Raw genomic sequence first — 227153 nt, 5'->3', positions numbered from 1 at the left:
CGACGTCCTGGCGAAGATCTCCACCCGGATCACCAACGAGGTCCGTGACGTCAACCGCGTCGTCGTCGACGTGACCTCGAAGCCGCCGGGCACCATCGAGTGGGAGTAGGCCCCCTGCCGGTCTAGGTCCGCTTGAGGGTCCGCACCGGCTCTCCGGGCTTCCAGACCTGGGCGACCAGATAGGTGTCGTCCTCGACGTAGGTCCTGACGACCTCCGTCAGCTCGGTGCGGAAGAGGTGGAACGGCTGCGGCGGTTCCACCTCTTTCACGTACGCGGCCCTCGCCTCGCCCTCCTCCACCTCCACCGCCCGACCGGCGATCCGTACGTCGCCCCCGCCCATCCCGGTGCCCTCGCCGGGGTTGGCCTGGAGACAGAAGCGGGGATCCCGGCGCAGGTCGAGGGCCTTGAGCGAGCCCGGCATCATGCCGAGCCACAGCTCACCGCCGACGAACCGGACCTCGATGCCGCTGGTGCGCGGGGAGCCGTCCTTGCGCAGGGTCGCGAGGACGTGATGGGTGAAGGCCGCGAACCGGTCCTCGGCGGTTCTGGCGAACTCGGGCTCCGCCCCGGCGAAGGCGGCCCAGTTCCGTGCGGTGCCACTCGTAGTCATACGGCGAGTGTGGCTCCGATACCCGACATCCGCTGTCGGTGTTCTCACCCGGGGCGTCAGCCCTGCGGCATTCCCTGCGGCATTCCCTGCGGCATTCCCTCCGGCGTTCCCTGCGCCATTCCGTGCGGCGCCGGACGGACGAACCGCTCGCGGCCCGCCTCGTCCCGCACCGGCGTGCAGCCGGCCGCCGTGAGCTGCCGGGCCAGTTTCGCGCGCCGGTTCGTGTTCACCCGCAGGGCGCCCAGCATGAACGCCGGCATCAGCACGGCGAGCGGCAACAGCACGGCGTACTTGCCGGTCAGCGGGGCCATCAGCAGGAACAGCACCGCCGAACCCCAGCCGAGGGCCAGCATCTGCTTGCGGTTGGCGGCCGCGCCCAGGGCCTCGTGGCGGATGAGCGCCGTGATCACGTCGACGTCCGCCTGCACCTCGGGGACCGGCGTGAGCGAGCCCAGGTACATGCCCGGCACCGGGCGGCCGGGGCCCGGATCGGGGAAGGCCGCCGTATTCGCCGCTGCCCGTTGCCGCGCCCAGGGGCTGGGGTCCCGCACCAGCTGGACGTGCAGGATGCGCTGCTTGCCGACGAGGCGCACGCTCTCGTACCGGAAGCCGTAGCACTCGGCTATGTAGACCAACGCGCCGAACGTCTGCAGCTCCGCGAACGGGTGGACGAGCTCGATGGCGTTGCGCGTCGCGATCTGACGCATGAGGGACGTGATGTGCCGGTCGGCGATGCTCAAGACGTGCTCCGAAGGTGACGGAAATCGTCATCTTTGCATAACGGCTCTGCCCTTTTGCACGGACCGACGGTAACTTCCGCGTCGTAAAGCAACCCAGTGCTGGAGGACCGATGGACGGGCCCACGCCGCCTGCCCCGCTGCCCACCGACCGACTGCGGTTCGCGATGCCGCCGATGCACGAATCGGTGGACGACGAGCGCAGGCACCGCAAGGAACGGCTGGCGGGGGCGGTGCGGATCTTCGGGCGGCTCGGCTTCGAGGACGGCGTCTCGGGGCACATCACCGCCCGTGACCCCGAGTTCAGCGACTGCTTCTGGGTCAATCCGTTCGGCATGCCCTTCAAGCACGTCACCGTCGGCGACCTCGTGCTGGTCAACGCCGACGGGCAGGTCGTCGAGGGCCGCTACCACGTCAACCAGGCGGCCTTCACCGTGCACGCCCAGGTCCACGCCGCTCGCCCCGACGTCGTCGCCGTCGCCCACTGCCACTCCGTCCACGGCCGCGCCCTCGCCGCGCTGGGCGAGCTGCTCGATCCCATCACCCAGGAGAGCTGCGCGTTCTACGAGGACCATGCCCTCTACGACGCCTACACCGGCGTGGCCGTCGACGCGGGGGAGGGGCGGCGCATCGCGGCCGCGCTCGGCTCCCGCAAGGCGCTCGTGCTGCGCAACCACGGGCTGCTGACGGTCGGCGACTCCGTCGACGCGGCCGCCTGGTGGTTCCTGTCGATGGAGCGCTCCAGCCAGGTCCAGCTGACCGCGCGAGCGGCGGGCAGGCCCGTCCTGATCGACCACCGGGCGGCTGTCGCCACCCGGGAACAGCTCGGCGGAGACCTGGTGGCGTGGATCAACTACCAGCCCCTGTGGCAGGACATCAGCCGCAGCGAACCGGACCTGCTGACCTGAACGCGGCACACGAGACCACGCGGCTCGTCATCGCCCGCCCGGTGATCGCCCGCCCCATTGATCGCACGGCTCGTGGTGATGCGGCTCGTGATCGCGCGGGCCGGTGGTGATGCGGCTCGTGATCGCGCGCGCCGTGGTCATGCGGCTCGTCGACGCTCAGAAGCCTCGCAGCACGACGGCCTTCGTCCGGGCGAACTCCTCGTCCGTCAGCACCCCGTCCCGGTGCAGCTCGCCCAGCTCGCGCAGCCGGCGCAGCAGTATGTCGTGGTGGTCGGCCGGGGGTGGGACGGACGCCGTGAGCTGCCGCCCCCGGTCCGCGTCCTGCCGTCCGTCGGCGTGCTCGGGCCGGCGCCCCGGCTCCGTGTGCGCGCGGGTGGAGGGGTGCGGCAGACGCGCGGTGACGGCCGTCGCCACCAGTGCCGTCAGCAGATCGCGGCTCACGTTGCCCCACAGGTCCAGGGCGTACGGGTCCTTCTCGGCGGGCAGCTTCGAGTACACCGTCTCGCGGGTCACGAAGCGCAGGAAGCCGTCCTCGAAACCGGAGTTGGGCAGCCACTCGACCCGCACCACGTCGCCGACGTTGATCACGCGGGGGCCGGTCGCCCGTTTCACCCGGTCGGAGGTGTCCGCCCAGTCGATCCGCACCTGGGTGCCGTCGTAGGAGACCGTGCCGTCGGAGGACCGCACCGAGACCGGCACCGGCGGACCCGGCAGCAGGTAGGCCTTGGTCGGCTCGCCCGGGATCTGGTCCAGCAACAGCGCGTGCCGGATCTCCTCGGCGAGGTACTCGGCGACCCCGGAGCGGTCCACGGCCACGGTGAGCCGGTAGGGATCGGCCGCCTCGGGCAACCGCCCGCCGGTCGCCTGCAACAGCGGATCGGCCCCCTCGCGCAGCCGCATCCGCAGCCGTCCGCGCCTGCGTTCGGGCTCGTAGACGATCCCGGCGACCGCCTCCAGAGGCACGGCGATCTCCCCGTACGTCTGCCGGAACAGCGGCACGGAGCGGTGCAGTCCCGGCGTGATCCTCACCGTCGTGCCGTCGAAGGCCCAGCTCCCGTCACGCTGGATGATCTCGGCCATGGGCAAATTCTCGCAGCCGGGTCAACACTGCCCTCCCCGCTTCACCCGCGCTGACCAGACCTGCCGGGCACACAGGGTGTGTGGTAGGGCACAATTCGCTGTCATCGCAGGGGAGTTGTTCACAGGGTGACGGCCGGGTCCCTCAGGGGGTTCTCCCGGGCCGCCATCCGATCGGGTCGTGGGGAAGGCGGGCGTCGGACGTGGCGGTGCAGGAGGCGAGACAGGGCACGGGCCCCGGCCCGGGAGCGGGCGCGCACGACGGCGGCTGCACCTGCGGGGACTGCCCCCACGGGGCACGCGAGGGACACCGGCGCGCGGTCGCCGCGTTCCTGCTGAAACGGGACGAGTACGCGGCCGGCCAGGGCCTGCCGGCCGCCGTCGCGCACTCCCTTTCCGCCTCCCGCCAGTGGGTCTCCGAAGAGCTCACGCAGTCCGCGGAACTCGTCGCCGAACGCGGCCGCGCCGAGGGCGAGGCCTGGCTGGGCCGTCTGTGGCTGCGCACTGCGGTCACCGTGTGGGCGGCGGTCGTCGTGCTGCTGCTGGTGCAGTCCCTGACCGCCGTCGGCGCGGGCTGGACCGCGGCCCGCACCGCCGCACTCCTCGCCGCACTCGTCGTCGCCGGGGCGCTGACCGCCGCCTCCTGGTTCCACCGGGCACGCGGCGGGGTGCTCGCCCCCGTGATCGGCGAGGACAACCGGCTGTCCACCTCCCGCGCGGTCGCCGCCGCCTGGGTGCTGTTCGTGGCCTACGCGGTGCTGGTCCTGGCGGGCAGGCTCGCGGCCGCCTCCGGCCACGCCGAACGTGACGCGCTGATCGCCGGGCTCGACCTCGCCCGCGGCGCGGGCATCGTGACCGTCCTCGCCGTGGTCTGCGGCATCGCCGTGCTGGTGCGCAGGGTGGTCGGCCTGCGCGTCCTCGGCCAGCGCCTCCAGAAGGTCCGCGCCCACCGCCCCCGCGCCGCCGACCTGCTGACCGACGACTCCGGTCGCGGCGCCTTCGCCGACATCCAGTACGTCGTGATCGGCGCGGTAGCCCTCGCCTTCGCCGCGGTCCGTCTGGCCCGCCGTCCCGACCAACTGCCCGACCTGCCGTGGGGCCTGGCGGTCGTGGTCCTGGTCTCGGCCGCCACCTACCTCGCCGGCAAGTACGCCGAGGGCGGCCGCCCCGTCATCCTCTCCGTCGTCCGTTCCCGCGAGGCCGGTGACCTCGACGCCCCGATCCGCACCGGAGACGACATCGAGATCCGCGGCGCCGGCTTCGTCCCGCCCGGAGCCCAGACGGCCGACCGACTGTGCCGCATGGTCGTCCGTATCGGCCCGGTCCACGTCCATGTGCCCCTCGTCCCGGTCACGGGCGGCTTCAGCAACCCCGGCGACGCCGTCCTCACCGTGCCCGTCCCGGCGGACGTGGAGCCGGGGCGGGTGGAGGTGCAGGTCGTCACGGCGGCCGGGGTGGAGACGAACCGGTACGCCATCGACGTCACCGACTGAACACCGGCCGCCGCCGGACGAACCGCCGAGACACGGAGCCCGTGCGGTCGGCCGGTGGGGCGGAGAGGCCGCGGTCGGCCGGTGGGGCGGAGAGTCCGCGGTCGGCCGGTGGGACGGAGACCCCGTGCGGACGACCGGCGGGGCGGAGAGCCCGTCCCCCCAGTTGAGCACCCGTACCCGTTCGCACAGTTGAGCACCAATAGTTGAGCGCATCCCCCATTTCGTACGTATGGTCTGTCGAGGGGTCCCACCACTCCGGGCGAGAGGCGGCTACGGGCGATGACTCACGGCAGGCGGACGGACACCTACTCCCCCTATCTCGACGGCAGCGGCCGCGACTGGCGGGACACAGCCACCCGCTACGCCCTCGTTCCTCTGCGCATCTTCCTCGGCGTCACCTTCATCTACGCCGGACTCGACAAGCTCACCGACCCCGCCTTCCTGAAGGACAGCGGCGCCGGCTCGATCGGCGAGACCATGCGCGCCGTCCGTGACTCCTCGGCCATCCCGGCCATGGTCGACATGGCCCTGAAGAACCCTGTCGGCTTCGGCTACGCCATGGCCTTCGGCGAACTCGCCGTCGGCGTCGGCGCCCTGCTGGGCATCCTCACCCGGCTCGCCGCACTCGGCGGCGCGCTGATCTCGCTCAGCCTGTGGCTGACGATGAGCTGGGCCTCGGAGCCGTACTACCTGGGCAACGACCTCCCTTACCTGATGGCCTGGCTGCCGCTGGTACTCGCCGGCGCCCCGGTCCTCTCCGTGGACGCCGCCTGGCGCTCCAGGCGGCGGCAGCGGACGGGGAGTCTGGGCTGATCCGCGGCGGTCCGGGCGACACCCGCGAGGGGCGACGCCGCCGGGTCACGGTGCCGCGTTCGTGCCGGCCCCGGTCCTGGCGGTCCGGGGGGACGGCCTGCGTCGCCTGCGTATGCTCCGGGCCACGACGCCCGTCACACCCGCCAGGCAGAGGCCGGCCGTGACGACCGGGATCACCACGAACCACGGCGTTTCCCACAGGCCGCCCGCGTCACCCGCGTAGACGACGCCCGCGAAGGCGAAGAAGGCGCCGGCGACCAGCCTGCCGGGCCGGAACTCATGACGCAGCACGGGCCACCTCCGCCTGTCCCACTCCGACCCGCAGGTCGAGATCGATGGTTCCCGCGTCCGCCGTGCCCGAAGCGGGCCGCAGGGTCACCTCCTTGTGCTTGCCCGGCTCCACGTCCACGTCCTTCTTGTCGTCGCCCGGCAGCTGGACGTCTCCCAGCCCCACGTCGATCCTCACCTTCACGGTCACGTCCGCCGGCACGATCACCAGCAGTCGGCCCGCGCCCACCTCGGCTTCGGTGCCGACCGTCTGTCCCTTGGCCAGACCCAGCCGGGACAGGTCAAGGGTGCCCTCGCCGGTGCCCAGGTCGTAGGCAGGCTGTACGGCGGCCACCGTCGTGGGCTGCCATGTCGTCTCGACCCAGTGCGTGCCGATGTCCTTCGGGAGGGCCGCCGCGCCGGCCAGCAGGCCCGCCGTGACGATCGCCAGGAACACCGACCCCGCCCCCGTCCGTCCCAGGAACGAGCTGACCGCGATGCCTGCGCCGAACACGATCAGCGCGGCAGCCAGACCTGCCTGCAGGGTGGTGCCGAGCGGATGTCCGTCCCAGGAGAGCCCGGTGACGAGGCCGCCGGCCAGGACGGCGAGCAGGAAGATCCAGCCGCCGATCCAGCGCGGGCCGCGCGGTCCGGCGTCCGGCTCGCGGCGGGCGCGTATGTCCTCGGCGGGGCGGATGTGGCCGGTGAGCTCGACGTTGACGGCCGCCGTGATGTCCCGGCCCCGGGAGTCCCAGGGGCCCCACAGATAGCCCGTGCCGCCGTCGTGCGTGCCGTCCTTGACGATGGGGTCGCGCCACCAGGAGGGGTAGGCGGCCGGTACGGGCGGCGCCTGGGCCTCCGGCGGCGCGTCGGCCACCGCCTGCGCGGCCAGCGGGTCGGCGTCGGAGGAGTCCCGGTGCCGTGACCAGTACCCGGCGCCCGCGAGAAGCAGGGAGACGACGACGGCGAAGGCGAGCACGCTGCCGTTGTTCAGCATCGACAGGAATACGCCGCAGCCGACCAGGGCGAACAGCACGGCGGCGAGGGCCTGGCCGTCGACCCGGCCGGTCAGGAGCTTGCGCACCTCGTTCTGCCCGTCGTCGGCGTACGGGACGAAGAGCCAGGCGAAGCCGTAGAAGATGAGGCCGATGCCGCCGGTCGCGGAGAGCACGGCGAGCGTGATCCGGAAGATCACCGGGTCCATGTCGCACTGCCGCCCCAGGCCCGCGCAGACACCCGCGAGCATCTTGTGCTCGCGGTCCCGCCGGAACCTGGACGGGAGACCGGGAGCCGTCGCGCTGTCGTCCCCCCGTCCGGCGCCGGCGGCCGCGCCCGCCGCGCCCCCCGCCGCGGCAGCCGCGCCCCCCGCCGCGGCAGCCGCTGTCGCGGCGGCGACGGCGGCCTCGGCGGCCGTCCTGGCCTCGCCTGCGTCTCTTGCGTCTCTTGCTTCGGCGTCCCTCCGCCCGGACGAACCGGGTTCGTCGCGGGCTCCCTGCTTTCCATGCGCGCGGGGCTTCTCACCTGCGGCACCCGAGGCGCCGGAGGACGGGGCGGCCGCGCCGGGCGCGGCGCCCCCGTCGGGCACGGCGTCCGCGGCGTGCTGGTGATCTGTCATGAGTCCATGGTGGCGGGCGGAGCGCCCTCGCGGCAGTCGGAACGACCCTGGTCGGACCCTGATATCGGCCCTGACCGAGGGCCGGGGAGGTGTTCGAGGCCAGGGGACTTCGAAGATCAGGGGCGTCTCGGGGGCGAACCCTGATGCCCGGCTCCGCCGCCCGTGTGACCATCGTTGGCATGCCGGAAGCCGCAGCAGCGCCACTCGTCGAACCGCGGCCGCCGCGCAAGCTCTACCGCAGCAGCGACGGACGCTGGCTGGGTGGTGTGGCGCGGGGGCTCGCCGGGCATCTCGGCCTGCCCGTCGTGTGGGTGCGGCTCGTCTTCGTCGGCCTGTTCATGGCGGACGGCCTCGGCGCCCTGCTCTACGCGGCGTTCTGGTTCTTCGTGCCGCTCGGCGTCGGCGGCGTCGGAGACCAGAAGCCCCCGGCGCTCGTCGTCACCGAGACCGCCCCCGACGGCCGTCGCCGGCTCGTCGCCCGCAAGCCCGACAAGGGGCAGATCGTCGCCCTGCTCCTCATGGTCGTCGTCGCCACGGTCTTCGTGGGCAACGTGAATCTGGGCAGCGGCGCCAAGGCGTACCTCGTGCCCGCCGTCCTCGTCGGAGCGGGCGTCGCCCTCGTCTGGCGCCAGGCGGACAACGCCCGCCGGGCCCGCTGGGTCGAGGTGGGCCGCAGACGCCGCACGCTCACGCTGCTGCGCGCGGGAGCCGGCGTCCTGCTGGTCACGGCCGGCGTCTCCGGCACCTTCGTCCTGCAGGGCTCCGCCGCCCACCTCGGGTCCGTTCTGCAGGCGGCGCTCGCCGTGATCGTCGGCATCACGCTCCTCGCCGGGCCCTACCTGGTCCGTATGACCCAGGACCTCTCCGAGGAGCGCCTGATGCGCATCCGCGCCCAGGAACGGGCGGAGGTCGCCGCCCATGTCCACGACTCCGTGCTGCACACCCTGACCCTGATCCAGCGCAACGCCGAGAACGCGGGCGAGGTGCGCCGCCTGGCCCGCGCCCAGGAACGCGACCTGCGCACCTGGCTGTACAAACCCGAGGGGACCGGCAAGGAAGAGGCCGACGAGCCCACCACCGTCGCCGACGCGGTCCGCCGCAACGCCGCCGAGGTGGAGGACAAGCACGGCGTCCCCATCGAGGTCGTGGTCGTCGGCGACTGCCCGATCGACGAACGGGTCGGCGCACAGATGCAGGCCGCGCGTGAGGCGATGGTGAACGCGGCCAAGTACGGTGGCGAGGGCGGCGCCGTGCAGGTCTACGCCGAAGTCGAGGGCAGGACGGTCTTCGTGTCCGTCCGCGACCGCGGCCCCGGCTTCGACCTCGACTCGATACCCGCCGACCGCATGGGCGTCAGAGAATCGATCATCGGCCGCATGGAGCGCCACGGCGGCACGGCGCGGCTGCGGGGGGCCCCGGGCGGCGGCACCGAGATCGAGCTGGAGATGGAGAGGGCGGAGAAGACGTCATGAGCGACCCGACCGACACGACCGACACGAACGGCACGACGGGAGCTGCGGAGGCGGCCGAGCCGGCGAAGACCCCGGGCGACGCCACGGGCGGGCGCCATGTGCGCGTGGTCCTCGTCGACGACCACCGCATGTTCCGCACGGGCGTGCAGGCCGAGATCGGCCAGACCGCCCAGACCGGCGTGGAGGTCGTCGGCGAGGCGGCGGACGTCGACCAGGCGGTGACCGTCATCACCGCGACCCGGCCCGAGGTGGTCCTCCTCGACGTTCATCTGCCGGGCGGCGGCGGGGTCGAAGTGCTGCGCCGCTGCGCCCCGCTGATGGCCGACGCCGAACAGCCTGTGCGCTTCCTCGCCCTGTCCGTGTCGGATGCGGCGGAGGACGTGATCGGGGTGATCCGCGGCGGCGCCCGTGGCTATGTCACCAAGACGATCACGGGGACCGACCTCGTGAACTCCGTCTTCCGGGTGCAGGAGGGCGACGCCGTCTTCTCGCCGCGCCTCGCGGGGTTCGTCCTCGACGCCTTCGCCTCCACGGACGCCCCGCCGGTCGACGAGGACCTCGACCGTCTCACCCAGCGCGAGCGCGAGGTCCTGCGGCTCATCGCCCGCGGTTACGCCTACAAGGAGATCGCCAAGCAGCTCTTCATCTCCGTCAAGACGGTCGAGTCGCACGTCTCGGCGGTGCTGCGCAAGCTCCAGCTGTCCAACCGGCACGAGCTGACCCGGTGGGCCACGGCGCGACGGCTGGTGTGACGTCCGGCGGGGCGACCCGCGTGACATGTTCGGTGTGACCCCTGGCGTCGCGTCTGGTGTGACGTTCGGTGGGATTCTGGCGTCGCGTCTGGTGCGACGCCTGGCGTCGTGTCTGGCGGGGCGGCTGGTGTGACGTCTGGCGGGGCGGTTGGTGTGACGTCCGGCGGGGCGTCAGGTGTGGCGGTCGGTGTGACGTTCGGTGGGCGGCTGGTGGCCGCACCGCCTCACACCACCCGTGTCGCGCCCGCGAAAGGCATCTCGTCGATCGGAGCCACCCGCACCGGAGCTGACGGGTTCGGTGCGTGGATCATCTGGCCGCCGCCGATGTACAGGCCCACGTGAGTGATGCCGGAGTAGAAGAACACCAGGTCGCCCGGGAGGAGTTCGGAGCGGGAGACGCGCTGCCCGGCACCGATCTGGGAGTAGGTGGTGCGGGGCAGGGAGACCCCGGCGGAGCGGTAGGAGGCGAGGACGAGGCCCGAGCAGTCGAAGGCGTTGGGTCCGGTGGCGCCCCACACATACGGGCTGCCGAGCTTCGAGTAGGCGTAGGAGACCGCGGCGGCCGCACGGGAGCTGGGGGCTTCGGCGGTGGCGGAGCCGGGCGTCGGGAGGCCGACGCGTCCGCTCGCCGAGGCGCGTGAGGCGCGGGCGCCCGTGCTCCCGCCGTCCGCGTCGCCGATCCGGGCCCGCTCGGCCGCGGTCAGCCGGGACAGCAGCCGGCGTGCCGCGTCCAGCTTGCCGGTGATCGTCGTCTTCTGCGCCCTCAGCTCCGCCTGGCGCGCCTTGAGCGAGGTCAGTTCGAGGCGTGCGGCGCCGCGCAACTGCTCGATCTCCCGCAGCTGTCCGCGCACCCGGGCGACGGCGGCCGCCTGCCGGTCGCCGGCCCGTTCGGCGAAGGCGGCGCCGTCGAGGTAGCGGTCGGGATCGTCGGAGAGCGCCAGTTGCACGGCGGGGTCGAGCCCGCTGCTGCGGTACTGCGCCGCCGCCATCGAACCCAGCGCCTCACGCGCCGAGTTGAGCTTCTCCTCCTTGCGCGCCGCCTCGTCCCGCATCGTCGCCAGCCGCTGTTCGGCCGCAGTGGCCTTCTCCTGCGCGCCGTTGTACTTCTCGGTGGCCTCCTCGGCCTCCTGGTACAGCTTGGCCACCTTCGCCTTGACCTCGGCCGGGGTCAGGCTCGGCTCGGCCTGTCCGGTCCCGTCGAAGGCCGTCGCCGTCGCGGCGCCCGCGAGAGCGAGCGTGAACGCGGTACGGGCCGTCTGGCCGCCGAGCGAGCGCTGTCGGGGCTTGCGGTGCGCTGCCACGTGGGACTGCACGTCCTTTCGTACGACCGCCTCGGCCGGTCCGTACGGCCTCCGGGTGACCGGCGGGCCGACGGCCGACCCCGTCATCCGCGACCCTGGGCCGTCGGGGGGAGCGGACGGACGGCCCCGGGAAGCGGCTGACGGGCCCGGCGACGGCCCGCACGGGGGAGCGGGACGCCGCCGGACTCCTCGGCGGTGGTGGCCGACTGCCGCCCCTGGGCCGGGCGGCGGTGGGGAGCCGGTCACCTGGGGGAGGACGCTAGGCCTGATGGTGACGGTCGGGTAACGCGATGTGCGGAAGTGACGCGAGCGGACTGCCGGGTGACCGTATGTGTTCGACATTTCGAAACCGGCGCGTCGGGTTCACGCGGCGCCTGACCGAAGCGGTGATTCCGGGGCATGCCGGACGCCGGGGTGCTATGGCGCATATATGCAAGCGCTCGCGGGCGGCGGCGCGGCAAGCGTTCGCGGGCCGCGTGGGCCGGCGAAGCGCTCGCGGGCGCGCCGGCCCGGTCGGTGCGAGGGGCGGTGTCGGGCGGGGCGGGCCGGCTGATTAGCATCCGGCTTCATGGACGTACTCATCCATCTCTTCGTCGGCCTGCACATCATCGGCATCGCCGCGCTCCTCGGCGGCTTCCTCACGCAGATGAAGGCGATGGGCCAGGGCACGGCCCGCTTCGTCCCCGCGATGCTGCACGGCGCGGCGACGATGCTGGTCACCGGCGTCATCCTGGTCGGCCTCAACCAGGCCGACGACCAGCATGTCAACAACATCAAGATCGGCGTGAAGCTGGCGCTGCTGATCGTGATCCTCGGCCTCGTCTACGTGAAGCGGGACGACGAGCGGGTGGAGAAGCCTCTCTTCGGCCTGGTCGGACTGCTGACCGTGGTGAACGTCTTCATCGCGGTGCTCTGGACCTGACGACCCCGACGACCTCGACGGCCGAGGCCACCGCCGCCGCGGCGAGGGCCAGCCACGCCGCCACGGCGACCCACAGCAGCACCTCCCCCGGCACTTCCAGCGACGGGAGGTCGACGTCGTCCGCGACGGACAGGGTGGCCGCCGCCGTCATGCCCATCGGGAAGACCGTCGACCAGCGGCGGATGTCGTAGCGCGGCCGTGGCCATCGCGCCTCGGCGGCCAGCAGCACGGCGTACCAGGCCAGGTCGAGCACCAGCAGCGCGACGGTCACCGTGCGCAGGACATCGGTGTCGTCGTCGTTCCACAGGTACAGACCCCCGGTGTCGGCCGCGAGGAGCTTCGCCCCCGCGAGCGCCGAGACGGCGAGCGCGCCGCCCGCCACCCACTGGTCCCCGGGGCCCTCCGCGACCTGTCGCACGTCGAACAGGGCCAGGGCGACGCAGTAGAGCACGAGACCGAGCCAGAACAGCACGAGCGCCGCGTGCGCGAGCCAGGCCGCCCCCTCCGCCCTCGCGAGGACCGCACCGAGCACGGCGAGCCCCTGCGTGGCCACGCAGCACAGGAATACCCCGCCGGGCATGCCCCGTCTCCAGCGTCGTACGACGGTCACGAGCAGCACCGGCCACAACACCGTGGCCAGGGCCAGCAGCGCCTCGGCGAGCGTCTGCCGGCCCAGCATCGAAAGACGCGTTCCGAGCACCGCCGTCGCGGCCACGGCGGTCATCGCCTCCGGCGTCCCGGCCTCCGCCAGCCAATGCTCGCGCTCCGACACCAGCCGTGCGACGAAGTCCACCGCGAGCGCCACCCAGGCGGCGCCCGCCATCGCCAGGGCGACGCGGGACAACACGTCGTACCCGGTCAGATCCAGACCGATCGACAGGATCCCGGTCGCCATCACAGCGGCCCCGGCCGCCGGCTGCCGCCGCGCCCACCAGACGCGGAGAGGGGAACGGCCGGAGGGGCCGGGGGAGGACGAGGGGACAGCGGAGGACCCGGACATGCGCCCGATGCTAAGGAGCCCGCCCCGCCGCACGAGCGGGGCACGCGCGCGTGCAGCCGGAATTACGCGCGGGTGCAGGGCGCGGAGTGCAGCGCGCGAGGTGCAGGCCCCGGGGCCCAGGGCGCGACGTGCAGGGCGGTGCAAGAGGCGCAAGGCGGTGTCAGGAGCGACGGCGCCCGACCGTGGTCCGGTGTATTGGCGTCGGGCGCGCCCCGCGCGCGTGTCGAGGCCGGGCAGGCCATGCGGCGCATGCCCGGTCCGTGCGTTGCGGTCGGGCAGGCCGTGCGGGCGGCTGCCCGACTCGTGCGCTCAGTCGCTATGGGCAGGCCACGCGTGGATGGCAGGTCGTGCGCTCAGGCCGGGCGCACAAAGCTGTGGATGCCCGACTCGCCGTCGTAGTAGATCGACTCCTCGCGGACGTACGCGCCCGGCTTCGGGGCGTGGATCATCATGCCGTTGCCGATGTAGACGCCGACGTGGCTGACGTCGTCGTAGAAGAACACCAGGTCACCGGGCTGGGCGTCGGCGAGGGAGACCGTGGTGCCGGCGTTCACCTGGTCGTAGGTGGTGCGCGGGAGGGTGACGCCGGCGGCCTTCCAGGCGGCCTGGGTGAGGCCGGAGCAGTCGTAGGAGTCGGGGCCCGTGGCGCCCCAGACGTAGGGCTTGCCGATCTGCGCGCGGGCGAAGGCCAGCGCCTTCTCGGCCTTGGCGGTGTACGTGGAGTCCGCCGGGGACGGCGAGGTGGACGAGGTCCCCGTCGAGGTCCCCGTGCCCGACGAGCCGCCGCTCTCCTGCTGCGCCGCCGCCTGCCGTGCCGCCTGCTGCCGGGCGAGCTCGGCCGCCTGGCGTGCGGCCTCCTCCTGCTTCTGCTTCTCGATCGCCGCGAGGCGCGCCTTCTCCTGGGCCGTCAGCCGGGACAGCAGCTCGCGCGCGTCGCTCAGCTTCTTCTGGACGGTGGCCTTGGCGGTCCGGAGCTCGCTCTGCGTGTCGGTGAGCGTCGCAAGGCTCTCTGCCGCCTCCTGGCGCTTCCTCATCGTCGCCGACTGCTCGGTCACGTAGTCGTCGACCGCGCCCTTCTGGCGATCGGTGAGCCGGCTCATCAGCTGGTTCTGGTCGAAGTAGTCCTGCGGGGTGTCCGCGAGCAGGAACGTCGCCGTGTCGGGCGCGGAGGCGCCGGTGCGGTACTGGGCCGCGGCGTAGGAACCCAGCTCCTCCCGCGCCTCGTTGAGCTTCTGGGTGCGCTGGGCGACGTCGTCGAGGAGGGTGTCGACGCGTTTGCGCTGCTTGGTCGTCTTCTCCTTGGCGGCGTTGTACTTCTCGGTCGCCGACTCTGCCTGGCGGTAGAGGTCGTCGACCTTCTTCTCGACCTCCTCCAGGCTCGGCTTGCCGTCGTCCGGCGCGGCGTTCGCCGTCTGGGAGAGCAGGGCGACGGACGTCAACGCGGCGGTGGCGAAGGCGGGCGTGCGTATGCCTGCCACGCGCGGGCCCGCGGAGCGCGGCTTGCGGTGCTGCGACGCCAAGGGAGGCGACTCCTTCCAACGTCCGCCTACCGGGTCGGCGGTGGGGGGCCCGCCCAGTCCGTTCGGGCACTGGGGGGAGGGTTCGGGCGGATGGTTCGGAAGGGCGCCCTACGGCCCGTCCCTGGGAGGAGGGTCGGGTCGATTCACCCCGGGGGTTCGGTGGGTTCCCGGCTCCGGCTGCCGCACAGGGGGCGCACCGGACTCGGCGGAGGCCGTGCGGCCCGGCGAGGTTCGCCGGTGGGGATCCGTGCGGCCTGCCCGGCACGGTAGCCAACTCGTGTGGCCCGTGTGAAGGTTGGCGGGCGATATGCCCGATACATTTTCGTGACTTTGGGCGAAGCCCGCGCGTGGGATCACGTGCTGTGATAACGCCGCCTCGGAAGGTGAGATCGGGGATGTTCCCGGGACGGCTCCGCGTTGTCAGTGGGGCACCCTAGACTCGGAGAGCGATGAGCAGCCTCTTTGACGACAGCTTCCTGGCGGATCTCCAGGGCCCCCGCGCCCACGGGGAGGAACCCCCGCCGCCGCCCGAGGACGATCACGGACCGGAGTCGGTTCCGGACGATCTGTTCGGCGGGAAGTTCGACCTGCCCCCGGACCGGGACGCCCACTACCGCGACGGCGCCCCGCGCCCGGTCCTGGACGCGGCGGCGCTGCTGGAGGGGCTGAACGACAACCAGCGTGCGGCCGTCGCGCACGCCGGCACTCCGCTGCTCATCGTGGCCGGCGCCGGCTCCGGCAAGACGCGCGTGCTCACCCACCGCATCGCCCATCTGCTCGCCGCGCGCAACGTGCACCCGGGGCAGATCCTCGCGATCACCTTCACCAACAAGGCCGCGGGCGAGATGAAGGAGCGCGTCGAGCAGCTCGTCGGCCCGCGCGCGAACGCGATGTGGGTGATGACCTTCCACAGCGCGTGCGTGCGCATCCTGCGCCGGGAGAGCAAGAAGCTCGGCTTCACGTCGTCCTTCTCGATCTACGACGCCGCCGACTCCAAGCGCCTCATGGCCCTGGTCTGCCGCGACCTGGACCTCGACCCCAAGCGTTACCCGCCCAAGTCCTTCAGCGCCAAGATCAGCAACCTGAAGAACGAGCTGATCGACGAGGAGGACTTCGCCGCGCAGGCCACCGACGGCTTCGAGAAGACCCTCGCCCAGGCCTACGCGATGTACCAGTCCCGGCTGCGCGAGGCGAACGCCCTCGACTTCGACGACCTGATCATGACGACGGTCAACCTGCTGCGCGCCTTCCCCGACGTCGCCGAGCACTACCGGCGCCGCTTCCGGCACGTCCTCGTCGACGAGTACCAGGACACCAACCACGCCCAGTACGCGCTGGTCCGGGAACTCGTCGGCACCTCCGAGCACCCCGTGGACGTACCGCCCGGCGAGTTCGACCTGCCGCCCGCCGAACTGTGCGTCGTGGGCGACGCCGACCAGTCGATCTACGCCTTCCGGGGCGCGACGATCCGCAACATCCTCCAGTTCGAGGAGGACTACCCGGACGCGACGACGATCCTGCTGGAGCAGAACTACCGCTCCACGCAGACGATCCTGTCGGCGGCGAACGCGGTCATCGAGCGCAACGAGTCCCGCCGCCCCAAGAACCTGTGGACCAACGCGGGCGCCGGCGCCCGCATCACCGGCTATGTGGCCGACACCGAGCACGACGAGGCCCAGTTCGTCGCCGACGAGATAGACCGTCTGACGGACGCCGGGGAGGCGAAGGCGGGCGACGTCGCCGTCTTCTACCGCACCAACGCCCAGTCCCGTGTCTTCGAAGAGATCTTCATCCGCGTCGGCCTGCCCTACAAGGTCGTCGGCGGAGTCCGCTTCTACGAGCGCAAGGAGGTCCGGGACGTCCTGGCCTACCTGCGCGTGCTGGCCAACCCGGAGGACTCGGTCCCGCTGCGCCGGATCCTCAACGTGCCCAAGCGCGGCATCGGCGACCGCGCCGAGGCGATGATCGACGCCCTCTCCCAGCGCGAGAAGATCAGCTTCCCGCAGGCGCTGAAGCGCGTCGACGAGGCCTACGGCATGGCCTCGCGGTCGACGAACGCCGTGAAGCGGTTCAACGCGCTCATGGAGGAACTCCGCACCGTCGTCGAGTCCGGTGCGGGTCCCGCCACCGTCCTCGAGGCGGTGCTCGAACGCACCGGCTACCTCGCCGAGTTGCAGGCCTCCACCGACCCGCAGGACGAGACGCGCATCGAGAACCTCCAGGAACTCGCCGCCGTGGCCCTGGAGTTCGAGCAGGAGACCGGTGAGGCGGAGGGCGAAGGCGGCACACCGGCCGGGCTCTCCGACTTCCTGGAGCGGGTCGCCCTGGTCGCCGACTCCGACCAGATCCCGGACGAGGAGGAGGACGGCTCCGGAGTCATCACCCTGATGACCCTGCACACCGCCAAGGGCCTGGAGTTCCCGGTCGTCTTCCTGACCGGCATGGAGGACGGCGTCTTCCCACACATGCGCGCCCTCGGCCAGACCAAGGAGCTGGAGGAGGAACGCCGGCTCGCCTACGTGGGCATCACGCGCGCGCGTGAACGGCTGTACCTCACCCGGTCCTCGCTGCGCAGCGCCTGGGGACAGCCGTCGTACAACCCGCCCTCCCGGTTCCTGGAGGAGATCCCGGCGACGCATGTGGACTGGAAGCGGACGGGGGCGACCGCGCCCGTGTCCTCCGGTCCGGTGTCCGGGGTGGCGGCCTCGCTGTCCTCGTCCCGCTCGCGCTCGTCGGCCGCGGGCGCGTCCGGCTTCGCGACACGGCGGACGGCGGAGAAGCCGGTGGTCGCGCTGACCGTGGGCGACCGTGTCACGCACGACCAGTTCGGGCTGGGCACGGTCGTGGGCGTGAAGGGCACGGGCGCGAACGCCGAGGCGACGATCGACTTCGGCGACACCAAGCCGAAGCGGCTGCTGCTGCGGTACGCGCCGGTGGAGAAGCTGTAGCGCGCCGACGGCGCACGAACGGCACCCGGACAGCGCACGAGTGAGCCCCCGCTTCGGCGGCGGGGGCTCAGGGTGTGAAGCCGGTCTCCACGTCTCGTTCTCGCGCCGGTTCGGCCCGGCCCCGGTCCGTATGGGCCCGGTCCCGGTCCGTATTACGTCGGGTTCAGTGCGTGGCTGCGCAGCCACGGCAGCGGGTCGATCGCGGAGCCGCCGGCCGGCCGAACCTCGAAGTGCAGGTGCGGGCCGGTGGAGTTGCCGGAGTTGCCGGAGTACGCGATCGGGTCGCCGGCCTTGACGGTCGTGCCGGACGAGACGCGGTAGGTGGAGAGATGGCAGTACCAGGTCTCCGTGCCGTCCTTCGCCGTCACGATCATCATGTTCCCGTAGGCGCTGTTCCACTGCGTCCGCACGGTGCCGTCCGTCGCGGCCATCACCGTCGTGCCGTAGGAGACCGGGAAGTCGATGCCGGTGTGCTGGGACATCCAGTTGATGCCGGCCTGGCCGAAGTAGGCGCTGAGGCCGTGCTGCGCGACCGGAAGGGCGTACTTGGGGCGCAGCCGCTCCTTGCGGGCCGCCTCAGCGGCCGCCTTCTTCTTCTCGGCTTCCTGCTGCGCCTTGAGGTCGATGCGTTCCTGCGTACGGCTCGCCCGGTCGGCGAAGTCGTCGGCCTCGGCGCTGAGGGTCTCGAGCTGGCTGTCCAACTTGTTGTTGGCGGTGGCGGGTTTCACCGGCTGCGCGTCCGACGCGGAGGCCGTCGTGCCCCGGTCGTCACCGCCGGTCAGGGTGCCGACGGAGGCGGCGGCGATCCCGGCGACCCCCATTACGCAGGCCGAGGGCACGGCCACCGTCAGCAGGGCCGACCGCTTGGCGGGCATACGACGCCGTGAGCGGTTCGCGTTGCGGGTGGCTGCCCGGCCGAGGGGTGCGGGGGCGGCCTCCTCCTGATCGTCGAGGAGGGAGGGGACGTCGTCGGACAGTTCACCGTCGGCCGGTGCGGGCTCGTCGTGCGCGAGCTGTTCGAAGGTGGCGGTGGCCTGCTGGTCGAAGGGAACCTCGGCGGGCTGTTCGTAGTCGCCGTCCGTGTGTTCGGCCTCGGCGCTCTCGCCGCCGTCGGAGTTCCACTGCGTGGCGTCGTACGCGCCGGTGTCGAAGGCCTGCGTGCCCCATTCCCACTGCTGGGTCCGGTCCGCGGGCCCTGCGGACTGGTCGGGGTGCAGCCACGCGCTCGTGTCCCACTGCCCGCTGGCGTCGTGCGACGTCGCCTGCTGCGGGACGGCGGACAGGTGCTGGTGCTCGCCGGACCAGGCGGTCGCGTCGTAGGCGCCGGTGTCGTAGGCGGCGTGGTGCTGGGCCGCGTAGCCGTCGTAGTTCAGGGTCTGGTGACTGCCCGTGTCCGGGGCCTGGTGACCGCCGGTGTTCCACCGCGTGGCGTCGTACGTACCGGTGGCGGAGTGCGTGCCGTCGCCCGGGAGTTCGCCGAAGAGGGGGTCGGCCGCCGTGAAGTGCCCACTGGGGTGCGCGCCGGCGTCGTAGGAGCCGGTCTCGTAACCCTGGTACGTGGTGAAGCCGTCGTACGAGGCTTCCTGGGTGCCGTACGACGCGTAGTGCGCCGAAGCGGCGTCAGAAGCCGGGGCCGGGGTGGTCGTGATCCCCGACGGGTGACGGTCGTTCACCAACTTCTCTTTCGCCGACGACAAGGGCTGCCAGAGCAGTGCGGCGACTGTACCCGGCAGTACGCGGGCACGACAATCTTCTGCAGGTTTCACCCTCGCAGGAAAGGGGCATTCGGCCGTGTTTCGGGGGACGGGGGGCGCGAGCTTGGCCGTACGTTCGAATAGCGTTCGATGTCGGAGGCGGATTCGAGGGGTGTGGTGAGGGGTGTGGTGAGGGGTGTGTGGGAGCGCTGAGGGAGGGGTTTCGGGCGCTGTTCGAGCGCCCTCGGACCGCTGGGGTTGCCGCGACGGGACACCGTTGCGAGTCGACACCGTGAGGCGCGCCGCCGACAGCGCGCGGTGAGCCTGCCCTCAGGCCGACTTGAAGCCGCTTCGAGCCACGTTCGGGCCGCCTCTTCAGGCCACCGTCAGGCCGCCGCTTCGCGGGGTGGCGTCGGCGATCGTTCCCGGGTGCTCGGTGTCCAGGGCCTGCCGGATGCCCGTCGCGACGGCGGGGTGGACCGGCAGTGCGAGGTGGCCGATGCCGCTCACGCGGACGTTCTGCGCCAGCAGGTCCGGATGCTCGACGCAGGCGCTCTCCAGCGGGTCCATCAGGTGGTCGAGATCGCTCCAGAAGCTGACGAAGTGCGTACGGCAGCCCGGTGCGGGCCGGGAAAGCTCCTCGATCAGCTCCGAGCCGGGGCGCATCTGGCGCACTATCGGGTGCGCGTTCGCCAGCGGCGCCACCCGGGTGCCGGAGTGCGGGGTGCCCAGCGTGACCAACGTCCGCACGCGGGCGTCACCGGACAGCCGCTGCACGTAGTAGCGGGCTATCAGGCCTCCCAGGCTGTGTCCGACCACGTCGACCTGCGGACTGCCCGTGCGCTCGCAGATCTCCTCTATGTGCCGGCCGAGCAGCTCGGCCGCGATCCGGATGTCACACGTCAGGGGTGAGTAGTTCAGCGACTCCACCCGGTGCCTGCCGTGCTGGGCCAGGCTGCGGCGCAACAGGACGAACACCGAACGGTTGTCGATGAACCCGTGCAGCAGCACCACCGGGGGCGGAGCCTGGGCGGGCAGATGCGCGGGCTCGTCGGCGGACGCCTGCCCGGGCAGCTCGGGGCGGATCGCGCAGCGGCGCTCCTGGGCGATGCCGGAGGGATAGAGGAGCAGATGGCCCGCGAGGATCGCGAGGTCGAGGGCGGTCGCCTTCAGGAGCGCCAGGGAGAGTCCCGCCAGCCTGCTCGGAAGGCTCGGGAGTCCCGGAAAACCCGGGAGGTGCGGAAGACCTGGAAGGTTCGTGAGATGCGTGAGGTTCGGGAAGCCTGGAAGGGTCGGCATGTCCGGCAGCAGGCGCTGACACAACGGAAGAATGGGCTGCAAAGCCCAGGTGACCTTCATGGCCGACCTCCTGTCGGCACGCTGAGGACTTCTCTGTCCCCCGTGTGCCCTCGTGGAAGTCGCATGTCGAGGAGGTCGATCGGGCACGACAGGGTGTGGAGCGGGTCCGGCCTGCGGTGTGCGGGGTGTGCGGCTCTCACGACACCCGTGCATACCGATCGACGTGACGGGAATCCCTGCCGGTACTGGCGACGAGGCTCCCGCTGTCGTGCCTTACCTGCCCTACATGACCATCGTGCCTGCCGATGCGCCGTACCGCCACGCGGCGCGGTCTGCGGCGCGTGGCGGTACGGCTACCTCGTTGCGGCTCCCGGTGCGCAGGACCCCCCTTGGCGCGGGGGAACCGTGCGCGGTGAACGTGTCCCTCCGTGTGATTTCCCCCTCGGCCCGCGCCGTGAAACGGCCGGTTGCGGGATGTTGGCGATAACGTTCGTTCACTTCCCCGGGCGGCCTGGCGAGGGGTGTGCGGGCCGTGGAGGATGGACGCAGTCGCTTCATGGAGGCAGTGATGGGTGTGGCAGCCGGTCCGATCCGCGTGGTGGTGGCCAAACCGGGACTCGACGGCCATGACCGCGGCGCCAAAGTGATCGCTCGGGCGTTGCGCGACGCCGGCATGGAGGTCATCTACACCGGGCTGCACCAGACGCCAGAGGCGATCGTCGACACCGCGATCCAGGAGGACGCGGACGCGATCGGTCTGTCCGTGCTGTCGGGGGCGCACAACACGCTCTTCGCCGCGGTGATCGAGCTGCTGAAGGAACGGGACGCGGAGGACATCCTGGTGTTCGGCGGCGGGATCATTCCCGAGGCGGACATCGCGCCGTTGAAGGAGAAGGGCGTCGCGGAGATCTTCACTCCCGGGGCGACCACCGCGTCGATCGTCGACTGGGTCCGGGCCAACGTGCGGCAGGTCGCGTGAGCCTGCGGCGCTTGGGCCGGTGTGCGGTGCGGGCTCGTGTGGGGTGCGGGCCGGTGTACGGTGCGGGCTCGTGTGCGGTGCGGGTGGGTTGGGGTGACCGGCCCTGGGGGCTCTGCCCCCAGACCCCCGTTCGGCCCTGAAGGGGCCTCGTCCTCAAACGCCGGACGGGCTTGGAGGTCTGGGTCCGGGGCTGGGTTGCCGGATGGTCCTGGTTCGACTCGGACGGGCTTGAGGATCCGGGCCCGGGCTTCCGGACCGTCCGACCGCGCGCACCCAGTTCGACATATGCCCCGGTCCCCATCAGGTTGGCCCGGCACCGGCACCGGCCCCAACTCCGGGCCCGGCACAGGCCTCAGCGCCGGCACCGGCCTCAACTCCGGCACCGGCACCGGCCTCAACCCCGGGCCCGGCACAGGCCTCAGCGCCGGCACAGGCCTCAGCGCCGGACCCGGCACAGGCTTCAGCGCCGGACCCGGCACAGGCTTCAGCGCCGGCACCGGCACCGGCCTCAACTCCGGCACCGGCACCGGCCTCAACCCCGGCACCGGCACCGGCCTCAGCCTCGGACCCGGGCCCCTCAGGCAGAGGCGAGTTCCTCTGTCATCACCGCTCTCAGCCGTAGGGTTCTTCCCAGTCGTTGGAAGGCCTCTGCCCAGTAGCCGCCTGCGCCCGGCGCGGCGTCCTGTGGTTCGTCCGGTGTTGCCAGGAGGGCGTCGAGCCGGGTTGCTTCCGAGGGGTCGAGGCAGCGTTCGGCCAGGCCCATGACGCCGCTGAAGCTCCAGGGGTAACTTCCCGCGTCGCGTGCGATGTTGAGCGCGTCGACCACGGACCGGCCGAGTGGCGCGGACCAGGGGACGGCGCAGACGCCGAGCAGCTGGAACGCCTCCGACAGACCGTGCGCCGCGATGAAACCGGCGACCCAGTCGGCCCGTTCGGCCGCCGCCAGGGTGCCCAGCAACTTCGCCCGCTCGGCGAGGGAGACCGCGCCGGGACCGCCCGCGCCCGGCGCCGACGGCGGGCCGAGCAGCGCCCGCGACCAGTCGGCGTCCCGCTGTCGCACGGCCGCCCGGCACCAGGCGGCATGCAGTTCGCCCAGCCAGTCGTCGGCGACCGGCAACGCCACGATCTGTTCCGGCGTCCGGCCGCCCAGACGGGCCGGCCAGCCGGAGAGCGGGGTCGCCTCCACCAACTGGCCGAGCCACCAGGACCGTTCGCCCCGGCCGGGCGGAGCCTTGGGCGAGACGCCGTCGCGTTCCATGGCCGCGTCGCACTCGTGCGGCGCCTCCACCACCAGCGTCGGCGTGTCCCCGGTGTGGTCGACGGCCACGCAGGCGCCCGCCCGGACCGCCATCCGCGCGGCCAGCGCCGACTCCGGCAGCGCCGACAGCAGCTCCGCGGCCGTGGCCCGCACATTGCGGCTTCGATCGGCCAGCGCCTGCTCCAGGAACGGCTCGTCCCGGGGGCCGAGGCCGGTGCGCAGGGAGTCGAGGAACATCAGCCGGTCCTCGGCGCGTTCGGTCGCCCAGGTGGACACGAGCAGTGCGCGGGCCGCGTCGGGGTCACGGGAGCGGATCGAGGCCAGGAGCGAGACCCGCTCGGCGAACAGGCCCTCCCGCCAGAGCTCCTCGATGCGCGCGGTCTCCTCCGGACCCGGCAGAGCCGTGCCGCCGCCCGGGGCCGCGCGCAGGGCGAACCGCCAGTCCGGGTTCAGCCGGGCCAGCCACAGTGCGCGGGAACCCGCGAACTGCAGTGCCGCCGGACGCAGGTCCGTACGCGCGCGTGCCGCGTCGAGCAGCGCGGGAAGGGACTCGGCGGGTGCGGCGAACCCCCTGGCGTTGACCGCCGTCAGCCACTGGGGCAGCAGTTCGATGAGATCGGGAGCCGTCCCCCTCCGGCCGCCTCCCGCCACGCCGGGGCGGTCGGCCAGGAGAAGGGCGAGTCTGCGGGCCGCCGCGAGGGGCAGCGCCGGGCGAGGGTCCACGGCGGCCGGTTCCGGGCGCGGCGCCGCGGGGCCCGGGCGCAGGCCGGCGCGCCGACGGACCGTCTCCGCGGCCGCCGCGTCCAGCAGGGCCGCCGGAGCGTTCCGGCCGGGGGCCGTGCCCTGGGGGGTGCGACGGTCGGTGCCCAGGAGGGCCGCGGTGACCAGGTCCTCCCAGGAGGGCGACGGGGAGAGGGGCGAGCCTGCGTTCATGAAACTCCCTTCTGTTGCCGATGCCGATGCCGATGCCGATGCCGATGGGGCTGGGGTTGGCGTGGCCGGGGTTCTTGTCGTCCTGGCCGGGGCGGGCGAGGGCGGTGGGCTGTTCAGCACAGGCGCACCGCCTCTCCTGGGCCCGTCGGCCAGGCCGTCAGCGGGGTGAAACCGCGGTGGCCGCACTCGCCGAAGACCGTGACGGGGGCGCCGCCCGAGAGGGCGACCAGACGCCACAGGCCGGGGCGCGAGACCGCGGCCGGGGTGAGGGGCAGCGCCGTGTCGCCCGCGGCGTCGGCCAGTTGCCAGGTGTCGCCGTCCGGGATCGGTATGACGTCGGCCAGCGTGACCGGCACGGACTCCTGCCAGGGGTCGTCGCGCAGGGCCGCGCCGTACCGGGCGGCCGCCTCGGTCGTCGTCGTGCCCGGGGGCCGGGTCCCGGCGGGGGCGGGCGGCATGAACTGCTCGCCGAGCGCCGCCCGTTGCCCCCCGGCTCCCGGGTGGGCGGACAGTTCGGCGTCGAGGGCCAGGCCCACGGGCAGGGTGAGCTCGGGGGCGCGGCCCGCGGCTCCGTAGGAGAGCAGGAGCGCGGTGCGCCCCGAGGCGGCGCCGTACAGCCAGATGCGGCGGGTCGTCAGTTTCGTGTCGCTCCTGTCGTACTGGGCGAGGACCAGCCAGTGGTCCCGGACCGGTGGCCCTTCCGGGGTCGAGGGCAGGCCCACGCGGGTGCGGACCGTCGCCGCCAGGGCGTCCGGCAGCCGCTCGCGGTGCAGCCAGCCCCGGTCCAGGAGATGGAGCAGCGCGCACTCCTCCAACAGCCGCACCGGCCAGCCGGGTCCGGAGGCGGGGATCGCCCCCAACTCCCTTACGCGGGCGGCGAGGCCGGGCGCCTGCGCGTCGACCATGCGGGCCGCGGTCTCCTCCCACATCCCGTACCCCGCCCGCTCGGCCGTGGCCAGGCCGGTTCGCAGGAGATCGGCGAGGCGCTCCTCCAGGTCCGTGGCCCCCGCGGTGATCCGCTCGGCGCGGCGTTCCGCTCGGCGGCGCGCCCCCTCCGGATCGGCGGGACCGGACGCGGAACCCGCCGGCCCCGCCTCGCGTTTCTCCTGTGCACGTCTGCGGCCCGCGAGCCACTGCTCGGCCCAGTCCGGCGCCTGCCCGGTCGGCACCGCCCCCTCCCCGCCCGACCAGAGCAGCAGGAGCCCGAGCGCGTGCTTGCACGGGAACTTACGGCTCGGGCAACTGCACTTGAACGCCGGGCCGGAGGCGTCGGGCGAGGGCACGACGTCGACGACCGTCCGGTACGGCGTGCTGCCGCTGCCCTTGCACAGACCCCACACCGCCCCCTCCTGCGAACTCCCCGTCCCGGACCACGGTCCGGCCGCGCCGAGTTTGCTTCCCGCTTTGCGTGACGCGGGATCAGGCGCCAGTGCCAGCACCTGGTCCACGGTCCAGCGCACCCCCTGCTGAGTCATGACATCGAAGGTAGATCCCCCCACTGACAATCCGTCCGACGCGCCCTCGGCGAACGCGGCCACGACGGCGTTTTAGCAGGTCAGATCGCATTGTCAGTGGCGTGGTGCACGGTGGACACCAGATCCGAACCGGCCGAGCTGGAGGGGGCCTCAGCCATGTCTGTGTCCGTAGATCCGACGTCCGTGAAACCGAGTGGCAACGAGCCGTCGGAGGCATTGCGCCCGCACGCCGAGGACGCCTTCGCCGCCGAACTCGCCGCGCTGGCGGCGCAGGACGACCGGCCGCGCCCGGCCCGGTGGAAACTGTCGCCGTGGGCCGTGGCCACCTACCTCCTCGGCGGCGTCCTGCCGGACGGCACGGCGATCTCGCCGAAGTACGTGGGCCCGCGCCGCATCGTCGAGGTGGCCGTCACCACCCTGGCCACCGACCGGGCCCTGCTGCTGCTCGGGGTCCCGGGCACCGCCAAGACCTGGGTCTCCGAACACCTGGCCGCGGCCGTCAGCGGGGATTCGACGCTGCTGGTGCAGGGCACCGCGGGCACCCCGGAGGAGGCGATCCGCTACGGCTGGAACTACGCGCAGCTGCTCGCGCACGGGCCCAGCCGGGACGCGCTGGTGCCCAGCCCCGTCATGCGGGCCATGGCGGAGGGGGCCACGGTCCGAGTGGAGGAGCTGACCCGGATTCCCGCCGACGTGCAGGACACGCTGATCACCATCCTCTCCGAGAAGACGCTGCCGATACCGGAGCTGGGGCAGGAGGTGCAGGCCGTACGCGGGTTCAACCTCATCGCCACGGCCAACGACCGCGACCGCGGGGTCAACGAGCTGTCCAGCGCCCTGCGCCGACGCTTCAACACGGTGGTGCTGCCGCTGCCGGAGAGCGTGGAGGCCGAGGTCGACATCGTCGCGCGGCGCGTCGACCAGCTCGGCCGCTCCCTCGAACTGCCGGCCGCTCCGGACGGCTTCGAGGAGATCCGCCGGGTGGTGACGGTCTTCCGTGAGCTGCGCGACGGCGTCACCGCCGACGGCCGCACGAAGGTGAAGTCGCCGAGCGGCACGCTGTCCACGGCCGAGGCCATCTCCGTCGTCACCGGCGGCCTCGCGCTGGCCGCCCACTTCGGTGACGGCGTGCTGCGGCCGGCGGACGTCGCTGCAGGCATCCTCGGCGCGGTCGTCCGCGATCCGGCGGCGGACCGGGTCGTCTGGCAGGAGTACCTGGAGGCGGTCGTGCGTGAACGGGCGGGCTGGACGGACTTCTACCGGGCCTGCCGGGAGGTGAGCGCGTGAACAGGCACAAGGCGACCTGGGCGGGGGCCCACGGAGACGGAGCGGCGGTTGTGGCCGACGACACGAAGTGGCCTCGCAGGTGAGGGCGGAAGGGGCGCCGGGCCTGGACGGCGGCGGCCGGGACCCGAGGGCGGGGCGGCCGTTGCTGCTCGGGGTGCGTCATCACGGGCCGGGATCGGCGCGGGCGGTACGGGCGGCTCTGGAGGCCGCCCGGCCGCGGACCGTGCTGATCGAGGGCCCGCCGGAGGCCGACGCGCTGATCCCGCTGGCCGCGGACGAGGACATGCGACCGCCGGTCGCCCTTCTCGCCCACGCCGTCGACGAACCCGGCCGGTCGGCCTTCTGGCCGCTGGCCGAGTTCTCCCCGGAGTGGGTCGCGCTCCGCTGGGCGCTGGAGCACGGGGTTCCCGCCCGGTTCATCGACCTCCCGGCCACGCACACGCTGGCGTGGGAGGGGGAGGGGGCGCAGACCCCGGAGACCCCGGAGACCCCGGAGAGCGCAGAGGGCGGGGAGGGGGGCGCGGACGGGAGGCCGGGGCTCGGGGAGGCGCCCGCCACCGGGACACCGGCGGGCGACGACGCGGGAGCGGGGGTCGGGGAGGGCCCCGGCGGCGAGGAGCCGGGCCGTGCGCAGGGGGCGGACGGTGGCGCCGGAGACGACGGCGCAAGCAGGGGTGCGGCCGGAAGCGGGGGTGCGGGCGGAGACGGGGGTGCGGGCGGCGCCCGGGGCCGTGCCGCGCTGCGGGTCGATCCGCTGGGGACACTCGCCGAGGTCGCCGGGTACGACGACCCCGAGCGCTGGTGGGAGGACGTCGTCGAGCATCGGGGCACCGGAACGAAGGACCCGTTCGCGCCGTTCGTCGCGCTCGAGGAGGCGATGGGGGCGCTGCGGGAGACGTACGACCACGACGCCGGAGGGGACGGGACCGACCGGGACCTCGTGCGGGAGGCGTACATGCGCATCCAGGTGCGCGCGGCGCAAAGGGAGTTCGGGGCGGACGCGGTGGCCGTGGTGTGCGGGGCGTGGCATGTGCCCGCGCTGCGCCGGAAGGTCGCCGTCACCGCCGACCGGGCACTGCTCAAGGGGCTGCCCAAGGGCAGGGCCGACCTGACCTGGGTGCCGTGGACCCACCGCAGGCTCGCCCGCGCCGGGGGGTACGGCGCGGGCATCGACTCGCCCGGCTGGTACGCCCACCTGTTCGGCGCGCCGGACCGGCCCGTCGAGCGCTGGCTGACGAAGGTCGCGGTCCTGCTGCGCGAGGAGGACCGGATCGTGTCCTCGGCGCACGTCATCGAGGCGGTCCGGCTCGCCGAGACGCTCGCCGCGCTGCGCGGGCGGCCCCTGCCCGGGCTGAGCGAGACGACGGACGCCGTGCGCGCGGTGCTGTGCGAGGGCTCGGACGTTCCGCTGGCGCTGGTGCGCGACCGGCTGGTCGTCGGCGACGTGCTGGGCGAGGTGCCGGCCGGGGCGCCCGCGGTGCCGTTGCAGCGTGACCTCGACCGGCTGCAGCGTCGGCTGCGGCTGCGACCGGAGGCGGCGGAGCGGGAACTGGCGCTCGACCTGCGCAAGGAGAACGACGCCGAGCGCAGCAGGCTGCTGCACCGGTTGCGGCTGCTGCACGTCGAATGGGGCGAGCCGGCCGCCTCGCGCGGCAGCACGGGGACGTTCCGGGAGACCTGGCGGCTGCGTTGGGAACCGGAGCTGTCCGTGCGGGTCGCCGAGGCCGGGGTGTGGGGGACGACCGTGCTCGTCGCGGCCACCGCCAAGGCGGAGGCGGAGGCCGTCGCCGCGCACGGCCTCGCCCAGGTGACCGCGCTCGCCGAACGCTGCCTCCTGGCCGGACTGCCGGACGCGCTGCCGACGGTGATGCGGGTCCTCGCCGACCGGGCGGCCCTCGACACCGACGTCGGTCACCTCGCCCAGGCCCTCCCCGCCCTGGCCCGCTCCCTGCGCTACGGCGACGTGCGCGGCACCGACACGGGCGCGCTGGCGGAGGTGGCGGCGGGCCTCGCCGAACGGATCTTCGTCGGTCTGCCCCCAGCCTGCGCCGCGCTCGACGCGGACGCGGCGGACGAGATGCGCCGCCATGTGGACGCGGTGCACGCGGCGGTGGGGATGCTGGACGGGCGCCCGGATCTCCCGGCCCGCTGGCGTGCCGTGCTGCGGGTGCTGGCCGGGCGGGACAGCGTGCCGGGGGTCGTGCGGGGGCGCGCCGTGCGACTTCTCCTGGACGAGGGAGAGCTCGACCCCGGCGAGGCGGCGCGGCTGATGGGGCTCGCCCTGTCGCCCGGGACGCCACCGGGTGACGCGGCCGCCTGGATCGAGGGCTTCGTCGGCGGCGGCTCCGGGGGCGGCCTGCTCCTCGTGCACGACGAACAGCTGCTCGCCCTGGTCGACGGGTGGCTGACGTCGGTGCCCGCGGAGGCCTTCACGGACGTGCTGCCGCTGCTGCGGCGGACGTTCTCGGCGTACGAGCCGGGGGTGCGCAGAACCCTGGGCGAACTGGTCCGGCGCGGCCCGGGGGACCGGGGGAGCGGGCCGGGGGCGCGCGCGGGGACACCCGGGTTCGCGACCGGGCTCGACGAGACGCGGGCGGACGCCGTCCTGCCGGTGGTGCGTCTGCTGCTGGGCCTGGACCCCGACGATTCCGACGCAGGCGACGCAGGCGACGCAGGCCACGCGGGCGACGGAGGCAACGGAGGCGCCCAGGGCGGGACGGGCGACCCGGACGAGACGGATGAGACGGGCAGCGGCCATGGCGGCGGCAGCGGCAACTGCGGCGAGAGCGGCGAGCTTGCGGGGGTGGGGGCATGACGGCGAACGGCGTGGCGGAGACGGAGTCCGGGCGGGAGCGGCTGCGGCGCTGGCGGCTGGTGCTCGGCGGCGACGCGGCGGACGGCACCGGGCACGGTCTCTCCGGGCGGGACGCGGCGATGGACGGGGCGCTCACCGCGCTCTACGGGAAGGGGGAGGGGGCACCCACCGGGCGGGACCGATCGGCGGGCCTGGGGGCGTCGGCGCCGTCCGTGGCGCGCTGGCTCGGGGACATCCGGACGTACTTCCCCTCCTCCGTCGTGCAGGTCATGCAGCGTGACGCCATCGACCGGCTCGGGCTGTCGTCACTGCTGCTGGAACCGGAGATGCTCGAGGCGGTCGAGGCCGACGTGCACCTCGTCGGCACGCTGCTCTCCCTCAACAAGGCGATGCCGGAGACCACGCGGGAGACCGCGAGGGCCGTCGTGCGCAAGGTCGTCGAGGACCTGGAGAAGCGGCTCGCCACCCGCACCCGGGCCGCCCTCACCGGCGCGCTCGACCGCAGCGCGCGCGTCAGCCGCCCGCGCCACCACGACATCGACTGGAACCGCACGATCGCCGCCAACCTCAAGCACTACCTGCCCGAATACGGGACGGTCGTGCCGGAGCGGCTCGTGGGATACGGACGGGCTTCGCAGTCCATGAAGAAGGAGGTGGTCCTCTGCATCGACCAGTCGGGGTCGATGGCGTCGTCGGTGGTGTACGCGTCGGTGTTCGGGGCGGTGCTGGCGTCGATGCGCTCCATCAGCACACGGCTCGTCGTGTTCGACACGGCGGTCGCCGACCTCACCGAGAGACTCGACGACCCGGTGGACGTTCTGTTCGGCACCCAGCTCGGCGGCGGCACCGACATCAACCGGGCGCTCGCGTACTGCCAGTCGCAGATCACCCGGCCGGCGGAGACGGTGGTGGTGCTGATCAGCGACCTGTACGAGGGAGGCATACGCGACGAGATGCTCAAGCGCGTCGCGGCGATGAAGGCGTCGGGCGTGCAGTTCGTCGCGCTGCTGGCCCTTTCGGACGAAGGCGCTCCGGCCTACGACCGGGAGCACGCGGCCGCTCTCGCGGCGCTGGGCACACCGGCGTTCGCCTGCACCCCCGATCTGTTTCCGGAGGTCATGGCGGCGGCGATCGAGAAACGTCCGCTGCCCGTGCCGGACACCGTGTGACCAAAGGGGACAGGGGCGACATGACTACCCATCGGTAACAGGGGGCTTGCACAACCGCGGGACCCGCATGACAGGATCGGGGGCACGCTTCCGCCGCACGGGAGGAACCTCCCCTCTTGACCTGGCTCACCGCCCTGCCTGTCGCCGCTCTGCGCGTCCTGCGCACGGCGGCCGGGCGGCGTGTGCTGCAACTGGCGCTGCTGGTGACCGGGTTGTTCGCGCTCGGGTTCCTCTGCGGCGAGCAGGCGCATGCGGCGGAGGGCGTGCCGACGCCGGCCGCGCTGACCGGGACCCGTGGAGCCGAGGTCAACAGCGCCGCGCCGTCCACCTCTTCGGCTCCTTCAGCGCCGACTGCGACTGCGACTGCGACTCCTACTCCGACTGCGGGTCAGGGCTCGGACGATGCCGTGGCGGCGGTGAGCGAGGAGCTGACCCGGGCTTCGACGCAGGTGCGCACGCAGGTGCGGGTGCGGCTCGAGGCGCCGATCGTGTCGGAGCCACCTGCCGTATCCGAACTCCCCGAACTCCACGAGCTCCCCGGCGTCTCCGAGCTCCCCGTCCTCCCCCGTGTCTCCGAGCTTCCCGGCCTCCCTGGTGTCTCCGAGCTCCCCGGCCTCCCCGGTGTTTCCGAGCTCCCCGAGTTCCCCGGCCCGGGCGCCTCCGAGTTCCCCGAGGTTCCCGCGCTCCCCGGCACCTCCGATCTGCCCCGCCTCCCCGGTGTTTCCGGCCTCCCCGGTCTGTCCGAAGTGGTCCCGGCGCCGTCGTCGGGCGGGCATGCACCGGTGGGCCGGGAGGCGGCGCACGCTTCGGCGGTCCCGGCATCGTCATCGTCATCGGCGACGGGTGCGGAGTCGTACGGGCCGGTGGGTTCCGCGGCCGGCGGTTCGACCGGCGACGCTCACCGCGCGCACGCCCGCGTCGGGCAAGTCCGTGCTGCGCACGCCCCCGTGCCCGCGCAGCACGGGCCCGCCGGTGGCCCGGGCACTCCGGCCGGCGGGCCGGCACTGGACAGCGGTGCGTCGCGCCACGGCGACGCGCACGCCGTGACGCCGTGGCACCGACTGCCGTTGCGGCCGGCCCTCGGCAACCCGGTGGATTCCGACGTGGCCGAGACGCAGGACAGGTACCGGGACGTTCCGGTCTTCCCCGGTTAGGGACGGCGGCTCGCCCCCGTCCCCGACCCGCCGTGCGGGGTGGAGCAGCTCTGCCTCCCCTCGCCCGGATTCCTCGTCTTGGAACCCCGAAGGATTTGACGCACGCAATGAACAAGAACATCCGCCGTTCCCTGGTCATAGCCGCCGGAGTCACCGGCGCGTGGGCGCTCGGCTCGGCCGCTGCCGAGGCCGACGAACTGCCCGTCTCGTCGGTGTCCACGTCGGACGCGACGACAGCGGACGTGACAGGCGTGACAGATGTGGCAGACGTGAGTGATGTGACGGACGTGACCGATGTGACCGACGTCCGCACGGACACCGTCACCCGGACCGCCCGCACGGCCCTCACCACCGGTGCAGTCGCCCGGATCAGCGACACCGTCGCCCCCACGGCCCCCACCGTCCAGGCCGCCGCCGACACCGCCGTCCCGCAGGCGGCGAAGGCGAAGGGCGGTGCCGCCAGGGCGATCCAGGGCGCCAAGGCCGCACGAGCGCAGAACGCGGTCACCGGCGCGGCGAACCTCGCGCAGACCGGCCTGGACCGTAGCGACAGCCTCGACGCAAGCGCCGCTCACGTGGGTCGTGCGGGCCACGGCGAGCAGGGCGCGGTCGACTTCCTCTTCGGCCCCCTCTCCGCCTTCGCCCCCGAGCTGGAGCAGGCCCGCGCAGTCGCCCAGGGCGAGGCCACGACTGTCGCGTCCGTCGCCCACGCCACCGTGGGCGACGTCCCGAGCCACGTCACGGGCACGGTCACCCCGGTCGTCGGGCGGGCCGGCACCGCGGTCGTCCCGCCCGTGGCGGCCACCGCCGTGCACGGGGCGGTCCCGATCGCCGAGAACGCCGTCGGGGGCGTGGCGCCCGTCGCCGCCGGGGCCGTGACCGGCCTCGTGCGGACCGTGGACGACACCCGTCACGCCGCGACCGGGCACGCCCACGGCGTCGCGGCCCAGGCGCCCGCCTATGCGGCGGGTGTGGCCGCGCAGGTCGAGGCCGGAGCCGTCGAGGCCGTGCTGCCGCCCGTGGCGCGGACCGTCGTGGAGGGCGTGACGCCGGTCGCCGGGCAGGCCGTCGTGGACGCGGGAGCCGTGGCGTACGGCGTCGTGGGCGACGTCCGGCCGTTCGCCGAGGCGGCGACCGGGGCCGTCCCGCCGCTCGCGCACGGGGTCACCGGGCACGCGTACGGCCTCGCTCACGGCGTCGCGGGCGAGGTGCCGCCGTTCGCGGACACGGTCGCCGGCGCCGTGCGGCCGGTCGTCGACACCGTCACCGGGACCGTCCGGCCGGTCGCCGACGGCGGTGCGGCGCTGGCGTACGGCGTGGGCGGCGATGTCACGCCGTTCGCGTACGGCGTCGGCGGCGAGGCCGTCTCCTTCGGGCACGGGGTCGCCGGCCCGGCGGCGCCGCTCGCCCAGGACCTGGCGGGGACCGTCCAGGACACCGGCGCCCCGCTGGCCGGGCACGCCGTGAGCGGTGTGCGGGGCGTCGCCGCATCGGTCACCGCCTACGGCGGCTGACCCACCGACTCCGTGCGGTGCGGCCCCGGACGGCCGAAAGCCGTCGGTCTGTCCGGCCGAACCCGCACGGTCGGGGCGGACCGGTCCTCATTGGGGTGAGGACCGTCCGCCCTGAGCCCCTCAGGGGCTGATCAGAGGGCCTCACCGGGCCAACCCCAACCCGGTGAGGCCCTCGCCCCCGTCCTCACATCCGGCACGGGGTGTCAGTGATCCCGGCATCATGTGACAGGTATCACCGCTCAGGTGTGACCCTCGATTTAGGGGCCTCCTGCAAGCAGCGATAACCTGCGAGACGGACATGCCGCGCGCTCGGACACCGTGTGCGCCTCCCTTGTGACAGACACCGGTCGGACGTCACGTTGCCCTCGCGGCACGCCCACGCAGACAACGAACCGCGAGATCACTGATAGGGACGGAAGCGCGTGGACCTGTTCGAGTACCAGGCGAGGGACCTCTTCGCCAAGCACGATGTACCGGTGCTGGCCGGTGAAGTCATCGACACGCCTGAGGCGGCCCGCGCAGCCACCGAGCGTCTTGGTGGCAAGTCCGTCGTCAAGGCCCAGGTGAAGGTCGGCGGCCGCGGCAAGGCCGGCGGTGTGAAGCTCGCCGCCTCGGCCGACGAGGCCGTGGAGCACGCCACCAACATCCTCGGCATGGACATCAAGGGCCACACGGTCCACAAGGTGATGATCGCCGAGACGGCCCCGGAGATCCTGGAGGAGTACTACGTCTCCTTCCTCCTGGACCGCGCCAACCGCACCTTCCTCTCCATCGCGTCCGTCGAGGGCGGCATGGAGATCGAGGAGGTGGCGGCCACCCGTCCGGAGGCCGTCGCCAAGACGCCGATCGACGCCAACGAGGGCGTGACCCCCGAGAAGGCCCGCGAGATCGTCGAGGCCGCGAACTTCCCGGCCGAGGTGGCCGACAAGGTCGCGAACGTCCTGGTCACCCTGTGGAAGACCTTCATCGCCGAGGACGCGCTCCTCGTCGAGGTCAACCCGCTGGCCAAGGTCGCCTCCGGTGACGTCATCGCCCTGGACGGCAAGGTCTCCCTCGACGAGAACGCCGAGTTCCGTCAGCCGGAGCACGAGGCCCTCCAGGACAAGGACGCGGCCAACCCGCTCGAGGCCGCCGCCAAGGCGAAGAACCTCAACTACGTCAAGCTCGACGGCGAGGTCGGCATCATCGGCAACGGCGCGGGTCTCGTCATGAGCACCCTGGACGTCGTCGCGTACGCCGGTGAGGCGCACGGCGGCGTCAAGCCCGCCAACTTCCTCGACATCGGCGGCGGCGCCTCCGCGGCCGTCATGGCGAACGGCCTGGAGATCATCCTGGGCGACCCGGACGTCAAGTCCGTGTTCGTCAACGTCTTCGGCGGCATCACCGCCTGTGACGAGGTCGCCAACGGCATCGTCCAGGCGCTGCAGCTGCTCGCGGACAAGGGCGAGGAAGTCACCAAGCCCCTCGTCGTCCGCCTCGACGGCAACAACGCCGAGCTGGGTCGCAAGATCCTCTCCGACGCCAACCACCCGCTGGTGCAGCGTGTGGACACCATGGACGGCGCGGCCGACAAGGCCGCCGAGCTCGCGGCTGCGAAGTAAGGAAGAGGGACAGACACAGCCATGGCTATCTTCCTCAACAAGGACAGCAAGGTCATCGTCCAGGGCATGACCGGTGCCACGGGCATGAAGCACACCAAGCTCATGCTGGCCGACGGCACGAACATCGTCGGTGGCGTGAACCCGCGCAAGGCGGGCACGTCCGTCGACATCGACGGCACCGAGATCCCGGTCTTCGGCACGGTCGCCGAGGCGATCGAGAAGACGGGCGCGAACGTGTCCGTCCTCTTCGTGCCGCCGGCGTTCGCCAAGGCCGCCGTGGTCGAGGCGATCGACGCCGAGATCCCGCTCGCGGTCGTCATCACCGAGGGCATCGCCGTCCACGACTCGGCCGCGTTCTACGCGTACGCCGTGTCCAAGGGCAACAAGACCCGGATCATCGGCCCGAACTGCCCCGGTCTCATCACCCCGGGCCAGTCGAACGCCGGCATCATCCCGGGCGACATCACCAAGCCAGGCCGCATCGGCCTGGTCTCGAAGTCCGGCACGCTCACGTACCAGATGATGTACGAGCTGCGTGACATCGGCTTCTCGTCCGCCGTCGGCATCGGTGGCGACCCGGTCATCGGCACCACGCACATCGACGCGCTCGCCGCGTTCGAGGCCGACCCCGACACCGACCTGATCGTCATGATCGGTGAGATCGGCGGCGACGCCGAGGAGCGGGCCGCGGCCTTCATCAAGGACAACGTGAAGAAGCCGGTCGTCGGTTACGTCGCGGGCTTCACCGCGCCCGAGGGCAAGACCATGGGCCACGCCGGCGCCATCGTCTCCGGCTCCTCCGGCACGGCCGCCGCGAAGAAGGAGGCCCTCGAGGCCGCCGGCGTCAAGGTCGGCAAGACGCCGACCGAGACGGCGAAGCTGGCTCGCGAGATCCTCGCCGCCGGCTGAGCGAACGCACAGCCGAACGCCGGTGGGCCCGCCCCCCTCTCGTGGGGGGCGGGCCCACCGGCGTTCTCACCGGACCGGCGCGGTCACCTCGGTTCCGGCAGCAGCCTCTGCGGGCCGTGGACGGTCGCCGAGCGCAGTTTCGCCCGCAGGTTCAGCTCCGCGTTGGAGAGCGTGCCCGGCGCCGCCCTGGGCGGGATCCCCCGCACGGTCTCGCCGGGGGGCACCGGGGGCTCGTACCGGGTCGGGGCCGTATGCAGGGTCAGCGCGGTCGCGCCGATGATCGCGACTGTGAACGCGATCGCCGCCCTCGTCCAGAACCGGGCCCGCCGTTCGCTGGCCAGCCGCACGGCGGGCGGCTTGGCCGCGCGCAGCCGTTCGGCGGACGCCACCTCCGCGAGCCGCTGGTGCAGTTCGGCGGGGTCGGCGAGCTCGGGCAGCCGGGCGGCGACCGACTCCCGCGCGTGCAGCAGCCGGTTCGCCGCGGCGCGCGTGCTCGCCTCCGTCTCGGCGGCGGTCTCGGGCAGGTCGAGACCGACGCCGTCGTAGAGCAAGAGCGTGCGGCGGTACGGCGGGGGGAGCGTCAGGAGGACGTCCAGCAGGGCGCGGTCGGAGGCGTCGGCGGGCGGCGGTTCCGGGTGGCGGTACCGGGGGCGGAAGCGGTGCCAGGGGGAGAGCGCGCACTCGTACGCCGTCGCCCGTACCCAGCCCGCCGGATCCCGGTCCTTGGCCACCTCGGGCCAGCGCTGCCAGGCCAGTTGGAAGGCCCGCTCGACCGATTCCCGCGCCAGCTCGCGGCGGCCGCAGAGCAGGTAGGTCTGCCGGACCAGGGCGGGGGCGCAGAACGCGTAGAGGGCGTCGAAGGCCTGAGCGGGCGTCAAGGGAACCATGCCGACGGCGGTTTCGTGAGCGGACCGCAGCGCGGCGGGGAGACGCTTCGACGCGCTGCGGGGCGGTTCCGGCCGTTTCTTGCCGAGGCGTACCGTCACCTGCGGTCGAGACGCTGCTCCCTGGGTGTCCGTCACCTTGCTCGCCCTGTCTGCCTGGTCCGCCGCGCAAAAAAGTACATAAACGTATATTGAGCGACACGGCGGAACTTCGCCCGTTACGACGGGAAAGCGCGTGTCGTTGGGAGCATGGCCGTCGTGATCCAGATGACCGCTCGTCGGCTGTCGTTGTCGTCCCTGCCCACCCGGATGCGCGACCGGTCGCCCGGACTGGCCGACGGCCTCCTGGGAGGCGTGCTCGCAGCCGGACTCGGCCTCGGCTCGTTCGCCGTGCTCGTGATGGTGCTGTGGATCAGCTCCCCGTACCCCGACAGCGGGCCCGGCGGCGCGCTGCACGTCGCCGCGGCGCTGTGGCTGCTGGCCCACGGCGCGGAACTGGTGCGCGTCGACACGCTCTCCGGGGTCCCGGCCCCGGTCGGCGTCACACCGCTGCTGCTGCTCGCGCTGCCGGTGTGGCTGGTGCGGCGCGCCGCGCGGGACGCGGTGGAGGGCGCGATCGGCGCGGACGGCGGCGGAGTCGGCGGCGGTCACGGCGGCGGGGTCCTCGTGAGCGGCCGTACGGCGTGGACCGGCGTCGTGGCCGGATACCTCGCCGTCGGCGTGGGCGCCGCGTTCTACGCCGCTGCGGGCGCATCGCTGCGGCCCGCGTGGGGCTGGACGGCCGTCTGCGTGCCGGCGGTCGCCGTGCTGGCCGCCGGGGCGGGGGTGTGGTCGGCCCACGGCAGTCCGCACGGGCAGGCGGACGGCGCGCTGCTCCTGCTGCCCCGAGGGCTGCGCGGCCTGTTCCTCGGGGCGGACGGACGCGAACGGCTCGGCGCCGCCGGGCGGGCGGCGGGGGCCGGGGCGGTGGTGCTCGCCGGGGGCGGGGCGCTGCTGGTCGCGGCGTCGTCGGTGTGGCACCTGGCGGTGGCCCGCACGGCGTTCGTACAGCTGACGGAGGGGTGGTCGGGGCGGTTCGCGGTGCTCCTGCTGTGCGTGGCGCTGGTGCCGAACGCGGCGGTGTGGGGTGCGGCGTACGCCCTGGGACCGGGCTACTTCCTCGGCGTGGGGCATGTGGTGGCGCCCCTGTCCTCCGACCCCGCACCGCTGCTGCCGTCGTTTCCGCTGCTGGCGGCGGTGCCGGAGCCGGGGGGCGGGACGCCGTGGAACTGGGCGGCGGGGGTGGTGCCGGTGGCGGCGGGGGTGACGGTGGGGGTGTTCGTGGCCAGGGCGGCGGGGGCCGCGAGGGCCGCGGGCGCGCCGGGGGGTGTGCGGGCGGCTCGGCTGAAGGGCGGGGGTGGTGGGGGCGCCGGCGGAGGGGGCGGGTGGTCGCGGGGGAGGACTGCGGGGGTCGTCGTGCTGGCGGGGGTGGGGTGCGGGGTGTTGATGGCGGCGCTGGCTGGGGCGGCCGGCGGGCCGCTGGGCGTTGCCGCGTTGGCCCGGTTCGGGCCGGTGTGGTGGCAGGTCGGGGGTGCGGTGGTGTTGTGGGTCGTGGGGGTGGGGGTGCCGGTGGCCCTGGCGGTTCGGGGGTGGCGGGAGCGGAGGGTTGTTGCGAGGGGTGTTCGTGCGGGCGCGAAGGAGCCGTACGACTACGCGAGGGGCGCGGGGGCGGCGGGGGCGGCGGTTGCTGGGGTTGCGGGGGTCGGCGTGGCCGCGGGGGTCTTGTCCGCCGACGCGGATGCGGATGCCGAGCCCGAGGGGGATGCCGACGTGGATGACGACGTCGATGACGATGACGATGACGTCGTCGTCGGGAGGTTGCCGATCGTGGGGGACCTGGAGATCGGTGGGCCTGACGAGGCCGGGCTGCCCGTCGGGCCGGTGGAGTGGGATGTGGCTCGGGAGGTTCGGTGGGCTGCGTTGCGGGAGGCGGGGGTGGAGGAGGTCGGCGGCGAGGGGGATGCGGGGCCGGGCCGGTGACCGTCGAGGGGGTTCGCCCCCGCCGCCCCTTCCCTTCCCTTTCCCGACCCTTGGGGGCTGCCGCCCCCAGCCCCCCGGCTTCGGCCCCGGAAGGGCTTCGTCCTCGAGCGCCGGACGGGCTGAAGGACGGTGGGTTGGCCCTCGGGCCCTGCTTCGGCCCCGGAAGGGCTTCGTCCTCGAGCGCCGGACGGGCTGAAGGACGGTGGGTTGGCCCCCGGGCCCCTGCTTCGGCCCCGAAGGGACCTCAGGCGTTTGCGCCCAGGATTTTTTCGAGTTGGCTGGGGAGCAGGTCGCTGCAGGACTGTTTCGCCTCGTTGGTGAGGGCGTCGTTCGTGCAGGTGTAGTAGTCCCTGTAGACCAGCTGCGCGGTGAAGCTCGCGGCGACCAGGGCCAGGGCCAGGGAGGCGGTGACCAGGCCGCTGATGGCGGCGGTCCGCTGGGGGCGGCCGCTCGTCTCGGGGGCGGGCGGGGTGTCGGGGTCCGGGGTGCGGGGCTTGGCGCGCAGGGCGCTGATGCCCCAGTTCAGGGCCAGGGCGCCGAGCAGCAGGGCCGCGTAGGGCCAGCCGAAGAGGGCGAAGAAGAAGGCCCACATACCGCAGAGCAGGGCGTAGCGCGCACGGCGTTGGGCGGGGTCCGTCGGGTCCCAGCGTTTGCCGGGGTCGGTGCCGCCGTTGCCGCCGGGGCCGCCGTTCTCGGGGGCGCCGCCGGGGCGCTCGCCGAAGCCGCCGGGGGAGCGGCCGGGCTGCTGGTCGCTCCACTGGCTGCCCCACGGGGAGCGCTCGCCCTCGGGAGCGCCGCCCGTCGGGCGCCGGGGCTGCCAGGGGCGGTCGGGGGCGCCCTCCGGCGGCGGGGCGAAGGGGTTGTCGTCCTCGGGCGGCTTGTTCTCGCCCGACGGGGCGTCCGGAGGAGAGGCTGGGCGCTCTCGCAGCAGCACGACGCCGCGCTCCCCTCCCTGCGGTGACTGCGGGGGGAGCATGAGGAGTCGCAGACTGCGGTCCGGCATCAAGTGAGCGTCTTCCCCTAGGTGATACGGCTGTCTGGCGTGAGCGGATGTGGCTGTCACTTGGGAAACGCCTCGCACGACGGCCGCGTTCCCGATCCCGCTCCTCATCCCGCTCCTCGCAGACGCTACCTTCCGGCCACGCCCCCGTCCCGTGGGGGCTGTCCCGTGTGCCGGTATCGTTGCTGACGGTCGGCCGCTTCGTAGGCTTCCCCGTATCCGGGGGCGCGATGCATTCGTACGAAAGTACAAGCCCGCGTTCCAAGCCCGCGCAAGCCCGCCATCCCGTACGTGCTTCCCCGAGAAAGGGCCCCACCGTGGCCGCCAAGCCCGTGGCCAAGCGCCTCGTCGTGCTGGTCTCCGGATCCGGTACGAATCTGCAGGCGCTCCTCGACGCCATCGCGACCTCCGGCGTCGAGGCCTACGGCGCCGAGATCGTGGCCGTCGGAGCCGACCGCGGGGCCGTCGAAGGACTCGCCCGCGCCGAGCGGGCCGGCATTCCCACCTTCGTCTGCCGCGTCAAGGACTTCGGGAGCCGGGAGGAGTGGGACGCCGCCCTCGCCGAGGCCGTGGCCGCCCACGAGCCCGACCTCGTGGTCTCCGCAGGCTTCATGAAGATCGTGGGGAAGGAGTTCCTGGCCCGGTTCGGGGGGCGGTTCGTCAACACCCACCCCGCCCTGCTGCCCAGTTTCCCCGGGGCGCACGGCGTACGGGACGCGCTCGCGTACGGCGCCCGGGTCACCGGCTGCACCGTCCACTTCGTCGACGACGGCGTCGACACCGGACCGATCATCGCCCAGGGCGTGGTCGAGGTACGGGACGAGGACGACGAAAGCGCTCTGCACGAGCGCATCAAGGAAGTCGAGCGAAGGCTGCTCGTCGAGGTCGTGGGGCGGCTCGCCCGCAACGGCTATCGCATTGAGGGACGAAAGGTAGTTATCCAGTGACCGCCGACAGCACTGTCACGGCCGAGAGCAGCAAGCGGGGCATCCGTCGCGCGCTCGTCAGCGTCTACGACAAGACCGGTCTGGAAGAGCTCGCGCGCGGGCTGCACGAGGCCGGGGTCGAGCTCGTCTCCACCGGGTCCACCGCTTCCCGCATCGCCGCCGCCGGCGTCCCCGTCACCAAGGTCGAGGAGCTGACCGGCTTCCCCGAGTGCCTGGACGGCCGGGTCAAGACCCTGCACCCCAAGGTGCACGCCGGCATCCTCGCCGACCTGCGGCTGGAGGACCACCGGCGGCAGCTGGCGGAGCTCGGCGTCGAGCCGTTCGACCTGGTCGTCGTCAACCTGTACCCGTTCCGCGAGACCGTCGCCTCGGGCGCCTCCGACGACGAGTGCGTCGAGCAGATCGACATCGGCGGCCCGTCCATGGTGCGCGCCGCCGCCAAGAACCACCCCTCGGTGGCCGTGGTCACCAGCCCGGCGCGCTACGCCGACGTCCTCGCGGCCGTCCGCGACGGCGGCTTCGACCTCGCCGCCCGCAAGCGGCTCGCCGCCGAGGCGTTCCAGCACACCGCCGCCTACGACGTGGCCGTGGCCTCCTGGTTCGCGTCCTCCTACGCGCCCGTCGACGAGTCGCGGTTCCCCGACTTCCTCGGCGCGACCTGGGAGCGCAAGAGCACCCTGCGCTACGGCGAGAACCCGCACCAGCCGGCCGCCCTGTACGTGGACGGCAGCGGCGCCGGCCTCGCCGAGGCCGAGCAGCTGCACGGCAAGGAGATGTCGTACAACAACTACACGGACACGGATGCCGCGCACCGTGCCGCGTACGACCACGCCGAGCCGGCCGTCGCCATCATCAAGCACGCCAACCCGTGCGGGATCGCCGTCGGCGCGGACGTCGCCGAGGCGCACCGCAAGGCGCACGCCTGCGACCCGCTGTCGGCGTTCGGCGGCGTCATCGCGGTGAACCGGCCGGTCAGCAAGGAGATGGCGGAGCAGGTCGCCGAGATCTTCACCGAGGTCATCGTCGCGCCCGGCTACGAGGAGGGCGCCCTCGAGGCGCTCACCAAGAAGAAGAACATCCGGGTGCTGAAGGCGCCCCAGGGGCCCGCGGCTCCCGTCGAGCTCAAGCCCGTCGGCGGCGGCGCGCTGCTCCAGGTCACCGACCGGCTGCAGGCCGAGGGTGACGACCCGGCCCACTGGACCCTCGCGACCGGCGAGGCGCTGTCGGCCGAGGAGCTCGCGGACCTCTCCTTCGCCTGGAAGGCGTGCCGGGCCGTGAAGTCCAACGCCATCCTGCTCGCCAAGGACGGCGCCTCGGTCGGCGTCGGCATGGGGCAGGTCAACCGGGTCGACTCGGCGAAGCTGGCCGTCGAGCGGGCCGGGGCGGAGCGGGCGCGCGGCGCGTACGCCGCCTCCGACGCCTTCTTCCCCTTCCCGGACGGGCTCGAGGTCCTTCTCGAGGCGGGCGTGAAGGCCGTGGTCCAGCCGGGCGGCTCGGTCCGTGACGAGCTGGTCGTCGAGGCCGCGAAGAAGGCCGGCGTGACGATGTACTTCACCGGGACGCGGCACTTCTTCCACTGACCCCGGGCAGTACCGCTGCCCCGGGCACACTGCCGACCCGGGCACACGACAGGAGAGGGGCGGTCCGGCAGTATGCCGGGCCGCCCCTCTCCCTCTTCCTGCGCCTCACGGGTCATCGCGCCTCCGGTGTCCGCGCGACCGGCGTTCGACTCGCGGTCAGTACCGCGGACGGTTGAACCAGGCCCCGCCGCTGATCATCGCGGAGAGGATGATGCCGCCGAAGGCCAGCGAGATGACGCCGCCGAAGGTGGCGGAACCGCCCGCGCCGTTCACGATGTTGGCGAGGCTGCCCAGGATCATGAGCGAGGAGTAGACGATCGTGGTGACACGGATGCCGCCGCGGCCGCTCTTGAACTTGACGCCCAGGAAGATCGACAGGCTGCCCAGCGCCAGCATCAGCAGCGCGAGCCCGATGAGGACGCCGGTCGCCGTGCTGCTGTCGTCGCCGGAGCCGAAGGAGTTGGACGTGTCCTGCACGACGCCGGCGCCGATGCCGATGAACACGCCGGCCAGGAACTGGAAGCCCGCGACGATGAACAGCAGCACCCGGGCGGTCTTGACCAGGCCGGGCATCTCCTGCGGGACGCCGTAGCCGTACCCCTGGGGGACCGGCGGGGCCTGCGGGTAGCCGTAGCCGGGCTGGCCCTGGGGAGCGGTGGGATAGCCGTAGCCGGGCTGCTGGGGCGGCGGAGCCTGCGGCGGGTAGCCGGGCGGCTGGCCCTGCGGCGGGCCGTAGGGGTTGTTCGGGTCGCCGAAACTCATGGCGGTCCTTCCTCCGTGTGCACTCGAGTGCGGGGACGCGCGGCCTGGCTCGGAGGAAGGTTCTACAGATGCGGTCGTCCCCCCGGTACTGCCCGCGGCACTGTGGCCTCAATCGTTCTGCAATGGCCGGTTTGTTGTCCAGCCGCATTCCCAGGCATTCCGCAGGTGTTGTGCAAGTGCAACATCATCGATCACGTTCGCGCACGTCAGGTGCGCGGTCCCGCCCCGTACGGGTTCACCCGGATTGGAACCGGGGGGCCGTCATCCGGGAGGATGGCCTCATGACCGCCCAGATTCTCGATGGCAAGGCCACCGCAGCCGAGATCAAGTCCGATCTGACCGCCCGAGTGGCGGCGCTGAAGGAGAAGGGCGTGACGCCCGGCCTCGGCACGATCCTCGTCGGCGCCGACCCCGGCAGCCAGAAGTACGTAGCCGGCAAGCACCGCGACTGCGCCGAGGTGGGCATCGCCTCCATCCAGCGCGAGCTGCCCGGCACGGCCACCCAGGAGGAGATCGAGGCGGTCGTCCGCGAGCTGAACGACGACCCCTCCTGCACCGGCTACATCGTCCAGCTCCCGCTGCCCCGGGGCATCGACGAGAACCGGATCCTGGAGCTGATGGATCCCGCCAAGGACGCCGACGGCCTGCACCCGATGAACCTCGGCCGGCTGGTCCTCAACGAGCCCGCGCCGCTGCCCTGCACGCCCAACGGCGTGCTGACGCTGCTGCGCCGCTACGGCGTCGAGATCAAGGGCGCCGAGGTCGTCGTCGTCGGCCGGGGCGTCACCATCGGCCGTCCGATGCCGCTGCTGCTGACCCGGCGCAGCGAGAACGCGACGGTGACTCAGTGCCACACCGGCACCCGGGACCTGTCGGCGCACCTGAAGCGGGCCGACGTCATCGTCGCCGCCGCCGGGTCCGCCCACCTGATCCGCGCGGAGGACGTCAAGCCCGGCGCGGCCGTCCTCGACGTCGGCGTCTCCCGCAACGCCGAGGGCAGGATCGTCGGCGACGTGCACCCGGACGTGCGCGAGGTGGCCGGCTGGATCTCCCCCAACCCCGGCGGCGTCGGCCCGATGACCCGTGCCCAGCTGCTCGTCAACGTGGTGGAGGCGGCGGAGCGCAGTGTCGGCTGACGGCGCCTCCGGCAAGGCCGGGGACATGGACGGCGGCGACGGCGCCGACGAGATCGAGGTCCGCGACCCGATCAGCGCGCCGGACGCCGACGGCGTGCCGCGTCGCACTACCCGGCGCTTCCCGAAGTTCACCCGGGACACCGCACGCCCCGAGGGCGCGGGCCGCGCCGCGCCCGGCGACGCGCTGGCCGCCCGGCAGTGGCCGATCATCGCCGTTCTGGGCGTCGTCGCGCTCGGTCTGCTGCTGACCGCGCTCGACGTGTTCCGGGTCGGCACCATCCTGATCGGCGTCGGGCTGCTGGCCGGCGCGGTCATGCGCTGGCTGCTGCCCGGCGTCGGCATGCTCGCCGTGCGCTCCCGCTTCACGGACATCGCGACCTACGCGGTGCTGGGCACGGCGATCGTCCTGCTGGCGCTGATGGCCCAGCCGAACCCGTGGCTGCAGATCCCGTTCCTGAAGGACACCCTGCACTTCACTGTCAGCAGCTGAACGCAGACGTACGGCGGCCCGTCCCCATCCCCCGAGAAGGACGGGCCGCCGACGTGTTCCACGCTCCCGCACCGCGAACGGCCTGTTCAACAGCCGACCGGACCCTGTGGCACGGAAGTGACCGTTCCGCCGCCGTGTGCCCGCCCCGCCACAGCCCGCCCCGGCGGGGAACCGCCCGGCCGCCCGATGTCGTCCCCCCAACGGACCGAAGGAAAGGCGGGTGGGATGGGCGCGTGGCAGCCGCTGCCGGACGGACTGCCGTCGGAGGTACGGCACTTCGTGGAACAGTTGCGGCAGCTCAAGGACGGCACGGGTCTCAGCCTGGCCGCGCTCGGCGCGCGCACCGCGTACAGCAAGTCCTCCTGGCAGCGCTATCTCAACGCCGTCCAGCCGCCGCCCCGGCAGGCCGTCGACGCCCTGTGCCGGGTCGCGGGACTGGCCGGCGCGGAGGCCGAACGGCACGTCGTGCGCTGGGAACTGGCCGTCGAGGCGTGGCCGCGGCCCGCGCAGGCGAACCCGGCGGGGGAGTACGAGGACGATCCCACGGTTCCCTGGTGGGACCGTCCGGAGGAGCCCGCACCGCCGCCCCCGCCCCGGCCCGCCGGACGCCTTCTCCTCTCCGCGGTCCTGCTCCTGCTCGCCCTGCTGCTCCTCGCCGTCGGGGGAGCGGTCGTTCTCGGCTGAGGCGGTCGCTCCCGGTTGAGGCGGTCCTTGTCGGTTGAGGCGGTCGTGATCGGCTCGGGCGGGCGGTCCCGGCGAGCCGGCTGCGACGACGGGTCTGAGGCGGGGTGAGGGAGGGTGCGGCGAGGCGGGTGCGGCGCGCTCGTTGGGTGGATACGTTGACAGTTCGGGTATGTGTCCCGAATCGTCGTCACATGGGGTCTGACGCGACCCTTGGGGGACTTGGTGGAGTAAGGGGGATCCGATGCCTCGTTGGAAAGCCCTGCCGGGCGAACTCGACCCGCAGGTGCGGGAGTTCGTCGAGGTTCTGCGACGGGTCGTGGACCGCACGGGGCTGAGCGTCGCGGCGGTGGCCGAGCGCACGGGCTACGGCAAGGCCTCCTGGGAGCGTTATCTGCACGGTCGGCTGCCGGCGCCCAGGGGCGCCATCGTCGCGCTGGCCGAGGTCACCGGCACGCCGGTCATCCATCTGATCACCCTGTGGGAGCTGGCCGAGCGGGCCTGGAGCCGGTCGGAGACGCGGCACGACCCGGCCGCGGAGGCCGTCGGCGCCTTGCGGCCGCGGCCCCTGCCGGGGGAGTTCGGGCCGCCTCCGCAGCCGCCGCGCAGCGCGAAGGGCCCGCGCGTGACGCCCCCGGGCGGCGCCGGGCGGCAGCGGGCGGCGTTCTTCCTCGCCGGTGTCGTGGGCGCGGTGACGGTCGCGGTGGGCGCGTTCTTCCTCACCGAGGGCGGGGACCCGCAGGCGGTGGGCGCCGTCAAGTCGCCCTCGCCGTCCGCCACCGCGCCGCACGTCCTGCCCTCCGGGGTGCTGTGCGGCGGCTCCGACTGCTCGGGCCGGGACGCGGAGGAGATGGGGTGCAGCGGCGGACTCGCGGCGACGGCGAAGACCGCGACGGTCGGCACGGCCGTGGTGGAGGTCCGCTACAGCAGGACCTGCGGGGCGGCCTGGGGCAGGATCACGCAGGCCGGGCCCGGCGACACGGTGGGCGTGACCGCCGGATCCGTGCGGCGGACCGGCCGCGTCGCGGCGGTCGGCGACACCGTCGCCTACACGCCCATGGTGGCCGTGAACAGCGCGGACGACGCGACGGCGTGCGCGGTGCTCGCCTCGGGCCGGAAGGGCTGCACGCCCTGAGGGGTCGACGGACGCGACCGCCGCCGAAAAAAAGCGGCGCGCGCAGGAATACCCGCATCCGCTCCGGGAACGCGAACCGTACCCCCACGGGAGTCCGGCGCGACCCGGCACCCCCACCACGGCGGCCGCTCGGTCCCACCTCTCCCGGACCGGCGGCCGCCGCTTCGTGTGGGTTTCCCGTACGCCGGGGACCACTCTGTGGGACGGGCCACACAACCCCGTACGCCCGGGATCCCGGATGCGCGATAGCCTGACCGCTGATTGGATCTCTTGATACCAAGAGATCGATCATTTGTACGTCCCACCCGGGGCAGGGACGCCCCACCGACAGCTGTCATACGGAGAACGCCATGACCCGCACTCCCGTGAACGTCACCGTCACCGGCGCGGCCGGCCAGATCGGTTACGCCCTGCTCTTCCGCATCGCCTCCGGCCAGCTGCTCGGCGCGGACGTGCCGGTCAAGCTGCGCCTGCTGGAGATCACCCCGGCGCTCAAGGCCGCCGAGGGCACCGCCATGGAGCTCGACGACTGCGCCTTCCCGCTGCTTCAGGGCATCGACATCACCGACGACCCGAACGTCGCCTTCGACGGCGCCAACGTCGCCCTCCTCGTCGGCGCCCGCCCGCGCACCAAGGGCATGGAGCGCGGTGACCTCCTCGAGGCCAACGGCGGCATCTTCAAGCCGCAGGGCAAGGCCATCAACGACCACGCCGCGGACGACATCAAGGTCCTCGTCGTCGGCAACCCGGCCAACACCAACGCCTTGATCGCCCAGGCCGCGGCCCCGGACGTACCGGCCGAGCGCTTCACCGCGATGACCCGCCTCGACCACAACCGCGCGCTGACCCAGCTCGCGAAGAAGACGGGCTCGACGGTCGCCGACATCAAGCGCCTGACCATCTGGGGCAACCACTCCGCCACCCAGTACCCGGACATCTTCCACGCCACCATCGCGGGCAAGAACGCCGCCGAGGTCGTCAACGACGAGAAGTGGCTGGCCGAGGACTTCATCCCGACCGTCGCCAAGCGCGGCGCGGCCATCATCGAGGCCCGTGGCGCGTCCTCCGCCGCCTCGGCCGCCAACGCCGCCATCGACCACGTGTACACCTGGGTCAATGGCACGGCGGACGGCGACTGGGCCTCCATGGGCATCCCGTCCGACGGCTCCTACGGCGTCCCGGAGGGTCTCATCTCCTCCTTCCCGGTCACCACGAAGGACGGCAAGTACGAGATCGTCCAGGGCCTGGACGTCAACGAGTTCTCCCGCGCCCGCATCGACGCGTCGGTGCAGGAGCTCGCGGAGGAGCGCGAGGCGGTCCGCGCCCTCGGCCTGATCTGAGCCTGAACGCCGACGATCCCCGGACGGTCCGACCGTCCGGGGATCGCTTGCGTTCAACTCCGAGTCCGGCTCCGCGTTCAGCTCCGCTTGACGGCGCTCACGAAGCTTGCCCACGCGCCGGGTTCGAACAGGAGGGCTCCTCGCTCGGGCGCCTTGCTGTCCCGCACGGGGACGAGAGCGGGGGTGCCTTCGGCGACTTCGAGGCATGCCCCGCCATCAGGGTTGCTGTAGCTGGACTTGCGCCAGGTGACGTTGCTCAGGTCGATGGCTCGCACGGCACTTCCTCCAACATCCGCATCATGAACTTGCGTGACTCGACCGGAGAAAGCGCCAGGTCACGCATCGCATCGTAACGCCGTTGGAGTAGCTCAACTGCTCGGGTCTCCTCGATGAGTTCGCCCCGATGGGCTGTCTCCGCGTAGGCCACCGTGATGCCGTCGGGCATCCGCAGGAACATCATGTCGGTGCTCACCAGCGCGTGGAGCCCGGCGCTGTGCGGGAGTACCTGAAGGGTGATGTTCGGGCGCTCGCAGACCTCCAACAGGTATTCCAACTGCTCACGCCACTCGTGCGGCGCGCGCAGCGGGGTCCGCAGCACCGCCTCGGAGAGGATGGCGCGGAACAGTGGCGGGTCGCCTCCTTCCAGAAGCTTCCGTCGCCCGGTGCGTGCTTCGACCTGCTGGTCCAGGTCCGATCCCTTGAGTCCGCCGAGCGTCAGGACCTCGCGTGCGTACGCCGCCGTCTGCAGCAGGCCATGGACGGTGCTCACACCGAAGTGCCACAGGCTCAGCGCCTCGGCCTCGACGTCCATGTACCTGCGGTACTGCTCCTTGAACTGGCTGTTGTCCCCCAGCGCCACTTCCCACAGGGCCAGCAACAACCCCGGTGTCCCGTAGTGCTGGTCCAGGGCCTCCACGATCTCCGGGCTGCCGAGGCTGACCCCGGCCTCCATCTTGCCGAAGGTGGACTGGTCCCACCCCAGTCGCTCGGCGAGCTCCCGCAGGCTCTCTCCGCGCCCGTTGCGCAGCAGTCGCAGTTCCTCAGCGAACCGTTTGCGGGGCTGCTGGCTTCGTCCGGTGACCACTCGTCTCGCGGGCATGGCGTCTCCTTCGCGCGGCTCAGCGTGGCGGTCCGGACACGAAGAGTAATTCAACTCTTCGTGGGATTCAGGCCGTTGTCGAAGCTCCGGCGGCGGACGGGCGTGCCGAGACCGGAGGCGACCAGCACCGTCGCGGCCAGTACGGTCACCGCGACCGTGCGCAGGGCCGGGCCCATGCCGGTGGCGAAGTCGGGGTGGCCCGCCAGGGAGGTGCCGGCGACCGCGACGCCGAGGGCGGCGCCGATCTCGCGGGCCGAGGTGCCGAGTCCGGAGCCGAGGCCCGCCTGGTGGGGCGGGAGCGAGGTGACGACGCCGAGGGTCAGCGCGGGCATCGACAGGCCCGTCCCCGCCGAGATGACCAGCAGCCAGCAGGCGTACACCGGGTAGGGCGTGCCGGCGTCCGCCGTGGACGCGCCGAGCAGGCCGAGGCCGATCAGGGCGAGCCCGGCGCCGATGACCGGGCGGGGGTGGGCCGACCAGCGTGCGGCCAGCTTCGGGACCAGGGCCATGCCGACGATCAGCGGGACGATGGCGACGCCGGTGACGGCGGGCCCGTAGCCCTTGACCTCCTGGAGGTACTGGGAGTTGACGAAGAAGAGCGCGAACAGGCCGAAGAAGCCGGTCGTCAGCCCGAGGCTCGTGGCCCGCAGGCGGGGGGAGCGGAAGACGCGCGGGTCGAAGAGGGGCGCGCGTGAGCGCAGGGACCGCAGGGTGAACGCGGCGATCAGGGCGGCTCCGGCCGCGAAGGAGCCCAGGATGGGCGGCGAGGCCCAGCCGTGGTCCGGGCCCTCGATGATGCCGAACAGGACGGCGACGAGTCCTGCGGTGAGCAGCAGGGTGCCCAGCGGGTCGAGGCGACTGTACGGCGAGCGGTCCGTGCGCGGGGTGGTCAGCGCGACGGCGAGCGCCAGCAAGGCCGCGAGCGGGATCATCGCGGCGAACAGGGCCCGCCAGGTCAGGTACTGGCCGACCAGCCCGCCGCCCAGGTTGCCCGCCAGGCCGCCGAGGCCCAGGGCGAGGGTCCAGGACGCCATCGCGCGGGCCCTGCCCTGCGGCCCGGCGAGGTGGACGAGGATCGACATCGTCGCCGGAGTGATCAGCGCCGCGCCGGCTCCCGAGATGCCCCGGCCCGCGATCAGCACCGCCGGGTCGGGGGCGAGCGCGCTGGTGGCGGCGCCGAGGGCGAACAGGCCGAGGCCGGCGAGCAGGGCGCCCTTGCGGCCGTATCGGTCGCCGGCCGCGCCGGCCGGGATGAGCAGCCCCGCGAAGACGATGACGTAGGCGTCGACGGTCCACAGGACCTCAGTGTGCGACGGGTGCAGCGAGGACGAACTCAGCTGCGGGATGAGGAGGTTGATCGCGGCGACCATGCTCTGCGCGACCAGCACGCAGGCGCACAGCGCGAGGAGGGTGGACCGTTTCAGGGCGTGCGGAGGCACGGCTCCTCCCGGGGAGCTCGTCGGAGTGGGATTCCCGTTCACCGTAGGCTCGGCCCCGACCTGCTTTCCAGTGCAACCTTTGCAAGGGGTGAGTGCGTGTGACGCAATCCGTGAACGGGCCCGCCGGGCTGGATCTGAATCTGCTGGTGGCGCTGGACGTCCTGCTGGAGGAGCAGAGCGTGCAGGGCGCGGCCCGCCGCCTGCACCTGTCCGAACCGGCGATGAGCCGCACCCTCGGCCGGGTCCGCAAGGCGCTGGGCGACCCGATCCTGGTGCGGGCGGGCCGGCGGATGGTGCCGACGCCGCGCGCCCTCGCCGTGCGGGCGGAGGTGAGCGCGGTCGTGGAGCGGGCCCGGGCGCTGTTCGCACCGTCCGAGGGGACCGACCTCAGGACGGTGACCCGCACCCTCACGATCCTCGGCCACGACGCCATCGCCGCCGCCCACGGCCCGGCCCTGTACGCCCGTGCGGCCGCCGAGGCGCCCGGCATCCGCGTCCGCTTCCTGGGGGAGAGTCATGTGGACGCGCCGTTCCTGCGCGAGGGCACCGCCGACCTGGAGGTGGGCGTCGTCGACACCGTGGCCCCCGAGGTGCACCGCGAGCACCTCGGCGAGGACTGGATGATGGGTGTCGCGCGTGCGGGACATCCCCTGCTCCAGGGCGAGTTGACGCCCGAGCGGTTCGCCCGGGAGGCCGGTCACCTCATCGTGTCCCGGCGGGGCAGGCTGCACGGGCCGGTCGACGCGGCGCTCGCCGGTCTCGGGCTGGAGCGGCGGGTGGTGGGCGCCGTGGGCTCGCTGCCCGCCTCTCTCTTCGTCATCCGTGACACCGATCTGGTGGGCCTGAACACCGCCTGGGGGCTGCCGCTTGCGGAGAGTCTCGGGCTGGTCTCCTTCGACGTGCCGCTGGAGCTGCCGCCGCTCCGGCTGGGCATGGCCTGGCATCCGCGGCACGACGCCGATCCCGCGCACGCGTGGCTTCGGGGCGCGGTCCGCGACCTGGTGGCCGAACTCGGCGGCCGCAGCGGCCCACGTGAGTGCCGACCGTCACATTGACGACTGATTCGTCCTGATTTGACCGTATTCTCAGTGACTCAGCGCACTTTAGGCAAGGGATTGCGCATGCAATGGGAGCTTGGGGGCAGGTGGACGCGGTCCCCGGCAGCGAACCACGGGTGACACAGGGGGATTGAACAGGAACGGAAGGCAACACCGATCATGGCCGACACGACGGAACAGACGGAACAGCGGGACTGCCGGACGATTCACGCCGGCGGCGAGTGGCTGACAGCCGCCTCCGGGGCGACCCGTGAGATTCTCGACCCCGCGGACGGGCGCCCCTTCGCGGTGGTCGCGGAAGGCGACGAGAAGGACGCCGACCTGGCGGTCGCCGCCGCCCGCACCGCCTTCGACGAGGGCGACTGGCCGCGCACTCCGGCCGTCGAACGCGCCGCAGTGCTGCGCCGCGTCGCCGACCTCCTCATACGCGACCGCGAACGGCTCGGCCTGCTGGAGAGCCGTGACGCGGGAAAGACCCTCGAAGAGGGCCGCGTGGACATCGACTGCGTCGCCGACGCCTTCCGCTACTTCGCCGGCCTCGTCGCCGCCGAGTCTCCGGGCCGGGTCGTGGACGCGGGCTCGGCCGACGTCCACAGCGTCGTCGTCCATGAGCCGATCGGGGTGTGCGCCTTGATCACCCCCTGGAACTATCCGCTCCTCCAGGCGAGTTGGAAGATCGCGCCGGCCCTCGCCGCCGGCGACACGTTCGTCGTCAAGCCGAGCGAGATCACCCCCCTGACCACGATCGCGCTCATCGACCTGCTCGCCGAGGCCGGACTGCCCGCCGGGGTCGCGAACATCGTCACCGGGCCCGGGCACACGGTCGGCGCCCGGCTCGCCGAACACCCCGACGTGGACCTGGTGTCCTTCACCGGCGGCCTGGTCAGCGGCACCAAGGTCGCGCAGGCGGCCGCCCCCACCGTCAAGAAGGTCGCCCTCGAACTCGGCGGAAAGAACCCCAACGTGGTCTTCGCCGACGCCTGCGCCACCGCCGAGGGCTTCGACACCGCCGTCGACCAGGCCCTCAACGCGGCCTTCATCCACAGTGGCCAGGTCTGCTCGGCGGGCTCCCGGCTCATCGTCGAGGAGTCGGTGCGCGACCGCTTCGTCGCCGAACTCGCCCGCAGGGCCGGGAAGATCCGGCTCGGGCGGGGCACCGAGGACGGCGTCGAGTGCGGCCCGCTCGTCTCCGAGCAGCAGCGCGCCAAGACCGAGGAGTACGTGGCCTCCGCGCTCGCCGAGGGCGCCGTGCTGCGGTCCGGGGGCCGGCGCCCCGACCCCGCCCCGCACCGGCCGGAGTCCGGCTACTTCTACGAGCCCACCGTCCTCGACCGCTGCCACCGCGAGATGCGCGTCGTGCGGGAGGAGGTCTTCGGGCCGGTCCTCACCGTCGAGACCTTCCGCACCGAGGACGAGGCCGTGGCCCTCGCCAACGACACCGAGTACGGCCTCGCCGGCGGCGTCTGGACCGCCGACGCGGGCCGCGCCCGCCGCGTCGCCGGCCGGCTGCGGCACGGCACCGTCTGGATCAACGACTTCCACCCCTACCTGCCGCAGGCGGAGTGGGGCGGCTTCGGCAAGAGCGGCGTGGGCCGCGAACTCGGCCCGGCCGGCCTGGCCGAGTACCGCGAGGCCAAGCACGTCTACCAGAACCTCGCGCCGAAGCCCGTCCGCTGGTTCGCGGGCTGACCCGGCCCCCTCTCCTCGCCCGCGCACCCCGCCCCCTCTCGCCACGCAAAGACTTCGAACGCCCCTGGAGTACCCCCCATGCCAGAGACCTCACCTGTCTATGACTACGTCGTGATCGGAGGCGGAACCGCCGGTTCCGTCATCGCCTCGCGACTGACCGAGAACCCCGACACCACCGTCGCGGTCATCGAGGGCGGCCCCAGCGACGTAGGCCGCGACGACGTCCTCACCCTGCGCCGCTGGATGGGTCTGCTCGGCGGCGAACTCGACTACGACTACCCGACCACCGAGCAGCCGCGCGGCAACTCCCACATCCGGCACAGCCGCGCCCGCGTCCTCGGCGGCTGCTCCTCCCACAACACGCTCATCGCCTTCAAGCCGCTGCCGTCCGACTTCGACGAGTGGGAGGCGGCCGGCGCGACGGGCTGGGGCGCGGTCCCCATGGAGGCGTACTACGCGCGCCTGCTGAACAACATCGTCCCGGTCGACGAGAAGGACCGCAACGACATCGCCCGCGACTTCGTCGACGCCGCACAGCAGGCGACCGGAGTGCCCCGGATCGAGGGCTTCAACCAGAAGCCCTTCGACGACGGCGTCGGCTTCTTCGACCTCGCCTACCACCCCGAGACCAACAAGCGGTCCTCCGCCTCGGTGGCCTACCTGCACCCGGTGATGGACGAGCGGCCCAACCTGACGATCTGGCTGGAGACCTGGGCCTACCGGCTGGAGCTCGACGGCACCCGCGCGCAGGGCGTGCACGTGCGCACCAAGGACGGCGAGGAGGTCCTCGTCCGGGCCCGGCGCGAGGTCGTGCTCTGCGCCGGCGCGGTCGACTCGCCCCGCCTCCTGCTGCACTCCGGCATCGGCCCGAAGGCCGACCTGGACGCGCTCGGCATACCCGTCGTCCACGACCTGCCCGGGGTCGGCGAGAACCTCCTCGACCACCCCGAGTCGGTCATCGTCTGGGAGACCCACGGGCCGCTCCCGGAGAACTCCGCGATGGACTCCGACGCCGGCCTGTTCGTGCGCCGCGACCCCGGACACGCGGGCCCCGACCTGATGTTCCACTTCTACCAGGTCCCCTTCACCGACAACCCGGAGCGGCTGGGCTACGAACGCCCGCCGCACGGCGTCTCGATGACCCCCAACATCCCCAAGCCGAAGTCCCGCGGACGGCTCTACCTGCAGAGCGCAAACCCGAGCGTCAAGCCCGCCCTCGACTTCCGCTACTTCACGGACGAGGACGACTACGACGGCCGCACCCTCGTCGACGGGATCCGCATCGCCCGCGAGATCGCGAAGACCGAGCCGCTGGCCGGCTGGCTCAAGCGCGAGGTCGCCCCCGGCCCGCACGTCACGAGCGACGAGGAACTGAGCGAGTACGCCCGCAAGGTCGCGCACACCGTGTACCACCCGGCGGGCACCTGCAAGATGGGCGCCCCCGACGACGAAACGGCCGTCGTCGACCCGCAGTTGCGTATCCGTGGACTGGACGGCATCCGTATCGCGGACGCCTCCGTCTTCCCGACCATGACGGCGGTGAACCCGATGATCGGAGTGCTGATGGTGGGCGAACGGGCCGTGGACCTGATCGGAGGCGATGCCTGATGAGTACCGACACGAGTATCGACACGAATGCCCCCGCGAGCGTCGAGACGCGCCCGCCGGTGTTCTCGGTGGACGGCCTGTGGAAGGTGTTCGGCCCGAAGGCCGAGACCGTCCCCGGCGACCCCGAACTGACCTCCCTGCCCCCCGCCGAGCTCCGCGCCCGCACCGGCTGCACGGCCGCCGTCCGGGACGTCTCCTTCGACGTGCGCAAGGGCGAGGTCTTCGTCGTCATGGGCCTGTCCGGCTCCGGCAAGTCCACCCTCGTGCGCTGTCTGACCCGGCTCATCGAGCCGACCGCGGGCACCATCGCCATCGAGGGCGAGGACGTCCGGGCCATGGACAAGACCCGGCTGCGCGAACTGCGCCGCCACCGGGCCGCGATGGTCTTCCAGCACTTCGGACTGCTCCCGCACCGCACCGTCGTCGACAACGTCGCCTACGGCCTGGAGATCCAGGGCGTCGGCAAGTCCGAGCGCCGCGGCCGGGCCCAGGAGGTCGTCGAGAAGGTCGGCCTGGAAGGCATGGAGCACCGCAGGCCCAGCGAGCTGTCCGGCGGCCAGCGCCAGCGCGTCGGACTGGCCCGCGCCCTCGCCGTGGACCCCGAGGTCCTGCTGTTCGACGAACCGTTCAGCGCGCTCGACCCGCTGATCCGGCGCGACATGCAGGAGGAGGTCGTCCGGCTGCACCAGGAAGAGGGCCGCACGATGGTCTTCATCACCCACGACCTCAGCGAGGCCCTCAAGCTCGGCGACCGCATCGCCCTCATGCGCGACGGCGAGGTGGTGCAGCTCGGCACCCCGGAGGAGATCGTCGGCTCACCCGCCGACGAGTACGTCCGCGAGTTCGTCCGCGACGTCCCCCGCGAGCAGGTCATGACGGTCCGCACGGCCATGCGCCCCGGCGAGTGCGGCGGCCCCGACCACCCCGGCGCGATCCCCGCCGACTCCGTCGTCGCGGACGCGATCCAGGTCGTGGCCCGCAGCCACAAGCCCGCGTGCGTCGTGGAGAACGGCCGGTGTCTGGGGGTCGTCGACCACGAACGGCTCCTCGACGTCGTGGCCGGAACGGAGCTCCGCAAGGAGGCGGTCTGACATGGCTACCGTCACCGCACCCGCAACCCGGGTCTCCCTGCCGGGCATCCTCAAACACCGCGCGGTCGCCAAGCTCGCCCTGCTGGCGCTCGCCGCCGCGATCCTCGTGCCGCTCGCCAACGCCCAGTGGGCCAGCGGCAGCTGGCCCGCCGCCTTGACCGTCGACCTCACCCAGCCGCTGGGCAAAACCAGCGACTGGATCATCGACAACCGCGACAGCCACCCGCTGTTCCTCTACGGCTTCGGCTACCTCAGCAACGCGGTCGTGCTGTCCGTGCGCGCCGTCTACCTCACGCTGCTCGCCGTCGGCTGGGCCGGCGTCACCGCCGTCGCCGGGCTGGTCGCCTGGCGGGTCGCCGGAGTGCGGCTGGGGCTCGGCACCGCCGCCGCCTTCCTGGCCTGCGGACTGCTCGGCATGTGGGTCCCGACCATGCAGACGCTCGCCCTGATGGTCGTCGCGGTCCTCGTGTCCGTCGCCGTCGGCGCCCTGCTCGGGCTCGCCGCCGGGCTGTCGGACCGGATGGACCGCATCCTGCGTCCCGTCCTGGACACCATGCAGGTGCTGCCCGCGTTCGCCTACCTCCTCCCGGTCGTCCTGATCTTCGGCATCGGCGTCCCCGCGGCCGTCCTCGCCACCGTCGTCTACGCCGCCCCGCCCATGGCCCGGCTCACCTCGCTCGGCCTGCGCGGCGCCGACAAGGAGGTACTGGAGGCGGTCGAGTCGCTGGGGGCGACCGCCCGCCAGCGCCTGCTGACCGCGCGCATCCCGCTGGCCCGCAAGGAACTCCTGCTCGGCCTCAACCAGACGATCATGATGGCGCTGTCCATGGCGGTCATCGCCTCGGTGATCGGCGCGGGCGGCCTCGGCGACCGCGTCTACCAGGCGCTCGCCTCGGTCGACGTCGGCGCGGCCCTCGCCGCCGGCATCCCGATCGTCCTCCTGGCCGTCGTCCTGGACCGCGTCACCTGCGCGGCCGGCTCCGAAGCCGACTCCGGCGGCGGTCCGACCGGGCGCACCGGCCTGTCGCGGCGCGCGGGATGGGCGTCCGCGCTCGCCGCCGCCGTGGCCGTCGCCGTCGTCGGACGGCTCGTGGGCCGCCTCGACTGGCCCGACGCCTGGACGCTGAACATCGCCGAGCCGGTCAACCGGGCCGTCGACTGGATGACGGACCACCTCTACTCCGGCGTGCCCGTCGTCGGCGGTACCGCCGACTGGGCCGGCCACTTCACCACCTGGGTCCTCGACCCGCTGCGCGACGGCCTCCAGGCCCTGCCCTGGTGGTCGGTGCTGCTGATCGTCGCCGCGCTCGCCTGGGTGATCGGCACCTGGCGGACCGCGCTCACCGCCGTTCTCGCCATGGCCGCCATCGGCGTGCTCGGCGTGTGGAAGCCCTCGCTCGACACGCTCTCGCAGGTTCTCGCCGCGGTCGCCGTCACCCTCGTCCTGGGCTTCGCGACCGGCGTCGCGGCCGCCCGCAGCGACCGCTTCGAACGGCTCCTGCGGCCCGTCCTCGACGTCTTCCAGACGATGCCCCAGTTCGTGTACCTGATCCCGGTCGTCGCGCTGTTCGGCGTCGGCCGCGCGCCCGCCGTGGCCGCCGCGGTCGTCTACGCGCTGCCCGCCGTCGTCCGCATCACCACCCAGGGCCTGCGCCAGGTCGACCCGGCCGCCCTGGAGTCGGCCCGCTCGCTCGGCGCGAGCAGCGGCCAGCAGATCCGCCAGGTGCAGCTCCCGCTCGCCCGTCCGGCCCTGCTGCTCGCCCTCAACCAGGGCGTGGTCCTGGTCCTCGCCGTCGTCATCATCGGCGGCCTGGTCGGCGGTGGAGCCCTCGGCTACGACGTCGTCTTCGGCCTCGCCCAGGGCGACCTCGCCACCGGCCTGGTGGCCGGCGCGGCCATCGTCTGCCTCGGCCTGATGCTCGACCGGGTGACCCAGCCGACGGAACGCCGCACGAAGAAGGGAGCGTGACATGCGCATCCGCACCACCGCGACCGTGGCCGGCGCGTCCGCGCTGCTCCTGCTGACCGGCTGCGGCGCCGCCGACATGACCAAGCAGGCCTCGCCGTTCGCCAACGCGCAGGGCGCCAAGACCCTCACCCTGTCCGTCCAGTCCTGGGTGGGCGCCCAGGCCAACGTGGCCGTCGCCCAGTACCTGCTCGAGCACAAGCTCGGCTACCGGGTCGACACCGTGCAGGTCGACGAGGTGCCCGCCTGGGACGCGCTCAGCCAGGGCCGGGTGGACGCGATCCTGGAGGACTGGGGCCACCCCGACCAGGAACAGCGCTACGTCAAGGACAAGAAGACGATCACGCCGGGCGGCGACCTCGGCGTCACCGGGCACATCGGCTGGTTCGTCCCCACGTACTTCGCCAAACAGCACCCGGACGTCACGAACTGGAAGAACCTCAACAAGTACGCGGCCCAGTTCCGCACCCCGGAGAGCGGCGGCAAGGGCCAGCTCATGGACGGCTCACCCTCCTACGTGACCAACGACAAGGCGCTGGTGAAGAACCTGAAGCTCGACTACCAGGTCGTGTTCGCCGGTTCCGAGGCCGCCCAGATCACGCAGATGCGGCAGTTCGCCAAGGAGAAGAAGCCCTTCCTCACCTACTGGTACTCGCCGCAGTGGCTCTTCAAGAAGGTCCCGATGACCGAGGTGAAGCTGCCCGCCTACAAGGAGGGCTGCGACGCCGACCCGGAGAAGGTCGCCTGTGCCTACCCGCACACGCCGCTGCAGAAGTACCTCAACGCCGGCTTCGCGAAGGACGGCGGCCAGGCGGCCGCCTTCCTCAAGAAGTTCAAGTGGACCACCGAGGACCAGAACGAGGTGTCCCTGATGATCGCCGACCAGAAGCTGACCCCCGAGCAGGCGGCGAAGAAGTGGGTGGACAGCCACCCGTCGACGTGGAAGGCGTGGCTGTCCTGAGCACCGCTAGAGCAGTTCCGCGCCGATCTCCCGCAGGGCGGCCGTCGCCCGCCGCTGCAGGCCCGGCCCGAAGGTGACGCGTGTGGCCCCGAGTTCGCCGAGTTCAGCGGGCGAGGGGCCCTCGCCGTCCACCCGGCCGCCCGCGTTGAGCGGCCCCCGGATCCCCGACCGCAGCAAGGGCAGCACATCGGCCGGCGCGCCGATCGGATAGACGCAGTCGGCGCCGGCCGCGACGTACAACGCGGCCCGCTCCAGGACCCGTTCCGGGTCGCCGTCGCCGTACGCGAACACGTCGACGCGCGCGTTCACGAAGAGCCGGTCGCCCGCCGCGGACCGCACCTGCGCCAGCCACTCGGCATGCTCCCGGGGATCCTTGAGGACGCCGCCGGTCGAGTCCTCCAGGTTGCAGCCGACGGCGCCCGTCTCCAGCAGCCGCTCCACCAGCTCCTTCGGCGCCAGTCCGTACCCGTCCTCGACGTCCGCCGACACCGGCACGTCCACCGCCCGCACGATCCGGGCGACCGCCGCGAACATCTCGTCGGCCGGGGTCCGCCCGTCGGCGTACCCGAGCGAGGCGGCGACGCCGGCGCTGGGCGTCGCGAGCGCGGGGAAGCCCGCCTCGGCGAACACCCGGGCGCTCGCCGCGTCCCAGGGCCCCGGCAGGACCAGCGGGTCGCCGGGCAGCCGGCCGTGGTGCAGCCGCCGGAAGTCGTCCGCTGCGCTCATGGCGTGTAGCCCCCCGGTGGGACGCGCCGGGCGACCATCACCCGGTTCCAGCTGTTGATGGCGGTGACCAACGCGATGAGATGGGCGAGTTCGACGTCCGTGAAGTGGCGTGCCGCGCCGGCGTACACCGCGTCCGGCACGAAGCCCTCCGTCACTACCGTGACCGCCTCCGTCAGCGCGAGCGCGGCCCGCTCCCGCCCGTCGAAGGCGTCCCCGGCCTCCTCCCACGCCCCCAGCAGGTCCAACTGTCTCTCGCTCACGCCGTGTTCGCGGGCGATCCCGAGGTGCATGTCCAGGCAGAACGCGCAGTGGTTGAGCTGCGAGGCGCGGATCACGACCAGCTCGGCGAGCGCGGGGTCGCCGAGACCCCGCTTGGCCGCCGCGCTGAGCGCGGACATGGCCCCGCCGACCTCGCGGTCGAGCAGGTTCGTCCGGCTCACGCGTGCTGCCCCGCCCGGTAGTGGCCCGGCACCAGCCGGCACGTCACGCCGAACCGGTTCCAGGCGTTGATCACCGTGATCGCGGCGATCAGCTGCGCCAGCTCGGGGTCCTCGAAGTGGCGGGCGGCCCTCGCGTACACCGCGTCCGGCACGAAGCCTTCCGTCAGGACGGTCACCGCCTCCGTCAGCGCCAGCGCCGCCAGCTCCTTCTCCGTGTAGAAGTGCTCCGACTCCTCCCACGCGCTGAGCTGGACGATCCGCTCGACGCTCTCGCCCGCCGCGAGCGCGTCCTTGCTGTGCATGTCGACGCAGAGCGCGCACCGGTTGATCTGCGAGGCACGGACCTTCACCAGCTCCAGCAGCTTCGGGTCGAGGCCCGCGCCGGCGGCGGCGTCGAGCCGGAGCATCGCCTTGAAGACCTCGGGAGCGTGCTCGGACCAGTTCAGCCGGGGGGTGTGCGCGGGGGCGTACCGAACCTGCTCGTCGGCGGTCGAGGCGGTCGAGGAAGTCGTGGCGGTGTCGGCGCTTTCGGCGATCGTTCCGGTCGTTCCGGGCGTGGTGGTCGTGGCCGGTGCGTCAGTCGTCATGGCTTCGACCCTAGGAGCGAGGCAGCCCAGGAGTATGGTCCATTTCCATGGCGAAATCCTGGGCCACTTTGGGCGTCGACCTGCATCTGGAGCCGACCGGACCGCAGCTGCGGCGCGGCCTGACCGACGCCCTGCGCGAGGCCGTCCGCAGCGGCCGGCTGCCGCCCGGCACCCGGCTGCCCGCCTCCCGCACCCTCTCCGTCGACCTGGGCGTCGCCCGCAACACGGTCGCCGACGCCTACGCCGACCTCGTCGCCGAGGGCTGGCTCACCGCCCGTCAGGGCTCCGGCACGCGGGTGGCGGACAGGACGGTGGTCCCGCCGGCCGGCGCGGCGCCCCATCGCCCCGAGCAGCACCGGCCCGCGCACGACCTGCGCGCCGGCACCCCCGACCTCGCCTCCTTCCCGCGCGCCGAGTGGCTCAGGGCGGCCCGCCGCGCCCTCGGCGCCGCCCCCTCCGAGGCCTTCGGCTACGGCGACCCCCGCGGCCGCGTGGAACTGCGCACCGCCCTCGCCGGCTACCTCTCCCGCGCCCGCGGCGTACGTGCCGACCCCGACCGCATCGTCGTGTGCGCCGGCTTCGCGCACGGCCTGAGACTGCTCACCGCCGTGCTGCGGGCGCGCGGGGCGCGCACCGTCGCCGTCGAATCCTACGGACTGGACGAGCACTGGAAGCTGCTGACGGCGGCAGGGCTGGCCATGACCGCGCTGCCCTTCGACGAACGCGGCACGGACACAGGGCAGTTGAGGGACGCGGGCGCGGTCCTGCTCACCCCCGCCCACCAGTTCCCGATGGGCGTTCCCCTGCATCACGACCGGCGGGCGGCCGTCGTGGACTGGGCCCGGCGCACCGGCGGCCTGGTCCTGGAGGACGACTACGACGGCGAGTTCCGCTACGACCGCCAGCCCGTCGGCGCCCTGCAGGGCCTGGACCCCGACCACGTGGTGTACCTGGGCACGGCCAGCAAGTCGCTCGCCCCCGGCCTGCGGCTGGGCTGGATGGTGCTGCCGCCGGGCGTGGTGGAGGAGGTGACGGCGGCCAAGGGCGGCGTCGACACGTCCGGGGTCCTGGACCAGCTGACGCTCGCGGAGTTCATCGTCTCGGGCGCCTACGACCGCCATGTGCGGGCCATGCGCTCGCGCTACCGCCGGCGCCGCGACGCGCTGGTCGCCGCCCTGGCCGCCCGCGCCCCGGCGATCCGCGTCACCGGCATCGCGGCGGGCCTGCACGCCGTCCTGCGGCTGCCGGCCGGCACGGAGGGGGCCGTGGTGCGGGCGGCGGCCCACCAGGGCCTGGCGGTCGACGGTCTCGGTCCGCGCCACCGCCACGCCGCCGCGGTCGCCGATCCCCTCGACGCTCTGGTCGTGGGCTACGGGACCCCGCCCGACCATGCGTGGTCCGGTGCGCTGGACGCCTTGTGCTCGGCGCTTCCTTTCGGTGAGAACGGCTCCGGAATTCCTTTTCCCGGATAGATTTCCCGGATACAGTCCCACCATGACGAACGACAATTCCGTGTCCCGCGTGGCTCTCAAGAAGATAACCCCCGACGTCTCCGCCGCGATGGGCTCGCTGCACGGCGTCGCCGTTTCGGCCGCCCGGGACGCCAAGGTCGAGCCGGAGATCCTGGAACTGGTCCGGATCCGCGCCTCACAGCTCAACGGCTGCGCGTTCTGCCTTGACATGCACACCAAGGACGCCCGCGCCCAGGGCGAGAGCGAGCAGCGCCTCTACGCGCTGAACGCCTGGCGGGAGACCCCCTTCTTCACCGGACGGGAGCGCGCCGCACTGGCGTTGACCGAGGCCGTGACCCTGGTGCACGACGGCCATGTGCCGGACGCGGTGTACGCCGAGGCGGCCGAGGTCTTCGACGAGGCGCAGCTGGCGGCGCTGATCTGGGCGGCCACGGTCATCAACGCCTACAACCGGATCGCCGTGGCGACGCGCATGGCGCCGGGCGCCCATCAGTCGGCCGGGAAATAATTCAGAGCAACCCGGAACGACTCTGAGCAACTCAGAGAAACACAGAGAAACGCAGAATTCGGGCATCGGCGATACGGTCGCCGGTGCCCTTTTTCCCTTTCCGGGAAGCGCTTTTTCCGTCGTCGTCCGGCGGCGTTGTCCTGCGTCGTCGTCCGGCGTCGTGGTTCGCCTTATATGTCCGGCAGTGGCTCCATCAGCGTGTCCAGCCAATTCCGCCATTCCGGCGCCCGCACCGCGGGCGCGCAGTCGATCGTTCCTCTCGCCCACCCGGTGACCGGCCGGATCCCGTGCAGCGCGTTCACCAGCCACACCTCCCGGCCGTCCAGCTCGGCCGGCGTCCGCTCGCGGTGCGCCACCCGGACGCCGAGCCGGTGGGCCCGTTCCCGGATCAGGCCCGCCGTCACCCCGGACAGGACCGGCAGCCGGGGCGGAGGCAGACACAGCGCATCGTCCTCCCACCACAGGACGCCCGCCGTGGTCGCTTCCAACACCGCACCGGACGGCGCGACCAGCACCGCCTCCGACGCGCCCGCGCCGGACGCCCGGCGGCGCACCCGGGCCAGGGCGTCCAGATCGGGCCCCTTGCGGCGCGGCATGGTCCGCGGATCCGGCTGGCCCGCGGCCCAGACCCGGATGTCCGGCTCCAGCGGCGGAGCGGGCCGCAGCCGCAGCCGCAACTCCATCGATCCCGACGCCAGTTCCACGCGCGGGAACCACGACCCCGTGCGCGGCAACGCGGCCGTCGCGTCCCGCCAGAACTCCAGCAGCCGGCGCAACGGCGGGCCGCTGCACTCGCCGCAGGCCCGCAGGAACCGTTCCCGGTGCCGTTCCAGGCCGCGCACCCGGCCGTCGCGCACCAGCCACGAGTCCGCCACGAGCAGCCGCCCGCCGGCCTCGGCGCAGGGCGTCGGGCCCCGTGCCGGCGACCACCCCAACGCCCCCTCCACCACTGCCTGTCGTGCCATCGCCTGCTCCTCTCAGTACGTGCCGCCCGCTGCCGCGGGAGCCCCGCCCCGGGGCCCGTACGGGGCGCGCTCCAGCCACGCGCCGCACGACGGCAGCACGGGCGCCAGGGCGGCCGCCGCCCGCTGCCGCAGCCGAACGCTCCGTCGCCGCGGCCGCAACTGCTCCAACGCGATCCCCGCGGCGGCGCTGTTGAACAGCCCCGCCGCGCGTCGCGCCCCGGCGAACTCCCCGACGGCGCCGTCCGTCCCCGCGGCGACGGCCCGCGCCGCGGCGGCCGCGTCGGCGATCCCGCTGTTCATGCCGCGCGCCCCGAACGGCGGGAAGAGATGCGCCGCCTCGCCGACGAGCAGCACCCGCCGGTGCGGATCGGTGAACGAGGCCGCGACCTTGCGCACGAAGCGGTACGTCGACACCCACAGGACCCGGTCGGCGTAGCCGTCGCCCACCACCGCCGGCAGCCACCTCCGGACGGCCTCCTCGGTCCCGAACGCCTCCTGCGCGTCGTCGTCCCGGCACTGCAGGTCGACCTGGAAGCCCCCGGCGAACGGCACCCGCATCACGCTGCGGCCGCCGACGCCCGGATGCTCGTAGTGGAAGACCCGCTCCAGCGGCAGCTCGGCCCCCGGCACGTCGGCCACGTCCACGACGACGTGGAAGCCCTCGCCGCGCACGCCCTCCATGGCGATGCCCAGCTCCCGCCGGACGGCCGAGCGGGCGCCGTCCGCGGCGACGACGTGCCCGGCGCGCCACTGCCGTCCGTCCGCGGCGCTCAGCACCGCCTCGCCCGGCGCGGTGGCCACCCCCGTCACGCGCGCGTCCCACTCGAAGCCGACCCCGGCCCGCTCGCAGGCCGCGCGCAGGAAGCGCTCGGTGTCCACCTGGCGCAGGCTGGTGAAGGGCGGCAGCGAGCCCGGGCCGCCGGACGGGGGCGGGAAGGTGCGGGAGTACACCTCGCGGCCCCGGTACAGGGTCCGTCGGGTGTGCCAGGTCCGCCCGTAGGACGTGATCTCGGCGGCGACCCCCGGACACATCCCGTCGAGCAGGGCGAGGGTCTCGCGGTGCACGAACAGCGCGCGGCTGCCCGGCCGTTCGCGGTCCTTCGCATCCGCCTCCAGCAGCAGCACCGGCAGTCCGTGCGCGCGCAGTGCGAGCGCCGCCGACAGACCGACGGGGCCCGCGCCCACGACGACGGCCGGGTTCACCCGCGCACGCTCTCCGGCGCCCCGGTCAGCATGCGGGAGATCTCCACCCGCTTCACCTTCCAGGTCGCCGTCATCGGCAGTTCCTCGAACCGCCACTGCCGGGGCTCGGCCATCGCCGGCAGATCGGCCGTGGCCTCCCGCCAGCGCTCCGGGTCGAGCGGCGCTTCGTCCCGGACGCAGACCACCGGCACCGGCTCACGGTCCGCGCCGGGCACGATGACGACCTCGCGGAGCTCCTCCAGACGCTCCATCAGCGTGTCCTCGACCTCCAGGTTGCTGTCCACGGCGTCGATCCGGTCGATCTCACGGTCGATCAGACGCAGGGCGCCCAGCCGGCTCATGCTGCCCATGTCGCCCATCTGCCACCATCCGCCGTCGAGTTGGCGCTCGTACTGCGCCCGCGCCCCGAGGTAGGTGAGGATGCGCCCCCTGGTACGGGCCTCGATCCGGCCGGGCGTGCCGGGCGGGACGCGCCTGCCCTCGGCGTCGGCGATCCGCAGCCGGGTGAATCCGGGGATCCCGATCCCGACCCGCCGCCCGTCCGCCCGCTCCGCGCTGCGCCGGGTGAACCACTGGACCGCGACCGGTCCCGTCTCGCTCTGCCCGTACAGCTGGATCAGCCAGGGCGTGCGACGCCTCGACGCGCCCAGCAGCCGTCGCACGGTGCGCGGGTGGATGGCGTCGAACGTGGAGCCGTACGACTTCACCCGGGACAGCGGGGCCCCGGGCGCGTCGGCCAACTCCTCCCACAGCACGAAGGTGTTGGGGTGCGTCTCGACGATGCCGGGCCGGTGGCGCACCAGCAGCGGACGCACGGCGGCCGGCTGCGGGTCGGTGATCAGCACGAGCGGACTGCCGAAGTGCAGCAGCACGCCGAGCAGGTGGTAGAAGCGCGAGTGCACGAACGACATGTGCAGCGCGGCCGTCTCACCGCGGGTCGGCCAGCCCATCGCCTTCTGCGGCAGGAGGCGGTTCCACATCGTGTTCGGGCAGTGCACGGCCAGCTTGGGCACGCCGGTGGTGCCCGAGCTGTGCGTGATCAGGGCGGGCTCGCGGGGGTGCAGCCGCACGGGCGCGGGGGGCTCGGCGCCGGCGTACGCCTCCAGCGGCTCGGCGCCGGGCGCGTCGTCCACGGACAGCGTCCGCCGCACCGACGTCGCGACCCCCTTGAGCGGACCCTCCAGCCTGGCTCTGTCGCTGATCAGCCAGGGCTGCCGCAGCCGTTGCAGCAGCTGGCCGACGACCGGTCCCGCGAGCCCCGGGGAGAGCAGCACGGGAACCGCCCCGATACGGGAGATCGCGCAGGCCAGCAGCACGATGTCGACGTTGTCGCTCTTGTGGACGGCCACCTGCTCCGAGGGCCGCACCCCGGCCGCCCACAGCCGTCCCGACAGGTCCTCGACCACGTCGGCCAGGACCTTGTAGTCCAGGTCGACCCCCAGGGAGGGGTGGGTGTCCAGCGGGCGGTCCAGGGTGACGAAGACGGCCCCGTGGCGGTCGGCCGCCCGCCGGAAGAGCGGGCCCAGGTAGAACCCGCGGTCGGCGAGCAGGAGTTGCTGCGACATGTGGCTGTTCCTCTCTGACACGGTCACCACGCCCCCCGGCGCACCAGATGGCGACGGAGCTTTCCTGTGCCGGTGCGCGGCAGAGACGTCACGAAGCTGACACCCCTGGGCACCTTGAAAGCGGCGAGCCGCCCACGCGCGAGAGCGAGAAGCTCGCCTTCGAGCCGCGCGAGCCCGGCGGATCCGGCGGGGGGCGACGAGGTCGAGGGGGCTGCGGGGGCCGTGGCGTGGGCGGCCGGTACGACGAAGGCGCGCAGGCGGGTGCGGCCGTGGCCGTCGGGGACGGCGGCGACCGCGACCTCCCGTACCCCCGGGTGGGTCCGCAGCACGGCCTCCACCTCAAGCGGGGAGACGGTGATCCCGCCGACCATCTCCATGTCGTCGGCGCGGCCCAGGTGCCGGTAGGAGCCGTCCGGCTCGCGGCGCGCCCGGTCATGGGTGGCCAGCCAGCCGCCGACCAGGGTGCGCCCGGTCTCCTCGGGCCGGTTCAGATAGCCGGGCGTCACCGTCGGCCCGCGCACCCACATCTCCCCCTCCTCGCCGTCGGGCACCGGCCGTCCGTCCCGGTCGCGCAGCTCGACCTCGAACCCCGGCACCGGCCGCCCGACGGTGCCCGGACGGTTGTGGCCGAGGCTGTTGGCGCAGAAGGCGTGCCCGGCCTCGGTGGAGCCGATCTGCTCCAGCACCGGCGCGCCGAGCAGGTCGGCGACCTGGCCGCCCAAACCGTCCGGCAGGCCCTCGCCGGCCGACACGGCCGCGCGCACCGAGGCGAAACAGGCCGCGTGTCCGCTGCCCCGGTCGGCGACCAGCGCCGCGTACGCCGACGGCACGGAGTAGAGGAGGGTGACCCGGTGGCGGGCGACGAGCTCGTCGACGGCGGCGGGGGTCGGACGCCGGTCCACCAGGACGGCGCTGGAGCCGGAGAAGAGCGGGAAGACGAAGGCGTTGGAGAAGCCGTAGGCGAAGTACAGCTTCGACACCGACAGGGTGACGTCGTCCTCGGTGATCCCCAGCAGCCGCCGGCCGATCAGGTCGTGGTACGTCCTCGGGTCGCCGTGCGTGTGCACGACGCCCTTCGGCCGGCCCGTGGTGCCGGAGGTGTACTGCACGTACAGCGGGGCGTGCGGGCCGACCGGGTGGGCGGGGGACGGCTCGGCGGCGGGGGCGAGCGCGAGGAGCTGGTCGGCGCCCAGCCGGGCCCGGCCGGCGAACCGGTCCTCCGGCCCCGGCCCGGTCACACACAGCACGGCCCCGGTGTCCTCGGCCATGAACGCGTGCTCGGCGGCGGGCAGTTCGGGGTTGACGAGGACGGCGACGGCACCCAGCCGGGCGACGCCGAGGAAGGCCGCCACCCAGGCCGTCGAGTCGGGCAGGGCGAGCAGCACCCGGTCGCCGGCCCGCACCCCGTGCTCCGCGAGCACCCGGGCCGCCCGCGCCCCCAGATCGTGCACCTCGCCGTGGGTCCAGCACCGATGCCCCTGATGAAACGCCGCCCGCCCGAGCCACCCCCGCCGCTCGGCGAGACCGGCCAACTGCGCGGCGAGATTGCCGGGGGCGCCGCACCCGGCGGTCCCCCGGGGCCGGGGGACCGCCAGGCCCACCGGCACCGCCGGGGTCGCTTGGGCGGCCGGGACCGCCGGGACCACCGAAATCACCGGGGCCGCCGAGTCCGCCGAGGCCGCCGGGACTGCCGAAATCACCGGAACTGCCGGGGTGGTGGGGGCCGACTCAACCACCGGGGCGGTGGGGATCGCGGGGGCCGCCCCAACCACCGGGACCGCCGGGGTAGCCGGGGCCGCCGGCGCGCGGGTAGCCGTCCCGGCCGGGGAAGTCATCGCCGGAGCGACCGCCGCTGGAACAGGCGTCGCGGAAGGTGTTGTCGCCGGGGGAGGCGTGGGCTGCGGTGTCGTCATCGCGTGGCCTCCTCGGCGGTGGCCGGGCCCGGCCGTGCGGTCGCCCCGTCCGCGGCCTGCTCCCGCAGGGCCCGCATCTGCGCGGCCGTCTTCAGCAGCATCTCGTCGTACTCGGCCGCCGGATCGGAGTCGAGGACGATCGCGCCCCCGGCGCCCAGCTGCATCAGGCCGTCGGCGAGGACGGCGGTGCGGATGACGATGTTCAGGTCCGCGCCGCCGCTGCAGCCCAGATAGCCGAGCGCGCCCGCGTACACGCCGCGCGCCTCGGTCTCCAGCTCGTCGATGATCTCCATCGTGCGCAGCTTCGGCGCGCCGGTCATCGACCCCCCGGGGAAGCAGGCGCGCACGCAGTCCACCGCGTCCGTGCCCTCGCGCAGTCTGCCCTCGACGGTGGAGACGAGCTGGTGGACCGTGGCGTACGTCTCGGTGGCCATGAGCCGGGACACCCGCACGGTGCCGGTCCGGCAGACCCGCCCCAGATCGTTGCGGAGCAGGTCGACGATCATCAGGTTCTCGGCGCGGGTCTTGGCGTCCGACGCCAGCGCGTCCCTGAGCCGGGCGTCCTCCAGCGGACCGGCCCCGCGCGGCGCGGTGCCCTTGATGGGCTTGGCCTCGGCGACCCCGTCGCGGGTGATCCGCAGGAACCGCTCGGGCGAGGACCCGGCGACGTCGAGGTCGCCGAATCTCAGGAAGGCGGCGTAGGGGGCGGGGTTGACGCGGCGCAGCGTCCGGTAGAACGCGAAGGCGTCGGCCGGGGCGGGTAACCGGGCGGCGTCGGTCAGGCAGATCTCGTAGCTGACGCCCGCGGCGAGCTCCCGCTGGCAGGCCGCGACGTCCGCCAGGTAGGCCGACCGGTCCCGCACCAGCCACGGCTCGACGGCCGCGGGTTCCGCCTCGGCCGCCGGCTCGGGGGCCGAGGCCCGTCGCCGGCCGGACTCCACGGGGAGCGCGGCGAGCCCGGTCAGCGTGCTGTCGAGCCAGTCGGCGGCCTCCCGGGTGGCCTGCGGGGTGTCCTCGGCCACGCAGACCGCGTAGGTGAAGCCCTCCTGGTGGTCCACCGCGACGAGCCGGTCGGCGAACAGCCAGCAGGCGTCCGGGGTCGAGGAGCGGTGCCGGTTGGGGGAGCCGCAGTCGGCCTTCGTCTCGTAGCCGAAGTAGCCGACATAGCCGCCGGTGAAGTCGAACGGCAGCCCGGCGGCGTCGACCCGGCGGCCGGCCAGCTGCCGCTTCAGATAGTCGAAGACGCTCGCCCGTACCTTGCGCGGCGGCCGCCCGGCCCGTTCGATCTCGCAGTGGCCCGCCGCCACGTCGTAGCGGACGAACTCGGCGAGCGGCCCGCTGTCGTCGCCGAGGAACGAGAAGCGCGAGAGCCCCCGCTCGACCCGGGAGCTGTCCAGCCAGAACGCCCGCGGCGACCCGGCGAACATCCGAGTGAACGCGGCCTCCGCGTCGATCGCCCCGGCGATGCGGCGGGTGTGCAGCCGGTGGGCGGGACGGCGGGGCCGGGGGACGGTCACCGTGGTGCGCGGGAAGGCCGCCGCCGCCGCGGTCACCGCGGTGTTCTTGGTACGCGGCCTGCGGGCCCGCTCCGCCGTGAGGTTGCGGAAGTTCACGAGCATCCGGTGGCCGTACTCGGTCAGTACCGACTCCGGGTGGAACTGCACGCCCCACAGCGGCCGTTCGCGGTGCCGCAGCCCCATCAGGACGCCGTCCTCGGCCCAGGCAGTGGCCTCCAGCGAGTCGGGCAGCGGCTCGCGCACGGCCAGCGAGTGGTAGCGGACCGCGGTGAAGTGCTGCGGCAGGCCCTGGAACAGGTCCCGGCCGTCGTGCCGGACGGTCGACAGATGCCCGTGCCGGGGCTCCGGGGCGGCCGCCACCCGGGCGCCCTCGCCGTGCGCGATGCCCTGGTGGCCGAGGCAGACGCCGAGCACCGGCACGGACGCCTCCGCCAGCACCCTGGCGCTGATGCCGAAGTCGCGCGCCCGTGCGGGGTGCCCGGGTCCCGGCGACACCACCACGTTGGCGAAGTCCGCGAGGTCGGGAACGGCGTCCGCGGGGGCGTCGTTGAGGACCACCACCGGCTCCTCGCCGTTGACCTCGGCGATCAGCTGGAACAGGTTGTACGTGTACGAGTCGTAATTGTCGATGAGCAGGGTCTTCACCCGCCCACCTCCCTAGGGTCGTTCTCTGGCCTACGCGGTCCGGCGTTTGTGCCGTCCGCGAAGCGCCTGGAGCGGTGGATACAGCCATTTCTTGAAGAAACGCTGAAGGCGGGGCATGAGAATCCAGGTCACAAGGGCCGTCACGCACAGGCAGAGCAGCAGCGTGCGAATGAACGGATTGAGGCCGCCGAGATAGGGGAGCACGATCAGATTGAAAAGGAGCACCGGCGGAAAAACGGCGCTCATATTCACGAACCACAACTTCCACTTGGACGGCGGAGCCGGCGCCTTCGGTGCGCTGGTCTGCGCGTCGAACCAGGCCTTGGAGCCCCGCACGCTCCGGCGGTCCGTCTGCAGGGCGATGCCCGCGGCCCGGGCGTCCCACCGCACCCGGGCGGAAGAGTCCTCCCAGGCCCGGGCGGCGCCTTCGCTGGCGAAGCGATAGACCACATGCCACTCCGCCTCTCCATCGACGAGCACGCCACCCCCGAGGAATCCGGGCTGCTGCGCGCTCGCGCCCAGCATGGCCCACCCCCAGGAGTGGAAGTCGGCCTCGCGGCCCGGCGTCACGCGATATGCCGCGGTGACGGTGACGGGATTACTGGTCACGATGTCGAGTACGGAAAGGGCTTCCCTTGCGTTCAATCTTCAATGAAGATTTCGGGCTGTCTGGGAAGTCGCTTTTCTCAGGGTTTTCGCCCGCTTGCCTCTTCTGTCGAGGCGTACCGGAGGTAACCTTTCCCGTGTTTTCGGAAAACGCCTGCACGGGGGTTGAAAGGAGATGTTCCTGCCTGCCTGAGATCTTTTCTACGCGCCTCGGCCCGAGGCGTTCTCCGCCGGTTCCGGCGTCTTCGCCGGCTCCGGCGCCTCCCCGAACCGGGCCGGCGCCGGCGCGCCCGTGACGGCGACCGCGAACCCCAGGACGGCCGGCCACTCCAGCCCCTCCCGGGTGCGGTCCCCCAGCCACACCACCCCCGCCGGCGCCGGCCCGATCGTCTCCCCGATCACCATCCCGGCCGTGGCCGTCGTCACCGACCCCCGCTGCAGAGCCGACGTCAGCGACAGGAACGCGGCCCCGCCCCCCAGCAGCAGCGCGTACACGGCCGGGTCGGTGAGCAGTTCCGCCGGGGACGCCGAGTCGATCAACCGCACCGACACCTCCACCACCCCGAACCCGCAGCCCGCCCCGAGACCGAGCACCAGCGCCCGGCTCCGCCCGCCCAGCCGCCCGCCGGCCAGGCCCAGCGGCAGGACGGCGGCCGCCGTACCGAGCATCGCCCACGGCAGCGCCTCGGGTCCGCTCTCCTCGCCCTCCGTCCCCGACGCCAGCCCCAGCATCGCCGGCCCCGCGCACACCACCGCCACGGCCGGCCATTCCGTCCGGCTCAGCCGCACCCGCAGCAGCCGTGCCGCGAACACCGCCGTCACGGCCAGGCTGGAGGCGAGGGCGGCCCCCAAGGCGTAGATCGGGACGGACCGCAGCGCCGCGATCTGGAACAGGAACCCCAGTCCGTCCAGCCCGAGTCCCGCCAGGTAGCGCCACTGGCGCACGGCCCGCAGCTGCAGCGCCGCGTCCCCGCCGCTGCCGCTGCCCCCGCCCGGGTCGGCGGCAGCGCGCGTCGCCATCGCCTGCAGCACCGTCGCCGTGCCGAAGCAGACCGCCGCGCCGAGCGCGCACACCATTCCAAAGAGCACGAAAAGGACTGCAGGGGAGGAGCTCGCGAGCGGGCCGCCTTCGGATGCTCTCCGTCCGATGTCTAGGCTGACGGCCGGACTTCGCCGTAGGGGCGACGCGACAAACGGGGAGACGGGAACATGGCGGACACGCGTCGACGACTTCGTTCGGGCACGGTCGTACTGGGCGGCATGGGGGTGCTGGCCGCGGCTCTCACCGCATGCTCCTCCGACCCCGACAAGCGGTGCGTCGACCGCGACAGCTACAACCTCGCCAAGGGCTACAAGGTCGTCGCCGACAAGAACTGCAAGTCCTCCGGTTCCACCAAGACCTCCAGGACCCCGGCGAACGGCGCCTGGTACTACGGCGGCGACAAGGAGGGCTCCTGGGTCGACGGAGGCTCCTTCTCCAAGCCGGGCAAGGGCTCGAGCGGTTCGAGCGGCGGCAGCAGCAGCGGAGGCGGCGGCGTCGACCGGGGCGGCTTCGGCAGCGACGGCGACAGCGGCAGCCACAAGGGCAGTTCGGGCGGCTGAGCACCCCAGAGCCCAGAGCCTGAGAGCCCAGAGCCTGAAAGCCTGCGCCTCAGAGCTCTTGCCTCCGAGCCCAGCGCTCCAGCGCCCTGCGCCCCGCGCTTCAGCGATCCAGCGACCGAGCGGTTGAACAGGACACCCCCGCCCATGCGACGCCACACCGTCGAACCCCGCCCCGGCTGGCAGCAGACCGTCGAGGAACAGGGCCTCGTCTACCCCCTCACCCGTCACCCCGACGGCGCCTTGCGCCCGTACTGGGACGAGAGCGCCTACTACGAGTTCACCCTCGACGAGGTCGAGGCGCTGGAGGAGACCGTCGAGGAACTGCACGCCATGTGCCTGACCGCGGCGGCCCACCTCGTCGAGTCCGACCGGCTCGCCGACCTCGGCATCACCGACCCGCGCGTCGCGGCCGCGGTCGCCGAGGCCTGGCGGCGGCGGACCGAACTCCCCTCCGTGTACGGCCGTTTCGACCTTCACTACGACGGCACGGGCCCGGCGCGGCTCCTCGAGTACAACGCCGACACGCCCACCTCGCTGGTGGAGGCCGCCTCGCCCCAGTGGTTCTGGATGGAGGACCGCTTCCCCGGCGCCGACCAGTGGAACTCCCTCCACGAACGCCTGGTCGCCGCCTGGAGGAGACAGGCCGCCCTCCTCCCGCCCGGCACGCCGCTGTACTTCGCGCACTCCTCGGCCGACGAACTCGGCGAGGACCTCATGACGGTGGCCTACCTCAAGGAGACCGCGGAGCAGGCCGGTCTGGACACGGACTGGATATCGATGGAGGAGATCGGCTGGGACCCCCTGTCCGGCCGCTTCGTCGACGGGCAGCTCCGCTTCATCCGCAGTTGCTTCAAGCTCTACCCCTGGGAGTGGCTCACCACCGACCGCTTCGCCGGTCATGTCCTCGACACCCTCGACAACGGCGGCGGCACCGGCTCGACGATGTGGATCGAACCGGCCTGGAAGATGCTCCTGAGCAACAAGGCGCTGCTGGCCGTCCTGTGGGAGCTGTACCCCGGCCACCCGAACCTCCTGCCGGCGTACCTCGACGGCCCCCGTGAGCTCGCGGCCGCCTCCGGTTACGTCGCCAAGCCCCTCCTCGGCCGGGAGGGCGCCGGCGTCACGATCCACGAGAAGGGCGCCGAGCCCGTCGTACGGGACGACGAGCCGTGCTGCTACCAGGAGCTCGCGCCCCTGCCCGCCTTCGACGGCAACCACGTCGTCCTCGGCGCCTGGATGGTGGAGGACGAGTCGGCCGGACTCGGCATCCGCGAGTCCGCCGGCCTGATCACCGACGAGTACGCCCGCTTCGTCCCGCACGTGATCCGCTGATCCGCACCCGGTAGGCTGGCGAGCGGGCCGTGACTGGCGCGCTGGGATGGGACGGACCATCGGGGAGCGGCCTGCGAGCAGCAAGTGTGCCGTGCGCCTGGGCCGAACCGAACACGCCGAACGCCACGTCCGGAGGTCCCCGATGCCCGAGAATTCCGCACCCCTGTCCACCGAGTCCACGGCCTTCCGCGCCGCCCTCGACGTGATCCGCGCCGTCGAGCCGCGCGTCGCCGACGCCATCGGCCAGGAGGTCCACGACCAGCGCGAGATGCTCAAGCTGATCGCCTCCGAGAACTACGCCTCCCCGGCCACCCTCCTCGCGATGGGCAACTGGTTCAGCGACAAGTACGCCGAGGGCACCGTGGGCCGCCGCTTCTACGCCGGCTGTCGCAACGTGGACACCGTCGAGGCCCTCGCCGCCGAGCACGCCCGCGAGCTCTTCGGCGCCCGCCACGCCTACGTGCAGCCGCACTCCGGCATCGACGCCAACCTGGTCGCCTTCTGGGCGGTCCTCGCCGACCGTGTCGAGGCCCCGTTCCTGGAGAAGACCGGCGCCCGCCAGGTCAACGACCTCTCCGAGGCCGACTGGGCCACCCTGCGCCAGGCCTTCGGCAACCAGCGCATGCTCGGCATGTCCCTGGACGCCGGCGGCCACCTCACCCACGGCTTCCGCCCGAACATCTCCGGCAAGATGTTCGACCAGCGCTCCTACGGCACGGACCCGGCGACCGGCCTGATCGACTACGAGGCGCTGCGCGCGTCGGCCCGCGAGTTCAAGCCGATGATCATCGTCGCGGGCTACTCGGCGTACCCCCGTCTGGTGAACTTCCGGATCATGCGCGAGATCGCCGACGAGGTCGGCGCGACGCTGATGGTCGACATGGCGCACTTCGCGGGCCTGGTCGCCGGCAAGGTCCTGACCGGCGACTTCGACCCGGTCCCGCACGCCCAGATCGTCACCACCACCACCCACAAGTCGCTGCGCGGCCCGCGCGGCGGCATGGTCCTGTGCGACGACTCCCTCAAGGACCAGGTCGACCGCGGCTGCCCGATGGTTCTCGGCGGTCCGCTCCCGCACGTCATGGCCGCCAAGGCCGTCGCCCTCGCCGAGGCGCGTCAGCCCTCCTTCCAGGACTACGCGCAGCGCATCGTGGACAACTCCCGCGCGCTCGCCGAGGGCCTGATGCGGCGCGGCGCGACCCTGGTCACCGGCGGCACGGACAACCACCTGAACCTGATCGACGTCGCCTCCTCCTACGGCCTCACCGGCCGCCAGGCGGAGGCCGCGCTGCTCGACTCGGGCATCGTCACCAACCGCAACGCCATCCCCGCCGACCCCAACGGCGCCTGGTACACCTCCGGCATCCGCATCGGCACCCCGGCCCTGACCACCCGCGGCCTCGGCACGGCGGAGATGGACGAGGTGGCGGGCCTGATCGACCGGGTCCTGACCACCGCCGAACCGGGCACCACGAAGTCGGGCGCCCCGTCCAAGGCCTCCCACGTCCTGGACGAGAAGGTGGCCGACGAGATCTCCCGCCGGGCCACGGACCTGGTGGCGGGCTTCCCGCTGTACCCCGAGATCGACCTCGGCTGACCGGCGCCGTCCCGGGCGGCCCCGCGAGGGCTGCCCGGGACGCGTTCCGGCCGGTCCCCGGGCTCTGCGACAATGTCGTGCATGGCCTCTGACCGACCCCGTGTGCTCTCCGGAATCCAGCCCACCGCAGGCTCGTTCCACCTCGGCAACTACCTCGGCGCCGTCCGCCAGTGGGTGGCCCTGCAGGAGTCCCACGACGCGTTCTACATGGTCGTCGACCTGCACGCGATCACGGTCCCGCAGGATCCGAAGGAGCTCAGCGCCAACACGCGGCTGGCCGCCGCACAGCTCCTCGCGGCCGGCCTCGACCCCGAGCGCTGCACGCTCTTCGTCCAGAGCCACGTCCCCGAGCACGCGCAGCTCGCCTGGGTCATGAACTGCCTCACCGGCTTCGGCGAGGCCAGCCGCATGACGCAGTTCAAGGACAAGTCCGCCCGGCAGGGCGCCGACCGCGCGAGCGTCGGCCTGTTCACGTACCCGATCCTCCAGGTCGCCGACATCCTGCTGTACCAGGCCGACGAGGTGCCGGTCGGCGAGGACCAGCGCCAGCACATCGAGCTCACCCGCGACCTCGCCGAGCGTTTCAACGGCCGGTTCGGCGAGACCTTCACGATCCCGAAGGCCCACATCCTGAAGGAGACGGGCAAGATCTACGACCTTCAGGACCCGTCGATCAAGATGAGCAAGTCGGCGTCCACGCCGAAGGGCCTCATCAACCTGCTCGACGAGCCGAAGACCACCGCCAAGAAGGTCAGGAGCGCGGTCACGGACACCGACACGGTGATCCGTTACGACGTCGTGAACAAGCCGGGCGTGAGCAACCTGCTCGGCATCTACTCGACCCTCACCGGCACGAGCGTCCCCGAGCTGGAGCGGCAGTACGAGGGCAAGCTCTACGGCGCGCTCAAGACCGACCTCGCCGACGTCGTCGTCGACTTCGTGACGCCGTTCCGGGACCGCACGCAGCAGTACCTGGACGACCCCGAGACGCTCGACTCGATCCTCGCCAAGGGCGCGGAGAAGGCGCGCGCCGTAGCCGCGGAGACGCTCTCCAAGACGTACGAGAGGGTGGGCTTCCTGCCCGCGAAGCACTGAAGGCGCTCGGAGGCGTCCGGGGCGCACCGCACACCTGTTCCTCCGGGCAGAGCGCTGCACATCACTTCCCCTGCGCCTGCCCAGAGCACAGCCGTGGCCGTACAGTCGATAGCCGTACGACTGAGTACGAACCCGGCACCACACCCCGCCATGACGACATGACGACAGGAGAAGACGTGGGGACCGTAACGATCGGCGTGTCGATCGCGGTTCCGGAGCCTCACGGCAGCCTGCTCCAGGAGCGGCGCGCGGGCTTCGGCGACGCCGCGGCTCACGGCATCCCCTCCCACGTCACGCTCCTGCCGCCGACCGAGATCGAGGCGGGCGCGCTGCCCGCCGTCGAGGCGCACCTCGCCGCGGTCGCCGCGGCCGGCCGACCCTTCCCGATGCGGCTGTCCGGCACCGGTACCTTCCGTCCGCTGTCGCCGGTGGTGTACGTGAAGGTCGTCGAGGGCGCCGAGGCCTGCGCCTGGCTGCAGCAGCGGGTGCGGGACGCCTCCGGGCCCCTCGTGCGCGAGCTGCAGTTCCCCTACCACCCGCACGTCACCATCGCACACGGCATCGACGAGGCGGCCATGGACCGGGCCTTCGAGGAACTGGCGGACTACGAGGCCGAGTGGCCCTGCACCGGCTTCGCCCTTGCCGAGCAGGGCTCCGACGGAGTCTGGCGCAAGCTGCGCGAGTATCCCTTCGGCGGCGCGGTGGTCCCCCCGCAGGCCGGTCACCTGGACCGCGGCTCCCTGCCGACGCGCTGAGGCCCGTCCCGGCAGCCGGGCCGGACGCCGCGGCCCCGGGCCGGACCGACTCGACCGGCCGGACGGCCTCGACCGACTCGACCGGCTAGATCGGCAGCCGTCGGAACACCCCCCGTGGCGCGTGCCGCAGCGCGGCCATCGCGACCCGCAGCAGGCCCGGCACCCACACCGTCTCCGAGCGGCGGCGCAGCCCCAGCTCGACGGCCGCGGCGACCGCCTCCGGGGTGGTCGCCAGCGGCGGCTGCGCCAGCCCGGCGGTCATCCTCGTCCGGACGAACCCGGGGCGTACGACCATCACGTGCGCGCCCGTGCCGTGCAGCGCGTCGCCCAGGCCCTGGGCGAACGCGTCGAGGCCGGCCTTGCTGGAACCGTAGATGAAGTTCGAGCGGCGGGCCCGCTCGCCGGCGACGGACGACAGCACGACCAGCGAGCCGTGCCCCTGCGTCTGCAGGGCCCGGGCGGCGATCAGTCCCGCCGACACCGCCCCCGTGTAGTTGGTCTGCGCGACGCGCACCGCGGCCGCCGGGTCACGCTCGTCGTTCGCCTGGTCGCCCAGGACGCCGAAGGCCAGCAGAACCAGGTCGACGTCGCCCTCGGCGAAGACCTTGCCCAGCACCGTCTCGTGGGAGCCGGGGTCCAGCGCGTCGAAGGGGACCGTGTGCACGTCCGCCCCCAGGACGCGCAGCCGCGCGGCCGCCGACTCCAGGGCGGGCGACGGGCGGCCGGCCAGCCACACCGTGCGGGTGCGGCGGGCGATCAGCCGGCGTGCGGTGGCCAGGGCGATCTCGGACGTGCCGCCGAGGACGAGAAGGGACTGGGGGAGGCCGAAGGCGTCCTTCATGCTGGCTCCTGGAAGTTGAGTCGACGGGCGAGGTCCGACACGAACACCCCGCGCGGGTCCAGCTCCGCGCGCAGCGCACGGAAGTCGTCCAGCCGCGGGTACATCGCGGCGAGCAGGTCCGGCCGCAGCCGGGAGTCCTTGGCGAGGTAGACGCGGCCCCCGGCCGCGGCCACCTCCTCGTCCAGCTCGTCGAGGAGGGCGCCGAGCCCGGGCAGCCCGGCCGGGACGTCCAGGGCGAGGGTCCAGCCCGGGCGCGGGAAGGACAGCCAGCCCGGGTCGGCCTCCCCGAACCGCTTGAGGACGGCCAGGAAGGAGGGGCAGCCGCGTGCGGACAGGCGCCCCACGATCCGGCGCAGGGCCTCCTCCTGACCGTGTCCGACGACGAACTGGTACTGCACGAAGCCGCCGCGGCCGTAGACGCGGTTCCAGTGGGGGACGCCGTCCAGCGGGTGGAAGAAGGCCGAGAGCCTCTGCAGTTCGCCGGAACGCGCACGGGGAGCCCTGCGGTACCAGAGCTCGTTGAACAGCCGGACGCTCGTGCGGGTGAGGAGCCCCTCGGGCAGGACGGCGGGCGCGGCCGGGAGCCGCGACGGGCGGAACGACAGCGCAGTCCTGCGCGCGCGTGCGGGCAGCGCGTCCAGCGGGGCGTGGTCGCCGCGGGTCAGCACCGCGCGTCCGGTGGCCGCCCCGCGCGCGAGGAGGTCGATCCACGCGACCGAGTACCGGTAGCGGTGGTCGCCGGCGGTCAGCCGGGCCATCAGGTCGTCGAGGTCGGCGGCGCGCTCGGTGTCGACCGACATCAGCGAGGTCTCGACCGGCTGGAGCCGGACCGTGGCCGTCAGGACGACGCCGGTCAGGCCCATGCCGCCGGCGGTCGCGTCGAACAGCGGGCTGCCCTGGCGCACCGTGCGGACCGTGCCGTCGGCGGTGAGCAGTTCGAAGGACGTCACATGGCGGGCGAAGGAGCCCGAGACGTGGTGGTTCTTGCCGTGGATGTCGGCGCCGATCGCACCGCCCACGGTCACGTAGCGGGTGCCGGGGGTCACCGGCACGAACCAGCCGAGCGGCAGCAGGACCTCCATGAGCCGGTGCAGGGAGACGCCCGCGTCGCACAGGACGACTCCGTCGTCGGCGTCGACGACATGGATCCGGTCCAGTCCGGTCACGTCGATCACCGTCCCGCCCGCGTTCTGCGCCGCGTCCCCGTACGCCCGTCCGAGGCCTCTCGGGATGCCGCCGCGGGCCCCGCAGCCCCGGACCGCCGCCACGGCCTCCGGGTAGGTCCGGGGGCGGATCACGTGGGCGGTGGAGGGAGCCGTACGGCCCCATCCCGTGACGGAAACTGTCTCGGAAGCGGTCTCGGCAGACATGTCCGCGACCGTATCGCCCCTATGTGACCGCATAGTTTTCAAACATGACTGATATCCCCGAAATGGGTGATTAATGGGATGTCGCCCAATATTGCCGGAGTTCCGCCGAGGTTGACGTGAACAGTGAGTCCACATGGACGAACTGGACGGCATGGATGAACTGGACGGTCCGGGCGGACTGGACGGCCTGGGCGACCTGGCTCACCTGGACCGCCGCATCCTCTCGGCGCTGCACGCCAGGGGCGCGGACCCTGGCGTCGCCCGCGCCGCGCGCGGCCTCTCCCGGGCGGGCGAGCACGGTGCGCTGTGGATCGCGGCGGGGGCCCTCGGGGCCGCGCTCGACGGCCCGCGACGCGGCGCCTGGCTGCGCGCCACCGCCCTCACGGCCGGCGCACACGTCGTCAGCATGGGCGTGAAGCGGATCGTCCGCCGCCCGCGCCCCGCCCACGTCGAACCCCTCGTGCGCACCGCCGGGCGGCACTCCTTCCCCAGCTCGCACGCCGCCTCCGCGGCCGCGGCCGCCGTCGCCTACGGCGCGCTCGGCGCCCACACCGTCCCGCCGCTGGCCGTCGCGATGTGCCTCTCCCGGCTCGTCGTCGGCGTCCACTACCCCTCCGACGTGGCGGCGGGCGCGGCCCTCGGCGCCCTCACGGCACGCCTCGGGGCGCGCTGGACGAGGGGAGGGAGCCGTGGCTGAGGCGCTGCTGCACCGCCAGCGCACCCGCCGCCCGCAGCCGCCCCCGCCCCCGGGCCGCCCCGGCACCCTCCTCGGCGGACTCCTGCGCACCGCCCGCCCCAAACAGTGGATCAAGAACACCCTGGTCGTGGCCGCCCCCGCCGCGGCGGGCCGACTCCTCTCGATCCCCGCCCTCGTCCAACTCGCCCTCGTGTTCGCCCTGTTCACCGCCTGCGCCGCCGCCGTCTACCTGGTCAACGACGCCCGCGACGCCGAGGCCGACCGCGCCCACCCCACCAAACGGCACCGGCCGGTGGCCGCCGGACAGGTCCCGGCGCCCCTCGCGTACGGCGTCGGAGGCGCCCTCGCGGTCCTCGCGCCGACCGCCGCGGCCTGGCTGACGACGCCCGCCGTGGCGGCGCTCCTGACCGCCTACCTCGGCATGCAACTCGCGTACTGCCTCAGCCTGAAGCACGTCCTGGTCCTCGACCTCGTCGTCGTCACGACCGGCTTCCTGATGCGGGCCGCGGCCGGCGGGCTCGCCCTGGCGATCCCCCTGTCCCGCTGGTTCCTGATCACCACCGGCTTCGGGGCGCTGTTCATGGTCGCGGCCAAGCGCTACTCCGAGGCCGTCCAGATGGCCGGCCGAGCGGGCGCGACCCGCGTGCTGCTCACCGAGTACACCACCGGATACCTGCGTTTCGTCTGGCAGCTGGCGGCCGGGGTCGCCGTCCTCGGCTACTGCCTGTGGGCCCTGGAGGAGGGCGGCGTCCCGCACACCGGCGTGCTGCCCTGGCGCCAGCTGTCCGTGGTCGCCTTCGTCCTCGCCGTCCTGCGGTACGCGGTCTTCGCCGACCGGGGCACTGCCGGCGAGCCCGAGGAGGTGGTCCTCGGCGACCGCGCCCTCGCTCTGATCGGCCTGGCCTGGCTCGCCATGTACGGGCTGGCGGTGGCCGATTGGTAGCCGCCCCCGGCGCCCCGTCGGGGACTGTCCCGCGTCCACGGGGTACCCGTACCCCGGTCTTCCGCGTCAGCGGCCCGGAGCGGGGCAGAGTGGGGTCATGGACTGGCTGAAAAAGCTTCCCGGCGTCGGGCCGTGGGTCGCGCGCCTCATGGCCACGCACGCGTGGCGCTCGTACGAGCGCCTGGACCGCGTGAAGTGGACGCGGCTGGCCGCCGCGATGACCTTCGTCAGCTTCGTCGCGCTCTTCCCGCTGCTCACCGTGGCCGCCGCCGTCGCCGCCGCCACGCTGAGCGAGTCCCAGCAGCAGGAACTCCAGGACAAGATCGCCGACCAGGTCCCCGGCATCTCCGACCAGCTCGACGTCCACAGCCTCGTCCAGAACGCCGGCACCGTCGGCTCCATCGCGGGCGCGCTCCTGCTGCTCACCGGCATCGGCTGGGTCGGCCAGATGCGGGACTGTCTGCGCGCGGTGTGGGAGTGCCCCGACAAGGAGGAGAACCCGGTCCTCGCCAAGGCGAAGGACGCGGGCGTCCTCGTCGGCCTCGGCGGTGCGCTCCTGCTGACCATCGCCATCTCCACCGTCGCCTCGGCGCTGGTCGGCTGGATCACCGACGAACTCGGCATCGACGAGGCCGGCTGGGGCAGCGTCCTGCTGCGCCTCGCCGCGTTCGCCGTCGCCGTGCTCGCCGACTTCCTGCTCCTGCTGTACGTCCTGACGCTGCTGCCGGGCGTCGAACCGACCCGCCACCGGCTCGTCGTCGCCGCGCTCATCGGCGCCGTGGGCTTCGAACTGCTGAAGCTGCTGCTGAGCGGCTACATGCAGGGCGTGGCCGCGAAGAGCATGTACGGCGCGTTCGGCGTGCCCATCGCCCTGCTGCTGTGGATCAACTTCACCTCGAAGCTGGTCCTGTACTGCGCGGCCTGGACGGCGACGGGCACCGCCCCCGACAACCCCCGGGACATCGACGTCAGCGCCGACGCCGTACCAGGTCCGGCAGCGGCCAGCGGCGGTTGACCAGGAAGGCGCCGCCCGCGAGCAGCGCCAGCAGACCGCCGGCGACCCCCAGCGCGATCCACATGCCGCCGCCGGATCCGTGCCCGGCGGCCACCGCGCCCGCCACCGGCTTGTGCGACGCGTTCCCCGCACCGCCGGCCTGCCCGTCCTCCGCGGAGGACGACGGATTCGCGCCGGGCTGCGCGCCGGTCTGCGTGCCCTGCGGCGCGACCAGCTCGCCCACCGGCGTCACCTTGCCGGTCGCCTGGAAGCCCCAGTCGAGCAGGGTGGCGGCCTCCTTGTAGACCTCGTTGTGATCGGTCTTCGACGGGTTCATGACCGTCACCAGCAGCACCTTGCCGTTGCGCTCGGCGACGCCGGTGAACGTGGCGCCCGCGTTGGTGGTGTTGCCGTTCTTGACGCCCGCGATGCCCGGGTACTGCGAGATGTCGTAGTCGCCGCTGAGCAGCCGGTTGGTGTTCTGGATCTCGAAGGAACCGCGGGTCGTCCGGCCCTTCTTGTTCTTCGTCGTCTCGCCGGGGAACTTGGCCGAGACGGTCGAGCAGTACTCCCGGAAGTCCTTCTTCTGCAGGCCCGAACGGGCGAACAGCGTCAGGTCGTACGCCGACGAGACCTGCCCCGAGGCGTCGTAACCGTCGGGGGAGACGACGTGCGTGTCGAGGGCCTGGAGCTCCGCGGCGTGCTCGTTCATCTCCTCGACCGTCTTGGTGACGCCGCCGTTCATCGCCGACAGCACGTGCACGGCGTCGTTGCCGGAGCGCAGGAAGACACCGAGCCAAAGGTCGTGGACCGTGTACGTCTCGCCCTCCTTTATGCCGACCATGCTGGACCCCGACCCCACGCCGGCCAGGTCCTTCGGGTCCACCCGGTGCGCGGTGGTCCTGGGGAACCGCGGCAGCACGGTGTCGGCGAAGAGCATTTTCAGCGTGCTCGCCGGGGGAAGCCGCCAGTGCGCGTTGTGCGAGGCCAGCACGTCGCCCGACTCGGCGTCGGCCACGATCCACGAGCGCGCGGTGAGATCCTTCGGCAGCACCGGCGCGCCGCCCGCGAGCGCCACCTGCGTCCCGGCCCGCCCGAGCCGCGCGCCGCCCACGGTCGACATGTTCGCCGGGGGAGTGGCCGAGGGACCGGCGGACGTCGAGGCAGAGGCCGAGGGCGACGCGGACGCCCCCGCCGACGCGGACGGCGAACCGGACGCCCCGGGCGACGGCGAGGGGCGCGGCGCGGCGAGGGAGGCGGGCGCGGTCAGCGCGAGGGTCGCGAGGGTCGCGGAGGTGACCAGCAGGGATCGCCTGACGGTCTGCTTCATGGGTGCGGGCACGACGGAGAAAGTACCTGGCAGACGACGTGAAGTCCCGCCACCCTCCCCACCCCGGTCACGGAACCGGACACCCGCCGGTGATACTGGCCCTATGAAGCTCAGCCGCCGCGTCTCCTGGTTCCTGCTCGCCTTCGGGGTGTGGAGCTGGGTCATCTGGGTCACTTTCGTCAAGAACCTGGTCAAGGACAGCAGCGGACTCGCGTTCGACGACGGCGATCCCACGGCGTATTTCTGGGTGCACCTGACGCTCGCCGTCGTGTCCTTCGTATTGGGGACGGTCGTCGGAGCCATCGGGTTGCGTGGTCTGCGCGCACTCGGTCGGACGTCATAGCCGTGGTGATCGTCTTCGCCCTGCTCGCGCTGACCGTGCTGGTCACGGCCAACTGGTACCTGTGGCGCCGTCTGTTCCGCGACACCACCGGCGGGCCCGGCCGGGCCCGCCGCGGCGGCGCGGCGCTGATCGTGGGCGGCTGGGCGCTGGCGATCGGAGCCCTGGTCGCCGAGCGCACCGGCGCGCCCTTCTGGCTGCAGCGGGTCCTGGCCTGGCCGGGCTTCCTGTGGCTGGCGACCTCGATCTACCTGCTGCTGGCCGTGCTCGCGGGCGAGGCCGTACGGCCGTTGCTGCGCCGCTTCCTGGAGAAGCGGGCGCGCACCCGTGCGCGGGTCGGGACGCCCGCGGCGCACCCGCGCCGGGAACCGGTCCCGGCGGGGGCGCCGACCCGCGGGCGGGAGGCGGGCGCCGCTCCGAATCCCGGGGAGCGGAATCCCGGGAAGCCGGGATCCGAGGGGCCGGCGAGCGAGCGGCCGGAGAGCGAGCGGCCCGAGCACCGGCAGACGGAGCGAGGGCGGCCGAAGGCGGATGAGCCGTTCCCCGGGACGCCCGCCGCCGGGACGTCGGCCGCCGAGACCCCCGTCCCCGGGACCCCCGTCCCCGGGACCCCCGTCCCCGGGACGTCGGTCTCCCCGATGCCCGCCGTCGGGACGCCGGTCCCACCCACGCCGGTCTCCGGGGCGTCGGCACCCGGGACGCCCGCGCCCTCCCGGCGGCTGTTCGTCTCCCGTGTCGTGGCCGGCGCGGCCGCCGCGGCCGCCGTGGGGACGGTCGGCTACGGCACCTACGGCGTACTGCGCGGCCCGCGCGTCAAACGGGTGACCGTGCCCCTCGCCAAACTCCCGCGCGCCGCCCACGGTTACCGCATCGCGGTCGTCAGCGACATCCATCTGAGTCCCGTCCTCGGCCGGGGCTTCGCGCAGCGGGTCGTCGACACGATCAACGGGACCCAGCCCGACCTGATCGCGGTCGTCGGCGACCTCGTCGACGGCAGCGTCAAGGACCTGGGCCCGGCCGCCGCCCCCCTCGCGCGGCTGAAGGCACGGCACGGCAGCTTCTTCGTCACCGGAAACCACGAGTACTTCTCCGGCGCCGAGCAGTGGGTCGACGAGGTGCGGCGGCTCGGACTGAACCCGCTGGAGAACGCCCGCACCGAACTGCCCTGGTTCGACCTGGCCGGCGTCAACGACGTCGCGGGCGAGAGCGAGGGACAGGGGCCCGACTTCACGAGAGCCCTCGGCGACCGCGACACCGCGCGTGCGTGCGTGCTCCTCGCCCACCAGCCCGTCCAGATCCACGACGCCGTACGCCACGGCGTCGACCTCCAGCTCTCCGGGCACACCCATGGCGGCCAGCTGTGGCCCGGCAACTTCCTCGCGTCCGCCGCGAATCCGACCGTCGCGGGCCTGGAGCGCTACGGCGACACGCAGTTGTACGTGACCCGGGGCGCGGGCGCCTGGGGCCCGCCCACGCGCGTGGGCGCACCGTCCGACATCACCGTCGTCGAACTGGCCTCCGCACGCTGACGCGAGAAGCTGAGAAGGAACTGTGAAACCCGGCCGAAACACCGCGTCGGTAAGTTCTTTCTCATCTCGTCAGATTCGTCTTCCGCCACCCGAAACACCTGTGATTAGGTGAGGCCGCCGCCAAGGGGGGCGGCAGTTTTCTGGGGACTGGGCCCGTCTGCGGCCTGGGGAGGCGGGACACCACCATGCGATCTGTTCGCATGCGGATTCTCGTGACGCTGCTGGTTCTCGCGGTCGTCGCGGTGGGCGGCTGGCAGTTGCTGCCGTCGCAGGGGAAGAGCGGTGACACCATCACCGTGGGCACCACGGACACCGTCACCTCGCTCGACCCGGCGGGGGCCTACGACGCCGGTTCCTGGGCGTTGTTCAGCAACGTCTTCCAGTCGTTGCTGACGTATGAGCCGGGCAGCGTGTCGCCCGCGCCGGACGCGGCCAGGAGCTGTTCCTTCGTGAAGGGCGGCCTGACCACCTACCGGTGCGAACTGCGCGACGACCTCACCTTCAACGGCGGCGCCAAGGTGACCGCCGAGGACGTGAAGTTCTCCTTCGACCGGGTCAAGAAGATCGACTCGGACGTCGGTCCGGCGTCCCTGTTCTCGACCCTGAAGTCGGTCACCGCCAAGGGCATGACCGTCACCTTCCACCTGTCGGCGCCGGACGCCACCTTCCCGTTCAAGGTGGCCACCGGAGCGGGCTCGATCGTCGACCACACCCGCTACCCGGCCGACGCCCTGCGCACCGGCGACGTCGTCGACGGCACGGGCCCGTACGAGCTGACCGGGTACACCAAGGGCAAGAAGGCCGAGCTGGCGCCCAACCCGCGCTACAAGGGCGCCGTGACCACCGGCTCACCCGTCCGGCTGCGCTACTACTCCGACCCCGAGGCCCTGGAGAAGGCGTGGAAGGCCAAGGAGGTGGAGGCCGCCACCCGGCAGCTGCCGCCCGCGGTCCTCGCCGCCCTCAACACCAGTGATCCGGGCCAGCGGGTGACCGAGGCCGACAGCTCCGAGACCCGCAACCTGTACTTCGACACCCGCTCGCGCTCCCCGCTGCACGACAAGGACGTCCGCAAGGCGCTGGCCTGGCTGGTCGACCGCGAGCAGCTGGCGTCGACCGTGTACGACGGGACCGTCGAGCCGCTGTACTCGCTCATCCCGGCCGGCATCACCGGCCACACGACCTCCTTCTTCGACAACTACCCGGACCAGAACAGCGGGAAGGCGCGCAAGCTCCTGAAGAAGGCGGGTGTGGCCATCCCGGTGAAGTTCACCTACGGCTACGGCCTGGGCAGCGGCGCGGCGGCGGCCGAGGCCGCCGAGCTCAAACGGCAGCTGGAGGCCGGCGGCCTGTTCGAGGTGAACGTCAAGGGTTACGAGTGGACCGACTTCCAGAAGCGGTGGGCCACCGGAAAACTCGACGCGTACGCCGTCGGCTGGGTCGCCGACTATCCCGACCCGGACACCTTCGCCGCCCCGCTCGTCGGCACCGGCTCCACCATGAACACCGGCTACAGCGACAAGGCCGTCGACGGGTACATCGCCGACAGCCAGCAGTTCGACGACCGCAGCCGGGTCGCCGACGACTTCCGCGACCTGCAGCGGGTCATCGCCGACCACGTGCCGGTCCTCCCGCTGTGGCAGCGCAAGGAGTACGTCGTCACCAGCGCCGACGTCGGCGGCGGACAGTATCTGGCGGACGGCAACGGCGTGTTCCGCCTGTGGAAACTCGACTGGATCTGAGCCGTCCGGCCTTCCGGCGCGCGGGCTTGATCCCGCGCGCCGGGCATGCGCCCCCGCAACACCGGGCAGTCACCCGACGCGGCACCACGTGACGGAGGTGTGCAGGGGAGGAGGAGCGGACGTGCTGAGACGCAACTCCTTCCGGCTGCCCCGGCATCCGGCGTCCGTCGGTCTCGCCCGGCGCCGGGTGCGGGACCATCTCGCCGCCTGGGGGCACGGCCCCGACGACCCCGCGGCGGCCGACGCCGTCCTCGTCGTGTCCGAGCTGGCCACCAACGTCGTGCGCCACGGGCAGCTGCTGGAGCGGGAGTTCGAGGTGTCCGTGACCGCCCTCGACGACGGCTCCTGCCTGATAGAGGTGTCCGACGAGGGCCGGCTCGAACCCCGGCCGCGACGGGTCGGCGACTGGGAGGAACACGGCCGCGGCCTGCACCTGGTGGAGCACGTCGCCACCGCCTGGGGCGTCTGGACCGGCGGCCGCCACGGCAAGACGGTCTGGGCCCTGCTCGCATCCCCCGCCTAGGCAACGGCACCCGTCGTCCCCGGCCGGCCCTCCCCGGCCCGTCGTCCCCCCTGGTCTCCCGGACCAGGACGCCGCTCAGGTGCAGGCCTGGGGATGGGACGGCAGGGTCACCGTCACTTCCAGGCCCTCGCCCGGCGCCGTGCGCACGGCCACCTCGCCGCCGTGGGCCCGCACCACGCCCTGCACGATCGCCAGCCCCAGCCCGCTGCCCGCACCGCCGCCGGCCCGGAAGAAACGGTCGAAGACCCGTGTCGCGTCCTCCGGGCCCAGACCCGGCCCCTTGTCCTCGACCGACAGCCGTACGACCCCGTCCGCCCGCCGCACCCCGAGCCGCACCGGCACGTCCGCCGCCGTGTGCGTGCGGACGTTGGCCACCAGGTTGCCCAGCACCTGTCGCAGCCCCGACTCGTCGGCCCGCACCAGCACGGCCCCGTCGGCCTCGACCCGGACCGGCCGCCCGGGCTGCTGCGCCCGCAGGTCCTGCGCCGCGTCCCGCACCAGACGGCTCACGTCGACGTTGCGCAGCCGCAACTCGGGCCGCTGGTCCAGCCGGGCCAGGGTGAGCAGCTCGTCGACGAGCCGGCCCATCCGGTCCACCTCGCCGTTCATCCGCTCCCAGGCCCGCTCGCGCTCCTCCGGCTCGCGCAGCATTCCCTGGTCGTACAGCTGGAGATAGCCGCGGATCGCGGCGAGGGGGGTGCGCAGCTCGTGCGAGGCGTCGGCGACGAACCGGCGCAGCTGGGCCGCGCTGCGCTCGCGCGTCCGGTAGGCCGTCTCCACCTGGTGCAGCATGGAGTTCAGGGCGAGCCGCAGCTGCTCGACCTCCTGGGTGGGGTGGTGGCTGGAGGGCACCCGCCGGGTGAGATCGCCCTCGGCGATCGCCGACGACGTCTCCACCATGTCCTCCAGCGGCCGCATCCGCCGCCGCACGCTGAACAGCGTCAGACAGGCGAGCAGGGCCAGCAGCAGGGTGCCCACGGCGAGATCGAGCCTCAGGGCCTTCGCTATGCCCTTGTGGAGGGCGTCCGTGGAGGTGGCCAGCAGGACGTACGGGCCGTCGGGCAGCCGGGTCGCCGTCACCCGGTACGGGGCGCCGTGCACGGTCACGTCGTGCGGTTCGGCGTCACGGGTGAGCGCCTCCGGGTCCTGCACGGCGTCCGCGAGGCCGAGCTGCGCCTCGGTGGGCTCGACGCCGAACAGGGTCATCGCCCTGCCCTCGCCGTCGACGGCGGTGAACACGGAGTCCGGCGCCGGCCGGTCGTCGGAGTACTCGGGCACCAGCCGGTCGCGGACGAAGCCCAGGACGCTGAGCGAGTCGATCTGCCGCAGGGTGAGCTGCGAACTCGCCAGGGACGTACGCGTCTTGGTCAGCTCGGAGTCGACCTGGTCCAGTAGGTAGTGCCGCATCGCCATGAGGCTGACGGCGGTGGCGGCGACGATGCCGAGCGCCAGCAGCGCCACGTTGGCCGCCGTCAGCTTGGCGCGCAGCGAGTGGACGCCGTGCCGGTGGATCCGCTTCATGCCAGCCCGTATCCCACGCCCCGCCGGGTGGTGATCACCGGCGGTCCGAGGGCGTCCAGCTTGCGCCGCAGATAGCTGATGTAGGTCTCGACGACCGTCGACTCGGGCGGGGTGTGCTCGTACTGCCAGACGTGGCGCAGGAGTTGGTCCTTGGGCACGATCCGGCCGCCGTTGCGCACCAGGAAGCGCAGCAGTGCGTACTCGGTCGGGGTGAGTTCGACCGAACGGCCCGCGCGGTGCACGCTGTACGTCGTCTCGTCCAGTTCCAGATCGCCGTAGCGCAGCGGCGGCCGCTGCGGAAGGACGTCGGCCGGCCGGGTGCGGCGCAGGACCGCGGTGATCCTCGCGACGACCACGTCGATGTCGAACGGCTTGGTGATGTAGTCGTCGCCGAAGCCGAGGGCGCCGACGATCTCGGCCGGCGCGTCCCGCGCGGTGAGGAACACCAGCGCCAGGTCCGGCCTGTGCGCCCGCAGTTCACGCCCCAGCGCCCGTCCGTCGCCGTCCGGCAGCATCACGTCCAGCAGTGCCACGTCCGGCCGGGTGCGGTCGGCGAGGGTGAGGGCCTCGCGGACGGTGCCCGCGACCATGACCTCGAAGCGGTGGTAGCGCAGGGCGATGGCGAGGACGTCCGCGATGCTCGGTTCGTCCTCCACGACCAGCACGGTGCCGGAAGCCGTCGTCATGCCCCCAGTATCGGCGCGCCCACCGGCATCCGGGACGGTTCGCGCTTTGGAGTTCCTTGAGAGTCACGCCCTCTTCATGTCCACGCGCACGGGACGCCGCCGATCCTGTTGCCCAGGACCTCGGGGGACCAACCGACTCTGCGTGAGGAGCTCGATCGTGGCGGCATTGGCGCGCTGGTGCTACCGGCACCGGCTGGTGGTCCTGTTGGTATGGGTGGGGGCGCTGTTCGGCCTGGGATTCTCGGCCTCGACGGCGGGCACGGACTACGCGAACGTCTTCTCCCTCCCCGACACGGACTCCAAGAAGGCGTACGACCTGATGGAGAAGGCGTTCCCCGCGCGTGCGGGCGACACCGACACGGTCGTGTGGAAGGTCGACGAGGGCTCGGTGCGCGACCAGGACGTACGGTCCCGGATCCAGCCCGCCCTCGACGACATCGCGAGGATGAAGGGCGTCGGCGGCGTCGCCGGCCCCTACGCGGATGCGGCGGGCGCGGCGCAGATCAGCCGCGACGGGCGGATCGCCTACGCCCAGATCACCTTCACCGAGCAGGCGAACGCGGTGCCCAAGGAGCTCGTCCAGGACGTCGTCGACACCGCCCGGGACGCCGAACAGAGCGGACTCGAGGTCGAGTTGGGCGGTCAGGCCATCCAGCGGGTGCAGGAGCCGCCCACCGGCCTGGCCGAGATGGTCGGCCTCGCGGCGGCCGCGGTGGTCCTGTTCCTCGCCTTCGGCTCCCTCTTCGCGATGCTGCTGCCGCTCGCCGTGGCGATCTTCGGCGTCGGCATGGGCCTGTTCTCGACGCAGCTGCTCAGCCACGTCACCGACATCCCCGACCTGGCCCCGCTGCTCTCCTCCCTGATCGGCCTCGGCGTCGGCATCGACTACGCCCTGTTCATCGTCACCCGGCACCGCAAGGGCGTCCTGCGCGGCCTGGACCCGGAGGAGTCGGCGGTCACCGCCCTCAACACCTCTGGCCGCGCGGTGCTGTTCGCGGGCGGCACGGTGTGCATCGCGCTCGCCGGGATGCTGGTGACGAACCTGCGCTTCCTGGACGGCGTCGTCATCGGCACCTCCCTGACGGTGGTGCTGAGCGTCCTAGCCGCCACGACGCTGCTGCCCGCACTGCTGGGCTTCCTCGGCGTGCGCGTGCTCAGCCGCAAGCAGCGCAGGCGTCTCGCCGCGTCGGGCCCGGAGCCGGAGAGGGCGAGCAGTCCCGCGGCCCGCTGGTCGACGGGCGTGCAGCGCCGGCCCCGCACGATCGCCGCGATCGCGCTCGTCGTCATGGCCGTCCTCGCGCTCCCCGTGCTCTCGCTCCGTCTCGGCGCCACCGACCAGGGCAACGACGACGCCTCGACGACCACGCGGAAGGCCTACGACCTGCTCGCCGAGGGCTTCGGCCCCGGCTTCAACGGCCCGCTCCAGGTGGTCGTGGACGGCGGTGACGCCACCGCGCTCGTCAAGGGCCTCGAGGACACTCCCGGCGTCGCCCGGGTGGCGGCGCTGCCGCCCGCGGGGGGCGTCACCGTCATCCAGGTGGTGCCCACCACCTCGCCCCAGTCCGAGGAGACGGACGCCCTGATCGACCGGCTGCGCGACGACGTCGTCCCCCAGGCCGGGGCGAAGGCGCACGTCGGCGGCGTCACCGCGGTCTCCAAGGACTTCGCGACGGTCACCGGCGACCGCCTGCCCCTCTTCGTCGCCACCATCATCGGCCTGGGCTTCCTGCTTCTGCTGGTCGCCTTCCGCTCCCTGGTGGTGCCGCTGACGGCCGCGGTGATGAACCTGATCGCGGCGGCGGCCTCCTTCGGCGTCCTCGTCGCGGTCTTCCAGTGGGGCTGGGGCCTGGACCTGCTCGGCCTCGGCAAGGAGGGCCCGATCAACGCCTTCCTGCCGGTCATCATGCTGTCCCTGCTCTTCGGCCTGTCGATGGACTACCAGGTCTTCCTGGTCAGCCGCATGCACGAGGAGTGGGTGCACACCCGGGACAACGCGCGGGCGGTCCGCGTGGGCCTGGCGGAGACCAGCCGGGTCATCAACTCCGCCGCCCTGATCATGGTCTGCGTGTTCCTCGCCTTCGTGCTCAGCGGCGACTCGGGCGCGGCCATGGCGGGCGTCGGCCTCGCGGCCGCGGTCGCGCTGGACGCGTTCATCCTGCGCACGGCTCTCGTGCCGGCCGCGATGCACCTGCTCGGCGACTCCAACTGGTGGCTCCCGGGGTGGCTGGAGAAGCGGCTGCCGCATCTGGCGGTGGAGCCGAAGGAGGAGGCGGCACAGGGGCTGCCCCCGGCCGGCGGCGGCCCGGCCTCGGCCGTCCACGGCTTCGTACGGGACGCGGCGGGCGACCCCGTCGAGGGCGCGACGATGACGCTCATGTCGAAGGGCGGCCGCCCGCTGGACCGCGTGACCTCGCTCGCCGACGGCTCCTACATCCTGTCGGTCCCGGGCCCGGGGACGTACCTGCTGGCGACGACGGTCTCCGAATCGACCTCGCGCGCCCGCCAGGTGACGGTGGCGGGGGAGCCGCTGGTGTTCGACGTCGAGCTCACCGAGGACGAGATGGACGCCGTCAACTGACCGCCCGCCGGAGCCGCCCACGCCCCGGCCCACCCTGCCGGGCGGCGCCCTCACCGGGGCCTCATGCCGGTCGGTCGTGCGGGTCCGCTCTGCCGGGTCGCCGTGCCGGTCGGGCTTGCAGGGTCCGCTGCGCCGGGGAGGCGTCAGGGCGGTCCGTCGTGCCGGTCGGTCGTGCGCCGGGCCGCCGTGCCGGTCGTCCCCGTCCGTCGGGCCGCTCGGCCCGCGCCTCGGACGGCCGTCCGGGTCGGCGGTCGGCACGGCGGGGCGGCCGTCCGGAGCGGCGGTCGTACGCCGTGCCGGCTGTCCGGATCGGCCGGCGGCACGGTGGATCGGGCACAGGGGAGGCCGCGCGCCGGGGCGGGCCGGGCGCCCGGGGCGGACCGGGCGCCGATCCGGAATGCGGCGCCGGGGCGGATGCGGCGCCGGGGTCTACTGCTCCCCCATCCCGGCGGCCTTGTCCCCCGGGGCCTTCCTGGTGGGATCCGGCAGGGCGTTGGTCATGCCGGGCAGGAAGTCCGTGAAGAGGTCGTGCACCTCCAGCACGAGCGGCCGCAGCACCCGGAACCGGGCCAGCGCCACACCCCGCGCCGTCAGGCGCGCGCCCCGCCCGGCCAGCCGGTAACTGCGCTCGCGCCCCTCCGTGCGGTCGTAGATCCAGTACATGACGAGGCCCATCTGCGAGAGCCACATCAGCTCGGGCAGCACCTCCCGCAGCTCCTCCGGCACCTTCGCCTTCGAGCCCGCGAGCACCTCCTTGTGGACGGCGATGGCCTGCACCCGCGCGGGCTCCGACTCGGCGGAGAACGGGCTGAGCGGGCTGTCCGGGTCGGCGGCGTTCTTGAAGAACTGGACGGCGAACTCGTGGTACGGCTCCGCCACGTCCAGCCAGGTCCGCAGCACGCCCGCCAGCCGGGCCTCGAGACCGGTCTCGCGCGCCAGGATGTCGCGGACGGCCTCCCGGTGCTCGGCGGCGAGCCGGTCGTAGAAGCCCTGGATCAGGTGCTCCTTGCCGGCGAAGTAGTAGTACGCGTTGCCGACCGAGACCCCGGCCTCCTTGGCGATGGCCCGCATCGTCGTCTTGTCGTAGCCGCGCTCCTGGAACAGCCGCATCGCGGTCTCCAGGATCAGCGCGCGGGTCTGCTCGGACTTGGACGCGGGAGCGGCCTCGTGGGGCTCGGTCGGGGAAGCGGCCTCGGCGGGACCGTCGTTGTTGGCGGGCACGGAACGAGAGCCTAGTCAGTGGAGCAGGAGCCGTCGGCACAGGTCGGCGGGTGGTAGGTCCAGCCGTCGTGCGGGTCGTACTGCCACCCGTCGCCGCGCCGGTACACGCCCCCGCCCCAGCCGGCGGCCGGCCTGTGCCCGTGACGCCACTTGGCGGCGGTGAGCACGGCGGCACGCGCGATCTTCGCCCCCGCGGGGGTGCTCAGCCGGTGGGACAGCGGGCGGTGCTCGCGCAGCGCCCACAGGGTGACGATCCACGCGGCGGCGCCCTGGTAGACCTGGCCGGAGTCGCCGACGACGGTGATCTCGTCGAGGGTGGCGCGGTGGTCGAGGCCGGGGTAGCGGGCGCACGCCTCGGCCGACCCCGCCGGGACGAACTCCAGCGGCACCAGCTGCGGCTGCCCGCGCAGCCAGTCGCGCAGGAAGCCGCACAGGGAGCACTCGCCGTCGTAGAGGACGGTGAGCCGGCGAACCGGGACGCGGCGGGCGTCCCGGTCGGCGGCGGCCTGCGCGGCCCGTTCGGCCTGCGCGGGCTGGTGGGCCGTCATGGTCCTCACGCCCCGGCCGCGGGCGCCGAGGGGGCGGCCCAGCCCTGCGGGGCGACCGGCGGAACCTGCTCCCGCTCCATGACCCCGCGCCGCCGGATCCGGTTGAGCACGTACACGTTGGCCAGGTGCATCACCCCGAGCACCAGCAGCACCACGCCCAGCTTCGTCGACAGGGCCTCGAAGATGCCGCGGGTGTCCTCGATGGTGTCGTCGCTGCTGAGGTAGAGGGCGACGAAGCCGAGGTTGACGAGGTAGAAGCCGACCACCAGAAGGTGGTTGACGGCGTCGGCGAGCTTCTCGTTGCCCTGGAGCACGTCGGAGAGGAAGACCCGCCCGTTGCGGCTGAGGGTCCTGGCCACCCAGACGGTCAGCCCGATGCTGACGATCAGGTAGACGACGTAGGCGATGACCGTGCGATCCATGTTCCCCACCTTTTCTTGAACGCGTTCAAAACGCTGTCGTCGACGACTGTAGCGCTGTTTTTGAACACGTTCAACACGGAAGGCGGGGCCGGGGTGTGGCCCCTAACACCTCCCCAGCTCCGGCCGCTTGGAGTAGTCCGTGAACCCCAGGACGTTCCCCCACGGGTCGGCGACCTCGACGGTCCACCCGGTGGCCACGGCGAAGGGCGCGTCGAGGGCGGTGATGCCGGCCGCGGCCAGCCGCCCTGCGGTCGCCCGGGCGTCCGCCACCTCCAGCCACACGCGCGTGGGCGGCCACGGCGGCGGCCGGTGCCCCAGGGCCTCCTCCTCCCGCAGCAGGACGCCCGGAGTCTCGCCCCCGACCTTCAGCAGGGCGATCCCGCCCTCCTCGAACCGGAACGCCACCGTGAACCCGGCCCGCTCGTAGAACCTCACGGCCTCGCCGAGGTCCCCGACGGGCAGCAGCACGTTGTCGAACCCGAGCAGGTCGTACGACTGGTCATCTGACATGCAGTCAGATTAGGTACGGCGGTGCGGTCGCCCGGGAGGACCTGACCGAGGGTCACCCGGGCGGGGGACGGTAGCGGACAGGGGTTGTGCGCCGCCCGGATCCATGAAGGATGGCCGCATGTGGATCGAACTCATCTCCTCGCTCTCCGCCGACGTGACCTTCGGCGGCCCCGGATGCGAGGAGGAAATGCGGGCGGCCGAGGCGGTGCTGGGGCATCCCCTTCCCGCCGCGCTCAAGGACTTCTGGCGGCTCACGGACGGCGCCTACGACGCGCAAGGATCCGCCGTCGTGTGCTCCGTGGGCGAAGTGATGGGCCGCAACCTGGAGTTCAGGAGCTCGGCGGAGTTCCGCGGCCGCTGCATGCCGTTCGATCCACTGCTGTTCTTCGGCGAGAGCGCCGCCGGCGACCTGTTCGCCTGCGTGGTCAAGCCCGAACGGCCCGACGTCTTCGTCTGGGAGCACCGGAGCGACAGCCGCCGCTGGGTCGCGAACGACGTGGAGGACTACCTCCGCCGCCGGCTCGCCGATGACGACCCGCAGTGGTACGCGACGAGCTGAGGGCTCAGTCGCTCTTCTTCGGGCGGCCCGCCGCGAGGATCTCGGCCGCCTCCAGGGTGACCTTGGCGCCGATGACGTCGGGCAGCGTGACGGACTGGCCGGGCGCGTAGAACTGGTGGTTGTCGTAGCCGCCCACGACCGGCTCGGTGAGGACGTGCACGCGTTGGTGCTTGCGGTCGACGATGACGTAGACGGGCACCTTGGCCTGGGCGTACGCGACGACCTTGGTCTTCAGGTCGTCCTTCCAGTTGCCCGAGGTCACTTCCAGGACCAGACGGAAGCAGCCGGGGTCGTACGCGTTGTTCTCCACGAAGTGGTCGTCGATGTCCGCGTCGACGACCACGAGGTCGGGAATGGCGTAGTCCTCCGCGCCTGTCGGCAGCCACAGCCCGACGTTCTGAAGGACCTCGCTGTCCCCGTCGTCGAGCCCTGCTGCGATGAACGGTCGCATGAGCTTCGTCAGGGCGCGGGCGTGCGGGGCATCCGGTGATGGGGTGACGAGGAGGTGGCCTCCGATGATCTCGACGCGGTAGCCCGGATGACGCTCCATGATCTCGTCGGCGATGGCCGTCAGCGAGAACGGCTCGTCGGCGTAGGGCTGCTCGACGGATGCAGCGGACATCGCGTGCCTCCTCGGGGCTGGTGTCGAGAGCATCATCGTAGGCCGGGCGGCCCGCCGGTGTCGCTCTTGATCACGTTCACCCGATCGTGGCGCCGGCACGCCGAAGGGCCCCGCCCCCCGGCGGAAACCGGGAGACGGGGCCCTCGACGAGGTGCCGGAGGCGGGGTCAGAAGCGCCGCGTGATCAGCGCTCGCTTGACCTCCTGGATCGCCTTCGTGACCTCGATGCCGCGCGGGCAGGCGTCCGTGCAGTTGAACGTCGTGCGGCAGCGCCACACGCCGTCCTTGTCGTTCAGGATCTCCAGCCGCTGCTCGCCCGCCTCGTCACGCGAGTCGAAGATGAAGCGGTGGGCGTTCACGATCGCGGCCGGGCCGAAGTACTGGCCGTCGTTCCAGAACACCGGGCACGAGGACGTGCAGGCGGCGCACAGGATGCACTTCGTCGTGTCGTCGAAGCGCTCGCGGTCCTCCGCGGTCTGGAATCGCTCGCGCGTCGGCTCGTTGGTGTCCTTCGTGATGAGGAAGGGCATCACGTCGCGGTACGCCTGGAAGAACGGCTCCATGTCGACGACCAGGTCCTTCAGGACCGTCAGGCCCTTTATGGGCTCGACCGTGATCGGCTTCTCGGGGTTGATGTCCTTGATCAGCGTCTTGCACGCCAGGCGGTTCTTGCCGTTGATCCGCATCGCGTCCGAGCCGCAGATGCCATGGGCGCAGGAACGGCGGAAGGTGAGCGAGCCGTCGATGTCCCACTTGATCTTGTGGAGGGCGTCGAGGACGCGCTCCTTCGGGTCGATCTCCAGCTGGAAGTCTTCCCAGTTCGCCTCGGCCGAGACCTCGGAGTTGAAGCGGCGGACGCGCAGGGTGACCGTGATGTACGGAGAGTCGGCGAAACCGGGCTCGGGGGCCGCGTCCGCCTTGTCGAGGGTCGGGGTTGCCATCAGTACTTACGCTCCATCGGCTGGTAGCGGGTCTGGACGACCGGCTTGTAGTCGAGACGGACGGTCTCGCTGCCGTCGTCGCCCACCTCGCGGTACGCCATGGTGTGGCGCATGAAGTTGACGTCGTCGCGGTTGGGGTAGTCCTCGCGGTAGTGACCGCCGCGGGACTCCTTGCGCGCCAGGGCGGAGACCGCCATGACCTCGGCCAGGTCCAGCAGGTTGCCCAGTTCGACGGCCTCGAGCAGGTCCGTGTTGAACCGCTTGCCCTTGTCCTGGATCGACACGTTCTTGTAGCGCTCGCGCAGCTCGGCGATCTTCTCGACCGCGGTCTTGATCGTCTGCTCCGTGCGGAACACCATGACGTTCGCGTCCATGGTCTCCTGCAGCTCACGGCGCAGGACCGACACGCGCTCGGTGCCCGTCGACGCCCGCAGCCGCTCCACCTGGGAGACGACGAGCTCCGCCGGGTTCTCCGGCAGCTCGACGAAGTCGGCCTTCTGGGAGTACTCGGCGGCGGCGATGCCCGCGCGCTTGCCGAACACGTTGATGTCCAGCAGCGAGTTCGTGCCCAGACGGTTGGCGCCGTGCACCGACACACAGGCGACCTCGCCGGCGGCGTACAGGCCCGGGACGACCGTCGTGTTGTCGCTCAGGACCTCGCCCTCGACGTTCGTCGGGATGCCGCCCATGGCGTAGTGCGCGGTGGGTTGGATCGGGATCGGGTCCGTGTAGGGCTCGATGCCGAGGTAGGTGCGCGCGAACTCGGTGATGTCCGGGAGCTTGGCGTCCAGCTGCTCCGGCGGGAGGTGGGTGAGGTCGAGGTAGACGTGGTCGCCCTCGGGACCGCAGCCGCGGCCCTCCCGGATCTCCGTGTAGATGGAGCGCGAGACGACGTCACGGGACGCGAGGTCCTTCATGACCGGCGCGTACTTCTCCATGAAGCGCTCGCCGTCCTTGTTGCGCAGGATGCCGCCCTCACCGCGGGCGCCCTCCGTCAGCAGGATGCCCATGCGCCAGATGCCGGTCGGGTGGAACTGGAAGAACTCCATGTCCTCCAGCGGCAGCCCGCGCCGGTACACGGCCGCCTGGCCGTCACCGGTCAGCGTGTGCGCGTTCGACGTCACCTTGAAGAACTTGCCGCAGCCGCCGGAGGCGTAGATCACGGCCTTCGCCTGGAAGACGTGGATCTCGCCGGTGGCCAGCTCGTACGCCACGACGCCGGCCGACCGCTTGACGCCGTCGACCTCGGTGATCAGCTGGTCGAGGACGTAGAACTCGTTGAAGAACTCCACGCCCTCCTTCACGCAGTTCTGGTACAGCGTCTGCAGGATCATGTGACCGGTGCGGTCGGCCGCGTAGCAGGACCGGCGGACCGGGGCCTCGCCGTGGTTGCGGCTGTGACCGCCGAAGCGGCGCTGGTCGATCGTGCCGTTGGGCGTGCGGTTGAACGGCAGGCCCATCTTCTCCAGGTCGAGGACGGAGTCGATGGCCTCCTTCGCCAGGATCTCCGCGGCGTCCTGGTCGACCAGGTAGTCACCGCCCTTGACCGTGTCGAAGGTGTGCCACTCCCAGTTGTCCTCCTCCACGTTGGCGAGCGCGGCGGCCATTCCGCCCTGCGCGGCGCCCGTGTGGGAGCGGGTGGGGTAGAGCTTGGTCAGCACGGCGGTGCGGCTGCGCTTCGTCGACTCGATCGCGGCGCGCATACCGGCGCCGCCGGCGCCGACGATGACGGTGTCGTACTTGTGGATCTTCATGTTTCTCGCAACCCCGTGCCTAGCGGATGTTCGGGTCGAAGGTGAAGATCACCAGCGTGCCCAGCAGGATGGTGAACACCGTGGCGGTGTAGAGCAGGCCCTTCAGCCACAGCCGGGTGTTCGCGCGCTCCGCGTAGTCGTTGATGACCGTGCGCAGACCGTTGGCGCCGTGCAGCATCGCGAGCCAGAGCATGAGGAGGTCCCAGACCTGCCAGAACGGGCTCGCCCAGCGGCCGGCCACGAAGGCGAAGCCGATCTTGGAGACGCCGCCGTCCAGGACGAGCTGGATCAGCAGGTGGCCCAGGACCAGGACGACCAGCACGACGCCGGACAGGCGCATGAACAGCCAGGCGGCCATCTCGAAGTTGCCCCTGGTGGACTTCGGGGTCTTCTTCGTGCGCTTGCGCGGGGCCTCGATGAGGGGCGCCGGGTTGTCGACGTTGTAGACGGAGCCGCCCTCGACGGGGCCGATTCCGGCTGCGGTGGATTCAGTGGTGGCCATCGGTGTCAGCTCCCGAACAGTTCACGTGCGGCGTGCCCGAGGACGGGGTAGATCGCCCCGAGCATCAGCAGCAGCCACAGGGTGACGACGCTCCAGAGCATCTGCTTCTGGTAGCGCGGGCCCTTCGACCAGAAGTCGACGGCGATGACGCGCAGACCGTTGAGCGCGTGGAAGAGGATGGCGGCGACGAGGCCGTACTCCAGCAGCGCGACGATCGGGGTCTTGTAGGTGGCTACGACCTTGTCGTAGTCCTCGGGGGAGACACGCACGAGCGCGGTGTCGAGCACGTGAACGAACAGGAAGAAGAAGATGAGGACGCCGGTGACTCGATGAGCCACCCAGGACCACATTCCTTCCCGGCCGCGGTACAGCGTTCCAGCCGGCACGGAAGAACCCTCCGGGAGCGGGGATTGGGGCCTGCCGGCTTCGGCGTCGGACGGGCCCGGCCGGGTACGGTCCACCGGCCCCCAGCATCGTAGCGATGCGCTGGCGCTGGGCTTACGCCGGGCCTACCGGTGTGATCAAAGTGGCACGCGTATGGGTGAGCGTTGCGGCGTCCTGGGCGGGATGTCCCGTTATCTGTCGAGGGTGGCGCCGTACGGGCCGGTCACGCCCCGCGGCGGAGCCGCAGGCGTCACGGCGCCGCGCCCCTGAGCACGTCGACCAGCCGCTGCCGCGCGAGCCTGCGGAGCTCCTCCGCCGCCACCACTCGTTCGTCCTCGGGATCGTTCGCCAATCGTGACCGGATGGCCTCCAGGACGTAGTCCAGGGACTCGTCCGCGGGGACCGCCGCCAGGCAGATGACGAAGGCGTGCCCGAAGCGGGCCTCGTAGGCCGCGTGCGCCGCGCTCAGGGCCATGTGGGCCGCTTCGTAGGCGTCCTCGGGCAGGGCGGGGAGGGTTTCCGCCGCCAGGGCCTCCGCGAGATCGCCGTGGGTCAGGTCGTACGCGGCCTCGTCCGACGCGGCCAGCAGGGCGTCGACCGTCGGGTAGGGGCGGTGGTCGGCGATGCGCCGGGCCCAGCCGAGGCTGCGGAGACAGGCGAGGAGGATGCGGTGCGCCTCGTCGAGGGGGGCGCCGTTGAAGCCGTCGAGCCGGGGCACGGGTGAGGTCCGGGTCTGCGCCGGTATGGCGAGGCGTCCGGAGAGAGGGGAGGCAGGGTGCGCAGGCAGCGTGGATCCTCGCGTCACGTGTGATGTGGCAGGGGATGCAGTGAAGGATGTGTCGCTACGTTATCGACAGCGGTCAGGACGTGTCTGACGGATGCCCGAATTTCACTCGAACGAGAGAGTTTCAGAACGTGTCGTGGACCCCATCGCGCGGTCTTCGACGCGCCTGCGCCGACCGAGGGTCGTACGGTTGACCGGGTGAGCAGGCACAGGCATCGGCGCCCGGCGCCGAAGAGGAAGGCGGAGCGCGGACCGCAGCGGACGGTGGCGCTGCGGGCGCTGCTGGCGGGCGGACTGGTCGCCTCGCTCGGCGTCGGACTCGGACTGTGGGCCACGTCGGGGGACGGCTCCGGGACGCCCACCGGGTCGGCCACCTCCCAGCAGGCCGCCGCCGGGACCTCGGCAGGCGCCTCCGCCGCCCCGCCGGCGGCTCCGACCCCCAGCCGCTCCTACGCCCTCTCCAGCACCCCCCGCACCATCCCAGCCGTCCGCTCCCACACGCCGGCACGCGGCCCGGGCTGGCGTCCCGCGTCCGCCCGCCGGGTGGTGGTGGGCGACGCCCGGCTCGCCGACGAGGGTCGGCTGGTCGCCGGTGAGCTGGGGATGACGTACGCAGGGGAGAAGGACGACGTGCGCGCCGGGGACCTGCGGCTGGCGCTGAACGACGACGAGGGCGCGAACCCGGAGTCGTACACCATGACGGTGCGCGGCGGGCGGGTCACGATCAGCGGGCCCTCCGACACGGGCGTCTTCTACGGCACTCGCACCCTCAAGCAGGAGGTGCGCGGCGGCGGGACGGCCCCCGAGGGCGTGGTGCGCGACCAGCCGGCCAAGCCGCAGCGCGGGTTCACGCTGGACATCGCGCGCAAGTACTTCAGCCCCGCCTGGATCGAGGACCGGGTGCGCGAACTCGGCGACCTCAAGTACAACCAGCTCGGCCTGCACTTCTCCGACGACCAGGCGTTCCGGATCGAGTCCGACACCCACCCGGAGATCGTCGCCGCCCGGCACCTCACCAAGGCCCAGGTGAAGAAGATCGTCGACCTCGCCGCGAGCCGGCACATCACCGTCGTGCCCGAGATCGACTCGCCCGGACATCTGGGCGCCGTCCTCGCCGCCCACCCCGAGCTTCAGCTGCGCAACGCGAGCGGGGTGGCGACCCGCGGGGCGATCGACATCTCCAAGGACGCCTCCGCGAACCTCCTCGACGACCTGCTCGACGAGTACGCCGACGTCTTCCCCGGCGGCTACTGGCATCTCGGCGGCGACGAGTACCAGGCGCTGACAGTGCGCGACCCCGCCGTCTCCTACCCCCAGCTCGCCGCCGCCGCGACGGCCCGGTACGGCTCCGGCGCGACCGTCGCCGACCTCGCCACCGGCTGGCTCGACGACCGCGCCGACACCGTCCGGGCCCACGGCCGGACCATGCGGGTGTGGAACGACGGCTTCTTCCGCGGCACGTCGGTCAAGCCGGCCTCCGACCTCGTGGTCGCGTACTGGACGGGCAAGGAGATCGGGGCGCGCAAGCCGGTGGAGTACCTGAGCGCGGGCCGCAAGGTGCTCAACTACAACGACGCCTACCTCTATTACGTCCTCGGGGAGCCGAACGACTTCGCCTACCCCACCGGGCAGCGCATCTACGAGCAGTGGACCCCGCGGGTGCTGCGCGGCACGACGCCGGTGCCCGCGACCTACGACGCCCGGATCCTCGGCGGCTCCTTCTCGGTCTGGTGCGACCTCGCGAACTCCCAGACGCAGGCCCAGGTCGCGGCCGGCATCCGGATGCCCCTGCGGGCGACCTCGCAGAAGCTGTGGGACGCGCGGACGCCACAGCTGTCCTGGACGCAGTTCAAGGCGCTCGCGGGGCGGCTGGGCTGAATCCCGGACGGTCTCGGGACCGCCCGCCGGGTTGGCCGAAAACCCACCTGTGACACTCACGGCCCGTCGCACGCAGTAAGGGGAAGTGTGGGCTCCGTAAGGTAGGCGCCCTGGCGAGGGAGGCGTGGATGAGCCTGGTGGAACTGATCGCTCAGGCCGACGAACGCGGACTGGCCGCCAGCGGGCTGGCTTGTTTGGATCGCTGCGTACCCCTGCTCGGGGGCGACGACGAGATCCTGCGACCGCTCTGGGGGAACCTCACGGAGGACTCCGACGCCGCCGGCTGGGGCGACCTTCTGGAGCAGGCGCGCGGCAAGCTGGGGTCCGAGCCGGAGGAGGGCGACGAGGCCGGGCTCCTCGCCCACCGGATGCTGGCCGCCGCCCCGGACGACCGCGGTGCCGCCGAGGTGCGCGTGTGGGCCGACGCCTGCTCGGTCGCCTCGCTCCAGATCCACCGCCTCCTCGACCCGGCGGCCGACGCCTCCTCGGTCGACGACCGCCGCGAGGGGCGCACCGAGGGCATGTCCCCGCTCGTCGCCGCCGAACTGCGCCGCCAGGTCATCGTCCTGGAAGTCCTCGCCGGCCACGGCGCGAGCGGGCTGCGCCGCGCGCTGGAGGTGTCCACGGAGGGCCGCCGCGTGCTGCGCGCGGTGGTGTCACGCCGGGCCCGCGGACGCAAGTGAGCCGCCGACGGCCCGAGCCGGCCGCTGATCACTCGAGTCGGCCGCTGACTACGCGAGCCACTTGACGACCGCGTCCCGGTGACGGGCGGTCGCGGTGTAGAAGGCCGTCAGCTCCCGGTGCGCCGACGCGAAGGCGGCCCGGACCCGGGTCTCCTCGGCGCAGCCGCCGTACCGCGGCAGCAGTTCGGCACGGGCCGGCCGCCACAGGTCGTCGAAGTCGCTCGCCGCGAGGAACGCGGCGACCCGCGCCGTCTGCGCCACGGTCAGCACCACCAGCGGCGGCTCCTTCGAACCGGCCGGACACACCTCCTCGCCGCCGAGCACGACCTGGGCGTCGGTGTAGAGCAGCTGGTGGTCGCCGTAGCGGCCGTCCAGCGGCTGCGCGCGGTGCCGGTTCATCCGGTCCCGCACGGCGTCGTCGGCAGGGTGGTCGTCGAACAGCTTCCGCAGCCAGGTCGCGCTGTTGCGCAGTGCCGACGGGGGCACGGCGCGGAGCTGGAGGTACGCGCTCATCACTCCAGGAGCGCACGGGAGGCCGGAAGCGTCACTTCTGTGCCCGTCGTGCGGGGGAGGCGGGGCGGTCCTGCGCCGGTCTCGCGCAGGGCGCCGATCCGGGTGACGGATCACGGCCGGGCGTCGCTCTTCCCTGTGTGACGTGGACGACTCAACAGGCTCAGCAGGCACAACAGGCGCAGCAGCCGGCCCGGCCCTCCGCCGCCGCCAGACCGGTGCGATGGGCGGCCGACGCCGTGGCGGCGGTGCGGGACGACGTGCGCGCGCATCTCGACCACTCGCCGCAGAGTCTGTGGCGCGTCGACCGGCTCATCGAGGAGCTGCGCCGGGCGGGAACGCCGTTCCCGGACGCGGAGAGCCTGCTGCGCGGGTTCGGGGCGTACGCCGGCGAGGTGATCGTTCGGCAGACCGGCGCCGAGTGGTGGGGCTCCGGCGGCGACCACTGGGTCCGCACCCCCGACGGCCGCCTGTGGGAACCCCTCGACGAGGCCCGACGCTGCTTCGCCGGCCACGGCTCCCTGCGGCTGCTGTGCCGGGACGCCGTGCGGGGGAGCCGGTGACCGGGAGCGGAGCCGCACTGCTCACGATGTGACGAGTGCCACCCCCGCGGCCCGTGATGTTCGGGCGCCCGCGTCCGCTGGGACAGCGGGGAGCCCGGCCGGTGGCGCTCCCCCTCTGAGCGAAGGGGTGGGGCCCCATGGGGAGCACGGTGGACGGACGGACGCCGGACGCACGGGGGATGCGGGCGTGCGCCGCGGGGTTCGTGGCGCGGGCCACCGCCCGGCATCGACTGCCGCTGGACTACTCCGTGGCCAGTCTGCGCGTCGTCGACTTCCTCGTCGACGGGGTGCGCAAGGGCGGGGCCGACCGGGAGCGGGCGCACGACACGCTCGTCGGGCTCGGGGCGTACGTCGGTGAGGTGCTGGTGCGGCGGGCCGGCGGCGTGTGGGTGGATCTCGACGCCGATCAGCGCGGCTGGTTCGGGCAGGCGGTCGGGGTGCGGATGCCCGACGGGCGGGTCTGGAACCCGCTCGGCAAGGTCGTCAACCGGTTCGAGACCGGGGGCGCGGAGGAGTCCTTGCGGACCTTCTATCTGACGCTGCACGGGCGGGCCCGGCGGGCGGCGGTCTGACCGGAGGCTGTGACACTTCTGTGCGGCCCGGCGCTGATGACCGTGGGGGCGTGGCCGCATCCGGACCCGGTGTCCGGCGGGGGAGCCGCGTGCCCGCAACGAACTCCGTACGAACGAGGAAAGTCTTGGGCCAGGGAGGGGAACCCCGGCGCGCGCACGCGTACGACGGGGAACTGGGCGCGGCCGTGGCGCGGGCCCAGGACGGCGACGAGGCCGCGTTCGCCGTGGCGTACCGGATCGTGCAGCCCGGACTGCTCGGCTATCTGCGCGGGATCGTCGGCGACGACGCGGAGGACGTGGCCTCCGACGCATGGCTGGAGATCGCGCGGGACCTGGGGAGGTTCCGGGGGGACGGGGCCGGGTTCCGGGGCTGGACGGCGACCATCGCCCGGCACCGGGCCCTCGACCACCTGCGCCGGCTGCGGGTGCGGCCCCGCTCGGCGGCGCTGGAGCAGGACGCCGCCCTCGACCTGCCGGGCCCGCACAGCACCCACGACCAGGCGCTGGAGTCCCTGTCCACCGCGCACGCGCTGGAGCTGGTGCGCGGACTGCCGCAGGACCAGGCGGAGGCGGTGCTGCTGCGGGTCGTGGTGGGCCTGGACGGTCCGTCCGCGGCGCGCGTGCTCGGCAAGCGGCCCGGAGCCGTGCGTACGGCCGCGCACCGGGGGCTGAAGCGGCTGGCCCGCGAGCTGGGCGTCGCGGGCGGGCGCGGGGCGGACGGCCGCGGCGGTGAAGGTGTGACGGATGGCGGCTCCCGGACGCTGGGGGAGTCGACGTGAACGGTGACGGCCGCGGACCGTATGGATCAGTGACGGATCGGCGCCGGACCACCGGTCGAGCGGTCCGGACGGACGTTTGGGACAGAGGCGGAAACGGACATGGGTGAACGGCTGAACGACGGCGCGGGCCACGGCCGTCGGCGCGCGCACCCTGACGACGGCCTTCCCGGCCCGCCGGGCTTCGAGGCGCTGCTCGCCCAGGCCCTGCGCGAACCCGGCGACCGCCCGGGCGAGGGCAGCGAGGGAGAACTGCGGGCCGTCGCCGCCTTCCGGGCCGCCCGTGAGGCGGGGGCGCACCAGGTGCGCCCCCGACGCCGCGACGACTGGCGGCCCCGGGCCCGCAGGCGCACCGCCCGCTCGCTGCGGGTCACGCTCTCCGCGCTGATCGCCGGCCTCGCGCTGGGCGGGGCCGCGTTCGCCGCGATCGGCTCCGGAACGCACGGCGACGGCGACGACGGAGCGAGGCGCCCGGAGCAGTCGGCGGGCGCGGCCTCCGACCCCACCGGCGGACCCTCCGCCCCTCCCTCGGGCACGGGCGACGCCGACCGCGACCGTCCCGAGAGCGCCGCGGACATCGAGGCCCACTGCCGCGCCTACGAGCGGGTGCGGGGGCGGGGCAACGCGATGGACTCCACCGCCTGGCAGCGACTCGTGACGGCGGCGGGCGGCGAGCAGAAGGTGGCGGCGTACTGCGCGGCGCACGGCGGCCGGGAGACCGACGCGGCCGGCAGGTCCCCGAAGCCCGACAAGAGCCCCCAGGCGGAGAAGAGCCCCGGAGCGGACAGAAGTTCCGGGACGCAGAGGGATTCCGGCACGGACAGGGATTCCGGGACGGACAAGGGGTCCGAGGATGAGGACGCCGTGCCGCCCGGCGCCTCCGCGACGCCCGGTGCGTCCGCGCGCCCCGAGAAGTCCGCAAAGCCCGTGAGCTCGGCGAAGGCGGAGAACGCCGCGGCCGGAAACGGTGGATGACCCGTTGCCGCCAAGGCAACGGCCGGAGCCGCCACCCCCCACAGGAGAGGCCCCGGCCGTCGCGCGGCACGGGCCGCGCGGCGGCCCGTACTCCTTACAGCGCCCCGAGTGCGTTTTGTGTCACACCCCGGGCCCGCCCCGACGCGTCACGAGTTAGTTGCATGTTCTATGGACATGGACGGGCGGCGGTTTCAGGTCGTAACGTGCCTTTCGCGCCGGACGGCCAAGCGGCAGACCACCGCAACGACCTGCGGTCCTCAGAAACCGCGAACCATCGACCGAGGAACCACGACGTGGGGGACGACGCGGAGCTGACAGCCGCGGTGCTCGCGGCACAGAACGGGGACGAGAGCGCGTTCCGCACTGTGTACCGCACGGTGCACCCGCGGCTGCTGGGCTACGTGCGCACACTCGTCGGCGACCTGGACGCCGAGGACGTGACCTCGGAGGCCTGGCTGCAGGTGGCCCGTGACCTGGAGCGCTTCAGCGGGGACGCGGACCGCTTCCGCGGCTGGGCCGCCCGCATCGCCCGCAACCGCGCCCTGGACCACATACGCATGCGCGGCAGACGCCCGGCGACGGTCGCCGACGAGACCGAGCTGACCGGCCGGGCCGCCGAGTCCGACACCGCGGGCGAGGCCATCGAGGCGCTGGCCACCGGCCGCACCCTCGACCTCATCGGCCGGCTGCCGCAGGACCAGGCGGAGGCCGTCGTCCTGCGCGTGGTGATGGGCCTGGACGCCAAGACGGCCGCCGAGACCCTCGGCAAACGGCCCGGCGCGGTCCGCACGGCCGCGCACCGCGGCCTGAAGAAGCTCGCCGAACTGCTCGGCGATGATCCGGAGACGGCCGGCGTTCTCGACGCACTGCCGCCCCAACGCGGGCCGCGCTCCCGCGCGGTGACGTCCGCGGGTGTGACGCATGCGCGCACGCGGACGCAGAAGGACATGTGATGGCCGACAAGCAGGACAGGTGGCTCGACGGCGAAACGGCGGAGCGTCTGCTGCGCGGTGAGTCACCCGACAAGGCTGTCGACGGTGCGGCCCGTGAAGAGGCCGAACGGCTGGCCCGGACCCTCGGCGCGCTGTCCGCCCTGGCCGCTGCGCCCCTGCCCGACGACGAGGAGCTCCCGGGCGAGGCCGCGGCCATGGCCGCCTTCCGCAAAGCGCACGCCGACCGCACCGACCTCGCCGGTCGGGCGAGCACGGCGGACCCGGCCGCCGGCCGCACCGCGCCCGCCGACCTGGCCGGCGGTCCCCACCACGAGACGCGTCCCCACCACGAGACGCGTCCCGACCGTTCCGGGCACGGCGCCGACGCGCCCCCCGCAGGCGCCGCGCACGCCGCCGACGCCGGGCTGGTGCGCATCGGCGGCCCGGTCGCGGAGTCCGCCCGCCGTCGCCGCTGGAGCCGGCCCGCCCGTCTGGGGCTCGCCGCGGCGCTGGCCGTCGGGATGGCCGGCGGGGTCGCGGTAGCGAGCGGGACCGGCGTCCTGCCGACCCCGTTCGGCGACACGGCCCCGGGCCGCCCCGTGGCCTCCGTCCCAGCCCCGACGCCCCCCGACCGCCCGCTCGTCTCCCCCTCCCCGGACGTCTCTGGCGGCGCGACCGCCCCGGCGACGCCGGACGGCGAGGGGAACGAGACCGGCCGCGGAACCGCGGGGGGCGGCACGCCGGACGACGACGCCCCGGCCGCTCCGGACACCCGCGGCGCCTGGCCGCCCGGCGTGACCTCGTCCTGTCGCGACCTGAGTGCCGGCCGGGCCCTGGACGCACAGCGCCGCCGGAGCCTGGAGAAGCGGGCGGGCGGCTCCCAGCGCGTGCCGGCGTACTGCGCGGGCGTTCTCGACGGCGCCTCCGCCGGGAACTCCCGCCGCGACGACCGCGACACGGGCAAGGGCGCCGCCGGCCGGGACTCCGGAAAGGGCCGGGAGGACGGCGGCGGCAAGGACGGCTCCGACGGCCGGCGCGGCTCGGGCGGCTCGGGCGGCGACTCCGGCCGGGGCGACGACTCCGACGACGACCGCGACGGCCGTCACGGGCGCAGTGACGCCACCTCCGGTGGGAGCGGCGGCCACGGCGGCCACCACGGCGGCCGGCACCGCAACACCCACTGACCTGCGGTTTCGTAGATCGCGGAAATATTTTCGCGACAGGTGTGACGTTTTTGGCGGCCGGAGCGCAGTAACAAGTGAGCCGACTGGTCATCGGCCCTAGCACTGAGCCGGGGTTCCCCCCGTACCTTCGGCTCGTGCGCCTGGCGCGGGCGGGACACGTTCCCCCGGTCCCGCCCGCGCCCCAAACTCTCCCTCGAAACCCTCCCCGGGACACGTGAACCTCGTCGCGCACGTGGACGCAGCCGTGCGAGGCCCCTGCCGCATCGGCCCGCCCGGACGCTTCCCCGGATGACGCCTCGCGAACGGCCCGGCATTGTGGTGGGTGACTGGCGGACAACTCGGCGGGAGGCATCACACCCATGGCGCGTGAGTCGGAGTCCGGACTGCCCATCGAGCCGGTCTACGGGCCGCAGGACCTGGCCGGCTGGGACCCTGCCGAGAAGCTGGGCGAGCCGGGCGGGTATCCCTTCACCCGGGGCGTCTACCCGTCGATGTACACGGGCCGTCCCTGGACCATGCGCCAGTACGCGGGGTTCGGCACGGCCGTCGAGTCCAACGCCCGCTACCAGCAGCTGATCGCCCACGGCACCACGGGTCTGTCGGTCGCCTTCGACCTGCCCACCCAGATGGGCCACGACTCCGACGCCCCGATCGCGCACGGCGAGGTCGGCAAGGTCGGCGTGGCGATCGACTCGATCGACGACATGCGGGTGCTGTTCGGCGGGATCCCGCTGGACAGGGTCTCGACGTCGATGACGATCAACGCGCCGGCCGCGTTGCTGCTGCTGATGTACCAGCTGGTCGGCGAGGAGCAGGGCGTCCCGGCGGCGCAGCTCACGGGCACGATCCAGAACGACGTCCTGAAGGAGTACATCGCCCGCGGCACCTACATCTTCCCGCCCAAGCCCTCGCTGCGGCTGATCGCCGACATCTTCCGGTACTGCAGGGCCGAGATCCCGAAGTGGAACACCATCTCGATCTCCGGGTACCACATGGCGGAGGCGGGGGCGTCCCCCGCGCAGGAGATCGCCTTCACGCTGGCCGACGGCATCGAGTACGTGCGCACCGCGGTCGCGGCCGGGATGGACGTCGACGACTTCGCGCCGCGCCTGTCGTTCTTCTTCGTGGCCCGCACGACGATCCTGGAGGAGGTCGCGAAGTTCCGTGCCGCGCGCCGGATCTGGGCGCGGGTGATGCGGGAGGAGTTCGGCGCGAGGGACCCCAGGTCGCTGATGCTGCGCTTCCACACGCAGACGGCCGGGGTGCAGCTGACGGCCCAGCAGCCGGAGGTGAACCTGGTCCGCGTGGCGGTCCAGGGCCTGGCGGCGGTCCTCGGCGGGACCCAGTCCCTGCACACCAACTCCTTCGACGAGGCGATCGCGCTGCCCACGGACAAGTCCGCCCGGCTGGCCCTGCGTACCCAGCAGGTCCTCGCCCACGAGACGGACGTGACCGCCACGGTCGACCCCTTCGCCGGTTCGTACGCCGTCGAGAGGATGACCGACGACGTGGAGGCGGCCGCCGTCGAGCTGATGCGCAAGGTCGAGGACCTCGGCGGCGCGGTGTCGGCCATCGAGCACGGTTTCCAGAAGAACGAGATCGAGCACAGCGCGTACCGCATCGCCCAGCAGACCGACTCCGGCGAGCGGGTCGTCGTCGGCGTCAACCGTTTCCGCCTCGACGCCGAGGAGCCCTACGAGCCGCTCCGCGTCGACCCGGCCATCGAGGCGCAGCAGGCGGAGCGGCTGGCGAAGCTGCGTGCGGAGCGCGACCGGACGGCGGTCGACACGGCCCTGGACGCCCTGCGGAAGGCGGCTCAGGGCGAGGACAACGTGCTGTACCCGATGAAGGAGGCGCTGCGGGCCCGGGCGACGGTGGGCGAGGTGTGCAACGCCCTGCGCGAGATCTGGGGGACGTATGTGCCGTCGGACGCGTTCTGAGCCGGGCGACTCGTTCGCATGCCCGCACCCGCACCCGCGCCCGGACCCGCACCCGCGCCCGGACCCGCGCCCGGACCCGCACCCGCGCCCGCGCCCGGACCCGCGCCCGCGCCCGGACCCGCACCCGCGCCCGGACCCGGGCCTCGCACCCCCGGACCCGCGCTCCGCACCCCCGGACCCGCACCCGGTGGACGGCAGACGACCCGCCTGCGTCCGCTACGAGCGCGGCCGGACCGTCCCGCTCCCCGTCCCCGTCCCCGAGTCCGCCGACCGGTCGAGCCCGACGCGTGCGCGGTAGGCCGCGAGTCCGTCCTCGTCCTCCGTCTCGCCCGCCCAGCCCACGTAGCCGTCCGGGCGGACCAGGAACACGCCGTCGTCCAGCGCGAGCAGCGTCCAGTCCGGACCCCTGAGCCGGTCGAAGAGGCGGACGCCGTCCACCGTCAGGTCGGGGACGCGGTCGCCGGCGCGCAGGGAGCCCGGGGCCGGCCTCGTCTCCTCGCTCAGTGACGACTGCCGGTAGTGCAGGCCCAGCTGCCGCGTCCCCGCGCCCCGGCGCGCCTCCTCCCGGTGGATCGCCGTCGACAGGCCGAGGACGTGCGCGGCGACCGGCCGCCGCTCCTCCTCGTAGGTGTCGAGCAGAGCCTTCGGCGCGCGCCCGCCCAGCACCGCGGCCAGCTTCCAGCCCAGGTTGTACGCGTCCTGGACGCTGGTGTTCAGGCCCTGTCCGCCGGCCGGGGAGTGGACGTGGGCCGCGTCCCCGGCGAGGAACACGCGGCCCTCGCGGAAGCGGTCCGCCAGAGCGGCGCGGGGGCGGAAGTCGGAGGACCAGAGGACCTCGGTGACGTCCTCGGGCGCGAGGTGGGTGCGCTCGGCGACCGCCCTGCGGACGCCGGCCGGGGACAGGTCGACGGCCGTGCCCTCCGGGAACTGGGCGACCAGCTGGAAGTCCTGCGTGCCGGCCAGCGGGCAGATCGCCGCGAACCCCGGGCCCTGCGCGCCCGGCGGGAAGACGTGCCACCGCTCCCGGTCGAGACCGGCGACGCGCACGTCCGCCACCAGCAGCGGGTCCGGGTCGACCGTCTCGCCCTTCATCGCGATGCCGAGCGCCCGGCGCACGGTCGAGCGGCCCCCGTCGGCGGCGACCGCGTAACGGGCGCGGACCTCCTCGCCGGAGGTGAGGCGCGCCGTGACGCCGTCCTCGTCCTGCCCGATGCGGGCGACCTCACGGCCGAAGGCGATCCTCCCGCCGAGCTCCTCCAGCCGCGCCCGCAGGATCTGCTGGTTGCGCCACTGAGGGACCATCCAGGGGCCCGTGAACCGGGAGCCCTCCTCGCCGTCCTCGGCCGGGTCGAACATCCGGTGCTCCCCGACCTGCCTGCCGTCCCTCCAGATCACGCCCACCGGGTACGGCCCACCGGCGGCGAGGATCTCGTCGAGGACGCCGAGATCGTCGTAGACCTCCAGCGTGCGCGGCTGCAGGCCCTTGCCGCGGGAGCCGGGGGCGAGGGTCTCGCCCCGCTCCACCACCAGCGCGTCCACACCGCGCCGGGCCAGGTCGATGCCGAGGGCGAGGCCCGTGGGACCGGCGCCGACGATCAGCACGTCCACGTCCACATTCATGTTCACGTTCCGGTCCATACTCATGCGAAACCCCTTAACGCTGTTAAGTCCCGTTGCCGCGAGCATGGCCTTAACGGCGTTAAACTGTCAAGTGTGAGCACCGAACGACGCGCGCCCCTGGACCGCGAGCGGGTCGCGGACACCGCCCTGAGGCTTCTGAACGAGGTGGGCCTGGAGGGTCTGACGCTGCGGGCCATCGCCCGTGAGCTGGACGTCAAGGCGCCCGCCCTGTACTGGCACTTCAAGGACAAGCAGGCCCTGCTCGACGAGATGGCGACCGAGATGTACCGGCGGATGGTCGCCGGGATCGCCCTCCATCCCGACGACACCTGGCAGGAGCGGCTGCGCAAGTCCAACCGGGGCCTGCGCGAGGCGCTGCGCGGCTACCGCGACGGCGCGAAGGTCTTCAGCGGATCACGCTTCACGGGCATCGAGCACGCCGAGCAGATGGAGGAGACCCTGCGCCTGTTCACGGCCGCCGGCTTCACCCTCGCCCAGGCGGTCCGCGCGACCTCGACGACGTACCTCTACACCCTCGGCTTCGTCACCGAGGAACAGGGCGTCGTGCCGCTCCCCGACGAGCGGCGCGACGGATACGACGTCGGCGAACGCGCCCGGCTGATGAGGGACTTCCCGCTGGCGGCGCAGGCGGGTGCGGAGATCTTCGCCGACTACGACCGGCACTTCGAGGAGGGCCTGGAGGTCGTCGTCGCCGGCATCGCCGCTCGTTACGGCGTGCGGTAGGCCCGCAGGAGCGCGCCCCGCAGCCGGGGCGCCAGCGGCTTCTCGACGAAGCGGTTCAGCAACCGTGCCAGCAGCAGCATCGAGACGACGGTCAGGGCGAGCGTCGCCGCCGACGGCAGGTGCAGGCCGCGGTGCGCACAGCGGATCACCACCCAGCCGAGATGCTCGTGCACCAGGTAGAACGGGTACGTCAGCGCCCCCGCCACGGTCAGCCCGCGCCAGTTCGCCCACTGCAGCCGCCCCAGCGCGATCGCCGCGACCGACGCGAACCCGAGGGCGACCACGAGGACGATGCCGGCCGTCGTGCGGTGGGCGAAGGCGTTCGGGTCCGAGGCGTTCCACAGCGCGCGCACCGCGTAGTGCTGGCCGATCAGGAAGCCGGCCGCGACGATCCCCCAGGCGCAGGCGTCCCGCCGGTCGCGGTGGACGAGGTGGAGGCCGACCCCGCCGACGAAGAACGGCGCGTACTCGGGCATCAGGACGAGGTCGAGCAGCGGCTCGTGCGCGGCCTGCGCGATCGCGGCGGCCAACGTCCAGCCCGCGCAGAACATGACGACCCGCCGACGGCTCGCGCCCGGCAGGACGACGCACACCGCGAACAGGGCGTAGAAGCGGATCTCCGCCCACAGCGTCCAGCACACGCCGAGCACCCGGTCCGCGCCCAGCGGCTGCTGAAGCAGCGTCAGGTTGACCAGCGCGTCGCTCGGGGAGACGGCCTCGTAGACCACCGGGGGCAGCGCGAAGACCGCCGTCACCATCAGGACGGCCGCCCAGTAGGCGGGCATCAGCCGGGACACCCGGGAGGCGACGAACGACTGCAGGGGCCGGCCCCAGCCGCTCATGCAGATCACGAACCCGCTGATCACGAAGAAGACCTGGACGCCGAGGCAGCCGTACGCGGCGAACGAGTGCAGCGTGGGGAACTGCAGCTTCGGCGAGGTCCCCCAGGCGCGGGAGACGTCGCCGTCACGGCCTGCGTAGTGGTACACCGCCACCATCAGCGCGGCGACCAGCCGCAGCCCGTCCAGCGCCCGGAGTCTGCCGTCCGGCCGGGCCGGCGCCGGGACGGCGGGTCGTGCCTCGGACGTGCTCACGACCGTCGCGGTCATGCCGGTACCCCTTCGTGTCATCCGGGCTCGGTGAAGGCCTGTGTGACGGCGTTCCGTTCGCTCCGGGAAATCGGCGCCGCCCGGCGTCACGTCCGTCCACCGTGAAGAGATCGCGAGCCGGAGGACCGGAACACGAAGACGCCCATCGACGCACCGGTCCACTCCGGATGTCCGGGGCAGCGGACCGTTCTTCGTTCGTGAATGAAATACGACCGCCTGCCCGGAGTGCGGAACCCGGAAGGAACTCCCGGTGAACGTCCCGCGTCGATGTCATTTCCTTCGGCGGACCGCCCTGCGCAGTGCCCTCGCCCGCCGCACGACCCGGCGTGCCGTGGAATTGTGCGGCAGGAAGGACAACCGCTGCGGAATGCCGCCCGGCAGCCCGAGCGAGGTGAGCCGCCTGCGCTTGAAGTACCGCCTGGTGCGCGGACCGAGACCGGTGCGCAGGTACCGCTCGGCGACCGGGCGCAGACCGGGGTGGAGCTGAGGCTGCATCACGAAGCCGACCGCCCGGACCAGTTCGGTCAGCGTCTCCGGCTCGACGGGCCGCTCGCTCACCCGGTCCTCCAGGTCCGGCAGCAGCGCGTCGGCCAGCACGACGGGCACGCGGTTGCTGTTCTGGTACGGGTCGAGCCGGTCCAGCAGCGACTCGGTGCCCACGCGGGCGACGGGCAGGCCGTAGAGGGACGACGCCGTGAACAGGGCGGTGGAGAAGCAGCCGACGACCAGCGCGGGCCGCGCCCGGTCGAACAGCACCTCGGCCAGCACGGGCGTCTGCAGGACCGTCAGCGCGACGCCGAGCCGCTCCGCCTCCGCCTCCAGGGCGCGGCTGTAGCGGGCCGGGGCGGTCGGATGCGGTTTGAAGACGACCGTGCGGTGACCGCGGGCGACCGCCCCGCGCAGCATGCGCACATGCAGGTCCTCCTCCTCCGCCGGGGTGAGGATCTCCAGCGCCGAGAGGTACTGGCCGAGCAGCAGCGCGCAGTCGTCGGGCAGCGGCTGCTCCGGCACACAGCCGGCGACCTGCTCCAGCACCTTCAGGAACGCGGCCGCGGGCACGGTCTGCGCGGGCACCTCGAACTCGGTGAGCAGCAGCGGCGTCAGACCCGGCACCAGGTCCAGGTGGAGCAGCCGGCGCACGCGGGTGCCGATCAGCGGGTCGAGCTTGTTGCGGGTGGGCCCGTAGCTCATCAGCCCGTCGGCGTAGACCTCGACGGGCGCCCCGGGGAACAGCTGGGCGACGGCCTGGGCCGGATTGACCTGGATCGACTCCAGCACGATCGCCACCCGGTCGTCGCCCAGGCCCCACAGCAGCCGCAGGTACCGCTCGAGGAGGGGCACGTCGTCGGGGCGTGGCGACCAGGTGCTCGGATGGAAGGGGCGGATGGCCTCGTTCCAGGAGAGCACCTCGTCGAAGCGGTCCCGCAGGGGCTCGAACCCGGGCATCTCGTCCAGCGCCGGAGCGGTCTCCGGGGTCGTCGCGTTGTTGCACACCAGCAGCAGCCGGCGGTCCGCGGGCGCGAACGCGTCCGCGTCGAGGGCGGCGGCGAGGGTGGCGGCGCCGTAGAGGGTGGAGGCGCAGAAGATCTGGGTCGTGCGGGCCGTCGTGAGCGGCGTGGTGCGGACCGTGGGGAGCATCAGGCGGCCGCCTTCGCGGAGGTGGTCTGCCGGCGCAGTCGCCGGAGCTTGGCGGAACGGCGCAGGTCCATGCGGTCGAGGACGTCCGTGAGGAGTTCCTGGGGCATGCGCTTCATGGCGGCGGCGCTCATCGTGCGCAGCTGGCCGGCGACGGCGGGCTCGAACTTGTCGACGTCCGCCAGGTGGTGGGCGATGATCGCGCAGTACGTGCGCACCGCCTTGGGCAGCAGCCGGTCGGCGTCCCGGTCCCGCGCGGTCTCCTCGACCACCTGGTCGAAGGCGCGGATGAAGTCCAGCTGCCGGACGTCGCCGATCTGGGTCAGGGAGGAGGTGACCCCGCGGCGGTAGAAGACGCCGTGCAGGTTCACCACGGCGAAGGACTCCGCCTCCCGGTGCAGCTTCCAGATCCACGGCCGGTCCTCGGCGGTGCGCAGTCCGTCGGTGAAGTGCAGCAGACCGCGCTCGAGGAGGCGGCGGTGGTAGACGCCGGCCCAGGCGTAGGGGTAGTCGACCGACGTGGAGCGGTCCGCGGGCAGGATCGCCCGGCGCGGGTCGAGGACCTCCCCGCGCAGCCCGTGCGGGTGCCGGACCACCGTGCGGTCGCGGCCGGTGGCCTGGACGTGGTCCGTACGCACGAAGTCGCAGCCCAACTCCTCGATCGAGGACACCAGTTCGCCCAGGTACCCGCGGGCGAGCCAGTCGTCGCCGTCCAGGAACGTCAGGTACTCGCCCCGGGCCGCGTCGAGACCGGTGTTGCGCGCGGTGGCGAGACCGCCGTTCTCCGCATGGCGGACATGGCGGACCTGGGCGACTTTCGAAAGATCGCCGATCGCCCGTTCGAGAATGTCCGGGGTTTCGTCCCCCGAATGATCGTCCACCAGAACGAATTCGAATTCCTGACTGGCGTTCATATGAAGACTTCTGAGGGTGTCAGGGGCGTAATGGCGGACGTTGTAGAACGGCACGATCACAGAGAGCTTTGGCACCCGCCAAAGGCTAGGAGAGGCGCCGGCGGTGGAACTTTCCGCTGAGGGGACAAGGAGTGAACTGAATGTGTCGGATTTGTGCCCCCCGTGTTCCCGAAGGCGTTTATCGGGCCGGTTCGGATTTCGGTGGCGCGTTGTTAACTTCTTGTTGAGTGGGGGTTGGGCAAAGCCCGTGTTTTGCTTTCTAGCGTCTTGGGCGTGCCAGCAAGTACTGCCAACCCGCCACGGATCGCCGTACTCGCGGACTCCGACACCCGATGGAAATGGGGTGCGCTGACCGCGACGCGGATCGCGCCCCCGGCCCACCTCCTCGACGGATTCCTGCTGCGCGGCCGCGCCACCCCGACGCCCCGCCAGCTGGCCGAGGTCGGCGTGCGCGCCGACTCACTGCGCGAGGTCACGGCCGTCGAGTTCCTGCGCGCCCAGGCGCGGACGCCGTACGACGTCCTGGTCCTCGCGCTGGTCGGCGGCAGCGTCCAGGCCGTCCTGCACGGCCTGAAGCGGGCCCGCCAGGACGACCGGGACCGCCCCGTCGTCGTCACCGGCTATGTCGGCGTCGTCTACGAGAAGCTCGCCGACGGCCTGCTGCTGCGGCACGGCGCCGACCTCGTCCTCGCCAACTCCCGTCAGGACGCGGAACGCTTCCGCGCCGTGTACGAGGGGGTCGGCGCCGACGCCTCGGCGGTGACCGAAGTGGCCCTGCCGTTCCTGGGGGGCGCCCCGTACACCGGCGAACACGACCCCTGCACCGTCGTCTTCGCCGCGCAGCCCTCCGTGCCCGAGAGCCGCGCGGACCGTGCGTACCTGCTGAACCGGCTGGTGCGGCACGCGCGTCTGCACCCCGAGCGCGAGGTGCTGCTGAAGCTGCGCTCCAAGCCGGGTGAACACACCACCCATATCGAGGAGTTGCCCTACCAGAAGCTGGCGCAGCGTCTCGACCTGCCGCCCAACCTCCGCCTGGTGTACGGGAACATGGGCGAGGTCCTCGACCGCGCCGACCTCGTGGTCACGGTCAGCTCGACGGCAGCCCTGGAATCCCTGCACCGCCGGATCCCCACCGCGGTCCTCACCGACCTCGGGGTGCGCGAGTCGCTCGGCAACCACCACTTCGTCGGCTCCGGCTGCCTCGCCTCCTGGGACCGGCTCGACGCCGGACACCGCCCGGCCCCCGACGAGGGGTGGCTGGCCCGTCAGGGCGTCGCCGCCCCGGACCCCCACTCCGGCGGCGGCTCCTACGCCACCGCCTTCGACACGGCCCGCGCACGCATCGCCGAGATGCTCGACCGGCCCGGCGGCCTGCCCCCGCTCACCCCCTACTACACGCCCGCCACCGCGCCCGGCTATCTGCCCGGCATCCTCGCGCGCCACCACCTCGGCCCCGACGGCAGCCCGCTGCCCGGCGCGCCGGCCGCCGACAAGGGCCCCGGCCCGGTCCGCCGGACCGTCCGCCGGGCGGCTCGCGGCGCCTACCGGCACGGCGTCCAGCGCGTGGCGCCGGTGATCCGCCGGATGGGAGAGCTGTGAGCTCCCCGGCCGCGTCCCTCACGGCCTCCCCCACGACCTCCCCAGGAGAAGTGCGCATGTCCGACTCATCAGCCGGGGCGCGCCGCGTGCTCGCGGTGATCCCCGCTCGCGGCGGCTCCAAGGGCGTGCCCGCGAAGAACCTCGCCCCGGTGGGCGGCGTGCCCCTGGTCGCCCGCGCGGTGCGCGCGTGCCGGGCGGCCCGGCTCGTCACCGACGTCGTCGTCTCCACCGACGACCGGGCCATCGCGGCCGCGGCCCGCGAGGCGGGCGCGGAGGTGGTGATCCGCCCGGCCGCCATCGCCGGCGACACCGCCACCTCGGAGGCGGCGGTCCTGCACGCCCTCGACGCTCACGAAACCCTGCACGGCTCCCCGGCCGACGTCGTCCTGCTCGTGCAGTGCACCAGCCCGTTCCTCGTGGGCGAGGACGTCGACGGGGTCGCCGCCGCCGTCGTCGAACAGGGCGCGGACACGGCCGTCACGGTCGCCCCCTTCCACGGCTTCGTCTGGCGTGACGCCGAGGACGCCGGCGAGGGCGGTCACGGCCTCAACCACGACAGGGCCCACCGCCCGCGCCGGCAGGACCGCCCCCAGGACTTCCTGGAGACCGGCGCCGCCTACGCGATGGACGCGGCCGGATTCCGCGAGCACCGCCACCGCTTCTTCGGCCGCACCGAGCTCGTGCCGACCGACCCCGCCCGCGTGCTGGAGATCGACGACCCGCACGACCTGGCCCGGGCCCGCGCCCTCGCCCCGCTCCTCGACGCGGACCTCCCCGGCGCCCTGCCCACCGCCGACGACGTCGACGCCGTCGTCCTCGACTTCGACGGCACCCAGACCGACGACCGGGTGCTGATCGACTCCGACGGGCGCGAGTTCGTCTCCGTCCACCGCGGCGACGGCCTCGGCATCGCCGCCCTGCGCAGATCAGGACTGCGGATGCTGATCCTGTCCACCGAGCGCAACCCCGTCGTCGCCGCCCGAGCCCGCAAGCTCCGGGTCCCCGTCCTGCACGGCATCGACCGCAAGGACCTCGCGCTCAAACAGTGGTGCGAGGAACAGGGCATCGCGCCGGAGCGCGTGCTCTACGTCGGCAACGACGTCAACGACCTCCCCTGCTTCGCCCTCGTCGGCTGGCCGGTGGCGGTCGCGAGCGCCCACGACGTCGTACGCGGCGCGGCCCGCGCGGTCACCGCCCTGCCCGGCGGCGACGGCGCGATCCGGGAGATCGCCGGCTGGATCCTCGGACCCTCCCTCGACACCCTCACCCAGTAAGGAACGTTCCACCATGAGCACCAGCGACAACGTCACCACCCGCATCAACTCCCGCCTGCGCATGCTCGGCTCGCGCCCCGTCGGCCCCGGCCACCCCGTCTACGTCACCGGCGAGATCGGCATCAACCACAACGGCGACCTCGACAACGCGTTCCGGCTGATCGACGCGGCCGCCGAAGCCGGCTGCGACGCCGTCAAGTTCCAGAAGCGCACGCCCGAGATCTGCACCCCGCGCGACCAGTGGGACATCGAGCGCGACACGCCCTGGGGCCGGATGACGTACATCGACTACCGCCACCGCGTCGAGTTCGGCGAGGACGAGTACCGCCGCATCGACGCGTACTGCAAGGAGAAGGACATCGCCTGGTTCGCGTCCCCGTGGGACACCGAGGCGGTCGCCTTCCTGGAGAAGTTCGACGTGCCCGCGCACAAGGTGGCGTCCGCGTCCCTGACCGACGACGAGCTGCTGCGCGCCCTGCGCGGCACCGGCCGGACGATCATCCTGTCCACCGGCATGTCGACCCCGAGGCAGATCCGCCACGCCGTCGAGGTGCTCGGCTCGGACAACATCCTCCTGTGCCACGCCACCTCGACCTACCCGGCCAAGGCCGAGGAGCTCAACCTCCGCGTGATCAACACGCTGGAGCGGGAGTACCCCAACGTCCCGATCGGCTACTCCGGCCACGAGACGGGCCTGCAGACCTCCCTCGCCGCCGTCGCCCTCGGCGCGGTCTTCGTCGAACGCCACATCACCCTGGACCGCGCGATGTGGGGCTCCGACCAGGCGGCCTCCGTGGAGCCGGGCGGCCTCGCCCGTCTCGTTCGCGACATCCGCACCATCGAGGCGTCCCTCGGCGACGGCGTCAAGAAGGTCTACGACTCCGAGCTGGGCCCGATGAAGAAGCTGCGCCGCGTGCCGGGCGCCGTCGCGGAGGCGGAGATCGCGGCGGCGGCGGGCGAGCCGGTCGCGGTCTGACCCGAGTACGTCCGACCCGAGCACACCCGCGAGCGCCCCACGGAACGGTCGTCTGACGATGAGTCCTCGCGCCGGGAAGAACACCGGCCCCACCCCCCACACCCTCGCCTTCGTCGAGAGCCCGGTGCAGCTCCTGAACGTCCTGGAGTGGGCGCACGCCCAGCGGCCCCACCACGGACCGGATCCCGGCGCGGGGATCACCCTCGTCGTCCTGTCCCCGACCGACCCGATGACCCGCGGCCAGCTGCGCCGCATGGCCGAGCTGGCCCGCGGGGAAGGGCACACGGTCCGCTGGGAGGAGGCCCGCGGCGGCGCCACGGCCCCCTTCCGCACGATCGGCGGGCTCACCGGGCTGCTGCGCCGCGCGGAGCGAATGGTGATGGGCGACCCGTTCTCCCGTTACGTCCAGCTGCTGCTGACCATCACCAGGGCGAGCGAACTCGTCGTGGTGGACGACGGCACGGCGACGATGGAGTTCGTGGGCCAACTGGCCCGCGGCGAACGCCTCGTGCGCTGGCACCGCAGCGGCGCCCGGACCGGCCCCCGCGACCTGCTCTTCGCGCCCGTCTCCGCCGCGGCCCGCCGCCGCCTCACCCCGGGCGCGGACCACGGCGTCGAGGTCTTCTCCTCCATGCCGATACCGGACGCCCCGGACGGCGTCGCCCTCACCGTCAACCTCTTCGCCTGGACCCGGGACCGCTTCGGCCCGCCACGCGTGACCAAGGGCGCGGACATGGTGGGCACCTCGCTGGTGGAGACGGGCGTGGTGGACGCCGACCGCTACCTGGAGGCCGTCCGGACGCTGGCCGGCACCCACGGCGTCACCCGCTACTTCGCCCACCGCCGCGAGAGCGCGGCGAAACTCCACCGGCTGGCGGTCGAGACGGGACTGGAGGTGGTGCGCCCCGACCTCCCCCTGGAGCTGATCGCCCGCAGGGGCCCCATCGGCCGGACCGTCCTCAGCTTCCCGTCCACGGTGGTCCACACGCTGCCCCTGGCGCTGTCCGGGACGGACGTCCGCGTCACGGTCTGCGACATCGACCCGGCCTGGCTGACGGAACACGCCTCCCCGCGCGCCCAGGGCTTCCTGTCCGGGGTGACGGGAACGGCCCGGAACGTGCACGGGCTGGGGGCCGTGACCACGGTCTGATCCCCGCTTCCCCGAGCGCTGCCCCGACGGCCCGACCGGCCGCCGGGGCTTTCTCACTCCCGAAGTCGCTCTGCGTGGCGGAACCGCGTCACAGGGGTGATGATTCCGGGATCGATCCCGCAACGTGGACAAGCACGGCGTGCCATGAGCGGTCCGTGGTATCCGTGAGAGGAAGGAAGAAGTGTGGGTGCCGACCCGGAATCGGCGGAGTTTACCCACCCCCCACAGCAGCCATGCGCCGCGCGGCCGACTTTTCTTCGCCTGACGGGTTGAAGTTTTGTTGATCGTAGGTCGGTCGACCGCTCCGGCGTCCTACCCTTCAGAGGGTGAAGCAACTGATGTCCCGAGAGTCCGAGGCCGATCCTTCAGGGGAAGACACCCTCCCCGGCGTCCTGCCGGAGGCACTGCGCGCAGAACTCGTGGCCTTCCGCCGCGACCTGCACATGCACCCTGAACTCGGCAACCAGGAGTTCCGTACGACGGCCGCGATCAAGGCCCGCCTGGAGAAGGCGGGGCTCGAACCACGCGTACTCGCCGTCGGGACCGGCCTCATCTGCGACATCGGGACGGTGGACGCGAGTGCCGACGGCGTTCCCGTCCTCGCCATGCGCGCCGACATCGACGCGCTGCCCATCCCGGACACCAAGACCGAGTGCGCCTACCGCTCCACGGTCCCCGACCGCGCGCACGCCTGCGGTCACGACGTGCACACCACCGTCGTCCTCGGCGCCGGACTCGTCCTGGCCGAGCTGCACCGCCAGGGCAGGCTCCCGCGCCCCGTGCGGCTGATCTTCCAGCCCGCGGAGGAGGTGCTGCCCGGCGGCGCCGCCGACGCCATCGCGGACGGCGCGCTGGACGGCGTCGACCGGATCATCGCCGTCCACTGCGACCCCCGCGTCGACGCGGGCCGGATCGGTCTGCGCGAGGGCGCCATCACCTCGGCCTGCGACCGGCTGGAGATCGCGCTGGACGGCCCCGGCGGCCACACCGCCCGCCCGCACCTGACCACCGACCTGGTCACGGCGGTCGCCCGGGTGGTCACGGACGTGCCCGCGCTGGTCGGCCGGCGGGTCGACACCCGGGCCGGACTGGCGGTCACCTGGGGCCGGATCGAGAGCGGCCACGCGCCCAACGTGATCCCGCAGCACGCCGAGCTGTCCGGAACGGTCCGCTGCCTGGACATCGACGCCTGGCGGCAGGCCCCGGACATCGTCGTCGCGGCGATCGACGAGGTCGCCAACCTGCACCGCGCCAAGTCCGAGATCAACTACGTGCGCGGCGTCCCCCCGGTCGTCAACGACCCCGACGTCGCCGCACTGCTGCGGGACGCCATGATCGCCCGGCGCGGTGAGACGGCCGTGGAGGGCACCGAGCAGAGCCTCGGCGGCGAGGACTTCTCCTGGTACCTGGAGCGGGTGCCCGGCGCGATGGCCCGCCTCGGCGTCCGCCCGCCCGGCGAGCGCACCGTGCGCGATCTGCACCAGGGCGACTTCGACGCGGACGAGTCGGCGATCACCGCCGGCGTGGAGCTCTTCACGGCGGCCGCACTGATGGACGCGGCCCAGAGGTAGGCCGACAGCGGGGGAACGGCCCTGTGGGGGCCGTTCCGCCGTTCGGCGCGTCAGCGTGCCGGGACGCGCCGGCGATCACCGCCGGCACGGAACGGGAGAGGCGCCCGAACAGTGCCTGTTCATCCCCTTGGGTGATCCACCCGTAACCGGCGGGACGCGCTTGTAACCCGGCGTCGGCACGAATCGGTAACGGCCGGGAGAAACCCCGTTCCCCTCGCCTTCTACGCGCGTTACTGTGCGCCGAAATCGCCACCGGGAACGGCTTGTTGGGGGAGCCTTCGCGGAGGGCTCCACCATGGGGAATGCGGGCCGGTCACGGCGCCGTGGGGATCGAAGGGGTGCTTGCTGTGCGTCTGAATTCTCGGAGGACCAGACTCTCCCGAGCTGCGGTGACCGTCGCGGTCGTCGCCCTCGCCGCCGCCGGCTGCGGCAAGTCCAGCACCGACTCCGGCAAGTCCGGTGAGACGGAGTCCGGCAAGTACTCGGGCAAGGGCATCGGCCTCGCCTACGACATCGGCGGCAAGGGCGACCAGTCCTTCAACGACGCCGCCTACGCCGGTTTCCAGAAGGCCGAGAAGGAGTTCAAGATCGGCGGCCAGGACATCGAGCCGCAGGACGGCGAGTCCGACGCGGACAAGGTGCAGCGGCTGACCCAGCTCGCCCAGGCCGGCTACAACCCGGTGATCGGCGTCGGCTTCGTCTACGCGCCGGCCGTCAAGGAGGTCGCGGCCAAGTTCCCGAAGACCACCTTCGGGATCATCGACGACGAGCAGGTGCAGGCCAAGAACGTCGCCGACCTGGTGTTCCACGAGGAGCAGGCCTCCTACCTGGCCGGCGTCGCCGCGGCCAAGGCCTCCAAGAAGGCGCACATCGGCTTCATCGGCGGCGTGGACATCCCGCTGATCCACAAGTTCCAGGCCGGCTACGTCCAGGGCGCCAAGTCGGTCAACCCGAAGATCAAGATCGAGTCGCAGTACCTGACCGAGACCGCTCAGGAAGGCGGCTTCTCCAGCCCCGACAAGGGCAAGGACGCGGCCAGCGGCCAGATCGAGGCCGGCGCCGACGTCATCTACCACGCGGCCGGCCTCTCCGGACAGGGCGTGATCACCGAGGCCGCGGCCAAGAAGGTGTGGGCCATCGGCGTCGACTCCGACCAGTACAGCCAGAGCGCGCTGGCCGCCTACAAGGACTACATCCTCGGCTCGGCGCTGAAGAACGTCGGCGGCGCGGTCTACGACCTCGTGAAGTCCGTCGTCGACGGCAAGCCGCTGTCCGGCGTGGTCCGCGGCAGCCTCTCCAACGACGGCGTCGGATTCGCCGACACCAACCCGAAGTACAAGGCCATGACCGACGTCGTCGAGGCGGTCGACAAGGCGAAGAAGGCCATCATCGACGGCACGGTCGAGGTCAACACGAAGTAACGACCGGAAACCGTTCCGGAAGGATCCGTTCCCTCCTCGGCTGCGCCCTTACGGGCGTCGTTGCAGCCCATGCGCCCCTTGCCTCCCGCGAGGGGCGTACTGCTGTCCGTAACCTTGACTGCATCTGTGGCCACAGCTCGGTAACGGACCGGACAGAAGGGTTTTTCCGTCAGGTCTACGCGCGTTACGCTGCGGCGGAACCAGCGCCTGGTTTGGGCGCTTGCACAAAGGAGTCAAGTTCCATGCGCCGGGTGTCCCGAATCGCGGCTGCGGGTGTTGCCACCGCAGCTCTCGCCGTGACCGTTTCCGCTTGTGGAAGCTCGTCCACGTCGTCCTCCTCCTCCAACAGCAGCGACAAGAACCTGGGCCTCGCGCTCGCGTACGACGTCGGCGGCAAGGGCGACCAGTCCTTCAACGACGCCGCCACCGCCGGCCTGGACAAGGCCGACAAGGAGTTCGGCTACAAGTCCACCGCCGTCGAGCCGCAGGACGGCGAGTCGGACGCGGACAAGGTGCAGCGCCTGGAGAGCCTCGCCAAGCAGGGCTACAACCCGGTGATCGGCGTCGGCTTCGCCTACGCGCCGGCCGTCAAGGAGGTCGCGGCCAAGTACCCGAAGACCACCTTCGGCATCGTCGACGACGAGCAGATCAAGGCCGACAACGTCGCCGACCTCGTCTTCCACGAGGAGCAGGCGTCCTACCTGGCCGGCGTCGCCGCCGCCAAGGCCACCAAGACCAACACCGTCGGGTTCGTCGGTGGTGTGGACGTTCCGCTGATCCACAAGTTCGAGGCCGGCTTCAAGCAGGGCGTCCAGGACACCAAGAAGGGCGTCACGGTCAAGTCGCAGTACCTGACCGAGACCGCCGCCGAGGGTGGCTTCTCCAGCCCCGACAAGGGCGAGAGCGCCGCCGAGGGCCAGATCGACGCCGGTGCGGACGTCGTCTACGCCGCCGCCGGTCTGTCCGGCCAGGGTGTCATCAAGGCCGCCAACGCCCACAAGGTCTGGGCCATCGGCGTCGACTCCGACCAGTACAAGCAGGACGCGCTGAAGGCGTACAAGGCCTCGATCCTCACCTCGGCCATGAAGAACGTCGAGGGCGCGGTCTACACGCTGGCCAAGTCCGTGCACGACGGCAAGCCGGCCACCGGCGTCGTCCGCGGCAGCCTCGAGAACGGCGGCGTGAGCGTGTCGAACTCGAACCCGACCTTCGCGGACAACGCCGACATCCAGGCCGCGATCAAGAAGGCCGAAGAGGGCATCAAGAACGGCTCCATCACGGTGAAGACCTCCTGACCCCACGGTGCCGAAGCGGTCAGAACACTTGGCCGCGGAACCGCTGCAATGACAGCGTTACGGCCACGGAACGGGGCGCGGAGAGAATGTCTCCTCGCGCCCCGTTCGCGCGGCAGAATGCTCGGAACGGATCGAGCCTGATTGAGATCGCCCGCAGTGCGGCTTTCAAGATCGTTAAAGGTCGATTCGATCCGGGCACTATTTAAAGCAGGGGCGCTACGCGCGTAGAGCGGCCCCTTTCCCAAGGAGAGTGCGCCATCGACGCGTCCAGCAGCCCTCCGCTCACCGCACAGTCGACGATCGCGGTTGAGCTGGCGGGGATCACCAAGCGCTTCCCCGGTGTCGTCGCCAACCACGACATCCACCTCGCCGTCCGCAAAGGCACCGTGCACGCCCTGGTCGGCGAGAACGGCGCCGGCAAGTCGACGCTGATGAAGATCCTCTACGGCATGCAGAAGCCGGACGAGGGCACCATCGCGATCGACGGCGAACAGGTGAGCTTCTCCAGCCCCGCCGACGCCATCGCGCGCGGCATCGGCATGGTCCACCAGCACTTCATGCTGGCCGACAACCTGACCGTGCTGGAGAACGTGGTGCTGGGCAGCGAGAAGCTGTACGGCATCGGTGGCAACGCCCGTAAGAAGATCAAGGAGATCTCCGACCGCTACGGGCTCGGTGTGCGCCCCGACGCCCTGGTCGAGGACCTCGGTGTCGCCGACCGCCAGCGCGTGGAGATCCTCAAGGTCCTCTTCCGCGGCGCCAAGACCCTCATCCTCGACGAGCCGACCGCCGTCCTCGTCCCGCAGGAGGTCGACGCGCTCTTCGACAACCTGCGCGAGCTGAAGTCCGAGGGCCTGTCCGTCATCTTCATCTCCCACAAGCTGGGCGAGGTGCTCTCCGTCGCGGACGAGATCACGGTCATCCGGCGGGGCACGACCGTCGGCACGGCCGTGCCGCGCGAGACGACCCCCCGCCAGCTCGCCGAGATGATGGTCGGCAGCGAACTGCCCACCCCGGAGACCGCCGAGTCCACGGTCACCGACAAGCCCGTCATCCAGGTCGCGAACCTCACCGTGTACGCCACCGGCGGCGCCTCCCTGGGCGTCGAGGCGGAGCCCACGGCCGGCGGCGTCAGCGGCATGATCTCACCCGAGGTCGCTCTCGGCGGCGAGGTCAAGAAGGCCCTCGACGACGTCAGCTTCACCATCCACGCCGGCGAGGTCATGGGCATCGCGGGCGTCGAGGGCAACGGCCAGACCGAGCTGATCGACGCCCTGATCGGCACCAAGAACGCCGACTCCGGGACCATCGCCTTCCTCGGCGAGGACATCACCCCCTGGAGCACCCGCAAGCGGCGTGAGTCCGGCGTCGGCTACATCCCCGAGGACCGGCACCGCCAGGGCCTGCTCCTGGAGGCCCCCCTCTGGGAGAACCGCATCCTCGGACATGTCACCGAGGCCCCCAACGCCAAGGGCTTCTGGCTGAACCCCAAGGGAGCCCAGGCCGACACCCGCAGGATCGTCGAGGAGTTCGACGTCCGCACCCCCGGCATCGACGTCACCGCCGCCTCCCTCTCCGGCGGCAACCAGCAGAAGCTGATCGTCGGCCGCGAGATGAGCCACAACCCGAAGTTCCTGATCGCCGCCCACCCCACCCGCGGTGTGGACGTCGGCGCGCAGGCCCAGATCTGGGACCGCATCCGCGAGGCCCGCCGCGAGGGCCTGGCCGTGCTGCTGATCTCCGCCGACCTCGACGAGCTCATCGGCCTGTCGGACACCCTGCGCGTGATCTACAACGGCAGGCTGGTCGCGGACGCCGACCCCGCCGCCGTCACCCCGGAGGAGCTCGGCTCCGCCATGACCGGCGCCGCGACCGGTCACCTGGAACACGCGGACGACGCGGAAACCACCGAGAAAGCTGCCGGTCCGGAGGACGAGGCCCGATGAAGAAGTTCGACAGGGAGCGCGTGCTCCTCGCGGTGGCCGGCCCGGTCATCGCGCTCGTCGCGGCGATCCTGCTGACCTCGGTCGTGCTGATCGCCTCGGGCAAGAGCCCGATCGAGCCCTACACGCTCATGCTGGAGCAGGCCGGCTACTCGGACATCCAGGTTCTGATCGTCAACCAGGCCTCGATGTACTACGTCGCCGCCCTCTCGGTCGCCATCGGCTTCCGGATGAACCTGTTCAACATCGGCGTCGACGGCCAGTACCGCCTCGCCGCCATGATGACCGCGGTGGTCGGCGCGAACATCGCCCTGCCGTCCGCCCTGCAGATTCCGCTGCTGCTCCTGGTCGGCGTCCTGACCGGCGCCTTCTGGGCCGGCATCGCGGGTGTCCTGAAGGTCACCCGGGGCGTCAGCGAGGTCGTCGCGACGATCATGCTGAACGCGATCGCCACCAGCGTGATCGGCTACCTCACCCTCGACAACATCTGGGGCGTGCAGGTCGGCAACAACAACACCACCGGCATCATGAAGGAGTCCGGCTGGGTGCCCGGCATCGACCTGGGCGCGGACGTCGGCGAGATCTACGGCCTGGTCTTCCTCGCCATCGCCCTCGGCATCGTCTACTGGGTCGTCCTCAACCGCACCCGCTTCGGCTTCGACCTGCGCGCCACCGGCGAGTCCGAGACGGCCGCCGCGGCCTCCGGCGTCGACGCCAAGAAGATGGTCCTCACCGCCATGCTGATCTCCGGCGGCATCGCGGGCCTGTCCGGTCTGCCCCTGCTGCTCGGTGACGCCCACACCTACAGCCTGAGCTTCCCCACCGGTCTCGGCTTCACCGGCATCACCATCGCCCTGCTCGGCCGCAACAACCCGGTCGGCATCGCCTTCGCCGCGCTGCTGATCGCCTTCCTCGACAAGGCCTCTCCCGCCCTCGACTACGCGACCCCGGTGGCGTACGAGAAGGAGATCGCCACGATCATGCAGGGCGTCATCGTCTTCGCCGTCGTCATCTCGTACGAGGCCGTGCGCCAGTGGGGTCTGCGCCGCCAGCAGCGGCGCGTCGGCGCCGAGCTCGCCGCGGCCGCCGCCCAGAACACCAAGAAGGAGGTGGCGGCCTGATGTCCACGACCACCGTTGCCAAGCCGCAGGCGAAGAAGCCCGGCAAGGGCCGCCGAATGTCGCTCCCGGTCCTCCTGCTGGTCATCGCGGGCGTCCTGGTGCTGGCCTCGATCGTCCGTCTCGTCACCGGCGCTGACGGCATCACCTCCACCGGCCAGATGTCCACGGCGCTGCGCCTCGCCGTCCCGATCGGCCTGGCCGGTCTGGGCGGTCTGTGGGCCGAGCGCGCGGGCGTCGTCAACATCGGCCTCGAAGGCATGATGATCCTCGGCACCTGGTTCGGCGCCTGGGCCGGCTACCAGTGGGGCCCGTGGACGGGCGTCGTCTTCGGCATCATCGGCGGCGCGCTCGGCGCCGTCCTGCACGCCATCGCGACCGTCACGTTCAACGTGAACCACATCGTCTCCGGTGTCGCGATCAACATCCTGGCCGTCGGCACCACCCGCTACCTGTCGAAGTTCACCTTCGAGGGCGCTCCGCAGGGCTCCGCCAAGCAGTCCCCGCCGATCGAATCGCTGGGCACCTTCGACATCCCTGGTCTGTCGAGCTGGCTGGACACGCTCAACGAGAAGCACTGGTTCCTGATCTCGGACATCGCCGGCCTGGTCGGTGGTCTGATCACCGACCTGTCGCCGCTGACCGTCGTCGCCGTCGCCCTCGTCCCGGCCACCTGGTGGGTGCTCTGGCGCACCGCGTTCGGCCTGCGGCTGCGGTCCTGCGGCGAGAACCCGATCGCCGCCGAGTCCCTCGGCGTCAACGTCTACAAGTACAAGTACATCGCCGTGATCATCTCGGGCGGCTTCGCCGGCCTCGGCGGCGCGTTCCTGTCGATCGTGGCGTCGAACGTGTACCTGGACGGCCAGACGGCCGGCCGCGGTTACATCGGCCTCGCCGCGATGATCTTCGGCAACTGGATGCCGGGCGGCCTCGCCCTCGGCGCGGGCCTGTTCGGCTACACCGACAGCCTCAACCTGCGCGGTGGCACGACCAACGTGCACGCGCTGATCCTGCTGCTGGCGATCCTGCTGGTGTTCGGCGCGGCCTACCTGGCGTGGAAGAAGAAGTACGTCCCCGCCGTCGTCACCGCGCTGGTCTCGGCGCTGATGTTCGTCTGGTACGTCGGCACGGACGAGGTCCCGCGCCAGGTCGTGACGGCCGCGCCGTACGTCGTCACCCTGCTGGTGCTCTCGCTGTCCGCACAGTCGCTGAGGATGCCCAAGGCCGACGGCATGCCGTACCGGAAGGGCCAGGGCAAGTGACTCCCCGGCCCGACATCGACTGGGACGCGCTGCGCGAGGTGGCTCGCGAGGCGATGTCCCACGCGTACGCCCCCTACTCGGGCTATCCGGTCGGGGTCGCGGCCCTGGTGGACGACGGCCGCACGGTCTCCGGCTGCAACGTCGAGAACGCCTCCTACGGGCTCGGCCTGTGCGCCGAGTGCGGGATGGTCTCGGAGCTGCAGCGGACCGGCGGCGGTCGCCTCACGCACTTCACCTGCGTGGACGGCCGGGGCGAGGTCCTCGTCCCGTGCGGCCGCTGCCGGCAGCTGCTGTACGAGTTCGGCGGCGCGGACCTTCTGCTGGAGACGCCGGCGGGAATCCTCCCCCTGGCGGACATGCTCCCGCAGGCCTTCGGCCCCGATCACCTCGTGTAACACCCGCGCGGCCCCTCTGACTGGCGCAGAGGGGCCGCGCGGTTTCCGAAACGTCTTTGCCGCACCACCGTTGCACCACCGGAAGGAAAGCCATGGCCATGGACGCCGTCACCGTCATCCGCACCAAGCGGGACCGCGGTGAGCTCAGCGACGAGCAGATCGACTGGGTCATCGACGCGTACACCCGCGGCGAGGTCGCCGACTACCAGATGGCCGCCCTCAACATGGCCATCCTGCTCAACGGCATGAACCGCCGCGAGATCGCCCGCTGGACGGCCGCGATGATCGCCTCCGGCGAGCGCATGGACTTCTCCGCCCTGTCCCGCCCGACGGCCGACAAGCACTCCACGGGCGGCGTCGGCGACAAGATCACGCTCCCGCTGGCCCCGCTGGTGGCCGCCTGCGGCGCGGCGGTCCCGCAGCTCTCGGGCCGAGGCCTCGGCCACACCGGCGGCACGCTGGACAAGCTGGAGTCCATCCCCGGCTGGCGGGCGCTGCTGTCGAACGAGGAGATGCTGTCGGTGCTGGACGGCACCGGCGCGGTGATCTGCGCGGCGGGCGACGGCCTCGCCCCGGCCGACAAGAAGCTGTACGCGCTGCGCGACGTGACCGGCACGGTGGAGGCGATCCCGCTGATCGCCTCGTCGATCATGTCGAAGAAGATCGCGGAGGGCACCGGGTCGCTGGTGCTGGACGTGAAGGTGGGCACGGGCGCCTTCATGAAGACGCTGGACGACGCCCGCGAGCTGGCGTCGACGATGGTGGGACTGGGCACGGACCACGGCGTGAAGACGGTCGCCCTGCTGACCGACATGTCCACCCCGCTCGGCCTGACCGCGGGCAACGCCCTGGAGGTCCGCGAGTCGGTCGAGGTCCTCGCCGGAGGCGGCCCGTCGGACGTCGTGGAACTGACGATCGCGCTCGCCCGCGAGATGCTCGACGCGGCCGGTGTGAAGGACGCCGACCCGGCGAAGGCGCTGGCCGACGGCTCGGCGATGGACGTCTGGCGCCGGATGATCGCGGCCCAGGGCGGCGACCCGGACGCCACGCTGCCCACGGCGAAGGAACAGCACGTGGTCAAGGCGGGCGCCTCGGGCGTCCTGACCCGCCTCGACGCCTACGACATCGGCATCGCCGCCTGGCGTCTGGGCGCCGGCCGGGCCCGCAAGGAGGACCCGGTGCAGGCGGGAGCGGGTGTCGAGCTCCACGCCAAGCCCGGCGACACGGTCACGGCGGGCCAGCCCCTCCTCACCCTGCACACCGACACCCCGGAGCGCTTCGAGTACGCGCTTCAGGCGGTCGAGGGCTCGTACGACATCGCCGCGCCGGGCACGGCGTTCACCGCCTCTCCGGTGGTACTGGAGCGCATCGCCTGACCTGCGCTTTTCCCTTTCGGGTGAACGGGATCGGTGGACCGCCACCGGTCCCGTTCGGCATGCTGGACTCGGTGACGCACCGACAAGGAGACCGCCATGAGCGCACTCACCGTGAGCCAGGACCCCGAGCAGAGCTGGGACGACCTCGTCCGGTTCTGGGAGGAGATGGACTGGCCCGAGGGCAGCAAGGTGGAGATCATCGAGGGGATCGTCACCGTGTCACCTGCTCCCGCGTACCGCCACAACGTGATCGCGGAACGTATTCAGCGTCGCCTCTACTCGGTCATCCCCGATGACTGGGGGATCTTCCAGACGCTGGCCATCGCCGTGCCGTCGCGTCTGGGCATGCTCATCCCCGACCTCGTCGTGACCCCTGTGCAGGAGCACACGGAGGCGGACAGCCACATCCCGGCCGCGCTGGCCGAGCTCGTCGTGGAGGTCACCTCCAAGTCCAACGCCCGGCACGACCGCGTCAGCAAACCCGCCGCCTACGCCTCGGCGGGCATCCCGCTCTACCTCCTCGTCGACCGCTGGGCCCCCGAAGGCCCCGTCGCGACGCTCTACGGAGAGCCGAAGGGTGACGTCTACCGTCCGCTGAGCACCGCGAAGTTCGGCGAGGCCCTCAAGCTTCCCGCGCCCTTCGACCTCGTCATCGACACCGGAGAGTTCCCCGCCGAGTAGGGGCCCGTCGCCCCGCCGATGAGTTGCGGGCTTCCGCGCGGTCTACCGATCGTGGAAGCGACGACACCGCCCGTGCTCACCCTGACCGGCCCTGTCACCCGCGAGCAGGCGGCAGGGCTGGGCGACGCCGTGCGGGCGCTGCTGGCCGGCGCCGGGACCGGGATCGTCGTCTGTGACGTCGCCGGGATCGGGCCGCCCGGGCTGGCCGCCGTCGATCTGCTGGCGCGGCTGCAGCTGGCCGCACGGCGGGCCGGGGGGCGGATAGGGCTGCGCGCTCCCGATCCCGCGCTACGCGCCCTGCTCCACCTCGTCGGGCTCCCCATCGAGGTGGAGGGGGAGGCCGAAGAGGGGGAACCAGCGCTGGGTGTCGAGGTAGAAGTGGAACCCGGTGAGGCGGCCCTCTGAGATCTCCAGGACCTGGATCGCCCAGGGGGTGTGACCGCCCTTCTCCGGATCCGGCTTGTACTGGGCGAACCCCGGCAGGCCGTTGACCTGGACCGGCACCAGCCGCGAGCCCTCGCACGCGGAGCCGAGCGTGGTCATGAAGCCGGTGATGTCGTCGTGGCCGGTCAGCCACAGGTCGAACGGCGGCATCGTCATGACGGCGTCCTCGTGCAGGAGGGCCGTCAGCGCCGTCATGTCGTAGCCCTCGAAGGCCGCCACATAGCGTGCGAGGAGTTTCTGCTGCTCCTCGTCCAGCGGGTCCGACACCGCCGCGTCCGCGCCGGAGGCCTCCCGCTCGGCGAGCGTCGCCCGAGCCCGCTGCAGCGCGCTGTTGACCGAGGCGACCGAGGTGTCGAGCAGCTCGGCGACCTCGCTCGCCCTCCACGCCAGCACCTCCCGCAGGATCAGCACCGCGCGCTGCTTCGGCGGGAGCTGCTGCAGCGCCGTCATGAACGCCAGCCGCACCGACTCCTTGGCGATCGCCGCCTCGGCCGGGTCCTGCACCGCCGGCAGTACACGGGCGTCGGGCATCGGCTCCAGCCAGGTGTTGTCGGGGCGGGGGGAGAGCGCGGCCCGGGCGAGGGGGGTGGCCTCGGAGAGGTCCATCGGACGGGCCCGCTTGTTGCCGGCCGTGAGCATGTCCAGGCAGACGTTCGTGGCGATCCGGTACAGCCAGGAGCGCAGGCTGGAGCGGCCCTCGAACTTGTCGTAGCTCCGCCAGGCGCGCACCAGGGTGTCCTGCACCGCGTCCTCCGCCTCGAAGGAGGAGCCGAGCATGCGATAGCAGTAGCCGGTCAGCTCGGTCCGGTGCTTCTCCAGTGCGACGTCGAGGTCTGTCGTCGTCGCCGTGCCGTTGCCCATCGTCCACCCACCCCTGTGGCCGTCCTGTCACGCGTCTTCGCGCCCAGCACTTCGGAAGCTACCGCAGCCCACTGACAATGGCCCGCCGAGTCGACGAAAGCGCAGGTCGGACCGGCTGTCCGCGCCCTGCCGCAAGGCCGGAGCGACGCGCCGGCCGAGGCTCCGGCCGCCGAGCGTCCGGCCGCCGAGGATCCGGTCGCCGTGGATCCGGTCGCCGTGGATCCGGTCGCCGAGCGTCCGGTCGCCGTGGATCCGGTCGCCGTGGATCCGGTCGCCGTGGATCCGGCCGCCGAGCGTCCGGTCGCCGAGCGTCCGGTCGCCGTGGATCCGGTCGCCGTGGATCCGGCCGCCGAGCGTCCGGCCGCCGTGGATCCGGCCGGGGACGGGGGGCGTGGCCGAGTCGGTCCGGTACGCGCGCGTGCACGAGACCCCCCCGCTCGGACCGTGCCGGGCGGGGAGACGCGATCAGGGGGTCCAGGAGGTCAGTGAGCGGCCGCCGGCAGGTCCCGCCGGGCCGCGACCCGCGCCGCGCGCGTCCCGAACACGGTGATCGTCACGACGCCGAGCACCGCCAGGACGCCCACCGCGACCGTGCCGGCCCAGCCGCCCGCGTGGAAGGCCGTCGCGCCGACGGTGGAGCCGACGCTGGAGCCGATGTAGTACGCGGACTGGTAGAGCGCGGAGGCCTGGGCGCGGCCGGTCGTCGCCGTCTTGCTGACCGCCGAGGACGCCACCGCGTGCCCCGCGAAGAAGCCCGCCGTGATCAGGACCAGGCCCAGCAGGACCGGCGCCAGCGAGTCCGCCAGGGACAGCAGCAGGCCCGCGGCCGTGGTGCCGCCCGCCAGGTACAGCGAGCCCCGCCGTCCGAGCCGGCCGACCAGTCGGCCCGCGGTCGACGCCGACACCGTGCCCACCAGGTACACCAGGAAGATCGAGCCGACGATGCCCTGCGGGAGGGAGAACGGCGCTTCCGTCAGGCGGTAGCCGATGACCGTGTACACACCGCCGAAGACGGTCATGAACAGTGCGCCGATCGCGTACAGCCGGCACAGCAGCGGGTTCGCGAGGTGGTCGCGGACCGTGCGGGCCAGGACGCGCGGGGCGAGCGAGCCCGCCCTGAAGTGCTTCGGCGCCGGCAGCAGCAGCCGGAAGGCGATCGCGCAGGCCACCGCCAGCGCGCCGACCACGCCGACCGCGACCCGCCAGCCCCACTCCTGCGCGACCCAGCCGGTGACGACCCGGCCGCTCATCCCGCCGACGCTGTTGCCGGCCACGAACAGGCCGATCGCCGTGACGAGCGCCTTCGGCCGGACCTCCTCCGCCAGATACGCGGTCGCCGAGGCGGGCAGCCCGGCCAGCGCGGCGCCCTGCACCGCCCGCAGCGCCACCAGCGCGCCCAGGGAGGGGGCGAAGGGCACCAGCATGCCCACGGCCACCGCGACCGCCAGCGAGGCCGTCATCACCGTGCGCCGGCCGTAGCGCTCCGACAGGGCGCTCATCGGCAGGACGAACAGGGCCAGGCCGCCGGTCGCCGCCGCCACCGTCCAGCTCGCCTCGCTCGCCGCCACCCCGAAGTCGCCGGAGATCAGCGGCAGCAGCGCCTGCGTGGAGTACAGCAGGGCGAAGGTCGCCACACCGGCCAGGAAGAGGGCGAAGCTCATCCGGCGGTAGCCGGGGCCGCCGGGGGCCAGACGGGTGTCGGGGGAGGGGTCGGCTGCGGGGGCGGCGGCGGGAGCGGACGAGGCGGCGCCCACGATCGTGGACGCCCCGGTACTGGCGGGAGACATGCCTCGAAACTACGTACGGTCCCGCTGATCCGTCCAATGCATGGAATCGTCATAATCGTTCCCATGGTGCATCAACAGAGGTCACAGGGCCGCCTGTCACCGTCCAGTGACACAGAAGACACGACGGACATGTCGAGACTGCTGGCTCCCCGGCTCGCCTACTTCGCCGGGGTCGCCCGCACCGAGCACGTCACGCGCGCCGCGCAGGAGATGCAGGTCCCGCAGTCGACGCTGTCGCGGGCAATGGTCCGCCTCGAGCAGGACCTGGGCGTCGACCTGTTCGCCCGCCGCGGCCGCACGGTCTCCCTCACGCCCGCGGGACGCACCTTCCTCACCTCCGTGGAGCGGGCCCTCGCCGAGGTCGAGCGGGCCGCCGACGAGGTGCGGGCCGACGCCGACGCGGCCACCGGCAAGGTCGCGTTCGGCTTTCTGCACACCATGGGCGCCGAGACCGTCCCCGGCCTGATCCACGCCTTCCGCGCCGACCACCCGCGCGTCCGCTTCAGCCTCGTCCAGAACTACGGCGAGGCGATGATCGAGCGGCTGCGCTCGGGCGAGCTCGACCTGTGTCTGACCTCTCCCGTCCCGGACGCCCCCGACCTGGTCGCCCGCCGCCTCGACGAGCAGAAGCTGCGCCTGGTCGTCCCGGCCGACCACCGCCTGGCCGCCCGCAGAAGGGTCCGCCTGGCCGAGGCCGCAGACGAGACCTTCGTGACCCTGGAACCCGGCTACGGGCTGCGCCGCATCACCGACGACCTGTGCAAGGAGGCCGGCTTCCGCCCCCGGGTCGCCTTCGAGGGCGAGGAGGCCGAGACACTGAGGGGGCTGGTGGCGGCGGGCCTGGGGGTGGCACTGCTGCCCCCGCCCGCCGTGGCCCGCCCGGGGGTCGTGGAACTGACCGTCACCGCGCCGCGCGCCGCCCGCGAGATCGGCGTCGCCTGGCTGGACGGCCACCCCGACACACCGCCCGTGGCGGCGTTCAAGAAGTTCCTGCTGTCCAGGAGGGGAAGTCTGCTGCCGAAGTGACGGCGGCGCCCGGGGCGCCGCTACCGGCGCAGCGACTTGCCGAACCCCACCGCCAGCGGCATCCGCAGCCCCAGCGGCGGCGGGGCCGCCAGCGCGTCCTCCACCGGCCGCGAGAGCGCCCGCCCGAACAGTGCGCCCATGACGAAGTCCTCGGCCAGTGCGAGGACTTCGCTGCGGTACTGGTGCAACCCGTGGCCGTCGGAGTGCACTTCGAACCGGCACACGTCCCGGTTCGCCTTCTTCGCGCGCGCCGCGAGCCGGAACGACAACTCGGGGTCGCAGCGCTCGTCGTTCGTGCCGTGCACGATCAGCACCCGCCGCCCCGCCAGCTGCTTCACCGGTTCGGGGGGAGCCGCCATGTCCTCCTCCGGAAGCCAGGGAGCGATCGCCAGAACCGAGTTGACGGCCTCGTGGCCGCCCGCGCGCAGCGCCGCCCGCGCACCCATGTCGACACCCGCCAGGCACACCGGGACGTCCCCGTGACGGCGGACGATCTCGTCGGCCGCCCAGGCCGCGTCGGCCGCGAGGTGCGCCTCGCTGCCGTTCCAGCCCCGGTAGCGGTAGCGCACGGCGTGGACGGCCAGGCCCTCCTCGCGCCCCGCCCGCGCCAGCCTGCGTCCGAGGCCCCGGACCGAGGCGGCCGCCCACACCGCGGACGGTCTGCGGCTGGAGACCTCCTCACCGCCCGGGAGCAGCAGCACCGCCGCGCTCACCGCCGTCGGATCCGGGCCCAGCCCCCGCCCCAGCCGGACCGTCCGAACCGGCGTCACTTCCTGTCCCATGACAGAACAGTGTCAGAAGCGCCGATGTACTCCACCCGTCCGTGCGGTCACCGTTACATATCGGCGGAGTTGTACAACACGCGATCTACGCGCGTAGGAGTTAGAGTGCGGAAATGACGAGCCAGAGCATCCAGACGGGCACCGCCCCCAGCTCGGACCAGATCCGGCGGGCACCCAAGGTTCTGCTGCACGACCACCTCGACGGCGGGCTGCGCCCCGGCACGATCGTCGACCTCGCCCGGGAGACCGGGTACGGCCAACTCCCCGAGACCGACGCCGACAAGCTCGGAGTCTGGTTCCGGGAGGCCGCCGACTCCGGTTCCCTGGAACGGTATCTGGAGACGTTCTCCCACACCGTCGCGGTGATGCAGACCCGCGAAGCCCTCGTGCGGGTCGCCCGTGAGTGCGCCGAGGACCTCGCCGAGGACGGCGTCGTCTACGCCGAGGTGCGCTACGCCCCCGAGCAGCACCTCGAGGGCGGGCTGAGCCTCGAAGAGGTCGTCGAGGCCGTCAACGAGGGCTTCCGGGAGGGCGAGCGGACGGCCCGCCGCAACGGTCACCGCATCCGCGTCGGCGCGCTGCTGACCGCCATGCGGCACGCGGCCCGCGCCCTGGAGATCGCCGAACTCGCCAACCGCTTCCGGGATCTGGGGGTCGTGGGCTTCGACATCGCCGGCGCGGAGGCGGGCTTCCCGCCCACCCGGCACCTCGACGCCTTCGAGTACCTCAAGCGCGAGAACAACCACTTCACCATCCACGCCGGCGAGGCCTTCGGGCTGCCGTCCATCTGGCAGGCGCTGCAGTGGTGCGGCGCCGACCGGCTCGGGCACGGGGTGCGCATCATCGACGACATCGAGGTCGCCGCCGACGGCACGGTGAAGCTCGGCCGCCTCGCGTCGTACGTCCGCGACAAGCGCATCCCGCTGGAGCTGTGCCCCAGCTCCAACCTCCAGACCGGAGCCGCCTCCTCCTACGCCGAACACCCCATCGGGCTGCTGCGCCGCCTGCACTTCCGCGCCACGGTCAACACCGACAACCGCCTCATGTCCGGCACCGCCATGAGCCGGGAATTCGAGCACCTTGTCGAGGCGTTCGGCTACACGCTCGACGATCTGCAGTGGTTCTCGGTCAATGCTATGAAGTCAGCATTCATTCCTTTCGATGAACGACTGGCCATGATCAATGACGTGATCAAGCCCGGTTACGCCGAACTCAAGTCCGAATGGCTGTTCCAGCAGACGGCCTCCACCAGCGGTTCTGTAGCCGGATAACGCCGGCGAAGGGTTTTTCGGGGTACGGAATGCGGGCGGGTGTTCACCATCCGTCCGCATTTCGATGTTTGCCGCCGACCCCTCGACGTGTTTACGGTCGAGAACCGCTCAGTTCCCCGTATCCCATTCGAGGACGCATTCATCATGAAGCAGTCTGCTGCCAAGACCCTCGGTGTCGCCGCTCTCGGTGCCGCCTTCGCCGCCGTCGGCGCGGGCGCCGCGAACGCCGCCCCCGCCGTTCCGGACGCCACGCAGGCCCTGGACGGCATCACCAAGACGCTGCCGGCGGAGAACGTGGCCAACGCGCTGCCCGGCGCCGGCGAGGCGCTGACGCAGGCCCAGCCGGCGCTCGGCACCAGCCTGGCCGCCGCCACGCCGGTCGTCGGGAAGCTGCTCGCCGGGGGCCCGACCGCGCCGGTCGCCGGTCTGCTCGGCGGTCTGCCGCTGCAGGGCCTGCCCACGCACGGCCTGCCGGTGAACGGCATCCCGCTGGGCTGAGCGGCGCCCCCTCTCACGCACCGCGCCGTTGGGGCGCATCCGGGACCCGGATGCGCCCCAACGGCGTCGGGGCCGACGGCCGTCACCAGGCCGTGCGGGCCTTGTCCTCCGAGGGGAGCAGGATCCACAGCGCTATGTAGAGCAGGAACTGCGGGCCGGGCAGCAGACACGAGACCACGAAGATCACGCGCATCGTGGTGGCGGAGGTGCCGAAGCGCCGGGCCAGCGCGGCGCACACTCCGCCGATCATGCGGCCGTTCGTGGGGCGGGCGAGGCTGGACATCTGCGGCTCCTTCGTGAGCGATGGGGGCCCCACCCGCTCGAGCGAAGTCGAGAGTGGGGGACGGAGACGGCCCCTGCGGCCGCCCCGTCTGACATCAACGCTACGGTGACGAAGGGGGACGAAGCGTCGCTCTACGGGGCGACTCCGACCCTGGGAATACTCGGGGTCCGACCCTGAGCCGCCTCCTCCGCACGGACCGCGACCGGTCGCCCGTGCTCCTCCCTGCGGCGCAGCCACCTGCGGACCGACGGCACCACCGCGACGTGCGCGAGGGCCACGCCCACGGTGTTCAGCAGCATCGAGTCCACGTCCACGACCTGACCGGGCACCCCGGTCTGCAGCAACTCGATGCCCAGCGACAACAGCGCGCCCGCGGTGACCGTACGGACCAGGGAGGCGAGTCGCGAGACCCGGACCCTGCCGTGCACCAGCGGCAGCAGGACGCCCAGCGGAGCCAGCAGCGCCAGCCCCTCGCCGATCCGCCGGGCCGCCTCGGGCCAGCCCAGCCTCAGGTCGGCGCGGATCCCGTCGAACGGATGCAGGTTGGCCGGCAGCACCCAGGGGACGTCCAGTGGGCGCAGCGTGACCCAGGCGACGAACACGAGGTGGGCGGCCAGGAGAACAATCCCGGTCGCGCGGATGCGGATCGCGGCGCTGCCGCCGATGGAGCCTTGACGCTGCACGCCCCCCAAGACGCGCCCCCCGGCACGATCGGTTCCGGGCCACTGCACGACACCCGCGCGCACCCGTCGTCACCCCGCCCCCCGGCAGACGGTGACCTGCGACGACGACAGCCGCCGGGCCCGGTGTGAGGCGTCCGCCACACCCCGTCCGCCGTGCGCCCGGGGGCGGCGGCTCAGCCTTCGTTCGGGACCGGCGACGAGGGCAGTTCCGTGCTGCCGGGGCGGGAGCGGACCTCGTCGGTGCACGCGTAGCGGCGCACCGGCTCGGAGCCCGGGCCGCCCAGCACCACCGAGCCGTCCCCCTCGGCGGCCGCCGAGTCGGAGAACGTGCAGACGACCTGGGCGAGGGCGTACGAGGTCAGACTCCCGGGCGGGCTGCTCAGCCGCAGCGCGTCGTCGGGATCGTTCGGGCCCGGCCCGCGCACCGACATCCCGCCGCGCACGTCCGTCGTGTACCCGGCCTCCTTCTCGGCCGTCGACGGCGACTCGGCGAGCTGGTCCAGCAGCCCCTGCGCCACCAGCGCCCGCCGCGCGGAGTCCGCGGCGCCGTCCGGCACCCGCACGGCCCGGTCCACGGCCACCAGCGACGAACCGCACAGCAGGAACACCTGCACCGGCACGCCCGCGCGCGCGGACTGCGCCGTGATCTCCGGCTCGGTGAGCGAGCAGCGCACCCGGGAGGGGGCGGGCCCGAAGTCGGTCGGCACCTCGGTGGCCCGTATGCCGCAGCCGCCGAGCAGAGCGGCCGCCAGGCCGGCCAGCGCGGGAACGGCGAGCCGCCGTCGTACGGTCGCACGGCCCATGGTCACGATGCGTCCCCCTTGTCCGGCACGGCCTTCACGCCCTGCTCGCAGCCCTCGCCGCCCTCACCGTCCTCGCCGTCGTGTTCCGCCCGCTCGGACACGCCCCGGGGCAGCCGCAGCGTGAACACCGCGCCGCCCTCGGGGGAGTTGGCGGCGATGATCTCGCCACCGTGGATGTGCGCGTTCTCCAGCGCGATGGACAGGCCGAGCCCGCTGCCCTCGGAACGCGGCCGGGAGGCGCTCGCCTTGTAGAACCGGTCGAAGACGTGCGGCAGCACCTCCTCGGGGATGCCGGGCCCGTGGTCGCGCACCGAGATGACGACCGTGTCGTCCGCCGCCGACACCGACACCCGCACCGGCGATCCGCCGTGCTTGAGCGCGTTGCCGATGAGGTTGGCGAGGATCACGTCCAGGCGGCGCGGATCGAGAAGGGCGTGGATGCCGCGTTCGGCGTCCAGGTCGACCGCGTCCAGCCAGGCGCGCGCGTCGATGCAGGCGGTGATCTGGTCGGCGACGTCGACGTCGTCCAGGACGAGCCGCGCCGTGCCCGCGTCGAAGCGGGTGACCTCCATCAGGTTCTCGACCAGGTTGTTCAGCCGCCGCGTCTCGCTGACCACCAGCCGCACCGCGGGCTCGATCATCGGGTCGATGCTGCCCGACTCGGCGTCCAGCTCCTCCTCCAGCACCTCCGTGACGGCGGTGATGGCGGTCAGCGGGGTCCGCAGCTCGTGCGACATGTCGGCGACGAACCGGCGCGAGGCCTCGTCCCGCGCGGCCATGTCGTCGACCCGCTTCTCCAGCGCCTCGGCCGTCCGGTTGAACGTCCTCGACAGATCGGCCAGTTCGTCCGTACCGGAGACCCGCAGCCGGGTGTCGAGCCGCCCCTCGCCGAGCCGCCGCGCCGCGACGCCCAGCCGGTGCACCGGCTTCAGGACGGTCGTGGCGGCCGCCTGCGCGAGCAGCGCCGCCCCGATCAGCGCCAGGGCGGTCGCGATCCCCAGCGACCAGGCCAGCGAGTTGAGGTCCTTCGCCTCCGGCTCCAGCGACTTGCGCATGTATCCGGTCGGGCCGCCGCCGATCACCTTCGTCCCGGCCACCAGGTACGGGGTCCCGTGGTCCACGACCCGCTGCCAGTACAGGTGGTACGGCGACTTGTTGCCGCCGGTGACGTCCTGCTGCCTGTTCACCGCCGTGCGCAGCGACGCGGGCACGTCCTCCAGCGAGAACCCGTTCAGCCCGCCCGAGTTGCCGTACACGGTCTGGCCGCCGCCGTCCGCGGCCACCAGCAGCACGCTGAACCGCTGGCTGCTGTTGGCCATCTGCCCGGCGGTGTGCTGGAGCTCGTCCTGGGAGGGGTGCTCGGGCAGTGCACCGGCCCGGTTCTGCATCTCCTGCTCGAAGTCCCGCAGCACCGCGCCCTGGGTGCGGGTCAGCACGGCCTCGCGGTTGAGCCAGTAGGCGATGCCGGACGCGGACACGGCGGCGGTCAGCGCCACCGCGCCGAACACCACGACCAGTCGCAGGCGCAGGCTGGTGAGTCGCAGCCGTGACAGTCTTCCCTTGCGCGCCGCGGACCAGCCGCGGAGCCCCCCTTGCGGCTGTGTCACTGAGGCGCGTCCAGGCGGTAGCCGACGCCGCGCACGGTACGGATCAGGACCGGGGAGGACGGCACGTCCTCCACCTTGGCCCGCAGCCGCTGGACACAGGCGTCCACCAGCCGTGAGTCGCCCAGGTAGTCGTGCTCCCACACCAGCCGCAGCAACTGCTGCCGGGACAGCGCCTGACCGGGCCGCCGGCTCAGTTCGAGCAGCAGCCGCAGCTCGGTCGGGGTGAGTTGGAGGTCCTCGCCGTTCTTCGTGACCGTCATCGCCGCGCGGTCGATGACGAGGCTGCCGAAGGTCGCCGAGTCGTTCGACTCGCGCTCCCCGCGCCGCAGCACGGCCCGGATGCGGGCGTCCAGCACCCGGCCCTGCACGGGCTTGACGACGTAGTCGTCGGCGCCGGACTCCAGTCCGACCACCACGTCGATGTCGTCGCTGCGCGCGGTGAGCAGAATGATCGGCAGCTGGTCGGTGCGCCGGATGCGCCGGCACACCTCGAAACCGTCGATGCCGGGCAGCATCACGTCCAGCACGATCAGATCCGGCCGCTGCTCGCGCAGCAGCTTCAGACCGTCCTCACCGCTCGCAGCGGTCGCCACTCGGTGCCCCTGGCGCGTCAGTGAGAGCTCCAGGGCCGTACGGATGGCGTCGTCGTCCTCGATCAGCAACAGGGAAGGCACGGGCTCATTCTGGCCCATGAGGGGGCTGTCGTTCGACCTGTGGGGCGGGGCTCGTCCCGCCGCGGGCGCCGGGGGGAGGCGGATCCGGCGGCGCGGGCGGCGCGCGGGGGGCCGGACGCGTCCGCCGAACACCTGTGCCGGAACCGCACTCGCATCCGGTCGACACCCCGCGGACCTGCGGTTTCGATGAACACCGGCAGCGCGTCGCCGGTCCCTGGATCCGGGCGTCCGGCAGCCCTGCCCGGCGGATCAGGTAGCGGGAGGCAGCGGCGCCGGACCGGTGCCGATGGGCGGCCCGGCGGGCCCGCCGGGGGAGTGCCTGCCACAGGCGCGGGCCGCAGCCCGCGGCGGCGGCATGATCCGCCGCGCGGATCCCGACCGCATGGAACCGGCCGCGACGCCATGCCGGGAGCCTCCCGGGCGGCCACCCGCGCAGCCTTTCGGGACGACCTGCGCGGACAGGCCGCGACGACCTGCGCGGACAGCTGCGAGGACCCGTCGGGACCTGCCAGGACCAGGGCAACTGCCGTACTGCGAACCCCTGTGAACGATCTGTGGTCCCGGCATGACGGGCCCCTGTGACAGGTCTGTGACAGTCGGCGGACACGGCGATGAAGTGGCCCGGGCAATCTTTTCGTCACGAGGCAGGGCGACGCGGAAACAGCACAGCGAAGCCGGGCCGAGGCAGACCGAACACCGGAAGTCCACGACGGGGGGCGCGAGATGAACACGCTGCACGGTATGAGCACCAACGCAGTCGCAGTCGTCACGCGTCTGCACGACGTGAACCGGGGTTCCGAGAAGTCCGGCGCCGTGAGCGGGCGGGGGTGCGCTCGCGGCGCCGGGCGTCAGCACACCGGCTTCATGACGGTGGTCGACACGGGGGAACAGGCGGCTCACGGGGGAGCCGCGTACGGGGAGGACACGGGGGAGCGTCGCTCGCTGACCGAGGCGGAGTTCACCGCCTACGTCCAGGAGCGCCGCGCCTCCCTGTACGCCACCGCCTACCACCTCACCGGCGACCGCTTCGAGGCCGAGGACCTGCTGCAGAGCGCACTGTTCTCGACGTACCGGGCGTGGGAGCGGATCAGCGACAAGGCCGCGGTCGGCGGTTACCTCCGCCGGACCATGACCAACCTGCACATCAGCGCGTGGCGCCGCCGCAAGCTGAACGAGTACCCGACCGAGGAACTGCCGGAGACGCCCGGCGACACGGACGCGATGCGCGGCACCGAACTGCGCGCGGTCCTGTGGCAGGCGCTGGCCCGGCTGCCCGAACTCCAGCGGACGATGCTGGTCCTGCGCTACTACGAGGGCCGCACCGACCCGGAGATCGCGGAGATCCTCGACATCAGTGTCGGCACGGTGAAGTCCAGCATCTGGCGGTCGCTCCGCCGGCTGCGCGAGGACGAGGTCCTCAGCTTCGGCCGTGACGAGGAGGACGCCTTCGGGGAGCTTGTCGCCTGAGGGTGAACGGGGGCAGGACCCGGCTCCGCTCAGGGGAGCCGGTGAACGGGGGGAACACGGGGGAGCGGTACCGGGGGGACCCGACGGGGGACGTTCGGGGTGAGCGGTACCGCGCAAGCAAGGGGAAGCACCACCCCCGGGGGGACACGGGGGAGAACGAGGAGCGGGACTGGAGGGCCGGGGGGTCCGTCCAGTCCCGCTTCTGCGTGTGGCCGCGGCTGCGCCGCTTCCGCGGGCACACGCCGGCGCAGGTCGGCGCGGGCCCTGCGCGGGCCCTGCGCGGGCTCTAGACGGCCGTGTGCGCCGTCGGCGCGCGGTCGGCCGGGTCGGCGACCGCCGCGGCCGCCAGCCGGCTCAGCGCCTCGTCGCGGTCGCAGGCGTACGCGCCCAGCGCGGTCTGGCGGGCCACGATGGAGCGTTCGGCGCGCATCAGGCGCCAGCCGCGGCGCAGCAGGAAGGGCACCGACTTGCGGCCCTCCTTCAGATCCCGCAGGAAACGGCGGCGGAAGGTCTTCACCGGGCCGCGGCTCAGGCACAGCGCATCGGCCAGGACGCCCAGTTCGCGGCAGCGGTTGACGATCTCGGCGGCGAAGATGCCCTCCGCGATGAACAACGGAGTGCGCCCGATCTCGACCGCCTCCTCGCCCGTGCGGGCGCTGAGCGCGATGTCGTACACGGGAACGTTCGTGCGGCCCGTGCGGCACAGATCCACGATGGCGGCGACGGCCGTGTCCGCGTCCCACGACTCGGGGTGGTCCCAGTCGATGTCGGAGCTGCCCGCCACCAGCGGCAGCGTCGGGTCGTCGCCCTCCTTGTAGAAGTCGTCCAGCCGGAGCACCGGGAGGCCGCAGCGGGCGGCGAGCAGGGACTTGCCGGAGCCGGAAGGGCCGCAGAGCAGCACGACTCGCGTCGGTATGGGCGGAGGGAAGGTCACGGGACACCAGTGTGAGGCATCCCCCGGGCCGTCAACGACCCCGCGGGTCGGCTTTGATGCGCGCGTCACACCTCAACTACCCTTCGTGTCGACCAGATCACCTTGCGCAGCAGAAGGCGGCGACCCGATGGCCCGACACGACTCCCCCCAGACCCCCACCGGCCGGCGCGCCCTCGCCGCCCTCGCGACCGCCGGAGTGGCGCTGGGCGCGGGCGCCGGGACCGCCGCCGCGGCCACCGGCGAGCCCGTCGCCGACGTGGTGCGGACGAGGCCCACCTCGGTCGGCCAGATCGACCCGCAGGCCGGACTGCAGGGGGCGCTGGGCTCCCTGGCCCACGTCACCGGCACGGTCTCCGGCCTCAAGCCCAACCCGCTGGCGGGCACCGGCGTCGACCCCCTGGACAACGGCGTCGGCACCCAGCTCGCCGACTTCCAGCCGCTGACCTCCCAGATGCTCACCGGGCCGGTGGCGCAGGCCCAGTCGATCGGGTCGATCCCGGTGCTGGGGGACGTCACGAAGGTGCTCGGCGGCTGAACGCGCCCCACACGCGGCGCATGGCACACCGCCGACGCGCACGGCACGCGGACGGAAGCCGCGCCGCCCCCGGACGGAGGGGCGGCGCGGCTTCCGCGTGTGCGAGGGGCGGCCCGGGACCTGCCCCTGTTCCCGTACGGCTTCCCGTACGACGATCCGGTTCTAGTACGACGATCCGGACGCGCCCAGGGACCCCGTCGGGTGCCAGACCGTCTTCGTCTCCAGGAACGCCGTCATCCGGTCGATGCCGGGCGTCGCCGACCAGCCGGCGTCGTCCACAGGCTGTGGACGAAGAACCCGCTTCAGGTTGTCGGCCGCCGCGATCTCCAGCTCCTTCGCCAGCGCCTCGTCGGCGCCCGCGAGGTCGATCGCGTTGACGTCCTGGTGCGCGGCGAGAGGCGCCGCGATCTCCTCCGTGCGGCCGGAGAGGATGTTGACGACACCGCCCGGGACGTCGGAGGTGGCCAGCACCTCGGCGAGGGAGAGGGCAGGGAGGGGGGCCTTCTCGCTCGCGATCACGACGGCCGTGTTGCCCGTCGCGATCACCGGGGCCAGCACCGACACCAGGCCCAGGAGCGACGACTCCTGCGGGGCCACGACGGCGACCACGCCCGTCGGCTCGGGCGAGGAGAGGTTGAAGAACGGGCCCGCGACCGGGTTCCCGCCGCCCACCACCTGGGCGATCTTGTCGGTCCAGCCCGCGTACCAGACCCAGCGGTCGATCGCCGTGTCGACCTGCTCGCCGGCCTTCGACTTCGACAGGCCCTCGGCGTCGGCGACCTCTCGGACGAACTGGGCCCTGCGGCCCTCCAGCATCTCCGCGACGCGGTAGAGGACCTGGCCGCGGTTGTACGCCGTCGCCCCGGCCCAGCCGCCGAACGCCTTGCGCGCGGCGACGACCGCGTCACGGGCGTCCTTGCGGGAGGCCTGCGGCGCGTTGGCCAGCCACGTGCCCGTCCCCGCCGCGTCGGCGGCCGATGTCTTCGACGTCACCTCGTACACCCGGCCGCTCTCGGAACGCGGGAACTTCCCGCCGACGTACAGCTTGTAGGTCTTCAGCACGGAAAGTCGGTCAGACATCGAGGTACGCCTCCAGGCCGTGGCGGCCGCCCTCGCGGCCGAACCCCGACTCCTTGTAGCCGCCGAACGGCGAGGTGGGGTCGAACTTGTTGAACGTGTTGGACCAGACGACACCGGCCCGGAGCTTGTTCGCCACGGCGAGGATCCGGGACCCCTTCTCCGTCCAGATGCCCGCGGACAGGCCGTACGGAGTGTTGTTGGCCTTCGCGACGGCCTCGTCCGGGGTGCGGAAGGTGAGGACCGACAGGACCGGGCCGAAGATCTCGTCGCGGGCGACGGTGTGTGCCTGGGTGACGTTGGTGAAGAGCGTCGGTGCGAACCAGTAGCCGGAGGTGGGCAGTTCGCAGGCCGGGGACCAGCGCTCGGCGCCCTCTGCCTCGCCCAGCTCGACCAGCGAGGTGATGCGGGAGAGCTGCTCGGCGGAGTTGATCGCGCCGATGTCGGTGTTCTTGTCGAGCGGGTCGCCGAGGCGAAGGGTCGACAGGCGGCGCTTGAGCGAGTCCAGCAGCTCCTCCTGGATCGACTCCTGGACGAGCAGACGGCTGCCCGCGCAGCAGACCTGGCCCTGGTTGAAGAAGATGCCGCTGACGATGCCCTCGACGGCCTGGTCGATCGGCGCGTCGTCGAAGACGATGTTCGCGCCCTTGCCGCCCAGTTCGAGGGTGAGCTTCTTGCGGCTGCCCGCGACCGTGCGCGCGATCTCCTTGCCGACGGCCGTGGAGCCGGTGAAGGCCACCTTGTTCACGTCCGGGTGGGCGACGAGCGCCGCACCGGCGTCGCCGTAGCCCGGGAGGATGTTGACGACGCCCTTGGGCAGGCCGGCCTGGCGGCAGACGTCCGCGAAGAACAGCGCCGACAGCGGGGTCGTCTCGGCCGGCTTCAGCACGACCGTGTTGCCCGTGGCCAGCGCCGGGGCGATCTTCCACGCCAGCATCAGCAGCGGGAAGTTCCAGGGGATGACCTGGCCCGCCACGCCCAGCGGCCGCGGGTTCGCGCCGAAGCCCGCGTGGTCGAGCTTGTCGGCCCAGCCCGCGTAGTAGAAGAAGTGCGCGGCGACCAGGGGGAGGTCGGCGTCGCGCGTCTCCTTGATCGGCTTTCCGTTGTCCAGCGTCTCCAGGACGGCGAGCTCGCGGGAGCGCTCCTGGATGACGCGGGCGATGCGGAAGAGGTACTTCGCGCGCTCGGCGCCCGGCAGCGCGGACCACTTCTCGAAGGCCTTGCGGGCGGCCCGCACGGCGCGGTCCACGTCCGCCTCGCCCGCCTGGGCGATCTCGGAGAGGACCTCCTCGGTGGACGGCGAGACGGTCTTGAAGACCTTGCCGTCGGCCGCCTCGGTGAACTCGCCGTCGATGAACAGGCCGTACGAGGGGGCGATGTCGACCACCGAGCGGGACTCGGGGGCCGGTGCGTACTCGAAAGCGGAGGTGAATGCGGATGCCATGGTGATCAGTCCACCGTCACGTAGTCGGGGCCGGAGTAGCGGCCGGTGGCCAGCTTCTGACGCTGCATCAGCAGATCGTTCAGGAGCGAGGAGGCGCCGAAGCGGAACCAGTGGTTGTCCAGCCAGTCCTCACCCGCGGTCTCGTTGACCAGGACGAGGAACTTGATCGCGTCCTTGCTGGTGCGGATGCCGCCGGCGGGCTTCACGCCGACCTGGACGCCGGTCTGGGCGCGGAAGTCGCGGACGGCCTCCAGCATCAGCAGGGTGTTGGCGGGGGTGGCGTTGACGGCGACCTTGCCGGTGGACGTCTTGATGAAGTCCGCTCCGGCCAGCATGCCGAGCCAGCTCGCACGCCGGATGTTGTCGTACGTCGACAGCTCGCCCGTCTCGAAGATGACCTTGAGGCGGGCCGCGCCCGAGGCCTCCTTGACGGCGACGATCTCGTCGTACACCTTCATGTACCTGCCCGCGAGGAACGCCCCGCGGTCGATGACCATGTCGATCTCGTCGGCGCCGGCGGCGACCGCGTCACGGACGTCGGCGAGCTTCACGTCGAGGGCGGCGCGGCCGGCCGGGAACGCGGTGGCGACCGAGGCGACCTTGACGCCGGAACCGGCGACGGCCTCCTTGGCGACGGCCACCATGTCGGGGTAGACGCAGACCGCGGCCGTGCTGGGGGCCGTGCGGTCGGTCGGGTCGGGGCGTACCGCCTTCGCGCCGAGCGCCCGGACCTTGCCGGGGGTGTCCGCGCCTTCCAGCGTCGTCAGGTCGACCATCGAGATGGCGAGGTCGATGGCGTACGCCTTCGCGGTCGTCTTGATGGAACGGGTGCCGAGCGCGGCGGCGCGCGCCTCCAGGCCGACCGCGTCGACGCCGGGCAGCCCGTGGAGGAAGCGGCGCAGCGTGCTGTCGGACGAGGTGACGTCCGCGAGGGCGCGGGCCGCGCTGGGTGCATTGGTGGGCATGGTCACCAGACGAGCATATCTACGCGCGTAGCGGGTGTACAGCCCCGGAAGTCGTTCAGGTGCTCATCGCGCGCCGGGGCTCCGCGTATGAGCGGGCGGCGGACGTCGGGCAGAATCGGGGCCATGACGAGCCCGGAAGACCAGTCACCAGCGCCGCAGCCCTCGGGGCCATCGGAACCCACGGGTTCCGGGACCAAGGACCGCGTCTACCGGTCCTCCGCGGCGATCGCCGGCGGCGTGCTGCTGCTCGGGCTGGTCGCCTGGCTCGGCATCGACGCCATCGTCGCCGGCGACGGGCGCACCCCGTGGCTGGCGCTCGCCACGATGATCCTGCTGGTCCCGCTGATCGTCGCGTTCACCCTGCGGCCCGCCGTTTTCGCGAGCCAGGACCGGTTGCGGGTGCGCAACCCGTTCCGGGTGATCGTGCTGCCCTGGGGGCAGGTGGCCACGCTGCGGTCCGGCTACTCCAACGAGGCCGTCACCGTGTCGGAGAAGAAGTTCCAGCTGTGGTCCGTGCCCGTCTCGCTGCGCGCCCGCAAGCGGGCGGCCCGGCAGCAGTCGCGCGCGGCCGCCGGGAGGAGCGCCGGCCGCGGCGCCGGCCGGCTCGGCGCGCTCGGCGGCGGCCAGGGGCGCGGGGGCGCCGCCGCCTCCGACGGGCCCGCCCGCGCCGGGGCCGACCAGGCGATGGACGAGCTGCGGGAGCTGTGGGAGGCGCGGGAGAAGGCCGACAGCGCGCAGGGCGAGGTGAGCGTGCGCTGGGCCTGGGAGATCATCGGCCCGGCCGTGGCGGGGGCCGTGGTGCTGGGGATTCTGCTCGCCGTGGGCTGAGCGGGGCGGGGCGGGTGTGCTTGCCGTGGGCCGAGCGGGCCGGTGGGGATGCTGCTCGCGGTGGGCTGAGCCGGGCGGGGCGGCGAGGGCGCGCCTGTCGCCGGGAGACGTCGCTGGAACCCTTGCCGGGACACGTGCCGGGACACGTGCGGGGGCAGGCCGACGGGAGCGGGAGGCTCTCGGGCGGTGGGCTCGGTGGGCTTGCCGGGCTCAGCGGGCTCGGTGGCTCGGCGGGTTGCCGGGCCGCATCTCCCCGGGGTGTGGGGTGTGGGGTGTGGGGTGCCTCGGCTTCGGGCGGGGGTCCGCCGGTCGGTGGGCCGTGATCATGCCAGGGCCGGGAAAATGAGGTTCTCGTGCGTCGTCGGCGCGCCCCGGCCGCAAGGGTGTTGAGGGTATTTCTGCGAGGCCGGCGGTGGGGCCGGCAGGTTTCGGCGGGCGGGGGAGACGATGAGTGAGCGTACGGACGGCGTTGTGCCCGGCGGCGTGCTGCGGTTGCCGTCCGGGGCGGCGGTGCCGGACGGATGTGCGTCCTGGGACGGTGAGGCGGCGCGGCGCTGGGTGCGGGCGCTGCCTGCGCGCTGGGTGCCCGTGCGGGCGCGGGAGTCGGCGTTCGTGGCGCTGCCGCTGACGGCCGTGGCCGGCGCGGGCCTGCTGGGCGAGTACGGGGGGCTGCCCGAGTGGGGAGCCGCCCTGGTCGCCCTGCACATCGCGTGGCTGGTGCTGCGGCCCGAGGCCGCCGTCGCCGTCGCGCCCGTCGCGGTGGTCATGGTGCTGACGGCGGGGGACGACCTCCCCCTGGCCGTGCGGCTGGGCCTCGCGGCCGGACTGGCCGCCGTCTGGACGGCCGTCTGCCTGCGGCTGGCGGCGCGCCGGCGGCAGCGGGCGGCGGGTTCGGCAGCCGCCGGGAGCGTGACCGCCGTGGCGCCGGCGGGCCTGGGCGGACGTTCGCCGCGCGGAACGTTCCTGATGTGGGCCGGGCTCGGCACGGTCGTGGCCGGTGCGGTGCTCCGCGTCACCGCCGGCCTCTGGGACGGCCCCGGCGACCGGCACGCCGTCCCGGCCGCCGGCTGGTGCGTCGCCGGACTCGGCCTCACCGTGCTGCTCTCCGCGGCGCTGGGACGCCACCGCGCCGTCGTCCTGCACCGGGCGCCCGTCCCGGCGCTGCGGGTGCTCGTGCGCGAGAACAGCGACGTCGAGACGGAGGTCTACGCCGCCGACGACCTGGCCGCCCTGCGGCCCCTGTTCACGGTCTCCACCGCCGCCGACGCGGGTTCACCGCACGAGGTCGAGGACGGGGACGAGGCCGAAGACGAAGGCGGGGACGGGGATGGGCAAGGGGCCGGGGACGAAGGCGGGGGCGAGGACGCGGAGGGGAACGACGCGGAGCTTCGGGAGCTGGTCGGGCGGCTCGTCGACGGGCGCGCCGGGCCGCTGCGCGAGGCGGTCCTGTACGGGGTCCCCTACGACGGCGCCGAGGTCGTCCTCCTCGCCGCCGCGGGCAGGGCCGGCGAGCCGCCCGTCGCGGAGGCGTCCCTGGGGCCCGTGCGGCCGATGACGGAGGGCGCCTTCCGGCACAGGATGCGGGCCGAGAAGCGGAAGGCGGTCCGGGCGGCCCGGTACGAGGAGCGGCGCGGGGCGGCCGCGGCGGCCGTCGCCGAGCGGGCCGGGCGGGACGGCCCGGCGCGGACACGGCAGTGGCGTGCCGGGTGGGCCGACTGGATCGCCGTCCTGCCGGTGGCGCTGCTCCTGGCGTGCTACCTGAGACCCGGGTGGTGGGGTGACGTCTACGCCCTCGTTCTGACGCTGTTCGCCGCCCTGCTGCTGCCGCGTCGGCTGGCCTGGCGGGTCACCGCCGACCGCGAGGGGCTGTGGTTCAACGGCTTCCGCGGGGCCAGGCGCCTCGCCTGGGAGGACGTCCGGGCCGTCGGGAACGACGGCGTCCGGCTGCGGATCGCCGGCAGGCCCGCGTCATTCGACGACTGGGCGGTCGCCTCGCCCCGCTGGCCGTGGCTGGAGCACAGGCTCCGCGTTCTGCACCCGCACGAACGGACGGCCGCCGCCATCACCGCGATGTGGCGGGATCCGGCGGCACGGCCGGTCGGCGTGGCCGACGAACGGCAGCGTGGGCGGGCGCTGTGGCCGCTGGGGGCCGTCATCGCAGCCCTGGTCCTGGCGGCGACGCTGCTCCTGCGGTGAGCCGTGCCTGTGCCCGCCTGGCGGCGGTGCTCGCTCTGCTGTGAGCCGTGCCTGCGCCTGCGCCTGCCTGGCGGCCGTGCTGCGCCTGCGGTGAGCTACGCCCGCGTCTGCCCGGGGACGAGCGTCCGGTCGGTCGCGAGCGCGTGCGTGAGACGCCGTGCCTGGGCGGAGCCGGGACGAGGCGGGAACGACGCCGGAGACGCGGACGCCCGCGCTCGACGGCGGGGTGTGCGCGGGGATCGTGATGCGCGGGCCGACCACCTGTGCGGGCCGGGGTCGAGTGCGCGATCACCGCAGGACCGGCCGCGGCGGTCCCGTGGCCGTCCGGGCATGGTCGGCGTCGGGCTGCGCGGGGCGTGTCGGTGTGCGGGTCGGCTGCCTGTGGATTACCTCGGGCCCGTCCGGCCGCCCGCCGCTTCGCCGCCGCGCGACACCCGGGACGGAACCGCACCCGGGGCCCACGCCGGGTGAGGGCGTGGGCCCCGGGTGGGTGCGTCGAGTACGACGGCGTCGTCGGATCGGCTGTTGCGCCTGCCCTCCCTGCCTCCCCCGCGCCCCCCCACGCCCCGCGCCCCGTGGCCGGCGTCGGGCTTCCCGTGAGGGGTGGCCGCGCTCATCGGCTGGGGTTCGGGCCGTCGGGTTCGGGCCGTCGTTGCGGCCGTGGGGCGTGTGAAGGGCGGGGGTCAGATGCCGGCTGCCGCCGACAGGTCGCGCTTGATCGTGGCGAGGAGGTCGTCCGCGCGGGCCCGGGCGGACGGGAGGTCGGCGTGGGTGGCGACCGGGATCACGACCTCCAGGTAGCACTTCAGCTTCGGCTCGGTGCCGCTGGGGCGGACGATGACCCGGGCGCCGTCGAGCGTGTAGCGCAGGCCGTCGGTGGGGGGCAGCGTCTCCGTGCCCCGTGTGAGGTCCTCGGCCCGGGTGACGGCCAGGCCCGCGAGCGAGGCCGGGGGCTTCGCGCGAAGCTGGTCCATCGCGCGGGCGATGACCGCGAGGTCCTGGACGCGGACCGAGAGCTGGTCGGTGGCGTGCAGGCCGTGTTCCACGGCGAGGTCGTCGAGGAGGTCCAGGAGGGTGCGGCCCTGCTCCTTGAGCTCCGAGGCGAGTTCCGCGACCAGCAGGGCGGCGGTGATGCCGTCCTTGTCGCGCACGCCCTCGGGGTCCACGCAGTAGCCGAGTGCCTCCTCGTAGCCGTAGCGCAGGCCGTCGACGCGGGCGATCCACTTGAAGCCGGTGAGCGTCTCCTCGTAGGGCAGGCCCGCCTTCTCGGCGATGCGGCCGAGGAGCGAGGAGGAGACGATCGACTCGGCGAACGCCCCCCGCGCGCCACGGCGGACCAGGTGCGCGCCGAGCAGCGAGCCGACCTCGTCGCCCCGCAGCATGCGCCACTCGCCGTCGTGGGGCACGGCCACGGCGCAGCGGTCGGCGTCCGGGTCGTTGGCGATGATCAGGTCCGGGGCGCTCGCGCGGGCCGCGGCGAAGGCGAGGTCCATCGCGCCGGGCTCTTCCGGGTTGGGGAAGGCGACGGTCGGGAAGTCCGGGTCGGGCTCGGCCTGTTCGGCGACGAGGACCGGCGGCGGGAAGCCCGCGCGGGCGAACGCGGCGAGCAGGACGTCCTTGCCGACGCCGTGCATCGCCGTGTACACCGTGCGGGCCGTGCGCGGGGAGCCCTGGGCGAGGACGGCGTCCGTGCGGGCCAGGTAGGCGTCGAGGACCGACTCCCCGAGGGTCTGCCAGCCCCCGTCGGGGCGGGGCACGTCGTCCAGGCTGCGGACGGCGGCGATCTCCGCGGCGATCTCGGCGTCGGCGGGCGGCACGATCTGGGAGCCGTCGCCCAGGTACACCTTGTAGCCGTTGTCGCGGGGCGGGTTGTGGCTGGCGGTGACCTCGACGCCGGCGACCGCGCCCAGGTGCCTTATGGCGTACGCCAGGACGGGCGTGGGGAGCGGGCGGGGGAGGACGGCCGCGCGCAGACCGGCGCCCGTCATCACCGCGGCCGTGTCCCGCGCGAAGTCGGCGGACTTGTGGCGGGCGTCGTAGCCGATCACGACGAGGCCGCCCTCCTGGCCCTTGCCCCTGAGGTACGCGGCGAGACCGGCGGCGGCACGGATGACGACCGCGCGGTTCATCCGCATGGGCCCGGCCCCGAGCTCACCGCGCAGGCCGGCGGTGCCGAACTGCAGGGTGCCGCCGAAGCGGTCGGCGAGCTCGGTGACGTCGCCGGCCTCGATGAGCTTGGCGAGCTCGGCGCGGGTCTCCGGGTCGGGGTCCTCGGTGAGCCATGTCTGGGCGCGGGCGAGGAGATCGTCGTGCACGGGGTCAGCCTCCGGTTGCGTGTGGACGCCGGTCGCGTGATCCAGCCCGTCCGGCGTGTGAAGGACGAGGCCCGTTCAGGGCCGAAGCGGGGCGGGGGCGGCAGCCCCCGGCAGCGCGCTCAGAGCCGGCCGAGGACCTGCGCCAGCAGCGATCCCATGCGCGTCGCGCTGTCGCGGCCCGCCTGCAGGACCTCCTCGTGGTTCAGCGGCTCGCCCGTCATGCCGGCGGCGAGGTTGGTCACCAGGGAGATGCCGAGCACCTCGGCGCCCGCCTCGCGTGCCGCGATGGCCTCCAGCACCGTGGACATGCCCACCAGGTCCGCTCCGATGGTCCGGGCCATGCGGATCTCGGCCGGAGTCTCGTAGTGCGGGCCGGGGAACTGGGCGTAGACGCCCTCCTCCAGCGTGGCGTCGATCTCCTTGCACAGGGCGCGCAGCCGCGGCGAGTACAGGTCCGTCAGGTCGACGAAGTTCGCGCCCACGATGGGGGAGGTCGCCGTGAGGTTGATGTGGTCGCTGATCAGCACCGGCTGACCGGGGCGCATGCCCTCGCGCAGACCGCCGCAGCCGTTGGTCAGCACGATCGTCTTGCAGCCGGCCGCCACCGCGGTGCGGACGCCGTGGGCGACGGCGGCGACGCCGCGGCCCTCGTAGTAGTGCGTGCGGCCCAGGAAGACCAGGGCGCGCTTGGCGCCGGTACGGTACGAGCGGACCTTGCCGCCGTGGCCCTCGACCGCGGGCGGCGGGAATCCGGGCAGCTCGGTGACCTGGAACTCGGCGTCGGGAGCGCCCAGGGCGTCAACGGCCGGAGCCCAGCCCGAGCCCATCACGAGGGCGACGTCGTGGGTCTCGGCGCCGGTCAGTTCGCGCAGGCGCGCGGCGGCGGCGTCGGCGGCGGCGTGGGGGTCGCCCTGGATGTCGTCCGGGAGAAGAGATGCGTTCACGCGACTGAGGGTAGCCGGTTCCGGCCTACGCGCGTAGATGACAGAGCCAACGGGATGGCGATCGTTGTCTTGTCGTTTCCAACGAGGACGGACCGCCGGAGCGGTCACTCACCCGTGACGAAGACGTCCTCGTCGGTGAAGACCTCGACGATGAAGATCAACAGCCTGCCACTCACCCGTACGTGTCCCGATGCTCGCCGAGTCCGGAGTCGGCCGAGCTCAGCAGGGCCTCTTGCGCAGCTCCATCACGTAGTCGTGGGGCGCCCCCGCGGATTCCGCCGCGTCGGCGATCTCGCCCAGGTACCGGGCCGACGGCAGCCCGCCCTCGTAGCCGTTCAGCACGTACATCCAGGCGGACTCCTCGCCCTCCAGCGTGTGCACCCGCACCCGGGCGCGCCGGTAGATGCCGAGGCCGACGCCCTCCCAGCGGTCCAGGGAGTCCTCGTCCATGGGGGCGATGTCGTACAGCGCGACGAAGACCTGCGCGCCGGGGTCCTCCACGACCGTGGCCAGCGCTCCCTCCCAGCCCAGCTGCTCCCCGCCGAACGTCAGCCGCCAGCCGTTGAGCCAGCCGGTGGCGCGCATCGGCGAGTGGGGAGCGCGGCGGGTCATCAGCCGCGCGTCGAGGTTGCCGGCGTACGCGGCGTAGAGCGACATGCAAGGAGAGTACGGCAGTCCGCCCAGGCGTCACTCTGGTCACAGTCCCGGCGTCCGCGGCCCCCGGGGCGGTACCACCGCGGCCCGTGCGGGACAATGGAGTACGTGACTCGGATCGTGATCATCGGTGGCGGACCCGGCGGCTATGAGGCTGCCCTGGTGGCCGCGCAGCTCGGCGCGGAGGTGACCGTCGTCGACTGCGACGGTCTGGGCGGAGCGTCGGTGCTGACCGACTGCGTGCCGTCGAAGACTCTCATCGCTACGGCCGAGGTCATGACGACCTTCGACTCGTCGTACGAGGAACTCGGCATCATCGTCGCCGACGACACCCCGCCGCTGGAGCAGGCGGCCCGGGTGGTCGGGGTCGACCTCGGCAAGGTCAACCGCCGTGTGAAGCGGCTCGCGCTCGCCCAGTCGCACGACATCACCGCCTCCGTCACCCGTGCCGGCGCCCGCGTGCTGCGCGGCCGCGGCCGGCTGGAGGGCATGCAGGCCCTCGACGGCTCCCGCAAGGTCGTGGTCGCCGCCGCCGACGGCACCGAGGAGACCCTCACCGCCGACGCCGTCCTGCTCGCCACCGGCGCCCACCCGCGCGAGCTGCCGGACGCGCAGCCCGACGGCGAGCGCATCCTGAACTGGACCCAGGTCTACGACCTCGGCGAGCTCCCCGAGGAGCTCATCGTGGTCGGCTCGGGCGTCACCGGCGCGGAGTTCGCCGGCGCCTACCAGGCCCTCGGCTCCAAGGTCACCCTCGTCTCCTCCCGCGACCGCGTGCTGCCCGGCGAGGACCCGGACGCCGCCGCGGTGCTCGAGGACGTCTTCCGCCGCCGCGGCATGAACGTCATGGCCCGCTCGCGCGCCGAGTCCGCCAAGCGGGTGGGCGACCGGGTCGAGGTGACCCTGGCCGACGGCCGGGTCATCACCGGCTCGCACTGCCTCATGGCCGTCGGCGCCATCCCCAACAGCGCGGGGCTGGGGCTGGAGGAGGCGGGCGTCAAGATCCGCGAGTCCGGGCACATCTGGACCGACAAGGTCAGCCGGACCACCGCCCCGGGCGTGTACGCGGCCGGTGACGTGACCGGGATCTTCGCCCTGGCCTCCGTCGCCGCCATGCAGGGCCGCATCGCCATGTACCACTTCCTCGGCGACGCGGTGGCCCCGCTCAACCTCAAGACCGTCTCCTCGAACGTCTTCACCGACCCCGAGATCGCCACCGTCGGCTACAGCCAGGCCGACGTCGACGGCGGCAAGATCGACGCTCGGGTCGTGAAGCTGCCGCTGCTGCGCAACCCGCGCGCCAAGATGCAGGGCATCCGCGACGGCTTCGTCAAGATCTTCTGCCGGCCCGGCACCGGGATCGTCGTCGGCGGCGTGGTCGTCGCGCCGCGCGCGTCGGAACTGATCCACCCCATCTCGATCGCCGTCGACAACAATCTGACGGTCGAACAGATCGCGAACGCCTTCACCGTGTACCCCTCCCTTTCGGGGTCGATCGCGGAGGTGGCGCGACAGCTGCACACCCGCAAGACCGCGGGCGAGGGCTGACGGTCCGTTTCGGCGGCGCGCCGGACTCCCCGCTGGTCATGGGGAGTTGACGGAGTGCCGTCGCCGGGTCGCCGGACAGTGCGGCAGGCATAGTCGCCGGAAGTGGGTCTTATACCACTCCCCGTCCCCCTGTGCGAACAACTTCTACTATTCGGCGCAAAGAGCTGAAAGCAGACGGTCGTCCGCGTTACTGTCAGTTTCGTGTTCGCTGCAGAACGTCGTCAATTGATCCTCGAAATGGTGCGAGCGAACGGGGCCGTGTCGCTCCGTGAACTCGCCCGCGTCGTCCAGACCTCCGAAGTGACCGTGCGGCGGGACGTGCGCGCACTGGAGGCAGAAGGACTCCTCGACCGCCGGCACGGCGGTGCGGTATTGCCGGGCGGGTTCACGCGAGAGTCCGGCTTTCCGCAGAAATCCCATCTCGCGACCGCCGAGAAGACCGCCATCGCGGACCTCGCCGCCAACTTCGTCGAAGAGGGCGAGGCCATCGTGGTCGGGGCGGGCACCACGACACAGGAGCTGGCCCGCCGGCTCGCCCGGGTGCCCGGGCTGACCGTCGTCACCAACTCTCTTCTGGTGGCCCAGGCGTTGGCCCATGCCAACCGGGTCGAGGTCGTGATGACCGGCGGCACCCTGCGCGGCTCCAACTACGCCCTGGTGGGCAGCGGCGCCGAGCAGTCCCTGCAGGGCCTGAGGGTGTCCCGCGCCTTCCTCTCCGGGAGCGGACTGACCGCCGAGCGCGGGCTGTCCACGTCCAACATGCTGTCGGCGTCCGTGGACCGGGCGCTGGTGCAGGCCGCCGCCGAGGTCGTGGTCCTCGCCGACCACACCAAGCTCGGCACGGACACCATGTTCCAGACAGTGCCCACGGACCTCATCACCCGTCTGGTGACCGACGAGCCGCCCGCGCACGACGACCGCGCCGCCACCGAGCTGCAGGCCCTCGCGGACCAGGGGGTGCAGATCGCCGTGGCCGGGGCGACGGGAAGCCAGGGGGGTGACGCGGTCCCGGCGCGCCACCAGCAGCAGCGTCGGGACGTACCGCTGCCCGCGCCGCGCCGGGGGCAGATCCCCGGATCCGCGGGGGCGCTGCGCGCGTCGTCGGTGATGGGCGAGCAGTCCTCCGGCGGGGAGCGGGCGCGGGTCGCGGACCTGCGTCGCCGCTGACGGCCCCGGCGGTCGGGCGGCCGGTGCCGCCCCTCGGAGGCTCCGCTCCCGGACCTCCGTTCCGCCCTGGAAGGGCAGCGCCCTCGGGCGCCGGACGGGCCGGTCCTGCCGACCGGTGCTGAGCGAACTGGTGGACCGGGTGCGTCAGTCGGGGCCGTGAACGCGGCGAGGCGCCCGGTGGACCGGGCGCCTCGACACGATTGATCGCCGGGATCAGTCCTTGATCTCGCAGATCGCGGCGCCCGAGGTGATGGACGCCCCGACCTCCGCGACGAGGCCCTTGACGGTGCCCGAGCGGTGGGCGTTGAGCGGCTGCTCCATCTTCATCGCCTCGAGGACGACGACCAGGTCGCCCTCCTTGACCTCCTGGCCCTCCTCGACGGCCACCTTGACGATGGTGCCCTGCATCGGAGAGGCGAGGGTGTCGCCGGAGGCCACCGGGCCGGACTTCTTGGCCGCGCGGCGCTTGGGCTTGGCGCCCGCCGCGAGGCCCGTGCGGGCCAGGCTCATGCCGAGCGAGGACGGGAGGGAGACCTCCAGGCGCTTGCCGCCGACCTCGACGACGATCGTCTCGCGGTCCGAGTCGTCCTCGGCCTCGGCGTCGGCCGGGGCCGTGAAGGCGGGGATCTCGTTGACGAACTCGGTCTCGATCCACCGGGTGTGAACCGTGAACGGGTCCTGGCTGCCGGTGAGTTCGGGGGCGAACGCCGGGTCCCTGACCACCGCGCGGTGGAACGGGATCGCCGTGGCCATGCCCTCGACCTGGAACTCCTCCAGCGCGCGGGCCGCCCGCTGGAGCGCCTGCTCACGGGTGGCGCCGGTGACGATCAGCTTGGCGAGGAGCGAGTCCCACGCCGGGCCGATCACGCTGCCGGACTCGACGCCCGCGTCCAGGCGCACGCCCGGGCCGGACGGCGGGGCGAACGCGGTGACCGTGCCGGGGGCCGGGAGGAAGTTGCGCCCCGGGTCCTCGCCGTTGATGCGGAACTCGAACGAGTGACCGCGCAGCTCCGGGTCGCCGTAGCCGAGCTCCTCGCCGTCGGCGATGCGGAACATCTCGCGGACGAGGTCGATGCCGGCGACCTCCTCGGTGACCGGGTGCTCGACCTGGAGGCGGGTGTTGACCTCCAGGAACGAGATCGTGCCGTCGAGGCCGACGAGGAACTCGACGGTGCCGGCGCCGACGTAACCGGCCTCCTTCAGGATGGCCTTGGAGGAGGAGTACAGCTCGGCGACCTGCGCCTCGGAGAGGAACGGCGCCGGGGCCTCCTCGACCAGCTTCTGGTGGCGGCGCTGGAGGGAGCAGTCACGGGTGGACACGACGACCACGTTGCCGTGACGGTCGGCCAGGCACTGCGTCTCCACGTGCCGCGGCTTGTCCAGGTAGCGCTCGACGAAGCACTCGCCCCGGCCGAAGGCGGCGACCGCCTCGCGGACGGCCGAGTCGTACAGCTCGGGCACCTCTTCGAGGGTGCGGGCGACCTTGAGGCCGCGACCGCCGCCGCCGAAGGCCGCCTTGATGGCGATCGGCAGCCCGTGCTCCTCGGCGAAGGCGACGACCTCGTCGGCGCCGGACACCGGGTCGGGCGTGCCGGCCACCAGGGGCGCGCCGGCCCGCTGGGCGATGTGCCGGGCGGCGACCTTGTCGCCGAGGTCGCGGATGGCCTGCGGGGGCGGGCCGATCCAGATCAGGCCCGCGTCCAGGACCGCCTGCGCGAACTCGGCGTTCTCCGAGAGAAAGCCGTAGCCGGGGTGGACGGCGTCGGCACCGGACTCCCGCGCCGCGTTCAGCACCTTCTCGATGTCGAGATAGCTGGTCGCCGGGGTGTCACCGCCCAGGGCGAACGCCTCATCCGCGGCGCGGACATGCAGAGCGTCCCGGTCCGGGTCTGCGTACACGGCCACGCTCGCGATGCCGGCATCCCGGCACGCCCGGGCAACGCGGACTGCGATTTCGCCACGGTTGGCGATGAGCACCTTGCGCACGATTGAGGCTCCCTCCTTGAAACAAGCCGAGTTTAGGGACTGCCGACACGGCTCTACGACCCGTCCCCAAAGGTGAGCTTGCCCACACGGAGCGTGATGCCAGGCTCACTCGACCCTGAAATCCCTCGTAGTACCGCCGTACGCAGCACTCCTGTGGGAAACCCTAGCCCTCCGATGTGGTCAAGGTCTCTGTGAGGGCGTGCTGCGGCCCACTCCGTTTCTTTGTGGAGTCCCTACGAATGGCCCAATGATTCTTTGCCGCCCGCAGAACCCTTGTCCCGCGGTTTACCCGTTAGTAGCGTTCAGGATGTCTCGAACGTACTTGAGGTAACAGCTAGCTTGCCCGGACTCGCTGAAGTCGGGCTCGAAGGTGGGTGGGGACGGTGGTACGCAGACCGGTGGCGTGGATCGTGGCGATCGTGCTCTTCGTGGAGGCGGTCGGCATCGCCGCGCTGAACTGGTTCGTGGGCGTCGTGGTGGACCGGCAGGACATGTCCCTGGCAGGTCTGGACCCGGACGTCATGTCCACGTCCTCGAAGGTCGGCGGCATCGTCTTCGGCCTCTACTTCGCCCTGTGCGGCGTCGTGGCCCTGCTGGTGGCCCTGCGCGACCGCGCGCCCGCCGGCCTCGGCCGGATCCTGCTGATCAGCGCCGCCGTCGTGCACGGCCTGCTGGGCGCCTTCGCCTGGGGGCTGCTGGGCGTGACCCAGTTCGCGTTCATGGTGGCCGTGCTCGCCCTGATCGTGCTGCTGCTGATGACCTACGACGCCCAGCAGCGGCCCGCGGCCAAGACGCCCGAGGACGGCAGGGGCGACGACGGCGGCTCGCCCGTCACGCCCCCGCCCACCGCGCCCCAGCCGGTCACGCCTCCGACGGCGCCCACAACTCCGTGATGCCGACCCCCAGTTGCCCCAGCAGTCGGCGCACGAGGGGCAGGCTGATGCCGATGACGTTGCCGTGGTCGCCGTCGATGCCGTCGATGAACGGGGCCGAGCGGCCGTCGAGGGTGAACGCCCCGGCGACGTAGAGGGGCTCGCCCGAGGCGACGTACGCCGCGACCTCCTCGTCCGTCGGCTCGCCGAAGCGGACGACGGTGGACGCGGTGGCGGAGGCGTAGCGCCCGCTGACGGTGTCGTAGACGCAGTGCCCGGTCTGGAGGGTCCCGGCCCGGCCGCGCATCGCCTTCCAGCGCGCCGTGGCCTCCACCGCGTCCGCCGGCTTGCCCAGCGCCTCGCCGTCCAGGTCGAGCACCGAGTCGCAGCCGATCACCAGAGCGCCCTTGACCTCGGGCCTGGCGGCCACGACGGAGGCCTTGGCCTCGGCCAGGGCGAGCGCCAGCTCGGCCGGGGTGGGGGCGGTGACGGCGTCCTCGTCGACCCCGCTCACGATCACCTCGGGTGCGAGGCCGGCCTGCCGCAACAGGTTCAGCCGGGCGGGGGACTGGGAGGCGAGGACGAGTCGGCGCATGCGGTCAGCCTAGCGGCGGCGCGCTTCACCTGACACCCAGCACGATCATGGCGATCACCATGGCCAGAGCGAGGAAGAAGCCCAGTCTCCGCAGGGTCTCCTGCATGTCGCGGAGTTCTTCGGGGGGCTCGTTCTCAGGGTCGGACCACAGCATGCCACCAGCGTGGGGCCGGGCCGGGGGGTGGCGCCTGAGTACCCGTACTCAAGTTGTGGGCCCGCAGTCGTTCACCGGATGTTCGGTTGTCGTTCGACTGCGGGCCGTGGGGGCGGGTGCGTAGTTCCCCGCCTCCCTGAAAGCGACAAGCAGGGTGGGTTGCGCTCAGCTCGGCCAGTAGGTCCGGGTCCAGGACGCCTGGCCGGGGTGCGGGACGCGCTGTCCCGCGATGCGGGCGGGGTCGGACCACGCGTCCCTCGGGGGCTCCGCGCCGGACGGCGTCTCCGCGGCCGCCGCGGCGCGGGCCCGGACCACCGCCAGGGCGGCGGCGAGCTCCTCGGGGGTCGGATTGCCCCGTACGACCTTGATCGTCACAGCGGCTCCTTAGAGGGGGATGTTGCCGTGCTTCTTCGGCGGGAGGGATTCCCGCTTGGTGCGCAGCTGACGCAGGCCGCGCACGATGTGCCGGCGCGTGTCGGACGGCATGATCACCGAGTCCACGTACCCGCGTTCGGCCGCGACATAGGGGTTGAGGAGGGTGTCCTCGTACTCCCGGATCAGCCGGGCGCGCACCGCCTCCAGGTCCTCGCCGTTGGCCTGCGCCTCGGCGATCGTGCGCCGGTGCAGGATGTTGACCGCGCCCTGGGCGCCCATGACGGCGATCTGGGCGGTCGGCCAGGCCAGGTTGAGGTCGGCGCCCAGGTGCTTGGAGCCCATGACGTCGTAGGCGCCGCCGAAGGCCTTGCGGGTGATGACGGTGATCAGCGGAACCGTGGCCTCGGCGTAGGCGTAGATCAGCTTGGCGCCGCGCCGGATGATGCCGTCGTGCTCCTGGTCGACGCCGGGCAGGAAGCCGGGCACGTCCACGAAGGTGATCACCGGGACGTTGAAGGCGTCGCAGGTGCGCACGAACCGGGCCGCCTTCTCGGAGGCCGTGATGTCCAGACAGCCCGCGAACTGCATCGGCTGGTTGGCGACGATGCCCACCGGGTGACCCTCGACCCGGCCGAAGCCGGTGAGGATGTTCGGCGCGAACAGCGCCTGCGTCTCGAAGAACTCGGCGTCGTCCAGGACGTGTTCGATCACGGCGTGCATGTCGTACGGCTGGTTGGCGCTGTCCGGCACGATGGAGTCCAGCTCCAGGTCCTCGTCGGTGACGGACAGGTCCGCCTCCTCCGGGAACACCGGCGCCTCGCTGAGGTTGTTGGACGGCAGGTACGACAGCAGCTGCTTGACGTACTCGATGGCGTCCTTCTCGTCGCCGGCCATGTGGTGCGCCACGCCCGAGGTCGAGTTGTGGGTGCGCGCGCCGCCGAGCTCCTCGAAACCGACGTCCTCGCCGGTGACCGTCTTGATGACGTCGGGGCCTGTGATGAACATGTGCGAGGTCTGGTCGACCATCACCGTGAAGTCGGTGATGGCGGGGGAGTAGACCGCGCCGCCCGCGCACGGGCCGACGACCAGCGAGATCTGCGGGATGACCCCGCTCGCATGGGTGTTGCGGCGGAAGATCTCGCCGTACGCGCCCAGGGAGGCCACACCCTCCTGGATGCGGGCGCCGCCGGAGTCGTTGATGCCGATGACCGGACAGCCGGTCTTCAGCGCGAAGTCCATCACCTTGACGATCTTCTGGCCGTAGACCTCGCCCAGCGCTCCGCCGAAGACCGTGAAGTCCTGGGAGAACACGGCGACCGGACGGCCGTCGACCGTGCCGTAGCCGGTCACGACGCCGTCCCCGTACGGGCGGTTCTTCTCCAGGCCGAAGTTGGTGGAACGGTGCCGGGCGAACTCGTCCAACTCGACGAAGGAACCGTCGTCGAGGAGCAGCTCGATCCGCTCACGGGCCGTCAACTTGCCCTTGGCGTGCTGTTTCTCGACGGCGCGTTCCGAACCGGCGTGCGTCGCTTCCTGGATGCGGCGCTGGAGATCCGCGAGTTTGCCCGCGGTGGTGTGGATGTCGATCCCTTGGGTCTCTTGGATCTCGTGGCGCTCTTCCGGCTCGGACATCGGGATCGCGGCTCCCTGCCTGCTCAAAAGGGGGGACGGTTACTCATCCGTAGAGTAGTGCTGCCCCTACGGATCGGCAGTGCGGCATTCGACACACCTAGGCTGGCTTGCATGACACCGCGAGATGCAGCAGACGCAGGCGGCGGCCGGTGGTCCGATCTGGACCGCCCGCCCCTCGACGTGACGGCCCTGCGCCGGGCGCTGGTACGGCAGGGCGGACTGTGGTCGGGGCTGGAGCTGGTGCAGCGCACCGGATCCACCAACTCCGACCTGGTCGCGGCGGCGGGCGCGGGCAAGGCGGACGAGGGCGCCGTCCTCGTGGCCGAGGAACAGACGGCGGGCCGCGGCCGCCTGGACCGCCAGTGGACCGCGCCCCCTCGCTCCGGGCTGTTCTTCTCCGTGCTGCTCACCCCCGCCGAGGTGCCGGTGGCCCGCTGGGGCTGGCTGCCGCTGCTCACCGGCGTCGCCGTGGCGACGGGACTGGCGAGGGCGGCCGGCGTCGACACGGCACTCAAATGGCCCAACGACCTCCTGGTGACCGTCGGCGGGGAGGAACGCAAGGCCGGCGGCATCCTCGCGGAGCGGGCCGGACAGGACGCCGTGGTCGTCGGCGTCGGCATCAACGTCTCCCTGCGCGCGGAGGAACTCCCGGTGCCGCAGGCGGGCTCGCTGGCGCTGGCCGGCGCGGTGAGCACGGACCGCGACACGCTGCTGCGGAGCGTCCTGCGGTCGCTGGAGGAGTGGTACGGGCGCTGGCGGGCGGCCGGCGGCGACCCCGCGGCCAGCGGTCTGCAGGAGACGTACGCGGCCGGGTGCGCGACCCTGGGACGAACGGTACGGGCCGAGTTGCCGGGAGACCGGTCGCTCGTCGGAGAGGCGGTCGCGGTCGACGGCGACGGACGGCTGGTGATCGCCACGGGAGAAGGGGTACAGGAGCCGGTGGGCGCGGGCGACATCGTCCATCTGCGACCGGCGTGAGGTCGCTGCCCCCCGGTTCACGACGTGGCCGGGAGACATGTCCCCCGCCGAACCGAACGGAGTGAGCTGGCGCACACCTGCCGTAGAGTTGAGGCCGGTCGATACATGACCGCGGAAGATCGGAAGGGCAGCAGGCGTGACCGTCGACGACACGGGCTCCGGCGCGGGCGCGGACGGCCGGGTAAACCTGCCGGCCGCCGAACCCGGCGAGCCGGGCGACCCCGGTGAGGACCCGCATCCTCTGGCACTGCGCCTCGAACAGCTCATCCTCGGCGCCGAGCGGCGCTACACCCCCTTTCAGGCCGCCCGCAGCGCCGGCGTCTCCATGGAGCTGGCGTCGCGTTTCTGGCGGGCCATGGGCTTCGCCGACATCGGGCAGGCCAGGGCGCTCACAGAGGCCGACGTGCTCGCCCTGCGGCGACTGGCGGGTCTCGTCGAGGCGGGGCTGCTGAGCGAGGCGATGGCCGTCCAGGTGGCGCGGTCCACCGGGCAGACCACCGCCCGGCTGGCGGAGTGGCAGATCGACTCCTTCCTGGAGGGCCTGACCGAGCCGCCCGAGCCGGGGATGACCCGCACCGAGGTCACGTACCCCATCGTCGAGCTGCTCCTGCCCGAGCTGGAGGAGTTCCTCGTCTACGTCTGGCGGCGCCAGCTCGCCGCCTCGGCGGGGCGGGTCGTGCAGGCCGCGGACGACGAGGAGATGGTCGACCGGCGGCTGGCCGTGGCCTTCGCGGACCTGGTCGGCTTCACCCGGCTGACCCGTCGGATGGAGGAGGAGGAACTCGGCGAACTCGTCGAGGCCTTCGAGACGACCGCCGCCGACCTGGTGGCCGCCCGTGGCGGCCGCCTGATCAAGACGCTCGGCGACGAGGTGCTGTACGCGGCCGACGACGCGGGCATCGCCGCCGACATCGCGCTGCTGCTGGTCGAGACGATGAGCAACGACGAGACGATGCCCGAGCTGCGCGTCGGCATGGCGTTCGGCACGGTCACCACCCGGATGGGCGATGTCTTCGGCACGACGGTCAACCTGGCGTCCCGGCTGACGTCGATAGCTCCCCGCGACGCCGTCCTGGTCGACAGCGCCTTCGCCGAGGAACTGATCCGCACCGGCGACGCTCCGGCCTCGGAGGCGGAGGCCGCGGAGGAGGCGGCCGCCGCGGAGAAGGAGGGCGAGGAGCCGCCGAAGTACCGCTTCGCGCTGCAGCCGATGTGGCAGCGGCCGGTCCGTGGCCTCGGCGTGGTCGAGCCCTGGCTGCTCACCCGCCGCAACGACACGGACGACTAGCGACTGTCGTTCGGACGGGGCGCAGGACGGCCGCGGGGCCACCGGGCGCCGACGGGTGGGGTCGCGTGCCCGACCCGCGTCCGCGGTCCGATCCGCACGACAGGCCCCGAGGGCGCAGCGACGCCGGTGGGCCGTCGGCGGCTCGAGCCGCACGCACAGCAGCGCCGTCGGCCTGTCAGAGCTTCGGTACTGCGGCCCCCAGCGGGTCCACGCACAGGCCGACGACCGGAACGCAGACGCCCGGCTGCCGGGGCGCTCCGGAGCCCTCCGGCCGGGGCTCGGGCGCCGTCGTGGCCGGGGCGGGAGCCGGTGTCGCCGTGGGCCTCGGGGTCGGGGCGGTGGTCGCGGTGGGCGCCGGGCGCGGGGCCTCGCGGGTCCGTGGCGCGGGCGTCGCGCCGGGTGTGGCCGGGGTGTAGGTGGCGCCGGGGGTGAGGGCGACGGACGTCGGCGAGCCCGGGGCGCCCGGGAGCAGGCCGCCCTCGGGGGTCCGGCCGGGGCTCGCGCCGCCCATGGCGCTGGGCGCGGTCGGGGTGGGCGCGACGGTGGCCGCGGTGTCGACCGTGTGGCCGGCGCCGGTGTCGGCCTCCGTGCTCGCGACGGGGTCGGGCTGGGGTTCGGCCCCGGCGGCGCCGACACCGCCGGCACCGTCCGCGCCGGGCGTCAGCCGCACGAAGCTCAGCACCCCTGCCGCCAGGGCGAGGCCGCCGGCGGCGAACAGCACCTTGTGCGGGCGGGGCCGGCGATGCCGGCCGCGTGGGCGCGGCGCCCAGGGCCGGTCGGCCTCGGCCTCCACCGGTGCGGTCACGTCCTGTGCCGTCAGGTCCTGTGCCCTCACGTCCTGTGCCGTCCGGTACGGCCCGGTCCGCGTGCTCGTCATCGCGTTTCCTCCCCGATGCGTCGCGCCCCCGACGCGCCGGGGCGGACGCACGTTATGCGCTCCTGTGGGCGGTGCGGGGCGAGTTGGGCGGGATGTCACTCGAACGGGTGGGCGGGGGTTGTGGGCGAGGACCGGTTCACTCTTTCGCTCACGGGCCCCGGCTGGAATGATCGGAGCACAGTTGTTAACCATCGTTAACCGGAGGGTCTCGTGAGCGGTGTCGTGGGTGTCGGGGGCGAGGAGCGGTTCGGGGAGTTCGTGCTGGTGCGGCGGCACGGGGACGGCGGGCATGTCGCGGAGCTGGCCCTCGACCGGCCCAAGGCCATGAACGCCGTCTCCACCGACATGGCCCGGTCGATCGCCGGGGCGTGCGCGGCGCTGGGCGAGGACCGGGACGTCCGGGTGGTCGTGCTGACCTCGACGCACGAGCGGGCGTTCTGCGTCGGCGCGGATCTCAAGGAGCGCAACTCCCTCAGCGACGCCGAGCTGGTCCGCCAGCGGCCGCTCGCGCGCGGGGCGTACACCGGCGTGCTGGAGCTGCCGGTCCCCACGGTGGCGGCGGTGCACGGCTTCGCGCTGGGCGGCGGCTTCGAGCTGGCGCTGGCCTGCGACCTGATCGTGGCCGACGGCACCGCCGTGGTGGGGCTGCCCGAGGTCTCGGTGGGCGTGATCCCCGGCGGGGGCGGGACACAGCTGCTGCCGCGCCGGGTGGGCGCGGCCCGCGCGGCCGAGCTGATCTTCACGGCGCGCCGGGTGGCGGCGGCCGAGGCGCGGGAGCTGGGACTGGTGGACGTCCTGGTGGACGAGGGTCGGGACCGGGAGGAGGCGCTCGCGCTGGCCGCCCGCATCGGCGGCAACTCGCCGGTGGGCCTGCGGGCGGCGAAGCGGGCGCTGCGGCTGGGGCAGGGTCTGGACCTGCGGGCCGGGCTCGAGGTCGAGGACGCGGCCTGGCGGTCGGTGGCGTTCTCGGGGGACCGGGCGGAGGGGGTCGCCGCGTTCAACGAGAAGCGGAAGCCGCAGTGGCCCGGCGAGTGAGTGTGCCGAGGCGGCCGCTGTCACTCTAAGTGCCCCCTTCGTGTCTCTTTTTCACCCATATATCCCTAGTCTGGGGTAATGGGTGAGGGCAATGGGTGAGGACAGGCGCCTCGTGGCCGTGGTCGCGCTCGCGCAGGGGATGGCGGCCGCGCGCACCCCCCGCGAGTCGTGGCGCGCGGCGGCGCTCGGCGCGTGTCGGGCGCTGTCCGGGGGCTTCGCCGCACTCTCGGTGTGGGAACGCGACCTGGGGCGGCTGCGCGTCCTGGTCAACGTGGGGGACCGGGCCGCCGACGAGGACGAGTTCCCGGAGGACGAGGCCTATCCGGTGCACCAGTTCCCCGAGATCACCGAGTTCCTGCACGAGCGCTGGGCGGCCGGCGGTGAGCCCAACGCCTGGGTGGAGACGGCACAGGGGCTCGCCGCGGGCCGCCCCGGCTACTGCCACCAGCGGGTGGCCGCGCTGCGCCGCCGGGGCCGGGGCTCCTGTGTGGTCGCGCCGATCGTGCTGCACGGCAGGGCCTGGGGCGAGCTGTACGTGGCCCGCTCGGCGGGGACACCCGTCTTCGACCGCGCCGACGCCGACTTCGCGACCGTCCTGGCCGCCGTCGTCGCGGCCGGGCTCGCCCAGACCGAGCGGCTGGAGGAGGCCCGCCGGCTCGCCTTCACCGACGCCCTGACCGGTCTGGCCAACCGCCGGGCCGTCGACGTCAGGCTGGAGGAGGCGGTCGAGCGGCACCGTGCCGAGGGGATCGTCGTCAGTCTGGTCGTGTGCGACCTCAACGGGCTGAAGCGGGTCAATGACACCTGCGGACACGCCGTCGGGGACCGGCTGCTGGAGCGGTTCGGGTCGGTGCTCTCGCTGTGCGGGGCGATGCTGCCCGGCGCGCTGGCCGCCAGGCTCGGCGGGGACGAGTTCTGTCTGCTGGCCGCGGGCCCGCCCGCCGACGACGTCGTCAAGGTCGCCGACGACCTCTGCCGCCGGGCCGGGGAGCTGGAGCTCGGCGAGGGGGTGGCCTGCGGCGTCGCCTCCACCGAGGACCCAATCGGGCCCGTGCGCTCGGCCCGCCGGCTGTTCCGGCTGGCCGACGCCGCCCAGTACCGGGCCAAGGCGGTACGGGCCGGCCGGCCTGTGGTCGCCGGGCGGGAGGGGCCCGACGATCCGGTCGTGCGGCTGGCCGACGAGCCGCCGTCGACGCGGGAGGGGATCGCCGAGCGGCGCAGGTTCCGAGGGCGGCCATGACGGTGTGACGCATCGGTAAGGGGCGAACCCCGCCCCCACTGGTGACATCCCCGTCTTCAGTCACTACGCTCCTGAATATGGATATGCACACTGTGGTGGTGGGGACGTCCGGGGCGACCGCGTCCGACGTGCTCGCCGTGGCGCGCGGCGGCGCCCGGGTCGAACTCTCCGGCGAGGCGGTGGCGGCCCTCGCCGCGGCCCGCGAGATCGTGGACGCGCTGGCGGCCAAGCCCGAGCCCGTCTACGGCGTCTCCACCGGGTTCGGCGCCCTCGCCACCCGGCACATCAGCCGGGAACTCCGCGCCCAGCTGCAGCGCAACATCGTCCGCTCGCACGCCGCCGGCATGGGCCCGCGGGTCGAGCGCGAGGTCGTCCGGGCGCTGATGTTCCTGCGGCTGAAGACCGTCTGCTCCGGGCGCACCGGAGTCCGGCCCGAGGTCGCGCAGACCATGGCCGACATCCTCAACGCCGGCATCACCCCGGTCGTGCACGAGTACGGCTCGCTCGGCTGCTCCGGCGACCTGGCCCCGCTCTCGCACTGCGCCCTCACCCTGATGGGCGAGGGCGACGCGGAGGGCTCGGACGGCGTGGTGCGGCCCGCCGGCGAACTGCTCGCCGAGCACGGCATCGCCCCCGTCGAGCTGCGCGAGAAGGAGGGCCTGGCGCTCCTCAACGGCACCGACGGCATGCTCGGCATGCTGGTCATGGCCCTCGCCGACCTCGACATGCTCTACAAGTCCGCCGACGTCACGGCCGCGCTCAGCCTCGAGGCGCTGCTCGGCACCGACAAGGTGCTCGCCCCCGAGCTGCACGCCATCCGACCGCACCCGGGACAGGGCGCCTCGGCCGCCAACATGCTGGCGGTGCTGGCGGGTTCGGAACTCACCGGCCACCACCAGGACGACGCCCCGCGCGTCCAGGACGCCTACTCGGTGCGCTGCGCCCCGCAGGTCGCCGGCGCCGGACGCGACACGATGGCCCACGCCCGGCTCGTCGCCGAGCGGGAGCTGGCCTCCGCCGTCGACAACCCGGTGGTGCTCCCGGACGGGCGTGTGGAATCCAACGGCAACTTCCACGGCGCCCCGGTCGCCTACGTCCTGGACTTCCTCGCCATCGCCGTGGCCGACCTCGCCTCCATCGCCGAGCGGCGCACCGACCGGCTGCTGGACAAGAACCGCAGCCACGGACTCCCGCCGTTCCTCGCGGACGACGCAGGCGTCGACTCCGGCCTCATGATCGCCCAGTACACGCAGGCCGCGCTGGTCAGCGAGTTGAAGCGGCTGGCCGTACCGGCGTCCGCCGACTCGATCCCGTCCTCCGCCATGCAGGAGGATCATGTGTCGATGGGCTGGTCCGCGGCCCGCAAGCTGCGCACCGCCGTCGACAACCTGACCCGGGTCATCGCCGTCGAGCTGTACGCGGCCACGCGCGGCGTCGAGCTGCGCGAGGGGCTGACCCCCGCGCCGGCCACCCGGGCGGTCATCGAGGCCGTGCGCAAGGCGGGCGTCCAGGGCCCCGGCCCGGACCGGTTCCTCGCGCCCGACCTCGCGGCCGCCGACGCGTTCGTGCGCGAGGGACGGCTCGTCGCGGCCGTCGAGACGGTCACCGGGCCGCTGCGCTGACGCCGTGAACGACAGGGGCCCTGCCCTCGCGCCATGGACGCGAGGGCAGGGCCCCTGTGTGCAGCGGGAGTTGCCCGAGCCTTGTGCAGCGGGTTACTTGAGCTTCGCGACCTGCGCGTCGACGACGGCGGCGGGGACGGCGGACGACTTGCCGGTGGCCGTGAGCGAGGCGAAGTCCACCGTGTAGAACGAGGCGACGGTGTTGCCCTTGCGGACCACCGTGGTGTGGAAGGTGGCCGAGCCCTCGCCGTCCATGTCGGAGTCGACGGTGAACGCCACGGACTCGTCACCGCTGGTGGCGGACTTCTCCGAGGCCACCTTGGTGATCTTCTGCTTCTCGCCCTGGGCGGTGATGCCGAACCCGCCGGAGCAGGCCGCGACCCCGTCCGAGACGGCCTTGAAGGCCTTCTCGGCGCCGTCGCCCTCGTAGGAGGAGAGGCCCACGAAGGTCATCTTGACCTTGAAGGCGCTCTCGATGTCGGACGCGCTGACGTCCCCGGGGGACTTCGTGGCGGCGGCCGACGCGGTGTCCTCCGTGACGGTGTTGCTCGCGTTCGCCTCCGTGTCGCCCGGCGCGAGTCCGGACATGGCGTAGGCGAGCGGCGCGCACGCCTCCTTGTCGGTCTTCACCACGCTCTTGGAGGCGGGCAGGGTGTCGTCCCCCGAGGTGACCTTGTAGCCCTTGATCTCGCCCTGGGCGAGCAGCAGCTTCTCCAGCTCGGCCTTGGTCAGCGCCTTCGCGTCGGGCGCCGCCGACGAGGCCGACGCGGACGACTTGGAGTCCGCGGTGTCCTTCGACCCACCGTCGGAACAGGCGGTGAGGAGGGAGAGCGACAGTGCGCCGACGGCGGCAGTGGCGCACAACCGCGCCCCCGATGATCTCTTCATGTGGCGAACTATGAAGAAGTCGTCAAAGAACCGTCAAGTCAATTCAAAATCCCAGACGTTCCCGGCGAATCGAATAGAAGACGAAGCCCGCGCCCAGCGTGAGGAGCGTGGTCCCGCCCACGACGTAGGGGGTCGTGTCGAAGCTGCCGGTGTCGGCGAGCCGGGTCCCGTCGTCGGTCGTGGTCTCGGCCGTGGTCTGGACGGCCGTCCGGGTCGTGACGTCGGTCGTGGTCGTCGACGCGGCCCGTGCCTGGGTTGTGACCTGCGTCGTCGTCTCCGTTCTGACCGGGGCGTCCTGGGACGCGTTGGCGGACGGGACGAACCACAGGGCGCCCAGCAGGGTCCCCGCGGCGGTGGCGGTCAGCAACGGACGGCGAGCGGATGACACGGAATATCGAACCCCTTGTGACGCTGGCGAATTGGCCGTGTGACCCGATGCTAATGAAAGGCGCGGGTCGCGGGAAAGTTGCGGGAGGTGTGAGCCGTACGCTCCGGCCATGAGTACTGAAGAGACATCACGTTTTGTGCGGATTCGCGTGGAAATTCTTCTCGAGGTTCACGACGAGGAGGCCGTCACGGCGGCGGCGCTGCAGCGGCTCGCCGAGGACGTGGAGGTCCCGGACGCCGAGCGCGCGCACGCCGAGAGCGCTGTGACGGAAGACACCGCGGAGGCTCTCGCCTACCTCGTCGACCCCTTCGACCTGGTCGGTGAGGTCGCCGGAGTGGAGCTCCAGCAGGCCTCCTGGTCCAGTGAGCAGGTCGAATACGACCCGGATTCCCCGGAGTGGGACCTCGACGACGATGATGTCGACGAGGATGGGGACCCGGACGACGAGTCCGAGGGTGAAGAGGGCGGCATCGTCTGAGCGTTGCGGGGAAACTCGTGACCCCGGGCGGCAACCGCCGCCCGGGGTTTCGTCGTCTCAGCAGACGCACGAGCCGACACCCGCACCATGCGTGCCACGAACGTGGCATGCCCCACACCTGCGGAGAATGTGGAACGGGACGAACCGGTCGTAGCGTTGAAGGTTTGACGGGGACTCTCGGGGTTTCAGGTATTCGGCAACGATGGAGAAGCGTGTGATGACGGACAGTAGGCGGCGTCGAGGTCTGATGGCCGCGTCCGCCCTGCTCGGCGGTGTTCTGGTGCTCTCTGCGTGTTCCGGCGGCGACGGCGGCGCCTCCGACGGCAAGGGCAGCTCCTCACAGGCCAAGGCCGACGAGGCGGCGGCCAAGAAGTCCTCCGAGGCCCAGATCAAGATCACGCCCGCGGACGGCTCGGACAACGCCTCCATCAACAACTCGGCGGCCGTCACGGTGAGCAAGGGCACGCTCTCCACGGTGACGATGACCTCCACCGACGGCAAGGCGGTCGAGGGCACGCTCTCCGCCGACAAGACGAGCTGGAAGCCGAACTCCCAGCTCGAGCGCTCCACCACCTACAAGGTGGCGGCCGAGGCGAAGGACTCCAACGGCCTCGTGGCCCACGAGAACGCCTCCTTCACCACGGTCTCCCCCGACAACAGCTTCATAGGCAATTTCACGCCGGAGGACGGCTCGACCGTCGGCGTGGGCATGCCGGTGTCGATCAACTTCAACAAGGAGATCACCAACAAGGCCGCCGTCCAGAAGGGCGTCACGGTCACCTCCACCAGTGGTCAGGAGGTCGTCTGTCACTGGTTCTCCACCCAGCGCATGGACTGCCGTCCGCAGGACTACTGGAAGGAGAACTCCACCGTCACGCTGAAGCTCGCGCTCGACGGAGTGGAGGGCGCCAACGGCGTCTTCGGCGTCCAGCAGAAGACGGTCACCTTCAAGATCGGCCGTAACCAGGTCTCCTACGTCGACGCGAAGACCAAGCAGATGAAGGTCACGCACAACGGCGCGGTCATCAAGACCATCCCGATCTCCGCCGGCTCGCCCGACAACAAGACGTACGAAGGCCAGATGGTGATGTCCGAGAAGTTCAAGGAGACGCGCATGAACGGCGCGACCGTGGGCTTCACCGACGACGACGGCAAGGGCGAGTACGACATCAAGGACGTGCCGCACGCCATCCGCCTCACCAACTCCGGCACCTTCGTGCACGGCAACTACTGGGGCGCGAAGTCCATCTTCGGATCGGTGAACACCAGCCACGGCTGCGTGGGCCTGTCCGACACCAAGGGCGCCAACGACAGCGGCACAACGGGCTACTGGTTCTACACCAACTCGATCGTCGGCGACGTCGTGGTCGTCAAGAACACCGGCGACAAGACCGTGTCCCCGGACAACGGCCTCAACGGCTGGAACATGGACTGGGCCCAGTGGAAGGCGGGTTCGGCCGTCTGACGGTCGTCCTCCGACAGTCCGCTCACAGCTTTCCGGTGCCGCCCCCAGGGGCGGCACCGGTGTTTCCGGGGTCCGGCACAGCCTTCTCATCGTTCTCTTATGTCGGCCTTATGCCTTCATCACGCGCCGTACCTACCTTGCGGCCATGTTCTTCACCTACCTGAGGCGCGAACTGCGCCGCCGCAGAAAAGCGGCCCTCGTCGTCGCCTCCGGCCTCGCGCTGGGCATCGCGCTGGTCATCGTGGTCTCCTCCGTGTCGTCCGGCATGGGGAAGGCCCAGGACAAGGTTCTGCAGTCCCTGTACGGCCTGGGCACGGACATGACGGTCACCAAGGCGGCCTCGCCCACCGCGAACGCCTCGGACCGCCCGCGCTTCCGGTTCGACGCACAGGACGCCGACTCCGGCGCGGAGCAGAGCACCGACCGCGTCATGGTGCAGGGCTTCCAGACCCTGCCGACGTCGACCGTCACCAAGGTCGGCGAGCAGAGCGGGGTCTCCGACGCCGTCGGCGGGCTGAGCCTGCGCGTCATCAAGATCAACGGCCAGTTCACCCGCGGCCAGTTCCAGCAGAACGGCGGCGGCAGCGCCACCGGCGGCGGCCAGGGCGGCCCCGGCGGCGGTCAGGGCGGCGCCCCGCAGGGCGAAGTGCAGGGCGGCGGCGCCGACTTCGACGTCGACAACTACTCCGTCTACGGCACCGACGTCACCGAGCCCGAGCTCGGCCCGCTGACCTCCTCCACGATCACCGCCGGCCGCACCTTCAGGACCTCCGAGACCAACGGCAAGGTCGCCGTCGTGGACGCGGCGTACGCCAAGGAGAAGTCCCTCAAGGTCGGCTCCACACTCACCATCAGCGGCGTCAAGCTCTCGGTGATCGGCGTCGCCACCGCCGACAGCGGCGACGCCGCGGCCAACGTCTACATCCCGCTGGCCCAGGCCCAGACCCTCAGCGACTCCAAGAACAAGGTCACCACGATCTACGTCAAGGCGACCGACTCCCAGAAGATCGACAGCGTCAAGTCGACCATCCAGAAGAACGTCTCTGGTACGACCGTGACGACCTCCGCCGACCTCGCGGACACCGTCTCCGGCTCCCTCTCCACGGCCTCCTCCCTCGCCACCAACGTCGGCAAGTGGCTGTCGATCGCGGTCCTCATCGCCGCCTTCCTGGTCGCCGGTCTGCTCACCTCCTCGGCGGTCTCCCGGCGCGTCCGCGAGTTCGGCACGCTCAAGGCGCTCGGCTGGAAGTCCGGCCGGGTCACCCGGCAGGTGGTCGGCGAGGCCATGGTCAACGGACTGCTGGGCGGCGCCCTGGGCATCGCGCTGGGCCTGGCGGGCGCCTACGCCGTGACCGCGATCAGCCCGACGCTGCAGGCCCAGCTGGGCGGCGGCGGGGGCGGCGGCCAGGGCGGTCCCGGCGGCGGGGGCGGCGGCTTCGGCGGCCCCGGTCGCCAGGCGGCGGCCAGGACCCTCGACGTCGCCCTGACGGCTCCGGTGAGCGCCACGACGGTCGCCGTCGCGGTGGGACTCGCGGTGGCCGGCGGCCTGATCGCCGGCGCCTTCGGCGGCTGGCGCGCATCGAGGCTGCGCCCGGCGGACGCGCTGCGCCGCGTCGAGTAGTCGAACCGCCCCCAACCTGCCCACGCACCCCAGGAGTTGTTGTCCCCATGTACGAACTCAGAGGCGTCACCAAGCGCTACACCCGGGGCAAGGACACGGTCCACGCCCTCGACGGCGTCGACCTGACCATCCCGGACGGCGACCGGCTCGTCATCCAGGGCCCCACCGGCGGCGGCAAGTCCACGCTGCTGCAGATGATCGGCGCCCTCGACCGGCCCAGCGAGGGCGAGGTCGTCCTGGACGGCGTCGACCTGGCCAAGCTCTCCGAGGCCAGGCTGACGAAGGTGCGCAGCGAGAACATCGGCTTCGTCTTCCAGTCCTTCAACCTCATCCCGACGCTCAACGCCCAGGAGAACGTCGAGACCGCGCTGGTCCCGCTCGGCGTGAAGGTCAGGGAACGGCGCGAACGGGCCGCCGAGGCGCTGCGGTCGGTGGGCCTGGGCGAGCGCCTCGGACACCTGCCGTCCGAGATGTCCGGCGGCCAGCAGCAGCGCGTCGCGATCGCCCGCGCGCTGGTGAAACAGCCGAAGGTACTGCTCGCCGACGAGCCCACCGGCAACCTCGACGAGGGCATGCGCGACGAGATCATGGACGTGCTGCACACCATGTGGAAGGAGCACGGGCTGACCTTCATCATGGTCACCCACGACTCCGCGATCGCGAAGAAGGCCCCGCGCCTGGCGACGATCCGCAAGGGCAGAATCACGGTGAAGGAAAACGCGGCGACCGCCTGACGTCTGACGCCTGACGGGGGTACCCGCCGCCAGACGCCTGGCCCGGACGGGGCCCACGGCTGCCGGGTCCGTGCCGGGTCCGTGCCGGGTTCGTGCCGGGTCGTTTTGGCCGCTGTCGGGTCTGTTCCGAGGCCGCGTTGGGCCGCTGCCGGGCCCGTGCGCGGCCTTGAAAGGGCCTCCGCCGGGCCGTGTCGTGGCCCCTGTCGGGCCTCGGCTGTGCTCCTGTGGGGCGGCCGCCGGGCCACAGGCCGGCCCCTGCCGCGGCCTTGTCCGGGCCCTGGCCCGGACGGCGCTCACCAGTGCCGGGCCGTGCGCGGCCTGCTGGGCCCGTGCCGTGGCCCTGTCGGGTGACGCGGGGCTCCCGTAGGGCTCCCGCCGGGCTCCCGTCGTGGCTTTTGCGGGGCCCTGGCCCGACGGCGCTCGCTGCTGCCGGGCCGTGCTGGGCTGCTGCCGGGCCCGTGCCGTGGCCCTGACGGGTGACCGCCGGGCGACCGCCGGGCTCCTGTCGTGGCTTCTTCGGGGCCCTGGCTCGGACGGCGCTCGCTGCTGCCGCGCCCGTGCCGTGGCCCTGACGGGTGACGACGGGTGCCCGTCCGGCCAGTGCCCGGTCCCTGCCGTGGCCTGTCGTTCGCGGGCTCGGGCGGACGAGGAGACCGTCGGTTCGCTGAGCGCTGAGCGAACGCCCGCCGGAAGGGGAGCCTCCGGCGGGCCGTTCGTGCTTGCGTGGCCCCATGACGGCACCCGAGACAGATCCGACGCCCACCACGCCCACCACCGTCGAGTACATCCGCTACCGCATCCCGGAGGACCGCTCGGCGGAGTTCCTCGCCGCGTACACCCGGGCCGCGCGGGAGCTCGCGGCCTCGCCGCACTGCGTCGACTACGAACTCGCCCGCTGCGAGGAGGACTTCGGCCACTTCATCCTGCGCATCACCTGGACCTCGACCAAGGACCACCTGGAGGGCTTCCGCACCTCGGACCTGTTCCCCGCCTTCCTCGCGGAGATCCGCCCGTACATCGGCCACATCGACGAGATGCGGCACTACAAGGCCACCTCCGTGCGCGGCGCCGGCTCCGCCGTGCCCACGCTGTACGCATGGGCGGGCGGGGCGGAGGCCTTCGCCCGGCTGACCGAGGCCTTCTACGCCAAGGTGCTCCAGGACGACCTCCTCGCCCCGCTCTTCGCGGGCCTCGCCCCCGAGCACGCCGAGCACGTCGCCCTCTGGCTCGCCGAGGTCTTCGGCGGGCCGCAGACCTACTCCGCGACCCAGGGCGGCCACAGCCACATGGTGGCCAAGCACTTCGGCCGCGGCATCACCGAGCCCCAGCGCCGCCGCTGGGTCAACCTCATCCAGGACGCGGCCGACGAGGCAGGACTGCCCACCGACGCCGAGTTCCGTTCGGCGTTCCTGGCCTACGTCGAGTGGGGCACGCGCCTCGCCGTGCACTTCTCGGGCCCGGACGCCAAACCGCCGGCCGAGCAGCCGGTCCCGAAGTGGGGCTGGGGCGCGGCTCCGCCCTACCAGGGCTGATATCAGGGGACATCCCGGACTGATACCGGAGGACACCAGGCCTGGTACCAGGCGGCAGGGGCGGGGCAGGGCATGGGCCGGCACGGCCGGCACGGCCTCGTCGGCGGGGCGAGCGGACAGAGCGCGTTCGGGCCCGCCCGGCCCCTCCGGGCGCGGTCCGAGGACGCGGCCCGTCGCGGGCGGAAGCGATGCCCGAGGCGGGCGCCCCGGGGCCGGGGCAACCCCGGGGCCGGTGGGCCCACACCGGCGCAGAAGCCCGTACTGGCACAGGGGCCACGCCCAGGCCACAGGGGCCGGCAGTGACGAAGCGGCCCAGGCCGGCGCAGCGGTCCACACCGGTGCAGGGGGCCCTACCGGTGCCGGGCCCGCAGGCGGTGTGGGCGTCCGCACCGGCGGAGGGCCTGCCCCGGGGCAGGGGCTCGTTCAGGCGGACGGCGCCTGCGAACCGGCCCGAGTGGCGTCGGCGCCCCAGCTCGCCAGCAACCGCATCGCCTCCGCCGAGGCCGACCCGGGATCCGCGTGGTACGTCACCATCGTCTGATCGCCGTCACCGCTCAGCCTGAACCCCTCGAAGTTCAGGGCGAGCTCACCCACCAGCGGATGCCTGAGCAGCTTCACGCCGTGGCTCTTCTCCTTGACGTCATGGGTCGCCCACAGCCGCCGGAACTCCTCGCTCTTCACCGACAGCTCGCCCACCAGCGCCGAGAGCCGCGGGTCGTCCGGATGGCAGCCCGCGTCCATCCGCAGGGCGCAGACGATGTCGATCGCCTTCTGCTCCCAGTCCACGAAGAGATCCCGGTAGTCGGGGCGCAGAAAGACCAGCCGGGCCCAGTTGCGCTCCGCCGCCGGCAGCTCCCCCCAGTCCCCGAAGACCGCCGCCGCCGTCCTGTTCCACGCCAGGATCTCCGTGCGCCGCCCGACGACGTACGCCGGCACCGACTCCATCGTGTCCAGCAGTTGCCGCAGCGACGCCCGAACGTGCTGAGGCCGCGCCGTGTGCTTCTTCTTGTGCTTCGGCTTGGCCAGATGGGTGAGGTGGGCGTGCTCGGCGTCCGTCAGCCGCAGCGCGCGGGCGATGGAGTCCAGCACCTCCGCGGACACGTTCCGCCCGTTGCCCTGCTCCAGCCGCGTGTAGTACGCCACCGACACCCCGGCCAGCTGCGCCAGCTCCTCGCGCCGCAGCCCCGGCACCCTGCGGTGCCGGCCGAAGTCGGGCAGCCCCACGTCCTCCGGCTTCAGCCGGGCCCGCCGGCTGCGCAGGAACTCGCTGAGCTCGGCCCGCCGGTCCAGGGAGGCGCCGACGGGTTCGGGGCGTTCGTCCATGCCGTCCAGTATTCACGGTCGTACGCACGGCATCCTGACCCCGCCAGTGGTAGGCACGCCAGACGTACGCAAAGGCGTGACCTGGGTGAATCCCGAGCGCCGGGGCAGGCTGGACGTCGTGCCCGGCCCGAAGGCAGGCCGGGACCAAGCAACCCCCCGCTAGGAGAACCTCGGCATGACCACCGTCGCCGCGTACGCCGCACCCGCCGCCAAGGCTCCGCTGGAGCGCACGACCATCGAGCGTCGTCCCGTCCGCGAGTTCGACGTCCTGATCGACATCGAGTTCGCCGGCATCTGCCACTCCGACATCCACCAGGCCAGGGAGGGCTGGGGAGAGGCGATCTTCCCGATGGTGCCCGGCCACGAGATAGCGGGCGTCGTCTCGGAGGTCGGCCCCGGCGTCACCAGGTTCGCCGTCGGCGACCGGGTGGGCGTCGGCTGCCTCGTCGACTCGTGCCGCGAGTGCGACAACTGCAAGGCCGGCCTGGAGCAGTACTGCACCGGCGGCAGCGTCGGCACGTACAACGCCGTCGGCAAGGACGGCGAGCCCACCTACGGCGGCTACTCGCAGAAGATCGTGGTCGACGAGAACTTCGTCGTCCGCATCCCCGACGGCCTCGCCCTGGACGTCGCCGCGCCGCTGCTCTGCGCCGGCATCACCACGTACTCCCCGCTGAAGCGCTGGAACGCCGGCCCCGGCAAGAAGGTCGCGATCCTCGGCATGGGCGGCCTCGGCCACATGGGCGTCAAGATCGCCCACGCGCTCGGCGCCGAGGTGACCGTCCTGTCCCAGTCGCTGCGCAAGAAGGAGGACGGCCTGAAGCTGGGCGCCGACCACTACTACGCCACCAGCGACGACCAGACCTTCCAGGACCTGCGCGGCACGTTCGACATCATCCTGTCGACGGTCTCGGCCCCGCTGGACTTCAACGCCTACCTGTCGCTGCTGAAGCCGGAGGGTGCGCTGGTGAACGTGGGCGCCCCCGAGGAGCCGATCTCCCTCAACCTCTTCTCGGTGATCGGCGGCGGCAAGACCCTCGCCGGTTCCATGATCGGCGGCATCGCGGAGACCCAGGAGATGCTGGACTTCTGCGCCGAGCACGGCCTGGGCGCCGAGATCGAGCTGATCGGCGCGGGAGAGATCAACGACGCGTACGAGCGGGTCCTCGCCAGCGACGTCCGCTACCGGTTCGTGATCGACGCCTCGACGATCTGACCGTCGTCCGCCCGCCAGGGCCCCCGACGCCGCCCCCGCGCCGGGGGCCCTGGCACACCGGGCGGCCCACCGAGCGCCCATCGGGCGGCCCGGCGCGGGCGAGCGGTCCTCGGTCCTCGGTCCTCGGTCCTCGGTTCAGGCTCGCAGCCCCTGCAGTCCGTCGTACGCGGCCATCAGGATCTCCATGCCCCGGGTGTCGGCGGCGGGCTCGCGCATCTGGTTCGTGACGTACGCCAGCGTCATGCGCGACTCGGGTTCGATCATCACCGTCGAGCCGCCCCAGCCGCCCCACCCGTAGGTGCCGGCGAACCGCCCGTAGCCCAGACCCCAGCTGATCGGCATTCTCAGGATGCGGTCCTCGCCGCTGAACTGCTCCTCCCAGGCGCGGTCGCACCCCGCCCGCGACAGCAGCCGCACCCCGCCCACCGAACCCCCGCAGGCCGGCACCGACTGGACGAGCGCCACCGAGCGGGCGTTGCCGAAACCGCTCGCGGCGGGAATCTGCGCGCGACGCCAGGCCACGCTGTTGCCGTCCCGGACCCGGATCGCGGTCGCGGCGCCCGGGGAGGTCCCGGCGCTCCGGGCCGCGTCGCCGTCGGCCGCGCCCGCGACGTAGTCCTCGTCCCGGGAGGGCGGAGGGATCGCCGACGCCACCCGGTGGTCGTGCTCGGCGGGCAGCCCCATGTGGAAGTCCGCGCCCAGCGGGCCGGCGATCTCGGCGGCGAAGAACTCGCCCGGCATCCGGCCGGTGATCCGGCGGACGACCTCGCCCACCAGGAACCCCTGCGTGAGCGAGTGGTACCCGGCGGCGGTGCCCGGCTCCCACTGCGGCGCCAGCGCGGCCAGTCGAGCCGTGGCGGCCGGCCAGTCGTAGAGCTCCGTCACCGGCCCGTCCCAGTCGGGCAGCCCCGCGGTGTGCGACAGCACGTGCCGGACCAGCACCTCCCGCTTGCCCGCGACGGCGAACTCCGGCCAGTACCGGGCGACCGGCGCGTCGAGATCGAGCTCGCCGCGGTCCGCCAGCACCAGCGCACACAGCGCCGTCATCGTCTTCGTGACGGACCAGACGTTGACGATCGTGTCCCGCTGCCAGGGGACGGTGCGCTCGGCGTCGGCGAACCCGCCCCAGACGTCCACCACCGGCTCCCCGTCCACGAACACGGCCACCGACCCACCGGTGTCCCCGTCGTCCAGCAGAGCGGCCAGCGCGGTGGGCACCGCGGCGAACAGGTCGTCGTACGAGCCCTGGATGTCAGCCATGACGCCATCTAGCCCTCCACGAACCCCCGCAGGCAACCGAATTCCCTCCGCCGCCTCGGGGCCGCCGCCCGCTCACGGGGGACGGTGACGAACGTCGTCGGCCGTCCCGTCCGGCCGTCGCAGACCGCGACGCCGCCGTGCCCGTGGGGTCCTAGGACGGGACGGCGGTGGTGCCGTTCGGCTCGTCGGGTTCCGGGGGTTCCGGCTCGCGGAGCTGATCGCGCACGTAGTTCCAGACCACCGCGATCAGGCCGGCGATCGGTACGGCGAGCAGGCTGCCCACGATGCCGGCCAGGCTGCCGCCCAGCGTCACCGCCAGCAGGATCACTCCCGCGTGGAGGCCGAGCCCGCGGCTCTGGATCAGGGGCTGGAACACGTTGCCCTCGAGCTGCTGCACCACGACGATGACGGCCAGCACGATCAGCGCGTCCGTCAGGCCGTTGGAGACCAGCGCGATGAGAACCGCGACGAGACCGGCGAACACGGCGCCGATGATCGGCACGAACGCCGAGACGAAGGTCAGCACCGCCAGCGGGAGCACCAGCGGCACCCCGACGATCCACAGGCCCAGGCCGATCAGGACGGCGTCGAGCAGGCCGACGGCCGCCTGGGAACGCACGAACGAGCCCAGGGTGTCCCAGCCACGCGAGGCCACGGTCGGGACGTCGGTGGCGAGCCGTCCGGGCAGCTGACGGGCGAGCCACGGCAGGAAGCGCGGGCCGTCCTTGAGGAAGAAGAACATCAGGAAGAGAGCCAGGATGGCGGTGACCAAGCCGTTCACCACGGTGCTCACTCCCGTGACGACCGCGCCGACCATGTTGCCGAGGCCGTCCTGCGCTCGGGAGACCGCGCTGTCGAAGGCCTTGTTGATCTGGGCGTCACCGATGTTCAACGGCGGCCCCGCGGCCCACTCCCGCAGCTTCTGGATGCCTTCGACCACGCCGTCGGTCAGGTCGCCGGACTGGGACGCCACCGGTACCGCGATCAGTGCCACGACGCCCATGGCGACCAGGAGGAACAGCACCGTCACGACCGATGCGGCGAGGGCGGGCTTCCAGCCGCGACGACGCAGGTAACGGGTCGGCGGCCAGGTCAGCGTGGTCATCAGCAGGCCGACCACGAGCGGCCAGACGACCGACCACATCCGGCCCAGGAGCCATACAGCCACCGCGAGCATCAGGAAGATGAGCAGCAGCTCGACGGAGACCCGCGCCGACGTGCGGAGCGCGGCGCGGGTTTTCGTGGAACTCAGGGCGGCAGTCACGCCTGCACCCTATGGGTAATCAAGTCGTACCGGCATCGCCGGTCACGGTGTGCACACCGGCGAGGCCTCATCCACCCGAGCCCGGTCGCGGACCTGTTCCGCGGGGGCAGGGAGCCGGTTGCTCCACCAGGGGCCCGTGGGGCGTGACTTGGCCGCACTGGGGGAAAGAGACTGGCCGCATGGAGTTCACCTTTTCCGGCCGAGTGATCGAATGGCGAGGGCCGTCGCCGTACTACTTCGTTCCCGTTCCGGACGAGGAGTCCGCCGACATCCGCGAGGTGGCCGCGATGGCCACATACGGCTGGGGCGTGATCCCGGTCGAGGCCCGGATCGGCGAGGTCGCCTTCCGGACGTCGCTCTTCCCCAAGGACGGCGGCTACCTCCTGCCGCTCAAGGACGCGGTGCGCAGGCCGAGCGGCCTCTCGGCAGGGGCCGACGTGACGGTGAGGATGACCGTCAGCCTCCATCGCCCCTCACCCCGCCAGGGCCCGCGATGACGGTGCCGGCGACGGTGACGGCGATGCCGGTTCGGGTTCCGTGTCCCGGCCCCGTCCTGGTTACCGTCCAGTCACGTTGACCTGCGGGGATGCCCGGACGGGCTACCTCTGACGAGTGGATGTGCGAGACGGCGATTGCTGGATAGAGTCGTCTCGTCACAGTTGGTTGCGGGGACAACCAAGGTGCCTTTCGGCTGCCATCGTCCTGGGGAGGGCCTGCAGCACATGAGTCGTCGCTCTACTGGTCTGGTCGGCGTCTGGGCCGAGATGCAACGGCAGCAGCAGCGTCAGCTGGAAGCCGAGGCCAGACGGCGAAGGCAGGAAGAACAGCAGGCGCGGGCCTACCAGCGCCGAGCTGCCCAGAGCCACCGTGAGTACCGGCAGGCGGAGGCGCTGCGGCGCACGGAGGAACTGGACGCGCAAGTCGCGTCGCTGCAAGGACTGCTCGCTTCGGGTTGCCGGGCCCCGGCCTTCCGGGCCTCCTCTCTCATGCGGCCCGAGGAGGTGCAGCCCTTCGCTCCAGGGCCGTTGGCGCAGCCGGTGCCCATGCCGGACTTCCATCACTACCAGACGCAGAGCGGCTGGACCGCGAGTCGCAGGGCCCAGGCCCAGGCCGAGGCGCGAGCGCGTTTCGAGCGGGACTGGCAGGCCGCGCAGGAAGCGGAGACCCGGCGACAGCAGCAACTGGCCGCGTACCAGCGGGAGTACCAGCAGTGGGCCGACGCCCAGCTGGCCGACGTGCGGCGGCACAACGCCGGCATCGGCGCGACGACCGAAGGCGTGCGGCGCCGGGACCCCGACTCCGTGATCGAGTACTTCTCCGCCGCCCTCCACGCCTCGACGGCATGGCCGGAAGGTTTCCCCCGTCAGGTGGCGGCGGCCTACGACCCGGCGGCACGCCAACTGGTGCTGGACTGGGAGCTGCCCGCCTACGACATCGTGCCGGAGGTCAAGGCCGTCCGGTACCTGTCCGGGGCCGACCAGGACAAGGAGACTCCCCGCCCAGTGGGCCAGCGCCGGGCTCTGTACCGGGAGGTGCTGGCCCAGTGCGTGCTGCTCGTTCTGCACGAGCTGTTCGGAGCCGACGAGCTGGGCGCGCTCGAGTCCGTGGCGTTGAACGGCTTCGTCGACGGCCACGACCCCACCACGGGCCGACCGGGCCACATCTTCCTTGTCACCGTCATGGCCTCGCGCTCGTCGTTCCGAGACCTGCACCTGGCGCAGGTGGACGCCGTCAGTTGCCTGAGCGACGCACTGCGCGGGCAGTTGTCGGCCCGCTCGGATCAGCTCACACCGGTGCGTCCGGGCAGGCGGCCGCAGGACGTCGGGAACCGCGTCGTCGCCCACGGCGGCGAGGAGGAACCGGACCTGTTCGCCATGGACCCGATCGCCTTCGAGAATCTCGTCGCCGATCTCTTCCGTGCCATGGGCATGCAGGCGGTGACCACCCAGCGCTCCAACGACGGCGGTGTGGACGTCGACGCGCTGGATCCGGCGCCGATCCGCGGCGGCAAGATCGTGGTGCAGGTGAAGCGCTACCGCAGCACGGTGCCGCCCACCGCCGTGCGTGACCTGTACGGAACCGTTCAGGATGCCGGCGCCAACAAGGGCGTCCTCGTGACGACTTCGGGGTTCGGCCCCGGCTCGCACGCTTTCGCCGACGGCAAGCCGCTGGAACTCGTCTCGGGCGCCGAACTCGTCGACCTGCTGCATCGCCACGGACTGCGTGGACGACTGGGCGAGGGCGGTCAGCGCGCTTCGGCACAGTCGCCGCGCCCGGGGCCGGACACTCGGCTGCCCGACGACTACAACGTCCTGGGCATGTCGTGGACCGGACGCGTCGCCCTGGACGTGTGTGCACTCGTCTGCCGTGGCGACCGCGTCCTCAGTGACGACCACTTCGTCTTCTTCAACAACCCGCGGACGCCCGACGGCTCAGTGCGCGCCCTTCCCGCCACGGCACCCGACAAGGCCGCGATCTGCGTCTCGTTCGACGGCTTGCCCGACGAGGCCGACCGGTTCGTGCTCGTGGCCGCCGTCGACCCGGAGGCCAACCCGGACGCCGACCTCTCCGGCTTCACCGACGCCCGCATCCGCCTGCTCGACCCGTCCCTCGCCGAGCTGGGACAACTCGACGTCTCCGACGGACGGCCGGGTGAGACCGCCCTGGTGCTCGGCTCCTTCCGCCGAAGGAGGAACGGGGACTGGGACTTGGTCCTGGGCGGCAAGGGCTACCCGGGCGGCCTGGAGGAACTCGTCCAGGACTTCGGCCTCGAGGTGGAGTGAATGCATCGGGGACCAGGACTGCCGTCCTCGGCAGGCGCAGCGGCCCAGCTATTACGCGGGCCCTGGAAGGACCGTGCGTCAGCCGCGGTACGGCCACAGACCGTGGCGACTGCGCCCCGGCATCGCTTGTCCGCCAGGCGACACCCACGTCGATGACGCCATGCCCGCGTGCGTCTGAACGTGCCTCTGCGACGGAGGCGAAGCGCAGGTCGGAGTCGGACACGTCGACGCCGAGCGGGTGGGCGAGCAATCGAAGCCTCTGATGGAGACGGGCCTCTTGGTCAATAACCCATTCACCTGGGGATTCACCATCCGTCAGAACGACTGGGCAGTCGAATCGGGAGGCTTGGAAGGACTCCCCGACGAATCGAGGTCAGGAGAGTCCGGAAGCGCATGCCTGCTGAACGGTGCCTCAATCTTGTTCTTTGTAATCACACTCCCCCATACTCTCCAGAGGGGTTCTCCACGCAATCTGCATGACATCAGGGGGAGTCGTGTGCGATGAGCGGTGAAGCGGGGCGGCATGCGCTATGACTGCGTCGTCGTCGGCGGCGGCATTGCGGGCCTTGCCGTAGCCGTGCGTTTGGCAGAGGAGGGGCTGAGCACCGCCCTCATCGACAAGCTCAACGTCGGGTCCGGTGCCAGCCTGAGCAATCAAGGAATCATTCACTCGGGAGCGCTCTACTCACTTCTGCACCCGCGGGTGAGTGCGCTCTGTAGCGAGGCTCATACCGTTTACCGTGGACTGTTCGAGAGCAGCATTGTCTCCAGAAGGTCGGCGTGGTACATCGGGTCGCCGGATTTGGTTGAGAAGCACAGTGCACTGTGGGCCGAGCAGCGGATCCGATATGGACATGTGCAGAAGAAGGCGGCCGGCGAATACCTGTCCAATTCGGAGGCCGTGCACTGTGTATCCGTGGATGATTTCGTGGTGTCCCCTCGGCGTCTACTCTTGGATATGTGCATTCGTTGCATGGCTGCTGGCGTGGAGTTCTACACAGGCGCTACCGTGAAGAGGGTAGTGGTATCTCGCGGCAGGGTTTCTGGTGTCTTGCTGGCGAATGGGCAAGTGTGTTACGCATCGAATGTGGTTCTCTGTGCAGGGTCCGGTATCCCCTCATTGCTCGGCTCCATAGGGTCAACGTTTTGCAGGCGTATCAAAACGAGGATGTCCCTGGTCGCGTCTTTTGAGTCGCGAGGAGTGGAGGGCGCGATCATGAGCTTGGAGTACGGCGGGCCGTGCTTATCACCTATCGATGACACCACTTCGCTGGCGGTACGTTACGGGGCTCCGGTGACGTGGGTCGGGGAAAGAGAGCGGATCCCGGTTCCGATCGAAGAACTGACGGAGCTGCGTCGAGGCGTGAGTCGGACGCTAGCTCATGGGGTAATCGACGTGAACAGCGGTTCGGCGTGGGTCTGCTCCAAGACCGAATACGCGGCTGGGGCTGCCGATGAATGGGGTGTGGAGCCGGGGTATGCGATCCTTGATTCCCGCCGGTTCGACGACGTGTCCGGACTGTGGTCGGTAATTCCTGGCAAGCTGACTCTCGCCTTGCATGCAGCTCAGGACCTTGTGCAGAGGATGTGCAGCCGCGAAATAGGGATAGCGCCCCGCACGTCAGTCCCAGCAGGAGATGCAGACATGTCCGCAAAGGCCAATTCGCTGGTGGCTGCGTCGCCTTGGACGATGCCCTGAGAGATCGTTTCCTCACATCCTTGATCGGGAGGGTGAACCTTGACTGGATTCCGACTTCACTTTTATTCCGATGAAATTGACGAGATCCTGGACAAGGTTCGCACTGCCCTCTGCTCGGGGCAGCTTTCCCTCGGCCCGTACGCCGATCAATTGGAGCGGGCCTTTGTTGAACTCGTCGGTGCTCCCTATGCAGTTTCCACGAACAGTGGTTTCTCTGCGCTGGAAATAATCCTCCGCTACTATGAAACCACTGGAAAGGAGGTGCTGGTTCCGGCGAATACAAATTATGCCACAGCGGCGTCGGTGCTGGCCGCTGGCGCGACTGTAACGTTTTATGACAGTGGCCTCTACCCCTGCGTTGAAAGCATCAAAAGCAGAATGAGGGGTAGTACCGCGGCGATAGTGATCGTGCATGTCGCGGGATACATCTCCCCTGATGTGTGGGCGATCAGGGAAATCTGTCAAGCTCGGGGAATTCCCTTGATAGAGGACGCCGCGCACGCATTCGGTGCGACGTTGGACGGCGTTGCGGCAGGCTGCATTGGTAATGCGGCAGCGTTCTCCCTGTTCCCGAGCAAAGTGGTGACGACCGGAGAGGGTGGGATGGTTGTGACGTCGGACGAGCGGCTGAGTACTGTTGCTCGCCGGCTTCGAAATCACGGTAAGCGCTGTGGATCGGAGGTCAGCGAACGCATCGGCGGTAGTTGGCGGATGACTGAATTGGGAGCTGCGATCGGTCTGGTGCAACTCAAGCGCTTTTCTGTCGACCTGCAACGCAGAAATGCAATCGCTGCCATGTATCGCGACGAGCTTGAATCCGTCGAGGGGATTCGTTTTCCTGAACCTGTCGCTCAACGGATTTTAAGCGGATATAAAACGGTCGCCATTTTGGACGGGCGTACGGACAGGGTGGCGCTGAAGAAATCTCTGGCTGCGCGAGGAGTCGAGATCGAGAAGGAGGTCTATGGGATGCCTCTTTATATGCATCCCGTTTTTGAGAAATACGCAGACGGGACTCCGCTCGGGTGGGCCGAATGCTTCACCCGGGATCATATATGTCTCCCCAGTTGGAGACATATGACAGACGCCGACGTGCGGAGTGTCGCAGGAGCAGTGCGTGCCTCCTTGAATTCATGACGGTTCTGATGAGGGGAAGCGGGTCGGCGTGAGCATTTTCTCTCTGGCGGCGACGGCGGCTGTCGTTTCTGCGTTTGTGTCGGCGGCATCTGCCGCTATAGCTTGGGTGGCGGTGAGGCGTCAGGGGCATACTGCCCTGGGCGACTCGATGATGCGCGTCAGCGCGACTCTGGAAACGAAGAAGTTCCGAGAATACAGAACAGTCGTGTACCGGCTCGAACGACTCGACTACGCGTCGTGGGACGGACGTACCTGTGAGGCGGTTGACGCCTGGATCGGATTCTTGGATCTGGTTGGAACGCTTGTGCGTACTGGGCGCATAGATCCAGTCGCCTACCTGCACATGTATGGGGATGTGACCCTGAGGAGCATCTATCAGGTGGCTCCATATTGTAATTCTCAAACGACGACACGGGGTCCGCAGTTTCAGCTCCCCATGCGGTATCTGGCGATATGTCTCATGAGTACTTGGAAGAAGCAGCAGCGGAAAGGTCTGTACCCTTCTGTGATCGGCTTTCCATCTCGTCCGGGGGTTACGCTGAACATTCGCTTGCTCGAGTCGGACATGGACGTTGTGAGATTTGCGAACGTCAGGTTTTCCTCCAGCTGAACTCGTCGTGCCCGTGCGCCGTTTGGGTTCCTTCGGCACCTTGCCATGGCCTCCGCCGTAGCTCCCGGCAGTCAAGCCGTGCCGGCTCTGTGAGCACCCACGGAACACTCGGCGAGTTGCAGCAGAGTGAAGTGAGGGGAGAGCGGGACAGCAGATCCCACGCGCCCGTACGGCGCGGTCCAGACGCGCGTCACCTGGGTGGCTGTCCTCAGGGATCGTCACAACAACTGGGCTAGCCTCATCGGTCACCCACCCAGGTAGCGCCAGCACTTCTCTCCTCCGGCCGCATAGGGCCGCTCCTCGGGCAGTAGCCGTGCCCCAGAGTCCAGGTCGCCGCTCCTCACGTATCCGTGGATCTCGCGGGCGAGCGGAGTCACGTCACTGATCGCGACGATCCACTCGTCCGCGTAGCGTCGTTCGGCCTCACCGGAGAGGCCGAACTGCAGGGACCGGTGCTTCAGGGGCTGAAGGCGCAGGTCCCGCTCGGGGTCCCACTGCACGCGAGCGGGCGCATTCTTCAACTCGCGCTGCCAGGCGGGCCGGTCGGCGTGCAGGCCGGGGAGGTAGCTCGACAGACTCGCGTGCCGCAACGCCCACTCGAAACCGGCCCGGCTGATCTCGACCGCGAGCACGGTCTCCTGCCCCTCCTTCAGGCCCCAGCCGCAGCGGTACATCATCCACAGAAAGCTGGGCTTGATCCACGTCAAGCCGTGTTCACAGCCCTTTCCGCAAGCGGCACGCAATGCTGGCACGACGCCTTAGGGCACGCCCTCGCCGGACGTCGCAGCCTGTTCGAGCCTGTACAGGGAACCTCCCGCGGAGCGGCACGCGATGCTCGGGGCGGAGCTCAGATGTTGCTCAGACGGCTTGCTGGTCGGCCGCCGTGCTGATCAGCTCGACGCACGCCTGAGCGACGTCTGAGCGCTCAGTGCCGAAGAGGTCCCATGGACAGTGTTCGGCAACTCACCCTGGTCTCAGGGTGCACACGGGGGAGGAACGCTCATGCGATACGGACTTCGCGCTGCCTTGGGGACAGCGGTACTGCTGGTCACGGCCTCGACGGGCTGCTCGGGTGGCGACGGGAGCTCAGCGAGGCCGTCCGGCTCCCGCGCTCCCGCCTCGACCGCTGCGCCGACTCCCTCGCAGCCGGACCTGACCGAGGTGATCAACAGAGCCCGAACCACCCTGATGACGTCGGGGGCGGTGGGTGCCGACGCCCCCGACTCTCAAGGCCTGATGCTGGTCGAGCCCTGGCCGACCGGCGCCGCCTACGCCTGGGAGACCCGCGACCAGCGACTGTGCTGGGCATCGGTCGCCGAATCTGCGTTCTCCGAGCGAGCCTGCGGTTCCAATCCCATGGCCATCGAAGACTCAAGGGGGGTGCACCCGCTCGCAACCCTCTTCACCGACGGCTGGGTTCGTCTGTTCGCCGCCGACCACCAGCAGGTGAGTTCCGCGACCTGTGGCGGAAAGCCCCTGGAAGTCCGCCGCGTCGGCACCGTTGCGCAGGGGGTGCGGACACTGTATGCCGTGTGGTTCCCGGACTACACGAAGGGCAGCATTGAGCTGTCGCTGAGCCACGACGGCACGACGTCCGAGGCCTCGCTCTGGCTCGGCGACTTCGGCGACCGCACCTGCGCCGCTGTCCCCTAGGTTCTGGTCCGGAGCCAGATGATCGTTGCTGTGACGGCAACATGGATGAGGTCTGTGAACGCTGCTTGATGATCCACGTCAAGCCGTGCTCACAGACCTTTCGTGAGTCGACACCACGCATCCCTTGCCGCGCACGAAGCCCGAGGCCAGATCTTGAGCGTCCGCCAAGCCTTTGCATGGCGACCAGCGAGAATCAGCAGACTGAGCATCTGACGCCCAATGAACTGCCTGCTCATCAGTCGTTGTTGGACGGCACGGCTTGGGCCTCACTCGGCACCTCAAGAGGGAACGGCGGATTTCTGTCGGCCACGCTGCCTCGCCTCCTCGACGCCCGACCCGGCGATTCAGATCAGGGCCATCAGCGAACTGGAGCCGGTATGCCGTCAGAACAGCTTCTACGCAGCCACGCTCCCCGTAGCGCTGTATATGGCCGCGATCCTCGCCCACCCCGCAACGGCGACCGTCGGGCCTGGCCGTCGGGCTGACTCGGAACGAGGCTGTCCGGTGAGGGCGGCTCTACTGGACTGGCTGGGATCACTCGCCTACGACGCCACGACGAGCGCCTTGCCGCCGCCGAGCGTCACTTCAACAGTGACGACCTCGACGATTATCCGGAAATGCGGGTCTTCCTGGACCACCGCCCCACGTTCTACCGTGCCGAATCAGCTTTTCTGGGCCAGGAAAACACTGCTGTTCGTGAGGCCGCGTCGGAGAAACCTCCGTTCTGACTCCGGACGCTACTCGGCCCGCACGGCCGACTGCCTGCCGCCCGCGGCCGACGTGCTCCGTCGCGTTGCGCAACGCTCGAAAATCGGTGGTCACCTGAGCTGACCGAGCCCACGCTGTACGCCATGGAAGAACCGCACCGCAGGATCCGCGCGCTCCACACGGCGTCCACGATCACCGTCTACCAGGCGTACCGCCCGGAGATCGGCGGACCCGCCGCCCGCAAGGGCCGTTTCCCCGCCGCGTGGAAGCCTGACCGCATGACGTGGATTAAACCCAGTTTCATGTGGATGATGTACCGCTCCGGCTGGGGCATGAAGGAAGGTCAGGAGACCGTCCTGGCCGTCGAGATCACTCGCGAGGGCTTCGACTGGGCGCTGCGCCATGCCTGCCTGTCGCATTACGTCCGCGGACTGCATCCCGATCGCGACACCTGGCAGCGTGACCTCAAGCGCGCACCGGCCCGTGTCCAGTGGGATCCCGAACGCGATCTGCACCTGCATCCCCTGCCGTACCGCTCGCTGCAACTGGGGCTCTCGGGTGAGGCATCGTCGCGTTACGCGGACGAGTGGATCGTGTCCATCAATGATGTGACCCCGCTTGCCCACGGGATCCACGCACTCGTCAGGGACGGCGAACTGGACTCGGCTGCCCGACTGCTCCCCCAGGAACAGGAGTACACCGCCAGTGCAGAACTCCTCGCCCACCTGTGTCCCTGACCGGCAATCCGGGCACAGCCGCCAGCATCACCCACGGGTCACATGGCGGCAAGGGTCTGTGAACGCTGCTTGATGATCCACGTCATCCGGTCCCGCTTCCACCTCGTGGGGAAGCGGCCCTCGTGGGCGGCCGGGAGGCCGATCTCCGGGGGGTAGGCCTGGTAGACGGTGATCGTGGACTCCGTGTGGGTCGCGCGGATGCCGTGTCGCGGTTCGTTCATGGCGTACAGAGTGGGGTCGGCCGGTTGCGGCGGCCACCGGTTTTCGAGCGCCGTACGCAGCCGGGGGAGATGGGGCGGAGCGCCGGCCCCGGCATGCGGGGCGGTCGCTGCGGCCCGGCCGCCCGCTTCGGAGGTCCACGCTCGGATCATCTACTCACCTGTGAGCAGGCCGAGTTGAGTACGCGTGCTCATGCCCGGCGGATCCGTCCGGAGCGAGTATCGGTGCAGCGGCGCAGTCGAGGAGCGCCGGTTCGGTTCCACTCAGTCAGTTGCGGAGAATGCCATGTCTCGTCGTATCGCTCTGTCGGTCGTCGCCGGTGTCGTCGTGCTCGGTGGCGCGGGCGCCTTCGCTCTCGCCTACGCCGGAGAGCAGCCCCCGGCCCTGGACCACAGCACGGCCCGCTACACCGCTCCCGCCGGCGACCGCGACGGCTCGCTGACCTTCACCACCGACGTCACCGCGTCCTCCGGCGTCAAGAACGTGAAGGTGCTGGCCTGGCCCGCGGACTCGCCCTTCGCGAAGAAGAAGCTGACCGCCAAGGACATGGCCGCCGCCGAGCCCGCCGTCTGCAAGCCGGCCGGTCACGACACCGCGCACTGCACCTACACCGTCCAGGTCACCGGCGCCGACGCCGCGTCGTCCCCGCGAGGCGCCTGGCACGTCGCCGTCCTGGCCACCGCGCAGGACGGCACCACGACCCTGGACACCGAGGCGGCCGGCTTCACCGTCAAGTGACCCGCACGCGCGCGTGACCGGGAGCCCGGCTCAGTGCGGCATCGTCGCCGGGCTGCCGCCGTTCGCCTCGAAGCCCGCCACCGCCAGCGCACGGAACACCGCGAACTCGGCGGCCGGGTCGGGGGAGAGGGTCCAGGGCAGGGCGCCGACGTGACCGTCCACGTGTATGAGCTGGCTCATCGCCTCCGACCAGCGCTCGGAGCGCACCAGGAAGAAGATCAGCAGGTGGCGGACGTGGGCCAGCATCGGGTCGTCGGGCCGGGCCGCGTGGACCGCGAACAGCGCGCCGTGCACCGCCTTGGTCACGACCTCGCTCTGGTAGAAGCTGCTGACCAGGTTCACCTCGGGGAGGTGCTCGAAGACCGCGAAGAGGGGCATCGCCGCCAGGAGGGAGCCCTGCGGGGCCCTCGCCGCCGCCGCTTCCGCGAAGGAATAGGCCAGCTCGCGCGACCCGTGCCACTTCTCGCACCAGTAGTGCAGGGCCGCCAGATGCGCCCCCATGTGCGCCGGGGCGCGGTCCAGGATCCTCAGCCACAGCTGCTCGAACTCCGTCTGCGAGTACCGCAGACCACGGGCCACCGACAGCTCGACGATGTAGGGGATCGGGTCGTCGGGGGCCAGGAGCGCCGCCTGGTCGCAGGCGTCCTTGGCCTCCTCCATGATGATCCGGAAGTCGTCCGTGCCCGGCGTCGACGTCCGCCAGGCCTGCTGCACCAGGAACTCGGCGTGCACCGCGGCGCCGCCCGGGTCCTTCGGCGCCTCCGTGCGCCACACCCGCAGCCACTGCCCGCCCGGGGCCTCACTGACGCCGCCCGGCCGCCGCTGCAGCTCCAGCGCCGCCGCGCCCGCGAAGGCCTGCACGCGCTGCCAGCGCAGCTCGCCCTCCGTCTCGGTGCCGGCCAGCAGCTGTTGCGCGGCCCGGTAGTCCTGGGTGCCCTGCACCACGTCGAGGACGTCGAGCAGGTCGTGGTCGGGGCCGGGCATGCGGATGTCCAGCTCCTCCGTGCGCACGAAACCGTAGGTCGCCGGGTCCGCGGCGTCCGGGTGGTCCGCCGGGACCAGCCCGACCAGACCGCGACGGCGCCGTACGAGCGACAGCATCACGAAGCCGATCATGATCAGCGCCATCAGGACCCAGAGAATCTCCATGCCACAAGCGAACCAGACCGCGCCGACAATTGGCGAACCCGCCCCCGTCCCTGTGGAAAACCCTCCGTCCCGCCGGGGCTCCCGCCCGGACTCCCGCCGGGGCTCCCGCCGCGGGTCGGGCGGGCGGCCCGCGCCGGGGCCGCGAGCCGACTACCCTCGGTGCCCATGAGCGACAGGCACATCAGTCAGCACTTCGAGACCCTCGCGATCCACGCGGGCAACACCGCCGACCCCCTCACGGGCGCGGTCGTCCCGCCGATCTACCAGGTCTCGACCTACAAGCAGGACGGCGTCGGCGGTCTGCGCGGCGGCTACGAGTACAGCCGCAGCGCCAACCCGACCAGGACCGCCCTGGAAGAGAACCTCGCAGCCCTCGAGGGCGGCCGCCGAGGGCTCGCGTTCGCTTCCGGACTGGCGGCCGAGGACTGCCTGTTGCGTACGCTGCTCAGCCCCGGCGACCACGTGGTCATCCCGAACGACGCCTACGGCGGCACGTTCCGCCTCTTCGCGAAGGTCGTCGCGCGCTGGGGGGTCGAGTGGTCGGTCGCCGACACCAGCGACCCGGCCGCCGTGCGGGCCGCGATCACCCCGAAGACCAAGGCCGTCTGGGTGGAGACCCCCTCCAACCCGCTCCTCGGCATCACCGACATCGCCGCCGTCGCCCAGGTCGCCCGCGACGCGGGAGCGCGGCTCGTCGTCGACAACACCTTCGCCACGCCGTACCTGCAGCAGCCGCTGTCCCTCGGCGCGGACGTCGTGGTGCACTCCCTGACCAAGTACATGGGCGGCCACTCGGACGTCGTCGGCGGCGCGCTGATCACCGGCGACGCGGAGCTCGGCGAGGAGCTGGCGTACCACCAGAACGCCATGGGCGCGGTCGCCGGGCCCTTCGACTCCTGGCTCGTGCTGCGCGGCACGAAGACGCTGTCGGTGCGCATGGACCGGCACAGCGAGAACGCCACCAAGGTCGCCGACATGCTGACCCGCCACGCGCGCGTGACGAGCGTGCTGTACCCGGGTCTGCCGGAGCACCCCGGTCACGAGGTCGCGGCCAAGCAGATGAGGGCGTTCGGCGGCATGATCTCCTTCCGGGTGGCCGGCGGCGAGGAGGCGGCCGTCGAGGTCTGCAACCGTGCCAAGGTGTTCACCCTCGGCGAGTCCCTGGGCGGCGTCGAGTCCCTCATCGAGCACCCGGGACGCATGACGCACGCGTCCGTGGTCGGTTCCGCCCTGGAGGTGCCCGCCGACCTCGTCCGCCTCTCCGTGGGCATCGAGAACGTCGACGATCTCCTCGAGGACCTGCAGCAGGCCCTCGGCTAGCCCGGTCGGCCGGACAGCCCCCGGCCGGGCCGGTCCGGGCGTCTGCCGGCGCTCACCAGCCCCTGAGCGGTGGAGTCGTCTCCGACGGCGGCTCCACCCAGGGCTGGGCCACCGCCGCCCAGATCACGAACGCCACGGTCGCCGCGCACAGCAGCAGCCACAGCAGCCGCCGGGCGACGGTGCGGCGGCGCAGAATGCGACTGCCCCGGCGGACCACGTCCGCGTGCAGCTCGGTCGGCACGCGCGGCGGGGTCCGCTCCATGAGCTGCCGGACGGTGGCCTCGCGCTCGGCCCGGTTCACGAGGCCGCCGCCTCGGCCCGGGGCGCGGCGGACGCCGGCCCGCGCGGCGGACTCAGAAGGGTCGCCGTGGCCCGTTCGCAGAGCGTGCGGACTCGTTCCGACGGCAGGCCGAGCAGGGCCCCGACCTGCTCCTCGGCGACGCCCTCGTAGAGCCTGAGGACCAGCACGAGACGTTCCTGGGGATGCAGCCGCGCCAGCGCGCCTGCGGCGGGGCGCGGCCGGGGGCGGCCGAGCGGCAGGGCGCCGTACAGATGCGATGCGTACTCGTGCCAGGCGCTGTGGGCGAAGCGGGTGGCCAGGTGCTCGCGGGCACGGTTGTACGGGTCCTCGCCGTGCAGCCGGTCCCAGCACGCGTACGTGTGCGCGAGGGCGAACGTCAGCAGGCGACGCGCGCGCGGGTTGTCCGCCGGGGTCTCGGCCGTGAGCAGCGTGGCGGCGTGCAGCAGCCGCCCGCCCGCTCCGGCGACGAACGCCTCGAACTCCCGGGCCCGGCGGGTTTCCTGGGCCGCACGCCTGTCTCGCACACCGAGCCTCCCGCCTGCCGGCGTCCCCCTGGACGGCCATATGCCCCGGTCTCATATGAGGCCAGGGGCGGGCTCTCGGTCAAGAGCCGCGCACCGCCGTCGGAAAGTCGCCCCACGCGCGCGTGCCCCGGCTTCAGGAGACGGTCGGCGAGGACTCCGCCCCCGGCAGCCCCTGGGCCGCCATACGGGAGGACAGGGCGGTGTTGAAGCGCGTGAGGAGCGTGCAGAACGCCTCGCGCTCCTCCGGCGCCCAGTCGTCCGTCAGCTCGGCCATCAACTGCCGCCGCGAGGAGCGCACTTCCTCGAGACGCGACTGCCCGCGCGGGGACAGCTGGAGCACCACGGCCCGGCCGTCCTCGGGGTGCGAGGTCCGCTTGACCAGACCGGTGTCGACGAGCGGAGCCACCTGCCGGGTGACCGTGGACGAGTCGATGCCCATGCTCGCCGCGAGCGCCTTGACGCCCATCGGGCCTTCTTTGTCGAGGCGGTTGAGCAGCAGGTATGCGGCGCGGTCCATGGAGTTGCGCACCTGCCCGACGCCGCCGAGCCGGGTCTGTTCGGCACGGCGCGCGAACACCGCGACCTCGTGCTGCAGCGTGTCGAGAAGACCGGTGTCACCGACGGTCGTCATGTCCATCGACATTTCAGGTGTTGTGGGCATGGCCGGGGGCTCACTTCATGAAGGGGCTGCTGGAATGGGGGACAGAGTACGCGGCCGGAAGGCGGGTCGTACCGGCGCTGCGGAAACCGGTCTCGGAGGTTGGTCACAGCGGCCGTTCCCGGCTGTGAACTGCGATGCTGGAGTCATGAGCTACAGCACGGCTGACTCCTTTCGCCCCGTCACCCTGGACGATGTGCGTGGCGCCCAGAAGATGCTGTCGGGCGTGGCGCGGGCGACCGCGATGGAGGGCAGCAGGCATCTGTCCCAGCTGGTCGGGGCGCCGGTGCACTTCAAGTGCGAGAACCTCCAGCGGACGGGCTCGTTCAAGCTGCGCGGCGCCTATGTGCGGATCGCCGGGCTGCTGCCGGAGGAACGCGCGGCCGGGGTCGTCGCGGCGAGCGCGGGCAACCACGCACAGGGCGTGGCGCTGGCGTCGTCGCTGCTGGGCGTGCGTTCCACCGTGTTCATGCCGAAGGGCGCCCCGCTGCCGAAGATCAGCGCCACCCGCGAGTACGGCGCCGAGGTGCGTCTGCACGGCCAGGTGGTCGACGAGACGCTGGCCGCGGCGCAGGAGTACGCGGCCGAGACGGGCGCGGTGTTCATCCACCCCTTCGACCACCCCGACGTCATCGCGGGCCAGGGCACGGTCGGCCTGGAGATCCTGGAGCAGTGCCCCGAGGTGCGCACGATCGTCGTCGGGATCGGCGGCGGCGGCCTCGCGGCGGGCATCGCCGTCGCGGTGAAGGCGCTGCGGCCGGACGTGCGGATCGTCGGCGTGCAGGCGGCGGGGGCCGCGGCGTACCCGCCCTCGCTGGCGGCCGGACGGCCGGTGTCGCTCCGCAACCCGGCCACCATGGCCGACGGCATCAAGGTCGGCCGGCCCGGCGAGGTCCCGTTCGCCATCGTCGGCGATCTGGTGGACGAGGTGCGCACGGTCACGGAGGACGAGTTGGCCGCGGCGCTGCTGCTGTGTCTGGAGCGGGCCAAGCTCGTCGTCGAGCCGGCCGGGGCGAGTCCGGTGGCCGCGCTGCTCAGCGCGCCCGACGCGTTCGAGGGCCCGGTGGTGGCGGTGCTGTCCGGCGGCAACGTCGACCCGGTGCTGATGGAGCGCGTCCTGCGGCACGGCATGGCGGCCCAGGGCCGCTACCTGGCCGTGCGCCTGCGCCTGACGGACCGGCCGGGCGCCCTCGCCGCACTTCTGGGGGCGTTGTCCGTGGTGGACGCCAACGTCCTGGACGTGAGCCATCTGCGGACCGACCCCCGGCTCGGACTGACCGAGGCGGAGGTCGAGCTGCACCTGGAGACCAAGGGGCCTGCACACTGCGCCGAGGTCGGCCGGGCCCTGCGCGACGCCGGCTACACGGTCATCGACTAGACCTCACCCCGAGCCCGAGCCCGAGCTCAGCCCGAGGCCGAGGCCGGACCCCGGGGCCCGCACCCCGAGCCCGAACCGCGGAGCCCGCACCCGGACCGGGAACTCCGGGCCCCAACCCCGGAGCCCGCACCCCGGACCGGGAACCACCAGATCTCGAACCCCGGACCCCAGCCCCCGGAGCCCGTCACTCGTTCGAGTAAGTCCATTGTGAGACGCGATACATCGCGTTATGGTGTGTCGCATGCCGCTCCTTCGATTCCACCGTCAGGCGGAACGAAAAGTGCAAACCTAGGCTTTCCGAAGAATCCCCGACGACGTGGAGACTCATATGCCAGGCGCCATCTATGCCGAAGGCCTGGTGAAGACCTTCGGCGACGTAAAGGCTCTGGACGGCGTCGACCTGGACGTGCCGCAGGGCACGGTCCTGGGCCTGCTCGGGCCGAACGGCGCGGGCAAGACCACCACCGTCCGCTGTCTGACCACCTTGCTGCGCCCCGACAGCGGCCGGGCCGTGGTGGCCGGCCTCGACGTGCTCAAGCACCCCGACGCCGTCCGCCGCTCGATCGGACTGTCCGGCCAGTTCGCCGCGGTCGACGAGTACCTCACCGGCCGCGAGAACCTCCAGATGGTCGGCCGGCTCTACCAGATGAAGGCCGGTGCGGCGAAGGCCCGGGCCACCGAGCTGCTCGACCAGTTCGACCTGGCGGACGCCGCCGACCGCACCACCAAGACCTACTCCGGAGGCATGCGCCGCCGGCTCGACCTGGCCGCGGCGCTGGTGGTCTCGCCGCCCGTGATGTTCATGGACGAGCCGACGACCGGCCTCGACCCGCGCAACCGCCAACTGCTGTGGGACGTGATCAAGCGTCTGGTCTCCGGCGGCACGACCCTGCTGCTGACCACCCAGTACCTGGAAGAGGCCGACCACCTCGCGCACGACATCGCCGTCGTCGACCACGGCCGTGTCATCGCCCGAGGCACCTCCGACGAGCTCAAGGCCCGCACCGGCGGCGAGCGCGTGGAGGTCGTGGTGCACGACCGCGACCACATGGCCGTGGCCCGGGAGGTGCTGGCCGGCTTCGGCAAGGGCGACACGACCGTCGAGCAGCACACCCGCAAGCTCACCGTGCCGGTGACAGGCGGCGCCAAGCTGCTCGCCGAGGTCATCCGCGAGCTCGACACCCGCGGCATCGAGATCGACGACATAGGCCTGCGCCGCCCCACCCTCGACGACGTCTTCCTGTTCCTGACGGGACACGTGGCCGAGGCGAAGGCCGGCGAGAACGACGACAACGGAAAGAGCGAGAGGGAAACCGTCGGATGAGTGCTGTGAGCGATTCCCTGGTCATCGCCCGTCGGAATCTGATTCGTATGAGCCGGATTCCCGAGATGGTCATCTTCGGGCTGATCCAGCCGGTGATGTTCGTCGTCCTGTTCACGTACGTCTTCGGCGGCTCGATGAGCATCGGCGGCTCCACCGACCCGGACGTCTACAAGAACTTCCTGATGGCGGGCATCTTCGCGCAGACCGTCACCTTCGCCACCGCAGGAGCCGGCGCGGGCATCGCCGACGACATGCACAAGGGCCTCATCGACCGCTTCCGCTCCCTGCCCATGGCCCGCGGCGCGGTTCTCACCGGCCGTACCATCGCCGACCTGGTGCAGACGTCACTGACCCTGGTCGTCCTGGCCTGCGTCGGCCTCCTGGTCGGATGGCGCCCCGGCTACGCGGAGCCCACCAACTTCGGCAAGATCATGGCCGCCTTCGCCCTGCTGCTGCTCCTCGGCTACGCCTTCACCTGGATCGGCGCCCTGATCGGCCTGACCGTGCGCACCCCGGAGGCGGCCACCTCCGGCGGGCTGATCTGGCTCTTCCCCGTGACCTTCATATCCAACGCGTTCGTGGACTCCTCGCAAATGGCCTCCTGGCTGCAACCGATCGCCGAATGGAACCCGTTCAGCGCCACCGTCCAGGCCTGCCGCACGCTCTTCGGCGACCCGGGCGTCTCACCGTCCGACGCATGGCCCATGGCCCACCCCGTCTGGGCCTCGCTCCTCTACTCGATCGTGATCATCGCGATCTTCCGCACACTCGCGGTCCGCAAGTACCGCTCGGCGGCCGCCTGAGGAACCCAGGCGCGACGGGACCCCCGACAACCCAGGCGCGACGGGACCCCCGGCAACCCGGCATGACGGGACCCCCGGCAACCCCCGGCACGACGGGACCCCCGGCAACCCCCGGCACGACGGGACCCCCGGCAACCCCCGGCACGACGGGACCCCCGGCAACCCCCGGCACGACGGGACCCCAGGCATGACGAAGCCCCCGGCGGCACGGGCGCCGGGGGCTCGTCGGGAAGGCCCGGGAACCGAACAGGTCCAGGAAGGGGGGCTCAGCCGTTGTAGGGCTCGGCCTTGAGGATGCGCACGGAGGCCTTCTTGCCGTTCGGCAGCTCGTACTCCGCGTCCTCGCCGACCTTGTGACCGATCACGCCGGTGCCCAGCGGGGACTGCGGCGAGTAGGTCTCGATGTCGGAGCTCGCGTACTCGCGCGAGGCGAGCAGGAACGTCATGGTGTCGTCCTCGTCACCGTCGAAGGCGATCGTCACGACCATGCCGGGCGCCACGGCGCCGTCCGCGGAGGCCGGGGCCTCGCCGACCTTGGCGTTCTCGAGAAGCTGGGTCAGCTGGCGCACTCGGAGCTCCTGCTTGCCCTGCTCCTCCTTGGCCGCGTGGTACCCACCGTTCTCGCGCAGGTCCCCCTCCTCGCGCGCGGCGGCGATCTTGGCGGCGATCTCCGTGCGCGCAGGACCAGTAAGGTACTCAAGCTCGACCTTGAGCTTGTTGTACGCCTCCTGGGTCAGCCAGGTGACGGACTCGCTGGTCTGGGTCACAGGTGCTCCTCGTCGGTACTGGGAATACAAAGCATCGCCCTACCCAGAAGCATGTTCCTCAGGTGATGGGCGAAACCACGAGCCTAACAATTCAGCGGCCGAAGAGGGAGGACATAAGCCACCAGAATTACGTCGACGCAGGTCAGCGGGTACGTATTGCGGTGGATGCCGGTGGCGTGGGCGGCCCGGAGTCAGCCGGCATGGCAGCCGAGCAGCTCGGCCGTGGTGCCCTTCGCCGTCGTACGCAGCGTGACGACCTTGTCGATGCGCGTGTCCGAGCCGGAGAAGCGGAAGTCCGCCCGGCCCACCTCGGCGCCGTCCGCCCCCTGCGAGCGCACCGTGCAGTAGCCGCTCGTGCCCGAGTCCTTGCGGACCTCCAGGTGGAGTTCCACCGCCTCGTCCGAGGTCGCCTTGAAGGTGATCACCTCGGCACTGATCTTGTTCTGGCCGACGTAGTGGTAGGCGAGGTAGCCGATCAGTGCGAGCAGGAACGCGCCCAGCACGGCACCCGCGATCTTGAGCTTGCGGTCGGCGCGCTCGTCCGAGGAACGGCCGTAGCGACCCTCGGGCAGTCGCGTGCTCGCCGTACTCATGATCGTCCTCTCGGCGCGGAATTTTTCGCCCCCCGGTTCGGTCACTATAGAAGCCTGCGATCGCGCCGGGTCACGCCGGGCGCCGACTTACCGAGGATTGAGTCTTGACTGACCAGCTGCGACTGATGGCCGTTCACGCGCACCCCGACGACGAGTCGAGCAAGGGCGCGGCCACCATGGCGAAGTACGTGTCCGAGGGGGTGGACGTGCTGGTCGTTACCTGCACGGGCGGGGAGCGCGGCTCCATCCTCAATCCCAAGCTGCAGGGCGACAAGTACATCGAGGAGCACATCCACGAGGTACGCAAGAAGGAGATGGACGAGGCCAGGGAGATCCTCGGCGTCAAGCAGGAGTGGCTCGGCTTCGTCGACTCGGGGCTGCCCGAGGGCGACCCGCTGCCGCCGCTGCCCGAGGGCTGCTTCGCCCTGGAGGACGTCGACCGGGCGGCCGGCGAGCTGGTCAAGCAGATCCGCACCTTCCGTCCCCAGGTGATCACCACCTACGACGAGAACGGCGGCTACCCGCACCCCGACCACATCATGACCCACAAGATCTCGATGGTGGCCTTCGAGGGCGCGGACGACACCGCCAAGTACCCCGAGGACGAGTTCGGGCCCGCGTACCGGCCGCTGAAGCTGTACTACAACCAGGGCTTCAACCGCCCCCGCACCGAGGCGCTGCACAACGCGATGATCGAGCGCGGCATGGAGTCGCCCTACGGGGAGTGGCTCAAGCGCTGGGACGAGTTCGGGCAGCGGGAGCGCACGCTCACCACGCACGTCCCGTGCGCCGACTTCTATGAGATCCGCGACAAGGCCCTGATCGCCCACGCCACGCAGATCGACCCCGACGGCGGCTGGTTCCGCGTGCCGATGGAGATCCAGCGGGAGGTCTGGCCGACGGAGGAGTACGAGCTCGCGAAGTCCCACGTCGATACCTCCCTCCCCGAGGACGACCTCTTTGCGGGCATCCGCGACAATGCCTGACATGAGCGCAAGCGTGAGCCTGGCAATGACGCACCTCGTCCCCCTCGCCAAGGAGGTCGACGAGAACAAGGTCACCCCCGGCGTCCTCGGCTTCATCGTCTTCGCGGCGATGGCGGTGGCGGTGTGGGGCCTGATGAGGTCCATGAACAAGCACATGGGCAAGGTCGACTTCAAGGAGCCGGCGGACCCGGCGGCTCCGGGGCAGGCCTCCGACGGCACGACGGCGAACGCCACGGCGGACGCGGCGCCGGGTGCCAAGGCGAGCGCGAAGACGGGTGCGAAGACGACGGGGAAGCCCTCGTCGGCGAGCTGAGGCCGCGACTGCGGCGAGGGCGCGCGACGAGCGCCTGAGCGGCGGACTCACGACGAGCGCGTGAGCGGCCTTGTGGCGGGCGAGTGCGGTGAGCAGGGGGCGGGCCGCCCGCCCCCTGCTCACCGCTCACCCGGCTCCCGTGTCCACGTCGACCTCCACGCCCATGACCTCCCGCCCGTGCCTGCCCGGCACCATCCCCAGCCGCCAGGCCTGCCAGCCCGACTCCAGGCGGACGCCCCGCTCCAGCAGCAGGCCGTAGGCCTCCAGGCACTCGGTGAGCCTGTCGTCCCGCAGCGGGTGGTGCGCCCGGACCAGCTCGGCCAGCTCCTCCTGCGCCACCGCCGTGCCGACCTCGACACCGCCCGGGGCCCCGTACGGCAGCAGGGTGCAGCGCAGGAAGCGCGCCCAGTCCTCACCGCGCCGGTCGCCGTAGGACACGAACAGCGCCGTCGCCTCGTCGCACAGGGCCAGCGCGGCTTGCGTACGCGCGTTGCCCGCGTCGACGATCGCGAGCTCCAGACAGGTCCACGCCTCGCCGTGGGCGACGCCGATGCGCTGGAAGTCGGCGCGGGCGTCGACCAGGAGCTGACGGGCGAAGCCGGAGTTGCGCAACGAGCCGGTCTGGGCGGCCCGCTGGTCGCGGGTCACCCGGGCCGAGTGATGGCGGGCGCAGGCCAGCCCGTAGACGTCCCGCATACGGGAGAACAGCGAGCGGGAACGCTCCAGCTCGCGGACGGCGTGGTCCAGGTCGCCGGTCTCCTCCAGGGCCAGGCCCAGGTAGTACACCGTCCACGCCTCGCCGCGCGCGTCCTCGTTGTCCCGGTGGCGGGCCGCCGCCCGGCGCAGGTCCTCCGCCGCCGGGCCGGGGTCCCCGGCGATCAGCCGGGCCCGGGCCAGCTGGGTCAGGGCCCACGCCTCGCCTCGGGCGTCGCGGGTGCGGCCGTACAGGTCGAGGGCCCGTTGCAGCCCGGCCTGCGCCTGGACGACGTCACCACGGCGCAGGTGCAGCTGGCCCAGCTGGAAGTGCGCCCATGCCTCGCCGTGCACGGAGCCGCCCTCGCGGTGCAGGACCAGCGAGCGCGTGAGCAGGTCCAGGGCCTCGGCCAGGTGCGCCCGGTCGCGCTCCACCGCGGCCAGCGCGTGCATCGTCCAGGCGCGGTCCGTGGCCAGCTCGGGCGCGGCCTGCAGCTCCATCGCCTCCCGCAGCTTCGCCGCCGCCTCCGTCAGCTGGCCCTGGTGGTGCAGGGTGATGCCCAGAGAGCACAGGGCGCGCGCCGCGCCCGCGTCGTGGTGCGCCTGGAGATACAGGTCGACGACCGAGCTGAGCGTCGTTCGCGCCTTGTCCAGTTCGCCCAGCTGACGGGCCGCGATGCCCGTGCGCCACTGCACGGACCGCACCAGCAGGTCCTGGCCGACCGTCTGCGCCAGCTCGCTGATCTCGCCGAGCCGGTAGAGGTCGCCGCGCAGCAGGCAGTAGTCGCACAGCGCGCCCAGCAGGCTCATGACGGCGTTCTGGTCGACGCCCTCGGCGTGCCGCAGCGTCGCGGTGATGAAGCTCGACTCGTCGTCCAGCCAGCGCAGCGCCTCGTCCAGGGAGGTGAAGCCGTGCGGGGTGAACCGGTCCGAGCGGGTCGACATGTTGCCGTCGACCAGCCGCAGCACGGAGTCGGCGAGCTCGGCGTAGCTGACGATCAGACGTTCCTGGGCCGCCGCGCGCTCGGTCTGCGCCTCCTCGTCGAGAAGGCGGGCCTGGGCGAAGGCGCGGACCACGTCGTGCAGGCGGTAGCGGTCGCCCCGGACGTGGTCGACCAGCCCGGCGTCGGACAGGGCCGTCAGGTGACGGGCCGCCTCCGCGCGGTCGGTGGCCAGCAGCGCGGCGGCGGCCGCCGCCCCGAGCGAGGCCCGGCCGGCCAGCGCCAGCCGGCGCAGCAGTCTGCGCGTCACCTCCGGCTGATCGGTGTAGCGCAGCCACAGTGCGCGCTCGACCGGTTCCACCGGGCCGTACGCGCCGAGGTCGGCGGCCAGCGCGCGTGGCGAACGCGGGCCCAGCGAGGAGCCCGCCACCCGCAGCGCCAGCGGCAGCCCACCGCACAGCCGCGTGATCCGCTCGGCGGACTCGGCGTCGTACGGGCCCGAGGCGTCCTGTGCCGCCGCGCCCAGCAGTTCCTCCGCGCCCGCCGCGTTCAGGGGCGCCACCGCCAGCTCGTGCACCCGCGCGGACAGCTCCGCCGGCAGTCCGAGCGGGGAGCGGGCGGTGACCAGGACCAGGCTCTCGGAACGTTCCGGGACGAGCGCGCGCACCTGCTCGGGATCCGAGGCGTCGTCCAGGACCACCGCGACGGGCAACCCGGTCAGATGCTGGTGGTACAGCTCGCCGAGCCGTTTGACCTGCTGTTCCGCTGAGGAGCGTTCACGGAAGAGGAGCTGCTCGCGGGGCGCGCCGAGCCGGTTCAGCAGGTGCAGCAGGGCGTCCCGGGTGGGCAGTGGCGCCTCCTGCGCGCTGTCGCCGCGCAGATCCACCACGCAGGCCCCGCGGAAGTGGTCGCGCAGATCGTGCGCGGCCCGCACCGCGAGCGTGGTGCGGCCGCTGCCGGGGGCGCCGTGCAGCACCACCACGGTGGGCCGGGTCTCGGTGCCGGCTCGGGACGCCTGCACCCACTGCCGTATCTGCGCCAGCTCCGTCCGACGGCCCGCGAACGGGCCCTCCTGCTCGGGAAGTTGGGCGAACGACTGCTCCAGCACGGTCCGTCCGCGCGCCGCCGCGCTCTTGTCCGTGCCGCGCAGCCTCGGTCCCGGGGGCTTCTTCGGGCCGGTCGTCGCGCTCAGCACCCGCTGCTGGTCCAGGAACGGCCGGATGCCCCGCACCTCCAGCGCCGTCAGCCACTGCAGCCGCAGCTGTTCGGCCCCGCCGGGCTGCCCCGCCTCGCCGGCCCGGTGGTGCGCGGCCGGCAGGTGCGACCCCGCCACCTTCACGACGGTCGCCGCCGCCCCGACGACCCCGACGGTCACCCCGGCCCCGAGAGCCGTACCCGGGCCGGTGCCCAGCGCGAGGTCCGCGACCGCCGCCGTCACGGCCGCGACGCCCGCCACCAGCAACGGAGTCCGGCCGCCCTCCTTGGCGTAGCGCCGGCCGAAACTGATCCGCCGGGCCTCCGTCTCGTCCAGGACGCGCGCATACGCCTCGTACTCCTCGGCGGCCGTCTGCGCCATCGCGTCCAGCGCGCCGCGCGCCCGCGTCATCAGCGCCTGCCGGTCGGTGCGCCCGCCGGACCGGCGCACCTCCTCCTCCACGGCCCGCGCCAACAACCGCTCGGCTTCCGCCCTGTGGCCGTCCCGCATGTCCCGTCCCCCTCCGGCGCTCCCAGCTTTTCTTGGTCAAGTGTGCTGCGGGCGGCTGTCCGGCGCGAGGGGGCGACGGGCTCCCGATCGCCGGAGCGGCGGCGTCGGACGCCCGCCGTGGTCCGGCCTCGTGGGGAGGGCGACGTCACCGGCGGGACATGCCTGCAGCCGTCCGGGCCGGGTACTGCGGCAGGATGGACACCATGCCGAACCGACTGGCCCATGAGACGTCCCCGTACCTGCTCCAGCACGCCGACAACCCGGTCGACTGGTGGCCCTGGTCGGCGGAGGCCTTCGAGGAGGCGCGCCGGCGGGGCGTGCCGGTGCTGCTCAGTGTCGGATATTCGAGCTGCCACTGGTGCCATGTGATGGCGCACGAGTCCTTCGAGGACCAGGAGACCGCCGACCACCTCAACGACCACTTCGTCAGCGTCAAGGTCGACCGGGAGGAGCGTCCGGACGTCGACGCCGTCTACATGGAGGCCGTGCAGGCGGCCACCGGGCAGGGCGGCTGGCCCATGACCGTGTTCCTCACGCCCGACGCCGAGCCCTTCTACTTCGGTACGTACTTCCCGCCCGAGCCCCGGCACGGCATGCCCTCCTTCAAGCAGGTGCTGGAAGGGGTCAGGCAGGCCTGGACGGACCGGCGGGACGAGGTCGCCGAGGTCGCCGGGAAGATCGTCCGGGATCTGGCGGGGCGGGAGATGTCCTACGGCGACAGCCGGGCCCCCGGCGAGCAGGAGCTGTCGCAGGCGCTGCTCGGGCTGACCCGGGAGTACGACGCGCAGCGCGGCGGGTTCGGCGGGGCGCCGAAGTTCCCGCCGTCCATGGTGATCGAGTTCCTGCTGCGCCACCACGCGCGGACCGGCGCCGAAGGCGCTCTGCAGATGGCGCAGGACACGTGCGAACGGATGGCCCGCGGCGGGATCTACGACCAGCTCGGCGGAGGTTTCGCGCGGTACTCCGTGGACCGGGACTGGGTCGTCCCGCACTTCGAGAAGATGCTCTACGACAACGCGCTGCTGTGCCGTGTCTACGCCCACCTCTGGCGGGCCACCGGCTCCGAGCTCGCACGCCGGGTCGCGCTGGAGACCGCCGACTTCATGGTGCGGGAACTGCGCACCGTGCAGGGCGGGTTCGCGTCCGCGCTCGACGCGGACAGCGACGACGGCACCGGCCGGCACGTCGAGGGCGCCTACTACGCCTGGACGCCGCAGCAGCTGGACGACGTGCTGGGCGCCGAGGACGCCGAGCTCGCCGCGCGGTACTTCGGTGTGACCGACGAGGGCACCTTCGAGCACGGCTCCTCGGTGCTGCAACTCCCGCAGCAGGACGAGCTGTTCGACGCCGCGAAGATCGAGTCCATCAGGAGCCGGCTGCTCCGGGCCCGCGCCGAACGCCCCGCCCCCGGCCGGGACGACAAGGTCGTCGCCGCCTGGAACGGGCTGGCGATCGCCGCGCTCGCCGAGACGGGCGCCTACTTCGACCGGCCGGATCTCGTCGACGCGGCCCTCGCCGCCGCCGACCTCCTCGTCCGGCTGCACCTCGACGAGCAGGCCCGCATCGCCCGCACCAGCAAGGACGGGCATGTCGGGGCCAACGCAGGCGTCCTGGAGGACTACGCCGACGTCGCCGAGGGCTTCCTCGCCCTCGCCTCCGTCACCGGGGAGGGCGTCTGGCTGGAGTTCGCCGGGTTCCTGCTCGACCACGTCCTGACCCGGTTCGTCGACCCCGGGTCCGGGGCGCTGTACGACACCGCCGCCGACGCCGAGCGGCTCATCCGGCGTCCGCAGGACCCGACCGACAACGCTGTGCCCTCCGGCTGGACCGCCGCCGCCGGCGCGCTGCTCGGCTACGCGGCCCACACCGGCTCGGAACCCCATCGCAAGGCCGCCGAACGGGCGTTGGGAGTGGTCAAGGCGCTCGGGCCGCGTGTGCCCCGGTTCATCGGGTGGGGGCTCGCCGCCGCCGAGGCACTCCTCGACGGGCCGCGCGAGGTCGCCGTCGTCGGCGCCGGCACGACCGACCCGGCCGCGCGGGACCTCCACCGCACGGCGCTACTGGGCACCGCCCCCGGCGCCGTCGTCGCGTTCGGCGCCGCCGACAGCGACGAGTTCCCGCTGCTCGCCGACCGGCCGCTCGTGGGCGGCGAACCCACCGCGTACGTCTGCCGGAACTTCACCTGCGACGCCCCGACCACCGACCCCGAACGCCTCCGCGCGGCACTGAGCCACTGACCCCCGGGCCCCAGGCGCCAGGTCGCCGGGCCGGGGACCCGTCGGACATGATCCGGGCCCTGGTCCGGCCTCCGCCGCCGGCGGTGGCTAGCCGGCGAACTCGGTGAGGGCGCGTTCCACGATGGCCACCAGCTGGTCGTGGTGCGCGCCCTTCCAGTAGGCGCGTCCGCAGGCGACGCACTGCGCGAAGACGTCGTAGGACTTCTGGGTGCCGTGTTGCAGCTGGTCGGCGACCTCGTCCTTGGTGGCCTGCCGCAACAGGCCGTTGCAGGCGGTGCACCTGGTCCAGGGGAGCAGTTCGGGCGCGAACCGGTCGAGGACGTCGCGGAGCTGCTCCTCGGGGTCGGTGCTGTAGATGTAGGCGCCCGCCCACAGTTCGCGGCGGCGCAGCAGGCCCCGGTCGCGGCTGAGCATGACCCGCTGTTCGGCCGCCGAGCGGGTGGCGAGGGCCGGGTCGCCGATGTCGACCGACTCGTAGGCCGCGTCCACGCCGAGCAGCCGCAGCCGGCGGGCCAGGGTGCCGAGGTGGACGTCGAGGAGGAAGCGCAGCGGGGCCCCCGGGACCTGCTGGGGGCGGGCGACCGGGCGGACGGTCACCGACTCTCCGTCGGCCGGGATGTGCGAGACGGGCACCTCGTGGCCGTCGACGAGCAGGGCGCCGACCTCGGTGAGGGGCACCCCGAGCGACTCGACGACGTGGCCGAGGGTGGAGACGCCGTCGACGGCGAGGGCGGTGGCGCCGACGCGCCGGGCGTGCGGGACGAACAGCGCCAGCTCGGGCGCGACTTCGACGCGGATCTCGGGTGCGTTCACCTGGTCAGGATGGCACGGGGGAGCGGCGGGGGCTCAGAGGTTTTCGTTGCCCGGGCCGTGCTGCGCACCCTGCTCCGGGCCATGCCTCCCACCGTTCTCCGGGCCGCGCTCCGCAGCCTGCTCCGGGCCATGCCCCCCACCGTTCTCCAGGCCGTGCTCGAGTACGTCCAGGGCGCGGTCGAGGAGTGCGGTGAAATCGCCCTGGTGGCCGTTCTCCGCCCAGTACATGGAGGTCTCCATCAGGCCCGCGACGAGCGACATCGCGTGGACGCGGACCTCCAGGCCGTCGGGGTCGCGGCCGGTGCGCTCGGCCATCGCGACGCAGAGCAGCCGGCTGACCGACATGCTCTCCATCATCCGCGAGCGCACCGCCGGCACACGCGCCAGCAGCCGCGTGCGCAGGCGCGCCACCTCGATGTCGTCCTCGACACCGGCGCGGGCGGCCGCCAGCATCGCGTGGCGGACGCAGTCCCGCCACGGCTCGTCCGCGGGACGGGCCCGCAGTTCCTCCAGGAGGACCGGGCCGTACTCGTCCGTGAGGACGATGTCCTCCTTGGCCGGGAAGTAGCGCAGGACGGTCGACGGCGACACCTCGGCGCGTTCGGCGATCTGGTCGATCGTCGTGGCGTCGTACCCCTGCTCCTCGACCAGCGCGTAGGTCGCGGTGCGGATCGCCTCACGGGTCTTGATCTTCTTGCGTTCACGGAGACCCGGCCGAGGGCGGTCGGCGGGGGAGCTGATGCGGGCGGCCGTCATGGCGGTCATTGTCCGGCATCGGCCCGTGCGGCCGTTCTCTCCCGGCGTACGAAGAACGGCCACGGCGAGGAAGCCGTGGCCGGTGGGAGCCGGTGGGAGCCGGAGGGAGCCGGAGGGGGCCGTCAGCCGTGCCGGTACGCCACCAGGGAGATGCCGACGTAGTGCACGACGAAGGCGGCCAGCGTGAGGGAGTGGAAGACCTCGTGGAAGCCGAACCAGCGCGGGGAGGGGTTGGGGCGCTTGATGCCGTAGATCACGCCGCCCGCGCTGTAGAGGAGTCCGCCGACGATCACCAGGACCAGCACCGCGACGCCGCCCGTGCGCATGAAGTCCGGCAGGAAGAAGACGGCCGCCCAGCCCATCGCGATGTAGCAGGGGGTGTAGAGCCAGCGGGGGGCGCCGACCCAGAAGACGCGGAAGGCGATCCCGGCGAGCGCCGCCGCCCAGATGCCCCACAGCAGCCACCGGCCCTTGGAGGCGGGCAGGAGCAGCAGGGTGAGCGGGGTGTAGGTGCCCGCGATGATCAGGAAGATGTTCGCGTGGTCGAGCCGGCGCAGGATGCCGTCCATGCGGGCGTTCCAGTCGCCCCGGTGGTAGAGCGCGCTCACGCCGAACAGCAGGCATGCGGTGAGGGCGTAGATGCCGCAGGCGATGCGGCCGCGGGTGGAGTCGGCGAGGGCGGTGAGCACGAGGCCCGCGATGAGCGCGGCCGGAAACATTCCGAGATGCAGCCAGCCGCGGAGCTTGGGCTTGACCGGGTGCGGCAGGGAAAGTGCCACGGGGCCACGGCCGGCGGCCGGCGTGTCCGTGGGCGCGTCGGGGACGGGCGCAGTCATGCGCGCAATCGTACCTACGGAGCCGTTAGGTCACGGCTCGGTGACGACGGTCGCGTCGCCGAAGTGGTCAGCGTCTCACGGGGGCGGGGTCGAAGGGCGATCCTCTGAACGTCAAGTGGACGCAAAGTGGCGTTCCTACACGTGGCCATCCTCACTCCGCTCACCTGTGAGGCCCTCTGGACATATGGGCGGTATCATCGGATGATCAAATGAGTGCGGTCGACACCGGATGAGCGCCCAAGGTCACCACCATGAAGCATCCGGGTCGCAGCCCCCACGGGGCCTCCAACAAAAAACCCCTCTTTTAGGAGCAATCGTGGCGCGCGACATCGCGGCTCCCCCCGTCATCCCCACCGACCACCAGGAACTCGTCTCCTGGGTGAACGAGATCGCCGAACTGACGCAGCCGGACAACGTGGTCTGGTGTGACGGATCCGAGGCCGAGTACGAGCGCCTGTGCGGGGAGCTCGTCGAGAAGGGCACCTTCAAGAGGCTCGACCCGATCAAGCGCCCGAACTCCTACTACGCCGCCTCCGACCCCACCGACGTCGCCCGCGTCGAGGACCGGACCTTCATCTGCTCGGAGAAGGAGCAGGACGCCGGCCCGACCAACCACTGGAAGGACCCCGCCGAGATGCGGGAGATCTTCTCCGGTGACCAGGGCCTGTTCCGCGGCTCGATGCGCGGCCGCACGATGTACGTCGTCCCCTTCTGCATGGGCCCGCTCGGCTCGGACCTCTCCGCGATCGGCGTCGAGATCACCGACTCCGCCTACGTCGCCGTGTCCATGCGCACCATGACCCGCATGGGGCAGCCGGTCCTGGACGAGCTCGGCTCCGACGGCTTCTTCGTGAAGGCCGTGCACACCCTCGGCGCCCCCCTCGCGGAGGGCGAGGCGGACGTGCCGTGGCCCTGCAACTCCACCAAGTACATCTCGCACTTCCCCGAGAGCCGCGAGATCTGGTCCTACGGCTCCGGCTACGGCGGCAACGCCCTGCTCGGCAAGAAGTGCTACGCCCTGCGCATCGCCTCCGTCATGGCCCGTGACGAGGGCTGGCTGGCCGAGCACATGCTGATCCTGAAGCTCACCCCGCCGCAGGGCGAGTCCAAGTACGTGGCCGCGGCCTTCCCGAGCGCCTGCGGCAAGACCAACCTCGCCATGCTGGAGCCCACGATCTCCGGCTGGACCGTCGAGACCATCGGCGACGACATCGCCTGGATGCGGTTCGGCGAGGACGGCCGGCTGTACGCCATCAACCCCGAGGCCGGCTTCTTCGGCGTCGCGCCCGGCACCGGCGAGCACACCAACGCCAACGCGATGAAGACGCTGTGGGGCAACTCGGTCTTCACCAACGTCGCCCTCACCGACGACAACGACATCTGGTGGGAGGGCATGACGGAGGAGACTCCCGCCCACCTCACCGACTGGAAGGGCAACGACTGGACGCCCGACTCGGACGCCCCCGCCGCCCACCCCAACGCCCGCTTCACCGTCCCCGCCTCGCAGTGCCCGATCATCGCGCCCGAGTGGGAGGACCCCAAGGGCGTGCCGATTTCGGCGATCCTCTTCGGCGGCCGGCGCGCGAGCGCGGTCCCGCTGGTGACGGAGTCCTTCGACTGGAACCACGGCGTCTTCCTCGGCGCCAACGTGGCCTCCGAGAAGACCGCCGCCGCCGAGGGCAAGGTCGGCGAACTGCGCCGCGACCCCTTCGCCATGCTGCCGTTCTGCGGCTACAACATGGGCGACTACATGGGCCACTGGGTCGACGTCGCCAAGGGCAAGGACCAGACGAAGCTGCCGAAGATCTACTACGTCAACTGGTTCCGCAAGAACGACGAGGGCAAGTTCGTCTGGCCCGGCTTCGGCGAGAACAGCCGCGTCCTGAAGTGGATCGTGGAGCGGCTGGACGGCACGGCCGAGGGCGTCGAGACCCCGATCGGCGTGCTGCCGACGAAGGAGGCCCTCGACACCAAGGGCCTGAAACTCGACGACGAGGACCTCGAGTTCCTCCTCACCGTGGACAAGGAGGTCTGGCGCGAGGAGGCCGCCCTGGTCCCCGAGCACCTCAACACCTTCGGCGACCACACCCCGAAGGAACTGTGGGACGAGTACCGCGCGCTGGTGCAGCGCCTGGGCTGAGGCCCCACCCGGAAGACTCCGCGGCCGGCACGGGATTGCCCTGACCAGTGATCGTCACGGTCGGCCGCGGTGCGTCGGCAGCCGCGCACAACGGCGTGCGCGGCGACGGGCCCGCCGTCGCTCCCCGTCCGCCCCGACGGGGAGCGACGGCAGGCCCTCGCCTAGGAACTGCGGTCCTCCAGATACCGCGTATGCGTCTCCTGGCGGCGCGCCTCGATCTCCCTGAGCCCGGCCGTCAGCCGCTCGGCCTCCTCCTGGAGCAGCGTCAGCTGCCGTTCCAGATGCCGCTCCGGCGGCTCCTGCCCCGGCGCCATCCGGGTCCACCAGCGCGCCCGTACGAAGCTGTCGACGGCCTCGGGCAGATCCTGCCGCACGGTCCGGGAGAGCACGTGGACGCCCTCAGGGTCCTGGGCGAGGATCTCGGCGACCCAGCCCGGCTCCAGCAACGCGGCCAGCAGCCCGGTGAGTTCGGTGAGGCGTCCCGCGGCGGCCGGGGGAAGCTCGATCTCCGCGAGGTACCCGCCGAGCCGTTCGAAGTCGTCGCGCACCTCGTCGAGCTGGGCGGACGGGTCCGGGAAGTCGGGCAGCGGCGGCCGCTCCGGCGGAGCGATCAGCGCGCCCGCCCCGTACAGGCCGGCGACGACCACCGGCCAGTACGGACCGGCGACGCCGGTGAAGGTCAGCACCAGGCCGGCCAGCCCGCAGGCGCTCCCGGCGATGTTCTTGCGGGACTCCAGGTATCCGGCGAACCTACTGGTAGCCACGGATCTCCTCGAAGGCGCCGTCCAGCGAGCCCTGCTGGGCGTCGAAGAGCCGGCCGCCGGTCAGTTCGGCGATGTGTTCCAGCTCCGAGCGGTCGGAGTCGCCGAAGAGGATGGGGAAGACGGGGATCCGTCTCCCGGCCGGGGTGAGGTCGTCCCGGTAGAAGGCGTCGAAGTCGGCGGCGTCGTCGCCCTCGGTGTTCTCGCCGTCCGTCATCAGCACGATGGAGGTGAACGCGTCGCGGTCGGCGCCCAGGTGGTCGTACGCCTTCTCCAGCGACGTGTAGATCGCGGTGTCGCCGTCGGCCCTGAGCTTCTCGCTGTCCGCGCGGATCGCGGCGAGCCCGGCGTCCGGGTCGGAGGGGCTGACGACATGCGTGGCGACGCTCTTCACGTCCGATCCGAACGGCATCAGCGTCACCTCCTCCCGGTCGCGGAAGTCGCCGGTCAGGTCGGTGAGGGCGTCCTTGAGCCGGCTCAGCCGGTCGCCCTCCATCGAGCCGGAGGTGTCGAGGACGTACACGGTCCGCGAGGGGCGGCGCAGCTCGTTCTCGTAGGCGTCGAGCAGTCCGTCGGCGACGGAACGGCTGCCGGGGAAGGGCAGTTCGCGCCGGCGGGCGGTGTCCAGGCCGGCCGCGGGCGGCACCGAGGCCAGGACCGGACGGCGGTGGGTCCGGGCGGTGATGAGCCGCTGGACGGCCTCCGTGCGCAGGGCGTCGGTCACCCGCTTGACGTTCTCCCGGGTCGTCGCGTCGGTGGCGGCGAGGGAGGAGAGCGGGTAGTCGGCGGTGACGACGCCGTCCGTCGGGCGGATCACGGTCAGCCCGGGGATGCCCTTCAGCACGGACTCGTAGTTGAGCAGCGCGCCGACGTCGTCGCGCCGGGCGTACGCGCTCGCCAGCCAGCCCGACGATCCCGAGGTCAGCTGCTGCCCCTTGAAGAACTCCTTCAGCCTCGGGGTCGCCTTCGTGACGTCCGCGTCGGTCAGCGCCGACTGGGCCCCCGACAGCGCGGAGGCGACGGAGATCAGCGTGGAGAAGCCGGAGTTGGAGCGGGCCGGGTCGGTCATGCCGTAGGTGAGCTTCCCCTCCCGGACCGCCTGCTCGATCTGCGTCCAGGTGACACGGTCGGGCTTCCAGCCGAGGGCGTCCAGGGCGGTCGTCCGCACCCCGAGGGCGACCGGGCTCGACATGATCGGGGTCTCCGAGACGACCTTGTCCGCCGCGTCGGGCCGCAGCCGCAGATAGTCGTCCGACGACAGCCACACGGCGTCGTACTTCCCGTCCGTGGCACCCTTGGCCAGCAGGTTCACGGCGTCCAGGGTGCCCATGTAGGTGGGCCGGATCCTGATGCCGGTGTCCTTGCGGACCTGCTCCAGCACGGGCGTCATGTCGCTCAGCTCGCTGGAGGCGAGGACGCGCAGGGTGCCGGGCTCGGGTGCGCCGGGGTCGGCGGCGTTCTCCTGCGCCGAGCAGGCGCTCAGCAGGAGGGCGAGGACGGTCAGAGCGAGGAGGGGGCGGGGGCGGGCGCGTCTCATGCGAGCCCCCCGTCGAGCGCGCCCCGCGAGCGGCTGCGGTCCAGGTAGGTGCTCGCCTGCTGGAGTTCGGCCGTCAGGTTCTCCACGGTCACCGCCATCGCCTCGGTCGCCTGCACCTTGTAGGTGTCGATGGCGTCGAGGGTGCGGTAGATCTGCTGGAAGGCGGTCCGCAGGGTCTCGGCGCCGACGGCCGGGTCGGCGGCGATGCGCTGGATCTCACCGCTCTGCGTGGAGAGCATCTCCGCGTTGCCTCTGATGAGGTCCTCGGTGGTCCCCCTCAGGGCGTTGACCTGCTCGATCACCTTCTTCTGGTTGTCGAGCGCGGAGGCGAGCATGACCGAGATGCGCAGCGCCGACACCGTGGTCGTGGCGGCCCGGTCGACGCCCTTGATCAGCTCGTCGTTGTTGCGGCGGACGACGTCCATCGCGAGGTAGCCCTGGGCGCACACCGCGAGCTGGGTGAGCAGGTCCTGGTGCTTCTGCCGGACCGGGAAGAGGACGTCGGCGCGCAGGCTGTCGGCCCGCTCCGGGTCGCCGGCCTCGGCGGCGCCGATCTGCCGCTCGACGGCCGCGTCCAGGGCGTCGGTCAGCACGACGTACTCCTGGAGCTTGCCCATGGTCTCCCACAGTCGGACGCGCTCGGTCTGCAACGCGGCGTTGTCGCGCCGCAGTTCGTCCTGGCCGCCGCGCAGCGAGCTCACGATCCTGTTCAACGTGCCCTGCGCGGAGGCGTACTTGGCGACGTGGTCGCGCAGCCTGTTGCCGCCGGGCAGCCGGGAGAGGAACCTGCGCCCCTTGGCGGCCGGCAGGTCACGCGGGTCCAGGTCCTCGACCACCCGCCGGAGTTCGACGAGCGAGCCCGCGACCTGCGACTGGGCGTCCCCGCCCTTGTCCGGCAGGCTCCTGATGGTCCGTTCCAGCATGCGGTTGGACTGTGCGGCGGCCGTGCGCATCTCGCCCGACCCGAGCGCGGTGATCTCACCGACCTTGCCCGCGAACTCGGGCGAGCGGGCGTCGAGCGCGGCGAGCCCCTCGACGTACGAGGCGGCCTTGGCGGCCATGTCCGTGCGAACGGACTCCTCGACCGGGACGAGTCCGCCGGCCTGCTCGCGCGGCACGGCGGCGACGGTCTCGGGCGGCGTGAGGGTGAAGGTGGAGGTGTCTTCGGGCATGTGCTGTTCCCCCTATCCGCGCGCCCGTCGCGCCAGCTCGTGCAGCACCGCGGAGGTGGGCACGGGCGCCTGGCGGACGCCGGTCAGTTGCTGCTTCAGGTAGGTGGAGGCCGAGGCGAACTCGGCGGCGACGCCCTGCGGACGGAACCCGTGCCGGATCTCCAGCTTGCGCAAGCTCGGGTCCGTGGACAGGAGTCGGGCGAGGGCGCCGCCGTCCTCGGTGAGCGGTACGGCCGTGTGGTCGCTGTTGACGGTGGTGTCCGGGTAGAGGACGACCAGGTCGTCCGGCTTCTGCCCGTCCGCCAGGAGCGAGGCGACCTGCGACTCGTAGACCAGGACGAGCGGATTGCCGGCGCCGCTGACGAAGTCCCGGAAGGCCGCGTCCGTGCTGGACTGCTGGGCGCCCTGCACGCTGACCAGCTTGTGCAGCAGGGGCGCCGTGCGATCGACGTCGGCGTCGCTCGCGACCACCTTGCCGCCGCCCGCGACGTAGGACGCGGCGGCGAGGTAGAGCGCGCCGGAGTTGGAGGTCTCCGGGTCGGTGCTGGACAGGTAGAGGGTGCCGGTCAGCTCCCCGTACTGCGCGGCGCCCTTGAGCTGCTGCCAGGTGCGGTCGGCGCGTGCCGCGTCGAGATAGGCGGCCATCCTCAGGGTGCCGCGGTGCTCCGCGTCCAGCGTGGCCAGACCGTTGCCGGCGAGCACTCCGGCGGCGTTCCGGTGCGCCACGACGACGAGGGGCGAGTAGAAGGGACGCGGAAGGGTCCCCCGTACCTTGTACTTCGCGGCCAGCTCGGCGGCGGGCGCCTGGCTGGAGGGGAAGGCCAGGTCGTACCCCTCGAGGTCCAGCCCCTCCATGGCCCAGGACCCGGAGGTCTCGGCCTTGACGGTGTAGCCCTTGGCGGCGAGGGCCTTCACCACGTCCGGGTCCGCGAAGAACTCCGCCTTCTCCGACCCGATCACCGTCCGCACGGTCTTCGTTGCCGTGCTCTTGTCCTCATCGCTGCGGCCCGCGACGACGGCGACCACCACACCCGTCATCAGCAGCACCGCGAGGACGATTCCTGCGATTCGTCTCACGGGAGGAGCGTGCTCGCGGAACCCCACGTTCCTGGGTGGACCGGGTGAACGGAGGGTGAAGGGGGTGACCCGGAACTCAACGGGAGGCCGAGATTCCCCTTGCACGCGCGGGGCACGTCACTCCACGCCGTCGCCGGCCTTCCCGTACAGCCGAAAGTCGGCGGTCTCGACGGTCCAGGGGCCGAACGGGACCTTTTCGCCGTAGATGTAGGACTCCTGGACGGTACGGAGTCAGTGGCGCCCGGTCCGCGCGTCGCTGCGGGTGCACGCGGACCGGGGCCGTTCGTGGTCCCCGGAAGGGGAGTCCCGGTGAGGGGATTCAGCCGGTGGCGCTCAGTTCCTTGGTCTCCGCCAGGGCGGCGGCGTGCGCGTCCATGCGCTGGGCCGCCAGGATCGCCGCCGCGGTGTCCGCGCGGGACGCGGCGACGAGGAGGGCGCGGCCGGCCAGGGCGTGCGCCCGCTCGTGCGCGGCCGCGAGACGCGGCTTCGCCGGGCCGGCGGCGACGGGGGCGCGGACCGGCGTCCGCCCTCCTCGCAACCGGGTCACCTGCTGCGCGAGCCGTGCGGCCGCGCTGTCCAGGTCGGCGGAGGGCGCCGTCGCGCGCAGCTCGTCGGTGACGGCGAGCAGCGCCGCGAGATGGCCTGCGAGCTGGATGTCCAGCTCCTCCTCGCGGGAACGGTGGGGGAAGTCCGAGGGCGTGCCGGCCATCGTGCTGTGCACCGACTTGGTGCGGATCGGCTCGTACATGAGGATGGCCTCCTGTGCTGTCAGGAAACCATCCTAGCTTAGATTTCGTCTAAAGTTGAGGCACTCGCCGAGCTGCTGCCGGCGGACCCTAGGGCTGGCTGTAGCCGTCCAGGAAGCGTGCGATCCGGCCGACGGCGTCCCGCAGGTCCGTCGCCGCCGGAAGGGTGACGACCCGGAAGTGGTCGGGCTCGGGCCAGTTGAAGCCGGTGCCCTGGACGACCATGATCTTCTCCTGGCGCAGCAGGTCCAGGACCATCCGCCGGTCGTCCTTGATCTTGAAGACGGTGGGGTCCAGACGCGGGAAGAGGTACAGCGCACCCTTCGGCCGGACGCATGTCACGCCCGGGATCTGCGTCAGCAGCTCGTACGCGGTGTCCAGCTGCTCCTTGAGCCGCCCGCCCGGCAGTACCAGGTCGTTGATCGTCTGGCGTCCGCTGAGCGCGGCGACCACCCCGTGCTGGCCCGGCATGTTCGCGCACAGGCGCATGTTCGCCAGGATCGTCAGGCCCTCGATGTAGGAGTCGGCGTGGGCGCGCGGCCCGGAGATCGACATCCAGCCGACCCGGTAGCCGGCCACCCGGTACGCCTTCGACATGCCGTTGAAGGTCAGGGTCAGCAGGTCCGGGGCGACCTTCGCGGTCGGGGTGTGCGTGGCGCCGTCGTAGAGGATCTTGTCGTAGATCTCGTCCGAGCAGACCAGGAGGTTGTGGCGGCGGGCGATGTCGGTCAGCCCGCGGATCATCGCCTCGTCGTACACCGCGCCCGTCGGGTTGTTCGGGTTGATGATGACGATCGCCTTGGTGCGGTCGGTGACCTTGCGCTCGACGTCCGCCAGGTCCGGCATCCAGTCCGACTGCTCGTCGCACCGGTAGTGCACGGCGGTGCCGCCGGAGAGCGAGACGGCCGCGGTCCACAGCGGGTAGTCAGGGGCCGGGACGAGGACCTCGTCGCCGTCGTCCAGCAGGCCCTGCATCGCCATGACGATCAGCTCGGAGACGCCGTTGCCGATGAAGACGTGCTCGACGTCCGTCTCGATGCCGAGTGTCTGGTTGTGCATCACCACGGCCCTGCGCGCGGCCAGCAGTCCCTTGGCGTCGCCGTAGCCGTGCGCCGTCGAGACGTTGCGGAGGATGTCCTCCAGGATCTCCGGCGGGCAGTCGAAGCCGAAGGCGGCCGGGTTGCCGGTGTTCAGCTTGAGGATGCGGTGACCAGCCGCTTCCAGGCGCATCGCCTCCTCGAGAACCGGGCCCCGGATCTCGTAACAGACGTTGGCGAGCTTGGTCGACTGGATCACCTGCATGTCTGGGAGCTTACGGCTCGGTAACGCTCCGTGGGGCGTGTTTTCCGCCACGCGAGACGGGTGTTTTGGGGGGTTATCGGTGAAGGCTGTCCCAGGAGGCACACACGTCCCTACAATGCGCGGCCATGTCCAGGCCAGGTGAGAATGGCGTGCCCCAGGTGCGGCCGATCGTGTACCACCCGTACGCCGAGACCGATCAGTCCTCGTACGAGCGCTACGCCGATCCGGCGGCCGCGCACGGGTGGGAGAACGCGTACGACCAGACGACCGAGCTGCCGCGGATTCCCCCCGCCGAGGGGGAGGCGGGCGGCCGGGCGGACCGTCGGCGTGCCGCGCGCCGGGCGGGCGGGTGGCGTGAGCGGCGGGTGCTGGCCGCCGCCGGGGCGGTCGGCGCGGTGGCGCTGGCCGCGGTGGTGGCGGGGTTCTCCGTCGCCGGGGATCCGGCCGGTGATCAGCAGGGCAGGCAGGAGGGCACGCGCTCGGCGCCGGACGGCACGGCGGGTTCCCCGGACGCGCCGGACGCGTCCGCGAGCGACCCTGCCGAGTCCGTGCGGGAGACCCCGTCCGCCTCGGCCGGCGGGACGCCGTCCTCGGACGTCTCGCCGTCGACGACGCCGTCGAGCGAGTCGTCCGACGGCGCCGCCGCGGGCGACGGCACGGGCTCGACGGCGAGCGGTGAGCCCTCCGTCGCACCGTCCGAGCCCAGTAAGGGCAACGCCGGGAAGGGGCGTGGGCTGGGAAAAGGCGGAAGGTAGCCGGGGACGCCTCCTGAGCCCGGCCGTGGCGCCGCCGGCCGGCAGGCCGACGACGCCCCGCGGCTGAAAAGCGCCCCTTGTCCTCAGCCCCCTCTGCACTAACAATGCGCATGACAAATCATCGGCGGCCGGAAGATCTCCGGTCGCCTTGTCATGAGAGGGGACCCCCCACATGAGAAAGCCTCTCGTCGCCGCAGTTTTCGCCCTGGCCATCGCCGGAGCGGGTGCGGCGCCCGCGGTCGCGGCGCCCGCCGGTGCGACGCCCGCCGCCAAGGCGCAGACCAAGGTGGCCGCCGCCCCCGCGCTGAAGGCCGTCAACCTCGCCGGGACCGTCGCGCTCAGCAACTGCTCCGGCTCGGTCGTCCGCTTCCCGAACTCCCTGGACACCGACCCGGCGCTGGTGCTCTCCAACGGCCACTGCCTGTCGACCGGTTTCCCGGAGCCGGGCGAGGTGCTCGTCAACCAGGCCTCCAGCCGTACCTTCAGCCTGCTCAACTCCGCCGGCACCAAGGTCGCGACCCTGCGCGCCAGCAAGCTCGCCTACGGGACGATGACCGACACGGACGTGTCGATCTACCAGCTCACCAGCACGTACGCCACGATCAAGAACTCGTACGGGATCTCCGCGCTGACCGTGCAGGACACCCACCCGGTCGCCGGCACCCCCATCACGGTGGCGTCCGGCTACTGGAAGCGGCTCTACAGCTGCAACGTCGACGGGTTCGTGTACCGCCTGAAGGAGGGCGACTGGACCTGGAAGGACTCGGTCCGCTACACCTCCGCCTGCCAGACCATCGGCGGCACCTCCGGCTCGCCGGTGATCGACCAGTCCACCGGCAAGGTCGTCGCCGTCAACAACACCGGCAACGAGGACGGCGCCCGCTGCACCGAGAACAACCCCTGTGAGGTCGACGCGAGCGGCAACGTCACCGTCCGCCAGGGCATCAACTACGCCCAGGAGACCTACCAGATCCCGGCCTGCTTCACGACCGGCAACCAGCTCAGCCTGAACAAGAGCGGGTGCACCCTGCCCAAGCCGTAGGGCTGGGCGGAGGGGCGTTCCGTCACATGGGACTGCGACGGACCGCCCGCCCCGCCAGCACATCCGTGCGCCGGCCGTCCTCGATCACGAAACGGCCGTCGATCAGGACGTGCGGGATGCCCGTGGGCAGGGCGCGCGGGGACGCGTACGTCGAGCCCGCCGCCACCGTCGCCGGATCGAAGAGGACCAGATCCGCCCGGTACCCCTCGCGGACCAGACCCCGGTCGGGGAGCCGGAGGCGGGCCGCCGGGCGACCGGTCAGGTGGGCCACGCACTCCTCCAGCGACAGCACCCCCGACTCCCGCACGTAGTGGCCGAGATAACGCGGGAACGTGCCGTACCCGCGCGGGTGCGGCCTGGCGCCCGTCAGGACGCCGTCCGAGCCGCCCGTGTGGACGCGGTGGCGCATGATCGTGCGGACGTTCTCCTCGTGGCCCACGTGCTGCAGGATCGTCGGGCCGAGACCGTCCTCGATCAGCAGCCGGCGCGCCGTCGTCCAGGGGGCCTCGCCCAGCCGGGCGGCCGACTCGTGAACCGTGCGGCCGACGAAGTCGCCCAGCGCCGGGTCGGTCACGCCCGAGATCTCGATCGTGGCCCAGTCCACCGGCACCCCGTGACAACCGTCCGCGCCGGTCACCTCCAGGTCGTGGCGGATGCGCTCGGCCGTCGCGTCGTCCGCCAGGCGGCGCAGGATCTCCGCCGGGCCGCCCTCGCCCGCCCAACTGGGCAGCAGGGCCGCGAGCGTGGTGCAACCGGGGGTGTAGGGGTAGGTGTCGAGACTGATGTCGGCGCCCGCGTCGAGCGCCTCGTCCAGCAGGGCCAGCAGCTCCGGCGCCCGGCCCTCGTTCACGCCGAAGTTCATGGTGGCGTGGGCGAGATGCAGCGGGCAGCCCGCCTCACGGGTCAGCTCGATCGTCTCGGCGTAGGCCTCCAGGGCGCCGGCCCCGTAACTGCGGTGGTGGGGGCACCAGTAGCCGCCGTACTCCGCCACCACCCGGCACAGGTCCGTCAGTTCGGCGTTCCCGGCGTACATCCCGGGCGTGTACGTCAGCCCGGACGACATGCCGACCGCGCCCTGCTCCAGGCCCTCCGCCACCAGCCGCCGCATCCGGTCCAGCTCGCGCGGCGTGGCCGGGCGGTCCTCCCAGCCGACGACGAGCGCGCGGACCGTGCCCTGGGGGACGAGGTACGCCGCATTGACGGCGATGCCCCGGCCCTCGACACCGTGGTCCAGCCGGTCCAGGTACTCGCCCACCGACCGCCAGTCGAAGCCGACGTCGTCGCCCGGCCCGTTCCAGCCGGCGATGGCCCGGCGCACCTCCTCGAGGGTGCGGTCGTCGACCGGGGCGTACGACAGGCCGTCCTGGCCCAGCACTTCGAGGGTCACGCCCTGCGCGGCCTTCGCGCTGTGGTCGGGGTCGCGCAGCAGGGCCAGGTCGCTGTGGGCGTGCATGTCGATGAACCCGGGGGAGAGCACCAGGCCCTCCGCGTCCAGCTCCCGCACGGCCTTCGGGCGCTGACAGCCCGCGGCGGCCGCCTCCTTGACGATCGAGACGATCCTGCCGTCGTCGATCAGCACGTCCGCGCGGTAGGAGTCCGCGCCCGTGCCGTCGACGACGTCGGCGTCCCGGATGACGAGGTCTTCCACGATCGGCCTCCAGGTCGGACGGTCGTCGGACGGGTCAGAAGAACGTACGGATGTAGTCGACGACCGTGCCGTCCGCCTCGGCCAGCGGGATCAGCGGCCACTTGTCGAAGGACGTGCACGGGTGCGACAGGCCCAGGCCGACCCAGTCGCCGACCTGGAGGTCCGCCTCGTCCGACGTGCCCAGCCAGGCGTGCTGGTCGGAGAGGGCGGTCACGCGCACGCCGGTGGCGGGGCGTTCCGCCCCGTCGCGGCGGACGGCCTGGGCCAAGGGCAGTCCGAGGTCGTAGGCGGCGTCGCGCTTGCCCGCGTTGACGAACGCCTGGCCGGGGGAGGGGCGGGAGACGACCTGGGTCCACAGCCGCAACGCGGGCTCCAGCGCGCCCTCCGCCGGGACCCGGTTGAACGGCGTGAGCTTGCGGTAGTGGCCGTCGTCGTGCGAGACGTACGCGCCCGAGCGCAGCAGCTTCAGCACCGGGAGGGACAGGTCGGGGATCTCCGCGAAGACGTCGGCGACCGCGTCGAACCAGGCGCTGCCGCCCGCGCTGACCACGATCTCCTCGGCGTCCGCGAACCGTCCCGCCGCGTCGAAGTCGGCGGCGAGGGCGACCAGAGCGCGCAGCCAGGCCTTCACCCGCGCCGGGTCGGCCTGCGGGACCTCGCCCTCATAGCCCGCGACCCCGACCAGCCGCAGGGTCGCGGCGGCGGCCACCGCGTCCGCGACCGCCGCGCAGCCCTGCGCCGTGCGGACGCCGGTGCGGGCTCCGTCGCCGGCGGCCAGTTCGACCACGACGTCCAGGGGGCGGCGCGCGCCGTCCAGGGCGGCGTCCATCAGCTCGACGCCGCGCACCGAGTCGACGTAGCAGACGAGGCGGAACGCGGGGTCGGCGTCGAGCTGGGCGGAGATCCAGCGCAGCGCGGCCGGGTCCACCAGTTCGTTGGCGAGGAAGACCCGCTGGACGCCGAAGGCGCGGGCGACCCGCACCTGGTGCGGGACCGCGAGGGTGATGCCCCAGGCGCCGTGGTCGATCTGCCGCTGGAAGAGCTGCGGGGCCATGGAGGTCTTGCCGTGCGGGGCGAAGGCGAGGCCGTGCCGGGTCGCGTACGTCTCCATGAGCGCGAGGTTGTGCTCCAGGCGCTCCGCCGAGAGGGCCAGCACCGGGGTCGCGAAGCCGCCGGTGAAGAGGTTGCGGCGCTGGGCGGCCAGCTCCCCGACGGTGAGGCCGTCGGCGTCCGGCGGCAGGCCCTTGAAGCGATGGTCGACGCGTTCCTCGGCCAGCCGGGCCAGCGCCGCGATCGCCTCGGTACTCATGGAACCTCCTGATCAGGCGCGTTGCACAGACCGCAACGTCCATTGCGTATGTCGCTCACTGCTGTCTAACATCTCGGCCAACGCGGGGTCAACGGAGCCTCCCCCAGCCTTCGGCCGGGGGGACCCCCATCCCGCTTCGCTCGCCCGCACCAGCACAGGAGCCATGACGATCGTGACCGTCACCGGGCCCTCCCACGCCCCCGACGCCGTGGACGTCGTCGCGCTCGGCGAGTCCATGGTCGCCTTCCTGCCCTCCCGGCCCGGCCGCCTCGCCGAGGTGCCGGCCTTCGACCGGGGCATCGGCGGCGCGGAGTCCAACGTGGTGTGCGCGCTGGCCGCCGCCGGACACCCCGTCCGCTGGGTCAGCCGGGTCGGGGCGGACGGCTTCGGCGACCACCTCGTCGACACCGTCGGCGCGTACGGCGTCGACGTGACCTGCGTCGACCGCGATCCCTCCCGCCCGACCGGCGTCTACTTCCGCACCGCCGGCGACCGGGCCACCCAAGCCCACGAGGTGGCCTACTACCGCGCGGGGTCCGCGGCCTCCGCGATGTCCGTCGACACCGTGGCCCTGGACGCCGTACGGGCCGGCCGGGTGCTGCACCTCACCGGGATCACCGCGGCCCTCTCCGCGGACTGCCTCGCCCTGCTCCGCGAGCTGACGGCCCCCCGGCCCGGCCGGCCCCTCGTCTCCTTCGACGTCAACCACCGGCCCCGGCTGTGGACGGACGGCAACGGCCCCCGGATCCTGCTCGAACTGGCCTGCGGCGCCGACCTGGTGTTCGTCGGCGAGGACGAGGCGGCCGAAGTGTGGGGTCTGGACGGCGTCGACGCCGTACGCGCCGCGCTCCCCGGCCCCCGGACGCTCGTCGTCAAGGAGGGGGCGCGGGGGGCGACCGTCTTCCACGATGGAGACGTCGTGCACGTCCCCGCCCCGCGCGTCGACGTCGTCGCCGCCGTCGGCGCGGGGGACGCCTTCGCCGCCGGGTTCCTCTCCGCCACCCTGCGCGGACTGCCCGTCCGTGACCGGCTGCGGCACGGACACCTCATGGCCGCCGCCGCCCTCACCGTCCCCGGCGACCTCGCCGTCCCCCCGTCCCGCGACCACGCCGACCGCCTCGCCGCGCTCGACGACACGGCGTGGGAGAGACTTCGACTCGGCCCCGGCTGGACGCAGGCCACGGCCGCACCGGAGGAGGCACGCACCCCATGAGCCAGACCGTCGACCGCGCCCTGAGCATCCTGCCGCTGCTCGCCGAGGGCCCCGCCGACCTCGGACAGGTCGCCGACCGCCTCGG

204 protein-coding genes and 1 riboswitch (2 of these 205 only partly in view) are annotated in these 227153 nt (G+C 72.2%); of the genes, 110 read left to right on the top strand and 94 right to left on the bottom strand.

Features of this window, described 5'->3' with window-relative positions; translation table 11 throughout:
• Positions 1 to 109: the end of a glutamine-hydrolyzing GMP synthase gene (guaA, locus tag ACZ7DE_RS03125; protein ID WP_470757328.1), read on the top strand. Its footprint begins 1472 nt before the window's first position; only the last 109 of its 1581 coding nucleotides appear in the window; the start codon falls outside the window, past its left edge; its stop codon occupies positions 107 to 109.
• A gap of 13 nt (positions 110 to 122) precedes the next feature.
• Here the strand turns inward: guaA and ACZ7DE_RS03120 are convergent, their stop codons facing one another.
• Positions 123 to 611 carry a pyridoxamine 5'-phosphate oxidase family protein gene (locus tag ACZ7DE_RS03120; RefSeq protein WP_470757326.1) on the bottom strand — a complete coding sequence of 163 codons (489 nt, stop codon included), beginning with the start codon at positions 609 to 611 and terminating at the stop codon, positions 123 to 125.
• Between the two features lie 56 nt (positions 612 to 667).
• Complete coding sequence (locus tag ACZ7DE_RS03115) at positions 668 to 1351, bottom strand: hypothetical protein (protein ID WP_470757324.1); 684 nt, start codon at positions 1349 to 1351, stop codon at positions 668 to 670.
• A 110-nt stretch (positions 1352 to 1461) separates the two neighbouring features.
• On the opposite strand from ACZ7DE_RS03115, the gene ACZ7DE_RS03110 reads away from it, so the two are divergent.
• Positions 1462 to 2256: a class II aldolase/adducin family protein gene (locus tag ACZ7DE_RS03110; RefSeq protein ID WP_470757322.1), complete on the top strand. Its 795-nt coding sequence runs from the start codon at positions 1462 to 1464 to the stop codon at positions 2254 to 2256.
• A gap of 156 nt (positions 2257 to 2412) precedes the next feature.
• On the opposite strand, the gene ACZ7DE_RS03105 is transcribed toward ACZ7DE_RS03110, so the two are convergent.
• Positions 2413 to 3336, bottom strand: coding sequence for a DUF4429 domain-containing protein (locus tag ACZ7DE_RS03105; protein ID WP_470757320.1), 924 nt, complete (start codon positions 3334 to 3336; stop codon positions 2413 to 2415).
• A gap of 200 nt (positions 3337 to 3536) precedes the next feature.
• Between ACZ7DE_RS03105 and ACZ7DE_RS03100 the strand changes: the two genes are divergently transcribed.
• Both ACZ7DE_RS03100 and ACZ7DE_RS03095 read left to right on the top strand, forming a co-directional pair.
• Complete coding sequence (locus ACZ7DE_RS03100; protein ID WP_470757318.1) at positions 3537 to 4826, top strand: hypothetical protein; 1290 nt, start codon at positions 3537 to 3539, stop codon at positions 4824 to 4826.
• A gap of 279 nt (positions 4827 to 5105) precedes the next feature.
• Entirely contained in the window at positions 5106 to 5639 is a 534-nt protein-coding gene (locus ACZ7DE_RS03095) for a DoxX family protein (protein WP_470757316.1), read from the top strand.
• Positions 5640 to 5684: 45 nt separating this feature from the next.
• Here the strand turns inward: ACZ7DE_RS03095 and ACZ7DE_RS03090 are convergent, their stop codons facing one another.
• Together ACZ7DE_RS03090 and ACZ7DE_RS03085 are read right to left on the bottom strand one after the other, a co-directional pair.
• Complete coding sequence (locus ACZ7DE_RS03090; protein WP_470757315.1) at positions 5685 to 5930, bottom strand: hypothetical protein; 246 nt, start codon at positions 5928 to 5930, stop codon at positions 5685 to 5687.
• On the bottom strand, positions 5917 to 7521 hold the full coding sequence (locus ACZ7DE_RS03085) for a PspC domain-containing protein (RefSeq protein ID WP_470757313.1): 1605 nt from the start codon (positions 7519 to 7521) through the stop codon (positions 5917 to 5919). The genes ACZ7DE_RS03090 and ACZ7DE_RS03085 overlap by 14 nt, the downstream gene beginning before the upstream one ends.
• A gap of 143 nt (positions 7522 to 7664) precedes the next feature.
• On the opposite strand from ACZ7DE_RS03085, the gene ACZ7DE_RS03080 reads away from it, so the two are divergent.
• Positions 7665 to 8993, top strand: coding sequence for an ATP-binding protein (locus ACZ7DE_RS03080; protein WP_470757311.1), 1329 nt, complete (start codon positions 7665 to 7667; stop codon positions 8991 to 8993).
• Positions 8990 to 9745, top strand: a complete 756-nt coding sequence (locus tag ACZ7DE_RS03075) for a LuxR C-terminal-related transcriptional regulator (RefSeq protein WP_470757309.1) — start codon at positions 8990 to 8992, stop codon at positions 9743 to 9745. The genes ACZ7DE_RS03080 and ACZ7DE_RS03075 overlap by 4 nt, the downstream gene beginning before the upstream one ends.
• Before the next feature lie 224 nt (positions 9746 to 9969).
• Here ACZ7DE_RS03075 and ACZ7DE_RS03070 read toward each other — a convergent pair whose 3' ends face one another.
• Positions 9970 to 11046, bottom strand: coding sequence for a C40 family peptidase (locus tag ACZ7DE_RS03070; protein ID WP_470757307.1), 1077 nt, complete (start codon positions 11044 to 11046; stop codon positions 9970 to 9972).
• A 568-nt stretch (positions 11047 to 11614) separates the two neighbouring features.
• On the opposite strand from ACZ7DE_RS03070, the gene ACZ7DE_RS03065 reads away from it, so the two are divergent.
• Complete coding sequence (locus ACZ7DE_RS03065) at positions 11615 to 11968, top strand: hypothetical protein (RefSeq protein ID WP_470757305.1); 354 nt, start codon at positions 11615 to 11617, stop codon at positions 11966 to 11968.
• Here ACZ7DE_RS03065 and ACZ7DE_RS03060 read toward each other — a convergent pair.
• Together ACZ7DE_RS03060 and ACZ7DE_RS03055 are read right to left on the bottom strand one after the other, a co-directional pair.
• On the bottom strand, positions 11946 to 12968 hold the full coding sequence (locus tag ACZ7DE_RS03060) for a tellurite resistance/C4-dicarboxylate transporter family protein (RefSeq protein ID WP_470757303.1): 1023 nt from the start codon (positions 12966 to 12968) through the stop codon (positions 11946 to 11948). The genes ACZ7DE_RS03065 and ACZ7DE_RS03060 overlap by 23 nt on opposite strands.
• A gap of 353 nt (positions 12969 to 13321) precedes the next feature.
• Positions 13322 to 14488, bottom strand: a complete 1167-nt coding sequence (locus tag ACZ7DE_RS03055) for a C40 family peptidase (RefSeq protein WP_470757301.1) — start codon at positions 14486 to 14488, stop codon at positions 13322 to 13324.
• A gap of 449 nt (positions 14489 to 14937) precedes the next feature.
• Between ACZ7DE_RS03055 and pcrA the strand changes: the two genes are divergently transcribed.
• On the top strand, positions 14938 to 17436 hold the full coding sequence (gene pcrA, locus ACZ7DE_RS03050; RefSeq protein ID WP_470757299.1) for a DNA helicase PcrA: 2499 nt from the start codon (positions 14938 to 14940) through the stop codon (positions 17434 to 17436).
• Between the two features lie 152 nt (positions 17437 to 17588).
• On the opposite strand, the gene ACZ7DE_RS03045 is transcribed toward pcrA, so the two are convergent.
• Together ACZ7DE_RS03045 and ACZ7DE_RS03040 are read right to left on the bottom strand one after the other, a co-directional pair.
• Positions 17589 to 19109 carry a M23 family metallopeptidase gene (locus tag ACZ7DE_RS03045; RefSeq protein ID WP_470757297.1) on the bottom strand — a complete coding sequence of 507 codons (1521 nt, stop codon included), beginning with the start codon at positions 19107 to 19109 and terminating at the stop codon, positions 17589 to 17591.
• Between the two features lie 396 nt (positions 19110 to 19505).
• Positions 19506 to 20489 carry an esterase/lipase family protein gene (locus ACZ7DE_RS03040; RefSeq protein WP_470757295.1) on the bottom strand — a complete coding sequence of 328 codons (984 nt, stop codon included), beginning with the start codon at positions 20487 to 20489 and terminating at the stop codon, positions 19506 to 19508.
• Positions 20490 to 20997: 508 nt separating this feature from the next.
• Here ACZ7DE_RS03040 and ACZ7DE_RS03035 point away from each other — a divergent pair.
• The gene (locus ACZ7DE_RS03035) at positions 20998 to 21408 is read left to right on the top strand and encodes a cobalamin B12-binding domain-containing protein (RefSeq protein WP_470757293.1); all 411 of its coding nucleotides are present in this window, start codon (positions 20998 to 21000) and stop codon (positions 21406 to 21408) included.
• 577 nt (positions 21409 to 21985) lie between these two features.
• On the opposite strand, the gene ACZ7DE_RS03030 is transcribed toward ACZ7DE_RS03035, so the two are convergent.
• Positions 21986 to 23599 (bottom strand): DUF5691 domain-containing protein, encoded by a 1614-nt coding sequence (locus ACZ7DE_RS03030; protein ID WP_470757291.1) that lies wholly within the window; start codon positions 23597 to 23599, stop codon positions 21986 to 21988.
• A 113-nt stretch (positions 23600 to 23712) separates the two neighbouring features.
• The gene (locus ACZ7DE_RS03025; RefSeq protein WP_470757289.1) at positions 23713 to 25074 is read right to left on the bottom strand and encodes an SWIM zinc finger family protein; all 1362 of its coding nucleotides are present in this window, start codon (positions 25072 to 25074) and stop codon (positions 23713 to 23715) included.
• A gap of 156 nt (positions 25075 to 25230) precedes the next feature.
• On the opposite strand from ACZ7DE_RS03025, the gene ACZ7DE_RS03020 reads away from it, so the two are divergent.
• The 7 genes from ACZ7DE_RS03020 (at position 25231) to sucD (ending at position 35523) form a co-directional block, all read left to right on the top strand.
• Positions 25231 to 26361 carry an ATP-binding protein gene (locus ACZ7DE_RS03020; protein ID WP_470757287.1) on the top strand — a complete coding sequence of 377 codons (1131 nt, stop codon included), beginning with the start codon at positions 25231 to 25233 and terminating at the stop codon, positions 26359 to 26361.
• 142 nt (positions 26362 to 26503) lie between these two features.
• Complete coding sequence (locus ACZ7DE_RS03015; RefSeq protein ID WP_470757976.1) at positions 26504 to 29176, top strand: DUF5682 family protein; 2673 nt, start codon at positions 26504 to 26506, stop codon at positions 29174 to 29176.
• Positions 29173 to 30345, top strand: a complete 1173-nt coding sequence (locus tag ACZ7DE_RS03010) for a vWA domain-containing protein (protein ID WP_470757285.1) — start codon at positions 29173 to 29175, stop codon at positions 30343 to 30345. Before ACZ7DE_RS03015 ends, ACZ7DE_RS03010 begins: the two co-directional genes overlap by 4 nt.
• Before the next feature lie 116 nt (positions 30346 to 30461).
• The gene (locus tag ACZ7DE_RS03005) at positions 30462 to 31499 is read left to right on the top strand and encodes a hypothetical protein (RefSeq protein WP_470757283.1); all 1038 of its coding nucleotides are present in this window, start codon (positions 30462 to 30464) and stop codon (positions 31497 to 31499) included.
• 107 nt (positions 31500 to 31606) lie between these two features.
• Positions 31607 to 33013, top strand: a complete 1407-nt coding sequence (locus tag ACZ7DE_RS03000) for a hypothetical protein (protein ID WP_470757281.1) — start codon at positions 31607 to 31609, stop codon at positions 33011 to 33013.
• Positions 33014 to 33435: 422 nt separating this feature from the next.
• A complete protein-coding gene (sucC, locus tag ACZ7DE_RS02995; protein WP_470757279.1) occupies positions 33436 to 34614 on the top strand; it encodes an ADP-forming succinate--CoA ligase subunit beta in 1179 nt (392 codons plus the stop codon).
• Positions 34615 to 34635: 21 nt separating this feature from the next.
• Positions 34636 to 35523 (top strand): succinate--CoA ligase subunit alpha, encoded by an 888-nt coding sequence (sucD, locus tag ACZ7DE_RS02990; RefSeq protein WP_351351869.1) that lies wholly within the window; start codon positions 34636 to 34638, stop codon positions 35521 to 35523.
• 83 nt (positions 35524 to 35606) lie between these two features.
• Here the strand turns inward: sucD and ACZ7DE_RS02985 are convergent, their stop codons facing one another.
• Entirely contained in the window at positions 35607 to 36509 is a 903-nt protein-coding gene (locus ACZ7DE_RS02985) for an RNA polymerase sigma factor (RefSeq protein ID WP_470757974.1), read from the bottom strand.
• Positions 36510 to 36656: 147 nt separating this feature from the next.
• On the opposite strand from ACZ7DE_RS02985, the gene ACZ7DE_RS02980 reads away from it, so the two are divergent.
• Positions 36657 to 38426: a cell division protein PerM gene (locus ACZ7DE_RS02980; RefSeq protein ID WP_470757277.1), complete on the top strand. Its 1770-nt coding sequence runs from the start codon at positions 36657 to 36659 to the stop codon at positions 38424 to 38426.
• Between the two features lie 244 nt (positions 38427 to 38670).
• Here the strand turns inward: ACZ7DE_RS02980 and ACZ7DE_RS02975 are convergent, their stop codons facing one another.
• Positions 38671 to 39429, bottom strand: coding sequence for a hypothetical protein (locus ACZ7DE_RS02975; RefSeq protein ID WP_470757275.1), 759 nt, complete (start codon positions 39427 to 39429; stop codon positions 38671 to 38673).
• A gap of 314 nt (positions 39430 to 39743) precedes the next feature.
• On the opposite strand from ACZ7DE_RS02975, the gene purN reads away from it, so the two are divergent.
• Together purN and purH are read left to right on the top strand one after the other, a co-directional pair.
• On the top strand, positions 39744 to 40373 hold the full coding sequence (purN, locus tag ACZ7DE_RS02970; RefSeq protein WP_470757273.1) for a phosphoribosylglycinamide formyltransferase: 630 nt from the start codon (positions 39744 to 39746) through the stop codon (positions 40371 to 40373).
• Positions 40370 to 41953: a bifunctional phosphoribosylaminoimidazolecarboxamide formyltransferase/IMP cyclohydrolase gene (purH, locus tag ACZ7DE_RS02965; protein WP_470757271.1), complete on the top strand. Its 1584-nt coding sequence runs from the start codon at positions 40370 to 40372 to the stop codon at positions 41951 to 41953. The genes purN and purH overlap by 4 nt, the downstream gene beginning before the upstream one ends.
• A 156-nt stretch (positions 41954 to 42109) precedes the next feature.
• On the opposite strand, the gene ACZ7DE_RS02960 is transcribed toward purH, so the two are convergent.
• On the bottom strand, positions 42110 to 42715 hold the full coding sequence (locus ACZ7DE_RS02960) for a hypothetical protein (RefSeq protein ID WP_470757269.1): 606 nt from the start codon (positions 42713 to 42715) through the stop codon (positions 42110 to 42112).
• A gap of 281 nt (positions 42716 to 42996) precedes the next feature.
• Between ACZ7DE_RS02960 and ACZ7DE_RS02955 the strand changes: the two genes are divergently transcribed.
• From ACZ7DE_RS02955 to ACZ7DE_RS02935, 5 genes are all read left to right on the top strand, one after another.
• Entirely contained in the window at positions 42997 to 43851 is an 855-nt protein-coding gene (locus ACZ7DE_RS02955) for a bifunctional methylenetetrahydrofolate dehydrogenase/methenyltetrahydrofolate cyclohydrolase (RefSeq protein WP_470757267.1), read from the top strand.
• A 25-nt stretch (positions 43852 to 43876) separates the two neighbouring features.
• Complete coding sequence (locus ACZ7DE_RS02950; protein WP_470757972.1) at positions 43877 to 44341, top strand: DUF3017 domain-containing protein; 465 nt, start codon at positions 43877 to 43879, stop codon at positions 44339 to 44341.
• Positions 44342 to 44566: 225 nt separating this feature from the next.
• Positions 44567 to 45025 carry a helix-turn-helix domain-containing protein gene (locus ACZ7DE_RS02945; RefSeq protein ID WP_470757265.1) on the top strand — a complete coding sequence of 153 codons (459 nt, stop codon included), beginning with the start codon at positions 44567 to 44569 and terminating at the stop codon, positions 45023 to 45025.
• Between the two features lie 241 nt (positions 45026 to 45266).
• The gene (locus tag ACZ7DE_RS02940; protein WP_470757263.1) at positions 45267 to 46157 is read left to right on the top strand and encodes a helix-turn-helix domain-containing protein; all 891 of its coding nucleotides are present in this window, start codon (positions 45267 to 45269) and stop codon (positions 46155 to 46157) included.
• 350 nt (positions 46158 to 46507) lie between these two features.
• On the top strand, positions 46508 to 47497 hold the full coding sequence (locus tag ACZ7DE_RS02935) for a malate dehydrogenase (RefSeq protein ID WP_470757261.1): 990 nt from the start codon (positions 46508 to 46510) through the stop codon (positions 47495 to 47497).
• Positions 47498 to 47574: 77 nt separating this feature from the next.
• Here the strand turns inward: ACZ7DE_RS02935 and ACZ7DE_RS02930 are convergent, their stop codons facing one another.
• Genes ACZ7DE_RS02930 through ACZ7DE_RS02920 form a run of 3 tightly spaced genes read right to left on the bottom strand, consistent with a single transcriptional unit; the run spans position 47575 to position 50035 of the window.
• Positions 47575 to 47772: a DUF397 domain-containing protein gene (locus ACZ7DE_RS02930; protein ID WP_470757260.1), complete on the bottom strand. Its 198-nt coding sequence runs from the start codon at positions 47770 to 47772 to the stop codon at positions 47575 to 47577.
• Positions 47754 to 48596: a helix-turn-helix domain-containing protein gene (locus ACZ7DE_RS02925; RefSeq protein WP_470757258.1), complete on the bottom strand. Its 843-nt coding sequence runs from the start codon at positions 48594 to 48596 to the stop codon at positions 47754 to 47756. The genes ACZ7DE_RS02930 and ACZ7DE_RS02925 overlap by 19 nt, the downstream gene beginning before the upstream one ends.
• 50 nt (positions 48597 to 48646) lie before the next feature.
• Positions 48647 to 50035 (bottom strand): MFS transporter, encoded by a 1389-nt coding sequence (locus ACZ7DE_RS02920; RefSeq protein ID WP_470757256.1) that lies wholly within the window; start codon positions 50033 to 50035, stop codon positions 48647 to 48649.
• Positions 50036 to 50127: 92 nt separating this feature from the next.
• Here ACZ7DE_RS02920 and ACZ7DE_RS02915 point away from each other — a divergent pair, with 92 nt between their 5' ends.
• The 6 genes from ACZ7DE_RS02915 (at position 50128) to ACZ7DE_RS02890 (ending at position 58408) form a co-directional block, all read left to right on the top strand.
• A complete protein-coding gene (locus ACZ7DE_RS02915; protein WP_470757254.1) occupies positions 50128 to 51090 on the top strand; it encodes a LysR family transcriptional regulator in 963 nt (320 codons plus the stop codon).
• A 162-nt stretch (positions 51091 to 51252) separates the two neighbouring features.
• On the top strand, positions 51253 to 52782 hold the full coding sequence (locus tag ACZ7DE_RS02910; RefSeq protein ID WP_470757252.1) for an aldehyde dehydrogenase family protein: 1530 nt from the start codon (positions 51253 to 51255) through the stop codon (positions 52780 to 52782).
• Positions 52783 to 52860: 78 nt separating this feature from the next.
• A complete protein-coding gene (locus ACZ7DE_RS02905; protein WP_470757250.1) occupies positions 52861 to 54390 on the top strand; it encodes a GMC family oxidoreductase in 1530 nt (509 codons plus the stop codon).
• Complete coding sequence (locus ACZ7DE_RS02900; RefSeq protein WP_470757248.1) at positions 54390 to 55481, top strand: quaternary amine ABC transporter ATP-binding protein; 1092 nt, start codon at positions 54390 to 54392, stop codon at positions 55479 to 55481. The genes ACZ7DE_RS02905 and ACZ7DE_RS02900 overlap by 1 nt, the downstream gene beginning before the upstream one ends.
• A gap of 1 nt (position 55482) precedes the next feature.
• Positions 55483 to 57450 carry an ABC transporter permease gene (locus ACZ7DE_RS02895; protein ID WP_470757246.1) on the top strand — a complete coding sequence of 656 codons (1968 nt, stop codon included), beginning with the start codon at positions 55483 to 55485 and terminating at the stop codon, positions 57448 to 57450.
• A gap of 1 nt (position 57451) precedes the next feature.
• Positions 57452 to 58408, top strand: a complete 957-nt coding sequence (locus tag ACZ7DE_RS02890) for an ABC transporter substrate-binding protein (RefSeq protein ID WP_470757244.1) — start codon at positions 57452 to 57454, stop codon at positions 58406 to 58408.
• A 6-nt stretch (positions 58409 to 58414) separates the two neighbouring features.
• Here the strand turns inward: ACZ7DE_RS02890 and ACZ7DE_RS02885 are convergent, their stop codons facing one another.
• From ACZ7DE_RS02885 to ACZ7DE_RS02875, 3 genes are read right to left on the bottom strand one after another with little or no spacing between them, the layout of a single operon-like run.
• Positions 58415 to 59134 carry an isocitrate lyase/PEP mutase family protein gene (locus ACZ7DE_RS02885; RefSeq protein ID WP_470757242.1) on the bottom strand — a complete coding sequence of 240 codons (720 nt, stop codon included), beginning with the start codon at positions 59132 to 59134 and terminating at the stop codon, positions 58415 to 58417.
• Positions 59131 to 59532, bottom strand: coding sequence for a carboxymuconolactone decarboxylase family protein (locus ACZ7DE_RS02880; RefSeq protein WP_470757970.1), 402 nt, complete (start codon positions 59530 to 59532; stop codon positions 59131 to 59133). Before ACZ7DE_RS02880 ends, ACZ7DE_RS02885 begins: the two co-directional genes overlap by 4 nt.
• A 38-nt stretch (positions 59533 to 59570) precedes the next feature.
• Positions 59571 to 60161, bottom strand: coding sequence for a carboxymuconolactone decarboxylase family protein (locus ACZ7DE_RS02875; protein ID WP_470757240.1), 591 nt, complete (start codon positions 60159 to 60161; stop codon positions 59571 to 59573).
• Positions 60162 to 60208: 47 nt separating this feature from the next.
• Here ACZ7DE_RS02875 and pdxR point away from each other — a divergent pair, with 47 nt between their 5' ends.
• Positions 60209 to 61633, top strand: a complete 1425-nt coding sequence (pdxR, locus tag ACZ7DE_RS02870; RefSeq protein WP_470757238.1) for a MocR-like pyridoxine biosynthesis transcription factor PdxR — start codon at positions 60209 to 60211, stop codon at positions 61631 to 61633.
• A 22-nt stretch (positions 61634 to 61655) separates the two neighbouring features.
• Positions 61656 to 62141 (top strand): carboxymuconolactone decarboxylase family protein, encoded by a 486-nt coding sequence (locus ACZ7DE_RS02865; RefSeq protein WP_470757236.1) that lies wholly within the window; start codon positions 61656 to 61658, stop codon positions 62139 to 62141.
• Positions 62142 to 62311: 170 nt separating this feature from the next.
• Here the strand turns inward: ACZ7DE_RS02865 and ACZ7DE_RS02860 are convergent, their stop codons facing one another.
• The 7 genes from ACZ7DE_RS02860 to ACZ7DE_RS02830 all read right to left on the bottom strand — a co-directional run bounded on the left by ACZ7DE_RS02860 (position 62312) and on the right by ACZ7DE_RS02830 (position 71632).
• On the bottom strand, positions 62312 to 63106 hold the full coding sequence (locus tag ACZ7DE_RS02860; RefSeq protein ID WP_470757234.1) for an aminotransferase class IV: 795 nt from the start codon (positions 63104 to 63106) through the stop codon (positions 62312 to 62314).
• A gap of 12 nt (positions 63107 to 63118) precedes the next feature.
• Positions 63119 to 64309, bottom strand: a complete 1191-nt coding sequence (locus ACZ7DE_RS02855) for an FAD-dependent monooxygenase (RefSeq protein ID WP_470757232.1) — start codon at positions 64307 to 64309, stop codon at positions 63119 to 63121.
• A complete protein-coding gene (locus ACZ7DE_RS02850) occupies positions 64306 to 65874 on the bottom strand; it encodes a class I adenylate-forming enzyme family protein (RefSeq protein WP_470757230.1) in 1569 nt (522 codons plus the stop codon). Before ACZ7DE_RS02850 ends, ACZ7DE_RS02855 begins: the two co-directional genes overlap by 4 nt.
• Before the next feature lie 23 nt (positions 65875 to 65897).
• Positions 65898 to 67475 (bottom strand): AMP-binding protein, encoded by a 1578-nt coding sequence (locus tag ACZ7DE_RS02845; protein WP_470757968.1) that lies wholly within the window; start codon positions 67473 to 67475, stop codon positions 65898 to 65900.
• Positions 67476 to 67783: 308 nt separating this feature from the next.
• Entirely contained in the window at positions 67784 to 69949 is a 2166-nt protein-coding gene (gene pabB / locus ACZ7DE_RS02840) for an aminodeoxychorismate synthase component I (protein ID WP_470757228.1), read from the bottom strand.
• A gap of 30 nt (positions 69950 to 69979) precedes the next feature.
• On the bottom strand, positions 69980 to 70558 hold the full coding sequence (locus ACZ7DE_RS02835) for an antibiotic biosynthesis monooxygenase (RefSeq protein ID WP_470757226.1): 579 nt from the start codon (positions 70556 to 70558) through the stop codon (positions 69980 to 69982).
• Positions 70559 to 70756: 198 nt separating this feature from the next.
• Positions 70757 to 71632, bottom strand: a complete 876-nt coding sequence (locus ACZ7DE_RS02830) for a hypothetical protein (RefSeq protein WP_470757966.1) — start codon at positions 71630 to 71632, stop codon at positions 70757 to 70759.
• A gap of 132 nt (positions 71633 to 71764) precedes the next feature.
• Between ACZ7DE_RS02830 and ACZ7DE_RS02825 the strand changes: the two genes are divergently transcribed.
• The 5 genes from ACZ7DE_RS02825 (at position 71765) to ACZ7DE_RS02805 (ending at position 76936) form a co-directional block, all read left to right on the top strand.
• Complete coding sequence (locus ACZ7DE_RS02825; protein WP_470757224.1) at positions 71765 to 72157, top strand: hypothetical protein; 393 nt, start codon at positions 71765 to 71767, stop codon at positions 72155 to 72157.
• Between the two features lie 144 nt (positions 72158 to 72301).
• On the top strand, positions 72302 to 73489 hold the full coding sequence (locus ACZ7DE_RS02820; protein ID WP_470757222.1) for a glutathionylspermidine synthase family protein: 1188 nt from the start codon (positions 72302 to 72304) through the stop codon (positions 73487 to 73489).
• Positions 73490 to 73508: 19 nt separating this feature from the next.
• Positions 73509 to 73599: riboswitch (ZMP/ZTP riboswitch) on the top strand.
• Positions 73600 to 73631: 32 nt separating this feature from the next.
• Entirely contained in the window at positions 73632 to 75086 is a 1455-nt protein-coding gene (locus tag ACZ7DE_RS02815) for a glycine hydroxymethyltransferase (RefSeq protein WP_470757220.1), read from the top strand.
• 81 nt (positions 75087 to 75167) lie between these two features.
• Positions 75168 to 76181: a tryptophan--tRNA ligase gene (gene trpS / locus ACZ7DE_RS02810; protein WP_470757218.1), complete on the top strand. Its 1014-nt coding sequence runs from the start codon at positions 75168 to 75170 to the stop codon at positions 76179 to 76181.
• A gap of 176 nt (positions 76182 to 76357) precedes the next feature.
• Positions 76358 to 76936 carry a 2'-5' RNA ligase family protein gene (locus ACZ7DE_RS02805; RefSeq protein ID WP_470757216.1) on the top strand — a complete coding sequence of 193 codons (579 nt, stop codon included), beginning with the start codon at positions 76358 to 76360 and terminating at the stop codon, positions 76934 to 76936.
• Between the two features lie 85 nt (positions 76937 to 77021).
• Here ACZ7DE_RS02805 and ACZ7DE_RS02800 read toward each other — a convergent pair whose 3' ends face one another.
• Both ACZ7DE_RS02800 and ACZ7DE_RS02795 read right to left on the bottom strand, forming a co-directional pair.
• Complete coding sequence (locus tag ACZ7DE_RS02800) at positions 77022 to 77777, bottom strand: decaprenylphospho-beta-D-erythro-pentofuranosid-2-ulose 2-reductase (protein WP_470757214.1); 756 nt, start codon at positions 77775 to 77777, stop codon at positions 77022 to 77024.
• The gene (locus ACZ7DE_RS02795; protein WP_470757212.1) at positions 77774 to 79147 is read right to left on the bottom strand and encodes an FAD-binding oxidoreductase; all 1374 of its coding nucleotides are present in this window, start codon (positions 79145 to 79147) and stop codon (positions 77774 to 77776) included. Before ACZ7DE_RS02795 ends, ACZ7DE_RS02800 begins: the two co-directional genes overlap by 4 nt.
• Before the next feature lie 151 nt (positions 79148 to 79298).
• Between ACZ7DE_RS02795 and ACZ7DE_RS02790 the strand changes: the two genes are divergently transcribed.
• From ACZ7DE_RS02790 to ACZ7DE_RS02780, 3 genes are all read left to right on the top strand, one after another.
• A complete protein-coding gene (locus ACZ7DE_RS02790) occupies positions 79299 to 79844 on the top strand; it encodes a phosphatase PAP2 family protein (RefSeq protein ID WP_470757964.1) in 546 nt (181 codons plus the stop codon).
• Positions 79837 to 80787 (top strand): decaprenyl-phosphate phosphoribosyltransferase, encoded by a 951-nt coding sequence (locus ACZ7DE_RS02785; protein WP_470757206.1) that lies wholly within the window; start codon positions 79837 to 79839, stop codon positions 80785 to 80787. The genes ACZ7DE_RS02790 and ACZ7DE_RS02785 overlap by 8 nt, the downstream gene beginning before the upstream one ends.
• Before the next feature lie 97 nt (positions 80788 to 80884).
• Positions 80885 to 81802: a YihY/virulence factor BrkB family protein gene (locus tag ACZ7DE_RS02780; RefSeq protein WP_470757201.1), complete on the top strand. Its 918-nt coding sequence runs from the start codon at positions 80885 to 80887 to the stop codon at positions 81800 to 81802.
• Here ACZ7DE_RS02780 and ACZ7DE_RS02775 read toward each other — a convergent pair.
• Complete coding sequence (locus ACZ7DE_RS02775; RefSeq protein WP_470757199.1) at positions 81756 to 83123, bottom strand: D-alanyl-D-alanine carboxypeptidase family protein; 1368 nt, start codon at positions 83121 to 83123, stop codon at positions 81756 to 81758. The genes ACZ7DE_RS02780 and ACZ7DE_RS02775 overlap by 47 nt on opposite strands.
• Positions 83124 to 83214: 91 nt before the next feature.
• On the opposite strand from ACZ7DE_RS02775, the gene ACZ7DE_RS02770 reads away from it, so the two are divergent.
• From ACZ7DE_RS02770 to ACZ7DE_RS02755, 4 genes are all read left to right on the top strand, one after another.
• Positions 83215 to 83454 (top strand): SCO4848 family membrane protein, encoded by a 240-nt coding sequence (locus tag ACZ7DE_RS02770; protein WP_470757197.1) that lies wholly within the window; start codon positions 83215 to 83217, stop codon positions 83452 to 83454.
• 2 nt (positions 83455 to 83456) lie between these two features.
• Entirely contained in the window at positions 83457 to 84980 is a 1524-nt protein-coding gene (locus tag ACZ7DE_RS02765) for a metallophosphoesterase (protein ID WP_470757195.1), read from the top strand.
• A 200-nt stretch (positions 84981 to 85180) separates the two neighbouring features.
• A complete protein-coding gene (locus ACZ7DE_RS02760) occupies positions 85181 to 86719 on the top strand; it encodes an ABC transporter substrate-binding protein (RefSeq protein WP_470757193.1) in 1539 nt (512 codons plus the stop codon).
• 121 nt (positions 86720 to 86840) lie between these two features.
• A complete protein-coding gene (locus ACZ7DE_RS02755; RefSeq protein WP_470757191.1) occupies positions 86841 to 87242 on the top strand; it encodes an ATP-binding protein in 402 nt (133 codons plus the stop codon).
• A gap of 75 nt (positions 87243 to 87317) precedes the next feature.
• Here the strand turns inward: ACZ7DE_RS02755 and ACZ7DE_RS02750 are convergent, their stop codons facing one another.
• The gene (locus tag ACZ7DE_RS02750; RefSeq protein WP_470757189.1) at positions 87318 to 88763 is read right to left on the bottom strand and encodes a sensor histidine kinase; all 1446 of its coding nucleotides are present in this window, start codon (positions 88761 to 88763) and stop codon (positions 87318 to 87320) included.
• Positions 88760 to 89449 (bottom strand): response regulator transcription factor, encoded by a 690-nt coding sequence (locus ACZ7DE_RS02745; protein WP_470757187.1) that lies wholly within the window; start codon positions 89447 to 89449, stop codon positions 88760 to 88762. Before ACZ7DE_RS02745 ends, ACZ7DE_RS02750 begins: the two co-directional genes overlap by 4 nt.
• 166 nt (positions 89450 to 89615) lie before the next feature.
• Here ACZ7DE_RS02745 and ACZ7DE_RS02740 point away from each other — a divergent pair, with 166 nt between their 5' ends.
• A complete protein-coding gene (locus ACZ7DE_RS02740; protein ID WP_470757962.1) occupies positions 89616 to 92027 on the top strand; it encodes an MMPL family transporter in 2412 nt (803 codons plus the stop codon).
• Between the two features lie 429 nt (positions 92028 to 92456).
• Here ACZ7DE_RS02740 and ACZ7DE_RS02735 read toward each other — a convergent pair whose 3' ends face one another.
• The 4 genes from ACZ7DE_RS02735 to ACZ7DE_RS02720 form a co-directional block, all read right to left on the bottom strand.
• Positions 92457 to 93248 carry a TetR/AcrR family transcriptional regulator gene (locus ACZ7DE_RS02735; protein WP_470757185.1) on the bottom strand — a complete coding sequence of 264 codons (792 nt, stop codon included), beginning with the start codon at positions 93246 to 93248 and terminating at the stop codon, positions 92457 to 92459.
• An 11-nt stretch (positions 93249 to 93259) separates the two neighbouring features.
• Positions 93260 to 93796, bottom strand: coding sequence for a thiol-disulfide oxidoreductase DCC family protein (locus tag ACZ7DE_RS02730; RefSeq protein WP_470757183.1), 537 nt, complete (start codon positions 93794 to 93796; stop codon positions 93260 to 93262).
• 5 nt (positions 93797 to 93801) lie between these two features.
• Complete coding sequence (locus ACZ7DE_RS02725) at positions 93802 to 94218, bottom strand: hypothetical protein (protein WP_470757181.1); 417 nt, start codon at positions 94216 to 94218, stop codon at positions 93802 to 93804.
• Between the two features lie 102 nt (positions 94219 to 94320).
• Positions 94321 to 94728: a VOC family protein gene (locus ACZ7DE_RS02720; RefSeq protein WP_470757179.1), complete on the bottom strand. Its 408-nt coding sequence runs from the start codon at positions 94726 to 94728 to the stop codon at positions 94321 to 94323.
• A gap of 118 nt (positions 94729 to 94846) precedes the next feature.
• Between ACZ7DE_RS02720 and ACZ7DE_RS02715 the strand changes: the two genes are divergently transcribed.
• Positions 94847 to 95287, top strand: a complete 441-nt coding sequence (locus tag ACZ7DE_RS02715) for an SMI1/KNR4 family protein (protein WP_470757177.1) — start codon at positions 94847 to 94849, stop codon at positions 95285 to 95287.
• 4 nt (positions 95288 to 95291) lie between these two features.
• On the opposite strand, the gene ACZ7DE_RS02710 is transcribed toward ACZ7DE_RS02715, so the two are convergent.
• The 6 genes from ACZ7DE_RS02710 to ACZ7DE_RS02685 all read right to left on the bottom strand — a co-directional run bounded on the left by ACZ7DE_RS02710 (position 95292) and on the right by ACZ7DE_RS02685 (position 100294).
• Positions 95292 to 95909 (bottom strand): Uma2 family endonuclease, encoded by a 618-nt coding sequence (locus tag ACZ7DE_RS02710; RefSeq protein WP_470757176.1) that lies wholly within the window; start codon positions 95907 to 95909, stop codon positions 95292 to 95294.
• Between the two features lie 166 nt (positions 95910 to 96075).
• Entirely contained in the window at positions 96076 to 96849 is a 774-nt protein-coding gene (locus ACZ7DE_RS02705) for a succinate dehydrogenase iron-sulfur subunit (RefSeq protein WP_470757173.1), read from the bottom strand.
• Entirely contained in the window at positions 96849 to 98603 is a 1755-nt protein-coding gene (gene sdhA / locus ACZ7DE_RS02700; RefSeq protein ID WP_470757170.1) for a succinate dehydrogenase flavoprotein subunit, read from the bottom strand. Before sdhA ends, ACZ7DE_RS02705 begins: the two co-directional genes overlap by 1 nt.
• Positions 98604 to 98622: 19 nt before the next feature.
• On the bottom strand, positions 98623 to 99105 hold the full coding sequence (locus ACZ7DE_RS02695; RefSeq protein ID WP_470757168.1) for a succinate dehydrogenase hydrophobic membrane anchor subunit: 483 nt from the start codon (positions 99103 to 99105) through the stop codon (positions 98623 to 98625).
• A gap of 5 nt (positions 99106 to 99110) precedes the next feature.
• Positions 99111 to 99491, bottom strand: a complete 381-nt coding sequence (gene sdhC, locus ACZ7DE_RS02690) for a succinate dehydrogenase, cytochrome b556 subunit (RefSeq protein WP_470757166.1) — start codon at positions 99489 to 99491, stop codon at positions 99111 to 99113.
• 248 nt (positions 99492 to 99739) lie between these two features.
• The gene (locus ACZ7DE_RS02685; protein ID WP_470757163.1) at positions 99740 to 100294 is read right to left on the bottom strand and encodes a 2-oxo-4-hydroxy-4-carboxy-5-ureidoimidazoline decarboxylase; all 555 of its coding nucleotides are present in this window, start codon (positions 100292 to 100294) and stop codon (positions 99740 to 99742) included.
• A gap of 261 nt (positions 100295 to 100555) precedes the next feature.
• Here ACZ7DE_RS02685 and ACZ7DE_RS02680 point away from each other — a divergent pair, with 261 nt between their 5' ends.
• Positions 100556 to 102151: a beta-N-acetylhexosaminidase gene (locus ACZ7DE_RS02680; protein WP_470757960.1), complete on the top strand. Its 1596-nt coding sequence runs from the start codon at positions 100556 to 100558 to the stop codon at positions 102149 to 102151.
• Positions 102152 to 102279: 128 nt separating this feature from the next.
• On the top strand, positions 102280 to 102834 hold the full coding sequence (locus ACZ7DE_RS02675) for a hypothetical protein (protein WP_470757161.1): 555 nt from the start codon (positions 102280 to 102282) through the stop codon (positions 102832 to 102834).
• A gap of 48 nt (positions 102835 to 102882) precedes the next feature.
• Here ACZ7DE_RS02675 and ACZ7DE_RS02670 read toward each other — a convergent pair whose 3' ends face one another.
• Complete coding sequence (locus ACZ7DE_RS02670; protein ID WP_470757159.1) at positions 102883 to 103347, bottom strand: DUF1877 family protein; 465 nt, start codon at positions 103345 to 103347, stop codon at positions 102883 to 102885.
• Between the two features lie 137 nt (positions 103348 to 103484).
• On the opposite strand from ACZ7DE_RS02670, the gene ACZ7DE_RS02665 reads away from it, so the two are divergent.
• From ACZ7DE_RS02665 to ACZ7DE_RS02635, 7 genes are all read left to right on the top strand, one after another.
• Positions 103485 to 103907: a hypothetical protein gene (locus ACZ7DE_RS02665; protein WP_470757155.1), complete on the top strand. Its 423-nt coding sequence runs from the start codon at positions 103485 to 103487 to the stop codon at positions 103905 to 103907.
• Positions 103908 to 104044: 137 nt separating this feature from the next.
• The gene (locus ACZ7DE_RS02660; RefSeq protein ID WP_470757153.1) at positions 104045 to 104479 is read left to right on the top strand and encodes a hypothetical protein; all 435 of its coding nucleotides are present in this window, start codon (positions 104045 to 104047) and stop codon (positions 104477 to 104479) included.
• 125 nt (positions 104480 to 104604) lie between these two features.
• Positions 104605 to 105258, top strand: coding sequence for an RNA polymerase sigma factor (locus tag ACZ7DE_RS02655; protein ID WP_470757151.1), 654 nt, complete (start codon positions 104605 to 104607; stop codon positions 105256 to 105258).
• A 99-nt stretch (positions 105259 to 105357) separates the two neighbouring features.
• Positions 105358 to 106230, top strand: a complete 873-nt coding sequence (locus ACZ7DE_RS02650; protein WP_470757149.1) for a hypothetical protein — start codon at positions 105358 to 105360, stop codon at positions 106228 to 106230.
• Between the two features lie 293 nt (positions 106231 to 106523).
• Positions 106524 to 107183: an RNA polymerase sigma factor gene (locus ACZ7DE_RS02645; RefSeq protein WP_470757147.1), complete on the top strand. Its 660-nt coding sequence runs from the start codon at positions 106524 to 106526 to the stop codon at positions 107181 to 107183.
• A complete protein-coding gene (locus ACZ7DE_RS02640; RefSeq protein WP_470757144.1) occupies positions 107183 to 108346 on the top strand; it encodes a hypothetical protein in 1164 nt (387 codons plus the stop codon). The genes ACZ7DE_RS02645 and ACZ7DE_RS02640 overlap by 1 nt, the downstream gene beginning before the upstream one ends.
• A 359-nt stretch (positions 108347 to 108705) precedes the next feature.
• Positions 108706 to 110286 carry an acyl-CoA mutase large subunit family protein gene (locus ACZ7DE_RS02635; protein WP_470757142.1) on the top strand — a complete coding sequence of 527 codons (1581 nt, stop codon included), beginning with the start codon at positions 108706 to 108708 and terminating at the stop codon, positions 110284 to 110286.
• 216 nt (positions 110287 to 110502) lie between these two features.
• On the opposite strand, the gene ACZ7DE_RS02630 is transcribed toward ACZ7DE_RS02635, so the two are convergent.
• Positions 110503 to 111900 carry an FAD-dependent monooxygenase gene (locus ACZ7DE_RS02630; RefSeq protein WP_470757958.1) on the bottom strand — a complete coding sequence of 466 codons (1398 nt, stop codon included), beginning with the start codon at positions 111898 to 111900 and terminating at the stop codon, positions 110503 to 110505.
• 99 nt (positions 111901 to 111999) lie between these two features.
• On the opposite strand from ACZ7DE_RS02630, the gene ACZ7DE_RS02625 reads away from it, so the two are divergent.
• Positions 112000 to 112650 (top strand): TetR/AcrR family transcriptional regulator C-terminal domain-containing protein, encoded by a 651-nt coding sequence (locus ACZ7DE_RS02625; RefSeq protein WP_470757140.1) that lies wholly within the window; start codon positions 112000 to 112002, stop codon positions 112648 to 112650.
• Here the strand turns inward: ACZ7DE_RS02625 and ACZ7DE_RS02620 are convergent.
• From ACZ7DE_RS02620 to ACZ7DE_RS02610, 3 genes are all read right to left on the bottom strand, one after another.
• A complete protein-coding gene (locus ACZ7DE_RS02620) occupies positions 112635 to 113759 on the bottom strand; it encodes an acyltransferase family protein (protein WP_470757138.1) in 1125 nt (374 codons plus the stop codon). The genes ACZ7DE_RS02625 and ACZ7DE_RS02620 overlap by 16 nt on opposite strands.
• A gap of 270 nt (positions 113760 to 114029) precedes the next feature.
• Positions 114030 to 115397 (bottom strand): alpha-2,8-polysialyltransferase family protein, encoded by a 1368-nt coding sequence (locus ACZ7DE_RS02615; RefSeq protein WP_470757136.1) that lies wholly within the window; start codon positions 115395 to 115397, stop codon positions 114030 to 114032.
• Positions 115397 to 116383, bottom strand: a complete 987-nt coding sequence (locus tag ACZ7DE_RS02610; protein ID WP_470757134.1) for a glycosyltransferase family 2 protein — start codon at positions 116381 to 116383, stop codon at positions 115397 to 115399. Before ACZ7DE_RS02610 ends, ACZ7DE_RS02615 begins: the two co-directional genes overlap by 1 nt.
• Positions 116384 to 116581: 198 nt before the next feature.
• Between ACZ7DE_RS02610 and ACZ7DE_RS02605 the strand changes: the two genes are divergently transcribed.
• The 14 genes from ACZ7DE_RS02605 (at position 116582) to ACZ7DE_RS02540 (ending at position 132774) form a co-directional block, all read left to right on the top strand.
• The gene (locus tag ACZ7DE_RS02605; RefSeq protein WP_470757132.1) at positions 116582 to 117907 is read left to right on the top strand and encodes a DUF6716 putative glycosyltransferase; all 1326 of its coding nucleotides are present in this window, start codon (positions 116582 to 116584) and stop codon (positions 117905 to 117907) included.
• A 56-nt stretch (positions 117908 to 117963) separates the two neighbouring features.
• Entirely contained in the window at positions 117964 to 119181 is a 1218-nt protein-coding gene (locus tag ACZ7DE_RS02600; protein ID WP_470757130.1) for a cytidylyltransferase domain-containing protein, read from the top strand.
• A gap of 13 nt (positions 119182 to 119194) precedes the next feature.
• A complete protein-coding gene (locus ACZ7DE_RS02595) occupies positions 119195 to 120157 on the top strand; it encodes an N-acetylneuraminate synthase family protein (RefSeq protein ID WP_470757128.1) in 963 nt (320 codons plus the stop codon).
• Between the two features lie 58 nt (positions 120158 to 120215).
• Positions 120216 to 121307 (top strand): hypothetical protein, encoded by a 1092-nt coding sequence (locus tag ACZ7DE_RS02590; protein WP_470757126.1) that lies wholly within the window; start codon positions 120216 to 120218, stop codon positions 121305 to 121307.
• Between the two features lie 338 nt (positions 121308 to 121645).
• On the top strand, positions 121646 to 122878 hold the full coding sequence (locus ACZ7DE_RS02585; RefSeq protein WP_470757956.1) for an amidohydrolase: 1233 nt from the start codon (positions 121646 to 121648) through the stop codon (positions 122876 to 122878).
• Positions 122879 to 123267: 389 nt separating this feature from the next.
• Positions 123268 to 124299, top strand: coding sequence for a BMP family lipoprotein (locus ACZ7DE_RS02580; protein WP_470757124.1), 1032 nt, complete (start codon positions 123268 to 123270; stop codon positions 124297 to 124299).
• Between the two features lie 242 nt (positions 124300 to 124541).
• The gene (locus ACZ7DE_RS02575; protein ID WP_470757122.1) at positions 124542 to 125594 is read left to right on the top strand and encodes a BMP family lipoprotein; all 1053 of its coding nucleotides are present in this window, start codon (positions 124542 to 124544) and stop codon (positions 125592 to 125594) included.
• A 257-nt stretch (positions 125595 to 125851) separates the two neighbouring features.
• Positions 125852 to 127540: an ABC transporter ATP-binding protein gene (locus tag ACZ7DE_RS02570; RefSeq protein WP_470757954.1), complete on the top strand. Its 1689-nt coding sequence runs from the start codon at positions 125852 to 125854 to the stop codon at positions 127538 to 127540.
• Positions 127537 to 128658 (top strand): ABC transporter permease, encoded by a 1122-nt coding sequence (locus ACZ7DE_RS02565; RefSeq protein ID WP_470757120.1) that lies wholly within the window; start codon positions 127537 to 127539, stop codon positions 128656 to 128658. Before ACZ7DE_RS02570 ends, ACZ7DE_RS02565 begins: the two co-directional genes overlap by 4 nt.
• Complete coding sequence (locus tag ACZ7DE_RS02560; protein WP_470757118.1) at positions 128658 to 129917, top strand: ABC transporter permease; 1260 nt, start codon at positions 128658 to 128660, stop codon at positions 129915 to 129917. Before ACZ7DE_RS02565 ends, ACZ7DE_RS02560 begins: the two co-directional genes overlap by 1 nt.
• Positions 129914 to 130312: a cytidine deaminase gene (locus tag ACZ7DE_RS02555; RefSeq protein ID WP_470757115.1), complete on the top strand. Its 399-nt coding sequence runs from the start codon at positions 129914 to 129916 to the stop codon at positions 130310 to 130312. Before ACZ7DE_RS02560 ends, ACZ7DE_RS02555 begins: the two co-directional genes overlap by 4 nt.
• Positions 130313 to 130404: 92 nt before the next feature.
• Positions 130405 to 131688, top strand: a complete 1284-nt coding sequence (locus tag ACZ7DE_RS02550) for a thymidine phosphorylase (RefSeq protein WP_470757114.1) — start codon at positions 130405 to 130407, stop codon at positions 131686 to 131688.
• A gap of 96 nt (positions 131689 to 131784) precedes the next feature.
• On the top strand, positions 131785 to 132369 hold the full coding sequence (locus ACZ7DE_RS02545) for a Uma2 family endonuclease (RefSeq protein ID WP_470757112.1): 585 nt from the start codon (positions 131785 to 131787) through the stop codon (positions 132367 to 132369).
• Between the two features lie 18 nt (positions 132370 to 132387).
• Positions 132388 to 132774, top strand: coding sequence for an STAS domain-containing protein (locus tag ACZ7DE_RS02540; protein ID WP_470757110.1), 387 nt, complete (start codon positions 132388 to 132390; stop codon positions 132772 to 132774).
• Here the strand turns inward: ACZ7DE_RS02540 and ACZ7DE_RS02535 are convergent.
• Entirely contained in the window at positions 132658 to 133674 is a 1017-nt protein-coding gene (locus ACZ7DE_RS02535) for a sigma-70 family RNA polymerase sigma factor (RefSeq protein ID WP_470757108.1), read from the bottom strand. The genes ACZ7DE_RS02540 and ACZ7DE_RS02535 overlap by 117 nt on opposite strands.
• Before the next feature lie 482 nt (positions 133675 to 134156).
• Complete coding sequence (locus ACZ7DE_RS02530; protein ID WP_470757106.1) at positions 134157 to 135461, bottom strand: MFS transporter; 1305 nt, start codon at positions 135459 to 135461, stop codon at positions 134157 to 134159.
• A gap of 63 nt (positions 135462 to 135524) precedes the next feature.
• On the opposite strand from ACZ7DE_RS02530, the gene ACZ7DE_RS02525 reads away from it, so the two are divergent.
• A complete protein-coding gene (locus ACZ7DE_RS02525) occupies positions 135525 to 136487 on the top strand; it encodes a LysR family transcriptional regulator (RefSeq protein ID WP_470757104.1) in 963 nt (320 codons plus the stop codon).
• A 20-nt stretch (positions 136488 to 136507) separates the two neighbouring features.
• Here the strand turns inward: ACZ7DE_RS02525 and ACZ7DE_RS02520 are convergent, their stop codons facing one another.
• Positions 136508 to 137269, bottom strand: a complete 762-nt coding sequence (locus tag ACZ7DE_RS02520) for a prolyl oligopeptidase family serine peptidase (RefSeq protein WP_470757102.1) — start codon at positions 137267 to 137269, stop codon at positions 136508 to 136510.
• Positions 137270 to 137382: 113 nt separating this feature from the next.
• Here ACZ7DE_RS02520 and ACZ7DE_RS02515 point away from each other — a divergent pair, with 113 nt between their 5' ends.
• Together ACZ7DE_RS02515 and ACZ7DE_RS02510 are read left to right on the top strand one after the other, a co-directional pair.
• The gene (locus ACZ7DE_RS02515) at positions 137383 to 138540 is read left to right on the top strand and encodes an adenosine deaminase (RefSeq protein WP_470757100.1); all 1158 of its coding nucleotides are present in this window, start codon (positions 137383 to 137385) and stop codon (positions 138538 to 138540) included.
• 144 nt (positions 138541 to 138684) lie between these two features.
• Complete coding sequence (locus tag ACZ7DE_RS02510; protein WP_470757098.1) at positions 138685 to 139038, top strand: ATP-binding protein; 354 nt, start codon at positions 138685 to 138687, stop codon at positions 139036 to 139038.
• 82 nt (positions 139039 to 139120) lie between these two features.
• Here ACZ7DE_RS02510 and ACZ7DE_RS02505 read toward each other — a convergent pair whose 3' ends face one another.
• From ACZ7DE_RS02505 to afsQ1, 5 genes are all read right to left on the bottom strand, one after another.
• Positions 139121 to 139321, bottom strand: coding sequence for a PspC domain-containing protein (locus tag ACZ7DE_RS02505; RefSeq protein ID WP_470757096.1), 201 nt, complete (start codon positions 139319 to 139321; stop codon positions 139121 to 139123).
• A 131-nt stretch (positions 139322 to 139452) separates the two neighbouring features.
• Positions 139453 to 140004: a VanZ family protein gene (locus ACZ7DE_RS02500; protein WP_470757094.1), complete on the bottom strand. Its 552-nt coding sequence runs from the start codon at positions 140002 to 140004 to the stop codon at positions 139453 to 139455.
• Positions 140005 to 140177: 173 nt separating this feature from the next.
• Positions 140178 to 140807, bottom strand: a complete 630-nt coding sequence (locus ACZ7DE_RS02495; RefSeq protein ID WP_470757952.1) for a hypothetical protein — start codon at positions 140805 to 140807, stop codon at positions 140178 to 140180.
• Between the two features lie 2 nt (positions 140808 to 140809).
• Positions 140810 to 142414 (bottom strand): sensor histidine kinase, encoded by a 1605-nt coding sequence (locus ACZ7DE_RS02490; protein WP_470757092.1) that lies wholly within the window; start codon positions 142412 to 142414, stop codon positions 140810 to 140812.
• Positions 142411 to 143088 (bottom strand): two-component system response regulator AfsQ1, encoded by a 678-nt coding sequence (gene afsQ1 / locus ACZ7DE_RS02485; protein ID WP_173985586.1) that lies wholly within the window; start codon positions 143086 to 143088, stop codon positions 142411 to 142413. Before afsQ1 ends, ACZ7DE_RS02490 begins: the two co-directional genes overlap by 4 nt.
• Before the next feature lie 723 nt (positions 143089 to 143811).
• Between afsQ1 and ACZ7DE_RS02480 the strand changes: the two genes are divergently transcribed.
• Positions 143812 to 144555: a SigE family RNA polymerase sigma factor gene (locus ACZ7DE_RS02480; RefSeq protein WP_470757090.1), complete on the top strand. Its 744-nt coding sequence runs from the start codon at positions 143812 to 143814 to the stop codon at positions 144553 to 144555.
• A 286-nt stretch (positions 144556 to 144841) separates the two neighbouring features.
• Here ACZ7DE_RS02480 and ACZ7DE_RS02475 read toward each other — a convergent pair whose 3' ends face one another.
• Positions 144842 to 145558 carry a uridine kinase family protein gene (locus ACZ7DE_RS02475; RefSeq protein ID WP_470757088.1) on the bottom strand — a complete coding sequence of 239 codons (717 nt, stop codon included), beginning with the start codon at positions 145556 to 145558 and terminating at the stop codon, positions 144842 to 144844.
• Positions 145559 to 145616: 58 nt separating this feature from the next.
• Between ACZ7DE_RS02475 and ACZ7DE_RS02470 the strand changes: the two genes are divergently transcribed.
• Positions 145617 to 146024 (top strand): hypothetical protein, encoded by a 408-nt coding sequence (locus ACZ7DE_RS02470; RefSeq protein WP_470757086.1) that lies wholly within the window; start codon positions 145617 to 145619, stop codon positions 146022 to 146024.
• Positions 146025 to 146186: 162 nt separating this feature from the next.
• On the opposite strand, the gene ACZ7DE_RS02465 is transcribed toward ACZ7DE_RS02470, so the two are convergent.
• The 3 genes from ACZ7DE_RS02465 to deoC are packed head-to-tail and all read right to left on the bottom strand — an operon-like array spanning position 146187 to position 149510.
• Positions 146187 to 147104 (bottom strand): aldehyde dehydrogenase family protein, encoded by a 918-nt coding sequence (locus tag ACZ7DE_RS02465; RefSeq protein WP_470757084.1) that lies wholly within the window; start codon positions 147102 to 147104, stop codon positions 146187 to 146189.
• Positions 147097 to 148545: an aldehyde dehydrogenase family protein gene (locus ACZ7DE_RS02460; protein ID WP_470757082.1), complete on the bottom strand. Its 1449-nt coding sequence runs from the start codon at positions 148543 to 148545 to the stop codon at positions 147097 to 147099. Before ACZ7DE_RS02460 ends, ACZ7DE_RS02465 begins: the two co-directional genes overlap by 8 nt.
• Before the next feature lie 5 nt (positions 148546 to 148550).
• Positions 148551 to 149510, bottom strand: coding sequence for a deoxyribose-phosphate aldolase (gene deoC, locus ACZ7DE_RS02455; RefSeq protein ID WP_470757950.1), 960 nt, complete (start codon positions 149508 to 149510; stop codon positions 148551 to 148553).
• Positions 149511 to 149633: 123 nt separating this feature from the next.
• Here deoC and ACZ7DE_RS02450 point away from each other — a divergent pair, with 123 nt between their 5' ends.
• Positions 149634 to 150338: a PH domain-containing protein gene (locus tag ACZ7DE_RS02450; RefSeq protein WP_470757080.1), complete on the top strand. Its 705-nt coding sequence runs from the start codon at positions 149634 to 149636 to the stop codon at positions 150336 to 150338.
• Between the two features lie 447 nt (positions 150339 to 150785).
• Complete coding sequence (locus ACZ7DE_RS02445; protein WP_470757078.1) at positions 150786 to 152534, top strand: hypothetical protein; 1749 nt, start codon at positions 150786 to 150788, stop codon at positions 152532 to 152534.
• 683 nt (positions 152535 to 153217) lie between these two features.
• Here the strand turns inward: ACZ7DE_RS02445 and ACZ7DE_RS02440 are convergent.
• The 3 genes from ACZ7DE_RS02440 to ACZ7DE_RS02430 all read right to left on the bottom strand — a co-directional run bounded on the left by ACZ7DE_RS02440 (position 153218) and on the right by ACZ7DE_RS02430 (position 156450).
• Positions 153218 to 154849 carry a phospho-sugar mutase gene (locus tag ACZ7DE_RS02440; RefSeq protein ID WP_470757076.1) on the bottom strand — a complete coding sequence of 544 codons (1632 nt, stop codon included), beginning with the start codon at positions 154847 to 154849 and terminating at the stop codon, positions 153218 to 153220.
• A 119-nt stretch (positions 154850 to 154968) separates the two neighbouring features.
• Complete coding sequence (locus ACZ7DE_RS02435) at positions 154969 to 155793, bottom strand: purine-nucleoside phosphorylase (protein ID WP_470757074.1); 825 nt, start codon at positions 155791 to 155793, stop codon at positions 154969 to 154971.
• Positions 155794 to 156012: 219 nt separating this feature from the next.
• Entirely contained in the window at positions 156013 to 156450 is a 438-nt protein-coding gene (locus tag ACZ7DE_RS02430) for a gamma-glutamylcyclotransferase family protein (protein WP_470757072.1), read from the bottom strand.
• 96 nt (positions 156451 to 156546) lie between these two features.
• Between ACZ7DE_RS02430 and ACZ7DE_RS02425 the strand changes: the two genes are divergently transcribed.
• Together ACZ7DE_RS02425 and ACZ7DE_RS02420 are read left to right on the top strand one after the other, a co-directional pair.
• On the top strand, positions 156547 to 157995 hold the full coding sequence (locus ACZ7DE_RS02425) for an NAD(P)H-quinone dehydrogenase (protein WP_470757070.1): 1449 nt from the start codon (positions 156547 to 156549) through the stop codon (positions 157993 to 157995).
• A gap of 201 nt (positions 157996 to 158196) precedes the next feature.
• Positions 158197 to 159162 (top strand): DeoR/GlpR family DNA-binding transcription regulator, encoded by a 966-nt coding sequence (locus tag ACZ7DE_RS02420; RefSeq protein WP_470757068.1) that lies wholly within the window; start codon positions 158197 to 158199, stop codon positions 159160 to 159162.
• 213 nt (positions 159163 to 159375) lie between these two features.
• Here the strand turns inward: ACZ7DE_RS02420 and ACZ7DE_RS02415 are convergent, their stop codons facing one another.
• The gene (locus ACZ7DE_RS02415) at positions 159376 to 161148 is read right to left on the bottom strand and encodes an acetyl/propionyl/methylcrotonyl-CoA carboxylase subunit alpha (protein ID WP_470757066.1); all 1773 of its coding nucleotides are present in this window, start codon (positions 161146 to 161148) and stop codon (positions 159376 to 159378) included.
• Positions 161149 to 161531: 383 nt separating this feature from the next.
• Here ACZ7DE_RS02415 and ACZ7DE_RS02410 point away from each other — a divergent pair, with 383 nt between their 5' ends.
• Positions 161532 to 162041, top strand: coding sequence for a hypothetical protein (locus ACZ7DE_RS02410; protein WP_470757064.1), 510 nt, complete (start codon positions 161532 to 161534; stop codon positions 162039 to 162041).
• Here the strand turns inward: ACZ7DE_RS02410 and ACZ7DE_RS02405 are convergent.
• From ACZ7DE_RS02405 to ACZ7DE_RS02390, 4 genes are all read right to left on the bottom strand, one after another.
• Entirely contained in the window at positions 162010 to 162615 is a 606-nt protein-coding gene (locus ACZ7DE_RS02405) for a Maf family protein (protein ID WP_470757062.1), read from the bottom strand. The two genes, ACZ7DE_RS02410 and ACZ7DE_RS02405, sit on opposite strands and share 32 nt — an antisense overlap.
• A gap of 25 nt (positions 162616 to 162640) precedes the next feature.
• On the bottom strand, positions 162641 to 162769 hold the full coding sequence (gene mmpB, locus ACZ7DE_RS02400; RefSeq protein ID WP_470757060.1) for a morphogenic membrane protein MmpB: 129 nt from the start codon (positions 162767 to 162769) through the stop codon (positions 162641 to 162643).
• A 165-nt stretch (positions 162770 to 162934) separates the two neighbouring features.
• On the bottom strand, positions 162935 to 163144 hold the full coding sequence (locus tag ACZ7DE_RS02395; protein ID WP_470757058.1) for an acyl-CoA carboxylase epsilon subunit: 210 nt from the start codon (positions 163142 to 163144) through the stop codon (positions 162935 to 162937).
• 9 nt (positions 163145 to 163153) lie between these two features.
• Positions 163154 to 164776 (bottom strand): acyl-CoA carboxylase subunit beta, encoded by a 1623-nt coding sequence (locus ACZ7DE_RS02390; RefSeq protein ID WP_470757056.1) that lies wholly within the window; start codon positions 164774 to 164776, stop codon positions 163154 to 163156.
• Between the two features lie 111 nt (positions 164777 to 164887).
• On the opposite strand from ACZ7DE_RS02390, the gene ACZ7DE_RS02385 reads away from it, so the two are divergent.
• On the top strand, positions 164888 to 165754 hold the full coding sequence (locus tag ACZ7DE_RS02385; protein ID WP_470757054.1) for a biotin--[acetyl-CoA-carboxylase] ligase: 867 nt from the start codon (positions 164888 to 164890) through the stop codon (positions 165752 to 165754).
• A 136-nt stretch (positions 165755 to 165890) separates the two neighbouring features.
• Positions 165891 to 167042 (top strand): adenylate/guanylate cyclase domain-containing protein, encoded by a 1152-nt coding sequence (locus ACZ7DE_RS02380; protein ID WP_470757052.1) that lies wholly within the window; start codon positions 165891 to 165893, stop codon positions 167040 to 167042.
• Positions 167043 to 167217: 175 nt separating this feature from the next.
• Here the strand turns inward: ACZ7DE_RS02380 and ACZ7DE_RS02375 are convergent, their stop codons facing one another.
• Entirely contained in the window at positions 167218 to 167919 is a 702-nt protein-coding gene (locus tag ACZ7DE_RS02375) for a hypothetical protein (RefSeq protein WP_470757050.1), read from the bottom strand.
• 210 nt (positions 167920 to 168129) lie between these two features.
• On the opposite strand from ACZ7DE_RS02375, the gene ACZ7DE_RS02370 reads away from it, so the two are divergent.
• The 3 genes from ACZ7DE_RS02370 to hutH all read left to right on the top strand — a co-directional run bounded on the left by ACZ7DE_RS02370 (position 168130) and on the right by hutH (position 171816).
• Positions 168130 to 168954 carry an enoyl-CoA hydratase/isomerase family protein gene (locus ACZ7DE_RS02370; RefSeq protein WP_470757048.1) on the top strand — a complete coding sequence of 275 codons (825 nt, stop codon included), beginning with the start codon at positions 168130 to 168132 and terminating at the stop codon, positions 168952 to 168954.
• 91 nt (positions 168955 to 169045) lie between these two features.
• The gene (locus tag ACZ7DE_RS02365) at positions 169046 to 170194 is read left to right on the top strand and encodes a GGDEF domain-containing protein (RefSeq protein WP_470757046.1); all 1149 of its coding nucleotides are present in this window, start codon (positions 169046 to 169048) and stop codon (positions 170192 to 170194) included.
• An 83-nt stretch (positions 170195 to 170277) separates the two neighbouring features.
• A complete protein-coding gene (gene hutH, locus ACZ7DE_RS02360) occupies positions 170278 to 171816 on the top strand; it encodes a histidine ammonia-lyase (RefSeq protein ID WP_470757948.1) in 1539 nt (512 codons plus the stop codon).
• Between the two features lie 93 nt (positions 171817 to 171909).
• Here the strand turns inward: hutH and ACZ7DE_RS02355 are convergent, their stop codons facing one another.
• On the bottom strand, positions 171910 to 172704 hold the full coding sequence (locus ACZ7DE_RS02355; protein ID WP_470757044.1) for a hypothetical protein: 795 nt from the start codon (positions 172702 to 172704) through the stop codon (positions 171910 to 171912).
• 43 nt (positions 172705 to 172747) lie between these two features.
• Positions 172748 to 173092 carry an LPXTG cell wall anchor domain-containing protein gene (locus tag ACZ7DE_RS02350; RefSeq protein ID WP_470757042.1) on the bottom strand — a complete coding sequence of 115 codons (345 nt, stop codon included), beginning with the start codon at positions 173090 to 173092 and terminating at the stop codon, positions 172748 to 172750.
• 148 nt (positions 173093 to 173240) lie between these two features.
• Between ACZ7DE_RS02350 and ACZ7DE_RS02345 the strand changes: the two genes are divergently transcribed.
• The 5 genes from ACZ7DE_RS02345 (at position 173241) to ACZ7DE_RS02325 (ending at position 178922) form a co-directional block, all read left to right on the top strand.
• Positions 173241 to 173570, top strand: a complete 330-nt coding sequence (locus ACZ7DE_RS02345) for a hypothetical protein (RefSeq protein WP_470757040.1) — start codon at positions 173241 to 173243, stop codon at positions 173568 to 173570.
• 202 nt (positions 173571 to 173772) lie between these two features.
• A complete protein-coding gene (locus tag ACZ7DE_RS02340) occupies positions 173773 to 175035 on the top strand; it encodes a L,D-transpeptidase (protein WP_470757038.1) in 1263 nt (420 codons plus the stop codon).
• Between the two features lie 145 nt (positions 175036 to 175180).
• Positions 175181 to 176656, top strand: a complete 1476-nt coding sequence (locus ACZ7DE_RS02335; protein ID WP_470757036.1) for an ABC transporter permease — start codon at positions 175181 to 175183, stop codon at positions 176654 to 176656.
• 47 nt (positions 176657 to 176703) lie between these two features.
• Positions 176704 to 177390 (top strand): ABC transporter ATP-binding protein, encoded by a 687-nt coding sequence (locus ACZ7DE_RS02330; protein WP_470757034.1) that lies wholly within the window; start codon positions 176704 to 176706, stop codon positions 177388 to 177390.
• 731 nt (positions 177391 to 178121) lie between these two features.
• Positions 178122 to 178922, top strand: a complete 801-nt coding sequence (locus tag ACZ7DE_RS02325) for a globin domain-containing protein (protein ID WP_470757032.1) — start codon at positions 178122 to 178124, stop codon at positions 178920 to 178922.
• A gap of 423 nt (positions 178923 to 179345) precedes the next feature.
• On the opposite strand, the gene ACZ7DE_RS02320 is transcribed toward ACZ7DE_RS02325, so the two are convergent.
• A complete protein-coding gene (locus ACZ7DE_RS02320) occupies positions 179346 to 180245 on the bottom strand; it encodes a helix-turn-helix domain-containing protein (protein WP_470757030.1) in 900 nt (299 codons plus the stop codon).
• A gap of 175 nt (positions 180246 to 180420) precedes the next feature.
• Here ACZ7DE_RS02320 and ACZ7DE_RS02315 point away from each other — a divergent pair, with 175 nt between their 5' ends.
• A complete protein-coding gene (locus tag ACZ7DE_RS02315) occupies positions 180421 to 181461 on the top strand; it encodes an NAD(P)-dependent alcohol dehydrogenase (RefSeq protein ID WP_470757028.1) in 1041 nt (346 codons plus the stop codon).
• 135 nt (positions 181462 to 181596) lie between these two features.
• On the opposite strand, the gene ACZ7DE_RS02310 is transcribed toward ACZ7DE_RS02315, so the two are convergent.
• Positions 181597 to 182721 (bottom strand): serine hydrolase domain-containing protein, encoded by a 1125-nt coding sequence (locus ACZ7DE_RS02310; RefSeq protein WP_470757026.1) that lies wholly within the window; start codon positions 182719 to 182721, stop codon positions 181597 to 181599.
• A 151-nt stretch (positions 182722 to 182872) separates the two neighbouring features.
• Positions 182873 to 183973, bottom strand: coding sequence for an AI-2E family transporter (locus ACZ7DE_RS02305; RefSeq protein ID WP_470757946.1), 1101 nt, complete (start codon positions 183971 to 183973; stop codon positions 182873 to 182875).
• A gap of 191 nt (positions 183974 to 184164) precedes the next feature.
• Between ACZ7DE_RS02305 and ACZ7DE_RS02300 the strand changes: the two genes are divergently transcribed.
• The 4 genes from ACZ7DE_RS02300 (at position 184165) to ACZ7DE_RS02285 (ending at position 189604) form a co-directional block, all read left to right on the top strand.
• Positions 184165 to 184482, top strand: coding sequence for a DUF1905 domain-containing protein (locus tag ACZ7DE_RS02300; protein ID WP_470757024.1), 318 nt, complete (start codon positions 184165 to 184167; stop codon positions 184480 to 184482).
• Positions 184483 to 184707: 225 nt separating this feature from the next.
• Positions 184708 to 186768, top strand: coding sequence for a restriction endonuclease (locus tag ACZ7DE_RS02295; RefSeq protein ID WP_470757022.1), 2061 nt, complete (start codon positions 184708 to 184710; stop codon positions 186766 to 186768).
• 523 nt (positions 186769 to 187291) lie between these two features.
• On the top strand, positions 187292 to 188467 hold the full coding sequence (locus ACZ7DE_RS02290; protein WP_470757020.1) for an NAD(P)/FAD-dependent oxidoreductase: 1176 nt from the start codon (positions 187292 to 187294) through the stop codon (positions 188465 to 188467).
• A 39-nt stretch (positions 188468 to 188506) separates the two neighbouring features.
• Positions 188507 to 189604: a DegT/DnrJ/EryC1/StrS family aminotransferase gene (locus ACZ7DE_RS02285; RefSeq protein ID WP_470757018.1), complete on the top strand. Its 1098-nt coding sequence runs from the start codon at positions 188507 to 188509 to the stop codon at positions 189602 to 189604.
• Positions 189605 to 190459: 855 nt separating this feature from the next.
• Here the strand turns inward: ACZ7DE_RS02285 and ACZ7DE_RS02280 are convergent.
• Positions 190460 to 190921: a DUF4291 domain-containing protein gene (locus tag ACZ7DE_RS02280; protein ID WP_470757016.1), complete on the bottom strand. Its 462-nt coding sequence runs from the start codon at positions 190919 to 190921 to the stop codon at positions 190460 to 190462.
• A 454-nt stretch (positions 190922 to 191375) separates the two neighbouring features.
• On the opposite strand from ACZ7DE_RS02280, the gene ACZ7DE_RS02275 reads away from it, so the two are divergent.
• Together ACZ7DE_RS02275 and ACZ7DE_RS02270 are read left to right on the top strand one after the other, a co-directional pair.
• Positions 191376 to 191867: a hypothetical protein gene (locus tag ACZ7DE_RS02275; RefSeq protein WP_470757014.1), complete on the top strand. Its 492-nt coding sequence runs from the start codon at positions 191376 to 191378 to the stop codon at positions 191865 to 191867.
• Between the two features lie 851 nt (positions 191868 to 192718).
• Positions 192719 to 193312 (top strand): DUF4291 domain-containing protein, encoded by a 594-nt coding sequence (locus ACZ7DE_RS02270; RefSeq protein WP_470757012.1) that lies wholly within the window; start codon positions 192719 to 192721, stop codon positions 193310 to 193312.
• A 38-nt stretch (positions 193313 to 193350) separates the two neighbouring features.
• Here ACZ7DE_RS02270 and ACZ7DE_RS02265 read toward each other — a convergent pair whose 3' ends face one another.
• Entirely contained in the window at positions 193351 to 193533 is a 183-nt protein-coding gene (locus ACZ7DE_RS02265; protein WP_470757010.1) for a DUF4291 family protein, read from the bottom strand.
• A gap of 283 nt (positions 193534 to 193816) precedes the next feature.
• Here ACZ7DE_RS02265 and ACZ7DE_RS02260 point away from each other — a divergent pair, with 283 nt between their 5' ends.
• The gene (locus tag ACZ7DE_RS02260) at positions 193817 to 194269 is read left to right on the top strand and encodes a DUF5707 domain-containing protein (RefSeq protein WP_470757008.1); all 453 of its coding nucleotides are present in this window, start codon (positions 193817 to 193819) and stop codon (positions 194267 to 194269) included.
• 30 nt (positions 194270 to 194299) lie between these two features.
• Here ACZ7DE_RS02260 and ACZ7DE_RS02255 read toward each other — a convergent pair whose 3' ends face one another.
• A complete protein-coding gene (locus tag ACZ7DE_RS02255) occupies positions 194300 to 195418 on the bottom strand; it encodes a hypothetical protein (RefSeq protein ID WP_470757006.1) in 1119 nt (372 codons plus the stop codon).
• A gap of 165 nt (positions 195419 to 195583) precedes the next feature.
• On the opposite strand from ACZ7DE_RS02255, the gene ACZ7DE_RS02250 reads away from it, so the two are divergent.
• A complete protein-coding gene (locus tag ACZ7DE_RS02250) occupies positions 195584 to 196738 on the top strand; it encodes a cystathionine gamma-synthase (RefSeq protein ID WP_470757003.1) in 1155 nt (384 codons plus the stop codon).
• A gap of 52 nt (positions 196739 to 196790) precedes the next feature.
• Here the strand turns inward: ACZ7DE_RS02250 and ACZ7DE_RS02245 are convergent, their stop codons facing one another.
• From ACZ7DE_RS02245 to ACZ7DE_RS02235, 3 genes are all read right to left on the bottom strand, one after another.
• A complete protein-coding gene (locus ACZ7DE_RS02245; protein ID WP_470757001.1) occupies positions 196791 to 197039 on the bottom strand; it encodes a hypothetical protein in 249 nt (82 codons plus the stop codon).
• The gene (locus tag ACZ7DE_RS02240) at positions 197036 to 197563 is read right to left on the bottom strand and encodes a sigma factor-like helix-turn-helix DNA-binding protein (protein ID WP_470756999.1); all 528 of its coding nucleotides are present in this window, start codon (positions 197561 to 197563) and stop codon (positions 197036 to 197038) included. The genes ACZ7DE_RS02245 and ACZ7DE_RS02240 overlap by 4 nt, the downstream gene beginning before the upstream one ends.
• Before the next feature lie 133 nt (positions 197564 to 197696).
• The gene (locus tag ACZ7DE_RS02235) at positions 197697 to 198206 is read right to left on the bottom strand and encodes a MarR family winged helix-turn-helix transcriptional regulator (protein WP_470757944.1); all 510 of its coding nucleotides are present in this window, start codon (positions 198204 to 198206) and stop codon (positions 197697 to 197699) included.
• A 163-nt stretch (positions 198207 to 198369) separates the two neighbouring features.
• On the opposite strand from ACZ7DE_RS02235, the gene ilvA reads away from it, so the two are divergent.
• The 3 genes from ilvA (at position 198370) to ACZ7DE_RS02220 (ending at position 201726) form a co-directional block, all read left to right on the top strand.
• Complete coding sequence (gene ilvA, locus ACZ7DE_RS02230; RefSeq protein ID WP_470756997.1) at positions 198370 to 199599, top strand: threonine ammonia-lyase; 1230 nt, start codon at positions 198370 to 198372, stop codon at positions 199597 to 199599.
• Between the two features lie 328 nt (positions 199600 to 199927).
• Complete coding sequence (locus ACZ7DE_RS02225) at positions 199928 to 200923, top strand: ATP-binding cassette domain-containing protein (protein ID WP_470756995.1); 996 nt, start codon at positions 199928 to 199930, stop codon at positions 200921 to 200923.
• Complete coding sequence (locus ACZ7DE_RS02220; RefSeq protein WP_470756993.1) at positions 200920 to 201726, top strand: ABC transporter permease; 807 nt, start codon at positions 200920 to 200922, stop codon at positions 201724 to 201726. The genes ACZ7DE_RS02225 and ACZ7DE_RS02220 overlap by 4 nt, the downstream gene beginning before the upstream one ends.
• Positions 201727 to 201992: 266 nt before the next feature.
• Here the strand turns inward: ACZ7DE_RS02220 and greA are convergent, their stop codons facing one another.
• Both greA and ACZ7DE_RS02210 read right to left on the bottom strand, forming a co-directional pair.
• Entirely contained in the window at positions 201993 to 202493 is a 501-nt protein-coding gene (greA, locus tag ACZ7DE_RS02215) for a transcription elongation factor GreA (protein WP_470756991.1), read from the bottom strand.
• Between the two features lie 191 nt (positions 202494 to 202684).
• Positions 202685 to 203086, bottom strand: coding sequence for a DUF4307 domain-containing protein (locus tag ACZ7DE_RS02210; protein WP_470756989.1), 402 nt, complete (start codon positions 203084 to 203086; stop codon positions 202685 to 202687).
• A gap of 125 nt (positions 203087 to 203211) precedes the next feature.
• Here ACZ7DE_RS02210 and mca point away from each other — a divergent pair, with 125 nt between their 5' ends.
• Both mca and ACZ7DE_RS02200 read left to right on the top strand, forming a co-directional pair.
• A complete protein-coding gene (gene mca / locus ACZ7DE_RS02205) occupies positions 203212 to 204072 on the top strand; it encodes a mycothiol conjugate amidase Mca (protein WP_470757942.1) in 861 nt (286 codons plus the stop codon).
• Positions 204065 to 204385 (top strand): hypothetical protein, encoded by a 321-nt coding sequence (locus tag ACZ7DE_RS02200; RefSeq protein ID WP_470756987.1) that lies wholly within the window; start codon positions 204065 to 204067, stop codon positions 204383 to 204385. The genes mca and ACZ7DE_RS02200 overlap by 8 nt, the downstream gene beginning before the upstream one ends.
• Before the next feature lie 126 nt (positions 204386 to 204511).
• Here the strand turns inward: ACZ7DE_RS02200 and ACZ7DE_RS02195 are convergent, their stop codons facing one another.
• On the bottom strand, positions 204512 to 207724 hold the full coding sequence (locus ACZ7DE_RS02195) for a tetratricopeptide repeat protein (protein ID WP_470756985.1): 3213 nt from the start codon (positions 207722 to 207724) through the stop codon (positions 204512 to 204514).
• A gap of 203 nt (positions 207725 to 207927) precedes the next feature.
• Here ACZ7DE_RS02195 and ACZ7DE_RS02190 point away from each other — a divergent pair, with 203 nt between their 5' ends.
• Entirely contained in the window at positions 207928 to 209961 is a 2034-nt protein-coding gene (locus ACZ7DE_RS02190) for a thioredoxin domain-containing protein (RefSeq protein ID WP_470756983.1), read from the top strand.
• 87 nt (positions 209962 to 210048) lie between these two features.
• On the opposite strand, the gene ACZ7DE_RS02185 is transcribed toward ACZ7DE_RS02190, so the two are convergent.
• The 3 genes from ACZ7DE_RS02185 to trhA all read right to left on the bottom strand — a co-directional run bounded on the left by ACZ7DE_RS02185 (position 210049) and on the right by trhA (position 212366).
• Positions 210049 to 210774 (bottom strand): Mut7-C RNAse domain-containing protein, encoded by a 726-nt coding sequence (locus tag ACZ7DE_RS02185; protein WP_470756981.1) that lies wholly within the window; start codon positions 210772 to 210774, stop codon positions 210049 to 210051.
• 33 nt (positions 210775 to 210807) lie between these two features.
• On the bottom strand, positions 210808 to 211530 hold the full coding sequence (locus ACZ7DE_RS02180) for a TetR/AcrR family transcriptional regulator (protein ID WP_470756979.1): 723 nt from the start codon (positions 211528 to 211530) through the stop codon (positions 210808 to 210810).
• A gap of 122 nt (positions 211531 to 211652) precedes the next feature.
• The gene (gene trhA, locus ACZ7DE_RS02175; RefSeq protein ID WP_470756977.1) at positions 211653 to 212366 is read right to left on the bottom strand and encodes a PAQR family membrane homeostasis protein TrhA; all 714 of its coding nucleotides are present in this window, start codon (positions 212364 to 212366) and stop codon (positions 211653 to 211655) included.
• A 316-nt stretch (positions 212367 to 212682) separates the two neighbouring features.
• On the opposite strand from trhA, the gene ACZ7DE_RS02170 reads away from it, so the two are divergent.
• A complete protein-coding gene (locus ACZ7DE_RS02170) occupies positions 212683 to 214506 on the top strand; it encodes a phosphoenolpyruvate carboxykinase (GTP) (RefSeq protein ID WP_470756975.1) in 1824 nt (607 codons plus the stop codon).
• Between the two features lie 161 nt (positions 214507 to 214667).
• On the opposite strand, the gene ACZ7DE_RS02165 is transcribed toward ACZ7DE_RS02170, so the two are convergent.
• The 6 genes from ACZ7DE_RS02165 to ACZ7DE_RS02140 form a co-directional block, all read right to left on the bottom strand.
• The gene (locus ACZ7DE_RS02165) at positions 214668 to 215270 is read right to left on the bottom strand and encodes a hypothetical protein (protein WP_470756973.1); all 603 of its coding nucleotides are present in this window, start codon (positions 215268 to 215270) and stop codon (positions 214668 to 214670) included.
• Positions 215257 to 216804: a vWA domain-containing protein gene (locus ACZ7DE_RS02160; protein WP_470756971.1), complete on the bottom strand. Its 1548-nt coding sequence runs from the start codon at positions 216802 to 216804 to the stop codon at positions 215257 to 215259. The genes ACZ7DE_RS02165 and ACZ7DE_RS02160 overlap by 14 nt, the downstream gene beginning before the upstream one ends.
• Positions 216801 to 217976 (bottom strand): toxic anion resistance protein, encoded by a 1176-nt coding sequence (locus ACZ7DE_RS02155; protein WP_470756969.1) that lies wholly within the window; start codon positions 217974 to 217976, stop codon positions 216801 to 216803. Before ACZ7DE_RS02155 ends, ACZ7DE_RS02160 begins: the two co-directional genes overlap by 4 nt.
• Positions 217977 to 217988: 12 nt before the next feature.
• A complete protein-coding gene (locus ACZ7DE_RS02150) occupies positions 217989 to 219053 on the bottom strand; it encodes a hypothetical protein (protein WP_470756967.1) in 1065 nt (354 codons plus the stop codon).
• A gap of 319 nt (positions 219054 to 219372) precedes the next feature.
• Positions 219373 to 219801: an SCO4983 family protein gene (locus tag ACZ7DE_RS02145; protein WP_470756963.1), complete on the bottom strand. Its 429-nt coding sequence runs from the start codon at positions 219799 to 219801 to the stop codon at positions 219373 to 219375.
• An 88-nt stretch (positions 219802 to 219889) separates the two neighbouring features.
• Positions 219890 to 221101, bottom strand: a complete 1212-nt coding sequence (locus ACZ7DE_RS02140; protein ID WP_470756961.1) for a pyridoxal phosphate-dependent aminotransferase — start codon at positions 221099 to 221101, stop codon at positions 219890 to 219892.
• Positions 221102 to 221226: 125 nt separating this feature from the next.
• Here ACZ7DE_RS02140 and ACZ7DE_RS02135 point away from each other — a divergent pair, with 125 nt between their 5' ends.
• Positions 221227 to 221856, top strand: a complete 630-nt coding sequence (locus ACZ7DE_RS02135; RefSeq protein ID WP_470756959.1) for a hypothetical protein — start codon at positions 221227 to 221229, stop codon at positions 221854 to 221856.
• Between the two features lie 172 nt (positions 221857 to 222028).
• Positions 222029 to 222898 (top strand): S1 family peptidase, encoded by an 870-nt coding sequence (locus ACZ7DE_RS02130; protein WP_470756957.1) that lies wholly within the window; start codon positions 222029 to 222031, stop codon positions 222896 to 222898.
• Positions 222899 to 222920: 22 nt separating this feature from the next.
• Here ACZ7DE_RS02130 and ACZ7DE_RS02125 read toward each other — a convergent pair whose 3' ends face one another.
• Together ACZ7DE_RS02125 and ACZ7DE_RS02120 are read right to left on the bottom strand one after the other, a co-directional pair.
• Entirely contained in the window at positions 222921 to 224546 is a 1626-nt protein-coding gene (locus tag ACZ7DE_RS02125; protein ID WP_470756955.1) for an N-acyl-D-amino-acid deacylase family protein, read from the bottom strand.
• A 34-nt stretch (positions 224547 to 224580) separates the two neighbouring features.
• Positions 224581 to 225855, bottom strand: coding sequence for an amino acid deaminase (locus ACZ7DE_RS02120; RefSeq protein ID WP_470756953.1), 1275 nt, complete (start codon positions 225853 to 225855; stop codon positions 224581 to 224583).
• Between the two features lie 172 nt (positions 225856 to 226027).
• Between ACZ7DE_RS02120 and ACZ7DE_RS02115 the strand changes: the two genes are divergently transcribed.
• Together ACZ7DE_RS02115 and ACZ7DE_RS02110 are read left to right on the top strand one after the other, a co-directional pair.
• Positions 226028 to 227068: a sugar kinase gene (locus ACZ7DE_RS02115; RefSeq protein WP_470757940.1), complete on the top strand. Its 1041-nt coding sequence runs from the start codon at positions 226028 to 226030 to the stop codon at positions 227066 to 227068.
• Positions 227065 to 227153, top strand: the 5' portion of a protein-coding gene (locus ACZ7DE_RS02110) for an IclR family transcriptional regulator (protein WP_470756951.1). The gene runs 706 nt beyond the window's last position; only the first 89 of its 795 coding nucleotides appear in the window; it begins with the start codon at positions 227065 to 227067; its stop codon lies beyond the right edge, outside the window. The genes ACZ7DE_RS02115 and ACZ7DE_RS02110 overlap by 4 nt, the downstream gene beginning before the upstream one ends.

The sequence above is a fragment of the Streptomyces sp. NPDC037083 genome (genome assembly GCF_055606485.1).
This window is presented reverse-complemented; position numbering and strand designations above follow the sequence as displayed.

Coding starts and splice junctions, on each gene's coding strand:
- ACZ7DE_RS03120 (WP_470757326.1), bottom strand. CDS start 611: ATGACTACGAGTGGCACCGCACGGAACTGGGCCGCCTTCGCCGGGGCG.
- ACZ7DE_RS03110 (WP_470757322.1), top strand. CDS start 1,462: ATGGACGGGCCCACGCCGCCTGCCCCGCTGCCCACCGACCGACTGCGG.
- ACZ7DE_RS03105 (WP_470757320.1), bottom strand. CDS start 3,336: ATGGCCGAGATCATCCAGCGTGACGGGAGCTGGGCCTTCGACGGCACG.
- ACZ7DE_RS03095 (WP_470757316.1), top strand. CDS start 5,106: ATGACTCACGGCAGGCGGACGGACACCTACTCCCCCTATCTCGACGGC.
- ACZ7DE_RS03085 (WP_470757313.1), bottom strand. CDS start 7,521: ATGACAGATCACCAGCACGCCGCGGACGCCGTGCCCGACGGGGGCGCC.
- ACZ7DE_RS03080 (WP_470757311.1), top strand. CDS start 7,665: ATGCCCGGCTCCGCCGCCCGTGTGACCATCGTTGGCATGCCGGAAGCC.
- ACZ7DE_RS03075 (WP_470757309.1), top strand. CDS start 8,990: ATGAGCGACCCGACCGACACGACCGACACGAACGGCACGACGGGAGCT.
- ACZ7DE_RS03065 (WP_470757305.1), top strand. CDS start 11,615: ATGGACGTACTCATCCATCTCTTCGTCGGCCTGCACATCATCGGCATC.
- ACZ7DE_RS03060 (WP_470757303.1), bottom strand. CDS start 12,968: ATGTCCGGGTCCTCCGCTGTCCCCTCGTCCTCCCCCGGCCCCTCCGGC.
- pcrA (WP_470757299.1), top strand. CDS start 14,938: ATGAGCAGCCTCTTTGACGACAGCTTCCTGGCGGATCTCCAGGGCCCC.
- ACZ7DE_RS03040 (WP_470757295.1), bottom strand. CDS start 20,489: ATGAAGGTCACCTGGGCTTTGCAGCCCATTCTTCCGTTGTGTCAGCGC.
- ACZ7DE_RS03035 (WP_470757293.1), top strand. CDS start 20,998: ATGGGTGTGGCAGCCGGTCCGATCCGCGTGGTGGTGGCCAAACCGGGA.
- ACZ7DE_RS03030 (WP_470757291.1), bottom strand. CDS start 23,599: ATGAACGCAGGCTCGCCCCTCTCCCCGTCGCCCTCCTGGGAGGACCTG.
- ACZ7DE_RS03025 (WP_470757289.1), bottom strand. CDS start 25,074: ATGACTCAGCAGGGGGTGCGCTGGACCGTGGACCAGGTGCTGGCACTG.
- ACZ7DE_RS03020 (WP_470757287.1), top strand. CDS start 25,231: ATGTCTGTGTCCGTAGATCCGACGTCCGTGAAACCGAGTGGCAACGAG.
- ACZ7DE_RS03010 (WP_470757285.1), top strand. CDS start 29,173: ATGACGGCGAACGGCGTGGCGGAGACGGAGTCCGGGCGGGAGCGGCTG.
- ACZ7DE_RS03000 (WP_470757281.1), top strand. CDS start 31,607: ATGAACAAGAACATCCGCCGTTCCCTGGTCATAGCCGCCGGAGTCACC.
- sucD (WP_351351869.1), top strand. CDS start 34,636: ATGGCTATCTTCCTCAACAAGGACAGCAAGGTCATCGTCCAGGGCATG.
- ACZ7DE_RS02980 (WP_470757277.1), top strand. CDS start 36,657: ATGGCCGTCGTGATCCAGATGACCGCTCGTCGGCTGTCGTTGTCGTCC.
- ACZ7DE_RS02975 (WP_470757275.1), bottom strand. CDS start 39,429: ATGCCGGACCGCAGTCTGCGACTCCTCATGCTCCCCCCGCAGTCACCG.
- ACZ7DE_RS02960 (WP_470757269.1), bottom strand. CDS start 42,715: ATGAGTTTCGGCGACCCGAACAACCCCTACGGCCCGCCGCAGGGCCAG.
- ACZ7DE_RS02955 (WP_470757267.1), top strand. CDS start 42,997: ATGACCGCCCAGATTCTCGATGGCAAGGCCACCGCAGCCGAGATCAAG.
- ACZ7DE_RS02950 (WP_470757972.1), top strand. CDS start 43,877: ATGGACGGCGGCGACGGCGCCGACGAGATCGAGGTCCGCGACCCGATC.
- ACZ7DE_RS02945 (WP_470757265.1), top strand. CDS start 44,567: ATGGGCGCGTGGCAGCCGCTGCCGGACGGACTGCCGTCGGAGGTACGG.
- ACZ7DE_RS02940 (WP_470757263.1), top strand. CDS start 45,267: ATGCCTCGTTGGAAAGCCCTGCCGGGCGAACTCGACCCGCAGGTGCGG.
- ACZ7DE_RS02935 (WP_470757261.1), top strand. CDS start 46,508: ATGACCCGCACTCCCGTGAACGTCACCGTCACCGGCGCGGCCGGCCAG.
- ACZ7DE_RS02925 (WP_470757258.1), bottom strand. CDS start 48,596: ATGCCCGCGAGACGAGTGGTCACCGGACGAAGCCAGCAGCCCCGCAAA.
- ACZ7DE_RS02910 (WP_470757252.1), top strand. CDS start 51,253: ATGGCCGACACGACGGAACAGACGGAACAGCGGGACTGCCGGACGATT.
- ACZ7DE_RS02905 (WP_470757250.1), top strand. CDS start 52,861: ATGCCAGAGACCTCACCTGTCTATGACTACGTCGTGATCGGAGGCGGA.
- ACZ7DE_RS02900 (WP_470757248.1), top strand. CDS start 54,390: ATGAGTACCGACACGAGTATCGACACGAATGCCCCCGCGAGCGTCGAG.
- ACZ7DE_RS02895 (WP_470757246.1), top strand. CDS start 55,483: ATGGCTACCGTCACCGCACCCGCAACCCGGGTCTCCCTGCCGGGCATC.
- ACZ7DE_RS02890 (WP_470757244.1), top strand. CDS start 57,452: ATGCGCATCCGCACCACCGCGACCGTGGCCGGCGCGTCCGCGCTGCTC.
- ACZ7DE_RS02885 (WP_470757242.1), bottom strand. CDS start 59,134: ATGAGCGCAGCGGACGACTTCCGGCGGCTGCACCACGGCCGGCTGCCC.
- ACZ7DE_RS02880 (WP_470757970.1), bottom strand. CDS start 59,532: ATGTCCGCGCTCAGCGCGGCGGCCAAGCGGGGTCTCGGCGACCCCGCG.
- ACZ7DE_RS02875 (WP_470757240.1), bottom strand. CDS start 60,161: ATGACGACTGACGCACCGGCCACGACCACCACGCCCGGAACGACCGGA.
- pdxR (WP_470757238.1), top strand. CDS start 60,209: ATGGCGAAATCCTGGGCCACTTTGGGCGTCGACCTGCATCTGGAGCCG.
- ACZ7DE_RS02865 (WP_470757236.1), top strand. CDS start 61,656: ATGACGAACGACAATTCCGTGTCCCGCGTGGCTCTCAAGAAGATAACC.
- ACZ7DE_RS02860 (WP_470757234.1), bottom strand. CDS start 63,106: ATGGCACGACAGGCAGTGGTGGAGGGGGCGTTGGGGTGGTCGCCGGCA.
- ACZ7DE_RS02850 (WP_470757230.1), bottom strand. CDS start 65,874: ATGTCGCAGCAACTCCTGCTCGCCGACCGCGGGTTCTACCTGGGCCCG.
- ACZ7DE_RS02830 (WP_470757966.1), bottom strand. CDS start 71,632: ATGGTGTGCGCGCTCGGCGCGGCGGTCTGCTTCGGCACGGCGACGGTG.
- ACZ7DE_RS02825 (WP_470757224.1), top strand. CDS start 71,765: ATGGCGGACACGCGTCGACGACTTCGTTCGGGCACGGTCGTACTGGGC.
- ACZ7DE_RS02820 (WP_470757222.1), top strand. CDS start 72,302: ATGCGACGCCACACCGTCGAACCCCGCCCCGGCTGGCAGCAGACCGTC.
- ACZ7DE_RS02815 (WP_470757220.1), top strand. CDS start 73,632: ATGCCCGAGAATTCCGCACCCCTGTCCACCGAGTCCACGGCCTTCCGC.
- trpS (WP_470757218.1), top strand. CDS start 75,168: ATGGCCTCTGACCGACCCCGTGTGCTCTCCGGAATCCAGCCCACCGCA.
- ACZ7DE_RS02800 (WP_470757214.1), bottom strand. CDS start 77,777: ATGAAGGACGCCTTCGGCCTCCCCCAGTCCCTTCTCGTCCTCGGCGGC.
- ACZ7DE_RS02795 (WP_470757212.1), bottom strand. CDS start 79,147: ATGTCTGCCGAGACCGCTTCCGAGACAGTTTCCGTCACGGGATGGGGC.
- ACZ7DE_RS02790 (WP_470757964.1), top strand. CDS start 79,299: ATGGATGAACTGGACGGTCCGGGCGGACTGGACGGCCTGGGCGACCTG.
- ACZ7DE_RS02780 (WP_470757201.1), top strand. CDS start 80,885: ATGGACTGGCTGAAAAAGCTTCCCGGCGTCGGGCCGTGGGTCGCGCGC.
- ACZ7DE_RS02770 (WP_470757197.1), top strand. CDS start 83,215: ATGAAGCTCAGCCGCCGCGTCTCCTGGTTCCTGCTCGCCTTCGGGGTG.
- ACZ7DE_RS02760 (WP_470757193.1), top strand. CDS start 85,181: ATGCGGATTCTCGTGACGCTGCTGGTTCTCGCGGTCGTCGCGGTGGGC.
- ACZ7DE_RS02750 (WP_470757189.1), bottom strand. CDS start 88,763: ATGAAGCGGATCCACCGGCACGGCGTCCACTCGCTGCGCGCCAAGCTG.
- ACZ7DE_RS02745 (WP_470757187.1), bottom strand. CDS start 89,449: ATGACGACGGCTTCCGGCACCGTGCTGGTCGTGGAGGACGAACCGAGC.
- ACZ7DE_RS02730 (WP_470757183.1), bottom strand. CDS start 93,796: ATGACGGCCCACCAGCCCGCGCAGGCCGAACGGGCCGCGCAGGCCGCC.
- ACZ7DE_RS02725 (WP_470757181.1), bottom strand. CDS start 94,218: ATGGATCGCACGGTCATCGCCTACGTCGTCTACCTGATCGTCAGCATC.
- ACZ7DE_RS02720 (WP_470757179.1), bottom strand. CDS start 94,728: ATGTCAGATGACCAGTCGTACGACCTGCTCGGGTTCGACAACGTGCTG.
- ACZ7DE_RS02715 (WP_470757177.1), top strand. CDS start 94,847: ATGTGGATCGAACTCATCTCCTCGCTCTCCGCCGACGTGACCTTCGGC.
- ACZ7DE_RS02710 (WP_470757176.1), bottom strand. CDS start 95,909: ATGTCCGCTGCATCCGTCGAGCAGCCCTACGCCGACGAGCCGTTCTCG.
- ACZ7DE_RS02705 (WP_470757173.1), bottom strand. CDS start 96,849: ATGGCAACCCCGACCCTCGACAAGGCGGACGCGGCCCCCGAGCCCGGT.
- sdhA (WP_470757170.1), bottom strand. CDS start 98,603: ATGAAGATCCACAAGTACGACACCGTCATCGTCGGCGCCGGCGGCGCC.
- ACZ7DE_RS02695 (WP_470757168.1), bottom strand. CDS start 99,105: ATGGCCACCACTGAATCCACCGCAGCCGGAATCGGCCCCGTCGAGGGC.
- ACZ7DE_RS02675 (WP_470757161.1), top strand. CDS start 102,280: ATGAGCCTGGTGGAACTGATCGCTCAGGCCGACGAACGCGGACTGGCC.
- ACZ7DE_RS02670 (WP_470757159.1), bottom strand. CDS start 103,347: ATGAGCGCGTACCTCCAGCTCCGCGCCGTGCCCCCGTCGGCACTGCGC.
- ACZ7DE_RS02660 (WP_470757153.1), top strand. CDS start 104,045: ATGGGGAGCACGGTGGACGGACGGACGCCGGACGCACGGGGGATGCGG.
- ACZ7DE_RS02650 (WP_470757149.1), top strand. CDS start 105,358: ATGGGTGAACGGCTGAACGACGGCGCGGGCCACGGCCGTCGGCGCGCG.
- ACZ7DE_RS02640 (WP_470757144.1), top strand. CDS start 107,183: ATGGCCGACAAGCAGGACAGGTGGCTCGACGGCGAAACGGCGGAGCGT.
- ACZ7DE_RS02635 (WP_470757142.1), top strand. CDS start 108,706: ATGGCGCGTGAGTCGGAGTCCGGACTGCCCATCGAGCCGGTCTACGGG.
- ACZ7DE_RS02620 (WP_470757138.1), bottom strand. CDS start 113,759: ATGACCGCGACGGTCGTGAGCACGTCCGAGGCACGACCCGCCGTCCCG.
- ACZ7DE_RS02615 (WP_470757136.1), bottom strand. CDS start 115,397: ATGCTCCCCACGGTCCGCACCACGCCGCTCACGACGGCCCGCACGACC.
- ACZ7DE_RS02600 (WP_470757130.1), top strand. CDS start 117,964: ATGTCCGACTCATCAGCCGGGGCGCGCCGCGTGCTCGCGGTGATCCCC.
- ACZ7DE_RS02595 (WP_470757128.1), top strand. CDS start 119,195: ATGAGCACCAGCGACAACGTCACCACCCGCATCAACTCCCGCCTGCGC.
- ACZ7DE_RS02590 (WP_470757126.1), top strand. CDS start 120,216: ATGAGTCCTCGCGCCGGGAAGAACACCGGCCCCACCCCCCACACCCTC.
- ACZ7DE_RS02585 (WP_470757956.1), top strand. CDS start 121,646: ATGTCCCGAGAGTCCGAGGCCGATCCTTCAGGGGAAGACACCCTCCCC.
- ACZ7DE_RS02575 (WP_470757122.1), top strand. CDS start 124,542: ATGCGCCGGGTGTCCCGAATCGCGGCTGCGGGTGTTGCCACCGCAGCT.
- ACZ7DE_RS02565 (WP_470757120.1), top strand. CDS start 127,537: ATGAAGAAGTTCGACAGGGAGCGCGTGCTCCTCGCGGTGGCCGGCCCG.
- ACZ7DE_RS02560 (WP_470757118.1), top strand. CDS start 128,658: ATGTCCACGACCACCGTTGCCAAGCCGCAGGCGAAGAAGCCCGGCAAG.
- ACZ7DE_RS02550 (WP_470757114.1), top strand. CDS start 130,405: ATGGCCATGGACGCCGTCACCGTCATCCGCACCAAGCGGGACCGCGGT.
- ACZ7DE_RS02545 (WP_470757112.1), top strand. CDS start 131,785: ATGAGCGCACTCACCGTGAGCCAGGACCCCGAGCAGAGCTGGGACGAC.
- ACZ7DE_RS02540 (WP_470757110.1), top strand. CDS start 132,388: ATGAGTTGCGGGCTTCCGCGCGGTCTACCGATCGTGGAAGCGACGACA.
- ACZ7DE_RS02535 (WP_470757108.1), bottom strand. CDS start 133,674: ATGGGCAACGGCACGGCGACGACGACAGACCTCGACGTCGCACTGGAG.
- ACZ7DE_RS02530 (WP_470757106.1), bottom strand. CDS start 135,461: ATGTCTCCCGCCAGTACCGGGGCGTCCACGATCGTGGGCGCCGCCTCG.
- ACZ7DE_RS02525 (WP_470757104.1), top strand. CDS start 135,525: ATGGTGCATCAACAGAGGTCACAGGGCCGCCTGTCACCGTCCAGTGAC.
- ACZ7DE_RS02520 (WP_470757102.1), bottom strand. CDS start 137,269: ATGGGACAGGAAGTGACGCCGGTTCGGACGGTCCGGCTGGGGCGGGGG.
- ACZ7DE_RS02515 (WP_470757100.1), top strand. CDS start 137,383: ATGACGAGCCAGAGCATCCAGACGGGCACCGCCCCCAGCTCGGACCAG.
- ACZ7DE_RS02510 (WP_470757098.1), top strand. CDS start 138,685: ATGAAGCAGTCTGCTGCCAAGACCCTCGGTGTCGCCGCTCTCGGTGCC.
- ACZ7DE_RS02505 (WP_470757096.1), bottom strand. CDS start 139,321: ATGTCCAGCCTCGCCCGCCCCACGAACGGCCGCATGATCGGCGGAGTG.
- ACZ7DE_RS02495 (WP_470757952.1), bottom strand. CDS start 140,807: ATGGGCCGTGCGACCGTACGACGGCGGCTCGCCGTTCCCGCGCTGGCC.
- ACZ7DE_RS02480 (WP_470757090.1), top strand. CDS start 143,812: ATGAACACGCTGCACGGTATGAGCACCAACGCAGTCGCAGTCGTCACG.
- ACZ7DE_RS02470 (WP_470757086.1), top strand. CDS start 145,617: ATGGCCCGACACGACTCCCCCCAGACCCCCACCGGCCGGCGCGCCCTC.
- ACZ7DE_RS02465 (WP_470757084.1), bottom strand. CDS start 147,104: ATGTCTGACCGACTTTCCGTGCTGAAGACCTACAAGCTGTACGTCGGC.
- ACZ7DE_RS02460 (WP_470757082.1), bottom strand. CDS start 148,545: ATGGCATCCGCATTCACCTCCGCTTTCGAGTACGCACCGGCCCCCGAG.
- deoC (WP_470757950.1), bottom strand. CDS start 149,510: ATGCCCACCAATGCACCCAGCGCGGCCCGCGCCCTCGCGGACGTCACC.
- ACZ7DE_RS02450 (WP_470757080.1), top strand. CDS start 149,634: ATGACGAGCCCGGAAGACCAGTCACCAGCGCCGCAGCCCTCGGGGCCA.
- ACZ7DE_RS02445 (WP_470757078.1), top strand. CDS start 150,786: ATGAGTGAGCGTACGGACGGCGTTGTGCCCGGCGGCGTGCTGCGGTTG.
- ACZ7DE_RS02430 (WP_470757072.1), bottom strand. CDS start 156,450: ATGTCGCTCTACGCCGCGTACGCCGGCAACCTCGACGCGCGGCTGATG.
- ACZ7DE_RS02425 (WP_470757070.1), top strand. CDS start 156,547: ATGGAGTACGTGACTCGGATCGTGATCATCGGTGGCGGACCCGGCGGC.
- ACZ7DE_RS02405 (WP_470757062.1), bottom strand. CDS start 162,615: ATGCGCCGACTCGTCCTCGCCTCCCAGTCCCCCGCCCGGCTGAACCTG.
- mmpB (WP_470757060.1), bottom strand. CDS start 162,769: ATGCTGTGGTCCGACCCTGAGAACGAGCCCCCCGAAGAACTCCGCGAC.
- ACZ7DE_RS02390 (WP_470757056.1), bottom strand. CDS start 164,776: ATGTCCGAGCCGGAAGAGCGCCACGAGATCCAAGAGACCCAAGGGATC.
- ACZ7DE_RS02385 (WP_470757054.1), top strand. CDS start 164,888: ATGACACCGCGAGATGCAGCAGACGCAGGCGGCGGCCGGTGGTCCGAT.
- ACZ7DE_RS02375 (WP_470757050.1), bottom strand. CDS start 167,919: ATGACGAGCACGCGGACCGGGCCGTACCGGACGGCACAGGACGTGAGG.
- ACZ7DE_RS02365 (WP_470757046.1), top strand. CDS start 169,046: ATGGGTGAGGACAGGCGCCTCGTGGCCGTGGTCGCGCTCGCGCAGGGG.
- hutH (WP_470757948.1), top strand. CDS start 170,278: ATGCACACTGTGGTGGTGGGGACGTCCGGGGCGACCGCGTCCGACGTG.
- ACZ7DE_RS02355 (WP_470757044.1), bottom strand. CDS start 172,704: ATGAAGAGATCATCGGGGGCGCGGTTGTGCGCCACTGCCGCCGTCGGC.
- ACZ7DE_RS02340 (WP_470757038.1), top strand. CDS start 173,773: ATGGAGAAGCGTGTGATGACGGACAGTAGGCGGCGTCGAGGTCTGATG.
- ACZ7DE_RS02335 (WP_470757036.1), top strand. CDS start 175,181: ATGTTCTTCACCTACCTGAGGCGCGAACTGCGCCGCCGCAGAAAAGCG.
- ACZ7DE_RS02330 (WP_470757034.1), top strand. CDS start 176,704: ATGTACGAACTCAGAGGCGTCACCAAGCGCTACACCCGGGGCAAGGAC.
- ACZ7DE_RS02325 (WP_470757032.1), top strand. CDS start 178,122: ATGACGGCACCCGAGACAGATCCGACGCCCACCACGCCCACCACCGTC.
- ACZ7DE_RS02320 (WP_470757030.1), bottom strand. CDS start 180,245: ATGGACGAACGCCCCGAACCCGTCGGCGCCTCCCTGGACCGGCGGGCC.
- ACZ7DE_RS02315 (WP_470757028.1), top strand. CDS start 180,421: ATGACCACCGTCGCCGCGTACGCCGCACCCGCCGCCAAGGCTCCGCTG.
- ACZ7DE_RS02310 (WP_470757026.1), bottom strand. CDS start 182,721: ATGGCTGACATCCAGGGCTCGTACGACGACCTGTTCGCCGCGGTGCCC.
- ACZ7DE_RS02300 (WP_470757024.1), top strand. CDS start 184,165: ATGGAGTTCACCTTTTCCGGCCGAGTGATCGAATGGCGAGGGCCGTCG.
- ACZ7DE_RS02295 (WP_470757022.1), top strand. CDS start 184,708: ATGAGTCGTCGCTCTACTGGTCTGGTCGGCGTCTGGGCCGAGATGCAA.
- ACZ7DE_RS02290 (WP_470757020.1), top strand. CDS start 187,292: ATGCGCTATGACTGCGTCGTCGTCGGCGGCGGCATTGCGGGCCTTGCC.
- ACZ7DE_RS02270 (WP_470757012.1), top strand. CDS start 192,719: ATGGAAGAACCGCACCGCAGGATCCGCGCGCTCCACACGGCGTCCACG.
- ACZ7DE_RS02265 (WP_470757010.1), bottom strand. CDS start 193,533: ATGAACGAACCGCGACACGGCATCCGCGCGACCCACACGGAGTCCACG.
- ACZ7DE_RS02260 (WP_470757008.1), top strand. CDS start 193,817: ATGTCTCGTCGTATCGCTCTGTCGGTCGTCGCCGGTGTCGTCGTGCTC.
- ACZ7DE_RS02255 (WP_470757006.1), bottom strand. CDS start 195,418: ATGGAGATTCTCTGGGTCCTGATGGCGCTGATCATGATCGGCTTCGTG.
- ACZ7DE_RS02250 (WP_470757003.1), top strand. CDS start 195,584: ATGAGCGACAGGCACATCAGTCAGCACTTCGAGACCCTCGCGATCCAC.
- ACZ7DE_RS02235 (WP_470757944.1), bottom strand. CDS start 198,206: ATGTCGATGGACATGACGACCGTCGGTGACACCGGTCTTCTCGACACG.
- ilvA (WP_470756997.1), top strand. CDS start 198,370: ATGAGCTACAGCACGGCTGACTCCTTTCGCCCCGTCACCCTGGACGAT.
- ACZ7DE_RS02225 (WP_470756995.1), top strand. CDS start 199,928: ATGCCAGGCGCCATCTATGCCGAAGGCCTGGTGAAGACCTTCGGCGAC.
- ACZ7DE_RS02220 (WP_470756993.1), top strand. CDS start 200,920: ATGAGTGCTGTGAGCGATTCCCTGGTCATCGCCCGTCGGAATCTGATT.
- ACZ7DE_RS02210 (WP_470756989.1), bottom strand. CDS start 203,086: ATGAGTACGGCGAGCACGCGACTGCCCGAGGGTCGCTACGGCCGTTCC.
- mca (WP_470757942.1), top strand. CDS start 203,212: ATGGCCGTTCACGCGCACCCCGACGACGAGTCGAGCAAGGGCGCGGCC.
- ACZ7DE_RS02200 (WP_470756987.1), top strand. CDS start 204,065: ATGCCTGACATGAGCGCAAGCGTGAGCCTGGCAATGACGCACCTCGTC.
- ACZ7DE_RS02195 (WP_470756985.1), bottom strand. CDS start 207,724: ATGCGGGACGGCCACAGGGCGGAAGCCGAGCGGTTGTTGGCGCGGGCC.
- ACZ7DE_RS02190 (WP_470756983.1), top strand. CDS start 207,928: ATGCCGAACCGACTGGCCCATGAGACGTCCCCGTACCTGCTCCAGCAC.
- ACZ7DE_RS02180 (WP_470756979.1), bottom strand. CDS start 211,530: ATGACGGCCGCCCGCATCAGCTCCCCCGCCGACCGCCCTCGGCCGGGT.
- trhA (WP_470756977.1), bottom strand. CDS start 212,366: ATGACTGCGCCCGTCCCCGACGCGCCCACGGACACGCCGGCCGCCGGC.
- ACZ7DE_RS02160 (WP_470756971.1), bottom strand. CDS start 216,804: ATGAGACGCGCCCGCCCCCGCCCCCTCCTCGCTCTGACCGTCCTCGCC.
- ACZ7DE_RS02155 (WP_470756969.1), bottom strand. CDS start 217,976: ATGCCCGAAGACACCTCCACCTTCACCCTCACGCCGCCCGAGACCGTC.
- ACZ7DE_RS02145 (WP_470756963.1), bottom strand. CDS start 219,801: ATGTACGAGCCGATCCGCACCAAGTCGGTGCACAGCACGATGGCCGGC.
- ACZ7DE_RS02140 (WP_470756961.1), bottom strand. CDS start 221,101: ATGCAGGTGATCCAGTCGACCAAGCTCGCCAACGTCTGTTACGAGATC.
- ACZ7DE_RS02135 (WP_470756959.1), top strand. CDS start 221,227: ATGTCCAGGCCAGGTGAGAATGGCGTGCCCCAGGTGCGGCCGATCGTG.
- ACZ7DE_RS02130 (WP_470756957.1), top strand. CDS start 222,029: ATGAGAAAGCCTCTCGTCGCCGCAGTTTTCGCCCTGGCCATCGCCGGA.
- ACZ7DE_RS02120 (WP_470756953.1), bottom strand. CDS start 225,855: ATGAGTACCGAGGCGATCGCGGCGCTGGCCCGGCTGGCCGAGGAACGC.